This is a genomic window from Rugosimonospora africana (genome assembly GCF_016862975.1).
Classification (GTDB): domain Bacteria; phylum Actinomycetota; class Actinomycetes; order Mycobacteriales; family Micromonosporaceae; genus Rugosimonospora; species Rugosimonospora africana.
The window spans coordinates 115,344-288,029 of the sequence record NZ_BONZ01000021.1 but is presented as its reverse complement, the minus strand read 5'-3'; the positions used below and the strand labels follow the sequence as shown (position 1 = coordinate 288,029).

Here is a 172,686-nt window from a genome sequence, read left to right as displayed (position 1 = left end):
CTGAACGCGGACGACCACCGGGTGCCGGTGTTGCCGTCGACGGCGGCCGAGGCCGGGCTGCCGGCGTTCTCGGAGGACGACGCGGTCGCCGGGCGCCCCTGGGACAGCAGGGTGGCCGCCGCGCTCGCGGTCAGCGCGGTCACGGCCAGGTAGCTGGCGACGAGTGCGGCGGTGGCCAGCACGGCCACCGCGAGCCAGAGCCGGGACCGGGCTGGTCGCCGGACGGGCAGCGGGGGGACGGTACTCATGGGTTCCTCCAGGGACGGTCGGAGGCGGCGACCGGGTCGCCGATGCCAGAGCTGAGAGCGCTCTCTCCGGCAGCTAAGGGCGGCACGTGAATTTTGGGGGAGAAGGGAGAGCGCTCTCGCCCAGAGGTTGCCGGCAGTTCGCCGTCTTGTCAAGAGGTCGTCATCGATGCCTCTGGGTCGGCGTCCGGTACCGTCCCGGGAGCGGAGAAAAGCGTTATCCGGCGTGGTGCGACGGGTCTCCGATACAGGCGGCCGTACCGGCGGCCGTAGCGTACGGGTGCGGAAGGAGCGCTTGGGTGATGGTTGGAGCCGGTCGGAGCGGACCCGACAGCGCCATGGTCGTGGCCGCGCGCGATGGCGACCAGCAGGCGCTCGACACCCTGGTGGCGCAGTCGTTGCCGCTGGTCTACAACATCGTGGGCCGGGCGCTGAACGGGCACGCCGACGTCGACGACGTGGTCCAGGAGACGCTCATGCGGGTCGTGCGCCACCTGCCCGACCTGCGCGACCCGTACGCGTTCCGGTCCTGGCTCGTGGCCATCACGGTGCGCCAGGTACGCGACCGCGAACAGTACCGGCGCACCGTCCTGAACCGCAGCGCCGAGCTGGACGCGGCACAGGCCGTACCCGACCCCGCCGCCGACTTCGCCGAGCTGACCGTCCTGCGACTGGGCCTGACCGACCAGCGGCGGGAGGTAGCGGAGGCGACCCGGTGGCTGGAAGAGGACGATCGTGCGCTGCTCTCCCTCTGGTGGCTGGAGGAGACCGGCGAGCTGAACCGTGCCGAACTCGCCATGGCGCTGGGACTGTCCGGGCCGCATGCCGCGGTACGGGTGCAGCGGATGAAGGAACAGGTGCAGTCCGCGCGTACCGTGGTGCGGGCGCTGCGGGCCCGTCCGGGCTGCGGTGAGCTGGCCGGGCTGACCCGGGACTGGGACGGCAGGCCCAGCGCGCTGTGGCGCAAGCGGCTGGCCCGGCACGTGCGTGACTGCCGGACCTGCGCCAGCCGGACCGGCGGGATGCTGCCGATGGACCGCCTGCTCGCCGGGGTGGCGCTGGTACCGCTGCCGGCCGCACCGCTGGCCGGACACGCTGCGGCGCACGGCGCCGCCGGCCATGGTGCGGCGGGTCACGGCGCGGCGGGTCATGATGGGGCCGGTCACGGCACTGCGGGTCACGGCACTGCGGGTCACGGCACTGCGGGTCACGGCGCGGCCGGTCACGGGGCGGGCATGGCGAAGGGCGGTCTCGGGCCCTCGCACGCGGCACCCGTGCGGCGGCTGCGTTCGCTGCTCACGTTCGGCTCGCACGGGCCGGTCGGCGTGGTCGCCGCCGCGGCGACCTGCGTCGCCGTCGTCGCGGTCGGGGCGTTCGCCGCCGTACGGCTGAGTGGATCGGCCACACCTCCGGCGGTGGCCGCGGTCGCGTCGCCGTCCGCCGTGGTCGCGACGTCGGTCGTGGCATCGCCGACTCCGCCGTCGCCGAGCCCGGTGCCGCCGTCCCCATCGCCGTCGCCGCGCCCGAAGCCGACGCACACCGCGGCCGCACCGCCCGCGCCGGCGGTCGTCTCGGCGAAGAAGGGCGTGTGCGTGTGGAACTTCACCGGCGTGAGCCAGGCGCTGGCCCAGTCGAAGGCCAGTTGGTACTACACCTGGTCCACCACGCATTCCGGCGTCACCACGCCGTCCGGCGTCCAGTTCGTACCGATGATCTGGGGCTCCGCCAGCGTCACCGCAAGCGCGCTGAGCCAGGCGAAGAACGCCGGGCACTACCTGCTCGGCTTCAACGAACCGGACCGTGGCGACCAGGCGAACATGACCGTCGCGCAGGCGCTGGACCTCTGGCCGCAGCTGATGGCGACCGGGTCGACGCTGGGCAGCCCGGCGGTGGCGACCGGCGGCGACAAGGCCGGCGGCTGGCTGGACCAGTTCATGTCCGGCGCGGCCAGCCGCGGCTACCGGGTCGACTTCATCACCCTGCACTGGTACGGCGGAGACTTCGTCACGGCGAGCGCGGTGAGCGAACTCAAGTCGTACCTCAGCGCGGTCTACAACCGGTACCACAAGCCGATCTGGCTCACCGAGTACGCCCTCATCAACTTCGCGAACGGCACGTCGTACCCGAGCGACTCCCAGCAGGCCGCGTTCGTCACCGCGTCGGCGAAGATGCTCGGCGGCCTGTCCTACGTCCAGCGGTACGCGTGGTTCGGCCTGCCGGCCGCGGACAGCGGCCCGAGCACCGGGCTGTTCCACAGCGGGCCGAGCGTGACCGCCGCCGGCCGGGCCTTCGAGGCGGCCGGCTGAGTCCTCAGACTCAGCAGGTACGCAGCAGGCGCTCCAGGACCCGGGTGCCGAACCGCAGGCCGTCCAGCGGTACCCGTTCGTCCACCCCGTGGAACAGGGACGGGAAGTCCAGGTCCGGCGGCAGCAGCAGCGGGGCGAAGCCGTAGTGCCGGATGCCCAGGCGCTGGAACGACTTCGCGTCCGTGGCCGCCGGAAGCAGGTACGGCAGCAGCCGGCCGCCCGGGTCCTCGGCGAGGATCGCCGCGCGCATGCTGTCCACCAGCCGGCCGCCGAACGATGTCTCGATAGCCGGCAGGCTGTCCCACTCGCGCTCGATGTCCGGCCCGAGTACGGCGGCAAGCTCCCGGAGGAAGTCCTCCTCGCGCCCGGGCAGGACGCGGCAGTCCACCTCGGCCGACGCCGTGGACGGCACGACGTTCGCCTTGTAGCCGGCGTGGAACATGGTGACCGTCGCGGTGTCCCGCAGCCCCGTGGCGACCAACCCGGACAGGCTGGCCAGCCCCGGCAGCCCGGCGGTCGTCGCCGCCTCAACCAGCTCCGCGAGGGCGCGTTCCGGGTCGTCGAGCGGGATCTGGCGCCCGGTCAGCCGGCCGAGGGCGGCGACCGCCTCCCGTACCGGCTCGGTCCACACCAGCGGGAAGCGGTGCCGGTCGAGCCGGGTCACCGCGGCCGCGAGCCGGGCCACCGCGTTCTCGTCGTTCGGCAGCGAGCCGTGTCCGGCCCGCCCGCGCGAGCGCAGCCGCAGCCACCCCGCGCCCTTCTCCGCGGTCTGCACCGGATACGCCCGCAGCCCGTCCGCGACAGTGACGGAGAAGCCGCCGACTTCGCTGATCGCCTCGGTGGCGCCGTCGAACAGGTCCGCCCGGCGCTCGGCCAGCCAGCGGGCGCCCCGGAAGCCGCCGGACTCCTCGTCGGCGACGAACGCGAAGACGAGGTCACGCGGGGGCAGGTAGCCGTCGCGCTTGAACTGCCGGGCGACGGCGAGGCTCATCGCCACCATGTGCTTCATGTCGACGGCGCCTCGGCCCCACAGGTACCCGCCGGAGACCTCACCGGAGAACGGGTGCACCGTCCACTCCGAGGCATCCGCGGGTACCACGTCCAGGTGCCCGTGCACGAGCAGCGCACCCCGGCCGGGATCGGCCCCGGCGAGCCTGGCGACCACGTTGCCCCGGCCCCGGGCGCCGGACTCCAGGTACGTGGCCTCGTATCCGACTTCGGTGAGCTTGCCGGCCACGTACTCGGCCGCGGCCCGTTCGCCGACCGTGGTGGCCTCGTCACCGGTGTTGGTGGTGTCGATCCTGATCAGGTCGCTGGCGAACCCGACAACCTCGTCGACCGCGCGCACCGCCTCAGTCACGCGGCACCGTCACGATGGCACCGTCACGCGGGCGCCGATCCGGCCGGCGCGTCGGGCGTGCGCATCAAGGCGATGGTGAGCTGCCGGCGGAGCGTGAAGCCGAGCTTCTCGTACAGCCGGACCGCGTTGGTGTTCGACGCGGCGGCGTGCAGGAACGGCGTCTCGCCGCGCGCCAGGATGCCCTCCGCCACGGCGCGGATCAGCCGGCCGGCCAGCCCCTGTCCCCGGTAGGCCGGATCGGTGCACACGGCGCTGACCTCGGTCCACCCCGGCGGGCGCATCCGTTCGCCGGCCATCGCGATGAGCGCGCCGTCGCGCCGGATGCCCAGGTAGCGGCCCATCTCGATGGTACGGGGGAGGTACGGGCCGGGCTCGGTGCGCGCCACCAGGTCGAGAATCTCGGGTACGTCGGCCGGACCGAGCACCTCGGCCTCCGGGTCGGAGGCGGGTTCCACCCCGGCACCGATCATCTGGACGCCGTCGAGCAGCGCGGTGATCGTCCAGTCCGGTGGCGGGGTCGGCGGGTCCCCGGCCAGCACCACCGTGGCGGACGGCCCGGCCATCGCGGCCAGGTCGGCCCAGGCCCGCGCGTCCGACCGGTCGGCCAGTGCCGAGAACAGTGAGACGTCGGCGGGGTACCGGGCGGCGAGACCGCTGGTTTCCGCCAGGTGCGCGTGGTTCCCGCGCAACGCGGCCAGGATCGGGTCGTCCAGCACGTGGCTCGTACGGATCACGCGACCCTCGCCGGAACCATGGCGCGTGCGTGACAGCGGGGCGGCCGGGCCGGGCCGCACGGCGGGATTTTCATATCCTGAAACGGTACCCGGCCGGTGGCGGCCCGTTCGCCGCCGGTCACCGGTTCGGTAACGGGCGCCGCACCCACCGGTACCCGGCTCAAGGTAAACACTTGTCGCGCGGAACCGGCCTGCTGGAGCCGGTTGCTCCCCATCTGTCGGACCGTTACTAACCCGCATGTGTGGCTGTTGTTCACCAGAAGACCATCGTGACTTGTCCTGGCCTTCTCATAACGGTCCGAAAGTGGTGTCCGTGCCTGGCCGACCAGCCGGAAGGAATCGCTGTGCCCGCGTTCCGGGTGTGCCCCGGCGCCGGCGCCGGGTCACTCGGCGATGCAACGTTTCCGGGCACCAAGCGGTGTTTTCTGGTGAACGGCTAAATCGTCCGGTGATCTCGATCGATACAGATGGGCCTGTCCATGATGCAACGACCTGAGGTCAGTGTCGTTATTCCCACCCGCAACCGCCCCGAACTCGTCCCCAGGGCCGTCCGCAGCGCGCTGGACCAGACACTGCGGGAGATCGAGGTCATCGTCGTGGTGGACGGGCCGGATCCCTCCACCGGGGAGGCGCTCGCCGCGCATGCCGACCCCCGGTTGCGCCTCGTCGAGCTGCCCGAGTCCGGCGGTGCCCCGGCGGCCCGCAACATCGGTGCCAAGGAGGCCACGGCGCCGTACGTCGCGCTGCTGGACGACGACGACGAATGGCTACCGGAGAAGCTGGCCACCCAGCTCAAGCTGGCCCAGGAGTCGGAGCACCGGCTTCCGATCGTGGCGAGCCGGCTGTCGGTGCGCACCCCGCGCGCGGAGTTCGTCATCCCCCGCCGGCTGCCCGAGCCGGCCGAGCCGCTCAGCGAGTACTTCTCGGTACGTCGCGGCCTGTTCCACGGCGAGGGCTTCATCCAGACCTCGACGATCTTCGCGCCGACCGAACTCCTGCTCCAGGTGCCGTTCACCCCCGGCCTGCGTCGCTTCCAGGAGCTGGACTGGACGCTGCGCGCCCTGCAGGTCGAGGGTGTCGGCGTGGAGTACGCGTCGGAGCCGCTGGTCGTCTGGTACGCCGACGAAAATCGCCAGCGGATCAGCTTCGACTCGCCGTGGCGGCAGTCGTTCGAATGGCTCAAGGAGAGCCGTGACCTGGTCACGCCGCGCGCCTACGCCGCGCTCGCGATGAGCGTCGTGAGTTCGGTGGCGGCCGACAGCAGCAACCCGCGGGTCTTTCTCGACCTGCTCCGCGAGGCGCATAAGCACGGCAAACCAGGCATTACGGACTATGTGACGTTCATGCAGGTGTGGCTGGTCCCTCCGCGGCCTCGGCGGGCTGTGCGAGACTTCGTCCTTGGTCGGCGGCGTGCCCGCGAATCCCGGACCGTTACTCCAATGAGCGAAGCGAGGACACTCTCCGAATGAGCATGGCCACCCCTCAACGACGGCGCAACTGGGCACTAGCCATCGGAGGAGCGGTCGCGGTGGCCGCCGCGGTCGCCGAGTACGTCGCTCGGACAGACCTGCTCGACAGCGTCAAGACGCTGATCGCCGCGGCCATCGCCGTCGCGATCGGTGGGCTTGCCGTGAGCCTGCCCGGCATCACCCGGCGTGGAGTCGTGATCGGCGCCTTCTTCATCGCGGCCGGCGTCTCCACCTGGACGTTCACCAGCCACCCGATCGTCATCTGGGGCGTCCTGGGCTTGGAGGGCATCGTCTTCCTGCTCTGGAGCTGGCCCTGGCTCGGCCGCCTCAAGGAGACGTCCCGGCTGGGCACCGCCTGGCTGGGGCTGCCGTACTGGGTGTTCGGCGTCATCGGTGCCGTTCTGGTCGGACATGCGACCGTGGGCGGCCAACGTGTCGCGTACGCGGGCGTGTTCGCGCTCGCCGCGATGGCCGCCGTGGCCGCCGCCCGGCGCCCGACCGAGAAGGGCGGCGGCGACCCGAGCGTGGGCATCGCGGCGGCGCTGCTGGTGGCGATCGCGCTGTTGCTGCTCGCCGGGTCCGGCAGCATGTTCGACGCGTACCACGCCATACCGGAGCACAGTGCCGAGGCGCACAAGATGGCCGACCGGTTCTGGGGCGGCACGGGCCTGTACTTCCAGCCCAACGCGCTGGCCGGGCTGGCGGTCGTGATCGCGTTGCGGATCGCGCCGGATCGTGCGTTCACCTGGTGGCAGCGCCTGGCGGCCAGCGGCACCGCGGGTTTCGTGCTGTACCTGACGAACTCCCGCACGCCGTGGGGCGTGGCGCTGATCGCCGCTCTGGTGCACGCCGTGATGGTCTTCGGCGGGTGGCGCCGGGGCGACCTGCCGGTCTACCGGCGCCCGTGGCTCGCCGTACTCACGCCGTTTGTCCTGCTCGGACTGGTACTGGTGGCCCTCGGCGGCTCCGACTTCGTCGTCAAGAGCAGGTTCGGCGACGTACCGAAGCCCGCCAACGTGACGACTCCGAACACCCTGGGGTCCGGAGTCACGAGCGGCCGGACCGACACCTGGCGCCAGGTGGCCACCGACTGGGCACACGCCGGCGTGGCCGAGAAGATCTTCGGGGACACCCGGACCTCGCGCGCGGTGGTGACCCGGGCCAACGACCCCGGTGCCGAGCTGAACACCGACAACGCCGCGGTCGGCGCGTTCCGCCGGGGCGGGGTGCTCGGCCTGGCGGCGTTCCTGTTCGGCGTGCTGCTTCTGCTCTGGCGGGTGTTCTTCGGGCGCCGTGCCGGCCTCGCGCCGCCGGCCTGGTTCACCATCGCGTCGCTGGCTCTGGTGCCGTCGATCGCGCTGGAGGACTGGCTGCTCGGCGGGACCAACGGCGGAATCTGGATCCTGTTGCTGGCCGGTGAGGCATACCTGCTGCGGCCGGGCCGCGTGGCGGCGCAATCGTCGCCGGAACTGGTCTCGGCGGGCGCCGGCAGGCCGGGCGGCGACGTTACGGCGACGCCTGGGTGGCCGGCTCCGGCGTCGACGTCCGGGGCGAGCTGACCGCGTCGCGTTCCACCGAACCGGCGGTGGGGACCGGATCTGGGTCCTCGCCGCCGGTTTCGCCGTTCCGGTCGGTCTGATCGTCGCGGTCGGTCTCGTCGCGGACGGTTCCGTCGCGGTCGCCGGCCTGCTCACCATCGGCCCGCTCATCGCCGGACTGCTCGCCGTCGGCCCGCTCATCGCCGGCCTCGCGGTCGAGGCGGCGCTGGGCGTACCAGTACATCGCGATCATGGCGACCAGGCCCACCGCCGAACCGGTGGTCAGGCCCCACGCGGCTCCGGTGAGCCGGCCCGCGCTGGCGCCGGCGACCAGGCCGGACAGGCTGGTCGTGGTGAAGATCAGGTACTGGAAGAAGAGCAGCGGGGCGCGGTGCATGCCCCGGATCGCCGCCGCGAACGGCAGCTGCACCAGGTAGATGCCGGGCTGGATGGCGATCGGCAGGGCCAGCGGCGCGATGTCGGCGAACTTCGGAATCCGGACCAGCACCAGCCGGGCGACCGGTACCACGATCGCGATCATGACGATCGCCAGCCCGGCGAAGCTCAGGGCGAGCAGCCGGGTCTGCCGGCGCAGCTGATGCGCGGCCCGGCGCCCGTCGGCCTCCGGCGTCGCCTTCGCCGCCAGCCGCGAGGTGCGCGGGACCAGCAGTCCCATCACGGCCGTGATGAAGTTCTGGACGGGTTGCAGCAACGCGGTCTGGGCGCCGCGCAGGCCGGAGAGTTCCTTGGGGGACAGCCGGTTCGCGACGAGGAAGCCGACGAGCTGCCCCTGGAGCTGGCCGACCAGCGCGGTGGCGGTGAACCAGCCGGACAGGTGCCGGGTCTCGGCGAGCCAGGCGCGCGCGTTGCCGCTCCACGGCTTGATGCGTGAGCGCAGCAGGAAGGTGGTCGCCCCGGCCGTGGCACCCAGCCCCCAGCAGAACAGCAGGCCGCCGGGGCTGACCAGGCCGGTGAGGATCATCACAAGTACGGCGAGGAGCTGGGTACCCACCCAGACCGCATCGATCACCAGCGCGCGCTGCGGGGTGCGGGCTGCCAGGAAGCTGTACCGGCCGGTGTCGTGCAGCAGCAACGACGGCAGGAACGGCACCACCCAGATCAGGTAGCGCAGGTCCACGCCGCCCTTGGCGGGCAGCAGCAGCCACACCAGGAACAGGATCACCGCGGCGATGACGGCGTTGGTCAGCGCGGCGGTGATCCCGTTGCGCACCAGGCGCAGCCGGCGGTCGTCGTCGTACCGGGACGCCAGCGCCAGCAGCACCTCGCCCACGAAGGCTCGGCTGACCCCGATCACGAAATAGCCCAGACCGAGGGAAAGGAGCATGATCCCGGCGTCCGCCCGGTTCAGCAGGGCGAGTGCCAGCAGCGTGTTCGCGGCGTTCGCGACGGCGAAGACGACCTGATCGACCAGGCCGAAAGTCAGCCAGCTGTGGCCGCGCAGCCTGAGCCGGGGCAACCTGTCACGCACAGGCACTGTTCTCCTTCCGCCACCGCGGTGCGGCGCTCGTCCGCGCACCCGGCATTTGCCTAAAGACGGTCGTACGATACGCGTGCCGCCTCTGCGCGGGGTCAGGCGAGGAGCCGGCTGAGCTCGTCGGGATCGACCCGTTCCGGGATGTTCACCTGTTGGTCACACGCTTGTCGCCGGAACAGTGCCGAGATCGGTCGCCGCGGTCGGCGGCTCGGTGGCCGGGCACCGCCCGGGCGCGACGGTCACCACGGCCGCGAGCAGGGCCGAACCGGCGAGCAGGGCCAGCAACGGCGGCACCGGACCGAGGCTGGGGTGCCAGGTGCCGGGAAACGGGTTGAGTGGTGCGGCGATCCCGCTTTCGAACCGGGTCAGCACCCGGCACAGCGCGTACACCTGAAGCACGGTGGCCCCGGCGACGAGCGCTGCCGGGTACCAACGCAGCCGTGCCCGCGCGGCGAGCCTGCGTTCGAACCCGTCCGTGCTGGCCGCGCCGAGCATGACACCGACCAGCGCGGGCAGCGCGTACCGGCCCTGGGAGAACCAGCCGATGCTGGGCAGGAAGCGCAGCTCCAGCACGACCAGCAGGGCGAGGCAGACCACCCCCAGGGCGGCCAGTACGGCGGCGTGGCGCCGCCCCGCGTACCGCACGCACGGCACCACGATGGCCGCCACCAGCAGGTACCAGCCGATGATCATGTATGACGACACCAGGGTCTCGCCGTAGGAGAACTCGCCGACGACCTGCCGGAGATAGAACGGAATCCGGTACGTCGCGATCTGGTCCAGCTCCCCGGACAGCGGCAGGTGGATGGCGTCCCGGACGTTCGGCGCGATGTCGGTGAACCCGGAGAACTCCATCCAACCGGCCGCGAAGGCCAGGCCGGCGACCCAGCAGGCGCCCAGCGCCCAGCGGGCGTCCCGGCGCCGCCACAGCGCGGCCAGCCGGCCCCGGCGGGCCAGCAACGCGCACGCCCCGACGTCGAGGGCCAGCAGCACCGGCCCGAGTTCGCGCAGGGTCAACAGGAGTACCGAGCCGGCGCAGGCGGACACCAGCAGCCGCCGGACGGCACGGTCGTCCAGCCGCCCGTCCGGGGCGCGCACGAGCGCCAGCAGCGAACTGAACACGAGTACGCCGGCCGCGATCTCCAACCCGTTCGGGTTCACCGATCCGCTGAGGTTCATGACCAGAGGCGTGCCGCTGAGCATGATCGCCACCGGGAACAGCCGGCCGCCCAGCCGCAGCGCGGCGCCGACCGCGCAGGCCAGCAGCAGCGCCGACAGCGCGACCGAGACCAGGCGGGCGAGCACGATCCCGGTCAGGTCCGGCACCAGGACCAGCGGCAGGCCGGCCGGCAGGTAGTACACCGGGCTGTACCGGGCGGCGGCGGACTGCGTCACGATCCTCGTCCGGCTGTCCGTCCAGCGCTGGCAGGACGCGGGTTTGGGCGGCCGGGGCGACCACGTGCAGTCCACGGTCGCGGCGCTGGGCAGCAGGCTCGCCGGAGCCAGGAACCCGGGTACGACGTCGCCGCGCCGGTTGACGATGGTGTGGTGCGGGATCAGCTGGCCGGTTGCCACCGCGTACGCCCGGGTGATGTGGTCCTTCTCGTCGTACGTACCGTTGGCGGGCAGGGCGACCGCCCACGCGGCACCCATCAGGAAAAACGCTGTAAGCGAGAGCCACCACCAGCGGCGCACGGAGCCAGAGTACGAGCGGATCTCCGCGCCCTCAGCCAAACGCGGAAACTGAGAAATCCTTACGAATAAAGGAACCCAGCCGCGTGAGGTCCACAGTGGACGTGTCCGGCGAGACGGGCCGACCGGGCGCCGCACTGGCTATAGTGTCGGCACATGCCCGGGAACCGACCGCCGGAGTGGCTGACCGACACCGTCTTGTACGAGATCTATCCGCCGAGCTTCGCCGACGGCAACGGCGACGGGATCGGCGACCTCGCCGGCGCCGAAGCCCGCCTCGACTACCTCAGTTGGCTCGGCGTCGACGTCGTGTGGCTGGCCTCCTGCTTCGTCTCGCCGTTCCGCGACGCCGGGTACGACGTCAGCGACTACCGGGCGATCGCGCCACGCTACGGTACCCGCGACGACCTGGTCCGGCTCGTCGACGCGGCCCGGGCGCGGGGCATCCGGGTGCTCCTGGACCTAGTCGCCGGCCACACCTCCGACCAGCACCCGTGGTTCCGGACGGCGATCGACGACCCGACCGACCACCGGTACATCTGGGCGCCGGCTCCGGTCGAGGACTACATCCCCTCGCCGGGCAGCCGCCCCGGCGCGTACCTGAAGAGTTACTACCCGATCCAGCCCGCGCTCAACTTCGGCTTCGCCCGCCCCGATCCCCGTGAGCCGTGGCGCCAGCCGGTCGACGCGCCGGGGCCGGCGACCAACCGGCGGGCGTTGCGCGAGATCGTCGACTACTGGATGCCGGTCGGTATCGCCGGCTTCCGGGTCGACATGGCCAGCTCGCTGGTGAAGGACGATCCGAACTCGGCGGAGACCGCCAGGCTGTGGCACGAGATGCGCGGCTGGCTCGACGCCAGTCACCCGGGTGCGGTGCTGATCGCCGAGTGGGGCGACCCCGGGCTGTCGGTGCCCAGCGGCTTCCACGTCGACTTCTTCCTTCACTGCACCGGCCGCGGGTTCCGGTCGCTGTGGGACAACGGCGCGGTGACCCGGCCGGACTGGCCGGCGGGCACGCCGTTCTTCCACGAGTCGGGGGAGGGGTCGCTGCGCGAGTTCCTGGCCGAGTGGTCCACGGCCGACGAGGTGGTCGCGGGCAACGGGTTCGCCGCGCTGCCGTCGGCCAACCACGACTTCCCCCGGCTGGCCGCCGGCGTGCGTACCGGCAGGCAGATGCACGCCGCTTTCACGTTCCTGCTGACCTGGCCGACGCTGCCGGCGATCTACTACGGGGACGAGATCGGCATGCGGTTCGTGACGGGCCTGCCGGACAAGGAGGGCAGCCGGCGCAACCCGAGCTACAACCGGGCCGGCTGCCGGACCCCGATGCAGTGGGACGACTCGGCGAACGCCGGATTCTCGACCGCGCCCGCGGACCAGCTGTACCTGCCGATCGACCCCGACCCGGACCGCCCCACCGTCGCAGCGCAGCGCGCGGACCCCGGCTCCCTGCTGCGGCTGATCCGCGACCTGATCGCGCTGCGGCGGAGCAACCGCACTCTCGGCAGCCGCGGCACGACCGAGGTGCTGAACGCCGGCTACCCGTTCGTGTACCGGCGCGGCGGCGAGTTTCTGGTAGCGGTCAATCCGCGGGCCACCCCCGCGTCCGCGCCGCTGACCATGCCGCCCGGCACGCTCCTGCTCGGCTCGGCGGCATACGTCGAGCGGCAGCTGGAGGTGCCGGGCTTCGGCTACGCCGTCTACCGCACCGGGCCCTGACGATGGCTCAGGTGACCGGGCGTTTCATCGAGTAGGTGAGCGCGTACAGCCGCTGCGGCTGGCCGATCAGCATCGCGGCGCGGTCGTAGACCTGCCAACCGTCGGCGCCGGCACGGTTGAGATGGGGTATGTCGTTGAAGCTCTCGTCGGTGCCCCACGACTGGGCGCCGCCCGGGTAGTGAAAGGTGGCCCTCCAGTCCAGGTATTTGTCGGTGCCCGTGCTGCCGGTCGACCGGTATTCAAGCCGTGCGTACTCCCACTGGGTCACGCGCCCATTGTGCCGTAAGCCGCAACACCGCGCCTCATGCCCGCATGCGGTACGGAAGCGGTGGTCAGCGGGCGAGGCGACCCAGCAGCGCGGCGGCGGCGCAGATGCCGGCGACCGCGGCCGCGACGAGCACCACGAAGTCCAGCCAGTACGTGGTGGCCTGCCCGATGAGCAGCCCGCGCAGGGCGGCAACCTCATAGGTGAGCGGGTTGCAGTGGCTGATCGCGCGCAACCACACCGGCATCACGTTGACCGGATAGAGCGCGTTGCTCGCGAAGAACAGCGGCATGGTGATCGCCTGGCCGATGCCCATCAACCGCTCCCGGCGCAGCACCAGCCCGGCGATGGTCATGGACAGGCAGGAGAAGAACGCCGAACCGAGCACGACGACGACCAGGACCGCCAGCAGTTTCAGCGGATTCCAGGTCAGGCCGACGCCGAGCAACGCGGCGACCACGAGCACGACGATGGTCTGCGCGATGGTACGGACGCCCGCGGCGAACGCCTTGCCGGCCACCAGCGCGCTGCGCGGGGTCGGCGTCACGAGCAGCTTGGTGAGGATGCCGGCGTCGCGCTCCCAGATAATCTGGATGCCGTAGAAGATGGAGATGAACAGCGCCGACTGCGCGATGACGCCCGGGGCGAGGTAGTCCAGGTAGGGAACGTTGCCGGTGGGGATCGCGCGGATCCGGGTGAACGTCTCGCCGAAGATGACCAACCAGAGGATCGGCTGGATCGCGCGGGTGATCAGTTCGCTCCGGTCGTGCCTGAGCTTCTGCAGCTCGACCAGGCAGAACGTGACGATCCGGGAAAACAGCCGGGTGACGCTGCGGTACCGGGGCTCAGCCCATGCGCGAGGCGGTGCGGCGGGTACTGCGGACATCGCGCAGCCCTCCCTTCTCAGGCGACACCAGGCTCTCGCCGGTGTAGTGGCGGAAAACGTCTTCGAGGCTGGCGTCCGGCCCCAGCGCGTTCTTCAGCTCGTCCGGCGTACCGGACGCGCGCAGCGTGCCGTGGTGCATGAGGACGACCTGGTCACACAGCGCGTCGGCCTCCTCCATGTAGTGCGTGGTCAGCAACACGGTCATCCCGTACCGGCGCTGCATGTCCTGCACCCGGGCCCACACCGAGTCCCGGGCGACCGGGTCGAGACCGACCGTCGGCTCGTCGAGGACGAGTAGCGCCGGCCGGTTGACCAGGGCCTGGGCCAGTTCCAACCGGCGCACCATGCCACCCGAGTAGGTGCCGGCGAGCCGATCCGCCGCCTCGGTGAGCTCGACGATCGCCAGTACCTCGGCGACCCGTTCGGCGCGTTCCCGGCGGGGTACGTCGAACAGCCGGGCGAACCAGGTGACGTTCTCCCGCCCGGTCAGCGCCCCCTCGATGGACAGCTGCTGGGGTACGTAGCCGAGCATGCGGCGCACCGCCATGGCCTGGGTACGCACGTCCAACCCGAAGATGCGCACCGAGCCGGCCTGCGGCGGGTACAGCGTGTTCAGCACCCGCAGGGTGGTGGTCTTGCCGGCGCCGTTGGGTCCGAGCAGGCCGAAGCTCGCGCCCTTGCGTACGGTCAGGTCCAGATTGTCGACGGCCACGTGGTCGCCGAACCGGTGGGTCAGTCCGGTGACCTGTACGGCTGCCTCGGGCTCCGGCGCGGCGGTCTCCACGCGTTCCTCGATGACATCACTCATGCGTTCTCCAGGTTCTGTGCGCGGTCGTTCTCTGCGCCGTCGTTCTGTGCGCGGTCGTTCTCTTCGCTTCCGTTCCCCGCGTTGCTGTTGTCCGAGTTGCTGCTCTCCACGCCCCCGGTCCGGTCGTTGCGGCCCGAGCCCGGCGCCGCCTGGGTCTGGGTGGGGCGGAGGTGTTCGGCGATGGCGTTCAGGGTCGGCAGGGCCGCGCGCAGTGCATCGAGGTCCGCGCGGTCGAGCCGGTCGAGTACCTGCGAGACGCGGGCGATTCTGCGGTCGCGCCGCGCCTCGGCCTGCCGCTGGGCCGGCGCGGTCAGGCTCAGCCGGGCGATCCGGCGATCGTGTTCGTCCGGCGAGCGGCGCAACAGGTCCAGCTCGGTGAGCTGGCGTACCAGTGTGGACACCGTGTTGGCGGCCAGACCCAGCTCGGCCGCGGCCTCGGCGACCGAGATGCCCGGGTTGTGGCGCACCAGCCGGATGAGTTCGGACTGCGACCCGGTCATCGGGGACTGCGGCCACGGCCGCCCGACCAGCCGGCGCAGGTGCCGGCGCACCAGGCCGAGAGTGGCCAGCAACTCCTCGGCGAGTGGGTCGCTGCCGGGCCCGGGCTCCGGGTCGATGGGTGCCGGGTCGGCGGGCTCTGAGTCGACCGGTTCCGGGTCGATGGCCGCCGGATCGACGGGCGGCGGGTCCATGGGCGCCGGGTCGACGGGCTCCGGGTTGATCACGTTGCCACGATACCTCTGACACAGAGGCTTCTACTAATCAGGCAATCCGGCCGTCCCGCGATCTCCACTGCCACAGGTGACATCGATGGTCACGCGTGATATTAGTTGCTTAATTGTGCATAAGACGCTAGATCCGAGGTGGTCCGGTGCCGGCTGATGCCGGCTGGAGGGCCGCTGGCCGGCGCTGCTGGTGGCAGGGGCGCCGGTCCCGTCCGGCGCCCCTGCCCGCGACGTACCGCGCCGCCCGCACCGACGCCCTGTCAGGTAGCCCTACGTAGCCCTACCGGACGAGGAGACCGTCACATGACCGATGAACTCAGCACCCCCGAATCCACACCGCCCGCTGTGACCGGCATCGCCGACCCGGCACCACTCGGGCTGGCCGCGTTCGCACTGACCACCTTCCTGCTCTCGGCGAAGAACGCGGGCTGGACGCACGGCACCGACGCGTGGCTCGGCTACGCGTTCGCGTACGGCGGGCTGTGCCAATTGCTGGCCGGCATGTGGGAGTTCCGCAACCGCAACGTGTTCGGGTCCACCGCGTTCGCCACGTACGGCGGCTTCTGGATCGGCCTCGGGCTCTACGCGCTGCTGGTGGCGCCGAAGGCCAGCGCGGCACAGGTGAGCAACGACGAGGCGTGGATCCTGCTGGCGTTCGCCATCTTCAACCTGTACATGCTGCTGTGGAGCACCCAGGTCAACGGAGCGGTGGCGGCGGTCTTCCTGACCCTGCAGATCACCGAGATCGTCCTGGTCGTCGCGAACTTCTCGGGCAACGAACAGATCCTGCACGTCGGTGGGTACATCGGCGTACTGACGGCGGCGTGTGCCTGGTACACGTCCGCGGCCGGAGTCATCAACGGCATGACCGGCAACGCGGTGCTGAGGGTCGGCTCGCCGATGCGGCTCGGCAACGGGTCGCTCGGCCGGACCGGTGCCGCACTGACCGGTACCCGCTGACTCCGGCACCGGTGATGCGCCGCCGTGCCGCCTACCGGTGGCGCATCACCGGCACGGCATCACCGCGGGCGGGCCGGCTCTACCCCTCGACCGGTCCGCCGGGCGCCGCCCGATCGGGTGCGGATGCCCCACGCCCCGATCGGGCGGCGCCCATCCGGTGAGACGCCGGCCGGTTAGAGACGCCGGCCGGGGTCACGTCGCCGGGACGCAGGCCGGGTCAACGTCGCCGGGGGTGGCGTCAGTGGATCGGGTTCCAGCCGTCGGTGCCGGCGAGGTATCGGCGGGGGGTGTAGGTGGCCGCCTGCGCGTCGGTCAGCTGCGGCCGGTCGGTGCTCACCGCCGCACCCGGACCCCGGTCCCGGTACTCGGCGAACCGCGCGTCCTTCCAGGAGAACCCGGACATGTCCGTCCAGGGAGCGCTCTGGATCTGCGCGCCGAGCGTCGACTCCCGGTACACCACCTGGCCGAGCGCGTTCGGATCGCCGCTCGGGTGCCACGGGCGGCCGAGGTATACAGTCCCGGCGGCCGCCGCGCTCGTCAACGTACAGCGGTAGAACAGGAACCCGTACGGGTTGCTGATGTCGGTCGACGCCGCCGTGACGTACCCGTTGTTGGTCGCCGATCCACGGTCCAGCGAGTTGACGTGGCAGTGGTCGAACACCGCGGTGCCCCGGCCGAAGATGAAGTCCACGTCGCCCTCGACATAGCAGGAGCGGAAGTACGCCCGGGACACGGTGGTGGCGGCCGGGCTGTTCACGTAGAGGGTGTCCTGGTTCCCGAGGAACCGGACGTTGTCGAACACCAGCCGGTCGGCGTGGGTGAGCACGGCGACCGCCTGCTGGCTGGTGATCTCCGGATGTGCGGCTTCGTCGAACGAGTTGGAGAACGTGAGGTTCCGCGCGGTGAAGTCGTTGCCGTCGATGGTCACCGAGGCGCTGCCCGAGGTGCCGTACGTGCCGCCGCCAGGCTTGGGCGTGCCGTTGGCGTTGTCGTACGTGATGACGACGTCGCTGGCCCGGCGGCCGGTGCCGACGAACGACAGGTACGGCTTGTCCGCCGGGATGGTGACGAGTTCCTTGTACGTGCCCGGTCTGATCCTGATGGTGTACCGGTGGGTGTTGCCAGACGGTGCCGCGTCGACGGCGGCCTGCACGCTGGTGAAGTCGCCGCTGCCGTTTCCGGCGACGACGACGGTTGACGACCGGTGACAGGCGGCCTGGGCCACCCCGGCCGGGAGCGTGGCCAGGCCGAGGCCGGCCAGGGCGGCCAGCGCGATGCCGGCCAGGGTGGTGGAGCCGGGGCGGAGCGGGCGCATGCGTGTGGCGGTTCGCGGGTTCATGGCTGACCTCGGGGGAATCGGGGCGGGTCGCCTGGGCGGGGTGGGCGTGTGCTCCGGAGATGGAAAGCGCTTTCCAACTCTCAGGAACCTAGCCCGCTCATCGACTGCTGTCAACCTGTCGCGCTTCACCGGGCCGCGCCGCGGTCGCCGCCGCCTAGGTCTTCGCGACCGCCTTTGCTCTGCTTACCTCCACGCAACACAAACGGCGTTCGAGTGTTGCGCGGGGGTAAGCAGAGCAAAGCGTCGACGAGAGGTACCCGCCGCCGAGCCATCCGTCCGCTGTGGACGACGGAGAGTGCGGGTCGTGCTCAGCCACGAGGAGCAGGTGGCGAAGCTACGCCTGATCGTGGAGACCGCCCACGAGGTGTGGGGCTGAGAAAAACGGAAAGCTGGGCCGAGCGACACCGCTATTGACACACTTGGATTCCTTGGCTAGCGTCCGTTCCAGCCTCTTGGGAGCGCTTCCGCCGCACTGTCCGTCGGCGCGTCCGATGGATACGTGAGCAGCGGTGAGTCGACGGGGCCGCGCGGCCGGTAGGGCAGGCACGGTCACGGGCGCGTTCGGGTCGGGACCGGGCGCCCGGTCCCGACCCCGAGCACACGCTCTCCCAGAAGGGGACAGTCCATGCGTCGTACTACTGTGTTTCTCGCCGGGCTACCGCTGGTCGTCGCGACCGTGCTGGTGGCCTCGCCGGTCGCGGCCGGCGCGGCGAACGGGCCGGCGCTCGCGGTCGACGTCACCGCGGGCCGGCACGCCATCAGCCGGGACATCTACGGGATGAACTTCGCCGACGAGGACCTGGCCGCCGCGCTGCGCCTGCCGGTACGCCGGTGGGGCGGCAACGCCACGACCCGGTACAACTACGCGCTGGACGAGACCAACCGCGGCTCCGACTGGTTTTTCGAGAACGTACCGGGCAACGCCGACCCGGCCGGCCTGCCGGACGGTTCGGAGACCGACACGTTCGTCGACCAGGACCGCCGGACCGGTACCGACTCGATCCTCACCGTTCCGCTCATCGGTTGGGTGCCGAAGGCCCGCGACTACTCGTGCGGGTTCAGCGTGACCAAGTACGGGCCGCAGCAACAGACCGACCAGTGGCGACCGGACTGTGGCAACGGCATCAAGTCGGACGGCACCCCGATCACCGGCAACGATCCGGCCGACACCAGCGCTCCGGCCGGCGCCGCCTACGTCACCGACTGGATCCACCACCTGACCGGCACGTACGGAACGGCGGCGAACGGCGGCGTGAAGTTCTACAACCTGGACAACGAGCCGGACATCTGGTTCCAGACGCACCGGGACGTGCACCCGAACGGCGCCGGGTACGACGAGATGCGCGACTCGACGGAAAGCATCGCCGCGGCGGTGAAGGCGGCAGACCCCGGTGCCGCGACCCTGGGACCGGTCGGCTGGGGCTGGAACTCGCTGACCCTGTCCGGAGCCGACCAGCAGACCTGCAACATCCAGGGCGGGTCGTGCTGGAGCAACCCGCCGGACAAGGCGGCGCACGGCGGGGTGGACTTCGGCGCCTGGTACCTCGGGCAGATGAAGGCGTACCAGCAGGCGCACGGGGTGCGGATCCTGGACTACTACGACAACCACTGGTACCCGCAGGAGACCGGGGTCGCGTTCGGCAACGACAGCGACCCGGCCACCAACGCGCTGCGGTTGCGCTCCACCCGCAACCTGTGGGATCCGTCCTATGTGGACGAAAGCTGGATCAACACCGCGACCCAGCTGATCCCGCGCATGAAGCAGCTCGTGGCGGCGAACTACCCGGGCACCAAGACCGCGATCACCGAGTACAACTGGGGCGCCCTGGACACCATGAACGGCGCCCTGGCGCAGGCCGACGTGCTGGGCATCTTCGGCCGTGAGGGGCTGGACCTGGCCACCCTGTGGTCCCCGCCGACCGCGAGCCAGCCGGGCGCGTACGCGTTCCGGATGTACCTCAACTACGACGGCAACGGCGGCGCGTTCGGCGACACCGGCGTCCAGGCGACCAGCGCCGACCAGGGGCAACTGGCCGTGTACGCGGCCGACCGGACGAGCGACGGCAACACCACCCTCATGATCATCAACAAGACCGGTAACGACCTGACCAGCCAGGTCTCGATCCGGGGCCGGTCGCTGGTCCCCACCGCGAAGGTGTACCAGTACGCCCCGGCGAACCTGACCGCCATCACCCGCCAGCCCGACCAGCGCCTCATCGCCGCACCGGTCGCGTACGGGCAGCCCCCGTTGTACCTGTACACCGGCACGTTCCCGGCGAACTCGATCACTGAGGTGGTGGTCGGCCCGGGCGGTACCGGCGGCGGATCCACCGGCTGCACGGCCACGTACCAGACGACGGGTCAGTGGCCGGGCGGCTTCCAGGGCCAGGTGACCGTGAAGAACACCGGCACCACGCCGTTCACCGGCTGGTCCGCGACCTGGACGTACGCCAACGGGCAGAAGGTCACGCAGCTGTGGAACGGCACCTGGACCCAGACCGGCGGCACGGTCAGCGTGACCAACACGGCGTGGAACGGCTCGATCCCGCCCGGCGGCAGCCAGTCGGTCGGCTTCCTGGGCACCGGCAGCTCCGGTGCGGCACAGGCGGTCGGCTGCACCGGCCACAGTTGACCCCGCGGCCCGCGTGAGTCAGGGCGCCCGTGAGGCACAACGCTCGTGAGGCACAACGCTCGTGAGGCACAGCGCTCGTGAGTCAGGGCGCCCGTGAGATGCGCTAGCCTCGGCTGTCGTGGAGATCGCGACCGCTGTAGCCGAGGACCTGGCGCCCACGGGCGCCCTGCGCGCGTCCATCAACCTGGGCAACCCGGTGCTTGCCCAGGGCACGCCGGACGCGCCGAGCGGTGTCACGGTCGACCTCGCTCGTCAGATCGGCGCGCGGCTGGGCGTACCGGTGGAGTTCCTGTGCTTCGACGCGGCGCGCAAGTCGTACGAGGCCATGGCGACCGGTCGGGCCGACATCTGCTTCCTGGCCATCGAGCCGGCCCGGGAGGCCGAGGTCGCGTTCACCGCGCCGTACGTGGTGATCGAGGGAGTGTTCGCGGTACCCGAGGACTCGGACCTCACCGGCGTCGCCGACGTCGACCGCCCCGGGGTACGGATCGGCGTGAAGCGCGGATCCGCGTACGACCTGTTCCTCTCCCGTACCCTCGCGCACGCCACGGTGGTGCGCGGCGACGAGGGCGTGGACGTGTTTCGCGCCGAGGGGCTGGAGGCCGCGGCGGGAATCCGGCAGCCGATGACCGCGTTCGTCGCGGCGCACCCCGGGGTCCGCCTGATCCCGGAGCGGTTCATGCAGATCCAGCAGGCGGTGGGTACGACCAGGAGCCGCCGGCCGGAGACCGTCGCGTTCCTCGCGGACCTCATCGAGGAGTTGAAGGCCGGCGGGTTCGTCGCCGAGTCGCTCCGGCGCTCGAACCAGCCGGACGCGACGGTCGCCCCGCCCCGTCGGTAGCCCCGCCCCGTCGGTCGCCCGCCCGGCCGTTAGCCCCGGGCGGCAGGGCGGACAACCTCCGGCGGCCGGAGCCACCGGAGGACAGGGCAGACCGGAACGCGTCCTAGGCGGCCGGTGCGGCCGGGATGTGACCGTCGTGGGGGAGGGTGGGTACGTCGACCTGAACGGTGTCCGGGTACTTGAGGCCCGCGCCGGTGTTGAGCACCAGTACCCGGTCGCGCTCGGCGAGCCAGCCGGACTCCCGCAACTGCCGCACCGCGGCCAGGCACGCGGCGCCCTCCGGGCAGATGAACGTGCCCTCCTGCGCCGCGAGAGTATGCTGCTCGGCCAGCAGGGCCGGGTCGCTGACCGCGACCGCGGTGCCGCCGGTGGCCCGTACCGCGTCCAGGACCAGGAAGTCGCCCAGAGCCTTCGGTACCGTGATGCCGAACGCCACCGTGCTCGCGTTCTGGACCGGCTCGCTGGTCTTCGCGCCGGACTTGAACGCCCGCACGATCGGGTCGCAGCCCTCGGCCTGCACCGCGACGAGCCGGGGGAGTTGGTCCGGGATCCAGCCGAGCGTACGCATCTCCAGCAACGCCTTGTAGATGCCGATCAGGCCGACCCCGCCGCCGGCCGGATAGCAGATGACGTCGGGCATCCGCCAGCCCAGCTGTTCGGCGATCTCGTACCCCATGGTCTTCTTGCCTTCGATGCGGTACGGCTCCTTGAGGGTGGACACGTCCTGGTACCCTCCGCGCGCCGCGACCGCCTCGCCGATCAGCCGGCCGGCGTCTCCGATGAGTCCGTCGACCAGGTACAGCTCGGCCCCGGCCACCACGCACTCCACCCGGGTGATGAGCGGGGCGTCCAGCGGCATCGCGATCAGGCTGGCCAGTCCGGCGCGGGCGGCGTAGGAGGCCCAGGCCGAACCGGCGTTGCCGTTGGTGGGCATGGCGATGCCGCGTACCCCCAGCTCGGCCGCGCGGGACACGCCCACGGCCGCGCCCCGGGCCTTGAACGTGCCGGTCGGGATGACTCCCTCGTCCTTCATCAGGAGACCGGGCACCCCGATCTTCGCGCCGTACGTGGACAGGGGGATCAGCGGAGTCATCCCCTCACCCATGGTGATCACGTTCGCTTCGTCGCGGACCGGCAACACCTCGTGGTAGCGCCACAGCGTCGGCGGCCGGGACGCGATCTCGGCCGGGCTGACCGTGGCGGCCACCCCGTCGAGGTCGTACCGGGCCAGTAGGGGAGCGTTGTCGGCGCTGAGCCCCTGCACGGTGTCGGCGTCATAGGTCGTGCCAGTACGCGAGCATTCCAGGTGACTCAGGAACGAGTAGGCCACATGCCCTCCCAGGACCGGTTTCCCGCGGTGACGGCACCGTGATCGCATGGCGGCGACCCCAAGCCGTCAGGTGCAGTCTGCCTTGCGGCCAGATCGCTCTGGCAGGCGGCCCGGCATCCGTGGCGGTGTGGCGCGGCTGTGGCGGCCGTCACCGCGTTCACCCCATTGCCATGTGTCCATCGCCCGATGTTTGCGGACGGCGGCCTAGCCTGGCGGCAATCGAGAGGAGGCCCCATGTCCCTGCTCGTCGTGCTGGTCATCATCACAGCGCTGGCGTTCGACTTCACCAACGGCTTTCACGACACCGCGAACGCGATGGCGACTTCCATCGCCACCGGCGCGCTGCGACCAAAGGTGGCGGTCGGCCTGTCCGCGGTACTCAACATCGTCGGAGCGTTCCTGTCGGTACAGGTGGCCAAGACGATTTCCGGCGGCATCGTCGACGACGCGAAGATCACTCCGGCGATCGTGTTCGGCGGGCTCATCGGCGCGATCCTGTGGAACCTGATGACCTGGCTCGCCGGTCTGCCGTCCAGTTCGTCGCACGCGCTGTTCGGCGGGCTCATCGGAGCGACCTGGATCGCCGCCGGCCACGGCGCGGTGCACTTCGACAAGGTGATGGAGAAGGTCATCATCCCGGCGCTGGCCTCACCGCTGATCGCCGGTTTCGTCGCGCTGATCGCGACGTTCGCCGTCTACACGCTGACCCGCCGGGCGCGCAAGGACACGGTGACCCGCGGGTTCCGCTCCGGCCAGGCGATCTCGGCGTCGATGGTGTCGCTCGCGCACGGTACGAATGACGCTCAGAAGACGATGGGCGTCATCACGCTGACCCTGATCGCGGCGAAGGAACTGCCGTCCGGGTCGGGGCCGCCGTTCTGGGTCATCGTGACCGCCGGGCTGGCCATCGCGGCCGGCACCTACCTCGGCGGCTGGCGCATCATCCGCACCGTCGGCCACCGCATCACACAGGTCGAGTCGCCGCAGGGCTTCGCGGCGGAGACGGCCGCGGCGGCGGTCATCCTCGCGTCGTCCCACCAGGGCTACGCGCTGTCCACCACCCATGTGTGCTCCGGCTCGGTCATCGGGTCCGGTGTGGGCAAGCGGCTGGCCGAGGTGCGCTGGGGCGTCGCCGGGCAGATGGTCATCGCCTGGGTACTCACGCTGCCCGCGGCGGCGGTGGTCGGCGCGCTGGCCGGCCGGCTCGCCTCGGCGGGCACCTGGGGCATCGTGCTGGTCGCGGCGCTCGGCGTCGCCGCGGCCGCCGCGATCTACCTCCGGTCCCGGCCCAACGCGATCCACGCCGGGAACATCAACGAGGTCGACTCCTCAGGAGCGACCCAGACGCGCCCCACGCCCACCCCGGCCGGTACTCCGGCCTGATCGGCGACCGGTCTGGGTCGGGGCGCGGTGCGTACGTCGGCCTGACCAGCGACTGGTCTGGGTCGCGGCGCGGCGCCAGACGCGCCGAGCCAGAGCGGTCGAATCGAAAGGAGCGGCTATGAACATCGCGTGGCACTCATTGGGTCTGGTGCTCCTCGTCGGCCTGCTGGCCGGCGCCGGTACCGTCATCGTCTTCACCGGCGGCGTGCTCGGGCTGTCTCTCGCCGGCTCGGCCCGCGAGCGGGGTCAGGCGACGTCGCTCGGGTTCGGGATCGCCGTGCTGTGCTTCCTGCTGTGCGCGGCGGGTGCGATCTACGGGATCTACCTGATCGTCCCGCAGTTCCACTAACGGTATTCGGCGAGCCGGGGTCGGATTCCCACCAGTACCAGGAGCATGACCGCGCCCATCAGGACCGCCGGGATCACCGTCCACCCCGACAGCGCGCCGCGTGCACCGGTGATGGCGTCCTCGAAGCTGGCCTCGCGACTGGCGGTGACCTGGCTGACCGCGGTGTCGTAGTAGAAGAAGTCGAACGCGGCGTCGCCCCGGGCGATGCCGGTGAGCCGGTCCACCGCGGTGCTGAGCTTGCCCCCGTCGGCCAGGGCCACGATCTGGTTGTGGTCACGCTGGTATGCGTTCCACCGGTCCAGCGCGTCCGGCCCGGTGCCGGTCGGCGCCGTCCCGAGGTCGTTCAGCCCGGCCGTGAGGTCGTCGCCGCCCCGGCCGCAGGCCCCGCCGTCGATCACGCACCGGGACTTGGTCGCCACGTCCTGCTGGACGTCGCCGGGGTCGGCGGAGATGAGGTACCGGCTGGTGTCCCCGGCCGCGTCGTAGCTGACCGCCTGCGCCGCGGTCAGCGCGAGGAACGGCGCGAAACTGGTGCGCTGCGCGCTGTCCAACCGGTGAGTCTCGCTCACGAAGACCACGCCGGCCGAGACGACCAAGCCGGCGGTGGCCAGCGTCGCCAGGGCCAGCGCCGGATTGACCAGACGGCGGAAGCTCCGGGTCAGCCGCCACTGGAGTGCCACGAGCAGGACCACCCCGGCCGTGCCGAACAGCACGGCGAGCCCGACCCCCCACCACGCGATCGTGCGCTGCCGCGCGTAGCTGCGCTCCAGCGTGGCCTGATTGGCCGCGCGCAGCGCCTTCGCTGTGGGCAGCAGGTCGGCGTGCAACAGGGTGTTGGCCCGGGCGTAGTACCCGAGGGTGTCGGCCGGCGGCCGGCCCGGCGCCTGGTCGGTCGCCTGGTCCTGGACGGCGAGCGCCTGCCAGGCCAGCTGGCGGTACAGGGCGAGCTGGGTGGCGAGCGTGCCCAACTGGGCACGGGTGGCCTCGGTGACGGCCGCGTTCTGCGCCCGGGACAGGTCGGCGTCCACCTCGGCACTGCGTCGCTGGTACGTGAGCAGCGCGTCGAGCCGGCTGGCCGACAGTTCGTCCGAGTTGCCGATCATGATGAGGCGGGCCACCTGGGAGTCCAGGTCGCTGAGCGCGAGGTAGAGGTCGGACGCGGTGGCGGCCTGCGGGGCGGCCTGCTCGCCGATGACCCTGACCTGCTGGCGCGTCTGGACCATGCCGGCGGTGGTCACCGCGAGCAACGCCGCCGCGAGGAGAATCGCCGACCCGGCGAGCAGGCGCAGCCTCACCGGTGTCGCCATGGGTTTCTTGGTTCCGTCGCGGCCGTTGCGGGTCGCGGATTGCGTCGTCGTCACGAGCAGTCGCCGATCGCGGATCGCGTCGTCATCACGAGCACGATCGACACAGTATTCAGTCGGGTCAAGGCGCCCGGCACCGCGTCCGGCCGGACCCCGGTGACCTCGCGGTCCTGCCGGCGGAAGGTGGTCGTTACGTCGCGGTCCTGCCGTGGCCGGCGTCCCGGTCGTCGTTCAGGGCGGTCACGAGATCCTCGCGGGCCCGGGCGACCCGGGACCGGATCGTGCCGATCGGGCAGTCGCACACCTCGGCCGCGTCCGCGTAACTGAGCCCCAGCACCTGGGTCGCGACGAACGCCTCGCGCCGGTCCCGGTCGAGACCGGCCAGCAGGTGCTGGAGCACTACGGCGTCCTCGAAGCCGCCGGCCACCCGGGCGGTGGCGGTCTCGGCGTCGGACTCCCGGTCGTCGAGCCGCGTGGTGCGGGGCCTGCGTGAGGCGGTACGGACGTGGTCGGCCGCGACCCGGCGGGCGATCGACAGCAGCCAGGTGCGGGCCGAGGACCGGGCGGCGAACCCGCGCAGCCCGGACATCGCCCGCAGGTAGGTCTCCTGGGCCAGGTCCTCGACGTCCCGGACGTCGGCGAGGTGGCCGAGGAACCGGTGCACGTGCCGCTGGGTCAGCTCGACGAAGGTGGTCGCGGCCGCGCGGTCGCCGTCCCTCGCGGCCAGCGCGGCGTTCGTGATCGTTTCGTCGTCGTACCCGGACCCGACCATGACGCAACCGTAGCCTGCCTACTTAGTCGGATTTTCCCGGGGCACCCGGGAACCAACGGGCCGCGCCCGGCGACCTGTCGACTATGGGATGCGGTCAGTGGCGCGAGGCGCTGTCGGCGCGCCTGGACGGTGAGGAGGACGCCGACCAGGCCCCGCTGGTGGACGCCCATCTCGCCGGATGCGCCGAGTGCCGGCAGTGGTTCGAGGACGCGGCGGCGGTCACCCGGCTCGCCCGGCTGGGGCCCGTGGCCTCCGTTCCGGGCGTACCGGACAGTGTGCTCGACGCGGTACCCCGGGGCCGCCGTACCCACTGGGCCGCCGCGCTGCGGGTGGCGCTCGGCGCGATCGGCGCCGGGCAGGTGCTGCTCGGCGTGGCGCAGATGGCCGGGCCGGGGATGGTCGGGGCGACGATGGCCGGCGCGATGGCCGACGGTCGGATGGAGGGCGCCAGCCTCGACCATCTGGCGCACGAGTCCGCGGCGTGGAACCTGGCCGTCGGCGCGGGGTTCCTGTTCATCGCGTGGCGGCGCAGCCGCCCGGCCGGTGTGGTGCCGACGCTGACCGCGTTCGTGGGCGTGCTGACCGCGATGAGCCTCGGTGACCTGATCGACGGCACGGTGGCGGCGAGCCGGCTGGCCAGCCACGTGCTGCTCCTGGTCGGGTACGCGATCGTGGTGGCGATGTGCCGGCCCTCGCTCAACCAGGACCCACCGGTGGGCGCCGGCCGGCGGCGCGACCGGTCGCGGTGGCGGCAGGACCCGCCCAGGGAGAACGTGGTCGAGCTGCGCCCGGGCGGCGGCGCGCCCGGCGCCCGCGAGGCGCGGGCCCGCGACCGCGGCGTGGCCTGACCGCCGGCGGCCCGCTCAACAACGGCGATTCGCTCAGCGCCGGCGGCCGGTTCAGCGACCGCGACCCGTTCAGCGGCCGCCGCGCCGGGCGTCGGCCTCCGCGGCCCGCTGCAGGAACGCGTTGTACCGGGCCAGCTCGTCCTCCTCGCCGGTGGCCTGGGCACGGTCCGCTGCCCGGTCGAGCCGGGCCTGTTCGCGCTCGTCCGACCGGATCCAGCGCAGCACCAGGATGCCGAACACGACCGCGGCCGGGATCTCGCCGAACGCCCAGGCGATGCTCGCGCCGAGGCGCTGATCGGAGAGCAGGCTCGGCGCCCAGCTCGGGTGGACCGACGTGTACCAGTCCGCCGAGATGACCGTGTTCGACTGGAGCAGGATGACGCCGAAGAACGCGTGGAAGACCATCGCGGCGAAGTGGACCAGAACGAGCACCGGCTGCGGGAACTGCCGGCGCCCGGGGTCGATGCCGATGAGTACCCAGAACAGCAGGTACCCGGCGATCACGAAGTGCGTGAGCATCGCCAGGTGGCCGAGGTGGTACCGCATCAGCGTGCCGAGCAGGCCGCTGAAGTACAGCCCGTACAGGCTGGCGACGTAGAGGGCCAGGGCCACCAGCGGGTGGGTGAACACCTTCATGACCCGGCTGTGCAGGATGATCAGCAGCCAGTCCCGGGCGCCTCGCACGTCCGGGTCGACCGGCCGGCGCAGGGTACGCAGCGCCAGCGTGAGCGGGGCACCGCCGACGAGCAGGATCGGTACCGGCATCGACAGCACCATGTGCTGGGCCATGTGCACGCTGAACAGCACGTACGCGTACCGGGCCACGCCCAGGTCGGTCACCGCGGCCAGCAGGACCATGCCGGCGATCCAGCTGGCGGTGCGCGCCACCGGCCAGCGATGCCCGGCCCGGCGCAGCCGCCACACCCCGACCAGATAGGCCAGCGTGCCGGCGACGGTGACGGCCAGGAAGAACATGTCCGGCAGCACGTCGCTGATCATCGCGGTCAGGGTCGGCTTCGGCGGCATGCCGAAGCCGAGGATGTCCACCACGGGATTCGTGTCGACCGGGTTGGTCCCCACCGGGGTGGGGCTGCGGGACAGGGCCACCGCGAGGCCGAACGTCGCCCCGAAGACGACCAGCTCGCCGGCGGCCAGGCGCCAGAACGCCCGACGGTTGCCGGCCCGCAGAGCCGGCAGCGTACCGGACCGGTGTGCCGCCCCGATGCCGCCGAGCAGTACCAGCGCGGCCAGCTTGCCGATCACCAGTACCCCGTAGCTGGAGCGCCACAGCTGGTCGAAAGAACCCAGCCGGACCCAGGCGTTGGCCACCCCGCTGATCGCGACCGTGACCCAGCAGAACAGGGCCAGCCGGCTGTACCGGGCGGCCGCGGCGGCTAGCAGCCTGCTGCGCCGCATCAACAGCAGCGCGGCCAGCCCGCCGACCCACAACGCGGCGGCGCCGACGTGCAGGGCGAGGCTGGTCACCGCGATCTGGTGGTTGCCGGCGCCGGCGGCGTGGCCGGTGAACGCGGGCGGCAGTACGGCGACGACCGCGAGGACGGCGCAGCAGGCGGCGTTGGTCCGGGACAATCCGACCCGGGTCAGGATCGCCAGCACCAGCGCCATACCGGCCTGTACCAGCAGAGCCTGGCCCTGGGACACGGACACGGCGAAGCTGTAGACGCTGCGCGGACCGAGCTGGGACAGCGGCTGGCCGAGCAGGTCGGAGACGCTCAGGACGAGCAGCGCCAGGCTGGCGACCGTCCAGGCCAGCGCGAAGCCGGTCGCGAGGCGCAGCATCCGGAACCCCTGCGCGCCGACGGTCCGCTCCTTGCCGGGCAGCAGGAACGCGGCGGCGACGCACAGGCCGACGGTGAGAGTGCCGAGCGCCTCGATGAGGAGGGTGACCACCGGCAGCGCCCAGTCGACGAACCGCCCGGGGTCGGGCAGCCCGGTGATGGTGGTGGCGTTGAGCCCGTGGCCGCCTTCGAGCGCGAGTACCAGGACGGCGAGGGCCGCGATGCCGACCACCACCGGCAGCCACCAGCGCGGACCGGCGCCCGCCGGACCGGTGCCCGCCAATGGGGTGCCGGCCGGGCCGCCCGTCTCCGGGCCAGCCGTCTCCGGCACAGCTCCCGCTGGGGCCGGGCTCACCGGCGCCGCCGCACTGTCCGCAGCGGTCCGACCGCGATCCACGCTCATCGGCCGCTCACCGCCCGCCGCCGGGTCAGGGCCACCGCGAGTACCGCGATCACGACGACCACCGCGGCCGCGCCGCCCCACAGCCACAGGCGGTTGGAGCCGGTGCCCGGTGCCGCGGCGGCCGGGCCGGTGGGCGGGCCGGCGACCGGTTCCTGGCCGGCCGGCAGGGCGACGGTGAAGTGGAACTGCCCCTCGACCGGGTGCCCGTCCGCGGAGATCGCCCGCCAGGCCACCGTGTAGGCGCCGGAGTGCAGTGGGTACACCTTCTGGTGCACGTCGTTGTCGATCACCTGCACATGACCCTCGCTGTAGGAGACCTTGCCCGGGCCGGTGACCCGTACGGTCGTGAACTGCCCCCGAACCATCTCGTTGAACGTCAGGGTAACCGTTGACATCGCAGCGGTGACCGTGGATCCGTCCGCCGGGTCGGTGCGCTCCAGCCGGGAGTGCGCCCAGGCGGGGGAGGCCACCGCGAGCGTCGCCACGAGAGTCACGGCGGCGGACGCGGCGAGCCTGGCCGGCCAAAGGGCGGGCCGGGCACGGCGTACCGGTGGTTCGGGCTTGATCGTCACGTCTGGTTAGTCGGTACCGCCGCGCCGGAAGTTCCCGCGACCGGCCGTGGCACGGACGGTCGGCTCAGTCACCGGTCGACGTGCTCGCCGTGGCCATGGCGACCACCGCGAACAGGAGCACGGTGATCACGTGGACCGCCGTGCACCAGAGGCAGACGGCGTCCAGGGTGAACAGCTCGGTATACACCAGGTAGAACACGAACCCGATGCCGATCACCGTGAAGGCGAGGCGCCCCCAGCGCAGCTCCGGTCGGCGTGAGCGCCAGGCGGCCGGCACGCACAGCGGCAGCATGACGACGAAGAAGATCAGGCCGAGCAGCGCCACCGGGATGCCCACGATGCTCGACTCGGCGCTCGTGGTGACCTTCTGACAGTTGATCACCCCTGTCTCCGGGCAGGCCAGCGTGGTCGAGGACGTGAAGTGCTCGATGGTCAGGTAGACGGACACCGCCAACCCCAGCACGGTGAGCACCAGGGTCGTGAACGCCGGCCAGCGCGGCGGTGCGGCCGGCTCTGGTACGGCCGGCCGCCCGGTGGACTTAGTCGTTGACATGGAGCTTGCTCTGGTACGCGGTCACCGCGGAGCTGGTACACACGTTGCCCGGTTGTCCCTTCGTCAGCTGGCAGATCACGGCGGTGAACGCGTTCGCCGTGCCGTTGACCGCCTGCGCGATCGGGTCCGACGGGTTGGACAGCGCCGCGGCGATCTGGGCGGCGGTCTTGCCGGCCAGCAACTGCGGGCTGTACGACGCGCCGGAGACCAGCGCCTTGTTGCCGAAGTCGATGAACGGGATCGACCCGGCCGCCTCGGACGGGACGAACGGCGCCGCGTTGTACTTGTTCAGCAGCGCCTGCTGCGCCGACGTGGGCGTGTCCAGCGGCGCGTACCCGTTGCCCTTCTGCTGGTTGGTCTCCGTCTCGACGCCCTGGAAGGCGATGAACTGGCTGCTGTAGCTGGAGCCGTGGAAGGTCAGCGTCGCGGTGTTCGGGAAGACGTCGGTCGACGACGAGTGGGTCTCGCCCAGGTTCGTGAACGTGCCGAAGCGGCTGAGCGCCTGGACCATGGCCCAGCGCTCGGCGGCGCAGTATGGGCAGTACTCGGCGCCGACGTACACGATCAACGGCTTGCCGCCGTCGCTGAGCAGCGGCTGGCCGGTCGTCATGCTGGGCAGGGTGGTGACCTTGCCGATGCCGACCTGCTCCAGGGCACTGGCCGGAACCGTGGTCAGCGGGCCCACCACGTCGGAGGACGCGACCTCGGACGCGGGCGCGGGAGCGTGATGCTTGCCACCCGTCAGCTTCACGCCGACGAGGATCCCCAGCACCACGATGACCACGAGCACCGCGGAACCGGCGATCGTGAACCGTTGCCGGCGGGCGCGCTCCGCTTTGCGCTGGGCCTCCAACGCCTCCCGTGCTCGCTGCTGCGCCTGCCGACTACTCTTCGACACCCGATCCGCCCTCCTTGGACATGCACCGCCACGCCGTTCGCGACCCGGTTCCGGGGTCGGGTGTCGCTTCCAGCTTCCGACCCACACGGTAGCGCTCACCCGTCAAAATTCGTGCCTGTGCTCGCCTCGCCACAGATCGGCCCGGCTCCGCTCAGGCGGTTTCGTCGTGCCTGTGCTCGCCTCCGCCACACCCCGGCTCCGGCTGCGCTCAGGCGGTTTGGTCGTGCCTGTGCTCGCCTCCGCCACACCCCGGCTCCGGCTGCGCTCAGGCGGTTCTACGAGTCTTCACGTACGCCAGCCCTCCCAGGATCAACCCGACCAGGCCGAATACGGCCCCGATGATCCCGGTCACAAGTGCCGCGGTCGACGAGGTACCACCGGCCGGGTCGGCCTGAGCGGTCACCGGCGGCTGGGCGGTCACTCCGGCGGCGGAGTCGCTGGAGGCCGTCGTCAGGGTCAGGACCGGGGCCGGGTTCTCCGGCTCCGCCTGGCCAGGCGTCGGGACCTCGATCCACCGGACGATATTGCCGTCCGAGTAGGTCTGGAGCACCTTGAAGGCGATCGAACCGGTCTTCGGTAGCGGGCCGAGCGAGACCGGGAACTCCTGGAACTGGCCGGGCTTGATCGCGGTGTCGGCCGAGGTCGCGGTCCAGGTGATCTCGGTCACCGCCTCGGTCACCTCGCCGTCGTCGGTGGTGATCGGCTTGGGCAGCTTCTTCTTGATCAAGGTGCCGGTCCAGCCCGGGACCGGCTCGATCGACACCGAGGCGATGGGCTGGTCGGTGGGCAGGTTGACGTCGAGCTTCGTGGTCGAGGCGGTGTCGCTCTCGGTGGGTACCCGGAAGGCGATCCGGGTGTACCCGCCCTGGCTGGCCTGTTTCGGGTCGATGGTGACGTGGGCCTGGGCGGCCCCGGCGCTGACCAGTACGCCGATCAATGAGGCGGCGCCGATCAGCAGCCCACCGCGCAGTGTCCGGTTCATCGTTGTCCTTTCGTGATCATTCCCCCGGGGTCCGTCCCGAGGGCTGGTACCGGGTGGCCACCAGGGATCGGTGGGCCGGGCGGCGGCACCCGTTCGCGCGCCAGCTACGCGGCGGAGTCGGCCACACCGTGCGTCCCGTCGGAGACGCAGCCCGTCAGAGATAGTCGCCCGAGGCGTCGGGAAAGTTCCCGGTGTCGGTCATCGCGCGGAATCGACCGGCGTGGACGTCGCGCCGCCCGCCGGTCGGTCGCCTGCCGGTCGATCGCCCGCCGGTCGGCGCCTGCCGGTCGGCGCCTGCCGGTCGGTCGGTCGCCGGGTCGGTCGTCCGCGGGGTGGGTCGCTGGCCGGTCGGGCCGGCGACCGGTAGGCAGAATGGCTGCCGTGGCGCGGAGCGGGACGGGAAAGGGCCGGGAGGCGGCGGCTTCCGGTGGCGGGGTCGTGATCCCGGTACGGGTGCGCCCGGGTGCCGCGAACATCCGGGTCGGCGGGGGTCACCCGGGCCGGTACGGGCGGGCGCTGGTGGTCGCGGTCAATGCCCCGGCCGTGGACGGTCGGGCGACCGAGGTGGCGCTGCGCGCGGTCGCGGAGGCACTGGGCCTGCGGCCGGCCGACGTGACGCTGCGGGCCGGCCGCACCAGCCGGGACAAGCTGTTCGAGGTCGCCGACGCGCCCGCCGACCTCACCGACCGGATCAGCGCGCTGCTCGACGCGTGACGCTCCCGCCGGCCCGGGAGCCTCGCGCCGGCCTGCGTCGCGCCGGCTCGGGTCGCGCCGGCTCGGGTCGCGCCGGCTCGGGTCGCGCCGGCTCGGGTCGCGCCGGCTCGGGTCGCGCCGGCTTCCGTCACGCCGGCTCGGGTCGCGCCGGCTTGAGGCGGGGCGTGACGGGTCAGCCCGGGAGGCTCAGCGGGGCACCAGGCGCACGACCGCGACCCCGCGGGCCAGCGCCCGCCGCAGGTCCGCGCGGTCCGGTGTGCCGTCGGGTCCGATGCCGATCCGGGCGAACCGGCCGTGCACCGGGTTGCCGAGCAGGATGTGCCGGTACAGGTCGGCGGCCCGCTCCTCGTCCGTGATCACCTCGGCGTCGGCCAGCCTGTTGCGCCCGCGCAGCCGCACGCTCACCGGTTCGCCCGGCCGCACGTTGCGCCGCCACGCGCCGCCGGCCCCGATGAGCAGAGTGCCGTCGTGCTCGACGTAACCCACCGGTAGCCGGTAGATCCGACCGGTCCGGCGCCCGGTGACGGTGACGATGAGCAGGCGTCGGCTCAGCACTCGGTGCAGCGGCGAGCGGAGCAGGACGCGGACGACGCTGTTGCCGAACCGTTGAAGGCGGGACTGAGGGGTCCGGGATCGTGCCTCGGACGCGCTCGGGGCGGATGCGGTAGTCATGCGGATCTCCAGATTGTGGTTAGTGAGTACTCACCCACCAGTGTGACGACCACCGCTGTGCCCGTCAACGCGAGCCGGACTCGGGCTTTTCACTCTGGCGGCTGACCACTGGCACTCTCCCGGCTGACGGCGGGACGGACCGACCCCCGGCGGACGCGCCGCCCGCCAGGCTGGAGGCCGGACAACTGGGGAGTTGATGGATGCCTAGCGTCAGGGCAAAACTGCACGGCGGCCCGCTGAACGGCCGCGTCGTCTCGATCGATGTGGAGGACCCGCAGGACCCACCGATCCTGTACGAACTCGGCTACACGGTGGAGAGCCTGCGCGAGCAGGTGGAGTTCCGGGTGTACCGCCGGGCAGCCCGCAACCCGTACGCCGGACGGGTGTGGGACTACGAGGCGACGGGGGAGGTCAGGCGGTTCGGCCCGCGGGAGCGGGCGAGAGACGCCACGCACTGAGCAGCCGGGGCGCTGTGCTGACCTGAGCCCCCCCGGCCGGCTCGCATGATCGCTGGTCGGCCCCGAGGACCGGGCGTCCACCGGCAGCACCTACGCTGCGGTTCCGATGAGCGCGAACACCCCGACGCACCCGAGCCTCGACCAGCCGGTCACCCCGTTCGCGGCGCTGGACTCCGACAAGGTCGAGGCGAACATCGCCCGCCTGCGCGGGCACCTGGCCGGGCTGAACGCCACGCTGCGCCCGCACGTCAAGACGGCCAAGTCCGTCGAGGTGGCCCGGCTGTTGTTCGACGGCCACGCCGGTCCGATCACCGTGTCGACGCTCGCCGAGGCCGAGGCGTTCGCCGGTGCCGGCTTCACCGACATCGTGTACGCCGTCGGCATCACGCCGGACAAGCTCGACCGGGTCGTGGCGCTGCACCGGCGCGGGGTGGACGTCGCCGTCCTGCTCGACAGCCTGGCGCAGGCCGAGTTCGTCGCGGAGGCGGCGCGTACCAGCGGGATCCGTCTTCCGGCACTGATCGAGGTCGACTGCGACGGCCACCGGGGCGGTGTCCCGCCCGGCGACCCGGTCGCGGTACGGATCGCCCGCGCCCTCGCCGGCGGCGGCGCGGAGGCCCGAGGAGTCCTCACCCACGCCGGCGAGTCCTACTTCGCCGACGGTCCCGGCGCGCTGGCCGCCGCCGCCGAGAACGAGCGCCGGTGCGCGCTGCGGGTGGCCCGAACACTGCGGGCCGACGGTCACGACGCGCCCGTGGTCAGCGTCGGATCGACGCCGACCGCGCACTTCGCGGCCGACCTGACCGGCGTGACCGAGGTACGCGCCGGCAACTTCGTGTTCTTCGATCTGGTGATGGCCGGCATCGGGGTGTGCCGGATCGGGGATCTCGCGCTGAGCGTGGTGACCACGGTGATCGGGCACCGGCCGGACAAGGGGTGGATCCTGACCGACGGGGGCTGGATGGCCATGTCCCGCGACCGGGGCACCGCCCGCCAGCGCGTCGACCAGGGGTACGGGCTGGTCGCGGACCTCGCCGGTGTCCCGTTCGACGACCTGCTGATGACCGACGCCAGCCAGGAGCACGGCATCCTCGCCATCCGACCGGGAAGCCGGGCCGCGCTGCCCGACCTTCCCATCGGTACCCGGGTGCGGATCCTGCCCAACCACGCCTGCGCGACCGCCGCACAGCACGAGCGGTACCACGTCGTCGGGTCCGGCTCGCCGGTGGTGCGGGCGGTCTGGCAGCGGGTACGGGGCTGGTGACCGGCCGCCTGGGTTAGGCCGTGTCTCGAAGTACCTGGCCGGCCTGCGGCGGGTCCAGACGACGACCGGCGGCGTTGGCGTCTCGCCCGGATACAACACCGGTATCCGGACGAAACGCCGCCTTGCCGGACCGCCACCTGGACCTCGCCTCGGCTCGACCGAGCACTTCGAGACACGGCCCAGGTCAGGGCGCGGAGTCCACCTTCGCGGGCAGGCTGTCCATGAACGAGCTGACCGAGAACACCGCGTTGCCGGCGCCGGGAGGACCGTACCCGGGCGGGCTGGACAGGCCGTGCGCCTCCATCGTCGCCCGGTACACCTCCAGCAGCCGGATGTGGTACTCCAGCGGCGCGCCCTGCGGGTTGGTGCTCCCGAGCGGGGTGGTCGGCTCCGGGCACCAGGTGGTGAACCGCGGGGTGATGCCCCGGGACATGAAGTACTCCAGGCCCTCGGCGGTGGACGCGATCGCCTCGTCGACCGTCGTGAACCCGAACGGCTTGGCCATCTCGACGCCCGCCACGAAGTTCGGGATCACGTTGCGCGGACCGAAGACCTCGGCGGAGTCCAGGATCCGCCGGTGCCACTCGGAGCGCCCCACGTACCGCTCCTTGCCCGGGCAGAACAGCTCGAACAGGCGCTTGTCCCAGACCTCGAAGTTCGGGTGGTAGATCTTGATCCCGTAGTCGTGGAACCGCTGCACGTCGGCCTTGGGCAGCGCCTGGGCGACGACCTTCCCGATCCACCGGTTCGGGAAGCGCTGCTCGATGGCCTCCGCGTACCGGCCGTAGAAGTCGGCCTCAGCCAGCCCGTCGACCTTCGAGGTCACGCTGCCGCCGGTCAGCGTGTACGCCTTGGAGATCCCGGACGTGTCGTACCGGTCGATGATCTCCATCGCCTCCAGCACCTCGTCGACCGGCTTGACCCCGGTGTACGGCCGGCCGGCCGCCTTGTGCTGGCGCCAGTTGTGGTTGATGTCGCAGTACTGGCACTCCTCTTTGGCGCCGAAGTACTGGCAGACCCGGAACACGGTCAGGTAGATCAGGTAGCCCCACTGGATCGTCGGCGCGATCTCCATGACCGACTTCCCGCCGGAGAGCTTGTGCCGGTAGTACTCCGGCATCGGCGGCAACCCGACGTCGGCGATCGGCCGGCCGTCCAGGAACAGCCGCAGCGCGCCGTCGGAGTCCGCCTTCACGTGGTACGGCGAGTCCGGGTTGACCCGCACCGAGACCACGGTGCGGCGCAGCTCGTACGGGCCGCCGGTGAGCACGATCTCCTCCGGCGGCCGGCGCAGGGCGGCGGTGCCCAACTCCGGCAGCGTCCGGTGGTCGAACGAGAAGATGAAGTACGACTTGGGCTTGACCTCGCCGTCCTCGTTGTCCGACAGCGCCGAGTCGTCGAACGCCAGCCCTCCGCGCAGCAGGTCCTCCTTGATGACCGCCTCCCGCGGGACGTGCGGGAAGCGCTGCATGAGGTCCTCGACAAGGGTGGTGCGGTTCTGCATGCCTGATCCTCGATCCCGAACTGGCCGGACGACACTCGAACGAGCGAACGACAATCGTCAAGCGTGCGCTCTGTCCCGCAGCGGGTGCCCGGCGGGGTACCCCGCAGCGGTCTGCGTCACGTTCGTCCCGGGATGTCGCCTACCGGCAGCCGGGCGGCCGACGGCCGGGCGGGCGGAGCCGCAGCCGCCCGTCGAGCGCCGCCCGTCGAGCGCCGCGCACTCGGAGGTTGGGCGCTTGTGGGCGTCGTCACCTCGAAATCACGACGGGTCATGGACCTGCCCTGGTACTGTACGAAACGGTTTCGTTTCGCGGGGGCGAGGGGGTTGATTATGGGAACGCAGGGGACGGCGGGTACTCAGGCGGCCGCCGCGGCCATCTCGCCCGACGCCGCCGGGGACGCCCAGCGGTCCCGGCCGTCGCGGCTGGGTGGCGAGCGCGAGCGGGCCATCCTGCAAGCGACCTACGACCTGCTCGCCGAGGTCGGCTACGAGTGTGTCCGGATGGACGAGGTGGCGGCTCGGGCCCGGGCCAGCAAGGCCACGCTGTACCGGCACTGGCCGCGCAAGGCGCAGCTGGTGGTCGACGCGATCCGGATGTGCAAGGGCAGCGGCGCGGCTGCCCCGGACACCGGCAGCCTGCGCGGAGACCTGATCGCCTGGTTCTCCGAGATGGCTGACGCGGTCACCGGCGAGGAGGGGCCGCTGCTCGCCGGCGTCGTCATGGCGATGCACAACGACCCGGAATTGGCCGCCGAGATGCGGGCGTTGCATTCCTCCAAGAGTCCCATCGCCCAGGTCATGTGCGACCGCGCGGAGGCGCGCGGGGAGCTGAGGCCCGGATACAACGTCGATCTCATCGAGGAGATCGTCCCCGGTCTGATGTTCATGCACAGCTTCGTCCTGGGTGAACCGGTGGACGCGCGGTTCGTCGGTCACCTGGTGGACGACATCATCCTGCCCCTGCTGAGCCGATGACCCGATAAGCCGATGAGTCACGGGCCGCGACGGCCCGCCTGACCCATACCGACGACCGACCGACCCGAACCCGGCACGACCGGACAGATAACGCGCACGACGCCCCATGCCACGGACGGGACCGTGGGGGACGCGGCCGTGCCTGGAGAGGAACATATCATGTCAATGTCCACCGAAACGGTGGCGCCGGCACAGACCAGGGCGCCCGCCCTTGACCCGGGGCGCTGGTTGGCGCTGGGAGTCATAGCGCTGGCCCAGTTGCTGATCGTGCTGGACGCCTCGATCGTCAATATCGCGCTACCCACCGCCCAACACGACCTGCACATCAGCGACGCCAACCGGCAGTGGGTGGTGACCGCCTACACCCTGGCGTTCGGCGGCCTGCTGCTGCTCGGCGGACGGATCGCCGACTTCACCGGCCGCAAGAGGGCCTTCATCATCGGCCTGATCGGCTTCGCCGCCGCCTCCGCGATCGGCGGTGGCGCGGTCAACGAGGGCATGCTGTTCATCGCCCGGGGGGCACAGGGTGCGTTCGCCGCGCTCATGGCGCCGGCCGCGCTGTCCCTGCTGACGGTCACCTTCACCGACGCGCGCGAGCGCGCCCGGGCATTCGGCGTGTACGGCGCGATCGCCGGTGGCGGTCTCGCGGTGGGCCTGCTGGCGGGCGGTGTGCTCACCGAGTACCTGTCGTGGCGGTGGTGCCTGCTGGTCAGTGCGCCGGTCGCGATCGTGGCGGCGATCCTGGCACTGCGGTTCGTGCACGAGAGCCGGGCGGAGGGCAACACCCGGTACGACATTCCGGGCGCGCTCACCTCGACGGTCGGATTCGTCGCGCTGGTGTACGGCTTCACGAAGGCGTCGTCCGACGGCTGGACCTCGGCGACCACGCTCAGCCTGCTGATCGGTGCCGCGGTCCTGCTCGCCGCGTTCGTCGTGATCGAGCTGCGGTCGAAGCACCCGCTGCTGCCGATGCGGGTCATCCTGGACAACAACCGGGGCGGCTCCTACCTCGCCGCGCTGCTGGTCGGCGTCGGCATGTTCGGGGTGTTCCTGTTCCTGACGTACTACATGCAGATCACCCTGGGGTACTCGGCGTTGATGACCGGTGTGGCGTTCCTGCCGTTCACCGTGGGCATCATCCTCGGCGCCGGGCTGTCCACGCAGCTGCTGACCCGGGTCGGCCCGCGGGTCTCGATGGTGATCGGCCTGACGCTGGCCGCCGTGGGGATGGCGCTGCTGACCCGGATCGGGGTGGACACCGGATACTGGTCGCACGTCCTGCCGGCGGTACTCGTGATCAGCTTCGGCATGGGCATCACGTTCGGCCCGCTGTCAAACACCGCGCTGGTCGGCGTCGCCAATCACGACGCGGGGGTGGCCAGCGCACTGGTCAACACCGCCCAGCAGATCGGTGGCTCGCTCGGCACCGCGCTGCTGAACACCATCGCCGCCTCGGCGCTGACCTCGTACCTGGCCGACCACGCGAAGTCCGGATCCCCGGCGCAGGTGCTGGCGGTCGGTACGGTGCACAGCTACACGGTGGCGTTCTGGGTCAGCGCGGGCCTGATCGCGCTGGCCGCGGTCATCACCGCGGTGCTGGTACGGGCACGTCGTGACCAGCTGTCCGCGACCGAGGGAGCACCCGCGGCCTTCTGATCAGCCCACGTCGCGCGCGTCCAACGCCGCGCTGACCACGGTGCGTACGTCGCGCAGGTGGTCACGCATGAGGCGCTGGGCGCGCGCCGGCTTACCCGCGACGATCGCGGCCAGGATCGACTGATGCACGTGCAGATCCTGGTCGCGGTCGTTGTACAGGGCCAGGATGTGCCGCTGCTCCTGGTCGTAGACGTCCAGCAGCGAGTCGAGTACCTGAGTCAGGGCCTGGTTGCCGCCGAGCCGGCCGATCTCACGATGGAAGTCCATGTTCGCCGCGTGCAGTTCGGCGTCGTCCGCGTCGGGTGCTCCGGCCGCGTCGCCTGTGCCCTTCGGCCTGGCACCGCTGTTCGGGCGGATGCGGTCACCGGCGATGTCACCCGTGCCGTCGCCCGTGCCGTCGCTCAACGCCCGCGCGGCCCGGTCGAGGCTCGTCGAGAGTCGGGTGAGCCGGGCACTGTCCTGCACCGCCCGCCGTGCGGCGCCCTCGGCCAGGTGCGGCTCGATCAGCTCGCGCGCGGCGATCAGGTCGAGGATCGCGGAGCGGTCCAGGCGTAGCCGGTTCGGATTGGCCACGATGAGCCGGCCGTGCTCGCCACGTACGTACACACCGGAGCCGTGACGCAGCTCGAGCGCGCCGGTCGCCTCCAGGCGCCGCAGCGCCTCGCGCAGCGTGGGGGTGGCGACGGCGAACCGCTGCGCGAGCACCCGCGTCGCGGGCAGCCGGTCGCCGGGGCGCAGGTCCTCGTTCCTGATGTGTTCCAGGATCCGCACGGTCAGTTCGTCGGCGAGCCGCCGGCGTTCGACCGGCTCGACCGGAGGACCGGCGAGTTCAAAAGAAGGCACGGCAGCGCACCTTTCCGTGGCGGCGCCATCGACGACGCGTCATTGTCGCGCATCGCGCGCGCTCTCACCAACTGCGCAGGTGTGCGTGACGCTGGGTCTAGGCAGGACGCTGGGTCTAGACATCAAGTGAATAAGTCATCTAATCTCTTGCTCACTTGTTCACGGGAGAGCACAGGGCGGGTGAGGTCGTGGCTGATCCAGCGGTTGCCGGCGACGCCGGTACCGAGGTAGCCAGGCCGAGCCTGTCCGACGCGTTGCAGGTCGGCATCGTCGAACTGATCCGTGGCGAGGGCCTGGAACCGGGCGACCGGTTGCCGGCGGCACGAGTACTGGCGGACCGGTTCGCCGTCGCCACGCCGACCATGCGCGAGGCGCTGCGCCGGCTCCAGGCCACCGGTGCGATCGACATCCGCCATGGCTCGGGGATGTATGTCAACGCCGGGATCGACCGGCTGGTGATGGCCAACCCCAACCCGCCCCGGCTCGGTGGCGAGCAGCTCGTCCAGCTGCTCGAGGCGCGGCTGCTCATCGAGCCGCACCTGGCCGGGTTGGCCGCCGAGCACAGGGGAGCGGCGGCACGAGCCGAACTGCGTGACACGCTCGCCACGGCCGAACGCTGCCTGGCGGGCAACGATCAGCGGCTGCACGAGGCGAACATGGCCTTCCATCGTGCCGTGGCCACCGCGAGCGGGCATCGCATCCTGCGCGAGGTACTGGATTCGCTGCTTTCGGTGCATGCCGGTGAGCAGCGCGAGATTCTGCAACTCTTCGACGACCGGAGCCGCGACCACGTGGAGCACCGGGCCGTCCTCGCCGCTATCGAGTCCGGCCAACGCGAACGGGCCGGCGAACTGATGCGGCGACACCTTGAGGACGTCACCGCCGTGGTACGCGGTCGCCTGGCGCCCTCCTGAACCGTCCCTCGAAATGAACCGTCCCTCAAGATGAAAGGTGACGTCTGTGCGGCGGACACGGATTCTCGTGACCCTGGTCGCGACCGCGGCGCTGGCTCTGACCGCGTGTGGTGGCAACTCGGGCTCTGCCAACAAGAGCGAGCTCAAGCTCTATAACGACAAGGGCGCATGGAAGCCGTTCTTCCAGCAGCTCGGCACCATGTCCAAGAGTCAGATCGGATTGTCTGTCAACCCGGTCGGGTACACCGATGAGAACACCTACCAGGCATTCATCAAGGCATCCCTGCGCACCCCCAACAAGCCCGACCTGTTCACCTGGGCGACCGGGGGCCAGTTGCAGGATCTCATCTCCACGAAGCAGGTGGCGGACACCTCGTCGATCTGGTCGGACGGGATCGACAAGGGTTACCTGCCCAAGAACCTGGAGCCGTACTTCACCTTCGACAGCAAGCAGTACTGCGTGCCGTTGAACGTGGCCTACTGGGTGATGTTCTACAACAAGAAGGACTTCGCCGCGGCCGGCATCACCACGCCGCCCACGGACTGGAACGGCCTGATGGCCGACGCGGCGGCGTTGAAGGCCAAGGGCTTCGCGCCGTTCTACCAGACCTCGATCCTGTTCAGCTTCGTCTGGTTCCAGCAGTTGCTCATCGGTACCGACCCGGACCTCTACAACCGGCTGGCGACCGGTAAGGCGAAGTACACCGACCCGGGTGTCGTCGCCGTGATGCAGCGCTGGAAGTCAATGATCGACCAGGGCCTCTTCGCCGACCCGGGCAGCAAGGAGCAGCCGGCCGACCAGATGAAGTCGGGCAAGACGGCCATGACGTTGCTGGGCACCTGGTTCAACACGAGCTTGGTCCAGGCGGGCATGAAGAGCGACTCCGACTACGGCATGTTCGTGGTACCGAACGTGACCACCGGGGCATCGAAGACCCAGGTGGCGTTCGAGAGCGGGCCGCTGTGCTCGCTGGCCAAGGCACCCGACCCGGCCGCCAACACCAAGTTCATGAAGTGGTGGATCCAGCCGGACGCGCAGTCCACGTGGGCCAACAGCCGCAAGGACGTGTCGGCCAATCCGAAGGTGACGATCGATGACCCGGCGCTCAACACCGTGGCGCAGGCCGCGACCGGCGACCAGGTCACGCTGGACAACCGGTACTTCGACGCGACACCGGCGCCGATCCTGACCGCCGCGCTCGACGCCTTCAGTGGATTCCTCGCCGACCCGTCGAGCTACCAGAAGCAGCTGCAGACCATCCAGCAGGCTGCCGACGAATACTGGAAGAGCAACTGATGTCCGCGCCCGGCGCACCGGCCGTCGCGGCCGCCGGAGCACGGCAGGCCCCGGGAGCGACCGCTCCCGGGGCCCGCCCCGGCCGGCGGCGCGGTAGGGGAAACTGGACCGCGATCGGCTTCCTCTCGCCGGCCGCTCTGGTCGTCGCCCTCCTGCTGTACCTGCCGTTCCTCTACACGGTGGTGTTGAGCTTCACCAAGTACGACGGGCTCAGCTCCCCGCAGTGGGTGGCGCTGGACAACTTCCGCAAGTTCTTCAGCGACCCGGCCCTCGGCAGTTCGGTGCGCAACACTCTGATGTGGGTGGTCGGCACGACGGTGCTTCCGGTCGGCCTGGGCCTGCTGATCGCGTTGCTGTCCTTCGGTATCAGGGGCGGCAGCGGATTCCGGTTGCCGTTCATGCTGCCGTACGCGCTGTCCGGAGCCGGGCTCGGCGTCATCTGGGGCTTCATCCTGCAGGACGGCGGCGCCGCCAACGACGTCCTCGGCGCGCTGCACCTGCCCGGTGCTCACACGGACTTCCTGCAGCACTGGCCGTACAACACGATCTCCATGATCGTTGCCTGGACCTGGCAGCAGACCGGGGTCAACGCGTTGCTGTTCATGGTCGGGCTGCAGTCGATTCCGAAGGAGCCGCTGGAGGCGGCGCGGCTGGACGGCGCCGGCGGGTTCCGGCTCTTCCGCAGCATCACCTGGCCGCTGCTCGCGCCGCTGACCACGGTCGTGGTCGGGTTGGCGCTGGTGGCCAGCCTCAAGACCTTCGACATCGTCTGGGTGACCACGCAGGGCGGTCCGGGCCGGTCGTCCGAGACGCTCGCCGTGACCATGTACCGGGACGCGTTCGTCAGCGGGGACTACGGGTACGGCTCGGCGGTCGCGCTGGTGCTCACCCTGACCACGGCCGCGGTGACGCTGGCGTACCTGCGCCGGCAGGTCAAGACGCGAGAGGGGCTGGGCTGATGCGCGAGCGGAACGCGGCTTGGTTCGTCCGCCGCGCGGTGCTGCTGGTTCTCGGCCTGGTCTGGCTGATCCCGGTCTACCTGCTGCTGGTCAACGCGGCCCGGCCGAGCACCTCGTACGACCAGTCGAAGATCTGGACACCGGACACCCACCTCGGTCTGTTCGACAACATCCGCCAGGGCTGGGACTCGGCCGGGCTCGGATCGAGCCTCGCCTCCACCTTCCTCTACAGCATCGCCTCGCCGGGGCTGGCGGTCGTGCTCGGCGCGATGGCCGGGTTCGCCATCGCGGTACTGCGGGTGCGCGCCGGGTTCTGGTGGTTCATGCTGCTGTTCGGCGGCACCGTGGTGCCGACCCAGATGCTGCTGATCCCGCTGTTCCTCGGGTACAGCTCGACCGACCTGTACGACCGGCGCGGCGGCCTGGTCCTCATCTACCTGGCGGTGAGTATCCCGCTCGCGGCGTTCGTGATGCGCAACTTCTTCACCGGCGTCGCGTACACCATCTTCGAGGCCGCCCGGATGGACGGCGCGTCGATCTGGCGCGTCTTCTGGCGGGTGTACCTGCCGCTCGCGCTGTCGGCTCTGTGGGCGGTGTTCATCCTGGAGTTCGCGTTCATCTGGAACGATCTGCTGTTCGGGCTCACCCTGTCGCAGACCGACACCGTGCGGCCGGTGATGACCGCGCTGTCGTCCCTGTCCAGCGCGTACGGGGGCAGCACGATCCCGGTGGTACTCGCCTCCGGACTCGTGATGTCCCTGCCGACCGTCCTGCTGTTCCTCGGTACCCAGCGCCTGTTCGCGCGCGGACTCGCGCTGGGCCAGTTCTGAAAGCTGGGCCAGTCCCTGAAACTCGGCAGTTCCCAACCTGCCACCCGTACCAACCCGAAAGGACCTGCATGACCAGCCGCCTGCTGCGGGCGAGTCTCGGCTCACCGGGCTACGACGACATGCGCGCCACGCTGCGCGCCGCGGGAGCCACCACCGTCATCGACAGTCCACAGGCGACGGTGACCGCCGCCGCGCTACCCCTGTTCCGCGACGGCTCAGGCGGTCTGGAGCAGGCGGTGCGGGTGACCTCGACCGTGCCGGTGACCGTCGCCCTGCGCGTCGGCGAGTCCACTGTGGACCGAGCGACGGTGACCGACCGGGCTGACCTCTGGATGCCGGAGGTCGATTCTCCGATCGACGTCACCGTCGAGGTGGAGGGGCACGGTCAGGGCACGGTACGGGTCGCGCCGCAGCGCAAGTGGACCGTGCACGTGGTGCACCACTCGCACCTGGACATCGGGTACACCGACCGGCAGGGTGTGGTGCTGCGCAACCACCTCGACTACCTGGACTCCGCCGTCGAGCTGGCCGCCGAGACAGATGACTGGCCCGACGACTCACGGTTCCGATGGACCGTGGAGTCGGCGCTGCCGGTGCGCCACTTCCTCGATGCCCGCCCGGCCGACGCCGTCGGCGAGTTCACGCGGCTGGTCAAGGCGGGCCGGATCGAGGTCACCGCGATGCCGTTCCAGCTGCACACCGAGGCGTGCTCGGTCGACGAGCTGCACCGCATGCTGCGCTTCACCGACGACCTGCGCGAACGGTACGACATTCCGGTCACCTCGGCGATGCACACCGACGTACCGGGGGCCGTCGTCGGGTTCGTCGACGCGCTGGCCGCCAGCGGCGTGCGGTACCTGTCGGCCGCGCACAACTGGGCGGGTCGCTCGGTGCCGTTCCTGACCGGCGGCCAGGAACTGGGCCGGCCGTTCTGGTGGCGCTCGCCGGCCGGGAACCGGGTGCTGGTCTGGTTCACCGACACACCGCACGGCATGGCGTACATGGAGGGCAACGTCGTCGGGCTCGGGGAGAGCTTTGACGCGGCGCAGGGACTGCTGCCCGGGTACCTGCTGCGGGTGGCGGAGCACGCGGTGCCGTACGGGCGGGAGGCGTTCGGCTGGTCCGGGCTGCCGGACGACCGGCTGACCAAGACGCCGTACCCGTGGGACGTGCTGCACCTGCGGGTCCAGGGCGGCAACGCGGACAACGCCGGCCCGTCGCTCATGCCGCCGTCGGTGGTACGGGCGTGGAACGAGCGGTACGCGTACCCCCGGCTGCGGATGTCCACCAACACCGAGTTCTTCGTCGAGGCCGAGCAGCGGTTCGGCGACCGGCTCGCCGAGCACTGCGGCGACTGGACCGACTGGTGGGCCGACGGTCTCGGCTCGGGCGCCCGGCCGCTGGGCTACGCCCGGCGCGCCCAGAACGCGCTGCGGCACGCGGAGACCCTGCACACGCTCGCCGGCGCACCGTCCGGTGTGGACGGCACGTACGACAAGCTCGGCCTGTTCGACGAGCACACCTGGGGAGCGGCCAACCCGTGGCACGACCACGAGGACGGCTTCGACTCCGGCGGGATGCAGTGGGCGCGCAAGTGCGAGCTGGCGTACTCCGCCGCGGACGACGCCGAGGACCTGCGGCGGGCCGGGGCGCACCGGCTCGGCGCGGAGCACGGGCGGCCGGACGGGGCGCTGGCCGCGTACCTGGTCGCCAACCTCGGGCCGGCCGACCGCACCGACGTCGTCGAGGCGTTCCTGCCGGCCAGCACCGTGCCCCTGGACACGCACGTGTCCATCGTGGACGCGCGGACCGGGGACGCGGTGCCCCACCACGAACACCTCGAACGCCCCGAGGAGTGGCCCACCCGGCCGGCCGGGCGTCGGCTGTGGTTCGTCGCGGCGGACGTCCCGGCGGTGGGGCAGGCCAGGTTCGACATCGTCGCGGCGGACGTTCCGTCCCCGGAGCCGGTCGAGCTGGCGGCGTGGCAGGTGGAGAACGAGTTCTACCGGGTCGTCGTCGATCCGACCGACGGCGCCATCTCCTCGCTGTTCGACAAGCGGGCCGGCCGCGAGCTGGTCAACGCGGGCGGGTACGCCCGGATGAACCAGTACGTGTACGAGCGCTACTCGACCGCGCCGCACATCAACCACCTGTCCGGGCACATCTCGGCCGGTACCGACCCGGAGCACGCCGACCTGTCGTTGCTCGCCTCGCGGGCGGTGGGCCGGCGGCCCACCCTGCTGCGCGCGCACCGCACGCCGGTGGGGGAGACGCTGGAGATCGAGCTGTCCGGCGACGGGGTGGACTGGCTGCGCACCACCATCAGCCTGTACCGCGGCGTGCCCCGGGTGGACGTGACCAACCGGCTGTACAAGCAGGGCGCACCGGCGAAGGAGAGCATCTTCTTCGCGTTCCCGCTCGCGACCGGTGCGCCGGCTGCCTGGGAACTGACCGGTGGCGTTGGCGGGCCGGACGCCGCCGTGGTCCCGGGGGCTGCCCGGCACCTGACGCCGGTACGGCACTGGGTCGGCTTCGACGACGGTGAACTGGCCGTCGCCTGGGCCACCCTGGAGGCACCACTGGTCATGTTCGGCGACCTGTACCTGCCGTACGCGCCGTTCCCGCCGACGCTGCGCCCCCAGCCGGCGGAGCCGGGCACCGTGTACTCGTGGGCGATGAACAACATCTGGGACACCAACTTCCCGGCGCAGCAGCAGGGCGAGACCACCTTCCGGTACGCCATCGCCTCGGAACCGGCCGGCGACCCGGCGATCCTCGGCCCGGCCACCGCGGCGTCGTTCACCGATCCGTTGCTGGCCGTCCCGGTGTCCGGGCAGGGCGATCCGCCGGCGGCGACCGAGCGGTTCGCGACCGTCGACCACCCGCTGGTGCGGGTCGTCGCACTCGGCGCGTCCCGGCGCGGTCACGACCTCGTCGCGTACCTCGCCTCGGTGGCCGGGTCGGCCGTCGACACCCGGCTGTCGGTACCCGGCATGCGCGCGGCCCAGGTCGGCACCAGCCTGGAACGCGACCAGCGACCGCTGGAGGTTCGCGACGGCGAGACGGTGGTCTCCGTGCCGGCGAACGGGTTCATCGCGGTGTCGATCGACCGGGTGACCCGATGAGGATCGTCGACATCCGCGCCACCACGGTCACCGTGCCGCTGGAGGCGCCGCTGCGCCACTCGAACGGCGCGCACTGGGGCCGGTTCGTCCGCACCATCGTCGAGGTCGAGGCGGACAACGGCCTCGTCGGGCTCGGCGAGCTGGGCGGCGGCGGGGAGAGCGCCGAGGCTGCCGTGGTGGGTCTGCGCGAGTACCTGCTGGGGCACGACCCGTTCGCCCTGGAGGCGCTGCGGTTCGCCATCGCCAACCCGACCGCGAGCCTCTACAACAACCGGACCCAATTGCTGGCCGCGGTGGAGTTCGCCTGCCTCGACCTGATCGGCCAGCACCTGAACGTGCCGGTGTACGACCTGCTCGGCGGGAAGCTGCGCGACCGGGTGCCGTTCGCGTCGTACCTGTTCTTCCGGCTGCCCGGCGCGGACGGCACCGGGGAGGTGCGCACCCCGGAGCAGCTGGCCGAGCACGCCCGGGACCTGAAGCGCCAGCACGGCTTCACCGTGCACAAGCTCAAGGGTGGGGTGTTCCCGCCGGAGTACGAGTTGGAGTGCTATCGCGCGCTGGCCGGCGCGCTGCCCGGCGACCGGCTGCGCTACGACCCGAACGCGGCGCTGTCGGTGGCACAGGCGTGGCGGTTCGGCAAGGCGGTCGCCGACCTTCCCAACGAGTACCTGGAGGACCCGACCTGGGGGCTCAACGGGATGCGGCAGCTGCGCGACCTGGGCATCCCGCTGGCCACCAACACCGTCGTGGTGAACTTCGAGCAACTGGCGACGAACGTGCGCGACCCGTCGGTCGACGTGGTGCTGCTGGACACGACGTTCTGGGGCGGCATCCGGCCGTGCGTGAAGGCGGCCGCGGTGTGCGACACGTTCCAGCTCGGCGTGGCGGTGCACTCCTCCGGTGAGCTGGGCATCCAGCTGGCCACCATGCTGCACCTGGGCGCGGTGCTGCCGAACCTCACGTACGCCGCCGACGCGCACTACCACCACCTGCGCGACGACATCATCGCCGGCGGCAAGATGCCCTATGTGGACGGTGCGATCACGGTGCCGTCCGGGCCGGGGCTGGGCGTGCGGCTGGACCCGCAGCGGGTGGCGCAGTACGCCGAGCTGTACCGGGAGCTGCGTGGCTACCCGTACGACCGGGACCCGGCCCGGCCGGGCTGGTACCCGCTGGTCCCCAACGACCGGTGGGCCGATCCGGCGGATCCGGCGGTGATGGCGTGATGGTCGCGCGGCGCAACTGGGGTGCCCGGTTGCGCGAGACCACCTGGGACGGCGCCCCGGCCGTGGTCCTGGAGAACGAGCGGCTGCGGGTGACCGTGTGCCTGGCCGGGGCACATGTGGTGGAGTTCAACGACAAGCGGCGGGACCTGGACCTGGTCTGGCTCAACCCGAACGCCCGCGCGCCGATCGGCGCGCCGGCCGGCTTCTTCGACACGTACCCGGGCGGGTGGCAGGAGGTGCTGCCCAACGGCGGCGCTCCGGCCCGGTACCGGGGCGCGCCGCTGGACCAGCACGCCGAACTGGTCGGGCTGCGCTGGGACTGTGCCGTCGTCGCCGACGGGGAGTCCGAGGTGGCCGTCCGGCTGTCGGCGCGGTGCGTGCGCACCCCGCTGCTGGTGCGCAAGGTACTGCGGCTGCGCCGGGGCCAGGCCCGGCTGGTCGTCGAGGAGGAGTTGGTCAACGAGGCACCGGTGGCGGTGCACGCGATGTGGGGCCAGCACCTGGCGTACGGCGCGCCGTTCCTGCGCCCCGGGTATCGGATCCGGCTGCCGGAGGGTGTGTGCGTGCTCCCGCATCCGGAACCGATCAACCCGCCGGACCGCGCCGTCGCGGCGGGCGGACCGTACCCGTGGCCGGTGGTACCCACGCCGGACGGCGGCCGGGTCGACCTGTCGGTCGTACCCGACCGGGGCGCGCCGAGCGACATCGTGTACCTCACCGAGTTCTCCGCCGGCTGGTACGAGCTGGCCGACCCGGACTCGGCGGCCGGCGTACGGGTCGAGTGGGACGCCTCCGTGCTGCCGTACCTGTGGCTGTGGCACGAGTTGGGGGCGAGCCGGGACCACCCGTGGTGGGGCCGGGCCTACGTGGTCGGGGTGGAGCCGTTCTCCAGCTACCCGACCGACGGCCTGCCCGGCGCGGTGGACAACGGTTCGGCGCTGACGCTGGAGGGTGGCCAGACCCGGACCCTGGCGTGGTCGATCGGAGTGATCGGGGATGGCTGAGTTCACCGGCAAAGTCGCGCTGGTCACCGGCGGGTCGATGGGCATCGGCGAGGCCGTGGTGACCCGGCTCGCCACGGCAGGTGCGGCGGTGGCGTTCTGCGGCCACGAGCGGTCCACCGTGGACGAGGTGGAGCGGCGGATGCGCGAGGCGGGCCACCGGGTGTGGGGCAGCGTCGCCGACGTCACCGATCCCGGGGCCGTGTCGGGCTTCGTGTCCGGCGCCGCCGAGCGTTTCGGCGGACTCGACGTCGTGGTCACCAGCGCCGGCATTCAGCGGTACGGCACCGTGGAGGAGACCAGCGACCAGCTCTGGGACGAGGTGCTCGGGGTCAACCTGCGCGGCGTGTTCCTCACCTGCCGGGCGGCCATCCCGTACCTGCGTTCCCGGGGCGGCGGCGCGATCGTCGCGGTGTCCTCGGTGCAGGCGTACGTCTCGCAGGAGCGGGTCGCCGCGTACGCGGTCAGCAAGGCCGGCATCAACGCGCTGGTGCGGTCCATGGCGCTGGACCACGCGGCCGACCGGATCCGGGTCAACGCGGTGTGCCCCGGCTCGGTGGACACGCCGATGCTGCGCTGGGCCGCCGACCTGTACCGCGGCGAGTCCACTGTGGACGAAACGGTCCGCGAGTGGGGACGCAGCCACCCGCTCGGCAGGGTCGGCCGGCCCGCCGAGGTGGCGGAGGTCGTGGCGTTCCTCGCCAGCGACCGCGCGTCGTTCGTGACCGGCGCCGAGTACCGGGTGGACGGCGGCCTGCTGGCCGTGAACCCGGCCGCTCTCCCGGACCGCGACGACGCCTGAGCCCAACCCGACCGCGGCCGGCATCCGAGTGCCGCGGCATCCCTGTAGTGAAAGGTGGTACGTACATGTCCCCGATCACCCGTCGTCAGTTGATGCGCGGCGCCGCCGGCGTGGCCGGTGCCGGCGCGCTCGGCCTGCTCGGCGCCCGACCCGCTGCTGCTGCCGGGGCTGCGGCGCCGGCCGGACCAGCGAGCGCCCCGGCGCTACGCGTGCTGTCCGCCACGCCGGACACCCCGCTGACCGGCGCGCTCAACGCGTACAGCGACAGCGGCACCGGCTGGACCGGCGCGGACAGCACCTACACCGCGAAGCTGCCCGGCGGGCGCGAGATGTTCATCTTCTCCGACACGTTCCTCGGGCCGGTGAATCCGGACGGTAGCCGCCCACTGACCACGCCGTTCATCAACAACTCGGCCGTGGTTCGGACCGGCGACCGGTTCGCCACCGTGCACGGCGGTACGGCCGACGCGCCAGCCGCCCTGTACGCGCCCACCAACCCGGACCACTGGTACTGGATGGGCGCCAGCCTGGTCGACGGCGGCATGCTGCACCAGATCCTCATCGAGTTCGGGCGCACCGGCACCGGCCCGTTCGACTTCGCCTGGATGGGGACCGCGATGGCCAGCACGCCGACCGATCGGCTCGACCGGCCGGGACCGATCCGCCCGCTGCCGTCGAGCGCCGGGATCACCTGGTCGGCGTGGCTGCAACCGGTCGGCCGCTACCTGTACATCTACGGCGTCGAGGACCTCAGCGCCACGAAGTACCTGCACGTCGCCCGGGTGCCGGGCCGGGACCCGGGGGCGGCGGCCTGGCAGTACTGGACCGGCGCCGGATGGTCCACCGTGGAGGGTGACTCGGTGCGGGTCATGGACGGGGTGGCCAACGAGCACAGCGTCGTCCCGTGGCGCGGCCGTTACCTGCTGGTCACCCAGGACACCACGGAGTTGCTGAGCGCGAAGATCGTCGGGTACCTCGGGGACTCGCCGACCGGCCCGTTCACCGGCAAGACACTGCTGTACACGACGCCGGAGACGGGCGCGTCCGGCAGTTACGGCAACGCCAACGTCTACACGTACAACCCGCACGTCCACCCCGAGTACAGCGACGCTGAGCGGCTTGTGATCTCCTATAACGTCAACAGTTTCGACAACACCGACCTGTACAGTGACGTGTCCATCTACCGGCCCCGTTTCGTGGACGCACGCGTAACGCTCGCCACCGCGGGATCCCGGTGACCGCGCGGAGGCAACCATGCTCTTTCAGGACAATCAGCGCGTCGTGTTCATCGGCGACAGCATCACCGACTGCGGGCGCAGGGACCTGTACGCGCCGTTCGGCAACGGATACCTGAGTCTGGTCCGGGCGTTCGTCACGGCCCGCCAGCCCGACACCCGGCTCACCTGGCTCAACCACGGCATCAGCGGCGACACCGTGCGGGACCTGTCCGCCCGGTGGGAGCAGGACGTCGTCGAGGCGCGGCCGGACTGGCTGTCCGTGATGATCGGCATCAACGACATCTGGCGCGCCTTCGAGGACCAGCCGGACCAGGCGGTGCCGATCGACGAGTACGAGAGCACCCTGCGCGCACTGCTGACCCGGGCGGTGGAGGCCACCGGCTGCCGGCTGATCCTCGCCGACCCGTACCTCATCGAGCCGGACCGGAACGAGCCGCAGCGCGCGGAGACCGACCGGTACGGCAAGGTGGTGGCGTCGCTCGCGACCGAGTTCGACGCCGTTCACGTGGCCTGCCAGGAGGCGTTCGACCGGGTGCTGGTGTCGTCGGACGCGAGCGACTGGGCCGAAGACCGCATCCACCCGAACCTGCCCGGCCACGCCGTGCTCGCCGACGCGTTCCTGAACGCGATCGAGACCGTTCCGTCCGCCGGAGAGTGACCTCACGGTGCCGCCCGGGTCCGAACCGGGCCCGGTCGGCACCGGCCGCTGTCGGCCGGCCCCGCCAGATCGGCCCCGCCAAGTCCGGCGCCGTCGACGGGTGCCGTCAGCCGGTCGAGCCGGCGGCCGCCAGCGACCGGGTCCGCTGCCCGGTGTCGTCCTCGCCGGCCCTGGCGCCCCAGAACCGGGCCAGCGCCGCGCAGACCATCAGCTGGATCTGGTGGAACAGCATCAGCGGCAGCACGACCAGCCCGACGGTGTGCCCGCTGAACAGCACCGCCGCCATCGGCAGGCCGCTGGCCAGACTCTTCTTCGAACCGCAGAAGACCGCCGCGGTGCGGTCCGCGCGGGAGAACCGCAGCATCCGGCTGGCCAGTACCAGGATTCCCAGGACGCAGCCCAGCAGGACGAGGTCGACCGCGGCCACCGCGACCAGCCGGCCCGGCGCGACCTCGTGCCAGATGCCGGCGACCACGCCGGCGCTGAACGCGGTGTAGACCACGAGCAGGATCGAGCCCCGGTCGACGAGTGCGACCGGCCGCTTGTGCCGGCCCAGCCAGCCGGCGATCCACGGCCGGGCGAGCTGGCCCAAGGCGAACGGGGCCAGCAGTTGCAGGGCGATGGTCACGGCCGATCCACCGGACAGCCGCACCTGGCCGTCGCCGTGCAAGAGCGCGGCCACCAGCAGCGGGGTGATCACCACGCCGGCGAGGTTCGAAAACGACGCGCCGCAGACCGCGGCCGCGACGTTGCCCTTGGCGATCGAGGTGAACGCGATCGACGACTGTACGGTCGAGGGCACCGCGCACAGGAACAGCACGCCCTGGTACAGCGCGGGAGTCAGCAGCCAGGGTTCGAGGAGCCGGGCGGCGAGCCCGAGCAGCGGGAAGAGCGCGAACGTGGCGAGCAGGATCGTGGTGTGCAGCCGCCAGTGCCGCGCCCCGGCCCAGGCCGCCTGCGGGGACAGCCGGGCGCCGTAGAGGAAGAACAGCAGCCCGACCGCGACCGTGGTGAGAACGTCGAAGACCTGTACGCCCCCGCCTCGTGCCGGCAGCAGGGTGGCCAGGAGAACAGTCGCGAGCAGCGTCAGGATGAACCCGTCGATGGGTAACCGGTTGCGCCACGCCACGTGGTCATTCTGACAGGTCAGGCCGGTGGGCGTGGTGACGAGCGTCACCTACCGTCATCGCGGCACCACGCGCGGGCGGCGTCGGTACTGAGCAGCATGGCCCACAGCGCCGGCAGGGCCAACCCGGCGAGCACCCGCGGATCGTGCCGCAGCCCGGCGAAGTAGACCGCGGTGGCGATGGCGACCAGGCTCAGCACCATCACGGTGTGCCGGGCCCATTGCCGCCCGCGTTGAAGCTTGCGCGCGACCAGCAACCAGCACAGCCCGAGCACGGCCAGCGCGACGGCGATCACCGGACCGCCCATGTCCAGGTTGCGGCGCAACGAGTCGGGCACCCGGTCCAGGGCCGCGTAGTGCGGCCGGCCGCGGGCGATCGTCTCGACCGTGGCGGCCGCCGCGAGGGTGAGCAGGGCACCCAGGTACTGGAACAGGGCGGCCGTCTGGATCGACGGGGGCGCCCGGTGACGGCGGTACCGGGCCGGCGCGGTGGTGCGGGCATACGATCCGGGACGGCTCATAGCTTCCAAGCATGCCCCGTGCGGGCAAGGTGCGAAACGCGCGAGTTCAGGCGAGCAAACGTGGGCCTGTGCTCGCCTCCGCCACAAACCGGCTCCGGCTGCGTTCAGGCGAGCAACGCCCGGGCGAAGTGGTCGTTCGTGTCGCGGACGCCGGGCAGTACCAGGAAATACCCGCCGCCGACCGGCTGGATGTAGTCCACCAGCGGTTCGTCGGCCAGCCGCTTCTGTACCGCCTCGAACTGCTTCGCCACGTCGCGCTGGTAGCAGATGAACACCAGCCCGCAGTCGACGTTCCCGACGGAGTCGATGCCCAGGTTGTAGTTGTACGGGCGGCGCAGGATCCGGCTGTCCTGGGTGTCCGGTGTGCGCGGGTTGGCCCTGCGGATGTGACTCGTCAGCGGGATGGCCGTGCCGACCGGGTCGACCGCGAAGTTGGGCGTGTCGTGCTCGTCGTTGCCGTCCAGCGGAGCACCCGAGTCCCGCCGGCGGCCGAACATGTTCTCCTGCTCCGAGATGGACACCCGGTCCCAGAACTCCACCAGCATGCGGATCTTCCGGATCACCTGGTAGCTGCCGCCGGCCGCCCAGCCGGCCTCGCCGCCGGTCCACACCAGCTGGTCCATGGTCTTGGTGTCGTCGCCGTGCAGGTTGGACGTACCGTCCTTGAAACCCATCAGGTTGCGCGGGGTACCCGACGGTCGCGGCGGCGACTTGAACCCGTCGATCTGCCAGCGGATCTGCATCGCGCCCCGGGTGTGCCGGGCGATGTCGCGCAGCGCGTGCAGCACGGTGTCCGGGTTCTCGGCGCACAGTTGCAGGCTCACGTCGCCGTGGCACTGCGCCGGGTCGAGGTGGTCGTTGGGGAACGTTTGCATCGAGGTCAGGCCGGCCGGCTTGCGTGAGGCAAGCCCGTACCGGTCGTCGAACAGCGAGGCACCCACGCCGACGGTGACGCTGAGCCGGTCGGACGGCAGAGAGGGGCCGAGGATGCCGGAGTCCGTGGGCGGCGCGGAGATGCCCGGGTCGGGCGGGGTACCGCCGGAGGTCAGGAACCGCGCCCGGTCGGTGAGGGCGCGCATCAGGTCGGTCAGCTCACCGCGGTCGGCGGCCAGCACGTCGAACGAGACCACGGCCACGTTGCGCTGCGACGGCGTGGCGATCCCAGCCTGGTGCGCGCCGTGGAAGGGCACAGCGTCGTCGACGGCCGCCGCGGCCGGCCGAGCACTCCCGTCCAGGGCCGCGGCGATCCCGGCACCCGCCGCGGCGCCGGTGGCCACGCCGGCGACTCCGGCGCTCAGTGCGCCGCGCAGGAACAACCGGCGGTTGGCGACCCGGGGGGTGGTGGAGTCCTCGGTCATGACGTCCTCCGCACATCGCCGATGGCGGCGACCGGGGCCAGCGTCTCCAGGAGCTGGCCGATGTCGCCGTCGAGCTGTTCCCGCTGGGCCCGGTCGAGCGCGCTGACCGGGGTCCAGGTGCCGTCCGGGCGCCGGGTGGAGTCGACCGCGGTACGGGTCCGGGACATCCAGAGCGCGACCTTGTCCCAGTCGGCGTACCGGGTCTTCATCACCGGCGTGATGGTGTCGAGCACCATCTGGGTACCGGTCAGGTTGGCGTCGATCGTCGCCATCCCGGTGTGGCTGCCTTGGTCGGCTTCGCCGGTCAGTTCGAACTGCAAAGCGTTCTCCATGATCTCGTGTGCCCGCAGGGGCAGGTCGTTCGGGTCGACCTGCTGCTGCGGGAAAGCCTTGATCAACCCGGCGACGTCGGTGGCGAGCTGGTCGGCGACGGTGGCCAGCGAGCCGAGCGGCTCGCCGTGCCACAGCCCGTACTCGATGCGCCGCAGCCCGGTGAAGTCGGGGTCGTGCGCGCCGCCGGGCAGCCCGTCCGGCATCCCGTCGATCTTGTCGGCGAAGTCGTCGAACGTGTCGTACGCGGCGCCCAGCCGCTCGTAGCCGAGGTGGGCCGTCAACCACGCCGCCCGGGAGGTGGCCAGGTCGCCGCCGCGCAGCGCCTGGCGCAGCGTGTCCACGTCCGTGGCGAGCTGGCCCAGCCCGGCGGTCACCCGGGTCCGGTAGTCCTTGACCGAGGCGAGCAGGGTCTGGTTGTCGACCGGTTTGACGGCCGCCGCACCGTGAACCGGGCCGTCGCTCACCGTGACGACCGGGCCGGTCACCCCGTCGGTGTCCTCGGCGTAGCACCGCAGCGCGTAGGTACCGCGGCCCAGGGTCAGGCGCATCGACCGGGTCGTGTTCGGAGCCAGCGCCTCGACCTCCGCGTATACCCCGCCGGTGTCCGGAGCGATCAGGTCGACCTCGGTGGTGACCGTACCGGCGTTCTTGATCTGGAGGGTGCGCTCACCGCCGTGCGCGCTCCACTTCGGCCCGCAGGTGCCGGTGTTCACCTGGATCGCCACCGGGTCGTCCGGGGAGGACGATTTGCCGGTACAACTGACCAGGCCGGCGCACGCCACGGCGAGCAGAGCCCAGCCGGCGGCGCGGATGGGGGCGGAAGCGGCCACGGGTAACCCTTCGAACAACGAGCACGACGACTGGCAGCGTATGCCGCCGACCGGTCCCGTCCGCCGGTCCCGAGGCCCCCGGCGGGGAACGTTCACCAGCCTTTCAACGGCCGTTAGCTGACAAGTCCCGGCCCGCATGCGGTAATCACCGGGCTCGATGGCCCGGTGCGGTCGGTGCCGCTGCGTCGGTGCCGGTGGGGTCAGTGCCAGATCGCGTGGGCGACGGTCGCACCGCAGAAGGCCGCGCCCAGTCCGGCGACGATGCTCGCCACCGCGTTGGCCGCCGCGTAGAACCGGGACCGCTGCTCCAGCAGCCGCACCGTCTCGTACCCGAAGGTCGAGTAGGTGGTCAGCGCACCGCAGAAGCCGGTGCCGGCGAGCGTCATCACCCGCGGCGAGATGCCGTGGGCCTGGGCGGCGGCGAACAGCAGCCCCAGGACGAACGAGCCGGCGACGTTGACCGCGAACGTGCCCCACGGGAACGCCGAGTCGTGCCGTGCCTGGACGGTGCGGTCGGTCAGGTACCGCAGCGGCGCCCCCACCATCGCGCCGATCACCACGAGCAGCGCGCTCATCGAGCCTCCGTCTTCAGGCCGCCGACCGCCAGGCGGCCGAGCCTCGTGCCCAGGTACACCGCCGCCAGCGCGGCCAGGACCGTGGCCAGCAGGTAGGCGAGCGCGGTACCGGCGGCCCCGTTCTGGGCGACGCGCTGGATGTCCACCACGTACGTGGAGAACGTGGTGAACCCGCCGAGCACACCGACCCCGAGGAACGGCCGGACCAGCCGCCGGCCGGCCCACAGCTCGCCGATGAGCACCATCAGGACTCCGATGAGCAGGCAGCCCGTGACGTTGACGATGAAGGTCGCCAGCGGGAACCCGGTGGGGGACGCCGGGAACGCGTAGCCGATCCCGAACCGGGCCAGGGAACCGATCGCGCCGCCGAGCGAGATCACGCCGAGTACCGACCACGGGGCGCGGCCCAACTCGGCACGCTGGGCCGGTACGCGGAGGTCGACGTCCGGGTCTGTGGGTTGTCCGGATCGGGGTTGTCCGGGGCGCGTGTCCTCGGTGTCCTCCGCCATGCCGTCCTCCTACCAGCTCATCACCGTCTGGTAGGGACCGTTGGCGTTTCACGCGGTTTCCCGGCAGCTGACCGGAGTGGCGGGCCCCACCGCCACGTGCATGTTACCCGACCGGATCTCCAGCGGGTGCGCCGGACCGGCCGGGTGAGCCGGCCTCACCCCGGTCGGGTGAGGAGCCCGCCTCGCTTGGCCGGGCCCCGGGCGGGTACCGGGCCGCCTGGCGGGTACCACCAGGACAGCCAACGTCACGGTGGGGAGGTGCCTCATGGAGGCCGACATGGTGGTCGAGATTCCGGCCGGCTCTCGCAACAAGTACGAGATGGACCACGAATCCGGGCGGATCAACCTGGACCGCACATTGTTCACGGCGACCACATTTCCCACCGACTACGGGTACCTGGTCGACACCGCGGGGGAGGACGGCGACCCGCTGGACGCGATCGTCCTGCTGGAGGAGCCGACGTTTCCGGGCTGTGGCATCAAGGTGCGCCCGATCGGCGTGTTCTGGATGGAGGACGAAGACGGGCCGGACTCGAAGCTGCTGTGCGTGCCGGCGGAGGATCCGCGCTGGCAGGACACGACGGCCGTGTCGGACCTGGCGTCCCACCTGCTCGCCGAGATCGGCCACTTCTTCGACGTCTACAAGGACCTCGAACCCGGCAAGCACACAGAGGTGTCCGGGTGGCGCGACCGCGACGAGGCCGAGTTGCTGCTCACCGAGGCCCGGGATCGGTACCGGATCGCGGCCGGCACGGACACCTCGGCGTCCACCCGCTGACCCTCGCGTGCCCGGCGCTCACGCCCGGCCGCTCACACTCCGGTGACGGTGAAGTCTTCCGGAGCCGTCGCGACCTTCCACTGAGCGGCGCGGATCAGCTCGGCACCGTCGGCGAACCGCTGCCGGTACTCGGCGTCGAAAGCGTCCGCGAACTGCGCCGACCCGGCCGCCTCCGGCATCAGTGACAGCAGGTCGCCCAGCCCGGTCAGCTCGAAGTACCGGCACGCGGACACCGCGCGGTGGACTTTGCGGACGGTCAGCATCCGCAACGTCGCGACCACTCCGACGCGGTTCAGGGCGTGGTGGACCGTGAGCAGCGACCACAGGTGCAGGTCGCCGACCGCCAGGCAGACCGCGTCCGGCGTCCGGTACCGCGCCATGTTGTTACCCGGCCAGGAGGGGCGCTGCCGGTCGTCGCGGGCGGCGCGGGGCTGGCCGCGCGAGTCGCGCGGAGCCGGCGATGAACTGTCCATGCGTACTCCGTCCTGGTCGCGTGCCGGCGTGGTGCCGGCCGAGCGGTCTGCGCCTCGCCGCGCGGATGCCGTCGTCGACGCCGTACCGCCGGCCACGGGGACGCAGTCGCGGCCGCCACCGAGGCTGTGTTCGTTTCCGTAGCCGGCGGTACCCACCTTCGACAGGTACGCACCGCGGGAGAAACAGCGCCGCGCCGGCGGCCGGCGTTACACCCCTTCGTGTTGCTGTGCCGGTTCGACGGCCGCGCGCGGCGGGCGCTGGTACCGGTGGGTGGAAGCGCGCGCCCGCACCTCCGGATCGGCCGACAGCCGGCGCAGCCCGCGCATCGCGGCCACCCGCACGGCGCCGGGTCGCTTTCCCAGCACCTCCGCGGTCTGCGCGACGTCGAGGCCGGCCACCACGCGCAGCATCACCGCCTCGGCCTGGTCCGGCGGCAACGAGGCGATGAGTCGCAGCGCCCAACCGGTGTCCGAGTTCTCCAGCACGTCGTACGCGACGTCGCGCACCTGGCCGCCGGTGGCGTCCCGGTCGGCGGGTTCGTGCGGGTCCTCCCGCCGCCGCGCGGCGCGGCGCCGTTCGTCGAGCCCGCGGTGCCGGGCGATGCGGAACAACCACACCCGGAACGCGGCCGGGGTGCCGTCGAACCGGTGTAGATCGCGGGACGCCTGCAGCCAGGTTTCGGACGCGACATCCTCGGCCGCGTCGCCCACCACGACCCGCAGGTAGCGCAGCAGCGCGGGTTGCAGTGACCGCCACAGCCGGGCGAACGCCGCTTCGTCGCCGCCGATGGCCCTGTTCAGGTCGTCGGCGAGTCCGCCGTCATCGAAGGTACCGATCCTGCCGACTCCCACCAGCCCATGCCCTGTGGCTCGACCAGATCAGCACACGCTACACGGCCGGCGGTCGGGTATGACGGCGACGTCGGTCGATGGGGGCACCCGGTGTTCGGTGCGGGTACGGCGCGCACCGCGCGCGTCGTACCCGCCACCGAGGGTGAGATTCCGGCTGGCGAACTCGGCCAGAGGTCTGCCCGCGGGCTCAGGCGCCCGACGGGCCGCGCGGCGAGTCGGCCCACCGGGCGGCGCCGGAGTCCCCGGCAGCGGACCGGGTCAGGTCGCCGTACCGGTTCTCGTCGTACCCGCTGCCGCCGAAACCCGTGCTGCCGGCGGAGTCGCCGAACCCGGCGAACGTCTCGGTGGCCGTGGTTTCCGGCAGCCCGTCGACGCCGACCGGACGAGTCTTGTCCGCCACGAGCGGATCGACCGCCGGGGCCAGGGCCGTCTCGTTCGCGGGCACCGGCCAACGCCGCCAGCGCGCGGCACTCACGACGGCGACCAGCATCGCCGCGCCCAGCAACAGCGCGGTGCCGTTGCGTAGCGGGGTGCTGAGGTCCGCCGCGTGGCCGGACACGGCCAGATGGTGGGGGAACAGGTTCACCACTCGCTTCGGCGTCACCAGGAGCAGCGCGTAGCTGGCCGTGTACGCAGCTCCGGCGACCACCGCGCCGAGTGGAGACACACGCAGCGTGGCGACCAGGCCGATGAGGATTCCGGCGGCGGCCAGGAAAAGCAGCGGCCGCAGGAAGTCTCCGGTGTGGAAGCCGCCGTTGCTTGCCGCGTTGGCGAATGCCTGGGCCGAGTGGTCCTGGCCGAAGGCGATGAGAATCCAGGCCAGCGGGGCGATGACGATCGCGGCGATGAGAGTCGCAGTGTGTCGCATCCAGCGAACCGTAGCGGTTCCCCACGGTTCCGGCACCTCATGAAGTTGATCTGATTGCTTCGCGGTCGCCGTTTTCGCGGATGACGCACACGCGGATCACCCGGTGTAACGGGATCGGGGTCGCTCGGCGCTCCTCCGGGTTTGACGGTCTCGATCCGGCCGGGGTGCCGCTGTGCCTGTTTGCGTGCCGTGCCTGTGTGCGCGGTGCCCGGGTGCACGGTGCCGGTGCGCTTGCCGGCGGTTCCGGGGACGATCAGCCGTAGCCTTTCGATAAGGGTTCCGGAATGATGTCTACCGCGGGTCGCTCACCGATCGGCGGCGGGCACGCGCGAAGGAGCTGACACATGGGGGACGGGGCACCACTTCCGGCTGGATCGGCTGGCCCGCCGCGTTCATCCGCCGGTTACCATCGGCCCGGGTGCCCGGCGACGTGCCGGGCCGGATCAGCCGACGAGCCGGAAACGAGCGAGGAGCGCTGTTGACCGTCGAGGACGAACCCCGGGTCACGATCACCAGCATCGCGCGGGAGGCCGGAGTCTCGGTGCCCACGGTGTCGAGGGTGGTCAACGGCCGGTCCGATGTCTCGCCGGCCACCCGCGAGCGGGTCGAGGAGTTGCTGCGCAGGTACGGGTACCGCCGCCGGGCGAGTCCGCGCCGGGAGGCCGCGAGCCTCATCGACCTGGTCTTCAACGACCTGGACAGCCCGTGGGCGGTGGAGATCATCCGAGGCGTCGAGGACGTCGCCCACGGGGCCCTGATCGGCACCGTGGTGTCCGCGATCCACCAGCGCTCGGCGTCCGCCCGACAGTGGATGCGCAACCTCCAGGCGCGCGCCACCGACGGCGTGATCCTGGTGGCCTCCGACGTGCAGTCGCCGCTGCACGCCGAACTGCGCCGGCTCAACATCCCGACGGTGGTCATCGACCCGGCCGGCGTACCGGCGCACGACGTGCCCACGGTCGGCGCGGCGAACTGGACCGGAGGGCTGGCCGCGACCGAGCACCTGATCTCCCTCGGGCACCGGCGCATCGGCTTCATCGCCGGCCCGCGCCAGCTGCTGTGCAGCCGCACCCGGCTGGACGGATACCGGGCCGGCCTGGAGGCCGCCGGCATCGCGGTCGAGGACGAGCTGATCCAGCAGGGCGACTTCTACCACGAGTCCGGCTTCGCGTGCGCCGGGCGGCTGCTGGAGCTGGAACAGCCGCCGTCGGCCATCTTCGCCTCCAGCGACCAGATGGCGTTCGGCGCCTACGAGGCCGTGCGCCAGCGCGGGCTGCGGGTCCCCGACGACGTAAGCGTGGTGGGCTTCGACGACCTGCCCGAGGCGCGGTGGGCCTCGCCGCCGTTGACGACGGTCCGCCAGCCGCTGAGCGAGATGGGGACGCTGGCCGCGCGCACCGTGCTGCGCCTGGCCCGGGGCGAGACCATCGAGAGCCTGCGCATCGAGCTGGCCACCCAGCTGGTGGTACGGGACAGCTGCGCGCCGATGCCGGACTGACCGACCCTGCACTCACGGTGACCGGGCGGGTGTCGAGAGTTGATGACCGACCGAGCCGGCCGTAGTTTTGGCGATCGGTGTACCGAAAACTTTCCGGAACACTCGGACTGCCGGGTTGGATCGCCAACTTCTCGTACCCGAGCCAGCCACGTCACGGCTGACGCCGCACGCTCACGCCGTCGGCGCCGGGCGAGGCGTCGTGCCGGCCTCGTCGCCCTCGCGGACCTCGTCGTGCGGCGTCTCCTCGATGATCTGCCGCACCCGCGCGCTGGGCAGGCGTACCTTCAGCGCCAGCACGTAGATGACCGCGGCCCACACCAGGTTCACCACGAAACCCCAGCCGAGCCCGATCGTGCCGGTGCCGCCGTACGAGCTGAGGTAGCTGATCAGCGCGAGCCCGGCCAGCCACAGCGGCGCCCAGACGCCGGCCCGCCAGTCCATCCGCCGTTCGCGCAGCGCGCCGGTCGCGCCGAACACGGCCAGCAGCACCAGTCCGACCAGGATCGCGACGAACAGCTTCCAGTTGGTGTCCCAGCCGGCCCAGAAGACGATCATGTTGGACGAGTAGAAGCCGAGGAACGGGATGATGTCCCCGCCGGGCAGGCGGAACGGCCGGGGCCGGTCGGGCAGCTCACGGCGCAGAGCCGCGAAGACCAGCGGGCCGGACCCGAACGACAGCACCGTGGCGCCGGTGACCAGACCGACCAGCTGCTGCCAGCTCGGGAACGGCAGGAAGATGACCAGCCCGACGACGAACGAGATGGCGGTGGACACCCACGGCACGCCGGTCCGGCTGAGCTTGGCCACCCCGTCGGGAGCGTTGCCGTTGCGGGCCATCGCGTACCCGAGCCGCGAGGTGACCGCGGTGTAGACCAGTCCCGTGTCGCCGGGGGAGACGATGGCGTCGATGTAGAGCATCACGGCCAGCCAGGTCAGCCCGAGGATGCTCGCGATCGCGGCGAGCGGCCCGAAGTCGTTGGTGAAGGTCAGCGCCGACCAACTGCCGGAGGAGCCCAGCGTGCCGCTCGGTACGGCCCCGATGAACGCGATCTGCAGCGCGATGTAGATGACCGCGGTCAGCAGTACCGAGCCGATGACCGCGATCGGCACGTTGCGCCGGGGGTTGGTGGTCTCGCCGGCCAGCTCGATGCCCTGCCGGAACCCGAGGTAGGAGAAGGTGATCCCGGCCGTGGCGATGGCGGTGAACACGCCGTGCATGCCCGAGGGCGCGAACCCGTGGCTGGTGAAGTTGCCGCCGTGGAACGCGGTGACCAGCAGGGCCACCACGACGATCCCGATGATGGCCAGCTTCCACCACACCAGCACGTTGTTGAGCCGGGCGAAGAACCGTACGCCGACGACGTTGACCACGCAGAACACGGCGAGCAGGACGACCGAGACGGCGAACCCGGCCGGGGTCAGCGTGTGGACCGTCTCGTCGCCGCGAGGGTGTGCGGTGGTCAGCGGGAAGTATTTCGTCGCGTACTGCACCGCGCCCTCGACCTCGATCGGGGCGACGACCGCGCACGACAGCCAGGTGATCCACCCCATCAGGTAGCTCGCCAGGCCGCCGAACGCGTAGTGCGGCATCCGTACCACGCCGCCGGAGACCGGGAACATCGTGCCGAGTTCGGCGTAGGTCAGCCCGATCAGCATGATCATGACGGCGGCGATCAGCCAGGAGAAGATGGCCGCCGGCCCGGCCAGTTGCGCGGCGTTCATGGCGCCGAACAGCCAGCCGGATCCGATGATCGAACCGACTGCGGTGAACAGCAGGCCGACCATGCCGATGTCCCGCCGCAGGTGCGGTTTGCCGGATCGAGCCGGTCGTACGTCCGTCGTCGCGGTCATGACGCCTCCCCGGGTACGCAGCGGAAACGGTCATCACGGCGTACCCGGGGTAGATCGCGAATAATCCTGGATGTCTCAGTTGCCGCCGGTGTACAGTGCGCCCACCTCGCTCGCGGACAGCGCACGACCGTAGACGCGTACGCTGTCCAGCGCGCCGGTCAGGTACGGGTCGGCATACTGGGAGCGACCCAGCCAGGTCTGCGTGCTCGAGCCCAGCGACGACGGGCGCAGGGTGATTCCGGTGTTGCTGGCCACCGCCGCACCGTTCACGTAGAGCGTCCCGGTGTTTCCGGACAGCGTCACCGCCACCTGCGTCCAGGTGCCGGACGGCAGCGCGGCCGGCCCGTTGATCTGCTGTTCGCCGCCGGCGCCGCCGGTCGTGATGGCGAACCGGGGAGTACCCGAGGAACTGCGCGGCGTGAGGAACATGTAGCTGGTGGTGCCGGTGCCGAAGTCGAAGATCCTGGTCCACGCGACGACCGAGTCGAGCTTGACCCACGCGGAGATGGTGAAGTCGCCGGCACCCGACAGCAGCCCGTTGGGCAGCCGCACGTAGCCGCTGGTCCCGTCGAGGTGCACGGCGTTGCCGGACCGGCCCGCCACCCACGACGTGGTACCGGTCAGAGTCGCCGTCTTGCCGTTGCCGAACGAGTCGGCCGCGCTGGTGCCGCTCGTCTCGTCGAACTTGTACCAGGCGACGTTGGCCGGTGGCGGGGTGCCGCCGCCGCTGAGGTTCCAGTACACCGTGTACCGCTCGTGCTGCGCCTGATAGAACGGGATCAGCGAGACCGAGCCGGTGCTCGCGGTACCGGTGAAGTGCAGCGGGTTGCTGGAGTTCTGCACCAGGCTGCCGGTCTGCAGGGTGGGCAGCACGCTGTTCAGGTCGGTGGTGCCATACTCGCCGGCCAGCACGATGGCGCCGTACTGGACCGCGCCGATGTTCGCGTTGTCGTTGGTCCTGGGGAACGTCAGCGCGGCCGGCATGGTGAGGTCGACGACGTCGCCGGAGGCCCAGGTGCGGTCCAGCGTCAGGTAGGTGCCCGGCGTCGCGGTGACGCTCTGGGTGACCCCGTTCACCTTGACGGTCATGCCACTGGTCCAGGACGGTACCCGGATCTTCATGGCGATGTGCCCGGAACCGGTCACCGTGAGCCGGCTGGTCGACGACGTCGGGAACGTGGTCGCCTGGGTGACCGTGATGCCCCGGCCGGGCCAGGTCAGCACGGACGCGATGAACAGGTTCACGTAGAGCGTCTCGCCGGAGTAGAAGTAGATGGAATCGGCGTACTTGGTGTTGGACTCCATGCCGGTGCCGTGGTCGCAGGTGAAGTTCGAGTAGTCGTTGCTGTAGGTCTTCATGCCGCCGGCCCGCAGCGGGATGTAGTAGGCGACGAACCCGTGGCTGGAGTTGGGGTCCTGCTGCCCGAGGATCTGGTTGAACAGCGCCCGCTCGTAGTAGTCCATGTAGTCGTAGCGGGTCGGGCTGGTGAAGAACAGCTGCCGGGTCAGCTTGAGCATGTTGTAGGTGTTGCAGCACTCGCAGGTGGTGTCCGACAGCTGGGTGGAGATGGCGTTCGGCGCCTGGAAGTACTCGCCGTTGGTGTTGCCGCCGATCACGTACGTGTGGCGGTTGATGACGATGTCCCAGAAGTTGGTGGCGATGTCGTGGTACCGGCTGGTGCCGGTGGCGTGGTATTCGCGGATCGCACCGATGATCTTCGGGATCTGCGTGTTGCCGTGGAAGCCGGACAGCTGGTCCTGGTTCGAGGCGAGGGGGTTCTCGATCTGGTTGTGGTCGAACCGCTGGGCGGTGGTGAGGTGGTCGGCGTTGCCGGTGACCTGGTACAGGTTCGTCAGCACCTCGGGCATGCCGCCGAACTCGGTACGCAGCACGACGTTCTGCATTGTCGTGCTGCTCAACGGATCGGTGCGCGCCTTGACCCAGGCCGCCATGTTCGTCACCACGGTCAGCGCCTGAGTGTTGCCGGCCACCAGGTACTGGTCGAGCAGGCCGGCCATGATCTTGTGGATCGTGTAGTACGGCGCCCACACCGTCTGGCCGGTCTCCAGGCGGTCGAAGAAGTTCTCCGGGAAGGCGGACAGGTATCCGGTGTGGTACCCGTGCCCCGGCGACGCGGCCTGGCAGGCGGCCAGCGAACTGACCAGGTAGTCGCCCTTCGTCTTGTAGGTCGAGTTGCCGGTGTTGGCGTACGCCTGCGCCAGGGCCGACATCAGGTGCCCGGTCGAGTGCCCGCGCAACTCCGTGGTCGGCGACTCCCAGCCGCCCACCGACTGCGCCGAGGTGGCGATACCGACGTTGGTGCGGAACGTGTACAGCAGCCGATCGGCGTCCACAAAGGACAGATAGGCCAGGGTCCGGTTCATGTTGTCCAGGAACGGCCCCGCGGACAGTTTCACGGCGCCCAGCGGGAACGCGTACACCGAGACCCCGTAGTCGGTCCGGGCGGCGAACGCCGGCGTGGCGCCCAGCACGCCGGCCGCCGGTAACACCGAACCCAGCGCAGAGCCCAGCACGGGGCCCAGCGCCGCACCCGCGACCGCGGTACCGGCCGCGCGCAGCGCCGTCCTGCGGTCGAACGTGACATGCTCCATCTCCGCACCTCCGGTCTTCGGGCTGGCACGGACGCCGAGCGATGGGACTCGGCTCAGCCTCGTGTGGGGGACTGTTCGAAATACCGAATGACATCCGGTATGTGACAGGCACCGTAGAGCGACAATGTGACGTCTGTCAATGCCGCTCGCGCTTCGCAGCAATGGCGGGCATTCCGGCTTGTACGAGATATCGAACAACGCCGTGAGTGGGCGGAATACATTGATGACTATCCTTGTCAGACGTCTGCTGTCACATCACAATGTTGCGCAGGGCCGGCGGGACGGGTGCTGTCGCACGGACCGGTCACCCACCCCGCCGGCCCCATCGCGCCCGCCTGCGCGTCCGGCTACTCTCACTGTGATCCGACCAGTCTGGCTCGGCGCGTCTGGCGCCGCGCGCGACCCAGACCAGTCGGCAGGCGTGTGTCTGGTCGACGGGAGGGAAGCCGGCGTGTCCGAGAACCTGGGCGACCGGATCGCCGCCCGGCTGCTCGACGAGATCGTCGCCGGTGCGTTCCCGCCTGACACCGCACTGCCGCCCGAGTGGGAACTGGCCGAGCGCGAAGGGGCCAGCCGGCTGACCATCCGCGAGGCGCTGCGCACGCTGCGGCAGAAGTCCGTCGTCCGGGTCGTTCGCGGCCGGGGCACCTACGTGCAGCCGCCGGAGCACTGGTCGCCGCTCGATCCGGTGGTGCTCGGCTCGCTGTCCCGCACACCCGACGCGCTGGCCGGGCGGATGAACGCGTTGCTGGAGGCGCGCATGCTGGTCGAGGTCGGTGTCGCCGAACTGGCCGCGGCCCGGCGCACCGCCGACGACCTCGCCGCGATGACGTCGTCCATCGAGGCCATGCGCGAGGCGGGGGCGGACGTGTCCGCGTTCGTGGCCGGCGACCTCGCCTTTCACGACGCGGTGATGAGCGCCGCGGGCAACCGGGTGGTGGCCGCGCTGTACGAACCGATCGCCCAACTGCTGCACGAGACCCGCCAGCAGACCTCGCGCGATCCGGTCGCCCGGGAGCACGCGATCGCCGCGCACGAACGCATCCTCGACGCCATCACCAGGCGCAGCCCGGCCCAGGCGGCCTGGGCGATGCGGGACCACCTGGCGCAGACCGGTGAGGACTACGCCCGGGTACCGGCGGCGCGGCGGCGTCGCGGCACCCGGGCACGCAAGGGTGCCTAGGTCCTTTCCTGCCGATCTTGTCGAGCCGAGGCGAGGTCCAGGCGTCGATCCGGCAAGGCCGCAGGACTCCTGGATACCGGTGTTGTATCCAGGAGTCCGAGAACGCAGCCGGGCGGCGCCTGGGTCCGCCGCAGGCCGGCGAATGATTGGCAGGACAGGACCTATCGGTTCGACGAAGGAGTGGTGTCATGACGGACGTGTCCGCCTCGGTGGTCGGTGCGGGGCCCGGCGTACCTGGCCTCGGCGTGCCCGGGACGATGTCGGTCGCCCGGCTGTACGGGCCCGGCGACATCCGGGTCGAACGGGAGCCGCTGCCGGACCCCGTGGAAGGCACCGACCTGGTGCGCGTCACCGCCGTCGGCCTCTGCGGGTCGGACCTTCACTGGTATGCCGAGGCGGGGATCGGCGACGCCCGGCTGGACCGGCCACTCGTGGTCGGGCACGAGTTCGCCGGAGTCATCGAGGGCGGTCCGCGCCACGGCCTGCGGGTGGCCGTCGACCCGGCGATCCCCTGCGAGCACTGCGAGATCTGCCGTGAGGGATACGGCAACCTCTGCCCGGACGTGCGGTTCGCCGGGCACGGTACGGTCGACGGCGGGCTGCGCGAGTTCATCACCTGGCCGGCGTACCTGCTCCGACCGCTGCCGGACACCCTGACCGACGCCGACGGGGCACTGCTGGAACCGCTCGGTGTGGGCCTGCACTCGCTGGATCTCGGGCACCTGCGGGTCGGTGCCACCGTCGCGGTCATCGGGTGCGGGCCGATCGGCCTGCTGATCCTCCAGCTGGCCTACGTCGCCGGGGCATCCCGGGTGTTCGCGGTCGAGCCGCTGGAGCACCGGCTGCTGGCCGCCCGCGCGCTCGGCGCCGACGACGCCGTCGCGCCCGAGATGGCCGACCGGGCGTACTGGCGGGAGGTCGCCGGCCGGGGCGCCGACGTGGTCTTCGAGGTCGCCGGTACCGAGGAGGCGGTGGAGCTGGCGATGACCGCGGTGCGGCCCGGCGGGCGGGTCGTGCTGGTCGGCATCCCGAGTCACGACCGGATAGCGTTCTCCGCGTCGACCGCGCGGCGCAAGGGGGTGACGATCGCCCTGGTGCGCCGGATGAACCGGGTCTACGACCGGGCCATCGACCTGGTCGCGCGGCGCCGGGTCGACCTGTCCAGCCTGGTGACCGAGTCGTACCCGCTCGGCCGGGTCGCCGAGGCGTTCGACGCGGCGGACCGCCGGACCGGCATCAAGGTCGTGGTGGAGCCGGCTACCACCTGAGGCGGGGACCGGCGGCTCAGGAGGCGGCGAGGGCGTCCGCGGCGCCGGCGGTGCGGTGGGCCAGCTCGGGCAGTACCGTGCCGAGCGCGGCGTCCAGGGTCAGCGTCGCGTAGTCGTCACCCCGGGTACGCCCGCGGTTCACGATCGCCACCGGGATGCCGAGCTTCGACGCCCGCAGCACGAACCGGCGGCCCGACATGACCGTCAACGACGAGCCCAGTACCAGCAGCAGCCGGGCGCTCTCCACCAGGGCGAAGCAGTCCGCGACCCGGGGCGCCGGCACGTTCTCGCCGAAGAACACCACGTCCGGCTTGAGCATGCCGCCGTTGCAGGTCTGGCAGTCGACCGTGTGGAAGCCGTCGAGCTGGTCGTCATCGAGGTCGACGTCACCGTCCGGGTTGATCCTGGTGGCCCGACCGTCCCACCAGGGGTTGGCCTCGCCGAGCCGGCTGTGCAACTCCGCCCGCGACATCGAGTCGCCGCAGCCGAGGCAGGTCACCCGGTACAGGCTGCCGTGCAGCTCGATGACCGCCCTTGCGCCGGCACTCTGGTGCAGGCCGTCGACGTTCTGCGTGATGACGCCGGACACCAGTCCCTGGCGCTCCAGGTCGGCCACGGCGCGGTGGCCGGCGTTCGGGGCCGCGCCGGACATGGTCAGCCACCCGACGTGGCTGCGGGCCCAGTAGCGGCGCCGCGCCGCCGCGTCCCGGGTGAACGCCTGGTACGTCATCGGGCTGCGGCGGTTCATCGTCCCGTTCGGTCCCCGGTAGTCCGGGATGCCCGACTCGGTGGAGATCCCCGCCCCGCTCAGCACGACCACGCCGCCCCCGGCGACGAGCCCCGCCAGCGCCCCGAGTCGTTCGCTGCCTTCCTGTGTCACCACTCCATGCTGCCTCATGGACGGGGTGACCGGCGACGTGACCTGGCTCCCGACCACCGGCGCCGCAGCCGCCGAGCGGCACGGTCGGGGCCGCCGGCTCGCTGGGTGGCGACCCGCTCGGCGCGCGCGGGCGGCCGAGCCGGCTGGCACCGGTACCGGCACCGACCCGCCGGGCGGTTGTCGGGTTCCTGATCCTCAGTCCGTTCGGGTCTGGTCCGGCGGCGCTGCCGTCTGAGATCGTTGGCTCCCCGCCCCGGCCCGCCGCCGGGCGCCGCGGACTGGAGGCGATCCATGGTGGACGGTCACGACGTCATCGTCATAGGCAGCGGTCACAACGCGTTGGTCGCCGCGGGCTACCTCGCACGGGCCGGGCGCGACGTGCTCGTGCTGGAACGCAACGACCGGCCCGGCGGCCTGGTCCGCACCGAGGAGCTGACCCTGCCCGGGTACCGGCACGACGTGTACTCGTCGGCGCATCCGTTGCTGCTCGCCGGCCCGGTCTGGGCGGAGTTGGGGGAGGACCTGACCGCGCGGGGGCTGACGTACCTCAACACCGACACGCCGACCGGAGTGTCCTTTCCGGACGGTCGCACCGCGGTGTTCCCCCGTTCCCTGGACGCGATGCTGGCCGAGGCCGACCGGCTGGCACCCGGCGACGGCGCGGCGTTCGCCGCGTGGATGGAGTCGTTCGCCCCGTACGCGCCGGAGGTCTTCGGACTGTTCGCACAGGACCTGGCCGATCCGGCGGCGATGGAGGCGATCGTGCGCCTGCTGCGCGGCGACGGGCCGGGGCTCACTCCGTTCGCGGCGATGGTCTTCGAATCCGCGCGCACCACCGTTTCCCGGTTCCGCTCTCCGGTGCTGCGGGCGATGCTGGCGCCCTGGGTGATGCACCTCGGCCACACGCCGGACGAGCCGGGCAGCGGGCTCTGGGCGACCCTCATCGCGCAGGCCGTGCTGCTCGCCGGGATGCCGATCCCGGCCGGCGGCAGCGAGTCGCTGGTGACCGCGTTGGCCCGGCTGGTCACCGACCACGGTGGCCGGATCGTCACCGGTACCGAGGTGACCCGGATCCTCGTCGAGGGGCAGCGGGCGGTCGGAGTGGTCACCGCGGACGGCGAGCGCCATCTCGCCCGGCAGGCGGTCGTCGCCTCCACCAACGCCGACCAGCTCTACCTCCGGCTGCTCGGCGACGACGCGCCGCCGTCGCTGCGCGAGCAGGCGGCCGGGTACCGGTACGGGCGCGGCTGCCTGCAGATCCAGCTGGCGCTGAGCGAGCCGCCGCGCTGGCCGGATCCACGGTTCGCGGACATCGGGCAGCCACACCTCACGACGGGACTGGACGGCTGCACGCTGGCCGCCGCGCAGGGCATGGCGGGGCTGCTGCCGGCCGAGCCGACGTTTACCGTGGACTGCCCGACCGCGCTGGACCCGGGCCGGGCGCCGGCGGGTGCGGCCATCATGCGGGTACAGGTGCTGGAGGTGCCGTGCCACCCGACCGGCGACGCGGCCGGGGTCATCGACGTCGGCGACGGCACCTGGACGCCCGACCTGACGGCACGCATGGTCGATCGGGTACTGGGCATCATCGGGCAGCATGTCCCCAACATCCCGGACGCGGTACTGGCCCACGCGGTCGTCACCCCGGACGACCTGGCCCGGTTCAACCCCAACTGCGGACCGGGTGACCCCTACGGTGGCGCGAGCGACCTGGCGCAGAGCTACCTGCTGCGCACGTTGCCTGGGCAGCCCGGGCACCGTACCCCGATCGACGGGCTGTACCAGCTGGGCGCGGGCACCTGGCCCGGCCACGGCGTGAACGGCGGCTCCGGCTACATCGTCGCGCACCAGTTGCTGGACGGCTGAGCCGCCGCCGTCGGCCCGCCGGTCGGGTCGGGGCCGGCGGGTGTCAGGGCGACCAGTCTGGCTCGGCGCGCCTGGCGCCGTGCCGCGACCCAGACTAGTCGGGATCCAAGTGGTAGATGACCGCGTCCGGCTGCTCGTCGCGGGAGATGCCGAGCCCGTCGATGCTCCCGGTCAGCGCGTGCACCGGGATGCCGGCGTCCTCGGGCGGACCGTCGAACCGCATCGCGTTCGGCTGCCGGAGCACCAGTACCGTGCGGACCCCGAGCCCGCGAAGGTACTGGACGCTGGTCGCGTCGGGGAAGGTCTTCACGACCTCCTCGGTGTGCAGGAAGCCCTGCGGGAAGAAGCCGCTGGACCCGTTGACGAGCGGCACGAAGTTCGCCGTCGACCACAGCATCGCCAGCTCGTCGTCTTTCCAGTTCGTCGGCAGCACCAGCAGCGGACCGGGCAGCGAGGCGAACGAGGCCGGCGCCCTGGGTACGGTCGGGAACGCCGTCGTCTGCACACCCTCGACGAGGACGAACAGGCACGGTACGGCCAGGCTCACCGTGACCAGCGACCGCAGCGAGCCCCGGCGCAGGCGCCCGGACCAGGTGCGCACCCGCTCGGTGAGCACGGTCGTCGCGCCCGCCGCCAACAGCACCAGGACCAGCGTGACCCACACGATCAGCCGACCCGGGGTGCGGATGCCGCTCCAGCCGGGCAGGTAGTCGTACATCTTGTAGTAGAAGGAACTGACCGGCGCGCGCAACCCCATCGCCAGCGTGCCGAACCCGAGCAGCCCGATCAGCAGGAGCACCCGGCGCCGCCAGGACCAGGCCGAGTAGACCAGGCCGATGGCGGCCAGCGCGTAGAGGGTGTAGCCGGGCAGCATCAGACCCTCCCAGCCGCCCTGCGGAATCATGTCGATCTGGGCCCGTTGCTGGTGCGGTCCCCACAGCCACTCGTTGGACGGCGCGGTGACGAACCCGAGGAAACCCGGCGAGTAGAACAGGATCTCGGTCAGCGCCCGCTGCGCGTACGGGTAGGTCCGCAGCACCTGGAAGTACGGGTACGCCATCGCGGCACCGGCGGCGGCGAACACGATCGCGCCGATCACGTCCACCCGCAGCAGCCGTCGGCTGAACGCGGGCCGGCGGACCAGCCACCACACGATCGCCACGATGACGAGCAGCGCCAGCACGTACGCGAACGGCAACCCGATGCCGAAGCCGAGCGTGACCTGCCACGCGGCGACCAGCCACCCGGCCAGCGCCCACCGGGGCCGCACCCGGTCGGGCCGGTACCCGCCGCGCAGGCTGTACCCGTGCCCCCGGGCGAGCATCGCCAGGCTCAACGCGATCCCGCCGGTGGACAGCACGTGCAGGTGGGACACCTGGGTCCAGCGCCAGGGGGCGAAAGCGAAGGCGGTACCGGCAACGGCGGCGCCGGGGATGTTCGAGCCGAGCTGCCGGGCCAGGATGTAGGCGCCGAAGCAGGCGAGCGCGAAGGCGAGGACGAAGAGAATGTTGTACCGCAGCACCGCCGCCGTGGGACCGGAGCCGATGAGGCCGGCCGGCAGGTACCCGAGCAGCGAGTCCGAGTACGCGAAGCTGTACTTCTCCGTGTAGAACGCGTTGCCCTGCCACAACTGCGCGGGATGATGGAGGATCGCCCAGGCGCTCCAGGACATCTCCCAGGACTGGAGCGACGGATCCCAGACGTCGCTGGGCAGCGTCCGGGTCGGGTATCGCAGGGTGGGCCAGGTCATCACGACGGCCAGCACCAGCGACGACGTCGCGACGAGCGTCCACTCGTGCCGGGCGAACGCGGCCAGTCCGCGCCCGGAGAGCCCGCGCCGGCCGGCGACCACCGGCTCGGCCGGGGACTCCGGCTCCGCCTGGGGCTCTGGTCGCGGTTCGGTCGGGGGCGCGCTGTCGGTGACGCTCGTCTGGCTCATGTGCTCCCTCTTCACGCGGCCACCGGACCTGGCCAACGCCCCCGTGCCCGGGCCCGTCGTGCGTCCTGGCCCGGATGGATCGGGGCCGACCGCGCCGATCGAACTGGAGGATCCTACCCGGACGGTTGGCGCGTGCGAGACGCTCGCCGGTGATCACCGGTGCGGAGCGGTCGTAGACTGCTCGCGGTCGGCCACTGGCCGACGAGCGACGCCGCTCGCAGTTGCCGGCCCGGGCCACGGGGCGGGGCGGCCGATCCCAGGCAGGGAGACATGCGTCCAGACCCAGCGGCGACCGATCCACGGACGAAGATCGATACTTCGGTAGCGCATCCGGCCAGGCGGTACGACTACTGGTTGGGTGGAAAGGACAACTTCGCCGCGGACCGGGAATCCGGCGACCGGATCATCGCCGTGTTCCCCACCACGCGCACCGCCGCCCTGGAAAACCGCCGGTTCATGCGTCGCGCGGTGGCCCACATCGCCGGACAGGCCGGGATCCGCCAGTTTCTCGACGTCGGCACCGGCATCCCCACCAGCCCCAACACGCACGAGATAGCGCAGGGAATCGTTCCCGACGCGCGGGTGGTGTATGTCGACAACGACCCCATCGTGCTGGCACACGCCCGGGCCCTGCTCACCAGTTCCGCCGAGGGCGCGACCGCCTACATCGATGCCGACCTGTACCAGCCGGACAGCATCCTGAACCATCCCGACCTGCTGCAGACGCTGGACCTGTCCCAACCGGTCGCGCTCATGCTCGTCGCCGTCCTGCACTTCGTGCCGGACGCCGACAACCCGCGCGGTCTCATCGAGCCGCTGATCGATGCCCTGGCCCCGGGCAGCTACGTGGTCATGTCGCACATGACTCACGACTTCCTGTCCTCGGAGGACGCGGCCGCGGTCAACCAGGTGGTCAGCTCCGAAGCGCTCCGGGCGCGCCCCAAGGAGCGGTTCGCCACGTTCTTCGACGGGCTCGACCTGGTGGAGCCCGGCATCGTGTCGGCGTCCGAGTGGCGGGCCGAGGACGAGCCGCAACCGCGGCCCAGTCGGAGCGAGGTCAGCTGCTACGGCGCGGTCGCGGTCAAGCGCTGACGCGGGCCCACCCGGCGACTCGGCTGGGTCAGGCCGCCGAACGGAACTGTTCGTAGCGCTCTTCGAGGCGGGTCGGGTCCGGCCGATCGTGCCGGGATCTGGGCAGGAAGATGGTCGAGCCGTGCATCTCCTGCAGCCCGTGCCGCAGCATCGGTCCGTCGATCTCGGTGAGAATGTCCTCGCGCACCTCTACGACGCGATCCGGGCGGATGCCGATGATGTTCGCGTCGTACGCGGCGTGGTGGATCTTGCACATCGCCAGCCCGTTGGGGACCACGGGCTCGCCGCGCCGGTGGCGGTCCGGAAGGATGTGCGCCGCGTCGAGCAGGGGTGCGTGACCCAGCCGGCATAGGGCGCACCGGGCTTCGTATGCCCGCAGCACCTTGGGACGGAAGACCACCTGGTGCAGTCGCTGCAGGGTGAGCCGTCGGGCGTAGCGACGCTCGGGGAGGACCTCGATGCCCTCGACGCTGTGCTCGAGCTCGCCCAGATCCACGGCGAACTCGTGTCGGGCAGGGTCTTCCTCCACCAGATAGACCGGGTAGATGGCGTGGTAGACGCCCTTGGCCATCGGATAGAAGTAGGCGAGCGGGGAACGGCGGACCATCGCCTCCCGTAAGGCGCGGTTGTCGGGGTGCGCCGGATCCGTGCCGCGCCACTTGTAGTGCAGGGTGCCGTCCGTGCCGAACTCGTCCTCGTACGGCCTGGCGCCTCCCTGTGGCGTGTATGTCGTGCGGATCGTCAGTGCCGCGGACAGCCTCGCGGGCTTGCGGATGCCGGGCTGGACGACGAGGCGAACGGCTTCGCCGTCGAACTCGAACGTGTTGATGACGTCGGACGGGATGCCACTCGGGTACGCCGCGCTGATCCGATCGAGGTGGGCGAACATCGCCAGCCGTAGCCGGGTGTCGACGTCGTCGCCCGCTGTCATGCGATGTTTATAGTCGATCGGCGGCGGCCGTGGGGGGCCTCAAGCGTCGTTCCGGGTGGGCGGGCTGCGCTGTCAGTCGGGCATGTCGTCGAGGTGGCGCTCGAGCGCGTCGAGCCGCCGGGCCCACACCTCGCGGTACGGCTCCAGCCACTCGTGCACCTCGGCCAGCGGCTCCGGGGACAGCCGGTACAGGCGGCGCTGGGCATCCTGGCGTACCTGCACGAGTCCGGCCTCCCGCAACACCTTGAGGTGTTTCGACATGCCCGGCTGGCTGACCGGTACCAGCGCGACCAGATCGTTGACCGAGCACTCGCGGGTGCGCAGCACGTCCAGGATCTGGCGACGTCGCGGCTCCGCCAGTACTTCGAACGTCGATGGCATGACGGTAATATAACCAATCGGGAATGTTGCGGCAATGCCGGGGTGGCAAGCGGTGCGCGCGTAAAGTCTGGCGGAGTCGTCCGTACGGGGGGAGTCTCCATGAACGCCACCGCCGATGTAAAAGCCACCGCTGACGTACCGGCACTGCTCGGCGGTGACCGGACCGAGTCCGGGCGGCCGTTGCTGACCTACTACGACGACGCCACCGGCGAGCGCGTCGAGTTGACGGCCGAGGCGCTGGGCTCCTGGGCCGCGCGCACCGCGAACCTCATGCGTGAGGGCTGCGGGATGGGCATCGGCAGCCGGGCCGCGATGCTGCTTCCGCCGCACTGGCAGACCGCCGCCGTGTTGCTCGGCGCCTGGTCGACCGGCGTGGCGGTGTCGTTCCGCCTCGCCGCGCTGGCCGGGCTGCCGTCGTCTGGGCCGGACGCGGACGCGCCGCTGGACGCCACGTTCGTCTCGTGGAAGCGGCTCGACGACTGGCTGGAGGACGTGCCCCCGGCCGACCACCGCTTCGTCCTGGGGCTGGCCGCGGCCGGGGCGCCGATGCGTGAGGTACCGGACGGGTACCGGGACTACATCGCCGAGGTCCGCCGGTACTCCGACCTGCCGCCGTCGTACCTGCCGGAGCGCGCGGAGCCGGCGACCGTCGACGGTACGACGTTCGGGTCGTGGGAGATCCTGGCGCGGGAGGTTGCCGGCGTCCAGGAACTCCGGCCCGGCGACCGGCTGCTGATCGACGCGGCGGAGCACGACCATCCGTTGAAGTGGCTGCTCGCGCCGCTGTCGGCCGGCGCGTCGGTGGTGCTGTGCGCGAACCTCGACCGCGACCGAATGAACTCCCGGATCGAGGCCGAGGGCATCACCCGGGTCCTCTGAGGAGTTCACCCCCTCGGGGTAATCCCTGAGTTGCCGAATCAGGGGCCGATCGTGGCTTTTCCGGATGCCAGCGGCGGCCGGAGCGGGCAGAGTAATGCCCGTGGCCCGCACGGGGGCGGGCCCGACGATCGGAGACAGGTCCATGAGGGTGCTGACCGGCAGGGACGTCCGGCGGTGGGGGCTGACGGCGTTGGCGCTGGTGGCGCTGGGGGCCGCGGCCCGGGCGTTCCTGGTGCGGGTGTACGCGCCGCAGGTGTCCGAGTGGGCCGTGTCTCCGGGGCCGAGTCGCCCGGACCGGGGTTGAGCCCCGGTCCGGGCAACGGGGTCAGTCAGTCGAGCCGCTCGTCGGCCAGGACGCTGGAGAAACGCCGGATCAGCGACGTGTACCCGATCCCGGCCAGCACCGGCGGCACGAGCCGCACGGCCAGGCGGGCGGCCGGGTTCGGCGGCCGGTTGGTGGACTCGCTCGCGGCCATCCGCGACACCCGCCGTACCCGGGTGGCGCGCAGCCGCTCGTACCGGCGCAGCCGCCGCACGAGGTCGGCACGCTGCGCCGAGTCGGCCCGCTGTACCTGGTCGGCTCGCTGCACCGGGCCGGACAGTGCGCGCCGCAGCAGCCAGGCGTCTTCCAGTGCCTGGTTGGCACCCTGTGCCTGGGACGGCGGGAACGCGTGTGCCGCGTCGCCGATCAGAGTCGTCGCGCCCACTCCCCAGGCGTCGGGCACCCGGTGCAACACATGCGGGTACCGGCCGAGGTCGGTTTCGGCGATGGAGTCCAGCAGCAGCGGTACCGGCGCCGGATAGCCGGCGAACCGCCGGGACAGCGCGCCGGCGACCGGACCTGCGGGCAGCGGGCCTTGCACGTCGAACCACCACTGCAGCAGGCCGTCACCCGCGGGCATCAGCCCGACGAGGCCGGCCGGGCCGACGAACAGTGACGCGGTCGTGCCGGCCGCGAGGTCGGGCAGCACCCGGGTGAGGCCCTGCCACGTCGTCCAGCCGTTCTCCGCGGCGGCCTCGCCGCCGAGCACGCCGCGCCGCACCGCCGAACGGTGGCCGTCCGCGCCCACCAGCACCTCGGCCGTGTGCTTCTCGCCGCCCGCGTCGACGACTGTCACCGGGCCGCCGTCCGCACCGGCCGGCCCGGCCGCGACCTCCTCCACCGCGCGTCCGAACGCGACGGTGCCCTCCGGGAGCCGGGACGCCAGGTGCGCGATGAGTTTCTCCCGGGCCACCGTGGTGACCGGAAAACCGGTGCGCTTGCGCATGACCGCCAGGTCGACGCGCATCAGCGGCCGCCCGGTGGAGGTGCGCGACTCCAGCACGTCGATCCGGCCGCCGATCGCCGGTGGCAGCGGCGCGCCGAGTCCGGCCAGCGCGGCGGCGCCGTTGCTGAAGACGGTGACGCCGGCGCCACCGGTGCGCAACGCGGGCGCCACTTCCAGCACCCGAACCCGGTGACCGTCGGCGATCAGGCCGCCGGCGAGTGCGAGGCCGCCGATGCCGGCACCGGCGATGAGCACATCCATCGGACTCCTTCCGCTGCGATTCGTTTCGCTGCGATCCGCTCCACTACGATCGTTGTACTACGGATGCTGCCATAGAATCACGTCGTGCCGCCACCCAATGACCGTCGCCGGGCGCAGCTCGCGGACGCCGCGATCGCGCTGCTCGTCGAGGTAGGCGTGCACGGGGTGACGCACCGCGCCGTCGACGCCCGCGCGGGTCTGCCGGCCGGTACCACGTCGAATTACTTCCGCAGCCGGGAGGCGTTGCTCGTCGCCGCCGCCCAGCGGGTGGTCGAACTGCACCAGGCGGACATGCGGCAGGCGGCGGTCGGTCACCTGCCGGAGGGCGACCCGCGGGAGCGCGCCATCGAGCTGATCGCCGGCTCGCTGCTGCTGGCCGCGACCGCTCAGCGCGACCGGTACCTCGCCGTCTTCGAACTCCGGCTGGAGAGCCTGCGCCGGCCGGTGCTCGCCGAGACCCTGGCCGGGTTGATGGACGCGACCGCCCGGTTCACCGCCGGGTACCACGAGTCGCTCGGGCTGGACATCCCGCCGGACGCGGTACCGCTGCTCATGGTCCTGTACGGCGGGGCGTTGTTCACGCTCGTCAGCGCGCCGCCCGGCTCGGTCACCGAGGCGACGACGCGTACCCTCGCGGCGACCATCGTCCGCGGCGCGCTCGCCGCTGCCGGGGGCTAGTCGATCCCGAGTTCGCGCAGGATGGCCTCGGTGTGCTCGCCCGGCTCCGGGACCGGTCCGAAGTCCGGCTCGATGTCGTCGGGCTGCCCGGGCGGCAGGAACGCGTGCAGCGTGCCGGCCGACGACTCGACGGAACGCCACCGGTCGCGCGCCGCGAGCTGCGGGTGGGCCCACACCTCGGACAGGTCGCGGACCTGACCGTTCGCGATGCCCGCCCGGTCGAGCCGGCGCCGCAGCTCGGCGCTGTCCAGCCGGGCGACATCGGCGTCGATGAGCTCGCCGAGCGCGTCGCGGTGCCGCGCCCGCAGCGAGTTGGTGCGGAACCGGTGATCGTCGCCGATCGCCGGGTCGCGCAACACCTCCCGGCAGAACGCGGCCCACTCCCGCTCGTTCTGTACGCCGAGGAACACCGTCACGCCGTCGGCGCAGCGCACCGGCCCGTACGGCGCGATGACCGGATGGGACGCGCCGGCGCGCGCCGGCTGGCGGCCGGCGTACCGGGCGTAGTAGAGCGGGTACCCCATCCACTCGACCAGCGCCTCCAACATCGAGACCTCGATGGTCGCGCCGGTACCCGTCCGGGTCCGGCGCAGCAGTGCGCCGAGCACGCCGCTGTACGCGTACATGCCGGCCGCGATGTCGGCCACCGAGATGCCCACCTTCACCGGCTGGTCGGGCGTGCCGGTCACCGACAGCAGGCCGGCCTCGCACTGCACGAGAAGGTCGTATGCCTTGCGATCCGCGTAGGGGCCTTCGTCGCCGTACCCGGAAATCGAACAGCAGACCAGCGGCGGGTGACGCTCGCGCAGCTCATCGGCGCCGAAGCCGAGCCGCCGGGCCGCCCCCGGCGCGAGGTTCTGCACGAACACGTCGGCGCGCGCGACGAGCCGCCGCAGCGCCTCCCGACCGCGTTCGGTTTTGAGGTCCAGCGCGATGGACTCCTTCGACCGGTTGAGCCAGACGAAGTGGCTGGACAGCCCGCCCACCACGTCGTCGTAGTCGCGTGCGAAGTCGCCACCGCCCTCGCGCTCCACCTTGATGACTCTCGCGCCGAGGTCGGCGAGTTGCCGGGTCGCGAACGGCGCCGCCACCGCCTGCTCGACCGACACCACGGTCACGCCGTCGAGCGGGCGGTCCACCGTCACCCCCTGCGCGTCGGGGCTCGCCGCCGGGCCGATCCCCGGCACGCCGCGATTCTATAAGCTGTGAGACCGAGGAGGGTGGTCGTGGAAGGGCTGGACGCGCAGGAACGGGCCGTCGTCGAGACGGTGCGTGACTTCGTCGCGCGGGAGGTCATCCCGGTGGCCCGGGAACTGGAGCACACCGACACCTATCCGGAACACCTCATCGAAGCGCTGAAGGCGATGGGCGTGTTCGGCCTGGCGATCCCCGAACCGTGGGGCGAGGCCCGGGTCAGCACACCCTGCTATGCCCTGGTGACCGAGGAGCTGGCTCGCGGCTGGATGAGCCTGGCCGGCGCGATGGGCGGCCACACCGTGGTCGCCAAGCTCATCCACGACCACGGCAGCGCCGAGCAGAAGGACCGGTACCTGCCGGCGATGGCGACCGGACGGGTCCGGGCGGCGATGGCGCTCACCGAACCCGGCGGCGGCTCGGACCTCCAGGCGATGCGCACCACCGCGATCCGCGACGGCGACCACTACGTCGTCAACGGGTCCAAGACCTGGATCACCAACGCCCGGCGATCGGCGCTGATCGCCCTGCTCTGCAAGACCGATCCGCACGCCACCCCGGCACATCACGGCATCAGCGTCCTGCTGGTGGAGAAGGGCCCAGGGCTGACCGTGTCGCGGGACCTGCCGAAGCTCGGATACAAGGGCGTGGAAAGCTGCGAGCTGTCCTTCGACGACTTCCGGGTGCCGGCCACCGCGCTGCTCGGTGAGCGGGAGGGGCGCGGCTTCGCGCAGATGATGCGCGGCCTGGAGATCGGCCGGATCCAGGTCGCGGCGCGGGCGCTGGGCGTCGGGCGCGCGGCGCTGGAGGATTCGTTGCGGTACGCGCGGGAGCGGGAGGCTTTCGGGGTACCCATCTGGAAACACCAGTCCATCGGCAACTACCTGGCCGACATGGCCACCCGGCTGACCGCCGCGCGCCAGCTGGTGCTGCACGCCGCCCGGTGCTTCGATTCGACCGATCTGGATCGCGGCGCAGCGTCAGACGCGCCGAGCCAGACTGGTCGGAGAGGACGGCGCGCCGACCTGGAGGCCGGGATGGCCAAGCTGTTCGCGTCGGAGACCGCGATGCAGATCGCGCTGGACGCCGTGCGCGTGCACGGCGGCTATGGCTACTCGACGGAGTTCGACATCGAGCGGTACTTCCGGGACGCGCCACTGATGATCGTCGGCGAGGGCACCAACGAGATCCAGCGCAACGTGATCGTCCGGCAGCTCATCGAGCGCGGGTCGGTGGCGCCCTGACATGGCGTCGTGACGTGACAGCGGAGCTGATCGGGCCGGAGCCGGCCGAGGCGCTGGCCGGCCTGCTGGACATCGACGTACCGCAGCCGGTGCGGGACGGCGCTCTTCCGCCGCTGTGGCACTGGGTGTACCTGCTGGTACGACGCCGGCAGAGCGACCTGGGCGAGGACGGGCACCCGGTGCACGGCGTCCCGGAACCGCCCGGACCGGGCTGGCGGCGCATGTTCGCCGGTGGCCGGGTCACCGCGTACCGCCCGATCCGGATCGGCCGGGTCGCGGCGCGCGGCAGCGAGGTGGCCGGCGTGGCGGAGAAGTCGGGCCGGTCGGGGCCGCTGACGTTCGTCACCGTACGCACCCGGATCGAGCAGGACGGTGCGCTGGCGGTCGTCGACGAGCAGGACATCGTGTACCGGCCGCCGGGTTCGCACCTGCCTGTACCTACCACGTCGGACGGTGCCGGCGGTGTTCCCGGCGGCGGCGTTCTCGGGGTTGTTCCCAACAGCGGCGATCCCGGCGGCGGTGCCGGCGGTGCCGGTGGTGGCGGCGCCGGTCCCGGCGGTGGCGGTGCCGGTGGCGGCGGTCTTGGCGGCGGATTCGGGTTCGAGGTCGATCCGGCCGTCCTATTCCGGTTCTCCGCGCTCACCTACAACGCGCACCGCATCCACTACGACCGGGAGTTCGCGGTCCGCGAGGGGTATCCGGACCTCGTCGTGCACGGGCCACTGCAGGCGCTGCTCATGGCCGAGGCACTCCGCCGCCGGGGAGTGGACATGCTCGGCGGGACGTTCTCCTACCGGCTGCTCGTGCCGGTGTTCGGCGCCCAGTGGCTCGCCGTCACGGCGTCGGTGGCTGGCGCGTCAGCGGGTGGGGCGTCGGTCGCCGGTGCCTCGGTGGGCGGTGTGTCCGACGTGTCGGTGGCCGGGGCCGAGGTCCGCGACGCGGGCGGCCGGGTCACCGCGAGGAGCACGCTCTCAGGCTGAACCGGCCCCGACGCTGGGGTTTGTCCCCGCCGCCGGACCGGGCGGCGAAACTGTCGGTGGCCGCCGGTATGGTCGCGCCGACGGTGATTCAACGGGCCTCGGTGAGTGGACGGGCGCCTTTGGATCGCGGTCGTGCACCGTGTCTTCTCGTGCACCGTGTCTTCTCAGGTGCATCGCGTCTTCTGGCGGGGCTGTGCCTTCCCACAGGCGCAGGGCTTTGGCAGGCGGGTTTGGAGGTCGAGGTTCGTGGACGGCACCACAGGGCGTGCGGACAGGGCGGCATGGCAGCAGCGCAGCGCGCTTCGGGTCGTTCCGGCGATCCAGCCCCGCAAGTTGGCGAAGGTTCCCTTCGTCGAGCTTGCGGACGGACGGCTGCAGGGCGTCGTGTCCAGCGGCTCGGACATCGAGCGGGTCTATGTCTCCTCGATCAGCGCGGGAGAGCACGCCTACCACTGCAGCACCAACAACAACAGGCCGTGCGGTGGACTGCGCGGCTCGCCGTGCAATCACCTGCACGCACTGGCCGACGAGGCGGTGCTGCAATATGGCGCCGACCGGGTCGCACGATATCTGCGGGTCGACGCCGACGGCGTGACGACCGGGGCCGACCTGATCGGCCGCCTGCACGGCAGGCACGAGGCGACTCCGGCTGCCGTCGTGTTCAGCCGTTTCCTGCGGCACCTGGCCTATCTGGAACTGCCGGAGACCACCGAGCCGATCCCCGAACTGCACTGGTTTCCCGCGACGGGAGCGTTCCGCTGATGCTCGAGACACACCTCGCCGACCTGCTCGACGGCGCGCCGCCCGCGATCGGTGACGCCCTCGACCTGGTGAACGGCTTCGACGACGTGCTCGTGCACGGCTTCGCCCGGCTGACCGAGGAGCACGCCGGCGCGCTGGCCGCGCTGGCTGACGGGATGGCCGGCACACCGTTGGGCGAGCGCGTGGCCGAGGCGGTCGGGAAGGTCGCGGCCGGTTCGATCGGCGACGAGCACCTGGCGGTGCTGGCCGGCGCGCGTACGGCGCTGATGGGTGCGCTGCACGACGCACTGCTCGCCGGGTTCGACACCGCGCTCGGCCGCACCCGGCAATCGTGGGGCTTCGACCGGCCCGGCTCGGCGCGTCTGGTGCCGCGCAACGATCCAGACCAGTCGCCGGCACCGGCCGGGACCGGAGTCGAAGTCGGCGTCGGAGCCGCGGGGCCGGGAGTGGCCAACCTGCTCGCCGGCTGCCGTTCGTGGCTTCACGAACTGGCCATCGCCGGATGGCGGGGCGTCGACCACGACATCATCGCGGCGTCGAGCCAGCTGGTCGAGGCGATGCTCGCCGAGCCCGGTCTCCGCCGGCTGGCGGTGCTGCTCGACGGTCTGGTCGCCGAGTTGCGGGCGTCGTCGCCGATCGCGACGATGGAGCATCTGCCGGTCCGTCGCTGGGCCGACCTGTGGACGCGTGCCCTGCTGCTGTCCCAGCCCGGCGGCCTGCCGGTGTCGACTCCGGTGCCGGTTCCGAAGTCCACAGTGGACGTTCGTGGTGCGGAGACGTTGTCCGGTCGGCTGCTCATCCTCGGCGTCGACGTGCACGAACACGGCACGGCCGTACAGGCGCAGGTCCACGGCATCCTGGAGCCGTCCGGCGACCAGGCGCCCCGGCTGGTACGTACCAGCGTCGGGGCCGCGAAGGTGGACACGATCGTCGGGCCGTCCGTGTGGCGGCTGCTGCGCGGCTGCCCGGTACTCCTCGGCGCGCTGGCCGAGCACCGTGCGCTGGACCTCACCGACATGCCTCTGCTGTCCAGTGGAGACCTGGTGTGGCGCGACGACCGGGCCAGCGTGGGTGAGCCCTCCGATCCGTTCGCCACCGCCCGGGTCCTGCTCGCCGCCGCGCTGGCGCCGCCGGTGCCGCCGCTGGATCGCCACCCGGTGCGCATCGCGGAGCCGGTGCTGCTGGAGGGGTACGCCGTCACTGTCCACGATGGAGGGTCGCTCACACTCGGTCTGGGCGGGCACACCGTCTCGGTCGCGGTCGACCGGATGCCGGACTGCGGACCGCTCACCCAGGAGCTGGTAGCCGCGTCGTCGGCGTGCCTCGGGCTGATGCGCTGGGACGGCGGCGGATGGGCGCTTTCGCCGCTGGCCGTCAGGGCGACGGTCAAGCGCAAGACGGTCGACACGCACAGCGGTGACTGGGCGCTGGGGCCCACGGACACCAAGGTGGTCAAGGCCGGTGCCAAGCACGGAGACGCGGTCGCCGTGCTGCGTGAGCGGGCGGGACGGTTGCTGAGGCGATGAGTGAAGACAACGACGAGCGCAGGGCCGACGAGAACCGTCGCCAGGTTCTCTACTGGCGCCTGCTGGCCCGGGTGTTCGATACGAGCGAGCAGCCGTCGCTGGAGGCGGCCAGCGTGGCGATCGTCGAAGACCTCGGACTGCCGGCCGCGCTGCTCGATCCCTCGGTCTCCGTGGACACCATCGTGCAACGCTTTCCCGACCTGGCGGCCGAACTCGACGGTCTGATGGCTCCGGTCGGGGACGCGGAGGCGACCGCGCCCGGGGAACCGGCATCGCCGACCGCCGCCGCCAGGGTGGAGGCCGCCGGGGCGGAGGCCGCCGGGGCGGAGGCTGACAGGGCGGAGGCCGACAGGGCGGAGGCCCGCGGGGTGGAAGCCGCCGGAGAGGCCGACGCGGGCGGCGCCGAGGTCAGGCGCGCCGCCCTGGTGTCCAAGCTCCTGCTCAACGTGTTCCAGACCGGATCCGGAAACGTCACCGCCGGTCAACTGGCCAGGTGGCAGTCCGATGCCGGGTGGCTGGAGCGGGCGTGCGGGGCGCAGCCGGGCGAACTGCGCGGCCGGCCCGGCGGGGGCGGGCTGGGCGGCGTACTGGTCGGGCTGGAGGGCGACCTGGTGCGGCGCATGCGGCTGCGCGAGGTACTGGCGAACCCGACACTGGCGCGGCAGCTGACGCCGAGCATGTCGCTCATCGAGCAGCTGCTGCGCGACAAGGCGAACCTGTCAGGGGTCGCGCTGGCCAACGCCAAGGCTCTCATCCGCCGGTTCGTCGACGAGGTCGCCGAGGTACTGCGCACCCAGGTGCAGCAGACCAGCGTCGGTACGGTCGACCGGTCGGTACCGCCCAAGCGCGTGTTCCGCAACCTCGACCTCGACCGTACGATCTGGAAGAACCTCACCAACTGGAGCCCGCAGGACGAGCGGCTGTACGTCGATCGGCTGTATTACCGGCACACCGCCCGGCGCACCACCCCGGCACGGCTGATCGTGGTCGTCGACCAGTCGGGCTCGATGGTCGACTCGATGGTCAACTGCACCATCCTGGCCTCGATCTTCGCCGGGCTGCCGAAGGTGGACGTGCACCTGATCGCGTACGACACCCGGGCGCTCGACCTGACCCCGTGGGTACACGACCCGTTCGAGGTGCTGCTGCGCACGAAACTGGGCGGCGGCAACGACGGTCCGGTCGCCATGGCGATGGCCCGTCCGAAGATCACCGATCCGCGCAACACCGTCATGGTGTGGATCTCGGACTTCTACGAGTTCGACCGGTCCCAGCCGCTGTTCGACGGCATCGAGGCGGTGCACCGCTCGGGCGTACGGTTCATCCCGGTCGGCTCGGTCAACAGCTCCGGTCACCAGAGCGTCAACCCGTGGTTCCGCCAGCGGTTCAAGGACCTCGGCACACCGGTGATCTCGGGCCACATCCGCAAGCTCGTCTTCGAGCTGAAGAGCTTCCTCACCCAATGAGCCAGACGCTGAGCCACACACCGAGCCACGAACAAGGAGATTCGCGATGACCGCCAAGAACCGGCCGCTTGACCGCGACACCTCGTCCCTCGGCGCCGCTGGCGGCCGTATGACCGACGACATGCTCCGTGCCCCGGCGGAGGTCAAGTACGCCGAGGAACTCGACTGGCTGGAGTCGGTCGACGACGGTCCCAAGCCGTTCTCGTGGCGGCTCAGCCCCCGGATGGTCCGGCTGTTCGTGCTCGGGTCACAGCGCTCCGACGGGCTGGACCGCGAGATCGCCCAGAAGTGGTTCGGCGACCGCACCTTCGTCGAGCGCAGCATCGTGACGTTGGCATCCGACCGCGGCCTGCTGCTGATCGGGGATCCGGGCACCGGCAAGAGCTGGCTCGCCGAGCTGCTGGCCGCCGCCATCTCCCGCGACTCGACGCTGGTGGTGCAGGGCACCGCCGGGACGACCGAGGACCACATCAAGTACTCATGGAACGTCTCCATGGTGATCGCCCGTGGGCAGTCGCGCGAGTCGATGATCCCTTCGCCGATCATGACGGCGATGGAGCGCGGCGTCATAGGCCGCTTCGAGGAACTGACCCGGGCCACCAGCGACGTCCAGGATGCCCTGATCTCCATCCTGTCCGAGAAGTACGTCTCGGTACCCGAACTCGACGACGACGCGATCGTGTTCGCCAAGCCCGGCTTCTCCATCATCGCCACGGCCAACAGCCGCGACCGTGGGGTCAACGATCTCTCGTCGGCGCTCAAGCGGCGGTTCAACTTCGTGCGCATCCCGGTCGTCACGAACAAGCGCAGCGAGGCGGAGATCGTCCGGTTCCGCACCGAGGAGTTGCTGCGCCGGCACCAGATCGAGCTGGACGTGCCGCCGACGCTGCTGGACATCCTGCTGCAGAGCTTCGCCGACCTGCGCGCCGCAGCCGCGTCCGCCACCAGCGACGACGAGAAGCTGGAGTCGGCGCTGTCCACGGCCGAACAGATCGGCGTGCTGGAGGACGCGATCCTGCACAGCAACTTCTTCGGCGACCGGATCCTTCGGGCCGAGACGCTGGCCGGCTCGCTGGTGAGTTCGCTCGCCCGCCGCAGTCCCGAGGATCTGGCCATTCTGAACAAGTACTGGCACGGTGTCGTCGAGCCGCGCAGCAAGCAGGACGGTGACCCGTGGCCGGCGTTCCTGGACGGCGGCCGGCAGGCGATCGCCACCCTGTCATGAGCGGCAGCCCCTTCGGTCCCCTCCGGCAGCAGCTGCTCGACGCGGCCGGCACGCTCGCCGGCGGTCCGGACACGGTGGCCGGCATCCTCGCCGGCATGGTCGATGACGTCGACCGGGCGCTGGGCGAGGAACTGGAGATCTTCCCGGTGTGCCACCACTCACCGGCCTCCGCGCTGGCCATGGTCCGCCGCCTGCGGGAGAAGCAGCCGAAGGTGGTCTACCTGGAGATGTGCGAGGACCTGGCGCCACTGCTCGGGGAACTCCGCAACTGCCGGCTCCCGGTGGCACTGCAGGCGTTCGCCTCCGAGCTGGACGGGTTCCCGCCGGACTGGGGTCCGCTCAGCGTTGTCGCGCCGATCACCGAGGCGTCGGCGGAGTACCAGGCCATCGCGTACGCGCTGAACACGCCCGGTGTCGAGCTGGTGCTGGTGGACCGCTCGACCGATCACGTCTTCCAGTGGCTGCCGCGCGACGATCACACCGGGGCGGACCACGATGGGACCGACCACGATGGGACCGACCATGCCGAGACGGGGGAGGCGGCGGAGACCGCCGAGCACGTCGAGAACGCCGGCGACGGTGAGGAGGCGGCGCTGCACGGCGACGCCGTCGGCATCGAACTCGGCGACCTGCGGCCCCGGTTCGCCGAACTGGAGGCGCACCTGCTCGAACACGGCAAGGTACGGCACTGGTCCGAGTGGTGGGACCAGTGCGTGGAGCAGCCGCTGGTGGGTGCCGACTACGACACGTACCGGCAGGTCATGGTGCTGATCGGCAGCCTGTTCCGGCGGCTGGCCCCGGACGGCGGCTCGGCCGTGGCCACGGCGCGGGCGGCGGCCCGGCTGGCTCAGGACGAGGACCGGGAGCGCTACATGTGGACCCGGATGCGGGAGCACCTCGCTGCGACCGGCGTCGACGTGTCGCAGTGCCTGTACGTGTGTGGCGCCTTCCACGCGGCGAGCCGCGTCGAACAGTTCGGCGTGGGCTCGACCGCGTCCTGGTTCGACATCGCCCCGCGCACCGCCACCCGCTGGCTGTACGGGCTCATCCCGTCCAGCCACTCGGCGATCGAGGCACAGTTCGGGCTGGCCACCGGTTCGGTGTCGATCGCTGCCGCCACCTGGGCCAAAGCGGTCGGTCGGGGCGGCACCGTACCGTTCCAGTTGGAGGGCCAGAAGGGCACCCGCAAGCGGTCGGCCCCCGCGAAGCCAGCTGCGCCGGTGTCGCAAAAACCGTCTCGACCGGTCTCGCTCGGTGCCTCCGACGCCGTTCGGCGACCCGGACCGGTCGCCGACCGGCTGTCCGGCTTCCTGAGCCGCGCCCCCGAGCCGGGCGGCCTCGACGAGGACGAACTGCTGGGCTGGTGCGTCGACATCGTCCGGCTGGCCCGGCGCAACGGCTACCTGGCGAGCACCGCTGACGCCGTCGCCGTGTACGAGACCTCGATCCTGCTCGCCGGCCTGCGCAACCGGGCGCGGCCGACGCCGTACGACTTCCAGGACGCGGCCGTCACGTGCATCGAGAAAGACGTGGTGCCCGGTCGCCGCGACGTGCGCCGGCTGTGCGAGATCCTGCTCGGCGGCGACCGGATCGGCCAGGTCGGCTACGACGCCCTTCCGCCGCTGGCCCGCGACGTGTACGACAGGCTCGCTCCGTTGCGCCTCGACCTCGAGAAGCGCACGGTGCAGCGGGCGCTGATGGACCTGAACGCCACTCCGGAGCTGGAACCCTGCTCCCGGCTGCTCTGGATGCTGCGGTACCTGCTGCCCGACGACGCCGTACGCCCGATCATGGGGGAGCGGCGGCTGGGCGAGCGTTCGATCCAGGAGAGCTGGGATCTCGCGATCGGCCGGCACCAGCGGTCGATCATCGAGCTGGGATACGAGGGCGTCACCGTCGAGCAGGTGCTGGAGCAGCGCCTGCGCCGGTCCGTCTGGGGGCCGGACGCCACCGCCGCCGTCGCGCTGAGGGCGGTCGAGGATGCCGTGCTGTACCTGGGTGGCCGGCGGTTCACCGACGAACTGGGCGCCCGGGCGGTGGAGCTGCTCGCGGCCGAGCGCACCGTCGACGATGCCCCGGAGGTGCTGCGTCGCATCCGCCGGCTGCTCGCCCACTACCGAGCGACCGAGCCGGCGCTGCCGGCATGGTGCGAGGCGTTCGTCACCGCCGGGTACGCGCACTACTGCACGCTGCTGCCGACCGCCTTCGTAGACGAGGACACCGGGGTCCGGCAGGTGGCCGCGATGCTCGGCTTCCTGCTCACCATGGAGAGCCTGGCGCTGTCCCTCGGCTGCGACCGCGCCCAGCTCGAACTGGCCGTGCGGCAGTCCCACCCGGAGGCGCCCGCGAAGGTGGCGCTGCTGTGGGCCGCCCGGTTCCAGCTCGGCCTTCTGGCGCTGGCCGACCTGCGGTCGCGGTGCGACGAGCTGCTGGACAACCCGCTGGTGGTACCGGCATTCCCGCAGTACCTGAGCGGGTTCGTCCAGGCGCTGGAACCGGCGCCGGCACTGGCCCCGTTCGTGGTCGAGATCATGTCGAACGCGTTCGCCCGGCTGCCCGATCCGGTGTTGCTGCCCTGGCTGCCCACGCTGATCACGACCCTCCGGGACCAGGCGCACGAACTGGTGCCGGTGCTGGTACGGGAGGCGGGCCGCACGTTCCCGGCGAGCCTGCCGGCGGTTGACGCGTGGGTACCGCCGTGGCTGAGCCCGTCCGGCGGCGCCCGCGACGGCGGCCGTAGCGACGTGGCCGGCGCGGGGGCGGGCGGGGCAGCGGACGGGCTGGTACCGGCCGGTCCGGTCGCGGACCTGCTCGTCGACAACCCGATGACCTGCGACGCCGTGGCCGAGCTGCTCGGCTGTGACGCCGGTTGGCGCACGCCCGGGGCCGGCGCGGGGACGACGGTCGGTCCAGTGACGGCGGCTGGTCCAGGGGCGTTGGCCGGCACAGGAATGGCGGCCGGTACACGGGCGGCGGTCGCCGTGACCGGGGCGGCCGAGCTTCTGGCCCGGCACCCCGGATCGGCGACCGCCGTCGCGGAGCTGCTCGTGCGTTCCGGAGGCTAGCGGGCCGCCGGCGGGCGCCGCCGATCAGCCGGCGGCGTCCGGGACCATCTGGAACGTGGGGTGGTCCGCCGGGTCGGGCAGCTGGTCGAGGCTGGCGGTCACCTTCGGCATCTTGCCGTACTGGCGGCTGTACGCCCCGATCAGCGACCCAGACCAGTCGCACTGCCCGCTGACCCTGCCGGGCACCGTGTCGCTCCCTTCCGGGGTGGGATCCTCCGCGTACCCGCTGAAGATGGTCCTCCACCATCTCGGCGGCAAACGATGCGGCAAACGATGCGGCGAACGATGCGGCGAGCGATGCGACTAATGCGGCGGCGAGCGATGCGGCGAACGGTCCCGTGCCGGCGGCGTCCCTGTTCCCGTCGCCGTTTGCGCAACGATCGATCCTGCGCCGTGGCGTGCCGTGCCCGGCCCACTGCCCATACTGTCCGATCAGACGACCCATTCGAGCCGCCGGGATGTATCTCGGCCGGGCCGTGTCGCGCAGGTGTCAAAGCACTTGCGCGCGCGCACCGGCCAGGGTCCGCTAAAGGGGCGCTGATCTGCTGAAACACAGACCCGGGGAGCGATGTCGGTGAGTGTTGTCGAAGAGGTGACCGGGGTCCGCGTGCTCGTCGTGGACGACATCAGGCTCTACCGCGACGGCCTCGTCGCGGTGCTCGAGCGGGAACCGTTCATCGTGGGAGCCGCCGGAGTGCCGGACGCCGAAGGGGCTCTGCGGCTGCTGCGCGGGCGCGGGTTCGAGGTGGTACTGCTCAGCATGGCGACGGCGAACAGCGTCGCGATCTGTCGCGATCTCGTCGCTTCCGCCGACGGTGCGCGCGTGGTCGCGCTCGCTGTGTCCGGCAGCGACGACGAGGTGGTCGCGTGCGCGGAGGCGGGCGTCTCGGGGTACCTGTTGCGGGACGCGCCGCACGCGGAGCTCGTCGACGTGATCGCGAGCGCGGCACGCGGAGAGACTTCGTGCCCGTCCCGGATCGGAGCGGCACTGATGCGCCGGATGGGCGCGCTGGCCGCCGAGCGGCAGACCTGGGTCGGGCCGGACCGGTTGACTCCCCGCGAGCGGGAGATCCTGGACCTCATCGAGCAGGGCAAGTCGAACAAGGAAATCGCGCGGCTGCTCTGTATCGAGGTGCGTACCGTCAAGAATCACGTTCACAACCTGCTCGAGAAGCTGAAGGTGCACCGTCGCGGGGAGGCGGCGGCGCTCCTGCGTTCCCGGCACCGGATTCCGAGCGGCCGGGTGCAGTTCGGCTGAACCGGCCGCTCCTGCTCGGCTCGGCATCGGCCCGGCTCCGCATCCTGCTCGGCACTGCATCCTGCTCGGCACTGCATCCTGTTGGAAGGGACTGGATTCAAGGAACTGGATCCAAGGGACTAGTACCGGCCCGCGAGGTACTAGAACCGCTACCCGGTCCCTCTTTGAATACCAATCTCTATATCGCCCCGCGGGAACGAACCGTAACGTCGAAGGCACCTCCGGTCAGGAGGTCACGGTGAAACACGCCGGGTCGGCCCGGCGAGTCACCGACCCGAACTTTGTGACAACACCGACGCGACCAGGACCGGACGGCACCGGACGGCCCGGGGATCGACACGGCCTGCCGCCGTACGACCGGCGGCACGGGGGAGTCCGTGCCGAGCGGCGGGCGCTCGGCCAACCGCTGGACGGCGGCAGGGGAACGCAGCGCGACCGCCGCGGAGACACGCAAGCGCGATGACGCAACACGAGTGACGGGGCCCAACGCGGGCGCCAACCAGAACCGTGGAAGCGGCGAAAGGCAACGACACCGCGGGCAACGACACCGCGGGCAACGAGAGCACGGGCAACGAGAGCACGGGCAACGAGAGCACGGGCAACGAGAGCACCGGCAACGAGAGCATGGACAGCGGCGGACCGTCGCGGGACAAGGCGCGGACAACCTCCAACGGCAGCAGGGAGATTCGAGATGGGTGTGAAGCTGAGAAATCTTCTCGCCTCGGGACCGGTCGTGGTGCCGTTGAACACCGGGGCCACGGTGCGACTGTCACCCGGGCAGACCTCCGACGAACTGGCCGACGTCGAGGTGACGGACAACGCCAAGGTCGAGAAGCTGCGGCGGCTGGGCCTCATCGAGGTCGAGACGACCGGGCGGGCCGCGAAGGCCGCCGACGCCGACGGCGAATCCACCGACAGTCAACCCGACGCCACCTCGCGCCGGTCACCCCGCAAGCGATCCGAGACTTCCCGGTGACCCGTCCCCGGGTCGACTGCGATAGGAGACAACCATGCCGACGCTGACCTATCCGGGCGTCTACATCGAGGAGATTTCCAGCGGTGTACGGCCGCTGGAGGTCGCCAGCACCTCCACGGCCGCCTTCGTCGGCCTGGCCGAGATGGGCCCGGACGCGGCCACCCGGGTCACCAACTGGACCGAGTTCCAGCGCCTGTACGGCTCGTTCATCACCGACGGGTACCTGGCGCACAGCGTCTTCCAGTACTTCAACAACGGCGGCCGGCAGTGCTACATCGTGCGCGTCACCCGGTCCGACGCGGTGACCGCCACCGTCACGGTGAACAACCGTGCCGCGGCCGCGGTCGCCGGCCTGACCTTCTCGGCGAAGAACAAGGGCGCGTGGGGCAACTCGCTGTTCCTCCAGATCGAGGACGGGACGCTCGACCCCGGCAACGAGTTCAGGCTGAGCGTGCGCCGGCAGGACGACCCCGACGTGGTACCGGCCAACTTCAAGGACACCACGCCGCTGGAGGTCTTCGACAACCTGAGCATCGACCCCACCGCGGCCAACTACGTGGTCGGCGTGCTCTCCCAGGACTCGACGCTCATCGACGCACAGGTGCTGTCGGCCAACGTCAGCACCCAGCGCGGCGTTCACCGGGGCGGCTTCGCGCCGACCCTGCCGCTGGGCGCGAACGTCAGCTTCCAGGTCAACCTGGACGGCGACGGGTACCAGGTGGTGAGCCTCCCGGCCGCGATCGGCACCTCGACCGTACTGGCCGACGTGGCGGCCGCGATCCAGACGGCGGTACGGGCGCTGACGAAGAAGAAGACGTCCACCGACGCGACGGCGTTCAGCGGGTTCACCGCGACTGTCGAGACGGTCGCCACCCAGTCCCGGCTGGTGCTCCAGTCCGGTACGAACGCGGCCAGCTCATCGGTCGCGATCCAGCCGGCCGCCACCAACGACGCCACGGCGCTGCTCAAGCTCGGTACCGGCAATGGCGGCCAGTCGGAGAGCGGCATCGCGGTACGCCGCCCGGCGAAGGCGGACGTGGTGCAGCTCGGCGACGCGGCGGTGGCCCCGCCGGTCACCGCGGCCACCCTGGGCAGCGACGGTACCGCCGCGGTGACCGAGGTGACGTTCAGCGCGGCGTTCACCCGGCTGGACACCATCACCGACTTCAGCCTGCTCGCGGTGCCCGGCGAGGGTACGACGGCCATGTTCGACCTGGGTACGGCGTACTGCGCCAACCGCCCGCTGAAGGATGTCTTCTACGTCGGCGAGACCGCGGCGCACGACGACACCCCGGACGAGGCGGCCACGTTCCGCAACAAGCTCACCACCGCCAACTCGTACGGGGCGCTGTACTTCCCGTGGGTCAAGGCGCTCGACCCGACCGGCGCGTCCGCGGAGCCGATCCTGCTCCCGCCGTCCGGCTACCTCACCGGCCTGTACGCCCGCATCGACGCCTCCCGGGGCGTGTGGAAGGCGCCCGCCGGTACCGAGGCGAGTCTCAACGGCGTCGTCGGGCTGGCCGCCGAACTCAGCGATGTCCAGCAGGGCAACCTGAACCCGATGGGGGTGGACGTGATCCGCCGCTTCCCCGGTTCGGGGGTGGTGGCGTTCGGTGCCCGTACCGTGTCGTCCGACCCGGAGTGGCGCTACGTGCCGGTCCGCCGGACCGCCATCATGCTGCGGGTCAGCATCTACAACGGGATCCAGTGGGCGGTGTTCGAGCCGAACGACGAGCCGCTGTGGTCGCAGCTGCGCCTGAACATCGGCTCGTTCATGATGACCCTCTTCCGTCAGGGCGCGTTCCAGGGATCCACGCCGTCGCAGGGCTTCTTCGTCAAGTGCGACGCGGAGACGACCACGCAGGCCGACATCGACGCTGGCGTCGTCAACGTGCTGGTGGGTTTCGCGCCGCTGAAGCCGGCGGAGTTCGTCGTCGTCAAGATCAGCCAGAAGGCGGGGCTGGCGTCCGGCTGACGGCGGCGCCTACCGAAGGGAGAGTGACCGATGGCCAAGTTCACCGTCAACACCACGCGGTTCGACCCGTACCTCGGGTACAAGTTCAAGATCAAGGTCGACAACCAGTACGTCGCGGGTCTCAACAAGTGCAGCGCGTTGAAGAAGACCACGGAGGTCACGCCCTGGTACGAGGGTGGCGACTCCAGCGGGCCGCACCAGATCCCGGGAAAGACGAAGTACGACCCGATCACCCTGGAGGCGGGTGTCACGCACGACACCACCTTCGAGGACTGGGCCAACAAGGTGAACAACTTCCAGGGCGACGCGGCCATGTCGCTGGCCACGTTCCGCAAGGACATCAGCATCGAGGTCTACAACCACCAGGGCACGAAGGTGTTGGCGTACAACGTCTTCCGGGCCTGGGTCTCGGAGTACCAGGCGCTGCCCCAGCTCGACGCGAGCGGCAACGCGGTGATGATCACCACGATCAAGCTGGAGAACGAGGGCTGGGTGCGGGACACCTCGGTGACCGAGCCCAAGGAGACGTAGGCCATGCCTCGAAGTACCTGGCCGGCCTGCGGCGGGTCCAGACGACGACCGGCGGCGTTGTCGTCTCGTCCGGATACGACACCGATATCCGGACGAGACGCCGCCTTGCCGGATCGCCGCCTGAACCTCGCCTCGGCTCGACGGAGCACTTCGAGACACGGCCTGGGAGGTGCGGGGTGAGTGGGCTGCTGCCGGGCGGGTACTGGGATTCCACCGGGCGGCTGCACCGCGACTTCGAGCTGGCGGCGCTCACCGGGCGCGAGGAGGAGCTGCTGGCTACCGCGGGGCGGCCGCAGACCGCCACGCTCGTGACCGAGGTGCTCAGCCGCTGCGTCCGGCGGCTGGGCGGGATCAGGCCGGTTCCGCCGGAGGTCGTCCGGCAACTGCTCGTGGCCGACCGGCAGTACCTCCTGCTCCAGTTGCGCCGCGCGACGTTCGGCGACGCGGTACGGGCCGACCTGGTGTGCCCGTGGCCGGAGTGCGGCCAGCGGGTGTCCATCGAGTTCTCCATCGCCGACGTCCCGGTCGAACCGGCGCCGCAGCCGGCACCGGCGTACACCATGACGCTGTCGGCCGCCGCTCTCGGCCGCGAGGAGGCCCGGGACGGCGCTGTCGCGAAGGACGGCGGTAGTGCGGAGGACGGCAGTAGTGGGAAGGGCGACGATATCGCGGGGGACGACGGCGCCGCGGAGGTGGTCTTCCGGCTGCCCGACGGATCCGACCAGGAGGCACTGTCGGATCGGTTGGCACGTAACGAGGCGGAGGCGCTGACCGCGCTGCTGACCCGGTGCGTACTGCGCATCGGCACCGGCGGGCCGCCAGACGCCGACCGGATCGCGCGACTGTCCACAGTGGCCCGTGCGGAAATCGAGGAGCACATGCGGCGGGTCGCGCCGCGGGTGGAGCAGACGATGGAGGCCCGCTGCGCCGAGTGTGGACGCACGTTCGTCGCACCCTTCGACATCCAGCGGTTCTTCCTCGGCCAGCTGCGCACCGACGGCCGGCTGCTCTACCAGGAAGTGCACTACCTGGCGTACCACTACCACTGGAGCGAGCGCGAAATCATGGACATGACGCGGGACAAGCGCCGGACGTACATCGAGGTGCTCGCTGACGCGATCGAGGTGCTCAACAGTGGCGCCCGGTGACTACCTGCGGGGCGTGCTGGCCGACGGGGCGCGTCCGTTCCGGTACCGGGCCGGGGTCCGCGAGCTGCTCGGCGTGCCGGACGAGACCGGGGTACCGGTGAGCTTCGGGGCACGGGTGCCGGCCGCGGCCTTCGCCTACCTGCGGGCACCCGACGCCTTTCCGGTCGAGGACGCGCCGCCGGAGTGGCTGGCGGCCCCGGACTCCGGCTGGTTCGACGAGCCCGGTACGGCGAACACGCTGGCCGCACCCGAGGCCGGACCGCCGCCGCAGTCCACTGTGGACACCTCGCTCACCATCCCGGGCAGTACGCCGCGTCCGGCCGGCGACGCGCACTGGTCGGCGCTGCCCGATCGGCGACCCGACGCTGTCGGGCCACCGGTGACGGCGGCGCCACCCGACCCCGGGGACGGTGTGGCCGGTCCGGTACCGGCACAGCCGGGCCGCACCGGCGCCGGCGGTGAGGCGGGGCGCGCGGCCCCGGTGGAGGCAAGCGATCCGGGCTTTCCGGGGGTCGTGCCCGCGGGCAGGCACCCGACGATGCCGCCGCAGCGGCCCGACCCCGGCCGTTCCGGGCCGACGGGGATACCGGCCGGTGGGCTTTCCGACGCCGAGCCCGCCGGTGCTCCGCCGCGCACTGCTACCTCTCGCGATGCCCGGCCCGAGCGCCGAGGCGCGGCCACCGGTGCCGGAACTGGCGCCGGCACGGGCTCGGCGGGTGCCGGCGCCCCGGCCGACGGCACCGAGGCTGTCCTGGCGGAGCCGCTGGGGCCGTCCGGCGGGATACGCCGGCGCGGGAGCGGAGCGTTCCCGCGCGGCACGGCCACCGGCGCCCGGTTCACGGGCACCGGCTCCGGACCGGCCGAGCCTGGTGCCCTGACTGACCCCGGTGCCCTGACTGACCCCGGCGCACTGTCCGACGCCGCATCCCTGGGCGCCGCAGCCCGTGACGCCGCATCGCTGGGCGCCGCAGCCCTGGGCGGCGCAGGCCTGGGCGGCGCCGACATCGCGGCCGGCCGGGGCTCCGCCGCCACCCCGTCCACTGCCACCCCGCCACGCACCAGGTCGGCCGTCCGGCCGATCCCGACGACCGCGCCCACCCGATCCTCCGGGCCAGTGACCGCGCAGCAGGTACGGACGCCCGATCCGGGCGCGGCAGACTCCGGTACCGGTGAGTCCGACGCCTTCGAACTGCCCTACCACCGAACGGGCGAGCGGCACCGGACCGCTCCGCAGTCGCCGGCTGCCCCGGAGCCACCGGCCACCCCGCCGGCCGCTCCACCGGCCCAGGTCGTGGTGATCCGGCAGGCGGCACCGCCGGTCGTGACCACCGCAGCCTTCTGGGAACGCCGGCACGTCGGCCGGCTGCGCGCCAGGATCCTGCGATGAGCGCCTCGACCGCGATCGGCATGGTCGGCGCCTCTCTGCGCAGCATGCTTATCGGCGAGATGCACCTGAGCCCGGCGGTCGACGTGACCATCCTGGCCCCGGATGAGCAGGGCAGTGGCCGGCGGGTGAACCTGTTCCTCTACAAGCTGGTGGAAAACCCGTTCCTGAAGAACCAGGACTGGACGGTGAAGCCCGGCAATCCCAACCAACTGGTCGCGGCTCCGCTGTCGCTGAGCCTGTTCTACCTTCTGACGCCGTACGCGCCGAACGACCCGCAGACCGGTAACGCGACCGCGCACCAGATCCTCGGCGAGGCGATGCGGGTGCTCTACGAGAACGCGGTGATCCCACCGTCCTATCTGGACCCCGGGCTGGCAGGCGCCCGGGAGAGCCTCCAGGTCGCCAGTACCGCGCTGGATCCGGAGGAGTTGCGGGGGATCTGGACCACGTTCTCCCAGCCGTTCCGGCTGTCCGTGATGTACCAGGTCTCCACCGTCCAACTGGACCGGTCGGCGGCCGGCCAGCGGCCGATGCCCAAGCGGGTACGGCAGGTGGGCGTACCCGACGTACGCGCGCCGCTGGACCCGCCGTCGGTCACCGACATGTCCCCGGCCAGCGGCCCGGCCGGTACCGTGCTCACCTTCACCGGCGTGAACCTGGCCGGCTGGCACGCCGGCGCGACATTTTCCAACCAGACTCTGCTCGCCGGACTGCCGTTGGCCGGCGACACGTTCACCGCGACCCTGCCGGGTGGCCTGCTGCCCGGGTTCTACGACGTCCGGGTGGACGTCTCCGGGCTGTTCCGCCGCACCTTCCTGTTCGAGATCACGCCATGAGTACCCGCGACGATCCGCTGGCCGGCGCGGGCCACCTCCCGTACCGGGACAACGCCGACTACCTCGCCGACGAACTGCGCCGGCTGGATCTGCTCATCCGGCTGCGGGTGGAGACGCTGCGCGAGTACGGCCGGGCGGCGCCGCGGGCGCAGGCGTCCCGCTCGGTCTACATCACGCCGGAGGAGGTCGACTGGCTGCTGACCCCGGCGGCCGGTGCGGTCCCGCAGGACGAGGGGCCGCCGGACAGCGAGCCGCCGAACAGCGGGCCGGCAGCCGCCGGGAGGTCAGCCGGAGGCAGGGCGGCCGTCACGACGGAGCCGGCAGGCGGCGAAGAGCCAGACCCGGCGGGCGAGGCGCCCGGTGAGAGTGACGCGCTGCGCGCCGCCCTCGGCCGGCTGTCCGACGAGATCGACGAACGGGTCGAGCGCAGTCTCACCGCCGGGGTGACTCTCGGGCTGCCCACCCTCGGCCGGCTGTTCGGACTGTCCACCATGGAGCTTCAAGCCGTGATGGTCTGCCTCGCCCCCGAGCTGCGCCGTGCGTACGACCGGCTGTACGCCTACCTTCAGGACGACATCACCCGGCAGCGGCCCAGCGTCGACCTGATCCTCGAGTTGCTGTGCCCGCACGAGCGGCAGCGCTGGGCGGCCCGCGCGACCTTCTCCGAGGCCGCTCCGCTGCGCCGTGCCGGCATCCTGCGCCGGGTCGACGACCCGGCCAGTCCGTCCGGCTCCACCGGACTGGCCCAGTTTCTCGCGCTCGACCCGCGCGTCTGCCGGTACCTGCTGGGCGTGGACGAGCTGGACGTCCGGCTGGCCGGCCGGGCGAGGTTGTACCGGCCGGCCAGCGCTCCGGCGGCACCCGAGGTCGACCCGGAGGTCGTGGACGGACTGGTACGCCTGGCCGGGCACCACGCCGGTGCCGACCGGTCGGACTGGCGGGCGCTGGTACTCCCTCTGTCCGGCCCGGCCGGCGCGGGCAAGCGGGAACTGGCCCGGCAGGTCTGCGAGCGCCTGGGCGTGGCGCTGTTGAGCGTCGACGCGGCGGTGGGTCACCCGGTCGCGGCGGGACCGGCCGAGGATCCGCCGGGCACGGCGCCGGGCGCGCTGGACACGGCGCCGGACTGGCGGCTGGTCTTCCGGGAAGCGCTGCTGCACCGGGCGGCGGTCCACGTCGCCGGTGCCGACGCGCTGATCCGGCCGGGTGGCCCGAACGGGCTCGATCCGCTGGTGACCGCCGCGGCCGAGCTGGGCTGGCTGGTGTTCCTGTCCGGCGAGTCCGCCTTCGCCGACCAGGGTGCCGTGCGCGGTACCGCCGCCGGCGACGTGGTGGTCCAGCCGGTCGTCGTACCTTTGCCGGACGTGCCGCGCAGCGTCGAGATCTGGCACCACGCCCTCGCCGGGCATACACCAGACGCGCGGCACTGGGCCGCCGAACTGGCCGCACGGTTCCGGCTGACGCCGGGCCGGATCCGGGCCGCGGTCGAACTGGCCGGCAACGAGCGGCTGATGCGCTCGCCGTCGCGGCCGCTGACTCTGGCCGACGTGTACGCCGCCTGCCGGGCGCAGTCCAGCCGGAAGCTCGGGGACCTGGCCGTCAAGGTGCGGCCCCACTGCGGGTGGGACGACCTGGTGCTGCCCGCCGACCGGGTGGCTCACCTCCGGGAGATCTGCGACCAGGTACGGCAGCAGTACCGCGTCTTCGACGGCTGGGGCTTCGGCGCGAAGCTCAGCCACGGCAAGGGGCTGTCGGTGTTGTTCTCCGGTCCGCCGGGCACCGGCAAGACGATGGCGGCCGAGGTGCTGGCCGGCGAACTGGAGCTGGACCTCTACAAGGTGGACCTGTCCGGGGTGGTCGACAAGTACATCGGCGAGACCGAGAAGAACCTGGGCCGCATCTTCGACGAGGCTCAGGCGAGCAACGGAATCCTGTTCTTCGACGAGGCCGACTCGGTGTTCGGCAAGCGGACCGAAGTGTCCGACGCGCACGACCGGTACGCCAACATCGAGACCAGCTACCTGCTGCAGAAGATCGAGGAGTACGAGGGCACCGTCATCCTCGCCACGAACCTGCGGCAGAACCTGGACGAGGCGTTCACCCGGCGCATCCGGTGTGTCGTGGAGTTCCCGTTCCCGGAGGCCGACAGCCGGCTGCGGATCTGGCGGGGGCTGTTCCCGCGCGAGGCACCGGTCTCCTCCGACGTCGACTTCGCCATGCTGGCCCGGGAGTTCCCGGTGACCGGCGGAAACATCAAGAACATCGTCATGAACGCGGCGTTCCTGGCCGCGGCGGACGGCGGGACCATCGGGCGCCGGCACATCCTGCGGGGAACCAGGCGCGAGTACGAGAAGATCGGCAAGCTCTGGTCCGAGCCGGCCGACACCTCCGCACTCTCCGAACCCGGGTTCGAAGACTCCGCACAGCTTTCCGGAATCGGTTGAGGAGGCGGGCATGCCGACCACGCACGCGCACCAGGCCCCGGTCGCCGAGTCCCCGGCCCGGACGGCAGCACGTCAACCGGCACCGCGCCAACCGGCGCCGGCCGGGCCCGGCGCGGCCGACGGCACCCGGCTGGTCGTGCAACGCAGCCTCGGCAACGACTACCTGCAGCGCACCGCGGACTGCGGCTCCGGCGACGACTCCGCCCGGGACACCGGCTCCGGATGTTCCGGCTGCGGTGGGTGCGCCCTGAGCCGGATGGTCCAGACGAAGCTGCGCGTCACGGCCGCGGGCGACGCGTACGAACAGGAAGCGGACCGGGTCGCCGAGCGGGTGGTCGGGATGTCCGTGCAGGCTGGCGGCCGCGATCCGGCCCAGGGCGTGCCGCGCGTCGACATCCAGCGCCTGCCCGCGGCTCCGGCCGGTGCCGGCGAGTGGTCTGGATCGCAAGCCGGTTCGGTCGACCTCACCCTGCCGACAGGCGGCGGCCGACCGCTGTCGGCAACCACCCGGTCGTTCATGGAGCCACGCTTCGGCCGGGCGTTCGCGGACGTACGGGTGCACACCGGCCCGGACGCGGACCGGGCCGCCAGCCGGATCCGGGCCCGGGCGTTCACCCATGGGCAGGACGTCTACCTGCGGGCCGGGGAGAGCGAGCACGACCACCGGCTGATGGCGCACGAGCTGACCCACGTGATCCAGCAGAGCGGTGGCGCATCCCCGACCCGGCCAGTCCCGGGCGCGCCGACAGCGGGTGCGCCGACAGCGGGTGCGCCGACAGCGGGCGCGGCGGTGGCGGACGCGCCGGTCCAGCGGGCCATCAGCCCCGAGCTGGATCAGATCGAGGATCTGCTCAGCTACGGCGTGTTCGACTGGGCCATCACCGACGCTGAGGCGCTGCGCGCGCTGGCACTACTCAAGACGCTGCCACGGTTCCAGCAGGCGACCTTCTTCGCCAACGCGAAGTACGCCGGCCGGCTGCGCGACAACCTGCCCGACGCGCGGGTAGCCGAGCTGGACGCGATCGCCCGGGACGTGGCCAGCCTGCAGGCGCCCCAGGACACCGTGACGCAGATCCGGGACCGGCTCTCGTACGGCCTGTTCGACTGGGCCGTCACCGACCGAGACGCCACCGAGGCGCTGGACATGCTGGAGAAGCTGTCCGGCCCGCAACTGGCCACGGCGCTGGCCGCCATCAACTACCCCCGGCTGATGGACAACCTGCCGGAGGCCCGGCGGCAGGAGCTGGCCGACCTGTACGACCGGGCGCTGGGTCTGGGCGGTACCCGCCAGACCGAGGAGGAGTCGCACCCCGGCACCGTTATCCGCAGCATCTCCTTCCGCTCCGACCACAACGTGATGAAGGACAACACCCGCAGCTGGGCCAACTCCGGCCGGCTGTACGGCGAGCCGGAGTGGTTCGCCAGCCGGGGCGAGGTGGTCAGCTACCCGATCAGCCAGACCCGCAACACCGACGTGTCCATCTCGCTGGGCCTCAACGTGTTGCCACTGACCGCCCCATCCGCGCCGGTACGGTTGACCGGCCGCAGCCCCGAGGCGGCGCTCAATTTCGACTACTCCGGCACCATGGCCGGCGGGATGGGCCAGTACCTCTCGCTGACCTCCACCGGCAAGCTGCCCGACACGATCGTCGGGCTGCGGGACAGGCAGATCGCCTGGACCCTGGAGTGGCAGGGCTGGACTCACGAGATCGCCCGGACCAACCACACCATCTTCGTCACCAACGCACTTCCGATCGACCCGGCCGACGTGACCGAGAAGCGGATGCGCACCGCCGTGGACCTCGTCGGTCAGGTGGTCGGGCGGATCGGCACTCTCGACCCGCACTCGGTCGTCCGCGGCGTGATGCGGCGCTGGGGCGCGTACAACCTCGGTGTCCAGCTCGGCGGGCAACCGGGCGACGAATGGAAGCTCGCCGACGACCTGGACACCGGGGCGCAGTGCATCGACATCGTCCGGTTCGTCAACGCCCTGATGCGCACCGTCGGCATTCCCGGCACGTCGACCGCGATCGTGGTATGGGCCCGGCCGGAGGACCCGGACACCCCGATCCCGAGCGTGTACCCGCACGGCGGGCTGCACGGATACCACACCCACCCGAGTCACCCCGACTGGCAAGCGGCACTGATGGACGCGAACGGCTGCGGCAACAACTTCGAGGCCGCGCTGCAGTTCGAGCACGGCGGCACGCTGCGCTACTACCCGGGCGGTGTCTCGATGAACCGCGAGTACCTGACTCCGCTGGATGTCCTGCACGTCTTCCAGTGCCTGGCCTGGTTGTCGTTCACCGGCGGTCAGGTGCGGATCGAGGAGATCGCGAAGACGTATCCCGGCGGGCACTGCGAGACGGGGCCAGTCACATGCCACATGTGAGAAGCGTGAAGGCGACGAGGAGCGAGGCGACGATGAGCGAGCGAAGCCAGCGCCTGACCGGGCTCGCGCGGCGACTTGAGCGCGCGGTGCCGGGCGGGGCGCGGGTGAGCCTGCCGGCCGACGACCAGCTGGTGGTCAGCCGGAACATGCTACGCGGCGGGTTTCCGCGTATCGGCAAGTGGCGCAGGCACGTGCCGCGCTCCGGCGGGTACCAGGTCTACGTGTCCTGCCGCCTGCCGACCGACCAGGCCGCCATGGACGCGCTGTCCCAGCGGACGACGTTCGGGGCACCGCCGGCCCGCTGGGACCGGCACACCATGCGGCTGCGGGCCGCCGAGTCCGAACTCAATCCACAGTGGCGTGTCCTCAATGGACGGACAGAGGTCGTCACCGTGCTTGTCGTCTGCGGATCGGCCCAGGTACTGGACGAGGTCAACCGGATTCTCGCGGAGATTGAGGCGGTGTTGCTGGCATGAGCGACGGTTTCCCCAACAAGCCTAAGATCCTGCGCGGCGCGTTCGTCGAGTTCGGGCTCAGCCTGCCGCCGCTGTTCGTGGTGTTCCAGTTCAATCCCGTCCAGCTGACCCGCAACCGCGGGCTCACGTTCTCCTTCCCGGGCGCCACCCCCACGCCGGCCGCCGGTGCCGACGCCGGCAGCCAGACGCCCGCGATCCCGTCCCGTACCCTGCGCCAGTTCCACGGCGACTACACCAACCTGCTGGACCTTCAGAAGGACCAGTTGGTGACGGTGCAGGAACAGACCATCGGGTTCGACATCCGGCTGGACGCGACCGACAAGCTGAACGACGGCGACACCATCACCTCGCAGTTCGGCATCGCTCCGCAGATCGCGACGCTGGAGCTGATGGTGTACCCGAAGGAGGAGAGCCTGCTCGGCGCGGCGGTCAGCGCGCTGCTCGGCAGGCCGCAGGGGTTCAGCTTCACCCGGGGTGCGAACCCGCCACTGGTGCTGTTCATCTTCGGCCGTAAGCGCGTGCTGCCGGTGAACATCAACACCATGAACATCACCGAGACCGAGTTCAGCACCGATCTGAACCCGATCCGCGCCACCGTGTCGGTGAACCTGACCGTCATCGAGGGCAAGAGCGTGCCGTACCTCTACACCAAGGCGATGACCGAGGTGATGTCGGTGCTCAACCTGGCCAACATCGCCGATGTCGCGAACGTCGTGGTACCGGGGTGAGCACCGTGGCCAACGCCCTTTCCCGCTACCGCAAGGTACCCGACGTGACCGCGACCGACGCCGCGGGCCGGACCCTGCCCAGCAAGGACATCCGGCCGCTGCCGGCGGTGACCGGCACCTTCACCCACACCGTGGACTCCGGCGACCGGCTCGACCAGCTCGCGTTCACTTACTACAACCAGCCGCTGCAGTACTGGCACATCTGCGACGCCAACCCGCAGTTCCTGTCGCCGCTGGCGTTGCTGTCCAAGGAGCCGGTGCAGGTCACCCGGTTCCCGGTCAGCGTGCCGGCCGACCCGCCGCCGTGGGCCGCGGTGCGCTCGGCGCTGAACGACCTGGTGGGCGTCGAGGACGTGACCGTGGTCGAGGACGTGGCGCTGGTACCGCGGCGGCAGACGGTCGGCGGCCAGCAGGTGACCGTCACCGTGGAAAGCGTCAGCCGGTCTGTGCTGGTGCGCTACAACCGGCTCAACGTCGACGCGCCGGCGTTGGCCGCGGCGATGACCACGGCCGGCCTGACGGTCGGTCCGTGGGCCGACGGCGGCCAGCTGGGCCAGCCGATCGTCATCCCGCCAGCGGTGAGCGGGTAGGCCGGCCATGCAGCACGACAACGTCCGCGTCGAGGTCGACGGCGCCGAGATCGACCAGCTCTACAAGGACCTGGTGAGCCTGGAGGTCGAGCTGGACGACCAGCTCGCCGGCATGTTCCGGATGACCATCGCGCTGCTGCTCGGCGCCGACGGCAAGTGGCCGTACCTGGACGACGAGCACTTCGTCATCTGGAAGCGCGTGGTCATCACCGCCGGGCTGGACAACGACTCGCGGCAGCTGTTCGCCGGGTACATCACCCACCTGCGGCCGGACTTCGGCACCGGGCTGGAGGAGTGCCGGCTGGAGGTGTGGGGCATGGACGCCAGTGTCCTGATGGACCGGGCGGACCGCCTCAAGGACTGGCCGAACACGAAGGACAGCGACATCGCGACCGAGACGTTCCAGCACTACCACCTCACCCCGCAGGTCACCGACACCGCCGTCGTTCACGACGAGGAGGTGTCCACCATCATCCAGCGGGAGACCGACATCCAGCTGCTCAAACGGCTCGCGCTGCGCAACGGGTTCGAGTGCTTCGTGGACGGGGACACCGGATACTTCCGGCCGCCGGTCGTCGACGACTCGCCGCAGCCCCTGCTGACCGTTCAGGCCGGGGACGCCACCAACGTCATCCGGTTCAGCCTGGAGGTCGACGCGCTCGCCCCGGCCAACGTGGCGATGTTTCAGATCGACCACGTCACCGGTGAGGTGCTGGAAGCCATCGTGGACACCAGCGGCGAGACCGTGCTGGGCGCCAACACCCCGGCGAGCTTCCTCGGGCCGGGCATGGATCCCGGCCTCGTCTACCTCGGGCAGACCGTCACCACCGGCAACCCGGAGATGACCGCCCTCTGCCAGGGCCTGTACGACCAGGGGGAGTGGTTCGTCACCGGGGAGGGCGAGGTGGCGGCCAACCAGTACGGCAGCATCCTCCTCCCGCGCGGCACGGTCACCATCGCCGGCATCGGGGAGACGCACAGCGGCGTGTACTACGTCACCCACGTGACGCACCGGTTCACCGCGGACGGGTACCGCCAGGTGTTCCGGGTCAAGCGCAACGCCCTCGGACCGACCGGTTCCGAGGTGTTCTCCGCCGGAGGCGGCGGGCTGCTCGCCGCGGGTGGCCTGTGATGAGCCGTGGGTGGCCTGTGATGAGCCGTGGGTGGCCTGTGATGAGCCGGGACGGGCGGCCTGTGAAGCGCCGGGGCGCGCGGGTGAAGGAGTGTGGCCGATGACGATGGAGCGGATCGTGGCCGGGCTCGTGGACAAGGTCGAGCGCCGGTTCTACGGCAAGTACCGGGGCACCGTGGTGGACAACGACGATCCGGCCAGGCTCGGCCGGCTGCGCGTGACCGCGCCGGGCGCGCTGGGCCCGAACGTGGTGTCCGGCTGGGCGACCCCGTGCCTGCCCTACGGCGGTGCCGCGGACCAGGGACTGCTGTTCATCCCGGAGCGCCGCGCCGGGGTGTGGGTCGAGTTCGCGGAGGGCGACCTGGAGTTCCCCATCTGGGTCGGCACCTACTGGAGCAAGCCCGGCGGGGCCAGCCAGGTCCCCAAGCCGAACGCGGCCGACGGTTCCGAAGCCGGCAGCGTGCAGTCGCCGCCGACCAGCAAGGTCATCAAGACCCGCAAGGGACACACCATCCAGTTCGAGGACGCCGACGGCGCGGAGATGCTGCTGATCCGCGAGGGCGCCCAGGGCCACCGGGTGACCATGAACGCCGACGGGATCACCATCGTCGACAAGAGCCAGAACACCATCCTGCTTAACCAGGACGGGGTCAGCGTCACCGACGCTCACGGCAACGGCATCGAGATGACCGGCGACGCGATGACGCTCACCGCCGCGGTGCCGTTGACCATCAACGCCGCCGGCAAGGCGGTCTCCATCACCTGCGCGAGTTTCGACATCACGAAGGGCTGAGCCATGGGCAAGCTCGTCGTCGTCAAGGGCGACCCGGTCAGCGGTACCGACAAGCACAACGTGTCGGGCCAGACGAGTACGTCGCCTCCGGTCGCGTACACCGGCGTGGGCGACTACACGTACACCGGTTCCATCACGGACGCGCTCAGCGACTTCGTGACGATCGGCGGGGTACCGGTGGCACTGCTGACCAGTCACAGCTCCCTGGATCCTGGCGAGGACGCGCCTCCGACCGGTGGGCACTCCGGCCCGACGGGCAGCAACCTCGTACCGGCCGGGGCCAACCCGATCTCACTGTCCATCACGGACAGTCCACTGGGGACCGGCGTGCCGAACGCCGGTGCGGGCAGCGGGGTCCTGACCGTCGGCGGGGTGAAGGTCCTGCTGGACGCGGACAAGATCGACACGTGTAGCGGTGTTCCCGCACCGGGAAAGTCGACGGTCACCGCGAGCGGACAGAGCTTCGTGACCTGTTCCGAGTGACGGAAGCAGCGACGGACGACGGAAACAGCGACGGGCGACGCGACAGTGACCGGCACCCGGGCGGGCGGAGGGAAAGGCGGCGACATGGCGACGGGATTCGGGTTTCCGTTCGGGGTCAACCCGGCCGGCGGGATCGCGCCGGATCCGGACGACAACACCGACCTGCGCGGAAAGATCATCCAGGTGCTCTTCACGGCGCCGGGCGAGCGGGTCAACCAGCCCGAGTTCGGGTGCGGGCTGTTCAACCTGGTCTTCGATCCGAACAACACCATCATGGCCGCGGCCGTCGAGTTCAGCATCGGCCAGGCGTTGACCCGGTGGCTGGGCGACGAGCTGGTGGTCGGCGGGGTCGACGTCCAGGCCCGGGAGGAGTCGCTGGTCGCCGAGGTGGCGTACGTGCGGCGGCGCGACCTGAGCCGGCAAGCGGTGCGGGTCCACTTCAGATGACACGAGGCGCTCACGCCGGCGCGGCGCCGGGCGCGGACAGATAGGACAGACGCGATGGCAGAGATCAGACAGGTCGATGGGCGACCGGTCATCGACTACCTGGCCCGGGACTACGAGAGCCTGCTCGCGGCCATGCGCGACCTGATCCCGCAGAAGCTGCCGGAGTGGCAGGACTTCGCGAACGAGGCGGACTTCGGCAACGTGCTCCTGGAGTTGTTCGCGCACATGGGCGACATCCTGAGCTACTACACCGACCGGGTCGCCAACGAGAGCTTCCTGGGTACCGCGCAGACCCGTACCAGCGTCATCGAGCACCTGCGCCTGATCGGGTACGAGCTGGGTACCGCCGCGCCGGCCGCGACCACCCTGACCCTTGCCGTACCGGGCAGCGTGACGTCCACCGTGACCGTGAACAAGGGGGACGCGTTCGCCACCAAGAGCCAGAAGGACCGGCCCGCCGTGCGGTTCGAGTACACCCGGGAGGCCCCTCTCGTCATCGACTTCAGCACGCTGACCCCGGACCCGGTGACCGGGCGCAAGGTGTTCGGCATCGCGCAGGGCGGCATCCCGGTCGAGGAGGGGCGGCTGATCGCCGGCGAGCTGCTGGGCACCTCCGACGGCACGCCGAGCCAGCGCTTCCCGCTGGCCCACCCGGGCCTCGTCCTGCGCCCACCCGGCCCGCCCGGACAGACCAGCCGGGACGTGCTGCTGACCACCCAGCTCGGCACCACAGTGGACAGTTGGACGCTGCGCGACAGCCTGGCGTTCAGCGAGGCCGGACAGAAGGACTTCGCGGTGGAGGTGGACGCCGACGACCGGGCAACGATCGTGTTCGGCGACGGTGGCTTCGGCGCGATTCCGTCGCAGGGCACCGTGATCCGGGCGACGTACCGGGTCGGCGGCGGGCTGGCCGGCAACGTCCCGGCCAACGTGGTGACCACCATCGTCAACGCCCCGCAGCTGGCTCTGCTGGGTGCGACCGCCACCAACCCGTCGCCGGCCACCGGAGGTGCCGACCGGGAGGACATCGACCACGCGGTCCAGCACGCCCCGGCGGTGTTCCGCTCGCTGCGCCGCGCGGTGACCGCGGCCGACTACCAGGCGCTCGCGCAGAGCTTCAAGGGCGTGGGCAAGGTGCGCGCGGTCGCGACCGGCTGGAACCGGGTGACGCTGTACGTGGCGCCCGAGGGCGGCGGCAAGGTCAGCGACGTCCTGGAGGCGAACCTCATCGGGTACTTCGAGGACAAGCGGATGCTCAGCCAGCTCATCGAGGTGTCCGACGTGGACTACGTGCCGGTGTACGTGACGGCGGAGATCGCGGTCGAGAGCTTCTACGTCACCGCCGACGTGGTGGACCAGGTGCGCCAGGCCGCGGCCGCGCTGCTCGCGTTCGACCGGGTCGACTTCGGCCAGACCGTCTATCTCGGCAGGTTCTACGAGGCCGTCCAGGACACGCCGGGCGTGGTGTACGTGAACATCACCGAGTTCCGGCGCGCCGACCGACCGGTACCGGCCGTCGACCCGCTGGGCAAGCTCTCGCTCGGCGCCAACGAGATCCCGGTGATCCCGGCCGACGCCGACTACGCGTCCGGGCTGCGGGTCGTCCTGGTCAGCCAGGGAGGGCAGTGACCGTGCGGCTGCTGGACATCACCGCGACCGCCCACCGAGACGGCAACCGGATCGACCTGTCCTGGACCAACCCGTCGCCGGCGCAGGCACCCGGCGTACGGGTGGTCCGCGCCGAGGGCAGCCATCCGTCCACACCGGACGGTGGCGTGGTGGTGGCGCACGGCACCGGCCTGGTGAGCGTGTCCGACACCGGCCTGTCGGGCGAAACGGTCTACTACTACACGCTGTACCCGTTCAGCGGGAATCCGCCGGTCTACGATCCCGATCCGCACAACCTGGCCAGCGCCATGGCCACGTCGCCGTACGACTTCGCCGGCCAGCTCTACGCCATGCTGCCGGCGATCTACCGGCGGTACGACGCGGAGCGCACCCCGGTCGCCGGCACCGGCCTGCCCGACGACAGCGACAAGGGGGAATTGCGCCGGTTCCTCGACCTGCCCGGCGGCGAACTGGACCGGCTCTACAGCTTCGTCCGCGCCGCTCTCGGCTTCGCCAACCTGGAGCGGGCCGACGGCACGCTGCTGCCCCTGCTCGCGCAGTGGATCGGCTGGCAGACCAACTATGGGCTGCCGGTCGCCGCGCAGCGCACCGAGATCCGGTACGCGCCGCGGATCTACCAGACCGTCGGCGGCGTACCCATCGTGGACGCCACCGTGGCGCGGGTGACCGGCTGGCCCAACCGCACCAAGGAGTTCGTGCACAACGTGGCACGCACCAACGAACCGGAGCGGCTGAACCTGTGGTCGGCGCTGCGCGATCCGGGCGGCACCTGGGCCGCGCCCGCGCTCGCCTCGGTGAACTTCGCCCACGACGGGCGCCCGTCGGCGGTACCCGAGGCGGACGGCTCGATCTCGTTCTTCTACCACACGTACCGGCAGCACGGCTGGGACATCTGGACCAAGCGGTACGCAGGCGGGGTGTGGCAGCCCAGCGAGCCGGTGGTGGACCAGCCGGGCATCGACAAGCACCCGAGCGCGGCGATGGTCGGCACCACCCTGTGGCTGTTCTGGCAGAGCTACGACCCGGCGGCCGAGCCGGCTGACCGACGGTGGCGCATCTCGTTCGCCACCCGTACCGGCCGCACCTGGTCGGCGCCGGCCACGTTCGGCGATCCGGCAACCGAGCGCCGGATGCCGGCCGCCGTCGCGGACAACGCCGGCGGCCTGTGGCTGTTCTGGCTGGAGTCGGTCGCCGGGACCTGGCGGCTGCGGTACAACCGGCACAACGGTACGAACTGGCAACTGACCGACCCGGCGACCCTGCCGGCCGACGGCGGCCAGGATCCCCGGGTGGAGGACGACCTGTTCGTGCTGTTCCACCCGACCAACGCCAGCCAGCGGTTGTGGCTGTTTTGGTCGAGGCACGCCCCCGGCGGCCCGACCGGGCAGACCCGGTGGCGGGTGGTGTTCCGGGTCAAGCAGGGGCTGGACCCGACCGTCTCCGACTGGTCGGCGATCCGGGCGCTGCCGACCACCGGGGCCGGCGGGTACCACGACAGGCAGCCGGCCGCGCTGCCGACCGCGGGCGGCGACGTCGAGCTGTTCTACAGCTCCACCCAGGCCGGCGGCTGGTGCGTGTTCCGCAACCTTCTGACGCTGTCCACGATGACCTGGGGCACCGCGCAACAGGTCGCCGGCGGCCCGTACGCGCGCCGGGGACCGCTGGCCGTGAACGCCGGTGGCGGCGCGGGAACCCTGCTGGTCTTCCGGTCGAACGCGAGCCTCCCGTACGCCAGCGACACGTTCGGCGCCACCCAGACGCTGGACCACCGCTACGCCGGTACCACCACAGTGGACACCACCGGCACCGGCAAGCTGGCGCTGCGCGGCGCCTTCGAGGACTTCCAGACCTACACGTACGACGCCGGGTCGGCCGACGGGCGCACCAACGCCGACCGCGTCGCCCGCGACACCGTCGGGCTGTACCTGACTCCGGACATCGCCGACCCGGACGAGATCAAGGCGATCATCTCGCGGCTGGCCAACGTGCTGCCCGGCTTCATGCCGGTGACCGCCCGCGCCGTCTTCATCACGCCGTAGCCGCACGGCCGGCCATCGAGGAGGAAGAGACCATGGCGGACTACTCCCAGTCGCCGCTGGATCTGCTGCTGGCCAACCAGCAGAAGGGGTACGTGGGCGTGCACATCGAGCAGGGCGTGCCGATCCTGGACCGGGACCTGAACCTGCTGCACGATCTGGTCTCGGCCACCGTGCGCGCGGTCATCACCCGGTACATCGGCAACGGCGCGCCGGCCGGCGCCGACGGGTTCGCCATCCAGGCGCAGCCGGCCGGGCAGAACAGCCAGGACTTCCGCGTCCTGGCCGCGGCCACCGGCCCGGGCACCGCGCTGGTCGGCGGCATCGAGGTCAGCATCCCGGCGCCGACCACGTACAAGAGCCAGGCCGGCCTGCCTCCGCTGTCCACTCCCACCTCGGCCCAGCCCGATCCGCGCGTCGACGTGGTGTACCTGGACGTCTCACTGTCCGAAGTGGACGGCACGGTGGACACCGACCTGGCCAACAGCCAGGACGTCGGGGTGCAGACCTCGGTACGGCTCAAGCCGGGCTGGGTGGTCCGGGTGGCGGAGGGCGTACCGGTACCGGCGCCGCCGCCCGGGCACGTCTTCTACCCGCTGGCGCAGCTCGCCCGGCGCCGGGGTGTGGACACCGTGGACGCGACGATGATCACCGACCTGCGCCAGCGCCGGCTCACCGTCTCGGACCTGGAGAAGCGGCTGAGCCTGATGGAGAAGACCCTACTGCTGCCGGCGTTCGCCACCCCGCCGCTGCCGCAGTTCGTTCCGAAGAGCGGCGCCATCAACCAGCCGATCACGCTGTCCGGGTCCAACTTCAACGTCGGGCCGCTCACCGTCGCGTTCGGGTCGGTCACCGCGAAGCTGGTCGGTTCGCCGTCGGCCAACCAGATCGTGGCCCGGGTACCGGGCGGACTCACCCCGGCCGGCACGGCGGTGCCGGTCAAGGTGACGGTCACCAACGCCGGCGGCTCGGTGGTCAGCGACGACACGTTCACCGTGCAGCCCGCTCCGGCGTTCGCCGACCCGGGCGGCCAGTTCAGCCCGGCCAACGGGACGCCGGGCACCCAGGTCACCATCAACGGCTTCAACCTCAACGTGGGTACCCCGCAGGTGCAGTTCGCCGCCGTGACCGCGACCCTGGTCGGCACCCCGACCAACACCCAGGCCGTGGTACAGGTGCCGGCCGGTCTGGTACCCGGCGGCTCCACCAGTGCCGACGTCAAGATCACCGTGACCACCTCGGCCGGTACCGCGGTCAGCGACGACAACTTCCACGCAGAGCTGAACATCCCGGCACCCGCGTTCAGCTCCAGCCCGCAGTTCACCCCGAAGAGCGGGGTGGGCGGCCAGACCATCACCCTCACCGGCACCAACTTCAACTTCGCCCCGGTCACCGTCAAGTTCGACACCGCGACCGCGACGATCGTCGGCTCGCCGTCGGCGACCCAGATCGCCGCCCAGGTACCGACCGGCATGACCCCGTCCGGTACGCCGAAGATCGTCCATCTCTCGGTCACCACCGCCGGTGGCACCGTCACCAGCACCGACACCTTCACCGTCAACGGCTAGGCCGCCCCTCGAACGGGAGGAACCATCCAGTGAGCTTCCACGTCTATCCCGATCCGCAGACCGACCCGCTGTCGGTCGCGGCCGGCGCGACCGCGTTCACGCCGATCGCCCAACTCACCGGGCCACCCGTGGTGGCCGACTCGTACAACAAGATGATGTTCATCCGGGTTGCCATGTTCGCCGGCGCCAGCCCGCCCACCCTGCTCGTCAAGGCGGGGACCGGCGACCCGGTCGCGGCGACCACGTTCACCACCGCGGTCTACCGGCAGCCCGGGACCAATGGCGCCGACTACGTCGGCGACGTGCAACTGCTGAACGATGCCAACAACGTGTACCGGATCCGGATGGGCTTCGACCGGGACACCGCGGAGACCTGGCAGCTGGGTATCACGAACACCGACGGCGCATCCCGGGAGTTCACCTGGGTGGTGGCCCAGTCAGAAAGCGAGACCGCCCAGCCGTGGATCGTCGTGACGCCCGCGGCGCTGCCGTACCACTCGCTGGTCAACCAGTCCATCGACCAGAGCGTGCAGGTGTCCAACAAGGGCACCGGGTCGCTGTCGGTCACCGGGGTCAGCCCGGCCCTGCCGTCCGGGTTCGCGGTGTCCACCGCGCTGCCGGTGGCGGTCGACCCGTCCGGTACCCAGAGCATCGCCGTCACGTTCACCGCGCCCGCCGCCCCGCCGGCACCCAACGGCGCCACCCTCGGTACCGCGAACCTGACCACCTCCCCGGCCGACAGCACGGCGGGCACGAGCGCCGGCCACAACCAGCAGCTGTCGCTGACCGCCACCACCCAACGGCTGGAGGTCGTCCTCCTGCTCGACGACTCGGGCAGCATGAGCTGGGACGCGCTGGGCACCATCCTGCCGCCCAACTCGCCGTCCTCCCGCTGGAGCGAGCTGGCCTCGGCGACCAACCAGTTCCTCGACCTGCTCGCGCACTTCGGGCAGAACCGGGGCCGGTTCGGCATCGCCCGGTTCCCGGCCGGCGACCCGCTCAACCCGGCCACCTACGACATCGTCCCGATGACCGACATCCCCGATGTGGCCGGCATGGCCACCGCACAGGCCGCGGTCGCCGCCATCCAGCCGCTCGGCGGCACCCCGATGGGCGACGGGCTCGACCGGGTACTGGCGCCGGCCACCAGCTACTTCGGCACCGACGCGTTGAGCGTGAACGCGGACCGGCGCTGGCTGATCCTGATGAGCGACGGCGCGTACAACTCCGGTACCCACAACCCGCTGGAGTTCATCGCCCCGCCGACCGGCACGGCACCCGCGGGCACCTCGCTCGCCGAGAAGAACGTCGACCTGTTCGCCGTCGCGTACGGCGTCGACGGGCACACCGACGTCAACCACGTGCTGATGAAGCAGCTGGCCGACGGTTCCGACAACGGCCAGGTGAGCAACGTCGACGACGCGGGCACCACCGCGTCCCAGCTCGCGCTGGCGCTGCGCGACACCATCAAGTCCGGCCTGACTCCGGCGTCGTCGCCGCTGGACCCGAGCGCGGTGTTCGTGTTCGTCGAGGGCGCGGAGAACCGGCACGAGGTGACCCTCACCCAGTACGACAGCAGGGCCGCGTTCGTCATCAGCTGGAACCGGCCGGACGCGAGCCGACTGCGCCTGGAGTTGCTGACCCCGGGCTGCGAGTGCATCACCCCGGAGAACGCCGGCCAGGGCCGCTTCGCGGGCGTCACCTTCCGCTCCACCGACCGGTCGCAGATGTACCTGATCGACCCGGAGTTCCTCGACCCCGGCCCGATCGAGGTGGACGTGAAGACCGACACCGCGGAGGACACCACCGCGGTCGCGCGGGCGGTCACCCCCAGAGGCACCTCCGGCGGCGGTACCAGCCCGGACGCGCGCTTCGGCACCTGGACGTTCGTCATCACCAGCCCGCCGCCCATCATCCTGCTCGCCGAGGGCGGGCAGGGCAGCGACGGCGTACCAAGCGGTGGCGTCGTCGACACCGAGCACTACGTGTACGACGTGATCGTCGACTCGACCCTGCGCCTGGAGGCGAGCCAGGACGAGAGCACGTACTTCGCGGGCGACCAGATCGGCCTGTCCGCCCGGCTGACCGCCGGCGGCCGGCCGGTGACCGGCGCCTCGGTCTCGCTGTCGACCACCACACCCGCCCAGTCCTTCGCCAACTGGCTGGCGGCCCTGACGGTACCGGCCGACGCGCTGAAGCGCGCCCAGGAGATCCTGGCCGGCCAGGACGCCACGCCGATCCTGATCAAGCAGCTCGGCGCGCAGTTGGCCGGGCTGACCTTCGACGGCGGCCAGCACCGGGTGACGCTGCCGATGACCGACCCGGACGGCGACGGCACCTACCGCGCGACGTTCACCGACACGTCCGTACCCGAGCACTACACGTTCTACGTGACCGCCACCGGCGTGACCGAGGACGGGGTGGCCTTCCGCCGGGAGGCCAGGCAGGAGACGTTCGTGCAGGTGCGCCCGGTCGCGGCCGCCACCCTGCTGGACGTTCACCAGACCGTGGCGGGCGAGGCCCAGGTCACCGTCGTACCACGCGACCAGTTCGGCAACGTGCTGCTGATCGACCCGGCGACCGCCGGCGGCTTCGGCGTACTGGCGCCGGGCGGCAAGCTCGGCGGTCTGGTGAGCAACCTGGACGGCAGCTACACCACCACGGTCACCTTCGACCCGAAGCACCAGCCGGACATCGGGCTCCAGTTCGGCGGCGTCGAGGTGATCAAGCCCAAGCCGGTACCGCCGGTCGGCAAGCTGCACTACCCCGATCGGGTCGACAGCTTCCAGGCCGGCCAGATCAAGGCGGCCAACCAGCACGACGAGCCGAAGGACGTGCTGGGTACGGTCGTGGACAAGCCGGACGGCGTCTTCCTGGCCCTGGGCGCCGGCGGGAACGTGGTCGTCAGCTTCACCCGGCAGGTCATCCTGGCCAGCGGCGACGACGACATCACGGTCTTCGTCCACCCCGACACCGACCTGCGGTCGTACCGGGTGGAGGCGTACTCGCTGGAGCGTCGCAAGTGGGTACCGCTGGGCGAGTCGGTCGGGGTGACCGAATCGTTCAGCCTGCGGGACGCGAAGCTGAAGCTGACGCTCGCCGTCAAGGTGACCGACACCAGCCGGCGTACCCGCGACGCCAACGCGGTGCCGCTGTCCGCTCCGGGGGTCAGCGTGCGCGGCATCGGGGTCACGAAGACCAGCAAGGACCTGCCCTGCGACCGCCGGGACCTGCCCGACTGGTTCCCGTGGTGAGGTAGCTGGGGGAGGGCCCGGGCCGGCGGCGGCACCCCGTCGCCGGCCCGGACCGTCGTGACCGCGTGCCGGCGTCGTGACCGCGTGCCGGCGTCGTTAGCATGCCGGCGTCGTTACCGTGCTGGAGCAGGCGTCGTTAGCATGCCGGAGTGCGGGGGAATTCGGGCGCGGTCCACCCTCTCCTCGCCGCGCCGGTCGTGCGGGAGATCGAGCGGGTGGTCTCCGATCACCTCGGGCGACGCTGGACCGCCAGCAGCTTCACCGATCTGGACGACCGCGCGTCGCACCCGTGCGGCCTCCTGCGCGGCCAACCGTTCTCGGTGTTCGCCAAGCTGCACACCGAGGCGGACGGAGTCCGGCGCTGCGTGGCCGAACTGCGCGGCCTCGACCTGCTGCGCCGGTTGGCCGGCGTGACCACCCCGGAAGCGGTCGGCGCGGGTACGGTACCGGTCCCGGCCGGCACCGTCCTGCTGCTGGAGGCGGTACCCGAGACTCCGCCGGAGCGGCGTTCGGCCGGGGACTGGCGCGCGATCGGGCAGGCCCTGGCACGCCTGCACCGGGTCCACGACGAGCGCTTCGGCCTGACTCCCCGGCCATCGTCCCCGGAGCGCCCCTCGCCCGCCCCGGACGGTTACTTCGGCCCGCTTCCGCAGGACAACCGGCCGGTCGACGAGAACGGGTGGGCGGAGTTCTACGCGCGGCGCCGGCTGGAGCCGCTGCTGCGGTACGCGGTCGATGGCGGTCACCTCCCGCAGGCGTTGGCTCGCGGGGTGGAGCGGATCGTGGCACGGCTGCCCGAGGTGTGCGGCCCGGATCCGCGCCCGGCCCTGCTGCACGGCGACGCGCAGCAGAACAACATCCTGACCGGCCCGACCGGCCCGGTGCTGCTCGACCCGGCTCCGTACTTCGGGCACCCCGAGGTCGACCTGGCGTTCGTGGACCTTTTCCAACCCGTACCGGTCGATGTCTTCGACGGGTACCGGGAACTCGTCCCGATCGAACCTGGGTTCGCGCAACGGCGGGAGTTGTGGCGACTGGCCGGGTACCTCGCCGTCATGGCGGTCGACGGCGGCTCACCGTTCGGGCGTTCCTTCCTGCCCCGCGTCGCGGACACGGTCGCCCGCTACGGGTGAGCGGGCAGCCCATGGGTGTGGGCTGCCCGCTCAGCGAGACGAACGGTCAGCCGCCGTTGGTCATCGGGTGCCTCGGCGTCGCGTGGCGCGTCGCGGCGACAGGGGAGCTGAGGTTGTCCACCGCGGACAGCCACGCCCGGCCCATCGCGGCCCGGGCCTCCAGCGCCGGGTGCGTGGCACCGAAGTTGTCCGGGTCGGCCATCCCGGCCGCGAACATCGAGTAGGTCAGCACCGGCCTGCCGTCGGCGTCGAAGATGACGCCGGCCTCGTTGCGGGCGTCGTCGAACCACCCGGCCTTGGTGGCGACCCGGGCCCGCTCGTCCGAGGACATCTGCTGCCGGATCCCGTCGGTGAACGCGATCTGCGACCGGATCAGCGAGAACAGGAAGTCGGCCGAGGACGCCGAGATCACCGTACCGTTCAGCAGGCCGTGGAGCAGGTCGTGCATCTCGTGCGGCGTGGTCAGGCCCAGGTACATCCGGTGCGGGTTGCCCTCGACCGGCTCCACCTGCGTGTTCGGGAAGCCCTTCGCCACCAGGATCTCGTTGATCTCCGGCCCGGGGCAGACCAGCCCGCACAGCCGCACCGCGATGTCGTCGGAGACCGTGAGCATCGCCGCCATCACGTGGCCGAGCGTGATCGAGCTGGGGTACGCCTGGTCCAGGCAGAAGATGCCATCGCTGATTGGCTGGATGATCTGGTCCGTCACGTCCACCCGCTGGTCGAGGGTCAGCTCGCCACGGTCGATCTTGTCCAGCACCGCGGTGGCCACCGCGATCTTGTTGACGCTGTACGCCTCGACGACCGTGTCCTGGCGCTGCTGCACGGCCGGCATCAGGGTGCCGTCCGAACCGACGACCGTGATCTGCGCGTTCCACGTGCCGCCCGCGGCGGTGCTGCACGCCTTGTAGACGGCGGCCACGTAGTCACGCAGCTGCGCGGGCGTCAACGACGACGGTACCGGCGGCGGGGTGAGCGCCTTGGTCGCCGAGGACGCCGGGGCCGCGACGGCTGCCTTGCCGGCGGCCAGGACCGTGCCGGCCGCGACGGTGGTACCGAGGCCGAGGGCGGCCCGGCGGTTGAGTCGAGGGGTCATCCGTTCTCCCGTGAAATCGGTCGGATCGTCGACGTCTGTCGACTAGGCACGCATCGTCGCACATGCGTGGCAGTTCGCCGTGTTTGATGCGTCACTGGGCGGCCCTATGCTGCTTATCCTCGTTCGGTATGGTGTGGGCCCGATGGGAAGACGCCGTGAGGCCGCCCGAAGGTTGTCCGGCCGAGGAATACGTCACCGTCGATGTGGTGCTGTCAGGTCACGGTCCGGTAGTGAGTCGTCAGCCGCCGGTCGTCATGCAGTACGTGGAAGGCGAGCCCGGGCGGCAGCGCGCGGGCCGGCCAGTGGCTCTCGCCCGCCAGCATCACCGTCGACGCCACACCCGGCGCCACGAGTACCGGTACGCCGGCCAGCCGGCTGGCGGCCGGCGTGTGCGCGTGCCCGCACAGCATCGCCACCACGGACGGGTGCCGGGACAGCACCTCGACCAGGCGCTCCTCGCCGAACTGCCGGATCCTGTCCACCTCCGGTTGGCCGAGGTCGACCGGGGGATGGTGAAAGCACACGAACGCGGGGGCCGGGCCGGCCTCGGCCAGTACCGTGTCGAGCCAGGCCAGGGTCTCGTCGGCGAGCAGCCCGTCGACGCGCCCGGGGATCGTCGAGTCGCACAGCGCGAAGACCACATCCTCCGACCAGCCTGGCTCGGCGCGTCTGACGCCGCGCGACGACCCAGACCGGTCGCCAACCCAGTGCGCCCGATTCACCGGTCCGGGCGCGGCCGGCTCGTCCAGCAGCACCGTGCGGAACGGCTCCCGCGCGTCGTGGTTGCCGGGGCAGAACAGCACCGGTACGGGCAGCGCCAGCATCTCGCGTACCCGTTCGTACTCGGCCGGCCGGCCGTGGTCGGCGATGTCGCCGGTCACCACCACGACATCCGGTGGCTCCGGCATCGCCGCGAGGTGCCGGAGCACCAGGTCGAGCCGCTGTGCCGTGTGCTCACCGGCTCCGATGTGAATGTCGCTGAGATGCGCGATGACAGTCATGTCGGCCCCCGTCGTTAGGCTCACTTCGACGGTAGGGGGTGCCGGCTACCCGGCAGAAGTCCCGACGAGGGGAGTGCGCGCATGTGCTGCCCCGGCCGCCGTCTTCGCGGCCGGGGCGGCTACCCGGCCTCAGTCGGGCACGGTCAGGTTCCGGCGCGTCGGCCGGTGCCGGGTCGAGGACCGGTGCGGCCGGCGCCGCCGGTTGCGTTGCCCGGGCAGGTGGCGTTCGCGCCGGTGCTCCTCGGTGAGGTCGTGCAGCCGGGCGTGTAGCAGGTCGGCCACCGTGATGACGCCGAGCGGCCGGCCGCCGTCGGTCGCGTCGACGACCGGTGCGCGGGTCAGACCGTGCTCGGCGAACAGGTACGCGACCGTGCGGAGCGTGTCGTCGGCGCGCACGACCACACCGGTACCGTCCGCGACCCCGTCGAACGCCGGTGCCGGGGCCGGCCCCGGGCGGACGACCTCGCGGGCGAAGAAGCACTCCAGCGGGTCGACCGAGTACTCCCGGGTCAGGTGCAGTCCGCGCCGGGCGATCTTCTCGGTCAGGATCGACCGCTTGAGCAGCAGCGTGGACAGCGCGTAGGCGGCCGTGGCGGTGATCATCAGCGGCAGGACCGCAGCCCACGCGTGGGTCAGTTCGAGGGTGAACACGATGCCGGTCAGCGGAGAGCGCATCACTCCACCGACGACCGCGGCCAGCCCCATCATCGCCCAGAAGCCGGCGAACACCGGCGGGAACAGGTGGCCCTCCAGCGCCCCGAGCGCACTGCCGATCATGAAGACCGGCGCGAGTACGCCGCCGGAGGTGCCCGATCCCAGGGACAGTGACCAGATCGCAGTCTTCACGACGAGGATGCCGATCACGAGGGAGATCGCCGCTCTCCCGGTGAGCAGCTGATCGATGACGTCGTACCCGACGCCGAGGGCGCGCGGCTCGAACAGGCCGCCGATGCCGATGATCAGGCCGCCGATCGCGGGCCACCACATCCAGTGCACCGGCAACCGGGCGAACCCGTCCTCGGCGCGGTATACCAGCCAGGTCGCCGCGACCGCGAGCAGCCCGCCGGTCACCCCGGCGACCAGGCACAGAGCGTCGGCTGTCGCCGAGATGTGTGCGGAACCGACCGGCACCGGGAACACCGGTGCGGTACCCAGCAGGTACCCCCGCAGGACGGTCGCGGTCGCCACACACGTCGCGACGGGTACCAGGCTGCGTGGCCGCCACTCGAACAGCAGCAGTTCGACGGCGAGCAGGACGGCGGCCAGCGGGGAGTTGAACGTCGCGGCCATGCCGCCCGCGGCACCGGCCACGAGCAGGGTCTTGCGTTCGTCGGCGGTCAGCCGCAGCGCCTGGGCGAGCACCGAGCCGATCGCGCCGCCGGTCATGATGATCGGCCCCTCGGCACCGAACGGCCCACCGGTGCCGATGCTGACCGCGGCGGACACCGGTTTGAGGACGGCCACCCGCGGGGCGACCCTGCTGCCGTTGGTGAGGATCGCCTCGATCGCCTCGGGCATGCCGTGGCCGCGAATCTTCTCCGAGCCGAACCGGGCCATCAACCCGACGACCAGGCCGCCGGCGACCGGAGCGCCGAGCACCAGCCACCACGGGTGGTGGTGTTGGCCGGGCGCGGTCATCGCGGTGTCGACCCGCTGGTAGAAGACCAGGTTGGTGAGCAGCCCGATGAGCTTCAGCAGGCCCAGGGCGGCCAGGGCCGAGACGCCGCCGAGCGGCAGCGCGCACGCGGTGATGACGAGCGTCCGCGCGTTGACCGTGAAGTCGCCGAGCCGGGCGGGGCGGCGGGTCATCGATCCCGCCGTCCGGCCGCTCACAGCGGTACCGGCCCGTGCAGATCGCCGGCGTACTGCTCGCCGACCGCCTCGTGCAGGCGCAGCATGCCGGCGGCCAGCGCGGCGCGATCGTCCGGATCGAGCCGGCCGAGGATCCGGGCCAGCTCGGCCCTGCGCCAGTCCAACACCCGCTCGACCAGGCGCTTCCCGCTCGCGGTGAGGCCGAGCGTGACCATGCTGCGGTTGGCGGGGTTGTGACCCCGGACCACGTGGCCGGCCGCCTCCAGCCGGTCGGCCAGCCGGGTTATCGACGACGCGCCCAGGCCGAGTTCGGTGGCGACCCGGGAGGACGGGCACCAACCGATCTCGTGCAGCACCGTGAGCATCCGGAACTGTGGCAGCGACACCTTCCCGTCGAGCAGTTCCAGGCTGCGCAGAGCCACTCCGACCAGATCCCTCGTCGCCGTCTGGCACGCCGCTATCTCGGCGTCCGACGGCGTGACCGCCTTGCGACTTCCCATGGCCCAACTCTTGCATCCGACAACACTTGACTGAAGCAAATGTGAGGGATCTCGCGACCACGGGGGCCGGACCGCACGCGCGGCGGCGGTCGTGATGGCATGACGCATGACCGCTCGCCGGGCAGCCGCCGCTGCCGTCGCCACGATCGCCGCCCTCGCCGTACCGTCCTGCGGCTCGCGCCAGGACCCGGGGCCGCTACCGACGGCGGTACCGACGGCGGTCGCCAGCACCGCGACGCAGGCCGCGTGCCCCGACCCGGGCGTGGTCATCCGGATCGGGGACGTCGACGCGGCCATGGGGCTGCGGGCGTTGACCGTCTCGATGACCAACTGCGGTGATCGGCCGTATCAGGCCAACGGGTACCCGGCCGTGCGGGTCCTCGGCGACGACCACAAGCCGCTCGACGTCCGGGTCGCGCCTGGAACCTCGGACATCACTGTCGACCCCGCGCTGACCGCCGCCCCGCGACCGGTGACCCTGCAACCGGGCGGGACGGCGACCGCTGTGGTCATGTGGCGCAACCTGGTGACCGACTCGACCGTCGTGGCGACCACCGGCACGTACCTGGAGATCGCCCCGACCACCGGGGCGCCGGCGCAGACGGTGACCCCGAAGGGCGGCATCGACCTCGGCAACACCGGCAAGCTCGGGGTGGGCCCGTGGACGGCCGCGTCCCAGTCCGAGCCCGCCCAGTCGTAGGTGGCCCAGTCCTGAGCGTCGCTACGGAGTCGTCGCCTTCGACAGCGTGACGGTCTGCACCGGCGCCCCGCCCAGCTGCGTCACGTACAGCGGCTTGTCCGGGTCGTACCCGCGCCACTGCGGGCAGCTGCCGACCGGTACCGTCAGGTCCGTCCCCAACCGGCTCAGCGACCGCGCCGAGATGGTGCGGCTGTCCAGCCCCGGGGTGTCGCCGAGATGGATGTCGCTGTCCCCGACGGGCCGGTCCCCGGCCGAGAACCTCGCCAGGTCGTATCCGGTGAGGTCGGTGCCCGGCGGTACCTCGACCTGGCCGATGACCCGGTTCTGGGTGGAGTTCGAGTCGACCGCCCCCATGACCTTGTCCGAGGTCGGCAGGACCCGGCCGTTCGGCATCCGCAACGACGACACCGGATCAGGGTGCGATCCGATGAGCGGGTGGAGCGTGCCGTCGGCGCCGAGCATGAACACGGACGGCGCGGCACTCCCTTGCGGTAGCACCGCACCGTACTGGAAACCGCTCAGGTCCGACGCTGTCGAGTGCAGCGCCCGGGTGACGTCCGGGCGGTGCCGCGACGGGGTCAACGTGGCCATGACCTTCTGCCCGTTGGCGATGACGACGCTGGCCGCCGGCTGGCCCGTCGTCGGGTCCGCCGCCCACCCGCTGATGTCCACGACCTCCGAGGTACCGACCGGCCGCACCCGAAGCGTGGTCGAGCCCCGCACCGGCACCGACGGCAGGAAGGCCGCGCTCGTACCCCATGAGCAGCTTCGACCGGAGAACCACAGGTCTTTCGTCTCCGGTTGGCGGAGCAGCGTCGGCGCCGGCGGCAGCCCCTTCGCGACGAGGTCGCGGCGGACCATGATGAGGTTCCCGTCGGTGCGCATGACCGGTACCCAGTTGTCCAGGATGTAGTCGCTGACTTCGTAGTGCCGGACGTTGTTGTCGACGCCGTCCCACCTCGGCAGCCCCATTGACGTCGCGTCGAACACGACCACCGCCGGCCGGGCCTTCTTCAGGTCGTCGATGAGCAACTGTTGGGCGAACGGCGGAACCGCCATGCTCACGTGGATGAACGAGGTCGGGGGCTTCCGGTCCAACAGGTAGTAGACGTAGCCGAGGCTGTTCGTCATGTCGAAGACCGACCCGTCGCCGGCGTAGGTCCGCAGGGCGGAGTTCAGGTCGTCCACCATGGCGAGGTCGATGGCGTCCGGGGTCGCGTAGCCGAGTTCCGGGTAGCTCGACGTCTGCACGCCCAACAGCCGGTAATGACCCGCCAGCCCCTGCGCTACCTGCGGAAGCGGGTTCGAGAACGCGACCACCAGAGCGATGAGCAGCGCCCCGGCCAGGCGCGGGGAGGTCGTCGGCCGCTCGCCCATCTGCGCGGGGACCCAGCGGAAGACCCGGTCGAGCACCGGCAGCGCCCGCGCCGACAGCAGGACGAGCAGCGGTAGGCACGCGGTGAAGACCTGCCAGGAGTGGCTCTGGTCGAAGCGGCCCAGAAGCTTCTCCCCGTACAGGGCGGCGAACCCGGCGGCCGCGACGAGGGACCAGTCGCGGGCCTGCCAGTTCCCGCGGCGCCGGACCCGCGCCACGGTCATCCAGACGGTGATGAGTACCGCGACGATCCCCGCCCCGAAGTACGCGTAATCCCGGGTGCGCATCATGATGGGCGGTTGGGCGCCGGACGCGTCGTGCCCGGGTCCGAAGATGGTGTAGTAGTCGATGAATCCGCGCAGCGCGCCGATGAGGACGAGTACCAGCGCGAGCACCAGCGTGGCGACCACCCCGGTGCCCACGCACCACCGGGTGCGGCGCAGCACCCTCCAGAGGCCCTTCAGGCTGAGCAGGCGCACGCCGGGGTCGCGGTGCACGACATCCACGGCGACGACGCAGGCGAGCGCGGGCAAGGCGAAGAAACTCGTCTCTGGCACCAGAACGGCTTGGACGAACAGCACCAGGACCAGACCGACATACCACGCCCGGCTGTTGCGGCGGATCGCCTCGCCCAGCACGATCACAGCCAGCGGTACGGCCATGAACCGCGTCTCCGACGCCGGGAAGAACCCGCCCGCGGAGGCAATCGCGACGGCCGTCAGCAGCCAGGGATTCCCCTTCGAGGCCCATGCCGTGTAGAGGTAGAGGATGACGCGGCTCAGCGGCACGAGGAGCATGGCCTCGCCGGCGACCGACCCCCACATCGTGTTGCCGAACAACGACGTGCCCAGGCCGGCCCGGAAGACGTCGTAGTACGGGCCGTGGATCATCGTGATGTCCCGCCAGGGCACAGCCCCCTGACCCAGCAGCTTGGCCCCGAGGACTCCCTGGGAGTCGTCGAATCCCTGCAGGGTCTTGAGCGGGCCGGGCAGCACCGCGACGACGATGAACAGCGCCACCGAGCCGATGACCGTGATCAGAAGGGCGCGCTCGACGGCCGAGGCGGGTCGTCCCCGGTTGAGCTGGAACAGCGTCCAGCACAGCACCGCCCCGGCACCGAGGACGGCCAGCCACAGCGGCAACCACGGCCAGGTCTGCTCGTGTCCGCTCGTGGTGAACGCGACCGTGTGACGGGACACGAACCACACGCACAGCACGGCCGCGACCGCGCCACCGGCGCCGTTGGCCAGCGAGACCCCGTGCCAGAAGCTCGATTCCCCGCTCCGCCAGCGGATCCGTCCGGATGCGGCGAGCCGCGACCAGAGGGCGGCGCCGGCGAGTACGGCCAGGACGTAGAGGAGACCGCAGGCACCCGCGAACCAGTCGAGGCTTCCGTTGCGGGTACTGGTCGCGACGACCACCACGAGCATCGGCAGCGCGATCCGGGGGAGTACGCCGGCGGTGAACGCACCGGCCTCCCGTGCTGGATCCTCGCCTGAGGGCAGCCGGAGCCGATCTGTGGCGGAGGCGAGCACAGGCCCACGCGGCTCGTCGAGCGGTTCGAGTAGCCGGACCGGGCCGCTCCGCGCCGGCCGGGCGTCCCGGCGCAGCGGACCGCGCCAGGCGAGGAGCGCGTAGAACACCACGAACAGGGCCGGGAATCCGTAGATGACGAGCCGGTACTTCCAGAACGCCGGCATGTAGTCGAAGTCGTGGAACGTGGGGTAGCCGATGATGTCGATCGGCCCGGACAGCGTGCGCGGCACTCGTGACCAGATCAGGAGGCAGAGTGCCACCGACCCGGCCGCGGCCACGACAAACCGTGCGACCGGGAGCCAGCGCGCGCTCGCCCGGCGGGCACTCTCCTCGGGCAGGGTTGCCACGCTCGGGGGCTCCACCCGGCTGTCGGTACTCACGATCGCTCCCTCTTCACCTCAGACAACCCCTGGAACACCTCAGCCGTGCGTCACGCCGGTACGGCGGCGTCCGCCGTACCGGGGAGCCGGTCGCCGCTCGTGCCGGCCGGCTCGTCCCCGGCGCCCTGCTGTCCCTGGTGGGCCGGGCGCCAGCGCCACAGCGCGTACGCCAGCAGGGCGGCGAACGTCGCCGCGCTGGCCGCCGCGCCGATCAGCAGGCCCAACGTGGCCCGCAGGACAGCGTCGTGAGCGAACGCGGTGCCGAGCGCGAGGCCGGCGAGCCCGACGAGCCATCCCGCGGCGACCCGGCTGTGTTTGCCGACCGCGAGCAGGGCCTGGCCGAGCACGCTCGACGCCATGAACAGCCCGACCGAGACGCCCATCAGCAGGAACTCGCCCCAGGACAGCACGTAGTCGGATCCGAACAGCAGTTTCAGCGCCCACGGCCCGAGCACCGTGGTCCCGACGGTCGTGACGGCCGCGAACAGGCCCATCGCGGCGAGCACCTTCAGCAGCAGCGAGCGGAAGGCCGCCGCACGCCCGGCCGCGACGTGTTCGGCCATCCTCGGCAGCATGCTGGGCTGGACCGCGGTGAACATGAAGACCGGCAGCCGCACCACGACCAGGGCGGCGAGGAACGCGCCGGTACGGGCCTTGTCGGCGGTACCGGCGAAGTATTGAGCGATCACCGGTCCGGCGCCGATGAGCAGTTGTGCCGTGAGCGTACTGACCAGCAGCAGGGTCAGCGCGCCGGCCAGCGACCGGGCGGCGGGATCGCGCTCCGGGGTCTGCACGACGGCTCCCGGTGCGGTCACCGGCGCCGTCGGCGACTCCGGGGCAACCGACTCTAAGGCAACCGACTCCAAGGCACGCGAATCCGGGGCACGCGAGTCCGGGGCACGCGAGTCCGGGGCATGCGACGTCGGGGCTGGGCGCAGGCCGGCGACCGAGACCACCAGGGCGACCCAGGGGGCGATCCCGAACAGCCAGCCGTAGCCGGCGACGCCGCGTGATCCGACCAGCACCAGGACGCCGAGTCCGACCAGGCGGAACGTGCCCTCCACGGACAGCTGCAGGCCGTACCGGGCCAGCCGGCGGCTTCCGGACAGCGCACCGCGGGCCACGAAACACAGGGCGTACCCGGGCATCGCGACGCAGAAGGCGGCGAGCAACTGCAGGTGCCCGCCCAGCAGCCGGACGGCCGCGCCGTGCGCGCCGATCGCGACGGCGATGACGAGCACGCACAGCACGAGTCCGAACCGGGCGGCGCGGCGCAGCAGCGTGCCGTCGATGATCCGGGTCTCCCACTCGCGGCCGCGGCGGCGGGCCACCTCCTGCTCCAGCGGCTGGAACAGCCCGGTGGCCACGCTGGTCACCAGCGTGTAGAGCGCCGCCAGACCGCCGAACAGCGCGGCCCCGAGAATCCGGCCGGACAGGATGAGCGTGACGTACGCGGTCACCGCCTGGATGCCCAGGCCGATCACGACGTACCCGGCCCGGCCGAGCGGCGCCGGCAGCCGGTCGAGCAGTTTCACCGGCTGGCCTCGGTCATCGCGGTCTCAGTCATCGTGGCCTCGGCCATCGCGGGCCCGGGCATCGCCGGCTGGGAAATCGCCGGCTGGGGCATCGCCGGCTTGGGCATTTCGGCCCCGCCGTCGCGCAGGAAGCTCTCCAGGTCCTCGCGTCCCTGCACCGAGCCGATCTCGTAGAACCGCTCGAACACCTCGGCGCCCGCGAGCAGTCCCTCGTCGGCCAGGTCGGTCAGCACCGGGGCGAGGTCGTGAACCGTCCCGGGAGCGACCCGCTCGACGATCACGTCGCGGCGGAACGCCATGAGGCCGTAGTCGATCCACCGCATGGCGGCCGGCCGCTCCGCCAATCCCTTGGCGTAGCGGACGACGCGGCCACCCTCGAAGATGACGTTGCTGGTGTCCCACTGGCCCTCGTTGGAGTACACCGTCATCAGCGCGGGCTCGGGGCGCAGCCTCGCCTGTGCCAGTACCCAGGCCGGGTCGACCTGGAGCCACGAGTCGCCGTACAGGACGAGGAAGTCCTCGGCCAGCACGCCCTCGTCGTACGCCAGGCGTAGCGCGCCCGCCGTCCCGCGCAGCTGTTCGCCCTCGTCGACGTACGCCGCCGACAGTCCCCAGCGCGACCCGTCCCCGACGAACTCGCGGACGTCCTGTCCGAGGTACCCGACGCTGTACACGACCGAGTCGATCCCGGCACCGGACAGCCATTCCAGCTGCCACTGCGCGAACGGGCGCCCGCGTACCGGCAGGAGCGTCTTGGGCACGGTACGGGTCTCCGGCCACATCCGGCTGCCGATGCCCCCGGCGAGGATCACGCACTGCATGGTGGAACCGTCCTCAGTCGCGCACGACGACGACACTGCCGTCGCTGTCGAAGGTGAACCTGACCTCGGTCAGGCCCTCGGCCTTGAGCGCGGTGCGCAGCGCGGCCGGGTTGCGGGTGTAGAACAGCAGGAACCCTCCGGCCCCGGCGCCGACCAGCTTCCCGCCCAGCGCGCCGTTCGCGCGCCCCACCTCATACCACCGGTCGATGTTGCCGTTGGACATGGCGGCCGAGCGCTTCTTCTTGTGCTCCCAGTGCTCGTGCATGAGAGCGGCGAAGCCCTCCACGTCGCCGTGTTCGAGGGCTTCCTTGCTGCGCAGCCCGAGTTCCTTCACGAAGTGCAGGTTGTCGATCATCGCGGCGTCGCCGGCGGTCGACTTGCTGCGCTGCTCTTCGAGCACCTGGTCGGCGGCGCGCGAATACCCGGTGAAGAACATCAGCAGATGCTCCTCGAGGTCGTGGAAGGTGTCCGCGGACACCGCGAGCGGCGCCACGTTCACGCTGCCGTCCGGCTCGAACGAGTACACCTTGAGCCCGCCGAACGCCGCGACGTACTGGTCCTGCTTGCCGACCGGCCGCCCCAGCTGCTCGATCTCGGTGCGGCACGCCTCCTCGGCGACGTCGCCCGCGCTCACGTGGTCGCGGCGGCTCGCGTAGATGGCCCGGAGCAGACCGACGGTGAACGCACCCGACGAGCCCAGACCGGTACCGGACGGGATGTCCGCCATGCTGACGATCTCGACGGACGGCTCCACGCCGTGCGCCCTGAGCACCTCGCGGACGATCGGGTGCTCGATGTCGGACACGTCGCCGACCCGTTCCAGAGCCGAGTACTTGAGGAAGTAGTCGGGTGTGAACGTGCGGTTCATCGAGATGAAGATGTACTTCGAGATCGCGGCCGAGACGACGATCCCGCCGAACCTCTCGTAGTAGGACGGCAGGTCGGTGCCGCCCCCACCCAGGGTGATGCGGAGTGGCGTACGCGTGATGATCATGTCGTCTCCGGTGCCTCCGGCGGAACGGTGGCGATCGCCACCATCTGCCACCCGATCGGGAAGTCGTCCAAGCTGTGCCGGAATCCGAACCCGAAGAACGCCTTCATCGCGGACTCGCCGGGAATGGTGCGTTCGTCGGGGCCGCGCCGCTCGACGTCCTCGATGAGCTTGCGTCCACGGGCGATGACCGCGAGCTTGTAGAGATTGAAGAACGGGAAGCCGGCCCGCATGACCCGCTGGACCGTGTACCCGGCGTCGGTCAGCACGGTACGCAGCTTCTTGGCATCGAAATGCTGGTAGTGACCGATGTGGTGGTCGAACGCGGAGCGCGGGCCGCCCGGTACGGTCACCACGAGGTGGCATCCCGGAGCCAGCAGGGCACGCGCGTTGCGGATCAGTGTCGTGGGGTCGTCCACGTGCTCGAGGACCTCGGAGCACAGCGCGTACGAGGCCGGCTCCTGCCCCTGGGCCAGCTGGGTCGGCTGGAGCAGGTCGACCTGCCGGAACTGTGCCTTGAGGCCCTCGGCGGCGGCCAGCTCGCGGCTGCGCTCGACGCCGCTGGCGCTGTATTCGACGCCCCACACGGTCAGGTCGGGGAATGCGCGCTGGAAGCTCAGCGCGAACTCGCCCTGGCCGCTGCCGATGTCCAGTACCGTCGACCCGGCCGGCGGGTTGCCCAGCAGCTTGAGGATCATGCCGCGGCGGTACAGGTTGGCAGGGTTGCCCTCGGCGGCCTCACCGTACGCGTCCCAGTGGTGGTCCCAGTCGTTCGGGTCCGTCGGGGCGTTCGCCTCCGTCGAGGCGTCCGCGCCGGTCACAGCGTGAACCCCGCGGCCTGGGCGTCGGCGTGGAACATGCGCACCGTCTCGAGGGAGAAGACGTCCAGCGGCTTGCCGAACAGCGCGAGCTTCGCCAGCAGGTCGTGCGTCACCGTGATGATGTCGACCCCGAGGTCGTCGGCCTGGCGTACGTTGAGGATCTCGCGCGGGCTCGCCCACAGCAGCATGACGTTCGGCCGGGCGGACGTGATCTTCAGAGCGTCCGTCATGATCGGGATCGGGTCGCGGCCGGTGTCGGCGATCCGGCCGGCGAAGACCGAGACGATCGCGCCGGCGGTGCCGTCCAGCGCCTCGGTCACCGTCTCGACCTGGCTCACCGTGGTAAGCGCGGTGACGTTGAGCTGGACACCGTCCGAGGTGAGCTGCCGGATCACCGGCGCCGTCGACCGGCCCTCGGTGTCGGTCACCGGCACCTTCACGAAGACGTTCGGTCCCCACGAGGCGATGAACCGCGCCTGGCGGGTCATGCCCTCGAAGTCGTCGGCGAAGACCTCGAAGGAGATCGGCCGGTCGGTGATGACGTCGAGCACCTTGCGGGCGAACGCCTCGTAGTTGTCGACGCCGGACTTGCGCATCAGCGTCGGGTTGGTGGTGAAGCCCTTGATGTCGGGTCGCTCGGCCAGAGTGACCATGGTCTCCAGGTCGGCGCCGTCAGCGTAGATCTGCACGTTCTTGAGCCCGAGGTCAGTCATCGTCGATTTCCCCCTGTGATCGGCATGATTCGATGAACGGAACGGCATGGAACAAGCTGTCAGCGACGGCGTCCGCGCCGGTCGCACGCCGCTCGCCGTACTGGCGGTCGACGTACACGGACCGGACTCCGGCGCGCTGCGCCGCCTCGATGTCGCGCCAGCGGTCGCCGACGCAGAAGCTGCGCGAGAGGTCGAGCCCGAGGCGCCGGGCCGCGTCCAGCATCATGCCGGGACGCGGCTTGCGGCAGGCGCACTCGTCGGCGTCGTCGTGCGGGCACACCACGATCTCGTCCAGCGGCAGGCTCGCCCGCAGGACGTCGTGCATCCGCTCGACCTCCTCGGACGTCTGCCGACCGCGGGCGATGTCGGGCTGGTTGGTCACCACGACGAGCGTGTAGCCCAGCTCCCGCAGCCGGTGGCACGCCGCCTCGACGCCGGGGATGAGGCGCAGGTCCTCGGCGCGATCCGGCGGTACCGGAGTGCCATCGCGCAGTTGGACCTCGTTGAGCACCCCGTCCCGGTCGAGGAAGACCGCCGGCCGGACGGACGGCTCACGGATCGCCGCGCCGGTCACTCGTCGAACCGGCCTTGCCTGGCGTCCACCACCATCGCGGCCAGCGAGTCGCGCAGTGCTTCCCGGCACGACCGCTCGTTCTTCCAGCCGAGCGCGCGGATCCGTTCCGAGTTGAGGCGCACCACCGGGACGTCGCCCTTCCAGCCGCGGTCTCCTCCGGTGTATTCCAGGGTCGTTGACCCGTCGGGCAGCGCCAGGACCTCCATCGCGAGTTCCGCGATCTCGGTGACCGTGATGTAGTCCTCGGTGGCGACGTTGAACACCGCGAACGGGTCGCGGACCTGCTCGGCCGCGGTGAGCACCGCCGCGATGACGTCGCTGACGTACACGTACGACTTGCTCTGCCGGCCGTCGCCGAGGATGCGCAGCCGGGTCGGGTCGGCGATCAGCCGGCGCACGAAGTCGTACCCGACGCCGTGCGTCTGCCGCGGCCCCACCACATTGCCGAACCGGAAGCACCGCGCCGAGATGCCGAACATGTACGCGTACGACGAGAGCAGCGCCTCGCCGGCGAGCTTGCTGGCGCCGTACGTCGACACCGGCACCAGCGGGCCGTGGTCCTCGGCGGCGGCGACCTCACCCAGGTCGCCGTAGATGCCGCTGCCGGAGGCGTACAGGACAAGCCGCACCCCTCCGCGCCGGGCCGCCTCGGCGACGTGATGGGTCAGCACGGTGCCCTGGTCGAAGTCGATCGCCGGGTTGGTGACCGCGGCGGCGATGTCCGGGTTCGAGGCGAGGTGGATCACCGTGTCGTGACCGGTGACCGTGGCGGCCAACTGGTCCAGGTCGCCCACCTCTCCGACGACGACGTCCAGCCGCGGGTCGTCCGCCACGCCGGCGAGGTGCCAGCGACGGCCGGAGGAGAAGTTGTCGTAGACCGTGACCCGTTCGGTGCCCTCGCGCGCCAGCAGCGTCTCGACGAAGTGCCCGCCGATGAATCCGGCCCCGCCGACGACCACGAACCGCCGCATCTCCGCCTCCTGGTTCGACGTCACTTCAGGGACTCCCAGCGGGTCGCCACCCGGGCCAGCGCCGGGTGGGAGACGAGCAGGTGCCAGACCACCGCGCACAGCCCTTCGGTGTGCGGGGTGATGTGGTCCGGGAACAACGGCGGGATGACCACGCACGCCCGGGCGAGTTGGGCCGTGGTGCCGCCGTCCCGGCCGACGATGCCGAAGACGGGTGCGTCGCAGTCCAGAGCCAGCCGGATCGCCGCGACGATGTTCGTCGACACGCCCTTCGCCTCGTCGCCGCCGCCGACGGAGAACACCAGTACCCCGTCGCGTGCGGACAGCCGCGACCCGCGCAGCCACGCCGCGAACGTCGTGTCCCACCCCTCGTCGTTGGCCCGGGCGGTCAGCTCCGAGACGTTGTCGGTGGGGGTGTACGCCTCGATGTCGCAGATCTTCCGGAAGTCGTTGACCGCGTGCGACGCGTGCCCCGCGGACCCGCCCACGCCCAGGATGAACAGGCGGCCGCCGCGCTCACGCACGGCCGCGATGCCCTGCGCGACCTCCTCGATCTGATCGCTGTCGATCGCCTCGATGACAGCCACCGATTCGGCGAGGAACTCCTTGCTGAAGGTCATTCGTGAATCTCTCCTACTTGGCGCGGCAGACCGCGAAGGTGTTCAGGCCGAACTTGTGCCGGAAGCAGCGGATGTGTCGCGGGTTGAACCCGGCTCGGACGAGCAGTGGCCACAGATCCCGGGGGTCGTAGTAGTTCTTGTGGTCCTCCATCTCCTCCGCGGGTGACAGGCCGAGCTTGAACGCCGAGAACTCGAGAGCCCGCTTGCCGAGCCAGGACGGCACGTTGATGGCGCAGACGCCGCCGGGCCGCAGCAGGCGCCGGAACTCGTCGACGCACCGTTGCGGCTCCCACAGGTGCTCCACCACCGACATGCAGAAGATCACGTCGAGGGATGCCGCCGGCAGGACGGTGAGGCAGTCCGGGAGTTCGCCCTCGATGGCCGTGACGTTCGGCGCGTCCCGCAGGTCGGGTGCCAGGCTGATGTCGACCAGCGTGGCGGACCGGACCACGTCGAGGTAGCCGCGCATCGTCGTCGCGTTGAAGCCGCAGCCGAAGTCCGCGACGTCCTTGCCCGCGAGGTCTCCGGCGGTGCGCCGGATCTGGCGCCGGGACAGCCAGACGCCGAACCGGTCGACCGGCGTCAGCCGGTCACTCTGGCCGAAGGACGTCGTGCGGGTGTCAGGACTTGTCATCGACGACTCCGTAACGCACCTGGGTGGCGTGCAGGATCAGGGTGAAACAGAACGTCGAGAAGCCGAAGATCATGAGCAGCAGTCCGGTGATCGCCATGTGGTCGATCGCCGACTGGGGACCCGGCAGCGAGAAGTCGTGCGTGAAGTAGTACACGATCAGAACCAGGTCGAGCAGGAGGCCGACCAGGAACGCGACCCCGCTCGTGATCACCGTGCCGGTGTACCGGAACAGCCGTTGCCACCGTTCTCGTCGTCGACCGGTGTAGTCGAGGAACACGTGCGCCAGGCAGCCGAAGTAGATGCTCTGCAAGCCCAGCACGGACAGGCTGACGCCGATGAGCATCGAGTACAGGCTGAACGTGACGCCGCCGACGGTGATCGAACCGAAGGTCAGCGGGAGCGTGAGGATCAGGCCCATGGTGAGTAGCGCGATGCCCGGCTTGAAGAGAAAGAACTCGGCGCCGTGGATGAACATCGCGCGAAGATTGATCCATGCCGCGGAGAACGGGGAGAACCACCCGGAACGCTTGTGGTGCGACAGCCGGCCGTCGCGGTCCTTGAGGAAGCGGACCGGCACCTCGGTCGTGGTCAGACCCATGCGTACCGACTTGAGCACCATTTCCGACGCGTACTCCCAGGACTGGGACACCAGCCCCATGCGCAGCAGCGCGTTGCGGCTGATGCCCCGCATCCCGCAGTGGATGTCGGTGAACTTGCTCCCGTAGAGGACGTTGAGGATCCAGGTGGTGACCGGAGTGCCGAAATACTGATGCAGCGCGGGCATCGCGCCCGGCTCGATGGAGCCGCGCCAGCGGGAGCCCATCACGAACTCGGAGCCGTCACGCATCGCCTCGACGAACGGGGCCAGTTCCCGGAAGTCGTACGTGCAGTCGGCGTCGCCCATGATGACGTAACGCCCGCGTACGTACGGGATCGCGTCGATGTACGCGCGGCCGAGCCCCCGCTTCGGCGCCCGCAGCACGCGGGCACCACCGGCGAGCGCGATCTGCGCGGTGGCGTCGGTCGACCCGTCGACGATGAGGATCTCGCCCACCACGTTCGCCGCGGCGAGGCCCTGGTGGCACCAGTCGACGAAGTCGGCGATCGTCAATTCCTCGTTGACCGCCGGGATCAGGATCGTCACCTCGGGATCGGTCACGTCGTTCTCGGGGACCAGCAGGGTGATGTCCGACATCGGTCGATCGGACACTTCAGCTGGCAGGTCAACGGCCTGTGTCATCTCTTAGTCGCTTTCTCAGCAGGGTGAAACTGGGTGCGGCTGTGGAGCAGAGGTGGCACGAAGTGCTCGCTCGGGAACCAACCGAGCACTTCTGAAGATTTGCTTCGCTACTCGTTCGTCGTCGCCCCGTCGTCGGTTGCGTGACGGTCGGCGGCGACAGCCCGAACGGCGAGACTGTAATGCATCTCGGGAGCGCGGTGGTACCCCGGATGCCTTCCGACGCCTTACCGACGGTGGCGCGACCTCCCTCGGTGACGATCGGATATCGATCAATAACGCATTGTCGATGAATGGGAACATGATTCCGGTAGAACTCAAAGAACGCCTATCGGATGACACCGGATCGCAATGGGTGAGATTGCCACATCTCAATCTTTACCGCAAATGCCCCGAGCCGGAACGAGGCGGGCCGGGTCGCGGCTTTCGTGTGGGCGCTGCCCTTGTCCGATGGTCCGGGGGTCGCTGTCATCGGCTCTCTGTACGCCGGAGCGAATGGTCGATGAGACCCTCGACAACGACCCATGTCAGAGCGTGTAAGGCGTACCCGGGCACCGCTCGGGACTGGGGTCCGAACAAGTACTGGTGCTCGACGACGCCTCTGATCGCGGCGTGCACCTCCGGGTGATCATCGACGAAGTGGGTCAGCCCGAGTTGCTCGCAGATGGCCCGTTTCTCGGCTCGGGCCCGGCAGAACCAGACCCGGTCGGGTGGCAGTCCGGTACGGCGGTGGAAGTCGTGGGCGACCAGCCACCGACGGGTCCGGTCCTGAATCCTCGGCCCGCACTTGGAGACCAGCCACACCCGACCGTCGAACCGAGTGACGAGCCGGGCGATCGTCTCGACCGCGCCGGGCATCTCGGGGGTGCTCAGCATGGTGGCGTCGTCGCCAGTGAAGAAGGCGGTGTCGCCGCCGGTGGCGCGGGATCCGTCGATGATGACCCGGCCGATGTCGACGCCGAGTCGTGATTCGCGTGTTGTCACGGTGTCCATGCGGCAAGCGTGCGCAATGCCGCGTCGAGGCGGAACTATTGTTTACCGACCCTTCTATAGTCCAGACCTATGGGAGGTAGGGAACTGCTGGAGTCCGACGCGATGCGCGCGTTCGCTGTCTTCGCCGAGCACCGCAACTTCACCACGGCCGCGGCGGCACTGCGGATCAGCCAGCCATCGCTGCATGTGAAGATCCGCAAGCTCGCTACGGGGCTCGGCTGGCAGCTCTACGAGCGGGAGGGACGCCGACTCGTGCTGACCGAGGCCGGGCAGCGGCTGGCCGCACTCGCGGCCGACAACGCGCGGCGTCTGGACGAGTTCCTGCGGGACCTGGACCAGGCGCCGTCGACACTGACGGTAGCGGCCGGCCGGGGCACGTTCCGCTGGGTCATCCCGGACGCGCTGCGCCGGGTCAGCGCGCACGGGCTGCGGATCCAGGTCGTCGTCGCCGACCGGGACTCGGCGGTGGCCGCGCTGTCCACCGGGCGCGCCGATGTCGCCGTGATCGGTTACGACCCGCCGCCGCGCCAATTGGAGTCGGTGCCGATCGCCGAGTATCCGCAGGTACTGGTCATCGACGCGGCGCATCCGCTGGCCCAGCGCGATCAGCTACGCCTGGCCGACCTCGACGGGTTGGACCTGGTGGTACCGCCCGCCGACCGACCGCATCGCAGGGCGCTGGAGCGGGGCCTTGCCGACGCCGGGGTGTCCTGGAACCCGGTCGCCGAGGCGGACGGCTGGGACCTGCTGGTGCACTTCGCCGCGCTCCGCATCGGCGGCACCGTGGTCAACGGCTGCGTACCGGCGCCCGAGGGGTTGGCTGCCGTCCCGGTGACCGATCTGCCGGCCGTGAGGTACTGGGCGGCCTGGCGCGGGCGCCGGCACGCGGGACGGCCGGACATCGTCGAGCACCTGCTGCGACCGTGACCGGCGACCCGGCCGCCGACAGCCGATTCCTCGCCTACGTGCTGAGGCACAATCCGTCCGCCATCGGCGTGACGCTCGACGGTGCCGGCTGGGTCGCGGTGGATGTCCTGCTGGCCGCGATGGCCCGGCACGGCCGGCCGCTGTCCCGGGAAGCGCTCGGTGCGGTGGTCGCCGGCGGCGACAAGCGGCGCTTCGAGACGAGTGGGGGACGCATCCGCGCGATGCAGGGCCACTCCGTTCCGGTGGACCTGGGCCTGGAGCCACTGGCTCCGCCTGCCGTGCTGTTCCACGGGACTGTTCCCCGCTTCCTGGCCGGCATCCGCGCGCACGGGCTGCGCTCCGGTCGCCGTACCCATGTGCACCTGTCCGCCGACGATCAGACAGCGGCGGCCGTCGGCGCCCGCCGGGGGACGCCGGTCGTGCTGCGCGTCGACGCCGCCGGGATGTACCGCGCGGGACAGCTGTTCTACCGCGCCGTGAACGGCGTCTGGCTCACCGCCGAGGTCCCTCCACAGTGGATCGTTCTGCCGCCCGAGCTCTCCACCTGAGAAAGTTGTCCGATGCCGGGTCGGCAGCGGCACGGCGCTCCGATCCGCGGCTAGGCTGCGCTGGGGTTGCACAGACATGTACAGATGGTTAGCGTTTGAGCGCTACCGGAGGTGATCGAAGCGCTACGACTGCACCAGCTGATCGTCGCCGCGCCGGCCCGGGGTCCGGTGGTCCGGGTTTCCGTGCAGGTGCCGACCGCCTCGTTCGGCGCGGTCGAGGCACCGGCGCGGACCGGGCGGGCGGTGTCCCGGGTGGTGGCCGGGCTCGCGACGCCGCGGTCCGGGCAGGTCTGGGTCGGCGGTCGCGACGTCACGCAGCTGCCCCCGGCGCGCCGGCAGATCGGGTACGTGCCGGCCGGCGGCGCCCTGCTCCCGCACCTGACCGTGCGCCGGAACATCGAGTACGGGCTGCGCCGCCGTGAGCTGGTCCACGACGTGTCACGGGACTGGGTGGAGACGGTGATCGAACGGCTCGAACTGCGCGCCACCCTGGACCTGCGACCGCATCACCTGTCGGAGGCGCAGAGGCTGCGGGTCGCGCTCGCTCGGGCAGCCGCCTGCCTGCCCGAGGTGCTGATGCTGGACCTGCCGACCCAGGCCGGCGCGGAGGGGCTGAGCGATCTGGTACCGCTGGTGTCGCCGCGGGACGCGCCGGGAGTCTCGGTACTGGTGTGCTCAGCGGATCCCGGTGTGCTCGACGGGATTCCGTTGCGGGTACGGCCGGAGGCGGTCACGTGACGCCCGGGCGCGACCGGGGCGCACCGGCCGCGAGCCGGCGTGCGGTGCTGCGCGCCGCCGGGCTGGCCGGGGTGTCGGCCATGGCCGGCGCGGGTTGCTCGCTGTCGGGCCGGGCCACCCAGGTCGCTGTCCCGTGGAGCGACGGTGAACTGGACCAGTTCCGCGCGGTGCTGCGCGGGTACCCGGCGCCGGTCGAGGTGGTCAGCGCCGGTGACGACATCGACGCGTTCCTGCGCGCCCGGCACCTGGCCGGCACCAGTCCGGACGTGGCCATCCTGTCCCGGCCCGGCCTGGTGACCGAGTACGCCCAGCGGAACTGGCTCGCTCCGCTGTCCGACGACCTGGCGGCGCCGTTCCGATCCGAGTGGAGCGACCTGCTGCGCTGGAACGGCCGGCTGTACGGCGCCTGGGTCAAGGCCGCCTTCAAGTCGCTGTTCTGGTACCTGCCGTCCAATGTGGACAGTGTGCCGCAGACCTGGGAGGACCTTGTGGCCCTGGTCCGGCGGATGGGCGCGGCCGGTTCCGGCCCGGTCCCGCTGGCCATCGGCGCCGCCGACGGCTGGGTGCTCACCGACTGGCTCGAGAACGTGCTGACCTGTGTCGCGCCGGCCGGCTTCTACGACGCGCTGGCGCGCGGCGAGCCGCGCTGGACCGAGCCGCCGGTGACCGAAAGCCTCACCCTGCTGGCCGAACTGTGGGCCCTGCCCGGCGCGTTCATCGGTGGACCCTCCCGGGCGCTGCTGACCCAGTGGGACGAGTCGGTGGTCGAGGTGACCACCGGACGCGCCGCCCTGGTCTTCGAGGCGGACTACGCGCAGGGGTACGCCGCCTCGTTCGGCAAGCCTGGCCTCCCGGCGGCGCGGACCTTCCGGTTCCCGAGCGTGGACGGAGTGCGACCGCTGGTCATGGGCGGCGACGCGGCGGTGGTGCTGCACGGCTCGCGGCGGGGGGAGGACCTGATCCGGTACCTGGTGGGGGCGCACGCGTTCGACCCGTGGATCGCGGCCGGCGGGTACCTCTCGCCGAACCTGGGGGTGCGGACCGACCGGTACCCGGAGGGCCTGCAGCGCCAGTTGGCCGAGGAGATGAACGACGCGCCGGTGCTGCGCTTCGACCTGTCCGACCGGCTGATCGGATCGTTCGGCGGCGCGGACGGGGTCGGCATCTGGCGTGTCCTGCAGGACTTCTTCCGTTCGGTTACGGCGAAGGGAGCGGACCGGGCCGCGGTGGTCAACCGCACCGCCGCGACGCTCAACCAGGCGGCCCGGCGGGCCGGGGGTGCGCCGTGACGGACGGGAAGCGCCCGGAGAGCCAGGTGCGCGCCGGCGCCGTGCCGCTGCCCAGCGGGCCGCCGCCGGGCGAACGGGTCGACGGTGAGCGGGCGGGCAGCGAACGGGCGGGCGGCGAGCGGCTGGACGGCGAACGGCTGGACGGCGAACGGCTGGCGCGGGGCACCCGCGACCCGCTGCTGGGCGAACTGGTGCTGCTCGACGACGTCGGGCCGGTACGGCGCGGGCGGGCGTACCCGGCGGCCGGGGCGGCGACGGTCCTGCTCGTACCGGCCGGGGTGCTGCTCGCCGCGCTGGTGCTGTGGCCGGTGGTGCGCACCCTCCAGGCCAGCGTCATCGATCCGGACACCCACGCGTTCGTCGGGCTGGCCAACTTCGAGCTGCCCTGGCCGGTGATCGGCCGTACCGTGCTGTGGGCGCTGGTCGTCCCGGCGGTGGTCACGGCGCTGGGGTACCTGCTGGCCAGCGCATCCCGGCGCACCTACGAGGGGCGGCTGGTCCGGCTGATCCTGCTGCCCCCGATCGCGGTACCGCTGGTGGTCACCGCGGTGGTGTTCCGGCTGATGTACGACCCGGACCGCGGCCGGGGCACGGCGACCGCCCTGGCCGCCGCGCTGTTCGGCAAGGCACCCAGCTTCCTCGGGCCGACGCTCATCACGGTGTCGTTGATGTCGGCGTTCGTCTGGGCCTGGGTCGGCCTGGCCGTGGTGGTGTTCCGGGCGGCCCTGGACGCGATCCCGGCCAACCTCGCCGACAGCGTGCGCGCCTATGGCGGCACCCGGCTGGACGTGTTCCGTGACGCGCGCTGGAAGCCTCTGCTGCGGCGTACCGTCGCGGTGGTCTTCGCCCTGGTGGCCCTCGCCACCGCGCGTACCTTCGACCTGATCCTGGTGCTCGCGCCCGGCTCGGTCCGGGACGCGGCTTCGGTGCTCGCGGTGCGGGTGTGGCAGACCTCCGGCGGCACCACCAGCGGCCGGGGTGCCGCGGTCGGCGTGCTCTGGCTGGCCATCGTGGCGCTGGGCATGGTGCTGGCGTCGCTGGGCGTACGCCAGGCGTGGCCGCCGCCCACGATCCCGCCGCCGCGCAGGCGAAGGAAGACGAAAGGCGCGGCGCCCGTGCCCCGGCCGGGCGAGCCGCGCGGAAGCGAGCCGGTAGGCGGCCAGCCCGGGGGAGGCGAGCCGGCCGGGAACGGGACCGGCGGCACGACCGAGAGCGGCGACGGGACCGAGAGCGGCGACGCCGACGGGGACGGGACCGACGGCGACGAGACCGACGAGGACGAGGGCTCGCCGGCCGAGCGACGGTCCCGGGCCGGCCGGGCGGTGCGCGCGATCGGCCGGGCGGTGCCGTCCGTGGCCGCCGTGCTCTGGGCGTTCCCGTTGCTGGTGCTGGTGGCCACGTCGCTGCACAGCCCGGAGGACGCGGCCACCGCCGGCTGGTGGCGGGCGCCGCTGAGGCTGGCCTCGTACCAGCAGATCTTCGACGACTCCACGCTGAGCCGGTCGCTGCTGTTCACCGCCGCCCTTGCCCTGGTGGTGACCGTGGTCGTGGTCGGCCTCGCGCTGCTCGCCGCGTACCCGCTGGCCTGGCTGGCCGGGCCCGCCGCGCAGACGGCCGGCATGGTGCTGCTGGCGGCGTCGGTGGTACCGGTCCAGGTGATCGCCGGCCCGGTCAACGAGGTGCTCGCCACGGTACGGCTCAGCGGCAGCTCGCAGGGGCTGGCGCTGGTCCACATCGCGCTCGGCCTGCCGTTCACGATCCTGGTGCTGCGCAACGCGCTCGCCGACGTACCGGCCGCGACCCTGCGCCGGGTGCGGCTGACCGGGCAGCGGGAGTGGGACGCGGTGTGGCGGATGGCCACCTCGATCCGGCCGGCGGTGGTGGCCGTGTGCGTGCTGGAGTTCGTCCAGGTGTGGAACGACTTCGCGGTCGGCCTGCTGTTCAGCGGGCCCGACGGAACCCCGCTCGGCCTGCTGGTCTACGGCCAGGCCCGGGAGTTCGTGACCGCCAGCGGCCCGCTCGCGGCCATCTCGACGCTGGTGTCGGTCGTGCCGGTGCTGCTGGTCGTGCTGGCCCGCCGCCAGGTCGTCGCCGGCCTGGTGTCGGGGGCGCTGCGATGACCGGCTCGAAGGGCGGCGGCCCGTCGCCACGCCGGTACCTGTGGAAGGCCGCGGCGACGGTCCTCACCGGTGCCGCCGGGATCAGCGTCGAGGTACTGGTCAACCAGGTCAGCAACAACTCCTGGACCTCGATACCGGCGGCCGTGGTCCTGGCCGGCGCCGGGGTGTTCCTGCTGTACCTGCAGTGGCGGCCCAGACCCGAACCTTCCGACGGTCCGGGCGCCGACGCCGCCGAGGCGGTCCTCACCTCGTCGGTGGGCGGGTCCACCACGCTGCCCTACACGTCCGGGTTCGCCGGGCGCGACGACGATGTCGCCGGGATCGTCGAGGCGCTGGAGCGCGAGCACGCGGTGGCCGTCGTCGGTCGGCGCGCGGTGGGTACCTCGTCGTGCGCGGTGGAGGCGGCCAACGTGATCCGGCAGAAGCCCGGTCGCGACGAGATCTACTACCTGAACCTGCGCCCGGGTGGCCGGCGCCGCAACGCCCGGTGGATGCTCGCCGAACTGGCCCGGGCGGTGGGCGTCGCCGAGCCGCGCAACGGCCTGCCCGCCGCCCTCGCGGAGACCGTGGCCGCGCTGCGCGAACGGCTGAACGACGAGAACATCCTGCTGGTCCTCGACAACGTGGACAGCACGGCCCAGGTCCGGCCGTTGCTGCCGCCGACCTCGGCGTGCCGGCTGCTGTTCGCGGGTACCCCGGCGATGGCCGGCATGGACGGGGTGGCGGCGCGCTGGCTGGCCGAGCCCGACCCGGACGACGCGGTGGAGATGTTCGCCGCGGCCGGGCAGGCGGCGCCCGGCGCCCGCAGCCCGCGCGTGGATCCGCGCGACGATCCGGCGGTGCGCGACATCGTCGACCTGTGCGGCCGGCAGCCGCGGGCGATCCGCGCGCTGGGCTACCGGATGGCCCGGCACGGCTGGCGCTCGGCCGACGTGCTGACCCTGCTGCGTACGGCGGTGCACGCGCCGGCCCACCACCGGGCGCCGGTCGCCGACGCGCTGGCCCCGCTCACCGGCCGGGACGTCGCCTACCTGGCGCTCCACCCGGGCGCCCGGAGGTTGTTCCGGCTGCTGGCGCTCGCCCCGCGCGCGGTGGACCGGTCGGCCATCGGCGCGCTCGCCTATCGCTCCCCGGCACGGCTGGACCGGCTGCTGGAGGAGTTGGCCAACGGCGCCTTCGTGGTCGGTGCGGCGGGCAGCCGGTACGAGGTGCGGCCGCTGCTGGTCGGGTACGCGCGGCTGCACCTGCGCCAGGAGGAACCGGCCCGGCGCCGGGTCGCCGCCCAGGCCCGGCTGCTGAGGCTGCTGGCCCGCCGCGCCGAGCGGCACGTGGCCAGCCTGGCCGTCATGGGCCTGCGGGCACCCGGGAACGTCGCCTCGACCACCAGGGATCCGGACCTGCCGCTGGACGACGACCCGTACGGTTGGTTCGACCTCCACGGCGACCTGCTCCGGGCGCTGGTCGAAGACACGCCCGGCGCGGCCCGCACGACGCGGCCGATGCCCCGACGGCTGCGCCGCCGGTGGTTCCGGCTGGCCGTCGCGCTGGCCGGCTGGTATGCGCACGAGGACCGGCTCGACGACTGGGCCGGGGTGTGCCGGGCGGTGCTCGCCGCACCGACCGCCGGCGACCGGCCGGAGATCGCCGCCTGGGCGCACAACGAACTCGGCGTGCTGCGCCGCCGCCGGGGTGACGCGCAGGGTGCGGCGGCCGCGCTGACCCTGGCGCTGGCCGAACGGGGCCGCCGGGCGACGGCGCAGGCGCAGATGAACCTGGGGCTCGCCCTGCTCGACCTCGGCCTGATCGACGATGCCATCGAGCACCTGGAGCTGGCCCGCCGGCACCGGGCACACGCCGACCGGGCCGGGCAGTCGCTGACCGACCTCGCGCTGGGTGCGGCGTACCTGAACAAGGCGGTACCCGAACGGGCGCACCACCACCTGGTACGGGCGGCCAACACGTTCCGGGCGCTCGGCGAGTCCCGCGGGTACGCGGCCGCGCTGACCAACCTGGCGCTGGCGCAGTCCCGGCTCGGTGAGCACCTGGACGCGGCCCAGTCGTGGACCGCCGCACTGCGCGAGTACGACGGCCTGACCGACCTGACCGGCCGGACCGCGGCCCTGCTCAACGCGGGCGCCGCCATCCTGGCGTCCACCCCGTCCCGGGCCGGTCAGGCATACCACCTGCTCGCCGAGGGGCGCGAGCTGCGCGCCGGGCGCCGGCCGGACGGCGGGCTGGGCCGGACCCTGCTGTACCTGGGCGACGCCGCCGAGCTGTTGGGTCGCGCGACGGACGCGCGCCAACACTGGTCGGAGGCGGCCGAGGTGTGCGACGCGGTGGGCGACGCGGCCGGTGCCGCGGCGGCGAACGGGCGCCTCACCCCGCCACTCGGCGACCCGACCGCGCCCCGGCCCTGAGCGGATCGGCCCTGAGCGGATCGGCCCCGAGCGGATCGGTCGTCGGCGGATCGGTCGTGAGCGCGCCGGCCGCCCGGCCGCTCGGGCGCAGGTACACGATCCAGGTGACCGCGCAGCACAGCAGGTAGCACGCGATGAACGCCAGATACGCGCCGTCACCGCTGTGGTAGGTCAGGAACGACTGCCGGAACGCGACGTTCACCAGCACGCCGCCGAACGCGCCGACCGCACCCGCGATGCCGATCACCGCTCCGGACAGCCGCCGCGCCTCCGCCTCGGCCCGCGCCGGGTCCGGCTGGATCCGCGCCGACTGGCCGTGGAAGATGGCCGGGATCATCTTGTACGTCGAGCCGTTGCCGAACCCGCTGAGCACGAACAGGATCACGAAGCCGGTCACGAACAGCGGCAGGGAGTGCTGCCGGGAGGCGAGCAGCACCAGCCCGGCGCCCGCGGCCATCGCGACGAACGTCCAGAACGTCACCCAGGCACCGCCGAGCCGGTCAGCCAGCGCGCCGCCGGCCGGCCGGACCAGCGACCCCAGCAGCGGACCGAGGAAGGTCAGGTAGGCCGCCCGGACCGGGCTGCCGAACTCCGCGCCGAACTGCACCTGGAGCACCTGCCCGAAGGCGAAGCCGAACCCGATGAACGACCCGAAGGTGGCGAGGTACAGCACCGACACGATCCAGGTGTGCGGCTCGCGGCAGGCGTCGCGGATGGCCCGCCGGTCACTCGATCCGGTACCCAGGTTGTCCATGAACAGCACGGCGGACAGCGCCGCGAGCACGATCAGCGGCAGGTACACGCCGGCGATCAGCCGGGGGTGCCCGGCACCGGACGCGGCGAGCACGGCCAACCCGACCAGTTGCACGACCGCGACGCCGAGGTTCCCGCCGCCGGCGTTCACCCCCAGGGCCCGGCCCTTGAGCCGCTGCGGATAGAAGGCGTTGACGTTGGTCATGGACGAGGCGAAGTTGCCGCCGCCGACACCGGCGAGCGCGGCCGCGACGACCAGCGTGGAGTACGGCACGCCGGGCCGGAGCACGGCGGCGACCACCCCGGCCGGTACCAGCAGGAGCAGCGCGCTGACCACGGTCCAGTTGCGGCCGCCGAACCGGGTGACCGCGAACGTGTACGGCAGCCGCAGGGCGGAACCGACCAGGGCGGGAACCGTGGTCAGGGTGAACTTGCCGGCCGGATCGATGTGGTACGCGGGCCCGAGGAACAGTACGAGCACCGACCACATGGTCCAGACGGAGAACCCGATGTGCTCGGTGAGGACGGACAGCACCAGGTTCCGGCGGGCGATCCGGGCTCCGGTGCCGGCCCAGAAGGCGGGATCCTCTGGCCGCCAGTCGGCGATCCAGCGTCCGGTGCGGCGCCGCCCTTCCGGCCGCGCCGGTGCGGGTGAGGCCGGTCGCTCGGACCGGACGTCGGAAGAGTGAACGGTACTCATCGGGGATACCTCCCGGTCGGCGCGCGATGGCGTAGCAGCGTGGCGGCGACGGTAGGGGCGGCCCGTTTCCCGGCCGTTCGGCGTCCGGGTCGGCCAGGAAACCGTCCGCGCACGGCGGCCGGCCCGGCTTGTGAGTTGTGAGGCCGGCTCGGCTGAGTTCCCACGTCGTGAGAGGCCGGCCCGGTTCACAGCGGGTACCCGGCCCGTGTGAGATCGGCTTTGCCAACCGGAAACTGATCGGACCTCGGGGTGAAACCGCTCGCCGGCACGCTGGCGCCATGGCTGAGGTGACGACCGGTGACTGAGGTGACGACCCGTGGCTGAACCGGCGGCCACCGGCGGGGTGGCGACGCACTGCCCGTACTGCGCCCTGCAGTGCGGGATGACGCTGCGGTCGCGGGCGGACGGCGGGGTCGAGGTGGCGCCGCGGGACTTCCCGACCAACCGGGGCGGCCTGTGCCAGAAGGGCTGGACCGCGGCGGAACTGCTCGACCATCCCGGGCGGCTGACCACCCCGCTGGTTCGGGACTCGAAGGGCGGGCCGCTGCGGCCGGCCGGCTGGGACGAGGCGCTTGCCCGGATCGTGGACGGCATCGGAGCGCTGCGCGCCGCGCGCGGCCCGGACTCGGTCGCCGTCTTCGGGGGTGGCGGGCTGACCAACGAGAAGGCGTACGCCCTGGGCAAGTTCGCCCGCGCCGTGCTGGGCACCCGGTACATCGACTACAACGGCCGGTTCTGCATGTCTTCCGCCGCCGCGGCCGGGATCCGCGCCTTCGGGGTGGACCGCGGCCTTCCGTTCCCGCTGGCCGACCTGGCCGAGGCAGACGTCCTGCTGCTGGCCGGCGCGAACCCGGCGGAGACCATGCCGCCGCTCGTGCGCTACCTCACGAGCCAGCGGGAGCGGGGCGGTCAGCTGATCGTGGTGGACCCTCGGAGCACGCCGACGGCCCGGCACGCGTCGCTGCACCTGGCGGCCATGCCGGGTACCGACCTGGCGCTCGCGAACGCACTGCTGCACGTGGCGATCGTCGAAGGGCTGGTGGACCGCGGGTACGTGGACGCGCGTACCACCGGCTTCGACCGGGTGGCCCGGGTGGCCACCGGTTACTGGCCGGAGCGGGTGGAGCGGCTGACCGGCGTGAGCGCGGCCGACCTGCGGACCGCCGCGCGGGCGCTGGCCGGTGCCCGGCGGGCCGTCATCGTCACGGCGCGCGGCGCCGAACAGCACAGCAAGGGCACCGACACGGTGTCCGCCTGGATCAACCTCGCGCTCGCGCTGGGGCTGCCCGGCCGGCCCGGCTCCGGGTTCGGGTGCCTGACCGGTCAAGGCAACGGGCAGGGCGGCCGGGAACACGGGCAGAAGGCGGACCAGCTTCCCGGGTACCGGCGGATCGACGACCCGCGGGCACGGGCGCACGTGGCCGCCGTGTGGGGCGTCGACCCGGCGGACCTGCCGGCCGCGGGGGTGTCGGCGGTCGAACTGCTGGACCGGCTCGGTACCCCGCACGGTCCCGGAGCGCTGCTGGTCTTCGGCGCGAATCCGGTGGTGTCCGCGCCGAGGGCCCGCCGGGTCGAGCGCCGGCTCGCCGCGCTCGACCTGCTCGTGGTCGCCGACTTCGTGCGTTCGGAGACCGCCGAGCTGGCCGACGTCGTGCTGCCGACCGCGCAGTGGGCCGAGGAGGACGGCACCATGACCAACCTGGAGGGCCGGGTCCTGCGCCGCCGCGCGGTGCGCCGGCCACCTCCGGGGGTACGCACCGACCTCGCGATCCTCGCCGACCTGGCGGCCCGGCTGGCGCCCGGCTCTCCGGCCGCAGGCAGCGTTCCGGCGGGCGGCGGCGCTCTGGCAGGCGGCGCCCCGGGCCGGGCAGAAGCACCCGGCCCGGTCACCGTGCCGGGCACACCCGCCGAGGCGTTCGCCGAGCTGCGCCGGGCGTCGGCCGGCGGCCCGGCGGACTACGCCGGCATCGACTGGGAACGCATCGACGCGTCGGACGGAGTGTTCTGGCCGTGCCCGCGCCCGGACCACCCGGGTACGCCCCGGCTGTTCACCGAGCGTTTCGCCACACCCGACGGGCGGGCCCGGTTCGTACCGGTGGAGCACCGGCCGCCGGCCGAGCCGCCCGACGAGGCGTACCCGTTCCTGCTCACCACGGGGCGGGTGCTGGCCCAGTACCAGTCCGGCGCGCAGACCCGGCGGGTGGCGGCGCTGAACCGGGCGGCACCGGGTGCCTTCGTCGAGGTGCATCCCGACCCGGCCGCGCTTCTGTCCATAGTGGACGGCGACCCGGTACGGGTGGTGACTCGCCGGGGCGTCATCGAGGTACCGGCCCGGGTCGTCGACACCATCCGGCCGGACACGCTGTTCGTCCCGTTCCACTGGCCGGGGGCGGCGCGCGCCAACTCGGCGACCACGGACGCACTGGACCCCACGTCGGGGATGCCGGAGTTCAAGGCGTGCGGCGCGCGGCTGGAACGGGCGGCATGAGAGTCGTCGTGGTCGGCCACGGGATGAGCGGTGCCCGGCTGGTGTCCGAGCTGCACGCCCGCGACCCGGAGCTGGACCTCACCGTTCTCGGCGCCGAGCCACACCCGGCGTACAACCGGATCCTGCTGTCCGCGGTCGTCGCCGGCACGGTGGCCGAGGCAGACATCACGCTCGTCGAGCCGGCCGCCCACCGCGCGTCCACCCGGCTGGGGACCGCCGTCGTCGACCTGGACCGGGCCGCGCGCACGGTCTGGACGTCGGACGGCGGCCGGCTGCGGTACGACCGGCTCGTGCTGGCGACCGGTGGGCGGGCGGTGCTGCCCGAGATCAAGGGGCTGGTCGGCGACGACGGCAGCCTCCCGGACCGGGTGGCGCCGTTCCGCACCCTGGACGACTGCCGCCGGATCACCGCGCTCGCTTCCGGCGCGCGTACCGCGCTGGTCCTCGGCGGCGGGCTGCTTGGCCTGGAGGCGGCCCGCGGGCTCGCCCGCCGCGGCTTGGCGGTGACCGTCCTCCACGCGGTCGGCCACCTGATGGACCGCCAGCTCGACGCGGCGGCCAGCGCGGTGCTCGTGGACAGCCTGGCGTCGCTGGGGGTGCGGGTCGAGCTCGACGCGTGCACGGTCGCCGTCGCGCCGGACGTCGGGCGGGTCGAGGCCGTGCTGGCCGACGGCCGCCGGTTGGCCGGGGATCTGCTCGTGGTCGCGTGCGGGATACGGCCGGAGACCGATCTCGCGGTACGCGCGGGGCTGGCGGTCGAGCGCGGCGTCGTGGTCGACGACCGGATGCGCACCAGCGACCCGCGGGTGTTCGCGATCGGCGACTGCGCCGAGCACGCCGGCAGGGTCACCGGCCTGCTGGCACCGGCCTGGGCGCAGGCTCGGGTCGCCGCCGACGTGATCACCGCGGCCCGGCCACTGGCCCGGTACCGGCCCACCGCCCCGGTGACCCGGCTCAAGGCGGCCGGCATCGACCTCGCGGCGATGGGCGACTCGACGCGTACCGGCGGGGACCAGGTCACGTACGCCGACCCGGCCCGGGGGACGTACGCGAAGCTCGTGGTGCGGGACAACCGGCTGTCCGGCGCCATCATGATCGGCGACAACCCGACCGTCGGCACGGTCATCCAGATGTTCGACCGGGGTACGCCGCTGCCGCCCGATCCGCGCGCGCTGCTGCTCGGCCGGTGGATCGGCGGCCCGGTGCCGGTCGGTGCGCCGCAGGCGTCGCCGTCGCTGATGCCCGACGCCGCGGTCGTCTGCCAGTGCAACACGGTCACCAAGAAGGATCTGGTGGGCTGCTGGCGTGGCGGCGCCCGGACGGTCGGGGATCTGGTCGCCGGTACCCGCGCGAGCACCGGGTGCGGCAGTTGCCGGGACACCGTCGAGGGCATCCTCGGCTGGCTTCGAGGAGCGGAGGAGGACGTCGCGTGAGTATTGACTCGTCGCCACCGACCAGGGTCGTGGTCGTCGGCAACGGCATGGTCGGCCACCGGTTCGTCGAGTCGCTGCGCGCCCGGGACGAGGACGGTCGCCACGAGGTCGTCGTCCTGGCCGAGGAGCGGCGGCCGGCGTACGACCGGGTACGGCTGTCCGAGTGGTTCGACGGCACCGACCTGAGCCTGGCGGACCTGCCCGGCGTCGAGGTCCGGCTCGGTGAACCCGCCCGGGCGCTGGACCTCGCCGCCCGGGTGGTGTCCACTTCGGACGGTGAGTACCGGTACGACACGCTGGTGCTGGCGACCGGCTCGTACCCGTTCGTGCCCCCGGTACCGGGCCGGGACCTGGCCGGCTGCTTCACCTACCGGACCGTGGACGACCTGGCCGCGCTCGCCGGGTACGCGGCCGGCAGGGGTACCGGCATCGTGGTCGGTGGCGGACTGCTCGGCCTGGAGGCGGCGAACGCGCTGCACCGGCTCGGCGTCGCCACGCACGTCGTGGAGTTCGCGCCCCGGCTCATGCCGGCCCAGGTCGACGACGCCGGAGGCGCGATGCTCCGCCGGCACATCGAGGATCTGGGGCTCACCGTGCACACCGGGCGTACCGCGTCCCGGATCACCGGTACCGGCGAGGTCAGCCAGGTGGTCTTCGAGGACGGTGGCGTGCTGCACGCCGACGTCGTCGTGTTCGCGGCCGGGGTGCGCCCGCGCGACGACCTGGCCCGTGCCGCCGGGCTGACACTCGGCGCCCGTGGCGGCGTACGCGTCGATGAGGCGTGCCGCACGTCGGACCCGCACGTGTACGCGATCGGTGAGTGCGCCGAGATCGGCGGCCGGGTGTACGGCCTGGTCGCCCCCGGCTACGCCATGGCCGAGGTGGTGGCCGACCGCCTGCTCGGCGGCACCGCCACGTTCCCCGGCGGGGACACGTCCACCAAACTCAAACTGTTGGGCGTCGACGTGGCGTCGTTCGGCGAGACGGCCGGCCCGCTCGACGTCACGTTCACCGACCCGGCGACCCGGGTGTACGCCAAGCTCGTCCTGTCCGACGACGCGCGGACGCTGCTGGGCGGGGTACTGGTCGGCGACGCGAGCGCCTACCCCACGCTGCGCGCCTGCCTGGGCGGGCCGCTGCCCGGGCCGCCGCTGTCGCTGCTGGCTCCGGCCGGTGCCGGGGACCCGTCTGGAACCGGGGGACTGTCCGGCACCGCGCAGATCTGTTCCTGCAACGCCGTCACCAAGGACACGATCGTCGCGGCGATCCACGACGGCTGTGCCGACGTCGCCGCGGTCAAGGCGTGCACCCGCGCCGGTACCACCTGTGGTTCGTGCGTACCGCTGGTCAAGCAGCTGCTGGCCGAATCCGGTGTGGCGATGCCCAAGGCGCTGTGCGAGCACTTCGACGCGAGTCGTCGGGAACTGTTCGACATCATCCGGGTACGCGGCATCCGCACGTTCTCCGAACTCGTCGCGGCGCACGGCCAGGGTCGGGGCTGCGACATCTGCAAGCCGGTCGTCGCGTCGATCCTCGCCTCCACCGGCGGCGGCTACATCCTCGACGGCGAACAGGGTGCGCTCCAGGACACCAACGACCACCTGCTGGCCAACATCCAGCGCAATGGCACGTACTCGGTGGTGCCCCGGATCCCGGGCGGCGAAATCACTCCGGAGAAGCTCATCACCATCGGGGAGGTGGCGCGTGATTTCCGGCTCTACACGAAAATCACTGGCGCGCAGCGCATCGACCTGCTGGGGGCGCGGGTCGAGCAGCTCCCGCAGATCTGGCGGCGGCTGGTGGACGCCGGCTTCGAGTCCGGGCACGCGTACGGGAAGGCGGTGCGCACCGTGAAGTCGTGCGTGGGTACCACCTGGTGCCGGTACGGCGTGCAGGACTCGGTCGGTCTCGCGATCGCGCTCGAGCTGCGCTACCGCGGGCTGCGCTCGCCCCACAAAATCAAGGCGGCGGTGTCCGGCTGCGCCCGGGAGTGTGCGGAGGCACGGAGCAAGGACTTCGGCATCATCGCCACCGACGCCGGGTGGAACCTCTACCTGGGCGGCAACGGCGGGTTCCGGCCCCGGCACGCCGAGCTGTTCGCCAGCGACCTGGACACCGAGAGCCTGGTGCGATATGTGGATCGGTTCCTGATGTACTACATCCGCACGGCCGACCGGCTGCAGCGCACGGCCGGCTGGATCGAGGCGATGGACGGCGGCCTGGAGCACGTGCGCGCGGTCATCGTGGACGACGCGCTGGGCCTGGCCGGCGAGCTGGACGCGGCGATGGCCGAACACGTCGGGTCCTATGTGGACGAATGGCGGTCTACACTGGACGATCCGGACCGGCTGGGGCGGTTCGTGTCCTTCGTCAACGCGCCGGACGTGCCGGACCCGTCCATCGCGTTCGAGGTGGAGCGCGGCCAGCCGGTGCCGGCCGGTGCCGGGCGCCAGCCGGTCATGCTGGGGGTGCCGCGATGACGGCCGCCGTCGTGCGCGAAACGCCCGCCGTGGCAGTGGAGTGGACCGCGGCCTGTCCGTACCGTTGCCTGGAGCCGGAGCGCGGCGTCGTGGCGCTCGTCGGCGGCGTACCGGTGGCGGTGTTCCGCGTCCATGACGGCCGGGTCTACGCGCTGGACAACATCGACCCGTTCTGCGGCGCGAGCGTGCTGGCCCGGGGGATCGTCGGCACTCGGGGGGACGCGCCGACCGTCGCGTCGCCGATGCACAAGCACGTGTTCGACCTGCGTACCGGACGTTGCCTGGACGACCCGGAGGTGGTGCTGCGCACGTACCCGGTCCGCCTGCGCGACGGCCTGGTCGAAGTGGGCGGCCTGCTCCAAGTGGGCGGCCTGGTCGAAGTGAGCGGCCAGGGATGAGCGACGAGCGGCCGGGCGAGGACCGCGCGCTCACCGGCTTCACCGTGGCGATCACCGCCGACCGGCGCCGGGACGAACTGGCCGCCCTGCTGCGGCGCCGGGGCGCCCGGACCGTCTCGGCGCCCGCGCTGCGCATCGTGCCCATCGCCGACGACGCCGAACTGCGCGCCCGCACCGCCGACCTGGTGCGCCGGCCGCCCGGCATCGTGTTCGGCTCCACCGGCATCGGCATCCGCGGCTGGCTGGAGGCGGCCGAGGGGTGGGGGCTCGCCGAGCCGCTCCGGGCCGCGCTGAGCGGGGGGTACCTGATCGCGCGCGGCGCGAAGGCGCGCGGTGCGATCCGCGCGGCCGGGCTCGCCGAGGACTGGTCGCCGGACTCGGAGTGCTGCGAGGAGGTGCTGGCCCACCTGCTGGAGCGCGGGGTGGCCGGGCAGCGGGTGGCTGTCCAGTTGCACGGCGACGACCAGCCGGAGTTTGTCGCGGCGTTGCGCGCCGCGGGTGCCGAGGTCATCGAGGTCACCGTGTACCGGTGGGCCCCGCCGGCCGACGCCGCACCGGTGCACCGGCTGGTGGACCTGATCCGCGCGCGCAGCGTGGACGCGGTCGCGTTCACGTCCGCCCCCGCCGTCAGGGCGCTGTTGGCCGTCGCGGGTACCCGGAACGAGGAGGTGCTGCGCGCACTGCGTACCGGTGTGCTGGCCGCGTGCATCGGACGGGTCACCGCGGCTCCGCTGCTGGCGCACTCGGTGCCGGTGGTCGCGCCGGACCGGGCCAGGCTCGGGGCGCTGGTGCGTACCCTGGTCGACGAGCTGCCCGGGCGCGCGCCAACGGTGTCCGTCGGCGGTCACGAACTCATCCTGCGCGGGCACGCGGCACTGGTGGACGGGCGCCTGCGCCCGCTGCCCCAGTCGCCGATGGCGGTGCTGCGCGCACTGGTCGCGGCGCGGGGCCGGGTGCTGTCCCGCGGCGAGTTGCTGGAGGCCCTGCCGCGCGGGTCTGACGAGCACGCCGTCGAGATGGCCGTCGCCCGGCTGCGAACCGGGCTCGGCCATGGCGACTACGTGCGGACGGTGGTCAAGCGCGGGTACCGGCTGGCGGTCGACGAGTCCGCCCCGCGCGGCTAGGCGGCCTGGGCCAGCGGCGGCGCTCAGCGGCCGAAGCGGCGCTCCCGGGCGGCGTAGCTGCGCAGCGCGCGGAGGAAGTCGACCTCACGGAACGCCGGCCAGTACGTGTCGCAGAAGTACAGCTCGGAGTAGGCGCTCTGCCACAGCAGGAAGTTCGACATCCGCTGCTCGCCACTGGTGCGGATGACCAGGTCCGGGTCGGGCAGCCCGGGGTTGTAGAGGTGCGCGGTGATGTCGTCCATGGTCAGGCTGTCCGCGATCTCGTCCAGCGACTCGCCGGCCTCCGCCCGTTCGAGCAGCAGGTCCCGCATCGCGTCGACCACCTCCTGCCGGCCCCCGTACCCGATGGCCAGCGTCACGGTCGCGCCGGTGGGGCAGTCCCGGGTCGCCTCCACCACCTCCTTGAGCGCGCGCGCCGTGCTGTCGGGCAGCAGGTCGAGGACCCCGGCGACGTGGACCTGCCAGCGGGTGTCCGGTCGGCGCAGCCGGTCGGCCACCACGTCCTCGATCAGGCGCATGAGCGAGGCCACCTCGGTGTCCCCGCGGCGGTCCAGGTTCTCCATCGAGCACAGGAACACGCTCACGTGTTTGATGCCCATCGTCTCGCACCAGGACAGCAGATCGTCGACGTGCTCGGCGCCGTACCGGTGGCCGACGCTCGGGTTCGCCATCCCCATCTGGCGCGCCCAGCGGCGGTTGCCGTCCATGATGAGCCCGACGTGGCCGGGCAGCGGACAGGCGAGAACCTGGCGGCGCAGCCGGCGGGCGTAGAGGCGGTAGAGGGGACGGGCGATTCGCACGGATGGATCCTTTCCGTTGCCGCAGTGGTGGCCCGTCGGGCGGGCCGCCGGGGAGGATATCAATGATGATCAGCGTGCGGCGACGGTGATCACGGTGACGAGCGGGCCGCCGGTGAACGTGCCGGCCGACGCACAGCGAAGGGAATGGTAGTCAACGCACACGACCTGCGGCGTTCTAAGCTGTGAGCGTTGTGCGGGGGGATTGTGAACGGGGGCCGGATGCGAGCCGACAGTGTCCGGACGTCGGTGTCGTGCGCGGGCGACCGGTGCCAGCGTCCGGCATGCTGACCATCCGGCGTTTCCGCGACCCGGACGCACCGGTGCTGTGGGCGCTGAACGCGTTGCCGAACATCGGCGCGACGGCCGACGGGTCGATACCCCTGCCGCTGCCCCCGGCCGCCGCGCCGCCGGTCGGGTTTCCCGACCTTGCCGACGTGACACGGTCCTTCGTGCACACGGGCGGCGACTTCCTCGTCGGCGAGTTGGACGGGCACCTCGTCGCGATGGGCGGCATCCGCCCCGGCACCGGCGGCGTCGCCGAGGTCCTGCGGATCCGGGTACACCCGGCGACCCGGCGCCGGGGCATCGGGCGGGCGTTGATGACCGGGCTGGAGCGGCGGGCGGTCGAGCTGGGGATGCGCGGCACGCACCTGGACACGGCGACCAACCAGCCAGAGGCGATGGCGTTCTACGAGAGCCTGGGCTACCGGGAGATCGGCCGGGAGCACCGGCCGGAGTGGACGTGGACCCTCGTCTACTACGCCAAGACGCTGGAGCCGCCGCCCGGGTCGTGACAGTCGCCACGCTCCGAACCCGCTGACCGGCACTGAAGAGGCTCGGCATCACCGACACGCGCGGCATCCATCGAGAATGATCATCTTGGCGGCATGCGGTACGGTACCTCGGCAACGGATACCTGCGACCCGATCGGTGGGTGATGACTCCACCCCGGCTGTGTGCGCGGCTGGTCCTCGCGGCCGTTTCCGTGTCGGCGATTCTGCTCGTCGACAGCTTCGGTGTGCTGGCCGGCCGGGCTCCCATGATCATAGACGACGCGGCGCAGCTGTGCGGGGGCGCCCTCGCCGCCGCGTCCTGCGCCTGGACCGCCCGGCGTGCCAGTGGCGTCGAGCGGGCCTGGCGGTGGCGCATCGCCATCGGCATGGCGGGCTGGAGTGCCGGCCAGCTGATCTGGTCGTGGTACCAGATCGTCGCGCAGACGCCGCTGCCGTCGCCGTCCTGGGCCGACGTGGGCTACCTGACGCTGCCGGTGTTCGGGTGCCTGGCTCTGCTGTCGATCGCCGCCGGGAGCCTGGAAGAGCGCGGCCGGGACCGTGACTGCCCCCGGCGTGCGGCCGGCGACCGTGCGGTGCTGTGTTCCTGGTTGGTACTCGTGCTCGACGGCCTGATCGTGGTCGGTTCGCTGCTGGTGCTCACCTGGACGACCGCGCTCGGTGCCGTGGTGAAGGCCGGCGCGCCGACCCGGGCCGCGTTCGCGGTCGCGATCGCGTACCCGGTGACCGACCTGATCCTGGTCGTGATGGTGATCCTGCTGCTGGCGACCCGGCCGCTGCCACAGCGGCTGCGCCCGCAGCTGGTGCTGTTCGGCCTCGGTCTGGTCGGCCTGGCCGGCTCCGACAGCGTCTTCGCCTACCTCGTGGCCAGCGGCGCGGACACCATGCCGCCGATCGCCAACGCCGGCTTCATCGCCGGACCGGTGCTCATCATGCTGGCGGCGCTGACCCCGCGCGGCCCGGCCGGGCATCCGCCCGAGGTGCCCAGTGCGCGCCGTGTCGGGTGGGCCCACCTGCTGCTGCCGTACCTGCCGCTGGTCGGCACCGGCGCGTTCGTCCTCGGCGGGGCGCTGACCGGCAGGCGGGTCGGCACGTTCGAGGCGTACGTGGGCGTCGCCCTCGTCGTCCTCGTCGTCCTCCGACAGATGATCACGTTGGTGGACAACCGGATACTGCTGGAGCAGTTCTCCGAAGCGCAGCGGCGGCTGCACCACCAGGCGCACCACGACGCGCTGTCCGGACTGCCCAACCGCGCGCTGTTCCGGGAACGGCTCGCGCAGGCGTGCGACAGCCGCCGTCCGGGTGGCCTGCCGGTCGTGCTGCTGTTCATCGACCTCGACGACTTCAAGTTGGTCAATGACAGTCTCGGCCATGACGTGGGCGATGTGGTGCTGCGGGCGGTCGCGCAGCGACTGCGGTCCTGTGTGGACGATCGCGACCTGGTCGCGCGGCTCGGTGGCGACGAGTTCGGGGTACTCATCGAGCACGGCTTCGCGCGGCCCGGTGAGGCCGGCGAGCGCGTCCTCGCGGCGCTGCGCGAGCCGTTCGAGGTGGTCGGCCGGCCGTTCACGATCGGGGCGAGCGTCGGAGCGGCGGTCGCCGACGGCAGCGAGCCGGACCTGACCGCCGACGCGCTGCTGCGCCGGGCCGATGCCGCGATGTACTCCGGGAAGCGGCGCGGCAAGGGACTGTTCGTCACGTACGGGCAGGACGCCGTGGACGCCAGCCACGACCCGGCGCTGCCCGGCCTGCTGGCCGAGGCGCTGTCCGGCGACGGGGACGCCGGCCTGGACGTGCACTACCAGCCGATCGTCCGGATCGCCGACGGCCAGCGGCTCGCCGTCGAGGCGCTGGCCCGGTGGACGCACCCGGTCATCGGTTCGGTGCCGGCTCCGGTTTTCGTGGCGATCGCCGAACGCACCGGGCTGATCGGCCGGCTGGACGACTTCGTGCTCGACCGCGCCTGCCGCGACCTGGCCGGCCACCTCGCCGAGTACGGCGGCGACGTGACCGTGCACGTCAACATCTCGGCCAGCCGGCTCGGCGAGCCCGACGTCGAACTGGCCGCCGACGACTGCCTGTCCCGGCACGCGCTGGCGCCGCACCACCTGGTGCTCGAGGTGACCGAGAGCAGCCGGATCCCCGACCCGGCCGCCGCGGTCCGCAGCGCGCGACGGCTGCGCGGCATGGGCATCCGCCTGGCGCTGGACGATTTCGGCACCGGGTACAGCACGCTCGCGCTCCTGCGCGAGCTGCCGCTGGACATCATCAAGCTCGACCGCAGCCTCACCGACATCGTCGACGGCGCGGCGACCGGCCTGCCGCCGGACGCGCTGTGTCGCGCGGTGGTCTCGATCGCCGACGAGATGGGCATCATGGTCGTCGCCGAGGGGGTGGAGACCGGCGAGCAGGTCGCCGCGCTGAGCCGGATGGGCTGCCGGTACGCGCAGGGCCACCGGTACGGGCGGCCGGCGCCGTTCGACGCGGTGTTCGCGGGCGGCGGGCACCAGCCGCCGGGGGCGACGGACGAACAGACGAGTGCCGGCGCGCGGGTGCCGGCCCGGACGAGAGACTTGGGAGTCGCGTGGACAGAAGGAGACTGATGGCGGCCGCGGCCGGTGGCGTCGTGGGCGGGGTGGCCGCCGGAGTGGCGGCGGGCGCTCCGGCCGACGCGGCGGGGCCGGCGGTACGGCTGGACGGGCTGCGGTTCGTGAGCCTGTCGCACGTGAACGATCCGGCCACCACCAACGTGTTCCCGGGTGACCCGCCGTTCACCCTGGAGACGATCGCCACCATTCCGGAGGACGGCTACTTCCTCCAGTTCGTCCGCGAGGGCGAGCACACCGGTACGCACTGGGGCGCGCCCGGGCACTTCAACACCGGCGAGCCGCTGGCCGACCAGCTCGACCCGGCCGACCTGTTCCTGCCTGCCGTGAAGATCGACGTCCGGGACAAGTGCCGGCACCGCCCGGACTACGCGGTGTCCATTGAGGACATCAAGGACTGGGAGCGCACGCACGGCCGCATCCCCAACGAGTCCGCCGTCATCATCTGGACCGGCTGGGACGCGCTGTGGGGCACGTCCGCGTACCCGAACCAGGACGCGGACGGCGTGCTGCACCAGCCCGGGTTCGCGATCCCGACCGTCCAGTGGCTGATCGACACCGGCCGGCTCGGGTACCGCGGCGCGACCGGTACCGACACGTTCAGCCCCGACGTCGGCACCGACGAGACGTACACCGTCTCCAAGCTCGTGTACCAGCGGCACCGGATCAGCCTGGAGATCCTGGCCAACCTCGCGGCGCTGCCGGCCACCGGCGCCTGGATCCTGGCCGGCGGCCACATCAACCGCGACGGCGCCGGCTCCACCGCGCTCATCTTCGGCATCATCCCGCCGGGCACCCGGGCGTGACTCCCCGGCCGGGCCCGGTGCCGCCATCCGGGCCCGGCCGCGGCGGCCCGCGTACCGCCGGATCGGGCTGGCGCTCCGGGACGTTGTCGAGCCGCCCCCGCGTCGCCGCCCTTAATCTAAGCTTTGTCTTATCTAAGCCTGCCTTGTACTGTTGATGACGTGCATGCGTTCGATGTGCTGGGCGACCCGGTCCGCCGCCGGATCCTGGAACTGCTGGCCGACGGCGAGTTGACCTCCGGGGCGGTCAGCGAGGTCATCCGCGCGGAGTTCGGCATCTCCCAGCCGGCCGTGTCCCAGCACCTGCGGGTGCTGCGGGACAGCGGGTTCACCAGCGTGCGGGCCGAGGGCACCCGCCGCCTGTACGCGATCGACGATGGACCGCTGCGGGAGGTCGACGCGTGGCTCGACCGGTTCCGCGGGTTCTGGGGGCAGCGCATGGACGCCCTGGCCACCGAGCTGGCGCGGGGCAGGCGCCAGCGACGGGCCGCGGACGCGAGCGGGTCGGCGGGCACGACCGGGACGAAGGGCGTGAGCGGGGCCACGGGCGAGGGCAGGACGACGGGCGAGGACGGCACCACGCCGGTCGAGCGCGCGGGCTGAGCGGCCCCGCCGGCCAACGTCCCGCGCTGCGCTCCACGCGCGGGGGACCGGTGCTTGCCCCACGCCCGCGCACCCCGTAGTGTTCCCCGCGTGTCCGTGCGACTGAACTGCTGGTGGCCCGCCTGACCAGGCGGCCCACTCTCCGCGCGACACCACACCACCGCGGCCGCCTTTCGAGGCGGTCGTTTTTCGTTGCCCCGGGCTCCGGGCTGGCCGCCCCGACACGCCGCCGCCCGACCCGAGGGGAACACCGATGTCCAACCAGCCCGACACCGCACTGCTCGACACGTTCCGCACCGGCGTCCCGTTCGCCCTGCTGCGCCGCGAGGGGCGCGAACACGTCGAGATCCTGACCGGCCCGGTGGAGACCGTCGAGCGCCTCGCCGACATCCCCGCGCCGGTTTCGGCCTCCGATCCGGAGGTGCTCGCTCTCGTCCCGTACCGCCAGGTCCGCGAGCGGGGCTTCGAATGTGTCGACGACGGCACGCCGATGCGTGTCCTGCGGGTCGCCGCCCGCGCCGAGGCGAGCGTCGACGACGTGCTGCGAGCCATCGACGACCGGCCGGTCACGCTGACCGGAGGTGCCTTCGACATCGACGACCAGACCTACGCCGGGATCGTCGCGCGGGTGCTGGGGGAGGAGATCGGCCGGGGAGAGGGCTCCAACTTCGTGATACACCGCGTCTTCGAGGCCGGCGTCGACGGCGACCCGGTACGGGCCGCGCTCACCGTCTTCCGCGGGCTGCTGCTCCGGGAGCGCGGCGCGTACTGGACGTTCGTCGTGCACACCGGCGACCGCACGCTGGTCGGCGCGACCCCGGAGCGGCACGTGAGCGTCGACGACGGGCTGATCATGATGAACCCGATCAGCGGCACGTTCCGCCACAGCGGCCGGGTGCCGGACAAGGCGGAGATGCTCGCGTTCCTGAGCGACCGCAAGGAGATCGACGAGCTGTCCATGGTGCTGGACGAGGAGCTGAAGATGATGGCCCGGGTCGCCGAACGCGGCGGGCAGGTCGTCGGCCCGTACCTCAAGGAGATGACCCACCTCACCCACACCGAGTACCTGCTGGCCGGCACCGGCTCGCGCGACGTGCGCGAGGTCCTGCGGGAGACCATGTTCGCGCCCACGGTCGTGGGCAGCCCGATCGAGAACGCCTGCCGGGTGGTGGCCCGCCACGAGGGGCGCGGGCGTGGGTACTACGGCGCCGTGCTCGCCCTCATCGGCCGCGACCCGGCGGGGCGCCAGACACTCGACGCGCCGATCCTCATCCGTACCGCGGACATCGACCACACGGGACGCCTGCGGGTACCGGTCGGTGCCACCCTGGTACGGCACTCCACGCCCGAGCGCGAGATCGCCGAGACCCACGCCAAGGCGGCCGGCGTACTGGCGGCGCTCGGCCTGCGCAGTGGCCCCGGGCACGGCACCGAACCCGACAGCGCGCCGGGCCGTGACGCCCAGCCCGGCGGCGACGAAGCGCCGGGCCGTGAGGCCCAGCCGGTGGTGCGGTTCGCCGCGGACCCGGAGGTCCAGGCGGCCCTGCGGCGGCGCAACGCCACCCTGGCACCGTTCTGGATGCGCTCGCGCGACGCCGACCAGTACCGCGACCCGGCGCTGGACGGCCGGCGGGTGCTCGTCATCGACGCCGAGGACACCTTCACCGGCATGCTGACCCACCAGTTGCGGGTGCTGGGCATGTCGGTGACCGTGCGCCCGCACACCGGCATCGGTTCCACCGACGGGTTCGACCTGGTCGTACCCGGCCCCGGCCCGGGCGACCCGCGGGTGGCCGACACCAAGATGACCCGGATGCGGGTACTCGTCGAGGAGACGCTGGCCGCGGGGCGCCCGATGCTCGCCGTGTGCCTGGGCCACCAGGTGCTCGCGTCGGTACTCGGACTGCCCCTGCACCGCAAGCTCAGCCCGTACCAGGGGATGCAGCGCGAGGTTCACATCTTCGGCCGTACCACGCGGGTGGGCTTCTACTCCACGTTCATCGCGCGCTGCGAACGGGACCGGTTCGACAGCCCGTACGGGCAGGTCGGTCTCGCCCGCGACCCGAAGACCGGCGACGTGTACGCGTTGCGGGCCGCCACGTTCGCCGGCGTGCAGTTCCATCCCGAGTCGGTGCTCAGCCAGGACGGCATCACGCTGGTGCGCGACCTGGTCGCCGGTCTGCTGCCGGCCCGCGTCTGACCGCGGGGGACACCGTCGCCGTGCTGGCCAGCGCGTCGCCGAGCGGGGTCCGCTGGTACAGCACCGACCGGCCGGACCTCGCCCGGTGCAGCAGGCCGGCACGGCGCAGTACCGCCAGATGGTCCCCGACCGCACCCACCGCGAGGCCGAGACTCGCCGCGAGCTGGCTGGTGCTGGCCGGCTCCCGCAACGCGCCCAGCAACCGCGCGCGGGTCCGGCCGAGCAGGTCGGCGAGCGCGCCGGGATCGGTGGCGGAGGAGCGCTGCCACAGCACCCCGACCCCGCGCGCCGGGTAGGTCACCGCCTTCGGCCACGGATCCTCGAAATGCACCGCCAGGCCGGGGAACACGAATACCGAGGGGATGAACAGCAGGCCCTTCCCACCCAGGGAGATCTCGCCGTGGTCCGCGGCCCGGAGCACTTCGATGTGGTCGGCACGCCAGCGCAGGCGCGGGTGCAGACCGTCGAGCGCGCCCGCCCAGCCGAGCCGGCCGAGTTGTCCGGCCCGGTACACCACATCGCGCTCGCAGATCGCGCGCAGTTGCGGCCAGTCGCGGGCGAGCAGCTCGTGCCAGGCCACGTCGAGCGCGTCGCAGATCCGTTCGAGGGCGTCGTGGCCGGTCAACGTCGCGCGCACCCGCCGGTCGGCGGCCGGCCGCAGGGCCAGGCAGCGCGCGATCTCCCGGCGGGCGCGCGCCGGATCGCTCGCGCGTACCGCCGCGAGGTCGTCCTCCCAGGTCTGCGCGAGGCCGAGCGGCGGTTGGGCGATGAAGTCCGGCCCGTGGCCCCGGCTCTCCAGCGCCACCACGGCATCCAGCTCCGACTCCTGGCGCAGCCGCCGGTACGCCGGGACCAGCCGGGCCGACCAGTCGGGCGGCAACTGCCGGCGGGACAGGCCGGACAGGATCCGCAGCAGGCTCAGCAGTTCGAAGACGGGGGACAGCGCGAACCGGCTGTGGGACAGGTCCTCGGCGCCGACCCGGAACCGGAGCATGCGCCGATGTTACGCCAGGGGACGTAACAGTCGACGAATCCGAGGGCCGCCACCAGGCTTTCCGGCATGACCATCACCGCGCAACGGGACCGGGCCACCTACCGCCAGGTGCTCGCCGAGCCCCGGTTCCGCCTGCTGTTCGCCACCCGCTTCGTGGCGATCGCCGCCGACACGCTGCGGATCCTGGCGCTGTCCGTGCTGGTCTTCGCCGTGACCGGCTCGGCGTTGCTGTCCGCGGTCACGTACGGCATCGGGTTCCTGCCGCAGGCGGTCGGGGCGGCGCTGCTCGGGACGCTCGCCGACCGGATCCGGCCGCGTCGCCTGATCGCCGCCGGGTATGCGCTGGAGGCGGTCACCGCGGCGGTACTGGCCCTCGTGCACCTGCCGGTCGCGGCGAGCCTGGGGATCGTCGCCGGGATCGCCTGCCTCACGCCGGTCTTCGGCGGCGCCTCGACCCGGGTGGTGGCCGAGGTGCTGACCGGCGACGCGTACGTGCTCGGCCGGTCGCTGTCCAACATGTCCTCGTCGGCCGCCCAGCTGCTCGGCCTCGCCTGCGGCGGCGTCGCGGTGGCCGCGGTCGGCGCGCGCCATGCCCTGCTGGCCAGCGCCGGCTGCCACCTGGTCGCGGCGCTCGCCGTGCGCCTGCGCCTGCCCGACCTCGCGCCGCCAACCGGTACCCGGAAGGGCTCGACCCTGCGGCAGAGCCTGTCGAACAACCGCCGGCTGCTGGCCGACGCCCGGGTGCGTGGGCTGCTGTTCGCGCAGTGGCTGCCGCCGGCGTTCTTCGTCGGCGGGGAGTCGCTGATCATCGCGTACGCGGCCGCCCGCCGGTTCCCGCCCGGCTCGGCGGGGATGCTGATCGCCTGCGTACCGGTCGGGATGCTGGTCGGTGACTTGGTCGTCGGCAGGTTCGTCGCCCCCGGTACCCGGGAACGTCTCGTCGTACCACTGGTGGTCGTGCTCGGGCTGCCGCTGGTCGCGTTCGCCGCCGACCCGCCCCTGGTACTCGTGGCGACTCTGCTGGTCCTCGCCGGTACCGGCTTCGCCTATGCGTTGGGTCTGCAGCGCCGCTTCCTGGACGCGCTCCCGTCCAGCTCCCGGGGCCAGGCGTTCGGCCTGCTGTCGGCGGGCCTGATGACGATGCAGGGAGCCGGGCCCGTCCTCTTCGGATTCGTCGCCCAGCTCGCCTCGACCGGGGTGGCCATCGGGCTCGCCGGCGCGGCGACGGTCGTCGTGGCGCTGATCTGCCGGGACAGGCCCGTCTGATGGACCGGCCCGGCTGTGGTCCGCTACGGGCCGATCCGGCCCGGCCGGGATGTCCCCGGCCGGGCCGGCTCCGTCACCGAGGGGCGCCGGCTTCCACCGGCTCCCGGGCGGCCGGCGCCTTCTCGTGCGCCTCGTCCTGGTGGCCCGGCCACCAGGCGGCGTGACCGATGAGCGCGGTGATCGCCGGGGTGAAGAACATCGCCATGACGAACGCGGCGATCACGATGCCGAACGAGACCGCGAAGCCCATCTCCGACAGGATGTCGTTGCCCGCGAGCAGGAGCGACCCGAAGGTACCGGCCAGGATCACGCCGGCAGCGGCGATGGTCGGACCCGCGTGCCGGACGGCGAGCGCCGCGGCCTCGCGAGGACTGCGGCCCTCCCGGGCCTCCTCCCGAAGCCGGGCGATCATCAGGATGTTGTAGTCGGTGCCCAACGCGACCACGAACAGGTACATGAACACCGGCAGGATGAACAGCAGCCCGGGGTCGCCGCGCAGGTTCTGGAAGATCAGAACCGTGGCGCCGAGCGTGGCCGCGAAGCCCAGACCGACCGAGGCCATCAGGTACCACGGAGCCACCAGGCTACGCAGCAACAGCCCCAGGATGATCATGATGAGCACCGCGGCGACCGGGAACACGACCAGGTAGTCGTGGTTCATCGCGGTCTGGATGTCGGCGAACACCGAGGTGAGCCCGCCGACCAGGGCCGTGGTGCCGGGCGGCGCGGCGGCGTGCGCCGCGTCGCGCAGCGGTCCGATCGCCGAGATCGCGGCCGACGACTGCGGATCCGAGGTCAGGATGACGGAGTAGTTCGCGACCGAGCCGTCCTTGGATAGCTGCGGGCCGGTCACCGAGCCGACGCCGTGCACCGTCTTGAGCTTGTCGCCAAAGGTGGCCAGCGTGGACTTGTCCAGCCCGGCGCCACCGTCCGACCGTAGGAACACGCTGGTCGGCTCGGTCGATCCGGCCGGGAAGCCCTTCTGCAGGTCGGCGAGGGCCACGGTGGACTCGGCGGTCTTCGGCAGCGAGCTGGACCCGAGGTCGAAGTTGGCCTTGAAGCCCAGGGCGCCGATCGCGAGCACGACCATGACCAGGCCGGCGACGCCGGCGAACAGCCCCGGACGGCGGCCGAGCGCCCGACCGACGGCCGCCGACTTCGACCCGCTCGGTGCCGAGCGCCACGCCTTCGACGGCCAGAACACCTTCGTGCCCAGCAGCGAGACCACCGCCGGGATCAGCGTGAGGCCGGCCAGCAGTGTGACCGCGACCGCGATCGCCAGCGACGGGCCCATCGACTTGAACAGGCCCAGGGTGGAGAGGGTCAGCGCGAGGAAGGCGATGATGACCGCCCCGGCCGCCGAGGCGATCGCCTCGCCGACCCGGGTCACCGCGCTGATCATGGCCTGCTTGGAATCCTCGCCGGACCGCAGCCGCTCCCGGTACCGGAACATCAGGAACAGGATGTAGTCGGTACCGATGCCGAACAGCACCACGATCAGGATCTCGTTGATCGAGCTGTCGGCCTTGAGGTTGAACGCCTTGCTGGCGATGGCGATGAGCCCGGTGGCGACCTGGGAGACCACGCCGATGGTGATGACCGGGAGCAGGGCGACGACGGGGCTCCTGAAGATCACCAGGAGCAGCACGATGATCAGCAGGATGGTCGCCAGCCCGACGATCGCTTCGGCCCGGTTGCCCGATTTCTGCGAGTCCAGTTGCTGGGCCGCCGCGCCGGTGATGCCCACCTTCAGGCCGGTATCCGCGACCAGCGGCTTGAGGTCGGAGCGCATGGTGGAGACCGCGTTGGTCTGCGTCTTGTCGGCCGGCCCCTTCGGCTCGACCATCGCGACCGCGGCCGTCTGGATGAGCTTGTTCGTCGACGGCGGGGTCGCCACGATCTGCCGGACACCGGTGATCTGCTTGTCCGACAGCGACTTCGCGATCGCGGCCACCTTCGCCGCGTCCTGGTCGCTCAGGGCGCTGCCGTCCTGGCGCTCGAACACCATGATCGCGTCGGGCGTGAACGCCTGCGGGAACGCCTTGGACTGGACGTTGGCCGCCTGGATCGACTCGTAGTGGCTCGGCAGGAAGCTGGACTCATCGGTGGTCGAGGTCAGGCCGGGGGACAGGGCGATGATCGCCGCTGCCGCCACGATCCAACCGAGAATGACCCACCAGGGATGGCGAACCACCATCCGTCCTAGTCTTGCGAACACCCCAGCCTCCTGGTCCCCGTAGTGACGTGCTTCGGGTGGCAGCTTACCGGCCGTCAAGTCAGGGACCGGATCCGGGGTGACCGGGCCTGGTCAGCCGGGTGCCGGGAGGCCCCGATGCCGGGTGCGGTGGCCGGACCTGGCGGCGATCCGCGGCTCAGGCACCCGGACCCGGGCATGCTAGCGCCCGGATGTCAACGGCGGGTTAAAGACCGGCGAAGCGGTCACCCCGGCCGCTTGCGACTCTCCCTGGCCTCCCGGCCGCCCGCGTGCTCTGGCATCCCCGGCTGTTCGCGACTGCCCGCCTGCGCTGGCCTCCCCGGCCGCCCCGCGACTGCCCGCGTGCCCTGGCATCCCCGGCTGCGCACGACTGCCCGCCTGCGCTGGCATCCCCGGCGGCCCGCGACTGCCCGCGTGCCTGGCATCCCCAACTGCTCCCGACTGCCCGCCTGCCGCGACTGCCCGCCTGCCGCGACTACTCGGGCGCCGCGATCAGCGCCGCGGCTGCCGGGAGCAGCCGTGCCTCGTCCCGGGTGAGGTTCGGATCCGCGGCCCGCAGCGCGACCGCCTCGTCGAGTGCCCGCCGGGGATCGCCGTCGGACCGGGCGAGGAAGCCGCGCACTCCGGCGGCGGCCAACTCGGCGAGGTCGTGGGCCGGGTCGACCGCGATCTGAGCCATGATCAGTGCGGTCATCGCGGTGTCCAGGTCCGGCGGACCCTCGGTCGCGTTCCGCCAGTCGATGACGACGGCTCCCCGCGAGCTGAGCATGACGTTCTGCGGATGCAGGTCGAGGTGCACGACGCGGACGGCCGGGTCGCGGGACAGCCGGGCGGGTAGCGCGTGCAGTCGGGTGTGCAGGTCGGCAAGCTGACGGCCACCGTCCGCGGGATCGAGCGTCCCGGACACGAGGGCGTCGAGCATCGTCGGGCCGTCGAGCCGCTCCATCACCAGGTCGGTGCCGTCCGCGGAGTCGACCCGCGGCACCGGGAACCCGAGACCACCGACGTACGCCATGACCTCGGCCTCCGCCGAGACGTCGGCGCCGTCGCGGTACCGGCGCAGCACCCGTCCGGAGTCGAGCGCGAACACGTCCGCGGAGCGACCACGAGCCAGCGGCGTCGGCATCGCGCAACGGTACCGCCGGCCTGGGCGCCGGCTGTCGTCCCGGCTGTCGGCATGGCTGACGCGCGGCGGGCATCGGCGAGACGCGGCAACGGCGCCGCGGAGGGGATGGCAGAAAGATATAAAGGTATGTCCGCGATCCGCGATCCGCGATCCGCGATCCGCGATCCGCGATCCGCGATCCGCGATCCGCGATCCGCGATCCGCGATGCCGGCAGGCGGGCGTCGGCGGCGCGAAGGCGGTGGCGCGAGAGGTGACCGGCGCAAGAGAGGTGGCGGCGCGAGAGAAGTGACGGCGCGAGAGGCGACGGGCAGGTCTGAAGCGCATCGCACAGCGACGGGTCTCCGACTTTCACCGCGATGCGGGAGAGTTCCCTTATCCGTCATCTCGGTCAATGACCGGCCGGTACTGGCCAGGTACCCCAGGTCGCGGGCCGGATCGTCGTCGCCACCGGCGGTACCGAACCCGGGGGCGTCGGACCGTCGCACCCCGTCAGTACGATCTGCGGCATGCCACGCCGTTCAGGTCCCGCTGAGACAACCGCGCCCGCTGCCGACGATGGAGTGTCCGAAGCGACGACTCCCGAAGCGGGACAGGATGAGGCTCACCGTTCCGATGGTCGGTCCGCCGACGTGACCGCCGACGGCCAGTCCGCCGACGCTCAGTCTGTCGACACTCAGGTCGTGGACGGCCAGTCCGCGGACGGTCATCCGGTCGATGGCAAGCCCGCCGACGAGAAGCCGGCCGATGGCCGGCCGACCGAGGCCGCGCCGGTCGAGAAGCCAGTCCGCCGCCGGCACCGGGTGCGCCGCATCGTCCTCATCTGCGCGATCGTTCTCGTGGTGCTCGTCGCCGGCGGAGTCACGGCCGCGGGCCTCTACGTGCACTCGGTCGACAAGAGCGTCAAGCGGGTCAACGCGTTCAGCGGCGTGCCCGAGCAGTCGCGCCCGGTCAAGGTCGCGGCCGACGCGGAAAATCTGCTGCTCCTGGGCAGCGACACCCGCGACCCGAACAACACCGGGGGCTCGCGCAGCGACACCATCATCCTCGCCCACCTGCCCAAGGGGCATGGGAGCGCGCAGCTCGTCTCGATCCCGCGCGACACCTGGGTGCACGTCCCCCGGTCGCAGGATGGCAAGCACGGCAACGTCGACGCGAAAATCAACGCCGCCTATGCCTGGGGCGGCGTCCCGCTCGTCGTGCAGACGGTGGAGAGCTTTACCGGGGTGCGCATCGACCACGTCGTCCTCGTCGACTTCTCCGGGTTCAAGGAGATCATCGACGCGCTCGGCGGCGTGGACATCTACGTCGACAAGGCGTTCACCTCCACGCACTCGCTCGACCCCTCCAACATCCGGCACTTCAACCAGGGCATGCAGCGGATGAACGGCGCGCAGGCGCTGGACTACTCGCGTGAGCGCTACGCGTTCGCCGACGGCGACTTCGCCCGGATCCAGCATCAACAGCAGATGATCAAGGCTGTTCTCGACAAGGCCGCCTCGGCCGGGGTGCTGGGCAACCCCGCCAGGTTGAACTCCTTTGTCCGGGCGACCGCGAAGGCCGTGCAGGTCGACCAGACGCTCTCGCTGGTCAGCCAGGCCACCGAGCTGCGCAATCTGCGCAGCGGCAACCTGACGTTCTTCACCAGCCCGTCGAAGGGCACCGGCCAGGTCGGCGACCAGAGCGTGGTCTTCGCCGATACCGCGAAGGCGAAGGTGCTCTTCAACGCCGTCCGCGACGACAATGTCCCCGCGATCATGGCCGCGATGAAGCAGTGACCGAGGCCGCCGGGCACCCGGCGGTGCGGGCGGGCCGCACCCGCCCAGATGCCGCCGCCGGCCGGGGGCCTGCGGCGGAACGGGGGAGACGATGGACATCGCCGGTACGCCGCCGGTGGGCAGCTGCGAGGCGACGGCCGCGCCGCTCGACGACGGCACGGTGTCGCACGACGGCACGGTGTCGCACGACGGCACGCTGTCGCATGGCGGCACCGTGCCGCACGACGGGACGCGTCCAGATGGGACGCGGCTCGACGACAAGCCGCACGGCCCCGCGCGCCTCGACGAGAAGCAGCGCGGCTCCGGGCGGTTCGACGACAGGTCGGGCGGTCCCGGGCGGTTCGACGAGAGGTCGAGTGTTCCCGGGCGGTTCGACGACAGGTCGGGCGGTCCCGGGCGGTTCGACGAGAGGTCGGGCGGCTCCGGGCGGTTCGACGAGAGGTCGAGTGATGCCGCGCGGTTCGACGACAGGTCGAGCGACTCCGCGCGGTTCGGCGACGACCGACCGGTGATTCCCCGGCCGCGCCCCCGTCCGCACGCCGGCAACGGGCGGAGGCCGACGGATCCCGCCGTGGTGCGGCGGGACGCGCCGCCCGCGGGCCGGGCAGCCACCGCTGGCGGGGCGGCGACCGCGGGCCGGGCTGCCACCGCGGGCCGGGCGGTCACCGCCGCGCGTACCCGGCCGCTGCGGGCCTGGATGCTGACGGCGCCGGTCGACCTGCTCGCCCTGCTGGTACCGCTGACCGTCAGCACCCAGTATTGGCGCGGCACCCTGTCCGCTGCCGCGCTGACCATCGTCTTCTTCGCGTCCGGCGGCCTGTACCGGGCGCGCCGCCACATCAGCATCCTCGACGAGCTGCCGAACCTGTGCGGCCGCCTGCTGGCCGCCGCCGCCGTCATCGGGGTCGTCGCGGCCGTGCGCCACGAGTCCGTCGGGTACGGCACCAACTTCCTGCAGGGCATCCCGGCCTCGGCTGTCTCGGTCATCCTCGGCCGGGTACTGACCAGGAACGCGGCGCTGTTCGCCCGTCGCCGCCGGTGGGTGGCGCACAACGCGGTCATCATCGGCAACGGCCCGATCGGCGTCGCGCTGGCCGAACTGCTCCAGCGGTACCCCCAGTACGGGCTGCGCTTCGCCGGCCACGTCGACTCCGCCGCCCGCCGGGACATGGTGTCCGGCGCGCTGGTCGGGACGCTGGACGACCTGCCGGAGACCGTCGCGAGGACGCTGTGCGACGTCATCATCATCGCTGACCCCGACTGCGCCGAGTCCACTCTCATGGAGATCGTGCGCCAGCCCGGCTGTGCCGGCTGCGACCTCTGGGTCGTGCCGCGGCTCTGGGGTTCACGGGCGCACGGCACCCTCACCGACCACGTCGGCGCGGTACCCGTCGTGCGGATCGCCGACACCACGCTGTCCGGGCCGCGCTGGGCGGTCAAGCGCGGGTCGGACATCGTCTTCGCGTCGCTCGCCCTGATCGTCCTCAGCCCGGTGCTGCTGCTCTGCGCCATCGCGACCCGGCTCGACGGCGGGCGCGGCATCTTCTTCCGGCAGGAGCGCATCGGGCGCGACGGCAGGTCGATCCAGCTCATCAAGTTCCGCACGATGCGGCCGCACGACGAGACCGAGTCCCAGACGAAGTGGTCCATCGCGGGTGACCAGCGGGTCAGCGCGTTCGGCCGGTTCATGCGCCGCACCTCGCTGGACGAGCTGCCACAGTTCTGGAACGTCTTGCGTGGCGACATGACCGTGGTCGGGCCGCGACCCGAGCGGCCGTACTTCGTGGAGAAGTTCTCCGCCGAATACCCCGGCTACGCGATGCGCCACCGGGTGCCGGTCGGCCTCACCGGGCTCGCCCAGGTCAGCGGGTTGCGGGGGGACACCCCGATCTCGGACCGGGCCCGGTTCGACAACTACTACATCGAGAACTGGTCGCTGTGGCTCGACATCAGGGTGCTGTTCCGCACCATCATCGAGGTGTTCCGGGGAGGCGGCCGGTAACCGCGCGCGGTGGTCTGTCCCGGACGTTCCCGGTACCCGTACGTGTGCAGCCCATTCGCGTAGGGCAGTGAACTTTTTTTCGCACCCGGTTGGTACTCTCCGGTTCGTGAACGATGAGGCGCGTCAGGATTCCGGCGCAGAAACCGGCGGGCAGCCGCAGTCGCCCTGGTCGAACGCCGTGCCCGGGCAGCGATCGCCGCAGGCACCGGTGCCGCCGGCGAACAATCCCGCCCCGGAAAACTGGCCGCCCGCCCCGGAGTCGCCGTTCGCGCCGCCGTCCGCCGGGTCGCCGTACCCGCCCGCGCCCGCCCTACCGGTCGACCAGCAGTTCACCGCGCAGTCGCAACCACCGCAGCCGCCGCACCCCGGCGACCAGCCATTCCCGCCGCCGGGCACGGACTCGCCGTTCGCTCCCGTGCCGCCGGGGGTCGGGCAGTACCCGCAGCAGCCGGGGCCGTCGTGGCCGCCCGCCGGCGCCGATCCCGAGACGCACACCTGGACGGTCCCGGCCGGGCCGGTCTCCGGGGGGCCGCAGTCCGGGCAGGGCGACCAGCCGTTCGCGTCCGGTCCGGTGTCCGCGCCGCCGCAGGGTGCCGATGAGCCGTTCGCCACGACGCCATACCCGTCCTGGCCGCCGGCGGGCGATCCGTCGGCGACACCGCCGTGGACGTCGTCGTTCCAGACCGGCCCGGTTTCCGCGCCACCGCAGGGCGGGGAGCAGCCGTTCGCACCCGGCCCGGTCTCGGTGCCTCCACAGCCACAGCCGCAGCCGCCGCACACCCCGGACCAGCCGTTCCAGACCTGGGCCGACCCGCGGTCGACCGCCGGCCCTGCCCGGATCGTGCCGTCGCCACCACGGCCGAACCGGTCCCGGTTCATCATCGGGCTGGCCATCGGGTTGGCGGTCGCGGTCCTGGTCGGCGTGGGCGGCTACTTTTTCGGCGCGCAGGGCGGCAAGCCGGACGCGACGCCGTCGGCCGCGCCGAGCGCCGCGCTCAACCCGTTCGAGGCCAGCCAGATGCTGCTCAACCGGCCGAAGTTCTCTGGGGACCTGGTGCCGCTGGCGGAGCCGTGGCTGCCGTACGTCGGCGGGTGTCTGACCAACGACGACGCGGGCGGCCCGAAGCTGCCGGCCGACGCGAGCAAATACGTGGTCTGCCGGTACGGCGGCGTCAACGTCCAGTTCGCACAGTTCAAGTCCCGGGACGAGCTGAACACCGAGCGCACGTACCGCGAGCAGCTCAACCTGACGACCGGGTCGCTGGCTCCCGGGCAGCAGCCGCCCGCGCCCACCAACGGCGGTGTCAGCGGCGCCAAGGGCAACTACGTCGAGTACGCGCTGAAGACCGGCGACGGCCGCGCGCTGTGCGGGATCTGGTGGGACCGCGACGGCAGTTCGGCCGCGTTGCTGATGGAAGCGATGTGCAAGGAGGACCTCGGCAACAGCTGGGCTCCGCTGCGCGACCTGTGGCAGCGGTACAGCTGATGACCCTGCTGGAGGGCCGCACCGTCGCGGTCGTCCACGAGTGGTTCAGCGCCACCGGCGGTTCGGAACAGGTCTTCCTCGCTATCGCCGGACTGGTCCCGCACGCGGCCCGGTATGTGCTGTGGGCCGAACGGGACGCGCCGACCCGGACGTTGGCGCTGTCCCAGTCCTGGCTGGCGCGCACGCCACTGCGCCGCAGCAAGGCCGCCGCGCTCCCGGTCATGCCGCTGGCCTGGCGGACGCTGGACCGGACCAGGTTCGACGTGGTCATCTCCTCGACGCACGCGTTCGCTCACACCGTCCGGCTCGGCCCGCCGGAGCGCACCCGGTACCTGAGCTACGTCCACTCGCCGGCGCGCTACCTTTGGAGTCCGGCGTTCGACGGGCGCGGCGCCAACCCGTTGCTCGCCGCGCCGCGCCGGATGCTCCAGGCGGCCGACGTGCGGCTCAGCCGCCACGTGCACGCC

At 71.6% G+C, this 172,686-nt stretch carries 143 protein-coding genes and 2 pseudogenes (1 of these 145 cut by a window edge); 85 read left to right on the top strand and 60 right to left on the bottom strand.

The genetic code is table 11. The annotated features are described in order from the left end of the window. Positions 1-248 (bottom strand): discoidin domain-containing protein (locus Raf01_RS12085; protein WP_203917889.1); only part of this gene is annotated, 248 nt, incomplete at its 3' end. A 299-nt stretch (positions 249-547) separates the two neighbouring features. On the opposite strand from Raf01_RS12085, the gene Raf01_RS12080 reads away from it, so the two are divergent. Next, complete coding sequence (locus Raf01_RS12080; RefSeq protein WP_239133547.1) at positions 548-2,551, top strand: sigma-70 family RNA polymerase sigma factor; 2,004 nt, start codon at positions 548-550, stop codon at positions 2,549-2,551. Positions 2,552-2,561: 10 nt separating this feature from the next. Here the strand turns inward: Raf01_RS12080 and Raf01_RS12075 are convergent, their stop codons facing one another. Next, on the bottom strand, positions 2,562-3,911 hold the full coding sequence (locus Raf01_RS12075; RefSeq protein WP_239133541.1) for a M20/M25/M40 family metallo-hydrolase: 1,350 nt from the start codon (positions 3,909-3,911) through the stop codon (positions 2,562-2,564). A gap of 23 nt (positions 3,912-3,934) precedes the next feature. Continuing rightward, on the bottom strand, positions 3,935-4,645 hold the full coding sequence (locus Raf01_RS12070; RefSeq protein ID WP_239133540.1) for a GNAT family N-acetyltransferase: 711 nt from the start codon (positions 4,643-4,645) through the stop codon (positions 3,935-3,937). A 479-nt stretch (positions 4,646-5,124) separates the two neighbouring features. Here Raf01_RS12070 and Raf01_RS12065 point away from each other — a divergent pair, with 479 nt between their 5' ends. Both Raf01_RS12065 and Raf01_RS12060 read left to right on the top strand, forming a co-directional pair. Then, positions 5,125-6,114, top strand: coding sequence for a glycosyltransferase family 2 protein (locus Raf01_RS12065; protein ID WP_203917887.1), 990 nt, complete (start codon positions 5,125-5,127; stop codon positions 6,112-6,114). Further along, the gene (locus Raf01_RS12060; protein ID WP_203917886.1) at positions 6,111-7,673 is read left to right on the top strand and encodes an O-antigen ligase family protein; all 1,563 of its coding nucleotides are present in this window, start codon (positions 6,111-6,113) and stop codon (positions 7,671-7,673) included. Before Raf01_RS12065 ends, Raf01_RS12060 begins: the two co-directional genes overlap by 4 nt. Here the strand turns inward: Raf01_RS12060 and Raf01_RS12055 are convergent. Then, entirely contained in the window at positions 7,621-9,141 is a 1,521-nt protein-coding gene (locus Raf01_RS12055; protein WP_203917885.1) for an MATE family efflux transporter, read from the bottom strand. The two genes, Raf01_RS12060 and Raf01_RS12055, sit on opposite strands and share 53 nt — an antisense overlap. 162 nt (positions 9,142-9,303) lie before the next feature. Continuing rightward, positions 9,304-10,800, bottom strand: a complete 1,497-nt coding sequence (locus Raf01_RS12050; protein ID WP_203917884.1) for a DUF2142 domain-containing protein — start codon at positions 10,798-10,800, stop codon at positions 9,304-9,306. A 195-nt stretch (positions 10,801-10,995) separates the two neighbouring features. Here Raf01_RS12050 and Raf01_RS12045 point away from each other — a divergent pair, with 195 nt between their 5' ends. Beyond that, positions 10,996-12,558 (top strand): alpha-amylase family glycosyl hydrolase, encoded by a 1,563-nt coding sequence (locus Raf01_RS12045; protein ID WP_203917883.1) that lies wholly within the window; start codon positions 10,996-10,998, stop codon positions 12,556-12,558. A gap of 7 nt (positions 12,559-12,565) precedes the next feature. Here Raf01_RS12045 and Raf01_RS12040 read toward each other — a convergent pair whose 3' ends face one another. From Raf01_RS12040 to Raf01_RS12025, 4 genes are all read right to left on the bottom strand, one after another. After that, on the bottom strand, positions 12,566-12,826 hold the full coding sequence (locus tag Raf01_RS12040) for a hypothetical protein (protein WP_203917882.1): 261 nt from the start codon (positions 12,824-12,826) through the stop codon (positions 12,566-12,568). A gap of 64 nt (positions 12,827-12,890) precedes the next feature. Beyond that, on the bottom strand, positions 12,891-13,709 hold the full coding sequence (locus Raf01_RS12035; protein WP_203917881.1) for an ABC transporter permease: 819 nt from the start codon (positions 13,707-13,709) through the stop codon (positions 12,891-12,893). Next, positions 13,669-14,517 carry an ABC transporter ATP-binding protein gene (locus Raf01_RS12030; protein ID WP_203917880.1) on the bottom strand — a complete coding sequence of 283 codons (849 nt, stop codon included), beginning with the start codon at positions 14,515-14,517 and terminating at the stop codon, positions 13,669-13,671. Before Raf01_RS12030 ends, Raf01_RS12035 begins: the two co-directional genes overlap by 41 nt. Then, positions 14,514-15,242, bottom strand: a complete 729-nt coding sequence (locus Raf01_RS12025; RefSeq protein ID WP_239133539.1) for a MarR family winged helix-turn-helix transcriptional regulator — start codon at positions 15,240-15,242, stop codon at positions 14,514-14,516. The genes Raf01_RS12030 and Raf01_RS12025 overlap by 4 nt, the downstream gene beginning before the upstream one ends. Positions 15,243-15,545: 303 nt before the next feature. Between Raf01_RS12025 and Raf01_RS12020 the strand changes: the two genes are divergently transcribed. After that, positions 15,546-16,202 carry an acetate uptake transporter gene (locus Raf01_RS12020; RefSeq protein WP_203917879.1) on the top strand — a complete coding sequence of 219 codons (657 nt, stop codon included), beginning with the start codon at positions 15,546-15,548 and terminating at the stop codon, positions 16,200-16,202. Between the two features lie 238 nt (positions 16,203-16,440). Here the strand turns inward: Raf01_RS12020 and Raf01_RS12015 are convergent, their stop codons facing one another. Continuing rightward, the gene (locus Raf01_RS12015) at positions 16,441-17,517 is read right to left on the bottom strand and encodes a pectinesterase family protein (RefSeq protein ID WP_203917878.1); all 1,077 of its coding nucleotides are present in this window, start codon (positions 17,515-17,517) and stop codon (positions 16,441-16,443) included. Between the two features lie 649 nt (positions 17,518-18,166). Here Raf01_RS12015 and Raf01_RS12010 point away from each other — a divergent pair. Continuing rightward, positions 18,167-20,173: a glycoside hydrolase family 44 protein gene (locus Raf01_RS12010; RefSeq protein WP_203917877.1), complete on the top strand. Its 2,007-nt coding sequence runs from the start codon at positions 18,167-18,169 to the stop codon at positions 20,171-20,173. A gap of 118 nt (positions 20,174-20,291) precedes the next feature. Beyond that, positions 20,292-21,014, top strand: coding sequence for a transporter substrate-binding domain-containing protein (locus Raf01_RS12005; RefSeq protein ID WP_203917876.1), 723 nt, complete (start codon positions 20,292-20,294; stop codon positions 21,012-21,014). Between the two features lie 103 nt (positions 21,015-21,117). On the opposite strand, the gene Raf01_RS12000 is transcribed toward Raf01_RS12005, so the two are convergent. Further along, positions 21,118-22,344: a threonine synthase gene (locus Raf01_RS12000; RefSeq protein ID WP_239133538.1), complete on the bottom strand. Its 1,227-nt coding sequence runs from the start codon at positions 22,342-22,344 to the stop codon at positions 21,118-21,120. A 234-nt stretch (positions 22,345-22,578) separates the two neighbouring features. On the opposite strand from Raf01_RS12000, the gene Raf01_RS11995 reads away from it, so the two are divergent. Then, positions 22,579-23,727, top strand: a complete 1,149-nt coding sequence (locus tag Raf01_RS11995) for an inorganic phosphate transporter (RefSeq protein ID WP_203917874.1) — start codon at positions 22,579-22,581, stop codon at positions 23,725-23,727. A gap of 118 nt (positions 23,728-23,845) precedes the next feature. After that, entirely contained in the window at positions 23,846-24,076 is a 231-nt protein-coding gene (locus Raf01_RS11990; RefSeq protein ID WP_203917873.1) for a hypothetical protein, read from the top strand. Here the strand turns inward: Raf01_RS11990 and Raf01_RS11985 are convergent. Together Raf01_RS11985 and Raf01_RS11980 are read right to left on the bottom strand one after the other, a co-directional pair. Continuing rightward, complete coding sequence (locus tag Raf01_RS11985) at positions 24,073-25,383, bottom strand: GlnX family signal transduction membrane protein (protein ID WP_203917872.1); 1,311 nt, start codon at positions 25,381-25,383, stop codon at positions 24,073-24,075. The genes Raf01_RS11990 and Raf01_RS11985 overlap by 4 nt on opposite strands. Positions 25,384-25,570: 187 nt before the next feature. Then, positions 25,571-26,152 carry a sigma-70 family RNA polymerase sigma factor gene (locus tag Raf01_RS11980; protein ID WP_203917871.1) on the bottom strand — a complete coding sequence of 194 codons (582 nt, stop codon included), beginning with the start codon at positions 26,150-26,152 and terminating at the stop codon, positions 25,571-25,573. 83 nt (positions 26,153-26,235) lie between these two features. Between Raf01_RS11980 and Raf01_RS11975 the strand changes: the two genes are divergently transcribed. Next, a complete protein-coding gene (locus Raf01_RS11975; protein ID WP_203917870.1) occupies positions 26,236-27,000 on the top strand; it encodes a zf-HC2 domain-containing protein in 765 nt (254 codons plus the stop codon). Between the two features lie 69 nt (positions 27,001-27,069). Here the strand turns inward: Raf01_RS11975 and Raf01_RS11970 are convergent, their stop codons facing one another. The 5 genes from Raf01_RS11970 to Raf01_RS11950 all read right to left on the bottom strand — a co-directional run bounded on the left by Raf01_RS11970 (position 27,070) and on the right by Raf01_RS11950 (position 32,207). Beyond that, on the bottom strand, positions 27,070-29,130 hold the full coding sequence (locus tag Raf01_RS11970; protein ID WP_239133537.1) for a bifunctional copper resistance protein CopD/cytochrome c oxidase assembly protein: 2,061 nt from the start codon (positions 29,128-29,130) through the stop codon (positions 27,070-27,072). Positions 29,131-29,198: 68 nt separating this feature from the next. Next, positions 29,199-29,774: a copper resistance CopC family protein gene (locus tag Raf01_RS11965; protein WP_203917868.1), complete on the bottom strand. Its 576-nt coding sequence runs from the start codon at positions 29,772-29,774 to the stop codon at positions 29,199-29,201. Positions 29,775-29,838: 64 nt separating this feature from the next. Continuing rightward, positions 29,839-30,327, bottom strand: coding sequence for a vitamin K epoxide reductase family protein (locus Raf01_RS11960; protein WP_203917867.1), 489 nt, complete (start codon positions 30,325-30,327; stop codon positions 29,839-29,841). Further along, complete coding sequence (locus Raf01_RS11955; protein ID WP_203917866.1) at positions 30,314-31,225, bottom strand: DUF929 family protein; 912 nt, start codon at positions 31,223-31,225, stop codon at positions 30,314-30,316. Before Raf01_RS11955 ends, Raf01_RS11960 begins: the two co-directional genes overlap by 14 nt. Positions 31,226-31,490: 265 nt before the next feature. Then, on the bottom strand, positions 31,491-32,207 hold the full coding sequence (locus Raf01_RS11950; RefSeq protein WP_203917865.1) for a YcnI family copper-binding membrane protein: 717 nt from the start codon (positions 32,205-32,207) through the stop codon (positions 31,491-31,493). Between the two features lie 381 nt (positions 32,208-32,588). On the opposite strand from Raf01_RS11950, the gene Raf01_RS11945 reads away from it, so the two are divergent. After that, positions 32,589-32,921, top strand: a complete 333-nt coding sequence (locus tag Raf01_RS11945; RefSeq protein ID WP_239133536.1) for a DUF167 domain-containing protein — start codon at positions 32,589-32,591, stop codon at positions 32,919-32,921. A gap of 186 nt (positions 32,922-33,107) precedes the next feature. On the opposite strand, the gene Raf01_RS11940 is transcribed toward Raf01_RS11945, so the two are convergent. After that, a complete protein-coding gene (locus Raf01_RS11940; protein ID WP_203917863.1) occupies positions 33,108-33,593 on the bottom strand; it encodes a nitroreductase/quinone reductase family protein in 486 nt (161 codons plus the stop codon). 200 nt (positions 33,594-33,793) lie between these two features. Here Raf01_RS11940 and Raf01_RS11935 point away from each other — a divergent pair, with 200 nt between their 5' ends. Further along, positions 33,794-34,051, top strand: a complete 258-nt coding sequence (locus Raf01_RS11935) for a DUF8847 domain-containing protein (protein WP_203917862.1) — start codon at positions 33,794-33,796, stop codon at positions 34,049-34,051. A 106-nt stretch (positions 34,052-34,157) separates the two neighbouring features. Beyond that, complete coding sequence (locus Raf01_RS11930; RefSeq protein ID WP_203917861.1) at positions 34,158-35,315, top strand: alanine racemase; 1,158 nt, start codon at positions 34,158-34,160, stop codon at positions 35,313-35,315. 184 nt (positions 35,316-35,499) lie between these two features. On the opposite strand, the gene Raf01_RS11925 is transcribed toward Raf01_RS11930, so the two are convergent. Beyond that, entirely contained in the window at positions 35,500-36,819 is a 1,320-nt protein-coding gene (locus Raf01_RS11925) for a radical SAM protein (protein ID WP_203917860.1), read from the bottom strand. Between the two features lie 330 nt (positions 36,820-37,149). Between Raf01_RS11925 and Raf01_RS11920 the strand changes: the two genes are divergently transcribed. Both Raf01_RS11920 and Raf01_RS11915 read left to right on the top strand, forming a co-directional pair. Next, the gene (locus Raf01_RS11920) at positions 37,150-37,794 is read left to right on the top strand and encodes a TetR/AcrR family transcriptional regulator (protein ID WP_203917859.1); all 645 of its coding nucleotides are present in this window, start codon (positions 37,150-37,152) and stop codon (positions 37,792-37,794) included. Positions 37,795-37,959: 165 nt separating this feature from the next. Then, on the top strand, positions 37,960-39,450 hold the full coding sequence (locus Raf01_RS11915; protein WP_308442647.1) for an MFS transporter: 1,491 nt from the start codon (positions 37,960-37,962) through the stop codon (positions 39,448-39,450). Here Raf01_RS11915 and Raf01_RS11910 read toward each other — a convergent pair whose 3' ends face one another. Next, positions 39,451-40,293, bottom strand: coding sequence for a FadR/GntR family transcriptional regulator (locus Raf01_RS11910; protein ID WP_203917857.1), 843 nt, complete (start codon positions 40,291-40,293; stop codon positions 39,451-39,453). It lies immediately after the preceding gene. Positions 40,294-40,481: 188 nt separating this feature from the next. On the opposite strand from Raf01_RS11910, the gene Raf01_RS11905 reads away from it, so the two are divergent. The 10 genes from Raf01_RS11905 (at position 40,482) to Raf01_RS11860 (ending at position 52,343) form a co-directional block, all read left to right on the top strand. Next, positions 40,482-41,207 carry a FadR/GntR family transcriptional regulator gene (locus tag Raf01_RS11905; RefSeq protein ID WP_203917856.1) on the top strand — a complete coding sequence of 242 codons (726 nt, stop codon included), beginning with the start codon at positions 40,482-40,484 and terminating at the stop codon, positions 41,205-41,207. Positions 41,208-41,253: 46 nt separating this feature from the next. After that, positions 41,254-42,504 (top strand): ABC transporter substrate-binding protein, encoded by a 1,251-nt coding sequence (locus Raf01_RS11900; RefSeq protein ID WP_203917855.1) that lies wholly within the window; start codon positions 41,254-41,256, stop codon positions 42,502-42,504. Next, positions 42,504-43,463: a carbohydrate ABC transporter permease gene (locus tag Raf01_RS11895; RefSeq protein WP_203917854.1), complete on the top strand. Its 960-nt coding sequence runs from the start codon at positions 42,504-42,506 to the stop codon at positions 43,461-43,463. The genes Raf01_RS11900 and Raf01_RS11895 overlap by 1 nt, the downstream gene beginning before the upstream one ends. Continuing rightward, positions 43,463-44,293 carry a carbohydrate ABC transporter permease gene (locus Raf01_RS11890; protein ID WP_203917853.1) on the top strand — a complete coding sequence of 277 codons (831 nt, stop codon included), beginning with the start codon at positions 43,463-43,465 and terminating at the stop codon, positions 44,291-44,293. The genes Raf01_RS11895 and Raf01_RS11890 overlap by 1 nt, the downstream gene beginning before the upstream one ends. A 68-nt stretch (positions 44,294-44,361) precedes the next feature. Beyond that, on the top strand, positions 44,362-47,418 hold the full coding sequence (locus tag Raf01_RS11885; RefSeq protein WP_203917852.1) for a glycoside hydrolase family 38 N-terminal domain-containing protein: 3,057 nt from the start codon (positions 44,362-44,364) through the stop codon (positions 47,416-47,418). Then, on the top strand, positions 47,415-48,644 hold the full coding sequence (locus Raf01_RS11880) for an enolase C-terminal domain-like protein (protein ID WP_203917851.1): 1,230 nt from the start codon (positions 47,415-47,417) through the stop codon (positions 48,642-48,644). The genes Raf01_RS11885 and Raf01_RS11880 overlap by 4 nt, the downstream gene beginning before the upstream one ends. After that, positions 48,644-49,648: an aldose epimerase family protein gene (locus Raf01_RS11875; RefSeq protein WP_239133546.1), complete on the top strand. Its 1,005-nt coding sequence runs from the start codon at positions 48,644-48,646 to the stop codon at positions 49,646-49,648. Before Raf01_RS11880 ends, Raf01_RS11875 begins: the two co-directional genes overlap by 1 nt. Continuing rightward, positions 49,641-50,447 (top strand): SDR family NAD(P)-dependent oxidoreductase, encoded by an 807-nt coding sequence (locus Raf01_RS11870; protein ID WP_203917849.1) that lies wholly within the window; start codon positions 49,641-49,643, stop codon positions 50,445-50,447. The genes Raf01_RS11875 and Raf01_RS11870 overlap by 8 nt, the downstream gene beginning before the upstream one ends. Positions 50,448-50,512: 65 nt before the next feature. Beyond that, positions 50,513-51,685: a DUF5005 domain-containing protein gene (locus Raf01_RS11865; protein WP_203917848.1), complete on the top strand. Its 1,173-nt coding sequence runs from the start codon at positions 50,513-50,515 to the stop codon at positions 51,683-51,685. 16 nt (positions 51,686-51,701) lie between these two features. Next, entirely contained in the window at positions 51,702-52,343 is a 642-nt protein-coding gene (locus Raf01_RS11860) for an SGNH/GDSL hydrolase family protein (RefSeq protein WP_203917847.1), read from the top strand. Positions 52,344-52,449: 106 nt separating this feature from the next. Here the strand turns inward: Raf01_RS11860 and Raf01_RS11855 are convergent, their stop codons facing one another. From Raf01_RS11855 to Raf01_RS11830, 6 genes are all read right to left on the bottom strand, one after another. Further along, positions 52,450-53,520 carry a bile acid:sodium symporter family protein gene (locus Raf01_RS11855; protein WP_239133535.1) on the bottom strand — a complete coding sequence of 357 codons (1,071 nt, stop codon included), beginning with the start codon at positions 53,518-53,520 and terminating at the stop codon, positions 52,450-52,452. Beyond that, a complete protein-coding gene (locus Raf01_RS11850; protein ID WP_203917846.1) occupies positions 53,517-53,990 on the bottom strand; it encodes a hypothetical protein in 474 nt (157 codons plus the stop codon). The genes Raf01_RS11855 and Raf01_RS11850 overlap by 4 nt, the downstream gene beginning before the upstream one ends. Before the next feature lie 104 nt (positions 53,991-54,094). Beyond that, a complete protein-coding gene (gene efeB / locus Raf01_RS11845) occupies positions 54,095-55,348 on the bottom strand; it encodes an iron uptake transporter deferrochelatase/peroxidase subunit (protein WP_203917845.1) in 1,254 nt (417 codons plus the stop codon). Continuing rightward, on the bottom strand, positions 55,345-56,511 hold the full coding sequence (locus tag Raf01_RS11840) for an EfeM/EfeO family lipoprotein (protein ID WP_203917844.1): 1,167 nt from the start codon (positions 56,509-56,511) through the stop codon (positions 55,345-55,347). The genes efeB and Raf01_RS11840 overlap by 4 nt, the downstream gene beginning before the upstream one ends. A gap of 200 nt (positions 56,512-56,711) precedes the next feature. Further along, positions 56,712-57,086: a fluoride efflux transporter CrcB gene (gene crcB / locus Raf01_RS11835; RefSeq protein ID WP_203917843.1), complete on the bottom strand. Its 375-nt coding sequence runs from the start codon at positions 57,084-57,086 to the stop codon at positions 56,712-56,714. Next, positions 57,083-57,595 carry a fluoride efflux transporter FluC gene (locus Raf01_RS11830; protein WP_203917842.1) on the bottom strand — a complete coding sequence of 171 codons (513 nt, stop codon included), beginning with the start codon at positions 57,593-57,595 and terminating at the stop codon, positions 57,083-57,085. Before Raf01_RS11830 ends, crcB begins: the two co-directional genes overlap by 4 nt. 265 nt (positions 57,596-57,860) lie before the next feature. On the opposite strand from Raf01_RS11830, the gene Raf01_RS11825 reads away from it, so the two are divergent. Further along, positions 57,861-58,373, top strand: coding sequence for an inorganic diphosphatase (locus Raf01_RS11825; RefSeq protein ID WP_203917841.1), 513 nt, complete (start codon positions 57,861-57,863; stop codon positions 58,371-58,373). Positions 58,374-58,405: 32 nt separating this feature from the next. On the opposite strand, the gene Raf01_RS11820 is transcribed toward Raf01_RS11825, so the two are convergent. The 3 genes from Raf01_RS11820 to Raf01_RS11810 all read right to left on the bottom strand — a co-directional run bounded on the left by Raf01_RS11820 (position 58,406) and on the right by Raf01_RS11810 (position 60,566). After that, a complete protein-coding gene (locus Raf01_RS11820; RefSeq protein ID WP_203917840.1) occupies positions 58,406-58,846 on the bottom strand; it encodes a hypothetical protein in 441 nt (146 codons plus the stop codon). A gap of 207 nt (positions 58,847-59,053) precedes the next feature. Continuing rightward, positions 59,054-59,698 carry an RNA polymerase sigma factor gene (locus Raf01_RS11815; RefSeq protein ID WP_239133534.1) on the bottom strand — a complete coding sequence of 215 codons (645 nt, stop codon included), beginning with the start codon at positions 59,696-59,698 and terminating at the stop codon, positions 59,054-59,056. A gap of 187 nt (positions 59,699-59,885) precedes the next feature. Continuing rightward, positions 59,886-60,566, bottom strand: a complete 681-nt coding sequence (locus Raf01_RS11810) for a hypothetical protein (protein ID WP_203917839.1) — start codon at positions 60,564-60,566, stop codon at positions 59,886-59,888. A gap of 478 nt (positions 60,567-61,044) precedes the next feature. On the opposite strand from Raf01_RS11810, the gene Raf01_RS11805 reads away from it, so the two are divergent. Further along, positions 61,045-62,064, top strand: a complete 1,020-nt coding sequence (locus Raf01_RS11805) for a LacI family DNA-binding transcriptional regulator (RefSeq protein WP_203917838.1) — start codon at positions 61,045-61,047, stop codon at positions 62,062-62,064. A gap of 171 nt (positions 62,065-62,235) precedes the next feature. Here the strand turns inward: Raf01_RS11805 and Raf01_RS11800 are convergent, their stop codons facing one another. Next, the gene (locus Raf01_RS11800; protein WP_203917837.1) at positions 62,236-63,915 is read right to left on the bottom strand and encodes an APC family permease; all 1,680 of its coding nucleotides are present in this window, start codon (positions 63,913-63,915) and stop codon (positions 62,236-62,238) included. Positions 63,916-63,990: 75 nt separating this feature from the next. Then, positions 63,991-66,528, bottom strand: a complete 2,538-nt coding sequence (locus tag Raf01_RS11795; RefSeq protein WP_203917836.1) for a glycoside hydrolase family 127 protein — start codon at positions 66,526-66,528, stop codon at positions 63,991-63,993. A 451-nt stretch (positions 66,529-66,979) separates the two neighbouring features. On the opposite strand from Raf01_RS11795, the gene Raf01_RS11790 reads away from it, so the two are divergent. Together Raf01_RS11790 and Raf01_RS11785 are read left to right on the top strand one after the other, a co-directional pair. Beyond that, positions 66,980-67,711: a FadR/GntR family transcriptional regulator gene (locus tag Raf01_RS11790; RefSeq protein WP_203917835.1), complete on the top strand. Its 732-nt coding sequence runs from the start codon at positions 66,980-66,982 to the stop codon at positions 67,709-67,711. A gap of 188 nt (positions 67,712-67,899) precedes the next feature. Further along, positions 67,900-68,979, top strand: coding sequence for a zinc-dependent alcohol dehydrogenase (locus tag Raf01_RS11785; RefSeq protein ID WP_239133533.1), 1,080 nt, complete (start codon positions 67,900-67,902; stop codon positions 68,977-68,979). Between the two features lie 16 nt (positions 68,980-68,995). Here Raf01_RS11785 and Raf01_RS11780 read toward each other — a convergent pair whose 3' ends face one another. Continuing rightward, on the bottom strand, positions 68,996-69,877 hold the full coding sequence (locus Raf01_RS11780) for an NAD-dependent protein deacetylase (protein WP_203917834.1): 882 nt from the start codon (positions 69,875-69,877) through the stop codon (positions 68,996-68,998). Between the two features lie 273 nt (positions 69,878-70,150). On the opposite strand from Raf01_RS11780, the gene Raf01_RS11775 reads away from it, so the two are divergent. Continuing rightward, on the top strand, positions 70,151-71,725 hold the full coding sequence (locus Raf01_RS11775) for a phytoene desaturase family protein (RefSeq protein WP_203917833.1): 1,575 nt from the start codon (positions 70,151-70,153) through the stop codon (positions 71,723-71,725). A 94-nt stretch (positions 71,726-71,819) separates the two neighbouring features. Here the strand turns inward: Raf01_RS11775 and Raf01_RS11770 are convergent, their stop codons facing one another. Next, on the bottom strand, positions 71,820-73,664 hold the full coding sequence (locus tag Raf01_RS11770; protein WP_203917832.1) for a hypothetical protein: 1,845 nt from the start codon (positions 73,662-73,664) through the stop codon (positions 71,820-71,822). A gap of 270 nt (positions 73,665-73,934) precedes the next feature. Between Raf01_RS11770 and Raf01_RS11765 the strand changes: the two genes are divergently transcribed. Continuing rightward, entirely contained in the window at positions 73,935-74,756 is an 822-nt protein-coding gene (locus Raf01_RS11765) for an SAM-dependent methyltransferase (protein ID WP_203917831.1), read from the top strand. A gap of 28 nt (positions 74,757-74,784) precedes the next feature. On the opposite strand, the gene Raf01_RS11760 is transcribed toward Raf01_RS11765, so the two are convergent. Then, the gene (locus tag Raf01_RS11760; protein ID WP_203917830.1) at positions 74,785-75,687 is read right to left on the bottom strand and encodes an HNH endonuclease; all 903 of its coding nucleotides are present in this window, start codon (positions 75,685-75,687) and stop codon (positions 74,785-74,787) included. A 72-nt stretch (positions 75,688-75,759) separates the two neighbouring features. Continuing rightward, the gene (locus Raf01_RS11755; protein ID WP_203917829.1) at positions 75,760-76,068 is read right to left on the bottom strand and encodes an ArsR/SmtB family transcription factor; all 309 of its coding nucleotides are present in this window, start codon (positions 76,066-76,068) and stop codon (positions 75,760-75,762) included. Between the two features lie 99 nt (positions 76,069-76,167). Here Raf01_RS11755 and Raf01_RS11750 point away from each other — a divergent pair, with 99 nt between their 5' ends. Together Raf01_RS11750 and Raf01_RS11745 are read left to right on the top strand one after the other, a co-directional pair. After that, complete coding sequence (locus Raf01_RS11750; RefSeq protein ID WP_239133532.1) at positions 76,168-76,947, top strand: TIGR03089 family protein; 780 nt, start codon at positions 76,168-76,170, stop codon at positions 76,945-76,947. A 142-nt stretch (positions 76,948-77,089) separates the two neighbouring features. Then, the gene (locus tag Raf01_RS11745) at positions 77,090-77,251 is read left to right on the top strand and encodes a hypothetical protein (protein WP_203917828.1); all 162 of its coding nucleotides are present in this window, start codon (positions 77,090-77,092) and stop codon (positions 77,249-77,251) included. A gap of 25 nt (positions 77,252-77,276) precedes the next feature. Here the strand turns inward: Raf01_RS11745 and Raf01_RS11740 are convergent, their stop codons facing one another. Then, on the bottom strand, positions 77,277-78,476 hold the full coding sequence (locus tag Raf01_RS11740; protein ID WP_203917827.1) for an FAD-dependent monooxygenase: 1,200 nt from the start codon (positions 78,474-78,476) through the stop codon (positions 77,277-77,279). Positions 78,477-78,560: 84 nt separating this feature from the next. Here Raf01_RS11740 and Raf01_RS11735 point away from each other — a divergent pair, with 84 nt between their 5' ends. Beyond that, complete coding sequence (locus Raf01_RS11735; RefSeq protein WP_203917826.1) at positions 78,561-79,154, top strand: TetR/AcrR family transcriptional regulator; 594 nt, start codon at positions 78,561-78,563, stop codon at positions 79,152-79,154. On the opposite strand, the gene Raf01_RS11730 is transcribed toward Raf01_RS11735, so the two are convergent. Continuing rightward, positions 79,151-80,341 carry a CaiB/BaiF CoA transferase family protein gene (locus Raf01_RS11730; RefSeq protein WP_239133531.1) on the bottom strand — a complete coding sequence of 397 codons (1,191 nt, stop codon included), beginning with the start codon at positions 80,339-80,341 and terminating at the stop codon, positions 79,151-79,153. The genes Raf01_RS11735 and Raf01_RS11730 overlap by 4 nt on opposite strands. Before the next feature lie 39 nt (positions 80,342-80,380). Here Raf01_RS11730 and Raf01_RS11725 point away from each other — a divergent pair, with 39 nt between their 5' ends. The 8 genes and pseudogenes from Raf01_RS11725 (at position 80,381) to Raf01_RS11695 (ending at position 90,616) form a co-directional block, all read left to right on the top strand. Next, a complete protein-coding gene (locus tag Raf01_RS11725; protein ID WP_239133530.1) occupies positions 80,381-81,592 on the top strand; it encodes an acyl-CoA dehydrogenase family protein in 1,212 nt (403 codons plus the stop codon). Positions 81,593-81,606: 14 nt separating this feature from the next. Next, positions 81,607-82,572, top strand: a complete 966-nt coding sequence (locus tag Raf01_RS11720; RefSeq protein WP_203917825.1) for an FAS1-like dehydratase domain-containing protein — start codon at positions 81,607-81,609, stop codon at positions 82,570-82,572. A gap of 246 nt (positions 82,573-82,818) precedes the next feature. Next, the gene (locus tag Raf01_RS11715) at positions 82,819-83,334 is read left to right on the top strand and encodes a hypothetical protein (RefSeq protein ID WP_203917824.1); all 516 of its coding nucleotides are present in this window, start codon (positions 82,819-82,821) and stop codon (positions 83,332-83,334) included. Then, complete coding sequence (locus Raf01_RS11710) at positions 83,334-84,860, top strand: hypothetical protein (protein ID WP_203917823.1); 1,527 nt, start codon at positions 83,334-83,336, stop codon at positions 84,858-84,860. Before Raf01_RS11715 ends, Raf01_RS11710 begins: the two co-directional genes overlap by 1 nt. Then, positions 84,857-85,085, top strand: a pseudogene (locus tag Raf01_RS50800) (VWA containing CoxE family protein); the annotation flags it as partial. The gene Raf01_RS11710 and the pseudogene Raf01_RS50800, both read left to right, overlap by 4 nt. A gap of 170 nt (positions 85,086-85,255) precedes the next feature. After that, a pseudogene (locus Raf01_RS11705) lies at positions 85,256-86,326 on the top strand (VWA domain-containing protein); the annotation flags it as partial. 109 nt (positions 86,327-86,435) lie between these two features. Beyond that, positions 86,436-87,551 (top strand): ATP-binding protein, encoded by a 1,116-nt coding sequence (locus tag Raf01_RS11700; RefSeq protein ID WP_203917903.1) that lies wholly within the window; start codon positions 86,436-86,438, stop codon positions 87,549-87,551. Continuing rightward, positions 87,548-90,616, top strand: a complete 3,069-nt coding sequence (locus tag Raf01_RS11695; protein WP_203917821.1) for a DUF5682 family protein — start codon at positions 87,548-87,550, stop codon at positions 90,614-90,616. The genes Raf01_RS11700 and Raf01_RS11695 overlap by 4 nt, the downstream gene beginning before the upstream one ends. 24 nt (positions 90,617-90,640) lie before the next feature. Here the strand turns inward: Raf01_RS11695 and Raf01_RS11690 are convergent, their stop codons facing one another. Beyond that, positions 90,641-90,802, bottom strand: a complete 162-nt coding sequence (locus tag Raf01_RS11690; protein WP_203917820.1) for a hypothetical protein — start codon at positions 90,800-90,802, stop codon at positions 90,641-90,643. 388 nt (positions 90,803-91,190) lie between these two features. Between Raf01_RS11690 and Raf01_RS11685 the strand changes: the two genes are divergently transcribed. The 21 genes from Raf01_RS11685 to Raf01_RS11585 all read left to right on the top strand — a co-directional run bounded on the left by Raf01_RS11685 (position 91,191) and on the right by Raf01_RS11585 (position 117,829). Next, the gene (locus Raf01_RS11685; protein WP_203917819.1) at positions 91,191-91,874 is read left to right on the top strand and encodes a LuxR C-terminal-related transcriptional regulator; all 684 of its coding nucleotides are present in this window, start codon (positions 91,191-91,193) and stop codon (positions 91,872-91,874) included. 691 nt (positions 91,875-92,565) lie between these two features. Further along, a complete protein-coding gene (locus Raf01_RS11680; protein WP_203917818.1) occupies positions 92,566-92,850 on the top strand; it encodes a hypothetical protein in 285 nt (94 codons plus the stop codon). A 34-nt stretch (positions 92,851-92,884) separates the two neighbouring features. Next, positions 92,885-94,825 (top strand): phage tail sheath family protein, encoded by a 1,941-nt coding sequence (locus tag Raf01_RS11675; RefSeq protein ID WP_203917817.1) that lies wholly within the window; start codon positions 92,885-92,887, stop codon positions 94,823-94,825. Between the two features lie 30 nt (positions 94,826-94,855). After that, a complete protein-coding gene (locus tag Raf01_RS11670; protein WP_203917816.1) occupies positions 94,856-95,356 on the top strand; it encodes a phage tail protein in 501 nt (166 codons plus the stop codon). A gap of 176 nt (positions 95,357-95,532) precedes the next feature. Then, positions 95,533-96,504 (top strand): T4 family baseplate hub assembly chaperone, encoded by a 972-nt coding sequence (locus Raf01_RS11665; RefSeq protein ID WP_203917815.1) that lies wholly within the window; start codon positions 95,533-95,535, stop codon positions 96,502-96,504. After that, positions 96,491-97,891, top strand: a complete 1,401-nt coding sequence (locus Raf01_RS11660) for a hypothetical protein (protein ID WP_203917814.1) — start codon at positions 96,491-96,493, stop codon at positions 97,889-97,891. The genes Raf01_RS11665 and Raf01_RS11660 overlap by 14 nt, the downstream gene beginning before the upstream one ends. Beyond that, positions 97,888-98,727 carry a Pvc16 family protein gene (locus tag Raf01_RS11655; protein ID WP_203917813.1) on the top strand — a complete coding sequence of 280 codons (840 nt, stop codon included), beginning with the start codon at positions 97,888-97,890 and terminating at the stop codon, positions 98,725-98,727. Before Raf01_RS11660 ends, Raf01_RS11655 begins: the two co-directional genes overlap by 4 nt. Further along, entirely contained in the window at positions 98,724-101,168 is a 2,445-nt protein-coding gene (locus Raf01_RS11650) for an ATP-binding protein (RefSeq protein ID WP_203917812.1), read from the top strand. Before Raf01_RS11655 ends, Raf01_RS11650 begins: the two co-directional genes overlap by 4 nt. A 10-nt stretch (positions 101,169-101,178) precedes the next feature. Beyond that, positions 101,179-103,560 (top strand): eCIS core domain-containing protein, encoded by a 2,382-nt coding sequence (locus tag Raf01_RS11645; protein WP_203917811.1) that lies wholly within the window; start codon positions 101,179-101,181, stop codon positions 103,558-103,560. Positions 103,561-103,592: 32 nt separating this feature from the next. Then, complete coding sequence (locus tag Raf01_RS11640) at positions 103,593-104,036, top strand: hypothetical protein (protein WP_203917810.1); 444 nt, start codon at positions 103,593-103,595, stop codon at positions 104,034-104,036. Next, a complete protein-coding gene (locus Raf01_RS11635; RefSeq protein WP_203917809.1) occupies positions 104,033-104,764 on the top strand; it encodes a hypothetical protein in 732 nt (243 codons plus the stop codon). The genes Raf01_RS11640 and Raf01_RS11635 overlap by 4 nt, the downstream gene beginning before the upstream one ends. 5 nt (positions 104,765-104,769) lie before the next feature. Continuing rightward, a complete protein-coding gene (locus Raf01_RS11630) occupies positions 104,770-105,354 on the top strand; it encodes a hypothetical protein (protein ID WP_203917808.1) in 585 nt (194 codons plus the stop codon). Between the two features lie 7 nt (positions 105,355-105,361). After that, complete coding sequence (locus tag Raf01_RS11625; RefSeq protein ID WP_203917807.1) at positions 105,362-106,486, top strand: phage late control D family protein; 1,125 nt, start codon at positions 105,362-105,364, stop codon at positions 106,484-106,486. 100 nt (positions 106,487-106,586) lie between these two features. Continuing rightward, complete coding sequence (locus tag Raf01_RS11620) at positions 106,587-107,279, top strand: phage baseplate assembly protein V (protein ID WP_203917806.1); 693 nt, start codon at positions 106,587-106,589, stop codon at positions 107,277-107,279. 3 nt (positions 107,280-107,282) lie between these two features. Then, positions 107,283-107,762: a hypothetical protein gene (locus Raf01_RS11615; RefSeq protein ID WP_203917805.1), complete on the top strand. Its 480-nt coding sequence runs from the start codon at positions 107,283-107,285 to the stop codon at positions 107,760-107,762. Between the two features lie 84 nt (positions 107,763-107,846). Beyond that, positions 107,847-108,209, top strand: coding sequence for a GPW/gp25 family protein (locus Raf01_RS11610; protein ID WP_203917804.1), 363 nt, complete (start codon positions 107,847-107,849; stop codon positions 108,207-108,209). Between the two features lie 54 nt (positions 108,210-108,263). Further along, positions 108,264-109,838: a baseplate J/gp47 family protein gene (locus Raf01_RS11605; RefSeq protein ID WP_203917803.1), complete on the top strand. Its 1,575-nt coding sequence runs from the start codon at positions 108,264-108,266 to the stop codon at positions 109,836-109,838. After that, positions 109,835-111,877 (top strand): hypothetical protein, encoded by a 2,043-nt coding sequence (locus Raf01_RS11600; protein WP_203917802.1) that lies wholly within the window; start codon positions 109,835-109,837, stop codon positions 111,875-111,877. The genes Raf01_RS11605 and Raf01_RS11600 overlap by 4 nt, the downstream gene beginning before the upstream one ends. Before the next feature lie 32 nt (positions 111,878-111,909). Continuing rightward, entirely contained in the window at positions 111,910-113,442 is a 1,533-nt protein-coding gene (locus Raf01_RS11595) for an IPT/TIG domain-containing protein (RefSeq protein WP_203917801.1), read from the top strand. Positions 113,443-113,471: 29 nt separating this feature from the next. Then, positions 113,472-116,696 carry a VWA domain-containing protein gene (locus Raf01_RS11590; protein WP_203917800.1) on the top strand — a complete coding sequence of 1,075 codons (3,225 nt, stop codon included), beginning with the start codon at positions 113,472-113,474 and terminating at the stop codon, positions 116,694-116,696. A 149-nt stretch (positions 116,697-116,845) separates the two neighbouring features. Then, on the top strand, positions 116,846-117,829 hold the full coding sequence (locus Raf01_RS11585; protein WP_239133529.1) for a fructosamine kinase family protein: 984 nt from the start codon (positions 116,846-116,848) through the stop codon (positions 117,827-117,829). Between the two features lie 46 nt (positions 117,830-117,875). On the opposite strand, the gene Raf01_RS11580 is transcribed toward Raf01_RS11585, so the two are convergent. The 4 genes from Raf01_RS11580 to Raf01_RS11565 form a co-directional block, all read right to left on the bottom strand. Continuing rightward, positions 117,876-118,925 (bottom strand): serine hydrolase, encoded by a 1,050-nt coding sequence (locus Raf01_RS11580; protein WP_203917799.1) that lies wholly within the window; start codon positions 118,923-118,925, stop codon positions 117,876-117,878. Positions 118,926-119,137: 212 nt separating this feature from the next. After that, positions 119,138-119,926 carry a metallophosphoesterase gene (locus tag Raf01_RS11575; protein WP_203917798.1) on the bottom strand — a complete coding sequence of 263 codons (789 nt, stop codon included), beginning with the start codon at positions 119,924-119,926 and terminating at the stop codon, positions 119,138-119,140. 129 nt (positions 119,927-120,055) lie between these two features. Next, entirely contained in the window at positions 120,056-121,735 is a 1,680-nt protein-coding gene (locus tag Raf01_RS11570; protein WP_203917797.1) for a chloride channel protein, read from the bottom strand. A gap of 20 nt (positions 121,736-121,755) precedes the next feature. After that, positions 121,756-122,238: a MarR family winged helix-turn-helix transcriptional regulator gene (locus tag Raf01_RS11565; protein WP_203917796.1), complete on the bottom strand. Its 483-nt coding sequence runs from the start codon at positions 122,236-122,238 to the stop codon at positions 121,756-121,758. A 106-nt stretch (positions 122,239-122,344) separates the two neighbouring features. Here Raf01_RS11565 and Raf01_RS11560 point away from each other — a divergent pair, with 106 nt between their 5' ends. Continuing rightward, positions 122,345-122,938 (top strand): DUF4232 domain-containing protein, encoded by a 594-nt coding sequence (locus Raf01_RS11560; RefSeq protein WP_203917795.1) that lies wholly within the window; start codon positions 122,345-122,347, stop codon positions 122,936-122,938. A 21-nt stretch (positions 122,939-122,959) separates the two neighbouring features. Here the strand turns inward: Raf01_RS11560 and Raf01_RS11555 are convergent, their stop codons facing one another. The 12 genes from Raf01_RS11555 to Raf01_RS11500 form a co-directional block, all read right to left on the bottom strand. Beyond that, the gene (locus Raf01_RS11555) at positions 122,960-126,229 is read right to left on the bottom strand and encodes a hypothetical protein (RefSeq protein ID WP_203917794.1); all 3,270 of its coding nucleotides are present in this window, start codon (positions 126,227-126,229) and stop codon (positions 122,960-122,962) included. A gap of 50 nt (positions 126,230-126,279) precedes the next feature. Next, on the bottom strand, positions 126,280-127,764 hold the full coding sequence (locus Raf01_RS11550) for a lipopolysaccharide biosynthesis protein (protein WP_203917793.1): 1,485 nt from the start codon (positions 127,762-127,764) through the stop codon (positions 126,280-126,282). After that, a complete protein-coding gene (locus tag Raf01_RS11545) occupies positions 127,761-128,585 on the bottom strand; it encodes a sugar phosphate nucleotidyltransferase (RefSeq protein ID WP_203917792.1) in 825 nt (274 codons plus the stop codon). Before Raf01_RS11545 ends, Raf01_RS11550 begins: the two co-directional genes overlap by 4 nt. Before the next feature lie 13 nt (positions 128,586-128,598). Next, positions 128,599-129,579, bottom strand: coding sequence for a GHMP family kinase ATP-binding protein (locus Raf01_RS11540; RefSeq protein WP_203917791.1), 981 nt, complete (start codon positions 129,577-129,579; stop codon positions 128,599-128,601). After that, positions 129,576-130,397, bottom strand: a complete 822-nt coding sequence (locus Raf01_RS11535) for a class I SAM-dependent methyltransferase (protein ID WP_203917790.1) — start codon at positions 130,395-130,397, stop codon at positions 129,576-129,578. The genes Raf01_RS11540 and Raf01_RS11535 overlap by 4 nt, the downstream gene beginning before the upstream one ends. Then, a complete protein-coding gene (locus Raf01_RS11530) occupies positions 130,394-131,110 on the bottom strand; it encodes a transaldolase (RefSeq protein ID WP_203917789.1) in 717 nt (238 codons plus the stop codon). Before Raf01_RS11530 ends, Raf01_RS11535 begins: the two co-directional genes overlap by 4 nt. Continuing rightward, positions 131,103-131,684, bottom strand: a complete 582-nt coding sequence (locus tag Raf01_RS11525; protein ID WP_203917788.1) for a D-glycero-alpha-D-manno-heptose-1,7-bisphosphate 7-phosphatase — start codon at positions 131,682-131,684, stop codon at positions 131,103-131,105. Before Raf01_RS11525 ends, Raf01_RS11530 begins: the two co-directional genes overlap by 8 nt. Further along, positions 131,681-132,679, bottom strand: coding sequence for an NAD-dependent epimerase/dehydratase family protein (locus Raf01_RS11520; protein WP_203917787.1), 999 nt, complete (start codon positions 132,677-132,679; stop codon positions 131,681-131,683). The genes Raf01_RS11525 and Raf01_RS11520 overlap by 4 nt, the downstream gene beginning before the upstream one ends. Further along, positions 132,676-133,272 (bottom strand): SIS domain-containing protein, encoded by a 597-nt coding sequence (locus Raf01_RS11515; RefSeq protein WP_203917786.1) that lies wholly within the window; start codon positions 133,270-133,272, stop codon positions 132,676-132,678. The genes Raf01_RS11520 and Raf01_RS11515 overlap by 4 nt, the downstream gene beginning before the upstream one ends. A 13-nt stretch (positions 133,273-133,285) precedes the next feature. After that, on the bottom strand, positions 133,286-133,906 hold the full coding sequence (locus Raf01_RS11510) for a class I SAM-dependent methyltransferase (RefSeq protein WP_203917785.1): 621 nt from the start codon (positions 133,904-133,906) through the stop codon (positions 133,286-133,288). Beyond that, positions 133,893-135,101: a glycosyltransferase family 2 protein gene (locus Raf01_RS11505; RefSeq protein WP_203917784.1), complete on the bottom strand. Its 1,209-nt coding sequence runs from the start codon at positions 135,099-135,101 to the stop codon at positions 133,893-133,895. The genes Raf01_RS11510 and Raf01_RS11505 overlap by 14 nt, the downstream gene beginning before the upstream one ends. 510 nt (positions 135,102-135,611) lie before the next feature. Continuing rightward, a complete protein-coding gene (locus Raf01_RS11500; protein WP_203917783.1) occupies positions 135,612-136,136 on the bottom strand; it encodes a hypothetical protein in 525 nt (174 codons plus the stop codon). 69 nt (positions 136,137-136,205) lie between these two features. Here Raf01_RS11500 and Raf01_RS11495 point away from each other — a divergent pair, with 69 nt between their 5' ends. The 6 genes from Raf01_RS11495 to Raf01_RS11470 all read left to right on the top strand — a co-directional run bounded on the left by Raf01_RS11495 (position 136,206) and on the right by Raf01_RS11470 (position 144,175). Then, the gene (locus Raf01_RS11495; protein WP_203917782.1) at positions 136,206-137,063 is read left to right on the top strand and encodes a LysR family transcriptional regulator; all 858 of its coding nucleotides are present in this window, start codon (positions 136,206-136,208) and stop codon (positions 137,061-137,063) included. After that, the gene (locus Raf01_RS11490) at positions 137,060-137,611 is read left to right on the top strand and encodes an RNA 2'-phosphotransferase (RefSeq protein ID WP_203917781.1); all 552 of its coding nucleotides are present in this window, start codon (positions 137,060-137,062) and stop codon (positions 137,609-137,611) included. Before Raf01_RS11495 ends, Raf01_RS11490 begins: the two co-directional genes overlap by 4 nt. A gap of 111 nt (positions 137,612-137,722) precedes the next feature. Further along, on the top strand, positions 137,723-138,349 hold the full coding sequence (locus Raf01_RS11485) for an ATP-binding cassette domain-containing protein (protein ID WP_203917780.1): 627 nt from the start codon (positions 137,723-137,725) through the stop codon (positions 138,347-138,349). After that, the gene (locus Raf01_RS11480) at positions 138,346-139,638 is read left to right on the top strand and encodes an ABC transporter substrate-binding protein (protein ID WP_203917779.1); all 1,293 of its coding nucleotides are present in this window, start codon (positions 138,346-138,348) and stop codon (positions 139,636-139,638) included. Before Raf01_RS11485 ends, Raf01_RS11480 begins: the two co-directional genes overlap by 4 nt. Further along, the gene (locus Raf01_RS11475; RefSeq protein ID WP_203917778.1) at positions 139,635-141,758 is read left to right on the top strand and encodes a hypothetical protein; all 2,124 of its coding nucleotides are present in this window, start codon (positions 139,635-139,637) and stop codon (positions 141,756-141,758) included. Before Raf01_RS11480 ends, Raf01_RS11475 begins: the two co-directional genes overlap by 4 nt. Beyond that, positions 141,755-144,175, top strand: a complete 2,421-nt coding sequence (locus tag Raf01_RS11470) for a hypothetical protein (RefSeq protein ID WP_203917777.1) — start codon at positions 141,755-141,757, stop codon at positions 144,173-144,175. Before Raf01_RS11475 ends, Raf01_RS11470 begins: the two co-directional genes overlap by 4 nt. On the opposite strand, the gene Raf01_RS11465 is transcribed toward Raf01_RS11470, so the two are convergent. Then, positions 144,135-145,628 carry a nitrate/nitrite transporter gene (locus Raf01_RS11465; RefSeq protein ID WP_203917776.1) on the bottom strand — a complete coding sequence of 498 codons (1,494 nt, stop codon included), beginning with the start codon at positions 145,626-145,628 and terminating at the stop codon, positions 144,135-144,137. The two genes, Raf01_RS11470 and Raf01_RS11465, sit on opposite strands and share 41 nt — an antisense overlap. Before the next feature lie 382 nt (positions 145,629-146,010). On the opposite strand from Raf01_RS11465, the gene Raf01_RS11460 reads away from it, so the two are divergent. From Raf01_RS11460 to Raf01_RS11440, 5 genes are read left to right on the top strand one after another with little or no spacing between them, the layout of a single operon-like run. Continuing rightward, positions 146,011-148,116 carry a molybdopterin oxidoreductase family protein gene (locus Raf01_RS11460; RefSeq protein WP_203917901.1) on the top strand — a complete coding sequence of 702 codons (2,106 nt, stop codon included), beginning with the start codon at positions 146,011-146,013 and terminating at the stop codon, positions 148,114-148,116. Further along, positions 148,113-149,549 carry an FAD-dependent oxidoreductase gene (locus tag Raf01_RS11455; RefSeq protein WP_203917775.1) on the top strand — a complete coding sequence of 479 codons (1,437 nt, stop codon included), beginning with the start codon at positions 148,113-148,115 and terminating at the stop codon, positions 149,547-149,549. The genes Raf01_RS11460 and Raf01_RS11455 overlap by 4 nt, the downstream gene beginning before the upstream one ends. A 47-nt stretch (positions 149,550-149,596) precedes the next feature. Further along, positions 149,597-152,029 carry a nitrite reductase large subunit NirB gene (gene nirB / locus Raf01_RS11450; RefSeq protein WP_203917900.1) on the top strand — a complete coding sequence of 811 codons (2,433 nt, stop codon included), beginning with the start codon at positions 149,597-149,599 and terminating at the stop codon, positions 152,027-152,029. Next, positions 152,026-152,427 carry a nitrite reductase small subunit NirD gene (nirD, locus tag Raf01_RS11445; RefSeq protein WP_203917774.1) on the top strand — a complete coding sequence of 134 codons (402 nt, stop codon included), beginning with the start codon at positions 152,026-152,028 and terminating at the stop codon, positions 152,425-152,427. The genes nirB and nirD overlap by 4 nt, the downstream gene beginning before the upstream one ends. After that, positions 152,424-153,551, top strand: coding sequence for a uroporphyrinogen-III synthase (locus Raf01_RS11440; protein ID WP_203917773.1), 1,128 nt, complete (start codon positions 152,424-152,426; stop codon positions 153,549-153,551). The genes nirD and Raf01_RS11440 overlap by 4 nt, the downstream gene beginning before the upstream one ends. A 23-nt stretch (positions 153,552-153,574) precedes the next feature. Here the strand turns inward: Raf01_RS11440 and uppS are convergent, their stop codons facing one another. Then, positions 153,575-154,351 carry a polyprenyl diphosphate synthase gene (gene uppS / locus Raf01_RS11435; RefSeq protein ID WP_203917772.1) on the bottom strand — a complete coding sequence of 259 codons (777 nt, stop codon included), beginning with the start codon at positions 154,349-154,351 and terminating at the stop codon, positions 153,575-153,577. 281 nt (positions 154,352-154,632) lie between these two features. Here uppS and Raf01_RS11430 point away from each other — a divergent pair, with 281 nt between their 5' ends. The 5 genes from Raf01_RS11430 (at position 154,633) to Raf01_RS11410 (ending at position 161,354) form a co-directional block, all read left to right on the top strand. Next, positions 154,633-155,145 carry a GNAT family N-acetyltransferase gene (locus Raf01_RS11430; RefSeq protein WP_203917771.1) on the top strand — a complete coding sequence of 171 codons (513 nt, stop codon included), beginning with the start codon at positions 154,633-154,635 and terminating at the stop codon, positions 155,143-155,145. Between the two features lie 143 nt (positions 155,146-155,288). Further along, a complete protein-coding gene (locus Raf01_RS11425; RefSeq protein WP_239133545.1) occupies positions 155,289-157,745 on the top strand; it encodes a putative bifunctional diguanylate cyclase/phosphodiesterase in 2,457 nt (818 codons plus the stop codon). Further along, on the top strand, positions 157,745-158,554 hold the full coding sequence (locus tag Raf01_RS11420; RefSeq protein WP_203917769.1) for a cyclase family protein: 810 nt from the start codon (positions 157,745-157,747) through the stop codon (positions 158,552-158,554). The genes Raf01_RS11425 and Raf01_RS11420 overlap by 1 nt, the downstream gene beginning before the upstream one ends. Before the next feature lie 159 nt (positions 158,555-158,713). After that, on the top strand, positions 158,714-159,154 hold the full coding sequence (locus Raf01_RS11415; protein ID WP_203917768.1) for an ArsR/SmtB family transcription factor: 441 nt from the start codon (positions 158,714-158,716) through the stop codon (positions 159,152-159,154). A 253-nt stretch (positions 159,155-159,407) separates the two neighbouring features. After that, positions 159,408-161,354, top strand: a complete 1,947-nt coding sequence (locus Raf01_RS11410) for an anthranilate synthase family protein (protein WP_203917767.1) — start codon at positions 159,408-159,410, stop codon at positions 161,352-161,354. Here Raf01_RS11410 and Raf01_RS11405 read toward each other — a convergent pair. Next, positions 161,305-162,348, bottom strand: coding sequence for a helix-turn-helix domain-containing protein (locus Raf01_RS11405; RefSeq protein ID WP_203917766.1), 1,044 nt, complete (start codon positions 162,346-162,348; stop codon positions 161,305-161,307). The genes Raf01_RS11410 and Raf01_RS11405 overlap by 50 nt on opposite strands. A gap of 66 nt (positions 162,349-162,414) precedes the next feature. Here Raf01_RS11405 and Raf01_RS11400 point away from each other — a divergent pair, with 66 nt between their 5' ends. After that, entirely contained in the window at positions 162,415-163,614 is a 1,200-nt protein-coding gene (locus Raf01_RS11400) for an MFS transporter (RefSeq protein ID WP_203917765.1), read from the top strand. A 73-nt stretch (positions 163,615-163,687) separates the two neighbouring features. Here the strand turns inward: Raf01_RS11400 and Raf01_RS11395 are convergent, their stop codons facing one another. Both Raf01_RS11395 and Raf01_RS11390 read right to left on the bottom strand, forming a co-directional pair. Beyond that, positions 163,688-165,811, bottom strand: coding sequence for an MMPL family transporter (locus Raf01_RS11395; RefSeq protein ID WP_239133528.1), 2,124 nt, complete (start codon positions 165,809-165,811; stop codon positions 163,688-163,690). Positions 165,812-166,304: 493 nt separating this feature from the next. After that, positions 166,305-166,955 (bottom strand): phosphotransferase, encoded by a 651-nt coding sequence (locus Raf01_RS11390; RefSeq protein ID WP_203917763.1) that lies wholly within the window; start codon positions 166,953-166,955, stop codon positions 166,305-166,307. 681 nt (positions 166,956-167,636) lie between these two features. On the opposite strand from Raf01_RS11390, the gene Raf01_RS11385 reads away from it, so the two are divergent. From Raf01_RS11385 to Raf01_RS11370, 4 genes are all read left to right on the top strand, one after another. After that, entirely contained in the window at positions 167,637-168,731 is a 1,095-nt protein-coding gene (locus Raf01_RS11385; RefSeq protein WP_444544545.1) for an LCP family protein, read from the top strand. 91 nt (positions 168,732-168,822) lie between these two features. Further along, positions 168,823-170,733, top strand: coding sequence for a sugar transferase (locus Raf01_RS11380; protein ID WP_239133527.1), 1,911 nt, complete (start codon positions 168,823-168,825; stop codon positions 170,731-170,733). A 106-nt stretch (positions 170,734-170,839) separates the two neighbouring features. After that, positions 170,840-172,219, top strand: coding sequence for a hypothetical protein (locus Raf01_RS11375; protein WP_203917761.1), 1,380 nt, complete (start codon positions 170,840-170,842; stop codon positions 172,217-172,219). After that, positions 172,219-172,686, top strand: partial view of a glycosyltransferase gene (locus Raf01_RS11370; RefSeq protein WP_239133526.1) — the 5' end (the start) only. 627 nt of this gene lie beyond the right edge of the window; 468 of the gene's 1,095 nt are visible here — the first part of the coding sequence; the start codon lies at positions 172,219-172,221; its stop codon lies off the right edge, out of view. The genes Raf01_RS11375 and Raf01_RS11370 overlap by 1 nt, the downstream gene beginning before the upstream one ends.

Excerpts from the sequence above, each read along its gene's own strand:
- Raf01_RS11795 (WP_203917836.1), bottom strand. The coding sequence starts at position 66,528 with ATGGAGCATGTCACGTTCGACCGCAGGACGGCGCTGCGCGCGGCCGGT.
- Raf01_RS11935 (WP_203917862.1), top strand. The coding sequence starts at position 33,794 with ATGCCTAGCGTCAGGGCAAAACTGCACGGCGGCCCGCTGAACGGCCGC.
- Raf01_RS11495 (WP_203917782.1), top strand. The coding sequence starts at position 136,206 with ATGGGAGGTAGGGAACTGCTGGAGTCCGACGCGATGCGCGCGTTCGCT.
- Raf01_RS11710 (WP_203917823.1), top strand. The coding sequence starts at position 83,334 with ATGCTCGAGACACACCTCGCCGACCTGCTCGACGGCGCGCCGCCCGCG.
- Raf01_RS11580 (WP_203917799.1), bottom strand. The coding sequence starts at position 118,925 with ATGACCCCTCGACTCAACCGCCGGGCCGCCCTCGGCCTCGGTACCACC.
- Raf01_RS12060 (WP_203917886.1), top strand. The coding sequence starts at position 6,111 with ATGAGCATGGCCACCCCTCAACGACGGCGCAACTGGGCACTAGCCATC.
- Raf01_RS12015 (WP_203917878.1), bottom strand. The coding sequence starts at position 17,517 with ATGCGCCCGCTCCGCCCCGGCTCCACCACCCTGGCCGGCATCGCGCTG.
- Raf01_RS11780 (WP_203917834.1), bottom strand. The coding sequence starts at position 69,877 with ATGAGGCAGCATGGAGTGGTGACACAGGAAGGCAGCGAACGACTCGGG.
- Raf01_RS11760 (WP_203917830.1), bottom strand. The coding sequence starts at position 75,687 with ATGACAGCGGGCGACGACGTCGACACCCGGCTACGGCTGGCGATGTTC.
- Raf01_RS11455 (WP_203917775.1), top strand. The coding sequence starts at position 148,113 with ATGAGAGTCGTCGTGGTCGGCCACGGGATGAGCGGTGCCCGGCTGGTG.
- Raf01_RS11830 (WP_203917842.1), bottom strand. The coding sequence starts at position 57,595 with ATGGCGGAGGACACCGAGGACACGCGCCCCGGACAACCCCGATCCGGA.
- Raf01_RS11460 (WP_203917901.1), top strand. The coding sequence starts at position 146,011 with ATGACGCTGCGGTCGCGGGCGGACGGCGGGGTCGAGGTGGCGCCGCGG.
- Raf01_RS11880 (WP_203917851.1), top strand. The coding sequence starts at position 47,415 with ATGAGGATCGTCGACATCCGCGCCACCACGGTCACCGTGCCGCTGGAG.
- Raf01_RS12065 (WP_203917887.1), top strand. The coding sequence starts at position 5,125 with ATGATGCAACGACCTGAGGTCAGTGTCGTTATTCCCACCCGCAACCGC.
- Raf01_RS11440 (WP_203917773.1), top strand. The coding sequence starts at position 152,424 with ATGAGCGACGAGCGGCCGGGCGAGGACCGCGCGCTCACCGGCTTCACC.
- Raf01_RS11675 (WP_203917817.1), top strand. The coding sequence starts at position 92,885 with ATGCCGACGCTGACCTATCCGGGCGTCTACATCGAGGAGATTTCCAGC.
- Raf01_RS11890 (WP_203917853.1), top strand. The coding sequence starts at position 43,463 with ATGCGCGAGCGGAACGCGGCTTGGTTCGTCCGCCGCGCGGTGCTGCTG.
- Raf01_RS11545 (WP_203917792.1), bottom strand. The coding sequence starts at position 128,585 with ATGCAGTGCGTGATCCTCGCCGGGGGCATCGGCAGCCGGATGTGGCCG.
- Raf01_RS11740 (WP_203917827.1), bottom strand. The coding sequence starts at position 78,476 with ATGGATGTGCTCATCGCCGGTGCCGGCATCGGCGGCCTCGCACTCGCC.
- Raf01_RS12045 (WP_203917883.1), top strand. The coding sequence starts at position 10,996 with ATGCCCGGGAACCGACCGCCGGAGTGGCTGACCGACACCGTCTTGTAC.
- Raf01_RS11625 (WP_203917807.1), top strand. The coding sequence starts at position 105,362 with ATGCAGCACGACAACGTCCGCGTCGAGGTCGACGGCGCCGAGATCGAC.
- Raf01_RS11695 (WP_203917821.1), top strand. The coding sequence starts at position 87,548 with ATGAGCGGCAGCCCCTTCGGTCCCCTCCGGCAGCAGCTGCTCGACGCG.
- Raf01_RS11800 (WP_203917837.1), bottom strand. The coding sequence starts at position 63,915 with ATGACCGCGACGACGGACGTACGACCGGCTCGATCCGGCAAACCGCAC.
- Raf01_RS12080 (WP_239133547.1), top strand. The coding sequence starts at position 548 with ATGGTTGGAGCCGGTCGGAGCGGACCCGACAGCGCCATGGTCGTGGCC.
- nirB (WP_203917900.1), top strand. The coding sequence starts at position 149,597 with ATGGTCGGCCACCGGTTCGTCGAGTCGCTGCGCGCCCGGGACGAGGAC.
- Raf01_RS11670 (WP_203917816.1), top strand. The coding sequence starts at position 94,856 with ATGGCCAAGTTCACCGTCAACACCACGCGGTTCGACCCGTACCTCGGG.
- Raf01_RS11980 (WP_203917871.1), bottom strand. The coding sequence starts at position 26,152 with ATGGTCGGGTCCGGGTACGACGACGAAACGATCACGAACGCCGCGCTG.
- Raf01_RS12020 (WP_203917879.1), top strand. The coding sequence starts at position 15,546 with ATGACCGATGAACTCAGCACCCCCGAATCCACACCGCCCGCTGTGACC.
- Raf01_RS11825 (WP_203917841.1), top strand. The coding sequence starts at position 57,861 with ATGGAGGCCGACATGGTGGTCGAGATTCCGGCCGGCTCTCGCAACAAG.
- Raf01_RS11950 (WP_203917865.1), bottom strand. The coding sequence starts at position 32,207 with ATGAACCGGACACTGCGCGGTGGGCTGCTGATCGGCGCCGCCTCATTG.
- Raf01_RS11465 (WP_203917776.1), bottom strand. The coding sequence starts at position 145,628 with ATGAGTACCGTTCACTCTTCCGACGTCCGGTCCGAGCGACCGGCCTCA.
- Raf01_RS11775 (WP_203917833.1), top strand. The coding sequence starts at position 70,151 with ATGGTGGACGGTCACGACGTCATCGTCATAGGCAGCGGTCACAACGCG.
- Raf01_RS11570 (WP_203917797.1), bottom strand. The coding sequence starts at position 121,735 with ATGACCCGCCGCCCCGCCCGGCTCGGCGACTTCACGGTCAACGCGCGG.
- Raf01_RS11895 (WP_203917854.1), top strand. The coding sequence starts at position 42,504 with ATGTCCGCGCCCGGCGCACCGGCCGTCGCGGCCGCCGGAGCACGGCAG.
- Raf01_RS11750 (WP_239133532.1), top strand. The coding sequence starts at position 76,168 with ATGAACGCCACCGCCGATGTAAAAGCCACCGCTGACGTACCGGCACTG.
- Raf01_RS11530 (WP_203917789.1), bottom strand. The coding sequence starts at position 131,110 with ATGACTGACCTCGGGCTCAAGAACGTGCAGATCTACGCTGACGGCGCC.
- Raf01_RS11635 (WP_203917809.1), top strand. The coding sequence starts at position 104,033 with ATGAGCGACGGTTTCCCCAACAAGCCTAAGATCCTGCGCGGCGCGTTC.
- Raf01_RS11380 (WP_239133527.1), top strand. The coding sequence starts at position 168,823 with ATGGACATCGCCGGTACGCCGCCGGTGGGCAGCTGCGAGGCGACGGCC.
- Raf01_RS11765 (WP_203917831.1), top strand. The coding sequence starts at position 73,935 with ATGCGTCCAGACCCAGCGGCGACCGATCCACGGACGAAGATCGATACT.
- Raf01_RS11390 (WP_203917763.1), bottom strand. The coding sequence starts at position 166,955 with ATGCCGACGCCGCTGGCTCGTGGTCGCTCCGCGGACGTGTTCGCGCTC.
- Raf01_RS11610 (WP_203917804.1), top strand. The coding sequence starts at position 107,847 with ATGGCGACGGGATTCGGGTTTCCGTTCGGGGTCAACCCGGCCGGCGGG.
- Raf01_RS11500 (WP_203917783.1), bottom strand. The coding sequence starts at position 136,136 with ATGGACACCGTGACAACACGCGAATCACGACTCGGCGTCGACATCGGC.
- Raf01_RS11915 (WP_308442647.1), top strand. The coding sequence starts at position 37,960 with ATGTCCACCGAAACGGTGGCGCCGGCACAGACCAGGGCGCCCGCCCTT.
- Raf01_RS11510 (WP_203917785.1), bottom strand. The coding sequence starts at position 133,906 with ATGACAAGTCCTGACACCCGCACGACGTCCTTCGGCCAGAGTGACCGG.
- Raf01_RS11975 (WP_203917870.1), top strand. The coding sequence starts at position 26,236 with ATGGGATGCGGTCAGTGGCGCGAGGCGCTGTCGGCGCGCCTGGACGGT.
- Raf01_RS11785 (WP_239133533.1), top strand. The coding sequence starts at position 67,900 with ATGACGGACGTGTCCGCCTCGGTGGTCGGTGCGGGGCCCGGCGTACCT.
- Raf01_RS11620 (WP_203917806.1), top strand. The coding sequence starts at position 106,587 with ATGACGATGGAGCGGATCGTGGCCGGGCTCGTGGACAAGGTCGAGCGC.
- Raf01_RS11430 (WP_203917771.1), top strand. The coding sequence starts at position 154,633 with ATGCTGACCATCCGGCGTTTCCGCGACCCGGACGCACCGGTGCTGTGG.
- Raf01_RS11425 (WP_239133545.1), top strand. The coding sequence starts at position 155,289 with ATGACTCCACCCCGGCTGTGTGCGCGGCTGGTCCTCGCGGCCGTTTCC.
- Raf01_RS11605 (WP_203917803.1), top strand. The coding sequence starts at position 108,264 with ATGGCAGAGATCAGACAGGTCGATGGGCGACCGGTCATCGACTACCTG.
- Raf01_RS11920 (WP_203917859.1), top strand. The coding sequence starts at position 37,150 with ATGGGAACGCAGGGGACGGCGGGTACTCAGGCGGCCGCCGCGGCCATC.
- Raf01_RS11875 (WP_239133546.1), top strand. The coding sequence starts at position 48,644 with ATGGTCGCGCGGCGCAACTGGGGTGCCCGGTTGCGCGAGACCACCTGG.
- Raf01_RS12035 (WP_203917881.1), bottom strand. The coding sequence starts at position 13,709 with ATGTCCGCAGTACCCGCCGCACCGCCTCGCGCATGGGCTGAGCCCCGG.
- Raf01_RS11820 (WP_203917840.1), bottom strand. The coding sequence starts at position 58,846 with ATGGACAGTTCATCGCCGGCTCCGCGCGACTCGCGCGGCCAGCCCCGC.
- Raf01_RS11655 (WP_203917813.1), top strand. The coding sequence starts at position 97,888 with ATGAGCGCCTCGACCGCGATCGGCATGGTCGGCGCCTCTCTGCGCAGC.
- Raf01_RS11810 (WP_203917839.1), bottom strand. The coding sequence starts at position 60,566 with ATGCGACACACTGCGACTCTCATCGCCGCGATCGTCATCGCCCCGCTG.
- Raf01_RS11745 (WP_203917828.1), top strand. The coding sequence starts at position 77,090 with ATGAGGGTGCTGACCGGCAGGGACGTCCGGCGGTGGGGGCTGACGGCG.
- Raf01_RS11865 (WP_203917848.1), top strand. The coding sequence starts at position 50,513 with ATGTCCCCGATCACCCGTCGTCAGTTGATGCGCGGCGCCGCCGGCGTG.
- Raf01_RS11770 (WP_203917832.1), bottom strand. The coding sequence starts at position 73,664 with ATGAGCCAGACGAGCGTCACCGACAGCGCGCCCCCGACCGAACCGCGA.
- Raf01_RS11885 (WP_203917852.1), top strand. The coding sequence starts at position 44,362 with ATGACCAGCCGCCTGCTGCGGGCGAGTCTCGGCTCACCGGGCTACGAC.
- Raf01_RS12010 (WP_203917877.1), top strand. The coding sequence starts at position 18,167 with ATGCGTCGTACTACTGTGTTTCTCGCCGGGCTACCGCTGGTCGTCGCG.
- Raf01_RS11540 (WP_203917791.1), bottom strand. The coding sequence starts at position 129,579 with ATGATCATCACGCGTACGCCACTCCGCATCACCCTGGGTGGGGGCGGC.
- Raf01_RS11940 (WP_203917863.1), bottom strand. The coding sequence starts at position 33,593 with ATGACTACCGCATCCGCCCCGAGCGCGTCCGAGGCACGATCCCGGACC.
- Raf01_RS11990 (WP_203917873.1), top strand. The coding sequence starts at position 23,846 with ATGAACATCGCGTGGCACTCATTGGGTCTGGTGCTCCTCGTCGGCCTG.
- Raf01_RS11405 (WP_203917766.1), bottom strand. The coding sequence starts at position 162,348 with ATGCTCCGGTTCCGGGTCGGCGCCGAGGACCTGTCCCACAGCCGGTTC.
- Raf01_RS11575 (WP_203917798.1), bottom strand. The coding sequence starts at position 119,926 with ATGACTGTCATCGCGCATCTCAGCGACATTCACATCGGAGCCGGTGAG.
- efeB (WP_203917845.1), bottom strand. The coding sequence starts at position 55,348 with ATGACCGAGGACTCCACCACCCCCCGGGTCGCCAACCGCCGGTTGTTC.
- Raf01_RS11565 (WP_203917796.1), bottom strand. The coding sequence starts at position 122,238 with ATGGGAAGTCGCAAGGCGGTCACGCCGTCGGACGCCGAGATAGCGGCG.
- Raf01_RS11560 (WP_203917795.1), top strand. The coding sequence starts at position 122,345 with ATGACCGCTCGCCGGGCAGCCGCCGCTGCCGTCGCCACGATCGCCGCC.
- Raf01_RS11860 (WP_203917847.1), top strand. The coding sequence starts at position 51,702 with ATGCTCTTTCAGGACAATCAGCGCGTCGTGTTCATCGGCGACAGCATC.
- Raf01_RS11645 (WP_203917811.1), top strand. The coding sequence starts at position 101,179 with ATGCCGACCACGCACGCGCACCAGGCCCCGGTCGCCGAGTCCCCGGCC.
- Raf01_RS11595 (WP_203917801.1), top strand. The coding sequence starts at position 111,910 with ATGGCGGACTACTCCCAGTCGCCGCTGGATCTGCTGCTGGCCAACCAG.
- Raf01_RS11985 (WP_203917872.1), bottom strand. The coding sequence starts at position 25,383 with ATGGCGACACCGGTGAGGCTGCGCCTGCTCGCCGGGTCGGCGATTCTC.
- crcB (WP_203917843.1), bottom strand. The coding sequence starts at position 57,086 with ATGAGCGCGCTGCTCGTGGTGATCGGCGCGATGGTGGGGGCGCCGCTG.
- Raf01_RS11700 (WP_203917903.1), top strand. The coding sequence starts at position 86,436 with ATGACCGACGACATGCTCCGTGCCCCGGCGGAGGTCAAGTACGCCGAG.
- Raf01_RS11755 (WP_203917829.1), bottom strand. The coding sequence starts at position 76,068 with ATGCCATCGACGTTCGAAGTACTGGCGGAGCCGCGACGTCGCCAGATC.
- Raf01_RS11925 (WP_203917860.1), bottom strand. The coding sequence starts at position 36,819 with ATGCAGAACCGCACCACCCTTGTCGAGGACCTCATGCAGCGCTTCCCG.
- Raf01_RS11515 (WP_203917786.1), bottom strand. The coding sequence starts at position 133,272 with ATGACCTTCAGCAAGGAGTTCCTCGCCGAATCGGTGGCTGTCATCGAG.
- Raf01_RS11410 (WP_203917767.1), top strand. The coding sequence starts at position 159,408 with ATGTCCAACCAGCCCGACACCGCACTGCTCGACACGTTCCGCACCGGC.
- nirD (WP_203917774.1), top strand. The coding sequence starts at position 152,026 with ATGACGGCCGCCGTCGTGCGCGAAACGCCCGCCGTGGCAGTGGAGTGG.
- Raf01_RS11400 (WP_203917765.1), top strand. The coding sequence starts at position 162,415 with ATGACCATCACCGCGCAACGGGACCGGGCCACCTACCGCCAGGTGCTC.
- Raf01_RS11650 (WP_203917812.1), top strand. The coding sequence starts at position 98,724 with ATGAGTACCCGCGACGATCCGCTGGCCGGCGCGGGCCACCTCCCGTAC.
- Raf01_RS12050 (WP_203917884.1), bottom strand. The coding sequence starts at position 10,800 with ATGGGTGCCGCGTGGGCGGTCGCCCTGCCCGCCAACGGTACGTACGAC.
- Raf01_RS11640 (WP_203917810.1), top strand. The coding sequence starts at position 103,593 with ATGAGCGAGCGAAGCCAGCGCCTGACCGGGCTCGCGCGGCGACTTGAG.
- Raf01_RS11850 (WP_203917846.1), bottom strand. The coding sequence starts at position 53,990 with ATGAGCCGTCCCGGATCGTATGCCCGCACCACCGCGCCGGCCCGGTAC.
- Raf01_RS11960 (WP_203917867.1), bottom strand. The coding sequence starts at position 30,327 with ATGTCAACGACTAAGTCCACCGGGCGGCCGGCCGTACCAGAGCCGGCC.
- Raf01_RS11615 (WP_203917805.1), top strand. The coding sequence starts at position 107,283 with ATGGGCAAGCTCGTCGTCGTCAAGGGCGACCCGGTCAGCGGTACCGAC.
- Raf01_RS11420 (WP_203917769.1), top strand. The coding sequence starts at position 157,745 with ATGGCGGCCGCGGCCGGTGGCGTCGTGGGCGGGGTGGCCGCCGGAGTG.
- Raf01_RS12030 (WP_203917880.1), bottom strand. The coding sequence starts at position 14,517 with ATGAGTGATGTCATCGAGGAACGCGTGGAGACCGCCGCGCCGGAGCCC.
- Raf01_RS11395 (WP_239133528.1), bottom strand. The coding sequence starts at position 165,811 with ATGGTGGTTCGCCATCCCTGGTGGGTCATTCTCGGTTGGATCGTGGCG.
- Raf01_RS11505 (WP_203917784.1), bottom strand. The coding sequence starts at position 135,101 with ATGTCGGACATCACCCTGCTGGTCCCCGAGAACGACGTGACCGATCCC.
- Raf01_RS11870 (WP_203917849.1), top strand. The coding sequence starts at position 49,641 with ATGGCTGAGTTCACCGGCAAAGTCGCGCTGGTCACCGGCGGGTCGATG.
- Raf01_RS11995 (WP_203917874.1), top strand. The coding sequence starts at position 22,579 with ATGTCCCTGCTCGTCGTGCTGGTCATCATCACAGCGCTGGCGTTCGAC.
- Raf01_RS11680 (WP_203917818.1), top strand. The coding sequence starts at position 92,566 with ATGGGTGTGAAGCTGAGAAATCTTCTCGCCTCGGGACCGGTCGTGGTG.
- Raf01_RS11930 (WP_203917861.1), top strand. The coding sequence starts at position 34,158 with ATGAGCGCGAACACCCCGACGCACCCGAGCCTCGACCAGCCGGTCACC.
- Raf01_RS11470 (WP_203917777.1), top strand. The coding sequence starts at position 141,755 with ATGACCGGCTCGAAGGGCGGCGGCCCGTCGCCACGCCGGTACCTGTGG.